Genomic DNA, 223,904 nt, shown 5'->3' on the forward strand with positions numbered 1-223,904 from the left:
GGTCGCCAGCAGCGCCGCCGCCCTCGTTGGTGAGCCGGTTTCTAAGACCACATACAAAACAAGTCAACAGGGATTTTTCAAAATTGTCGCAGAAAGTTCATTTTAGAGATCGATCAGGGAATCACTTCCGGCGCACGGTTCACTGGTCGAATTGCGGGGACAACGGCAAACGGCCCGCTTGACACGGAAAAGGCGCCGGCGGTTTCCCGCGGCGCCCTTCGATTTCCCACCGACCTCACAAGGCCGATCCGCAAGCCCGGCGGTCAGGCCTTGATCTTCAACTGCGTCATGATCTTCTCGAGATAGCCGAGCAGCACGGCGGAGGCGACGAAGGCCAGATGCATGAAGGTCAGCCACATCAGCTGGTTGTCGGTGTACCTCTGGGCGTTGAGGAAGATCTGCAGCAAATGGATGGAGGAGATCGCCACGATCGAGGAGGCGACCTTGATCTTCAGGCTGCCGGAATCGAGCTTGCCGAGGAAGGAGACGTCGGCATCGGCGTTGTCGAAGCGGCTGACGAAATTCTCGTAGCCGGAGATCATGACCATCAGCACCAGGCTTGCCACCAGCGCCGCATCGATCAGGCCCAGCATGGCGAGGATCATCTCGGCCTCGTCGAAGACGAAGACGTTGCTGGCGACCTTGTAGAGCTTGTAGGCGAAGGAGATGGCGTAGACGCCGAGTGCCGCGACGAGCCCCAGATAGAAGGCGACCAGAATCCACCGGCTGGAGAGGATGATCCGTTCGACCAGGATTTCGAGGGACTTCATGGAGTGCTCCGTCTATGTCGCCAAAAGAATGCGCCCTAGTTAATCACTGGCTGTGGAGCCGACAAGCCCGGTAAGGCTCACCCCGTAAGGGATTGCACCAGGATACCGACGAAGCTTTGCCCCGCCGCGTCGAGCGGGCCGCTGTTGTCGATGATCACATGGTCGAGCCCGGCAGCGCAGTCCCGTGGCTTGCGTTCGAGGCGGCCGGCAATGTCGGCGCCGCTTTCGCGTCCGCGCCCACGAAGGCGCTGGGCCAGAACCTCGGCACTGGCCGTCACCGTGACCACCTTGAGGCGCGGGAAGACCGCGGCGAATACGGGCAGGGCCTGGCGGCTGCCATTGACCACGACCACCCGCCCCTCTCCGACCAATGCCTTCATCTCCGCCGGAACGCCGTAGCTGAGGCCGTGCGCTTCCCAGGAGACGCAGAAGCCGCCCTCGCCCCGCATCCGGGCGAAGGTTGCGGCATCGACGCCGACATGCGCTTCGCCGCCCGCATCCGACGGGCGGGTGATCACTCGCCTTGAGAAGACGAAGCGGGCGTCGCCCGAAAAATGCCGGGCGGCATAGCCCATCACGCTGTCCTTGCCGGCGCCGCTCGGCCCGACGACGACGACGGCCGTGCCCGCCTGCCCGCCGGCTGCGGGCATCGTCACATCCCCGGCCGCCATCCCTGCCCTGCCCGTCATGCCACGCGCGTGCCCTGGCGCCAGACGGAACGGACGACCGGAACGCCTTCGGGGCGACGCACGCGGACGAGATCGGCGCGCAGGCCGACGGCGATGCGGCCGCGATCGTCGAGACCGACGGTGCGCGCCGGCGTCGAAGAGACCATGGCGATCGCCTTCGGCAGGCTGATCGCCTCGTTCTCGTCTGCGAGCATGAAGGGCGCCTGGATCAGGCTGAGCGGCACGTAGTCGGAAGAGAGCACGTCGAGCACGCCCATCGTCGCGAGGTCGCGCGCGGCGATGTTGCCGGAGTGCGACTTGCCGCGGACGATGTTGGGCGCCCCCATCAGCACGCTCATGCCGGCGCCGTGCGAGGCCCTTGCCGCCTCGACGCTGGTCGGGAACTCGGCAAGGCGGATGCCATAGCCGATCGCTTCCTCGACGTGCTCCAGCGTCGCATCGTCATGGCTTGCCACTGCGATGCCGCGGCCGGCGCAATGGGCGGCGATCGCGTCGCGGTGCGGCTTGGCGTAACGTGCGGAAAGCGCCTGCTGACGGTTGCAGAATTCCGCGAAGGCTGCATCCGACAGGCCGCGCTTGGTCTTGTAGTAGAGCGTGTACTGCTCCATCGTCTGGAACTGGCGCTGGCCCGGCGCGTGGTCCATCAGCGAGACGAGCCGAACCTGCGGGTCGTTCTCGAATTCCTCGAAATGATCGAGCACGTTGTCGGTGGACACCTCGCAGCGCAGGTGGATCAGGTGATCGGCCCGCAGCCGGTCCTGCCTGCCCGCTTCTTCGAGCGCATCGGCCATCGCCCGCATCTCGCCCTTCTCGAAGCCGCCGTCCGCGTCCGAGCCCATGCGCAGGCAGTCGAAGACGGTGGTGATGCCGGAGGAGGCGACCTGGGCGTCATGGGCCTGGATCGCGGCGGTCGTGTTCCAGCGCACGCCGGGGCGTGGCGAGTAGTGGGCTTCGAGATGGTCGGTATGCAGTTCGACGAGCCCCGGCAGGAGATAGTCGCCGCCCATGTCCTCGCCGGCCACCGTCGGCGTGTCGGATATCTCGGCGATCAGACCGTCGCGGATCACGACCGCGCCGTGGACGATATCGTCCTCCAGCACGATCCTGGCATTGGTGAGGGTCAGTTCGGTCGGCATGTCAGGCAATCTTTCTGTTGGCGGCAGCGCTGTTGAGCGGGAACAGCGAATGCACGGTGAAATCGGCGCCGCGGGACGGTTCGCGGAAAAGGGCGATGCCGGAGATGGCAAGCGGGTTTCCATGGAACTCGGCGAAATGCCGCAGCAACGCCGCTTCCATGGCCGGCGTTTGATCGGCGGGCACCCTGCCCGTCAGCGTCATGTGGAAGCGGAAGGTGTCGAAGACATAGGGATAGCCCCACTGCACCAGGTTCTGGCGCTCGTCGGCGGAAAGCTCGTCCGGCTTGCGGCGGGCGATGTCGGCAGAAGACAGGGGGCTGCGGAAATCCTCGAAGCGGCGCACGACCTCGGCGGCAAAGGCCTGCAGCGGTGCGCATTCCTCCGACGGGACAAGCGCGAAGAAGGAACCGAGCCGACCGACGACGACTTCGGGAATGTCAAAGCCTTCCATGGCGGCGGCGAAGCGGGCGACTTCGGCCACGAGCTCGCCCTCGCTGCGGCCTTCGGCGAGTTCGAACGGCGCCTTCAGGGTCGCATGGAAGCCGTAGCGGCGCGGATCCGCCGTCAGCGCGCTCAAGGCCGGCGGTTCGAAGCCTACCGCGGCCGGCTGCTCGAGCGCTGCGCCGTTGAAGGCGTTGCGACCGAGCCAGCGGGCGGCGGCGAGCGTCAGGTCGTCGCTCGCGGCCGGGGTGAAATAGAGGGCATATCGCACAATCAGACGTCCTGTTTTCCGTTCCATGCGCTCCCTGGGCGCGCCGTTAGCGCCATAGAGGAGATTCGTGTGGCAGCATCATGCCATTGCCGGCTGCGAATTCCATTCCACTCAATGGTGGGTGCGGCCGATCAGCCGCGAGCGCAGCGCATTCGAGATCCCGTCGAAGATGAAGACGACGATCAGGATCAGCACCACCATATAGGCGACCTTGTCCCAATCTGCATTGGTGCCCATGGCTTCCAGCAGCTTGAGGCCGATACCGCCCGCGCCGACGGCGCCAATGATCGTCGCCGATCGCATGTTCGATTCCCAGAAATAGAGCGACTGCGACACGAAGACGGGCAGCACCTGCGGCAGGACGCCGAAACGGTTGACGATCACCGGCGATGCGCCGACCGATTTCACGCCCTCGCGCTGCTTGTCGTCTACGTTCTCCAGCGCTTCGGCGTAGACCTTGCCGAGCGCGCCGGTGTCGGTGAAGAAGATCGCGGCGATGCCGGGGATCGGGCCGGGACCGAAGCCGCGGGTGAAGAACAGCGCCCAGATCAGCATATCGATCGAGCGCAGGAAATCGAACAGGCGCTTCATGCCCCAGTTGGCGAGGCGGCTCTGGGTGATGTTGCGCGCCGCGACGAAGGCGAGCGGCAGGGCGACCAGCGTCCCGAGCAGCGTTCCGACGAAGGCCATGACCAGCGTCTGCATCAGCTTCGACAGGATGTCGGCATGCTGCCAGGTGCCGTTTGCGAGAAAATCGTCGACCATCGCGGCAATGTTCGAGCGGGCCGGATCGACGCGTTCGCCGGCGACGGCAAGCCAGGCGAGCTCGGAGAACGACTTGCCCCAGAACGGCGAGTTGATGTCGAAGAAGAAATTGGCCCAGCCGAGGAACCGGCGCTGCACATAGACCTGCGAGGTGCGGATTTCGGCACTGCCCTCGAAGCCGAAATCGACGTTGACCTTGCTGCCGTCCTGCATAAGTGCGCCGGGCGCACCTTGCGGCAGGATGGCCGCTTCCGGCGAGATTTCGACCGCATAGGCGACGCCGTCGACATAGACGTCGACGCGTTCGGCGCGAACGTCGAGGCGGTTTTCCTCCCCGTCATAGATGACGCTGTAGCCGCCGTCCGCCAGCGGGCGAAGCCAGGCGATGTCGGCGCCTTCCGGATACTGGCGCCGGCTCGACCATTGCGGCTCAACGACGCCTTCGACGAAGCGCAGGCGCGGCTGCGCGCGCCAGGAATACCAGTCCTGAACATAAACCGACGCGCGATCCCAGCGGCCGTTGACGAACGCCGGGCCGACATTGAAGGCGACGAAGCAGACGGCAAGATAGACGAGCGTGACCCCGGCGCAGATCGCAAGTCCCCAGCGCTGCCAGAAGCTGCGGTGGAAGACCTCGGGATAGGCGGAAAGCAGGCGCTCGCGTTCGGCGGTGTTGAGCGTGGTCGGCGACATCAGGCGGCTCCCCGTCCGAACTCGAAGGACTGTCGGCCGATCAGGCGGCGGCGCAGCCAGGCGGAAAACTGGTCGACGGCGATGATGGTGACGAACAGCAGGATGACGATGGCATAGGTCTTGGCGGCGTGGTCGCGGCCGATCGCCAGCCGGAAGACCTCGCCGATGCCGCCGCCGCCGACGGCGCCGATGATGGTGGACGCCCTGATGTTGATCTCCGCACGCAGCAGCGCGTAGGACACGAAATTCGGCAGGACCTGCGGCACGATGGCGAAACGGACACGCTCAACCCAGCTGGCGCCCGCCGCACGCAGCCCTTCATCCGGCCGCATGTCGGCATTCTCCACGACCTCGAAGAACAGCTTGCCGAGCGCGCCGATGGTGTGGACCGTGATCGCGACGATGGCCGCGATCGGGCCGATCGACAGGATTGCGGTCAAAAGCCCGGCGATGACGATCTCGGGAAAGGCGCGCATCACCTCCATGATGCGACGCACGACCCAGCGGGTCGCACCGGCACCGACAAGATTGGTGGAGGCGAAGAAGCAGAGCACGAAGGCGATGGCCGAGCCCAGGATGGTCGCGATCAGCGCGATATTCACGGTGATGATGAGCTGGTAGATGAAGTGCGGAATGTAGAGATTTTCCGTCACATAGACGCGCTCGGACGTGTAGTCGTATTTCAGCGAGCCGTCGTCATAGGGCGACGGCAGGTCGAACATGGCGCGCACGATCTCCATGGGGCTGTCCGGAACGAAATTCCGGATGAAATCGAACACGTAGGGCAGCCGTTCGAAGAACTTGCCCGAATTGGCGGCATTGGCAAAGTCGAGCGAGGCCCAGAGCGCCACCAGGAAGACCGCGATGGCAATCAGCGAATAGATACGCCGCGTCCGCAGTTGCTGCTGGTAGTGTTGCATGACCGAGGCGGCTGCAGGACCGAGGCCGCCGATCGCATTTCCGGCCGTCGCATTGGCCATGCCATTCTCTCCTTACAAAAAAACGGGCGGCACCCGGAGGGTGCCGCGCGCTGTCTTTCGTGGCCGATCAGCCGCCGATGACGGACTTACGGGCGTCGATGATCGTCTGGTAGAACGACTGGTCGACCTTGATGTAGTCCTTGTTGGAGCCCTGCGTGTAGGCGTGGAAGCAGGCGAGATCCTTCTGCGGCAGTTCGAAGAAGTACTGCTCGACCTTGGCGCGCATGTCTTCCGGCAGCTTGTTGGAGACCATCAGCGGGCCGTTCGGGATCAGCGGCGACTTCCAGACCTCGACGAGGTCGTCCATGTCGAGGTTGCCCTTGTTGACCATCTGGTAGAGGTTGCCGCCGGTGTAGCCCTCATCCCAGTTGCCGACGCCCGAACCGAAGGTGGTGCCGACGTCGAACTTGCCGTCGAGAACGGCGAGGACGAGGTTCTCGTGGCCGCCGCCGAAGCCGCTTTCAGAGAAGTATTCCTTCACCGATGCGCCGATTTCCTTCGGGAGAGCGACGTTCGGAACGAGATAACCCGAGGTCGAATCCGGATCGGCGAAGCCGATCTTCTTGCCCTTGGCGTCGGCGAGCGTCTTGATGCCGGAATCCTTGCGGGCGACCATGATCGAGTAATAGCCGCTGGAGCCGTCCGACTGGGTGTAGGTCAGGATCGGGTCGACCGCGTTCTGGTCCTGCAGGTAGATCGCGGCATAGGAGGAAGCGCCCATCGAGGCGATGTCGATCGTGCCGCCGAGCAGGCCCTGGATGACGCCGTTGTAGTCCGGCGATGGGAAGATCTGGACTTCGCCGACGCCGGTCGCGGCCTTCAGGCCGTCGGCGACGCACTGAGTGTTGCGGATCTGGTCGGCTTCGTTCTCCGAACCGTCGAGGCCGATGCGCAGAACCTTGACGTCCTGGGCCAGGGCGGACCCGGTCACGACGGCTATCGCGACAGCGGCGAGCAGAGCTTTCTTCAACATGTCGTTCTCCTTGTTGCCGGCCCCCAGCCGGCGATCGCTTCAAAGCGTGTATGGTCTGCCCTTGACGCGGGCCCTCGATCCTGGCGAGCGTCAGATGCCTGCCAGTGCCAGCGGCTTGACGCCGGCGGATTCCTTGATGTTGTCCTGCACGGGCGCACCGGCGCCGCGAATGCTGGTGGACGTCACGCTCTCGTCGATCTCGGCGCCGTCCGCGCCGGTGCCGTAGATCGCACGGACCGCATCGGCATCGAGATCGCGCGGCGCGCCGTCGAAGACGACCTTGCCGGCCGACATGCCGATGATGCGCTCGCAATAGTTGCGGGCGGTGTCGAGCGTGTGCAGGTTGGTGATGACGGTGATGCCCTCGCGCTCGTTGATGTCGCGCAGGGCGTCCATCACCACTTTGGCGTTCAGCGGATCGAGCGAGGCGATCGGCTCGTCGGCCAGGATCATCTTCGGCTGCTGCATGAGCGCCCGCGCAATGGCCACGCGCTGCTGCTGGCCGCCCGACAGCGTGCCCGCCTTTTGCAGCGCCGTCTGCTCGATGCCGAGGCGCTCCAGCGCCGCGATCGCCATGATGCGCTCTTCGCGGGTGAACATGTTGAGCATGCTCAGCGCGGTGGGGCGATGGTTGAGGCGGCCGAGCAGGACGTTGGTCAGCACATCCAGGCGCGGCACGAGATTGAACTGCTGGAAGATCATGGCGCAGTCGCGCTGCCAGTTGCGAAGCGCGGCCCCCCGGAGCGCGGAAACCTCGACGTCGCCGAAGTGGATGGAGCCCTCGGTCGGATCGACGAGCCGGTTGATCATGCGCAGCATGGTCGACTTGCCGGCGCCCGAGCGGCCGATGACGCCGACCATCTGGCCCTGGGGAATGTCGACGCTGACGGCGCTGACCGCGGCTTTGCCGCCGAACCGGCGCGTGACGTTCTTCAGGCGGAACATGGCTTACCCTTCAAGGCTTGTTCATTGACACTGCAGCGGCTTTAAAGGCGGTCAATGAAGGCCGAATGTCAGTTTCGTGTCCGTTTGATAACAATCCACACAGCCCGGATTTCCAGGGCTTTTGCGGAATTCAGGCACCGTATTTGACAAGGAAGGCTTCGGCGTCGAGCGCGCGGAAGTCATCGAGGGCACCGCGCAGGCGGGCGTGGTCCCAGTCCCACCAGGCAAGCCTCTCGAAACGCTCGGCAATATCGCCGCCGAAGCGTTCGCGGATCAGCTTCGCCGGCACGCCGCCGACGATCGTGTAGGGGGCGACGTCCTTCGTCACCACCGCGCCGGAGCCGATGATGGCGCCGTTGCCGACCGTGACGCCCGGCAGGATCGTCGAGCCATGGCCGATCCAGACGTCGTGTCCGATCGTGACGCGGTGAGCCCGCCGCCAGGCGAAGAAGTCCTCCTCCCTGTCGGCGTCCGGCCAGTAGTCGGCGGCGCGATAGGTGAAGTGGTGCAGGGTCGCTCGCCACATCGGGTGGTTGGTGGCGTTGATGCGGACCGACGAGGCGATATTGGCGAACTTGCCGATCGTGGCGCACCAGACCGAGCCGTCCTCCATGATGTAGGAATAGTCGCCGAGTTCGGTCTCGCTGATGCGGCAGCGCTCGGAGATCTCGACGAAGCGGCCGAGCGTGCAATCGGTGACGGAGGCCGTTTCGTGCACGAGCGGGGTGTGTTCGGACAGCCTGGTCATGCCGCGGCCTTCCGGGGCGAAAAGGCGGAGACGTCGACGATGCTGTCGGCGACCTTGGCGCGAACGTCGTCGTCGTGGAAGATGCCGAGCAGCGCCACCCCTGCCCGCTTCTTCTCCTCGATCATGCCGACGACGACCTCGCGGTTCCTCGCGTCGAGCGAAGCGGTCGGCTCGTCGAGCAGCAGGATGCGGTGGTCGGTGATGAAGCCGCGGGCGATGTTGACGCGCTGCTGCTCACCGCCGGAGAAGGTGGCCGGCGGCAGTTGCCAGAGCTCGCGCGGCAGGTTCAGGCGGGCCAGCATCTCTTCCGCCCGCTCGCGCGCCACCGCGGGAATCGCCCCGCGGGCAAGCAGAGGCTCGGCCACCACATCGAGCGCCGCGACCCGCGGCACGACCCGCAGGAACTGGCTGACATAGCCGAGCGTGACCCGGCGGACGGCCAGCACGGTGCGCGGGTCGGCGCCGGCGAGATCGACGAACTGGCCTTCGTGCTCGACCAGGATCTGGCCGGCATCGACGCCGTAGTTGCCGTAGACCATCTTCAGGAGAGAGCTCTTGCCGATGCCGGAGGGGCCGCCGAGGACCACGCATTCGCCGGCCTTGACGGAGAAGCCGACGTTTTCGACGACCGGCAGGCGGATGCCGTCCCTGAGGTGCATGGTGAAGCTCTTTGCGACTTCGGATACGACGAGTGGGGTCGCCATGTTCGGTGTCCTTTGTGCTGGAAACGCGGGCCGGGGGCGGTTCGGGCTGTGGCTCAAACCTGCAGGATGGAGGAGACGAGAAGCTGGGTGTAGGCCTCGCGCGGATCGTCGAGGACGCGGTCGGTCAGGCCCTGCTCGATCACGTGACCGTCCTTCATCACCATCATCCGGTGCGACAGCAGGCGGGCGACGGCGAGATCGTGGGTGACGACGATCGCCGAAAGCCCGAGGTCGTGGACGAGGCCGCGGACGAGATCGAGCAGGCGCGCCTGCACCGAGACGTCGAGGCCGCCGGTCGGCTCGTCCATGAAGACGAGGCGCGGCGCGGTCACGAGGTTGCGGGCGATCTGCAGGCGCTGGCGCATGCCGCCGGAGAAGGCGCGCGGCTGGTCGTCGATGCGGTCGAGGCCGATCTCGACGCGGCGCAGCCAGTCGCCTGCAGTGTCGCGGATGTTGCCGTAGTGGCGCTCGCCGACCGCCATCAGCCGCTCGCCGACATTGGCGCCGGCAGACACCGTCATGCGCAGGCCGTCGGCGGGGTTCTGGTGGACGAAGCCCCAGTCGGTGCGCATCAGGAAGCGGCGCTCGGCCTCGCCCATGCGGGCGAGATCGCGCATCTGGCCGTCGCGCATCCGGTATTCGATCGTGCCGGAGGTCGGCATCAGGCGGGTGGCGAGACAATTCAGCAGCGTCGTCTTGCCGGAGCCGGATTCGCCGACGATCGCCAGCACCTCGCCCGGCCAGAGATCGAAGGAGACGTTGCGGCAGCCGATGCGGGCGCCGTAGAATTTCGAGATGTCGCGGACCTTGAGGAGGGGCGCGTCGGTCATTGCTGGAACTCCGTCGTTTGCGTCTTGCTCCCCCTTCTCCCCAACGGGGAGAAGTGCCGAGCGCAGCGAGGCGATGAGGGGGGCGACGCGTGCTGGACTTGCCGGTCGATGACAGAAGCCCCCCTCATCCGACCCTTCGGGCCACCTTCTCCCCGTTGGGGAGAAGAGGGAGCGGGCTGAGACCTTACCCCAGCCGATCTCCCCCCTTGAGGGGGAGATGCCCGGCAGGGCAGAGGGGGGCAAGCGCAGCTCATTCGACCGCCGCCTTGCCGTAGGCCAGCATCATGCCGCAGTGGCCGTGGTCGCGGCGGTCCTCGCAATGGTCGGTGTCGGAGCAGACGAACATCCGCCCGCCGCGATCGTCGAGCACGACCTCGTCGAGGTAGACGTTCTCGGCGCCGCAGAGCGCGCAGGGCCGGTCGAATTTCTGCACTTCGAAGGGATGGTCCTCGAAGTCGAGGCTGACGACATCGGTGAAGGGCGGCACGGCGTAGATGCGCTTCTCGCGGCCGGCGCCGAAGAGCTGCAGCGCTTCCGACATGTGCATCTTCGGATTGTCGAACTTCGGCGTCGGCGACGGGCTCATCACGTAGCGGCCCTCGACCTTCACCGGATAGGAATAGGTCGTGGCGATGTGGCCGTTCCTGGCGATGTCCTCGTAGAGCTTGACGTGCATCAGCCCGTATTCCTCGAGCGCGTGCATCTTGCGGGTCTCGGTCTCGCGCGGCTCGAGGAAGCGCAACGGCTCGGGGATCGGCACCTGGTAGACCAGCGTCTGGCCTGATGTCAGCTTCTCCTCGGGGATGCGGTGGCGGGTCTGGATGATCGTCGCCTCGCGCGTCTTCGTCGTCACGGCGACATTGGCGACCTTCTGGAAGAAGGCGCGGATGGAGACGGCGTTGGTGGTGTCGTCGGCGCCCTGGTCGATGACCTTCAGCACATCCTCAGGCCCCAGGATCGCCGCCGTCACCTGCACGCCGCCGGTCCCCCAGCCATAGGGCATCGGCATCTCGCGGCTGGCGAAGGGAACCTGGTAGCCGGGGATCGCGATCGCCTTGAGGATCGCCCGGCGGATCATGCGTTTGGTCTGCTCGTCGAGATAGGCGAAGTTGTAGGTGGCAAGTTCGGACGGAACGGCGTTCATTGGGCGGCCTCCAGGGTGTCGTCGCCGGGCTCTTCACGCCTGCGCTCGTCATAATCCCGGCGCATGCGCCGCATGAGATCGAGTTCGGCCTGGAAGTCGACGTAGTGCGGCAGCTTCAGGTGCTCGACGAAGCCGGTCGCCTGGACGTTGTCGGAATGGGAGATGACGAATTCCTCGTCCTGCGCCGGCGAGACGACGTCCTCCTCGAACTCATCGGTGCGCAGGGCGCGATCGACCAGCGACATCGACATCGCCTTGCGCTCGTTCTGGCCGAAGACGAGGCCGTAGCCGCGGGTGAACTGCGGCGGGCTCTTGGCCGAGCCCTTGAACTGGGTGATCATCTGGCATTCGGTGACCTGGATGCGGCCGAGCGAGACGGCGAAGCCGAGCTCCGGCAGGTCCAGCTCGACTTCGACCTCGCCCATGCGGACCTCACCGACGAAGGGATGGTTGTTGCCGTAGCCGCGCTGGGTGGAATAGCCGAGCGACAGCAGGAAGCCCTCGTCGCCGCGCGCCAGCGCCTGCAGGCGCAGGTCGCGCGGCATCGGGAACTCCAGCGGCTCGCGCGTCAGGTCCCCGGGCACGTGGCCTGCCGGCAGCTCGCCGTCACCCTCGACCAGCCCCTCGCCCGACAGGATGTCGGATACGCGCATGACGGGCTCCTGCTCGCCGTCGCGCTGCAAGGCTTCCTCGACCGGTTCGTCGCGAAGGAGGGAAGGATCGAGCAGGCGGTGGGTGTAGTCGAAGGTCGGGCCGAGCAACTGGCCGCCCGGCAGGTCCTTGTAGGTGGCGGAAACCCGGCGCTCGACCCGCATCCGCGCCGTCTCGACCGGCACCGAGTAGCCGAAGCGCGGCAGCGTGGTGCGATAGGCGCGCAGGATGAAGATCGCCTCGATCATGTCGCCGCGCGACTGGCGGATGGCGAGGGCTGCGATCGCGCGATCATAGAGCGAGGCCTCGGCCATCACGCGATCGATGGCCAGCCCGAGCTGGGCGACGATCTGCTCGATGGTGATCGACGGCAGCGAACGGTCGCCGCGGCGGCGGTCGGCAAGCAGGCGGTGGGCGTTGGCAATGGCGGCCTCGCCACCCTTGACGGCAACATACATGGCTCAGGCCTCCCGGCTCTTGATGACGGTGGTGCGCGGCAGGCAGAGGATGCTGCTGCCTGCGACCAGGATCAGGTCGACACCGCGCGGAAACATCGCCCGGTTGGCTTCGGAGAGCGCCACGAACGTGCCCGGCAGGCCCTGCGGGGCGATCACCACCTCGTCGCGGATGCCGGGTCCCGAAAGTGCGAGCGGTCGCCCGCCCTCGAAGCTGTCGATCTCGACCACCAGCGTTGCCGAGCGATCCGGGTACTCCTGGGTGCCCGGCGAGAACAGGCCGAAGCCGGGCACCACCGCCCCCTTCTCGACGAAGGCGAAACGGGCCTCATGCTTCTCCCCGGTGACGGCGGCGCCGGTGTGGAACGACAGCCAGCCGGACAGTTTCGATCTTGCCAGCTGCGGCGTCAGCCAGACGGGCGTGTCGTGGTCGCACAGCGTCAGGGCGAGCGCACCGGCGGCAGCGCCGAGCGGCTGCGGCGGACGCGCCGTGGCTGCGATCGTGCCGATCGTGCCCGGGCGGGCCATGCAGTCCATAACCGTGCGGAATACGGACTGGGCGGCCAGGACCGGCTCGGCGAAGGCGCCGGAAAATATCTGCGTGTCGGCCATCAGTCGTCTCCCCGGACCATGGTGAAGAAATCGACGCGGGTGGCGGCGGTTTCGCGGACCTTGCGCGCGTCGTCGGCCTCGATGCGCGCGGCGATCCCGGCGAGCAGGCGTTCGACCGCCGGGGCGTGCTCGGGCAATTGCAGCAGCGCGTCGAACACGGCCGCCAGCCGGGCCTTCTCGCCGTCGGTGCCGAGCGCCTGGCCGTGGCCGACGACGCCTTCGATCCGGACGCTGGCCCGCGCCGCGGTCACCTCGCCGAGATTGAACGGCTGGCCGCCGCCACCGATGCGACCGCGCACCATGACTAGCCCGGTCTCCGGGCCGCGGACCAGCTCGGCTTCCGGCCGGGTGGCCAGTCCCGCCCAGGCCTGCTCCAGCTCGCTCCGCGTCGCCTTCGCAAGCAGTCCCATGGCCTCTCTTCGCCTTTCCGGCGCCATGTCCGAGGGGTTCCGGTTCACGCCAGGTGCCATCGCCAATTCTCCAACTGCGTCTCGCGAATTGTCTATTGATCTAGACAACTATACATCGTATGGTTCCGTCATACCGGGCCAAGATGACAGGCTTGTGACGAAGAGAGGCCAGATGAATGCGGGGGCAGGAATGATCGAGCGCCGATCGGGCGTGGCGCTGTGGCGGCAGATCGCAGACCGGATGCGCCTTGCCATCAACAATGGCGACTATGACGAGACCGCCATGATGCCGTCGGAGGCGACGTTGGCGGAAAAGTTCGGCGTCAACCGGCACACGGTCAGGAGCGCGCTGGCGGCGCTGGCGGACGAAGGCATGGTGCGGGCGGTCCAGGGCGTCGGCACGCTGATCGAGCGGCGTGACCGGCTGACCTTTCCGATCTCGCGCCGGACGCGCTTCTCGCAGGGCCTCGGCGACCAGGCGCGGGAACTGCAGAGCAAGCTTGTCGCACAGTCCGTCGAACGCGCATCGCCGGTCATCGCGACCGCACTCGGGATTGCGCCGGGAACCGACTGCATCCGGCTGGATACGCTCGGCGTCGCCGACGGAAAGCCGATCTCGTCTGCGACGAGCTACTTTCCGGCCGAGCGCTTCGCCGGCATCGACGCGGCCTACCAGCGCACGGGCTCCATCACCAAGGCGTTGGCCGCGCTCGGCGTCGACGACTACGTGCGCCGCTCGACGGAGATCTCGGCGGTCCATGCCGAAGGAGCCGATGTCCGGCTGCTGAAGCTTTCTCCCGGGGCCATCCTGCTCGTCACGACGGCGATCAACGCCGACACCGGCGGCAGCCCCATACAATATTCCCGGTCGCGCTTTGCCGCGGACCGGGTCAAGTTCTTCGTGGAAACCTGAAAAGCGGAAAGAGAAAAGGCGGCGCCCGCAGGCACCGCCTTTTCGTCTTTAAGTCATTTCATCCGCCGGTCAGACCCGACGGGACCAGCCGAACAGCAGGGATACGACCAGCAGAACCAGGAAGACGAAGAACAGGATCTGCGCGATGCCTGCGGATGCGCCGGCAATACCACCGAAGCCGAGAACGCCGGCGATGATCGCGATGACCAGGAAGACAACAGCATAGTAAAGCATACCGGGAACTCCTCTTTTCATTGTCGGGGAGAAGAACGGGGAAGCCGGTCAAAAGTTCCAGCGACTATTCGCACGGTCCTTCGACTGCAATCCGTCGGGCGCCCCGGACTCTTTCGATCCCACAAACAGAAACCGCCGCGACGACAGTCGCGGCGGTTCTCGAAGACCTTCCGTGAAGGATCAGTGGCGGCGCTGCCATTCGTCGATCTGGCGCTCGGCCTCTTCCTTGGCGATGCCGTAGCGCTGCTGGATCTTGCCGGCGAGTTCGACGCGGCGACCCTTGATGACGTCCAGATCGTCGTCCGTCAGCTTGCCCCACTGTGCCTGGGCCTTGCCCTTGTACTCGGTCCACTTGCCTTCGATGATATCCCAGTTCATGTGCATCTCCTTTCGGATTGGTTACGGGACAGAAAACGCATGGCCCCCGCGATCGTTCCGGCGAAAGCATGAAAGCCTAACGCCCGGACATCGTTTTCGAATCTCTATTGCACTTGGGAACAAACCCGTTTGCCGCGCATTTACCGGCCATCGAAACAGAACCGCCTATCCTGTGGGGAGACGCCTGATGCTTGGTACGGTACTACTCATCATCCTTATACTGCTTCTGATCGGCGCGCTGCCGAACTGGGGCTATAGCCGCGGCTGGGGATACGGACCTTCCGGCGGGCTTGGACTCATCGTCGTCATTCTGCTTATTCTCGTCCTGATGGGACGCATCTGACGCGCACGCCATTTCTAGAAAGGAAGACAGAGCAATGAGGAAATTTATCGTCGCCGGCGCCATCGCCCTTTCCGCACTGGCGGTCACGTCCTGCACGCAGACCGAGAAGGGCGCCACGATCGGCGCCGCATCCGGCGCGATCATCGGTGGGGCTGCCACGGGCAAGGTCGGCGGCGCCGCTGTCGGAGCCGTGGCCGGCGGCGCGATCGGCGCCCTGATCGGCAATGCCAACGAGCCCGGTCGCTGCATTTACCGCGACCGCTACGGACGCCGCTATGAGGCACCCTGCCGCTAATCAACGAGTGACGGAAACAGGAAACGGGCCAGTGGCCCGTTTCTTTGCGTGTGTCGGACAGCGACACGCTATATGCTAGGTCGTCCGGGCCTTGCGCTCGGCCTCGTCCAGCTTCTCGAGAAGATCGAGCAACTGGTCCGGCAATGGCTCCGTCTCTATTGATTCGTAGAAGGACTTCAACTTGCGGCCGACGACGCTGTTTGGATCGAGGGAATCCAACGAACTGCCCGGCTTTCGTCCGCCTGTCGCGGGCTTACGCATCACCGTGTGCTCCTTGATCCTCGCTCAACCATCTTCGTTTGGCCCCAAAGCACCCGTATCGAACCGGGTTTCATTTCGCACCAAATTCGTTTCCGTGAGATGAATTTACAGGAAACGCGCCGGTTTCGAAACAAATTCAGGGAGAAGTAAATGTCGCTATCCACCCGTATCGCACCTCATCTGCCCTTATTGCGGCGATTTTCGCGTGCCGTCACGGGATCCCAGACCTCCGGAGATGCATATGTGGCAGCGATGCTCGAAGCACTCGTCGAGGACATAACGATTTACCCGGAGCGATCGAATGATCGCATCAGCGTTTTTCGCCTCTACTGCACGCTTTTCGACAAGGTCCAGGTGAGTATCCCGCAGAACGCCGTATCTCCCTTCGGCTGGGAGCGGCAGGCCGCGGCCAATCTCGCCCATGTCACGCCTGCAGCCCGCAAGGCCTTCCTGCTGGTCGCCGTCGAAGGCTTCGAGATTTCGGAGTGCGCCGACATTCTCGATGTTTCCGAGGACGCGGTACGGGAAGCGCTGAACCAGGCTTCGCGCGAGATCTCCCAGCAGGTCGCGACCGACGTGATGATCATCGAGGACGAGCCGCTGATCGCGATGGACATCGAGGACATGGTCACCGCGCTCGGCCACCGCGTCACCGGCATCGCCCGCACGCATTCCGAGGCGATCGAGCTCTACAACCGCAAGAAGCCCGGCATGGTGCTGGCCGACATCCAGCTCGCCGACGGCAGCTCGGGCATCGACGCCGTCAACGACATCCTCAAGACCAGCACCATCCCGGTGATCTTCATCACCGCGTTCCCGGAGCGACTGCTGACCGGCGAGCGACCGGAACCGGCCTTCCTCGTCACCAAGCCGTTCAATCCGGAAATGGTCAAGGCGCTGATCAGCCAGGCGCTGTTCTTCGACGAGCACGCACGGCTCGCCAAGAGCGCCTGAGACAGATCCCTACAACGAAAAGAGGGGCGGACCGGTCAAAACCGGTCCGCCCCTCGCATTTATCCGCGCCGGCTCAGCCCTGAACGGCGGTGACGATGATCTCGACGAGATATTCCGGGCCGGCGAGCTTGGATTCGCCGGTTGCGCGCGCGGGGGCGTGACCCGGGGCAACCCAGGCATCCCAGACGGCGTTCATCTTCTGGAATTCGCCCATGTCGGCCATCCAGATCTGGGCCGACAGGATCTTCGTCTTGTCCGAGCCGGCGAGCGCCAGCAGGCGGTCGATCGAGGCCAGCACCTGCTTCGTCTGGGTTGCGACGTCTGCTCCGGGTTCGCCGACCTGGCCGGCCAGATAGACGACGCCGTTGTGGACGACAGCCTGGCTCATGCGCGCGCCGGTTTCAAAGCGAGTAATGGTCATCGGTTCGTTCCTGTCTTTCTTGGTCTAGCCCTGTAGCTGCGCACCTTGAAGATCGCGGCAGCCACCCGCCGACGGGTTTCCAGGCGGCGAGTGGTCTATACGATCGCGCGGTCCGCTTTGCCAGAGCCATTGTGGTCCGCTTGCCGGAGCCATTGTCATGCACCGCTGCCAGCGGCGTTCGGCGCGCCTCAGGCAAAGAGCGCCGGGAGCCTTGACGGCATCTCAGGCGCGCCGTCGCCGCTCGAGGCGGGCACGGATCGCATCCACGTCGACCCGCGGCGTCGCGGCGAACAGCGTCTTGGTGTAGCTGTGCTGCGGATCGTCGAAGACTTGGTCGCGACTGCCGTATTCCACCGCCTCGCCGAAGTACATCACCATCACGTCGTCGGCGATGTGGCGCACGACCGAGAGGTCGTGGCTGATGAAGACGTAGGTCAGGTGGAATTCGTCCTGCAGGTCGGCCAAGAGGTTCAGAACCTGCGCCTGCACGGACAGATCGAGCGCCGAGACCGGCTCGTCCAGCACCAACAAGCGCGGGTTGAGCATGAGGGCGCGGGCGATCGCCACGCGCTGGCGCTGGCCGCCGGAGAACATGTGCGGATAGCGCGCGTAGTGCTTCTCCTCCAGCCCCACCTTCTTCAGCATCGCCATCGCCCGGTCGCGACGCTCGCCGGCCGGGATCTTCGTGTTGATGACCAGCGGCTCGGTGAGGATGTCGCCGATCTTCTTGCGCGGGTTCAGCGAACCGTAGGGGTTCTGGAAGACGATCTGCACCTTGCTGCGCATGTCTGAGGACAGCGGCTCGCTGGCGATGTCGACCTTCGTGCCGTCAATCAGCATCTCGCCTTCGGTGACGGGATCGATCATCGTGACCATGCGGGCGAGCGTGGACTTGCCGCAGCCGCTCTCGCCGACGATTGCGAGCGTCTTGCCCTCCTCGACCTTGAAGCTGACGCCCTTGACCGCATGCACGGTCTTGCCCTTCTTCAGCAGGCTGCCGGGGATGTGGTAGTCGCGCACGAGATTGCGCGCTTCGAGAACGGGGGTCATCGAACGGCTCCCTCGAAAATCTGCTGGTCGGTGAGGTTTTCCGTGATCGTCGGCAGCCGGCCGCCGACGGCGTTTTCCGGCAGGGCCGACAGCAGCGCCCTGGTGTAGACGCTCTTCGGATTCTGGAAGAGCGAGAGCACGTCGGCCTCCTCGATCTTCCGGCCCTTGTACTGCACGACGACACGGTCGGCGGTCTCGGCGACCACACCCATGTCGTGGGTGATCATGATCAGGCCCATGCCGTGCTCGGCCTGCAGCTTCATCAGGAGGTCGAGGATCTGCTTCTGGATCGTCACGTCCAGCGCCGTGGTCGGCTCGTCGGCGATCAGGAGCTTTGGATTGCAGGCGAGCGCGGTGGCGATCATCACCCGCTGGCACTGTCCGCCCGACATCTGGTGGGGGAAGTGGCCGAGGCGCTCCTCGGGGTTCGGGATGCCGACCAGTTGGAACAGCTCGATCGCCCGGTCCCGGCGCGCCTTGCGGTTCAGGTCGGTGTGGACGCGCAGCACCTCCTCGATCTGGTAGCCGACGGTGAAGCAGGGATTGAGGCTGGCGACCGGTTCCTGGAAGATCATGGAGATCTCCCGGCCGATGATCTTGCGCCGGTCGGCATCGCTCATCTTCTGCATGTCGCGGCCGTTGAACAGCAGCTTGTCGGCGGTGACCTTCGCCGTCCAGGGCAGGAGCCCCATGGCAGCGAGCATGGAGACGGACTTGCCCGAGCCGGACTCGCCGACGATGGCGAGAACCTCGCCCTCGTCGACCTTGAGCGAGACGCCGTCCACGGCCCGGAAAGGTCCGGAGGCCGTCTGGAACTCGACGACCAGGTTTTCGATTTCGAGGAGCGACATCACGACCTCTTCAACTTCGGATCAAGGGCATCGCGCAGGCCGTCGCCCATCAGGTTGATGGCGAGCACGGTGATGAGGATGGCAAGGCCAGGGAAGGTGACGACCCACCAGGCGCGCTGGATGAACTCGCGCGCCTCGGCGAGCATCGTGCCCCATTCCGGCGTCGGCGGCTGGGCGCCCATGCCGAGGAAGCCGAGCGCGGCCGCATCGAGGATCGCAGCCGAGAAGGCGAGCGTCGCCTGGACGATCAGCGGCGCCAGGCAGTTCGGCAGGATCGTCAGGAACATCAGCCGCAGCGTGCCGGCGCCGGCGACCTTCGAGCCGACGACATAGTCCTTGGTGCGCTCCGTCATGACGGCGGCGCGCGTTAGGCGGACGAAATGCGGCTGGTTGACGAGCGAGATCGCGATCATGGCGTTGAGCAGGCCCGGGCCGAGCACGGCGACCAGGACGAGCGCCAGCAGCAGCGACGGGAACGCCAGGATGATATCCATGATGCGCATGATGAAGGTGTCGATCCGGCCGCGGAAATAGCCGGCGACGAGGCCGATCAGCACGCCCGAAACCACCGACAGCGTCACGACGACGAGACCGATGAAGAGCGAGAAGCGCGCACCGTAGATCAGGCGCGAAAGGATGTCGCGGCCGACGGCGTCGGTGCCGAGGATATGGCCCCAGCTGCCACCCTGCTGCCAGACCGGCGGCATGAGCAGCATGTCGCGGTTCTGAATGCTGGGGCTGTGTGGGGCGACGAACGGCGCGAAGACCGCGACGAAGAGGATGATCAGGAAGATCACCAGCCCGATCACGGCGCCCTTGTTGCGGGAGAAGTAGAACCAGAACTCGGACAGGCCGGACGGCGGCGTTGTGCCCCCGGCGACCTTCGGATCGGCGGCCTTGGTATCGATTGCAGTCATTTGAGCCACCTCCTAGTGCCGGATCCGCGGGTTGATGAACCCGTAGAGCAGATCGACGATGAGATTGACCAGCATGATGACGCCGGCGATCAGCATCAGCCCACCCTGGACGACCGCGTAGTCGCGCTTGAACACCGAATCCACCATCCACTTGCCGATGCCCGGCCAGGAGAAGATCGTCTCGGTCAGGATCGCACCGGCGAGCAACACGCCGACCTGCAGGCCGATCGTGGTGATGACCGGGATCATGGCATTGCGCAGCGCATGCACGCCGACGACGCGCAGCGGCGCCAGCCCCTTCGACCGGGCGGTGCGGACATAGTCTTCGCCCAACACCTCGAGCATGGCCGACCGCGTCTGCCGCGCGATGACGGCGAGCGGGATCGTCGCCAGCACGACCGTCGGCAGGATCAGGTAGGTGACCGCCGACTTGAAGGCGCCGGCCTGTCCCGACAGGAGGCTGTCGATCAGCATGAAGCCGGTGACCTGCGGGAAGAAGTACATCAGCGAGATGCGCCCCGAGACCGGGGTCCAGCCGAGATAGCCCGAGAAGAAGATGATCAACAGCAGGCCCCACCAGAAGATCGGCATGGAATAGCCGACGAGGGCCGCACCCATGACCGTCTGGTCGAGCCAGGAGCCCCGCTTCACCGCCGCCAAGACGCCCGCCGGAATGCCGAGGCACACGGCGACGAGGATGGCGCAGAGCGAGAGTTCCAGCGTCGCCGGGAACAGCTGCAGGAAGTCGTCCAGCACCGGCCGCTTGGTGACGATCGAACTGCCGAAATCGCCGGTGACGAGCCCGCCGAGATAATCCAGGTACTGGACGTACATCGGGCGGTCGAGACCGAGCTGGTTCATCAGTTCGGCGTGGCGTTCGGGCGACATCACCCGCTCGCCGGACATCAGCATGACCGGGTCGCCGGGAAGAAGGCGGATGAACGAGAAGGCGATGATCGATACCCCGATGAACGTGGGTATCAGGACGGCGAGCCGTCCGAGAATGAAGCGTAGCATGGGAGCCATATCCCTGTTGGAAAAACCGGCGGCCCGAGTGCTATCGGGCCGCCGGTCATGCACACTCTTGATTGGCGTGCTTGTCTTGTTGGTATTTTACTCGGCGATGTCCACACCGTCAAAGCGGTGGATGCCGAGCGGATCCATGACGAAGCCCGAGACCTTCTTGCTCATCGGGATGGAGACGAGCGAGTGGTCGAGGGTGTTCCAGGGGGCTTCCTTCTTGAAGATCACCTGGGCTTCTTCGTAGTACTTCGTGCGCTCTGCGACGTCGGCGGTGGTCTTCGCCTTCGTCATCAGGTCGTCGAATTCCTTGTTGCACCACTGGGCGCGGTTGTTGCCACCGACGGCGTCGCAGCCGAGCAGCGTGTCGAGGAAGTTGTCCGGGTCGCCGTTGTCGCCGGTCCAGCCGAGGATGACGGCACCGTCGCGGTTCTTGTCAGAGGACAGCTTGAGGTATTCGGCCCACTCGTAGGAGACGATCTCGACCTCGACGCCGACCTTGGCCAGGTCCGCCTGGATGAGTTCGGCGGCGCGGCGGGCGTTCAGCATGTAGGGACGAGCGACCGGCATCGCCCACACCTTCATCTTGAGGCCGGAGACGCCGGCTTCGTCGAGCATCTTCTTGGCCGCTTCCGGATCGTACTTGTCGTCCTCGACGGCGTCGTTATAGGACCACATCGTCGGCGGGATCGGGTTCTTGGCGACCGTTGCCGCACCCTGGAACACGGCGTCGACGATGGCCTGCTTGTTGACGGCCATGTTCAGCGCCTTGCGCACTTCGACCTTGTCGAAGGGGGCAACCAGCGTGTTGTAGGCGAGGTAGGAGACGTTCAGGCCTTCCTGCTCGACGACCGTCAGGTTCGGATCTTCCTTCAGGCCGGCCACGTCAGCAGCGTTCGGATAGGGCATGATGTGGCATTCGCCGGCCTTCAGCTTCTGGGCGCGAACGGCGGCATCGGTGGTGATGGCGAAGACGAGGTCGTCGATCTTCTGCGCGCCACCCCAGTAGTCCGGGTTTGCCTTGTAGCGGATGGCGGCGTCGGCCTGGTAGGCGACGAAGGTGTAGGGACCGGTGCCCAGCGGCTGCTGGTTCATCAGTTCCATCTTGCCGTCGGCCTCCAGCTTGTCGGCATATTCCTTGGAGAGGACGGAGGCGAAGTCCATGCCGAGGTTGGCGATGAACGGCGCTTCCGGACGGGTCAGGGTGAACTTGACCGTCAGGTCGTCAACCTTCTCGATCGACTTGATCAGTTCCGGGAAGCCCATGCCGGCGAAGTACTCCCAGGACGCGCCTGCGACGTACTTGTTCCACTTGTTGTCTTCCTTGTACTGGCGCTCGAAGGAGAAGATCACGTCGTCGGCGTTGAACTCGCGCGTCGGCGTGAAATATTCGGTGGTCTGGAACTTGACGCCCGGACGCAGCTTGAAGGTGTACTCCGTGCCATCATCGGAAACGGTCCAGCTTTCGGCGAGGCCCGGCTCGATTTCCGTGCTGCCGTGCTTGAATTCGACGAGGCGGTTGTAGACCGTGCGCGAGGACGCATCGAAGGTCGTGCCGGCGGTGTACATGCCGGGGTCGAAGCCTTCCGGCGAGCCCTCCGAGCAATAGACCAGCGTTTTGGACCAGGCTGCCGTGCCCATCACGGAGGCGAGCGCGGTCGCAGCAAGGAGAGTTGTCAGCTTTTTCATAGCGTGCTTCCCAGATTTTGCTTCTTATTTCACGTGTTTTCGGTCGCGGAAGCCGCGGGGCCCCGGCCTTGCGCGGATGGAACGATATTTGTCGCAGGAATGCAATAAGCCCGCTAATAAATTTACCCAGATGTAAAACAGTAGAGAAAAACCCTCTCATACAGGTTTTTCGGCGCCAAATTTAGCGGAATTGGCCCGCGGGGCGCTGCGACACGCGATCCAGAGCAGCGCCGTTCGGCACCCTGCAAGCCCCTTGCCCGCCCGTTATCCCGAAAATCGGCGAAAATGCGTTGGCAGACGGTAAATACGGCGTGAAATGTCTTGCCCCGACCGTCAGCGACGCTAGACTCGCCCGCAGAAATCCGGGGAACCGCGTGGCCGCACTCTCGCAGCATCATCGACGGTATGACTTCGCAGGCGATTTGGACAAGGCTCTCAATCGCGTGGACTTCTTCCGATTGTTCCATGGCATCGCCTTACGTTACGGCTTTGAGCACTTCTGCGTACTCCAGGTTGCAGCAGAGATGGAGGCCAGCAATTTCTCCGGAAAGCTCGCCCTGCACGATCTGCCCGCCGGCCTCGCCGAGGCCTATGACAAGCGGCACCGCTTCAGCGAATCAGACATCTACAGGAGCCTGCGGCGTTCAGTCATCCCGACGGTCTGGCGCGCCCGGGACCTTCACACCACGGGCGACGATGCGGAGCACCATCTTCTCGCCCAGCTCGGCTTCGACCTCGCGATCGTCGTGCCGCTGCAGGCGACATCCGGGGCGCGCTACGCGGTCGTCTTTCTCGGCGGCGACGGCGACATCGCGCGCCAGCAGCATGTCGAGCTCTGCTACGAGACGAACTGCGTGTTCGACTATTTCCACCGCGTCGTCCTGTCGGTGAGGAGGGGCATGGGACTGACACCGCGCGAGACCGAAATCCTACGCTGGATCTCCTATGGAAAGACCGCCAGCGAGATCGCCCTGATCGTCTCCGTCTCGGAGCACACCGTCAACTCGCACACGGCAACGATCCTGAAGAAGCTCGATGTCGTCAACCGTACCCAGATGGTCGCAAAGGCGATCCGTGAGCAGATCATACTCTGATAGCCTAATATCCGTTGGGTAACGCTGCGCCGGAGCGGCAAATACAAGGCCGGGGGTTGTGACGTTTCCTTCGTTGAACCAAAGTAGCATGGAGCGGGAAGAAGAAAACGCAGACAGTTCGATCAACCGTTACTTCGTGCCGCCGCCTGTCCGGCCCTGGCGGCAGCATCCGGCACCCGATCAACCCGAGTTCAACATGACTGCGCCAGTAAACATTCTGCTCGTTGACGACGATCCCGCGGAGAACGTGATCATGCGGGCGCTGATGCGCAAGGTCGCCAACGTGGCGATCCAGCTGCACTACGTCGAAACGGTGGAGGCCGCGCTCGCCTTCATCCGCAGCGCCGATCTGCAGCTCGACTTGATCTTGATGGACAACCGCCTCCAGCCGCAGGCCGATTTCCGCGAAACTGTGCCGGAGCTTCGGCAGAACGGCTACATCGGGCCGATCGGCGTGATCTCGTCGTCCATCACCGACGCCTATTTCCAGAGCATCGACGACTACGGCGTCGATTTCCGGATCGACAAGGCGGAACTGGACCCGACCGCCATCGGCTTCATCATCCAGGAATTCGTCCGCAAGGATACGCGCGCGGCGCAGTAGCCGGCCCCTCGGCCCAACGAAAAAGGCCCGCCCCGGAGCATCCGGAGCGGGCCCTTCATTCATCCGTTCGTTGCGGAACGCGTGCTCAGGCGGCCGGCTGGCGCTGGGTTGCCGTTTCCTCGAGGCCCAATAGGAAGCCGATCTGGGGGCGGGCCTTGACGAGATCGTCGATCGTGTACTGCTGCAGGACGTCGAAGAAGGCATTCAGCGCCTTGCGCAGCGCCGCATTCAGCCCGCAACTGTCGACCAGCGGGCACTCGACCTCGCCGGCCTCGAAACATTCGGCCATGGCAAAGGAATCCTCGGTCACCCGGACGACGTCGAAAAGGGTGATCTCGCTGGCCGCCTTCGGCAGGCGGACACCACCGTTGCGGCCGCGCACCGTCTCGATCAGCCCGGCGCGGGTCAGCGGCTGCAGGATCTTGAACAGGAACAGCTCCGATACGCCATAGGCCCTGGCGATTTCGGGGATCCGGCTCAGCTTGCCTTCGTTCGCCGCACAGTACATCAACATCCGCACAGCGTAGTTCGTCTGCTTCGTCAGGCGCATTACCGGCTCCAAATCCGTTCGGTTGAATCTACATATAGGATGGATCGTAGTTTGGAACAATTCAAAAAAGCGGAAAATCAAATTCATGTTAGCGGGGAGGCATGCATGTTGACTTGACAAGGTACCGGATTAAAGGTGACTGCTCCAGTCCAGAAAAAACAGGAGGATACCCGTGACCAACTTGAGACGATACGCGCTGGCTCTTGCGCTCACCACAGGCACGGCCCTGCCTGCGTTGGCCGACGGCGAAGTCAATATCTACTCCTACCGGCAGCCGGACCTGATCAAGCCGCTGCTCGACCGCTTCACGGAAGAGACCGGCGTTGCGACGAACGTGCTCTTCCTCGACAAGGGCCTGGTCGAGCGGATTCAGGCCGAAGGCGAAAACTCGCCGGCCGACGTCATCCTGACCGTCGACATCAGCCGCCTGACCGAGGCCAAGGACGCCGGCGTGACCCAGCCGATCAAGAGCGCCGTGGTCGACAGCGACATTCCGGCCCAGTACCGCGATCCGGACGGCGCCTGGGTGGGCCTGACGACGCGCGGCCGCGTGGTCTACGCCTCGAAGGACCGGGTGACGCAGGAAGCCATCACCTATGAGGAACTGGCCGATCCGAAGTGGAAGGGCAAGATCTGCACCCGCGACGGACAGCATTCCTACAACATCGGCCTGATCGCCTCGATGATCGCCGCGCACGGCGAAGCCGAGGCCGAGACGTGGCTGACCGGGCTGAAGAACAACCTTGCCCGCAAGCCGGATGGCGGCGACCGCGACCAGGCCAAGGCGATCTTCGCCGGCGAATGCGATATCGCGCTCGGCAATTCCTACTATGTCGGTCTGATGATGACCAACGAGAAGGAGCCGGAACAGAAGGACTGGGCCAACGCGATCAAGGTCATGTTCCCCAACGTCAACGACCGCGGCACGCATGTGAACGTCTCCGGCGTGGCAATGGCCAAGAATGCGCCGAACAAGGAGAACGCACAGAAGCTGATCGACTTCCTGGCTTCCGGCGAGGCACAGGAGATCTATGCCGAGCAGGTCTACGAATATCCTGTCATGCCGGGCAAGGAGCCGTCCGACATCGTCAAGTCGTTCGGCACCATCAAGGCTGATACGCTGCCGCTCGCCGAGATCGCCGCCAATCGCAAGAAGGCCTCCGAACTGGTCGACAAGGTCGGCTACAACGAAGGGCCGGAAATGTAAGCCTGGCGACACAGTCCAGAAACAGGAACGGCGGCCCTTGGGCCGCCGTTTTCATTTCCACCCTGCAGCACGGAGCCGGGCGCAAGCGCGCCCGCCCCGCTTCACCGCCTCACTTCATCGTCGGCATGACGAATTCGGCACCGTCCTTGATGCCCGAGGGCCAGCGGCTCGTGACCGTCTTGGTACGGGTCCAGAACTTGATCGAATCCGTGCCGTGCTGGTTCAGGTCGCCGAAGGAGGAGGACTTCCAGCCGCCGAAGGAATGATAGGCGAGCGGCACAGGGATCGGTACGTTGACGCCGACCATGCCGATGTTGATCCGGCTGGCGAAGTCGCGGGCCGCGTCGCCGTCGCGGGTGTAGATGGCGACGCCGTTGCCGTACTCGTGCTTCATCGGCAGCGACAGGGCTTCCTCGTAGTTCTTCGCACGGACGACCGACAGGACCGGCCCGAAGATCTCGGTCTTGTAGATGTCCATCTCCGGGGTGACGTGGTCGAACAGGCAACCGCCGACGAAATAGCCGTCCTCGTAGCCCTGCAGCTTGAAGTCGCGGCCGTCGACGACGAGCTTGGCCCCCTCCTCGACGCCGCGGTCGATCAGGCCACGGATACGCGCCTGCGCCTCCTTGGTGACGACCGGGCCCAGGTCGGCCTTCTCGTCGGTGTAGGGGCCGATGCGCAGGCTCTCGACCATCGGCACGAGCTTGTCGATCAGGCGGTTGGCGGTTTCCTCGCCGACCGGGACTGCGACCGAGATCGCCATGCAGCGCTCGCCGGCCGAACCGTAGCCCGCGCCCATCAGGGCGTTTGCGGCCTGGTCGAGGTCGGCATCCGGCATGATGATCATGTGGTTCTTGGCGCCGCCGAAGCACTGGGCGCGCTTGCCGTTCATCGCCGCCGTTCCGTAGACGTAGCGGGCGATCGGCGTCGAGCCGACGAAGGACACGGCCGCGATGTCGGGATGGGTGAGGATCGCGTCGACGGCAGCCTTGTCGCCGTTGACGACGTTGAGAATGCCCGCCGGCAGGCCGGCCTCGATCATCAGTTCGGCAAGCCGCAGCGGCACCGACGGATCACGCTCGGACGGCTTCAGGATGAAGGCGTTGCCGCAGGCGATCGCAGGCGCGAACATCCACATCGGGATCATGGCCGGGAAGTTGAACGGGGTGATGCCGGCGCCGACGCCGACGGCCTGGCGGATCGAGTACATGTCGATGTTCGGGCCGGCGCCTTCGGTGAACTCGCTCTTGGCGAGGTGCGGAATGCCGATGACGAACTCGCAGACCTCGAGGCCGCGGACGATGTCGCCCTTGGAATCTTCGACCGTCTTGCCATGCTCCTTCGACAGCAGTTCGGCCAGTTCGTTCATGTTGTCGTTCAGGAGCTGGACGAATTTCATGAAGACGCGGGCACGGCGCTGCGGGTTGGTCGCAGCCCAGGCGGGCTGGGCGGCCTTGGCCACCTCGACGGCGGCGGCGAGCTCGGCGTCGCTCGCAAGCGCGACCTTGGCCTGGACCTCTCCGGTCGCCGGGTTGAAGACGTCGGCCGTACGGCCGCTCCTGCCGGCAACGTGCTTGCCGCCGATGAAATGTCCGATCTCGCGCATGGGATATCCTCCACTGTTTATGGGGTGATGATCGCACTACAAATTGCTCAATTCAATCGCCTGCTGTAAGCAACCGTTGTGCAAGAATTATAGCCCGCGAGACCGGAGAAGGCGAAGCGATGAACTGGGACGACGTGCGCATGTTCCTGGCGGTGGCCCGCACCGGGCAATTGCTCGCCGCTTCCCGTCGTCTCGGCGTCAACCATGCCACCCTTAGCCGCCGCGTCACCGCCCTGGAGAAGGAGATGAAGACGCGGCTCCTGGTCCGGCGAACGAACGGCTGCGACCTGACGGCGGAAGGAGAGGTGTTCCTACATGCGGCCGAGCGCATGGAGACCGAGATGCTGTCGGCGCAGGAGAAGATCGGCCGGATCGACGCCGCCGTTGCCGGCACCGTGCGCATCGGCGCCCCGGACGGCTTCGGCGTCTCGTTTTTGGCACCCCGGCTCGGCCGGCTGACGGCACGCCATCCCGAACTGAAGATCCAGCTCGTGCCCGTGCCCCGCTCCTTCTCGCTGTCGCAGCGCGAGGCGGACATCGCGATCACGCTCGAGCGCCCGGAACAGGGCCGCCTCGTCTCCTCCAAGCTGACGGACTATACGCTCGGCCTCTATGCGAGCCGCGGCTATCTCACCGAGCGTGGCGCGCCGAAGGATATCGAGGCGCTCAAGGACCATCGCCGGATCGGCTATGTGGAGGACCTGCTGTTCACCGCCTCGCTGGACTTTACCGGCGAAGTGATGCGCAACTGGAACGCCGCCTTCGAGATCTCGAGCGCGACCGGCCAGACGGAGGCGGTGCGATCGGGCGCCGGCATCGGCATCCTGCACAACTATATCGCCCGGCAGGATGACGATCTGGTCCGCATCCTGCCCGAAACGACGATCCGCCGCGCCTACTGGACGACCTTCCACGAAAGCGCCCGGGACCTCGCGCGGGTGCGCACCGTCACGGCGTTCGTGCAGGAATTGGTCGAGAGCGAGCAGTCGATCTTCGTCTAGCTGGTAACGGGGAAGCGTTTTGCGATCCTGCGGGGAGCGGCCTGCCGGGATCAGGATCGCCCGTTCATGTCGAAGACCACCCAGCGGAAGAACAGGTAGACTGCGACGGATACGATGACGAGCGGGGTCAGCACGGAGAGATCAAGCATATCATTGCCTTGTTGTCGTTGACGCTGCCTCATGCAGCCCGTCTAATATGCCGCCGGCCCCTTAACGCCCGGTGGACCGGCATGGTAAACCGACCGGAAAGGCAGTCCCCCGCTGCAGCAGCACGGGAACATGCGATCCTCGCGCGGAGTCACGCACGGGACGAAGAAACGGATTTCAGAAGAAAAATGGTACGGTTGGTGGGAATCGAACCTACGACCTCAGGTGCCACAAACCTGCGCTCTAACCAACTGAGCTACAACCGCACACGAGCGCTGACCGCGCTTGGGGGCTCACATACGAGGACGATGCCGATATTGCAAGCCCCTTGTTGACCCTTTGCATACTAAAAAGGGCCGGACGATGCGTCCAGCCCTTTCCGGTATTTCCCCTGCCCTGCCGGCGGTGTGTCCGGCCGGGCCAGGTCCGCGCCATCAGGCGGCCTTGAAGGTCTTCAGCGCCTTTTCGGCGGCAGACTTGCCGGGTTCGGCAACCTTCTCGGCGACCTTGCGGGTGGCTTCCTGCATGGTCTTGGCCTGCTCGACCACGACTTCGGCCTGCTTGCGCAGGAAGGCGGTCTGCAGTTCGAACAGTTCGGACACGGACTTCACGCCGAGCAGCGCTTCCATGTGCGACAGCGAGTTTTCGGCATTGGTGCGAAGCGCGTCGATCGCCGTCAGGCCGAGCTCGACCGTACCGGCCTGGGCACTTTCGAAGGTGGACTCGACCACCTTGGTCGCGTCCTCGGTGGCGGTCTTCAGCTTGGCATAGGCTTCCTTCGTCTGGGCTGCGCCCTTTTCGGCGAAGTCGCGGAAGCTCTCGGAGACCTTTGCCGGGTCGAATGCGGCAAGGGAAAATACGTCGTCAGTCTTCTTGGTTGCCATTTCGATCGTCCTTGGTTCGGCCCTCGTCGTGAGCGCCGTTCGATACTGATGAACTGCTTATATACGATCTTATTGTGCGTTGCAACATAATTGTGCGTCGCACAATGTTAACCCTGCCGCCGGAAAGACGGGGAGCGCTCCGGGCGCAAAGCTGGACCCTGCGCGGGTGCGCCGCTATTAATAAAGCGTTAAGCGTGCGGCGGTGGCCGCCGTCAACCCATGTCAGGCTGCCGATGTCCGCTCATCAGTACCCCTTTATCGATGTCGCCGTCCACGAGCGCGTGCGCCTGCCGTTTGCCCGCGGCGAGGCCGTGGTGCTGTTTTCGATCGACATGCGGCAGGTGCTGTGGAGCAACGGCCGCGGGGCGGCGCTGTTCGGCCACGGCTCGATCTACGATTTCCTCGATGCACCGGTGCCGGCAGGCGACGTGGTTTTCCGCCAGCTCCAGACCGCGGCGCGGCAGCTCGGGCAGAGCGGACTTGGCCGCAACCTGCTGCTGCGCATTGGCACCGGCTATCGCGGCCTGCCGGTGAGCGCCCATGTGGAGCGCATCTCTCTGGCGCCGGGGCAGGATGCCGTCCTGTTCAGCACGCCGGCTGCCGGCAAAAGCGAGCCGATGTCCTTGCGCGCGGCTTCGCTGCTCACCGGCTTCGACGATCCCGACACGCACATGGCCGTGCTCGACGGCGAGGGCGGCATCCTTGCGGCATCGCCCGGCTTTGCCGCCCTCGGCATCAGCGATGACGCGCGGCTGCGGATGGTTGCGGCAGCGCGGCGGGAGAGCGACGGGCTGGTGAAACGCCCGATCCCGACCGGCAAGGGCCTGCTGCCGGCAGCACTCGGCCGGATTTCGGCCGATCCCGCCCTCAACCTGCTCTTTGCCGTCGAGACCATCCTCGGCCACATGGATCCCGAACACGACGCACCTGCCGCAGCCGGGGTCGAGCCGCCCGTGCTTGCGGACGAGACGATCTCCCCCGATGCCGCCGCCACAGTTTCGACGAGCGCGCAGGACGAGCTGGGCGCGCCCGGCAACGCAGCCGGCGGCGAGGCGGAAGAGCATGCCGCAGCGGAACGAGCGGACGACGACGTGACAGCTTCGGCCGCGCCGGAAGACGAAGGGGCTGGCGATCTTTCCGCCGCCCTGCCGGTCGAGGCGGCCGCCCCGGCGGAGGACGACATCGCCCCGGCGGATGCGAACGTGTCGGCCAAAGCTGCGGCGCCTGTTGCGGCGGCCGATCCGGCCATTTCCTTCGAGCGGGCGTCGCGCCCGGTCCGCTTCGTCTGGAAGATCGATGCGGAGGGGCACTTCAGCGAGCTTTCCAGCGAATTCTCCGAGGTGGTCGGACCGCATGCTGCCGACGTCATCGGCCTGCCGTTCGCCGAGGTCGCGCAGCGCTTCGACTTCGACAGGGACGGCACGATCGCCGAGCTCCTGCGCCGGCGCGACACCTGGTCCGGCAAGACGATTCATTGGCCCGTCGAGGGCACGCGCCTGCGCGTTCCGGTCGATCTCGCCGCCCTGCCCACCTATTCGCGGAGCCGCGAATTCGACGGATTTCGCGGCTTCGGCATCGTCCGGACCGCCGACGCTGTCGACGACGAGAACGCGCTCGGGCTTGCGATCGCAGGCACGGTGGATGCGGAAGCGGGGATCGCCGCGGGGCACCACGACGCCGAGGTTCCGCTTTCGAAGCGCGACGACACCTCAGGTGACGTGACGACCCCTGCCCCCTCCGTCCTCGACGAACTCCTGGCGGAGGAAGCCGAGGAAGAACGGCCGGCCGACGACGATGCGACGGCAGCCGCCGAGATCGACAACGAGGCTGAGGCCGACGATCTTCCGGAGGACGATGCACCGGACAGCGCCGCGGGGGACGATCCCCTGCGCGACGAAACCGGAACCGGCGCCGACATTCATCCGGACGACGACTTCCGCGGCGAGCGGCCGGCATTGCGCCTGGTCGACACCCCCGCGCGGCGCCAATCCGAGAAGGTCGTGCAACTGGACAACCGCCGCGGCCGCACCGGCGCGCTGACGACCGGCGAGCAGGCCGCCTTCCGCGAGATCGCGCGCCAGCTCGGCGAAACGTTCGGCAAGCGTCGGTCCGGCGAGATTCCTGCCGCCCCGGTCGAAGGGGACACTGGCGACGCCGCGCCTTCGCCCGAGGCGCGGAACGACGTCGACGACCGGCAGACCGCGGCATCGGCCCCGGTCGACGCGCTGTCGGAAGACCGGGACGAGATTCCAGGCCTCGAGGTCGGCGAGCATGCGGACGACGTTCCCGCCAAGAGCGCTTCGATCACCGGACCGCGGACGGCCATGGACTACGGGCTCACCGCGTCGGTCGTCGATGCCCTGCCCGTCGCGCTCCTGATCCACGCCGGCGATATTCTGATCCATGCCAACCCGGAATTCCTGCAGCTGACCGGCTTTGCCTCGCTGGACGCGCTGGAAGGTGCCGGCGGTCTCGCCGTCCTGTTCGACCGGCCCGCGGCGGAAGACGAGGCCCCCGAGGGGACGATGCTGCTGCGGCATGCGGAGAAGACCGACCCGCTCGCCGTCAATGCGCGGCTCCAGTCGATCCGCTGGGAGAGCGGCACCGCGCTGATGCTGGCGCTTTCGCCGGTCGGCCCGCCGGTGCCCGCGCCCGCCCCCTCGCCGGTCGACGCAGCCGCCGTCCAGACCGGCCCGGAAGCAAGGGCCGGCGATACGGCGCCGGAGGACGAGGACGAGACGCTCGAGGCGCTGCGCGACGAGGCGAACGAGTTGCGCTCGATCCTGGAGACCGCCACGGATGGCGTCGTGGTCGTCGACCAGGAAGGCGAGATCCGCTCGATCAACCGCTCGGCGAGTGCACTTTTCAACTATGACGAGGACGAGATCCGCGGAAAGCCCTTTGCCGTCCTCTTCGCCCACGAGAGCCAGAAGGCTGTCATCGACTATCTCGCCGGCCTTGCGGGCCACGGGGTGGCGAGCGTCCTGAACGACGGCCGCGAGGTGATCGGCCGGGAGGCGTCGGGCGGGTTCATTCCGCTGTTCATGACGATGGGACGCCTTTCGTCCTCCAGCGGCTACTGCGCGGTCATCCGCGACATCACGCAGTGGAAGCGCACGGAGGAAGAGTTGCGCAACGCCAAGCGCGCGGCGGAGACGGCGAACGCCCACAAGAGCGAGTTCCTCGCCCGCGTCAGCCACGAGATCCGTACGCCGCTCAACGCGATCATCGGATTCTCTGACATGATGGCCGGCGAGCGCTTCGGGCCGATCGGCCATCCGCGCTATGTCGAATATGCCAATGACATCGGCCGCTCGGGGCGGCACGTGCTCGATATCGTCAACGACCTCCTCGACATTTCCAAGATCGAGGCCGGCGAGATGGAGCTCGACTTCACCGCCGTCGGGCTGAACGAGACCGTGTCGGAAGCCGTGTCGCTTGTCCAGCCGCAGGCGAACGGCCAGCGGGTCATCATCCGCACGTCGCTGTCGACCTCCGTGCCGCCGGTGGTGGCGGACCTGCGCTCGGTCAAGCAGATCGCGCTCAACATCCTCGCCAACGCGATCCGCTTCACGCCGTCCGGCGGCCAGATCGTCGTGTCGACCTCCTACGAGAACAACGGCAGTGTCGTGCTGCGCATCCGCGACACCGGCGTCGGCATGACGCGTAGTGAACTGGAGCAGGCGATGAAGCCATTCCGGCAGGTGACGACGGGCGCGCGCAAGCGCGGCGACGGCACCGGACTCGGGCTGCCGCTGACCAAGGCGATGGTCGATGCCAACCGGGCGCACTTCGCCATCAGTTCCAGCCCCAACGAGGGCACGCTGGTGGAAGTCACCTTTCCCTCCCCGCGCGTCTTGGCAGTGTGAGGCGATTGCGCTAGTGCAAAACGGCGCGGGCCGATCGCATCGCATGGATATGGTGACAGCCTCCTGCTGCCAGATCGCTGCAGCATCTTAAGACGACGGCTCTTTCGCGGGACCGGGCGGACGAGAGGACGACGGCATTGCAGGCACTTTCCAGCCAGGCCCAGACGAAGGCTGCGCGCGGGCCGGGCGTGAACGGACACCGCACGCTCATCGGCACCGCCCTCTTCACCGCGCTGATCGTGCTGATGCCGCTGATCGCCATCGTCACCATCGCGGCCAGCGGATCGGCCGGCGACTGGCCGCACCTGATCGACAACGTCCTGCCCCGCGCCACGGCGCGGACCTTCGGGCTGCTTTTCGGCGTGGCGGCTATGACCGCGGTGACGGGCGTGATCACCGCCTGGCTGACGGCGAGCTGCGACTTTCCGTTGCGCCGGCTGCTGACCGTGCTGCTGGTGCTGCCGCTGGCAATCCCGTCCTATCTCTCCGCCTATGCCTTCGGGCAGTTCCTGGACTATACCGGCCCGGTGCAGACGACCCTGCGCGCGGCCTTCGGCTTCGCCACGCGCCGGGACTACTGGTTCCCCGAGGTGCGCACCACCGGAGGCGCCATCCTGGTCATGGGCAGCGTCCTCTATCCCTACGTCTACCTGGCGGCACGGGCGATGTTCCTGATGCAGGGACGGGCGGCGGCCGACGTGGCGCGCACGCTCGGCGCCGGGCCGCTGACCGTCTTCGCCAGGGTGCAGATCCCGATGGCGCGCCCGGCGATCATGGTCGGGCTGACGCTCGTGGCCATGGAAACGCTGAACGACATCGGCGCGGTCGAGTACCTCGGCGTGCAGACGCTGACCTTTTCGATCTTCGACACCTGGCTGAACCGGGGCAGCCTTGCAGGTGCGGCACAGATCGCCTGCGTCATGCTCGTCTTCGTCGCCGTGCTGCTCACGATCGAGCGCGCCGCACGCCGCCGGCAACGCTTCACCAGCAACAAGACGACGGCGGCCGTGGCCGATTCGGTGCGGCTGCAACTGAAGGGCTGGAAGCGCTGGGCCGCGGTTGTCGCCTGCCTGCTTCCGCCGGCGCTCGGCTTTGCCATACCCGTTCTGGTGCTGGGTTCCTATGCGCTGCGCCGCCTCGACCAGTTCGCCTCGCTGCGCCTGCTCTCGGCGCTCTGGAACAGCGTCCTGATCTCGTTCTCCACCGCCTGCGTCGCGGTGCTTCTCGCCTTCCTGCTCGCCTATGCGGCGCGCACGACCCGTTCGCCGGTGGCAGCACTTGCCGGGCGGCTCGCCTCGTTCGGCTACGGCGTGCCCGGCACCGTGCTTGCGATAGGCGTGCTGATCCCGCTCGCCCGGCTCGACAACACGGTCGCATCCTTCACGCGCGAGTGGTTCGGCTTCTCCACGGGGCTGCTTCTGACCGGCAGCGGCGTTGCAATCGTCTATGCGTGTACCGTGCGCTTCCTGACCATGGCCGAAGGCACGATCGACGCCGGCTTCCACAAGCTTTCGCCGCATCTCGACATGGCCGCCCGGACCCTCGGGCGGACGAGCGCGCAGACGCTGCGCAGCGTGCTCCTGCCAATGATGCGCCCGGCCACGCTGACGGCGGCGCTGATGGTCTTCATCGAGGCGATGAAGGAGCTTTCGGCGACGATCATGCTGCGGCCCTTCAACTTCAACACGCTGGCGACGCTCGTCTACGAGGATGCCTCGCGGGCCAAGGTGGAGGATGCCTCGGTTGCCGCGATCATCATCGTGGCGGCAGGGCTCGTCCCGGTGTTCCTCGTGTCTCGCTCCCTGAACGCGACCAACGGCGGGCGATAAAAAAGGGGCGACCTTTCGGCCGCCCTCAAGAAAGTTCGATGCTGTCCAACTAAAGCGTCAGAGTAAGACGTCATGCCATGGAGGCGGCCGGGCCGCCGAACCGTCCTCGCATTGGACGCGCTCAAGTCGAACCGACCATGGCCGTTTCCACCTTAACAAATCCTTACCCGACGATGCCCGAACGGCCGCAACCGTTCACATCTCCTTGAGTTTGGTTAATTCGGCCGGCCCAAATTCGTTAACGCAGCCAGTGGCTTATTTAGGCCCTGCTTGATCAGTCCTTCAGTTGCGGCAGATCGGCGTAAAGCGTCAGTGCCTCGGGATTGGCGAGCGCCTCCTTGTTCTTCACCGGGCGCCCGTGGACGACCTCGCGCACGGCAAGCTCGACGATCTTGCCGGACTTGGTGCGCGGGATATCGGCGACGGCTATGATCTTCGCCGGCACGTGGCGCGGAGAGGCGCCGGTGCGGATGCGCGTGCGGATGGCTTTCTCCAGAGCCTCGTCGAGCACGAGGCCGGGCGCCAGGCGAACGAACAGGACCACGCGGACGTCGTCGTCCCAGTCCTGCCCGATGCAGAGCGCCTCGGCCACCTCTTCCATCTGCTCGACCTGATTGTAGATCTCCGCCGTACCGATGCGCACGCCGCCCGGATTGAGGGTGGCGTCCGAGCGGCCGTGAATGACGATGCCGCCGTGGCTCGTCCACTCGGCGAAGTCGCCATGGCACCAGACGTTGTCGAAGCGGTCGAAATAGGCGGCCCGGTACTTCGCCCCGTCCGGGTCGTTCCAGAACATCACCGGCATCGACGGAAAAGCCTTCGTGCAGACCAGTTCGCCCTTTTCCTCACGCACCGGCCCGCCCTCTTCGTTCCACACGTCGATCGCAAGGCCGAGACCCGGCCCCTGGATCTCGCCGCGCCAGACCGGCTTCAGTGGCACGCCGAGGACGAAGCAGGAGACGATGTCGGTGCCGCCAGAGATCGAGGCCAGTTGCACGTCCGGCTTGATGCCCTCGTAGACGAAGCTGAAGCCTTCCGGCGACAGCGGCGATCCGGTGGAAGTCATGAGCCGGAGCTTCGACAGGTCGTGGCTGGTGCGCGGCGTCAGCCCGCCCTTGCGCACGGCGTCGATGTATTTCGCCGACGTGCCGAACACGGCGAAGCCTTCCTCGGCGGCATAGTCGAACAGGATGTTGCCGTCGGGATGGAAGGGGGAACCGTCGTAGAGGCAGAGCGTGGCGCCCACCGCGAGCCCGGAGGCCAGCCAGTTCCACATCATCCAGCCGCAGGTGGTGAAATAGAACAGCCGCTCGCCCTCCGTCAGGCCGCAATGATAGCGGTGCTCCTTGAGGTGCTGCAGAAGTGTACCGCCGGCTGAATGGACGATGCATTTGGGCACGCCCGTCGTTCCCGACGAGAACAGGATATAGAGCGGGTGGCTGAACGGCAGCCGCAGGAAGGTCACGGGCTTCGCCTCATAGGGCGCGATCATGTCGGCCAGTGTCCTGCCGTCGCGCACGGCCGCTGCGACGGCAGGCGCATCGCCGGCATAGGGGACGACGAGCACGGGCACGCCGAGCCTGTCGGCGACCGCCTTCACCTTGGCGCCGACGTCCTGCAGCTTGCCGTTATACCAGTAGCCGTCGCAGGCAATGAACAGCTTCGGCTCGATCTGGCCAAAGCGGTCGAGGACGCCCTGCTCGCCGAAATCGGGGGAACAGGAGGACCAGATGGCACCGATCGAGGCAGCGGCCAGCATGCAGGCGACGGTCTCCGGCAGGTTCGGCATCATCGCGGCGATCCGGTCGCCCTGACCGATGCCCATCGCCTGAAAAGCCTGCTGCAGGCGCGAGACCGTCGCATGCAGGTGCGACCAGGCCCAGCGATAGGCGACCTTGTCCTCGCCGCGGAAGATCAGCGCGTCGCCGTCCCCGCGCCCGCGCAGCAGGTTCTCCGCGAAATTCAGCGCCGCAGCCGGAAAGAAGCGGGCATCCAGCATGCTGTCGCCATCGATCAGCACGCGCTCGCCCCGATCGCCGATGACCCGGCAATCCTCCCAGACGGCCGACCAGAATGCGGGGCGGTCCTCCACCGACCACGCATGGAACGCATCGTAGCCATCGAACGTCCGGCCGGCCTCTTTTCCACAGGCGTTCATGAAGAGCGCCATCGGGCTCCTGGCCAGCACTTCGCGGGACGGTTCCCAAAGCGGCTTTTCCTGGATCATGTTTTCCTCCACTCCAACGCCTTTTCTATAGCATGGTGCGCCGCAGTATAAAGGCCGCACGACCGGCGCCGGGATGTCATATGCGCCATTTTTGCGCGTGGCGGATTTGATTTCTTTGGCGCGACGGCCTATCCCCTGACGGAGGCGGAACGCACAGCCGCCGGGCAATGGGCAGACAACGCAATGGGTCCTCTTCGATACCTTCGTCCGAAGCTGCTGTTGCGGCTGCTGGCGGCAATGGTCGTTCTGGCATTGGCCCTGCGCCTTGCCGGGCCCACGCTCGTTTCCTCCGACAGGATCCGCACCGAGATCGAAGCCAATCTATCGGCCTGGACCGGTGCGGAACTGGAATTCAGCGGCACGCCACGCTTCAGCTTCTGGCCGGCGCCGCACATGGCGTTCGAGGACGTGCGGCTGCACTATCCGGGCGCGACGGCGGGCGACGGCGGCGAGCTTCTGACGGCCGAGCGGATCGCAGTCGACTTCAGCCTGCTCGGCTCGCTCCTGGGCGCGCCGGACCTCGGCGACGTCGAGCTCCTTCGGCCGCTCTTCCACATCCGCCGCGACGAAGGCGGCCGGCTCAACTGGCGCGGCAGCGAGGGGATCGAACAGGCGTTCTCCAGTGCTCCCAAAGACCCGGCGACGGCCCCGTTACCGCAGTTCGGAACGCTGCTCGTTCGCGAAGGCACGATCGTCGTCGACGACCGCAGGCGGGGCCAGCACTATCGGATCGCCGACGTGGCCGGGAAGATCGCGTGGCCGAAGCCTTCGTCGGACCTGGACGTCTCGCTCAGGGGCGTGATCGACGGCGAGGTGGCCGAGGTCCGGTTCGCCGCCGACGAGCCCGTCCGCCTGCTGAACGGCCGGGACGCCAACATTCGCCTTTCCGTGCAGTCCGATCCGGTGAAGCTCGATTTCGACGGAACCGCAAACCTGTCGAGCGAGGCCTTTGCAACCGGCCGGATCGAGTTGACCGTACCCTCCTTCTCGCACCTGCTGGACTGGACCGGAACGCGCTTCACGCCGGCCGGCAGGCTTGGCGCCGTGACGCTGGAGGGCAACGTCACCACCAGCGATCATACCGCGCGGATCGACAAACTCGCTCTCGACATCCAGGATTCGCGGGCGACCGGCATACTGGACATCAGCCTGCCGCCGAAGGGTACGCCGAAACTCGAGGGAACGCTGGCCTTCGACACGGTCGACCTCGCCGCCATGATCGGCGCCTACGTGCCCGTGCCGAACGACGGCGACACGCCCCCTCCCCCTCGCGCGCTGACGATGGACGGGCTCGACCTGGACCTGCGGTTCTCCGCCCGGGAGGCGTTTTTCGAACCGCTGGTGCTGACCGAATTCGCCGCGGGCATTCGCACGTCCGGCGGCCAGACGACGCTCGACATCGGCGACGGAACCGTGCTTGGCGGCAGCGTGAGCGGACAGGTCACGGCGAGCGACCAGAACCGCCGGCCGGGCGGAGAACTGCAGCTGTCCCTGCGGGACGTCGACCTCGGCGCGCTGATCGCTCTTGCCGATCTGTCGGGGCCGCTGCCGAACGGCCGCGGCTCGGCCGACCTCGACCTTTTCACCGATCAGCCGCTTGCGCGCCTCGACAGCACCGGCCTCGTCGGAACCTTCCGGCTGCGTTTCGACCAGGGCAGCCTCGCCGCATTCGACCGTCCGGAATTCGAGAGGCAGGCGCGCGGCGAAAGCGTGTTCAGCATGACGGAGGCCGCAGACGGCGCGTTCGACTTTGCGAGCGCGGCGGTCGATGGGCGCTTCGACCGGGGTCTTGCCGAGATCAGCCGCGCGACGTTCGAGGGAGCCGAGAAGACGCTCTCGATCGCCGGCACGATCCCCTTTCGGAACGGCAACGTCGCGCTGGCGGGGTCGCTCGCAGCGCGCAAGCCGGACGGCACCGGCGCAACTGAACCGGCCATCAACTTCCTCGTCGGCGGCGCCTGGCCTGCCCCGGTCATCTCGCCGATGGCGATCCTGATGGACGTCCCCGCCAACTGAGGCGGACCGGCGGGCGGAGAGGTGGAAGCCGTGTCCGGCCCTACCCGCCCGCGAAGGCGGCGTGCTCGTCGCGCTGGCGCTGCACTTCCCGCCGCTTGGTCACGATCGAGGCGATGACCACGCCGACCGTCACCAGCGCGATGAGAAGCGTACAGGCGGCGTTGATCTCCGGCGTGACGCCGAGGCGGACCTGGCTGTAGATCTTCATCGGCAGGGTCGTGGCCCCGGGGCCCGAGGTGAAGCTCGCAATGACGAGGTCGTCCAGCGACAGCGTGAAGGCGAGGACCCAGCCGGAGAACACGGCGGGCGCGATGATCGGCAGCGTCACCTCGAAGAAGGTGCGAAGCGGCGTGGCGCCGAGATCGAGGGCAGCCTCCTCGACCGAGCGGTCGAAGGACAACAGCCGCGACTGCACGACGACGGCGACGAAGCACATGGTCAGCGTGATATGGGCCAGCGTCACCGTCCAGAAGCCGCGGTCGAAGCCGATCGCCACGAACATGAGCAGCAGCGACAGGCCGGTGATGACCTCGGGCATGACCAGCGGCGCATAGACCATGCCGGAAAACAGCATGCGGCCGCGGAAGCGGGTGAAGCGCACCAGCGACAGCGCCGCCATGGTGCCGAGCACGGTTGCGATCGTCGCCGACAGGAGTGCGACGCGGATCGTCACCCAGGCCGCATCCATCAGGCCCTGGTTGTTGAACAACGCGACGTACCATTTGGTCGAAAAGCCGGCCCAGACGGTAACGAGGCGGGATTCGTTGAAGGAGAAGACGACCAGGAGCACGATCGGCAGGTAGAGGAAGGCGAAGCCGAGCGCGACCGAGACGACGTTGAAGCGGGACCATTTCGTCATGCTACTTCCCCCGCTCTTCGGCTTTCGCCTGCATGTTCTGGAAGAACACGATCGGCACCACCAGGATGAGGAGCAGCACCGTCGCCACCGCGGCGGAGACCGGCCAGTCGCGGTTGGAGTTGAACTCCGTCCACAGCGTCTTGCCGATCATCAGGGTCTGCGAGCCGCCAAGCAGGTCGGGGATGACGAACTCGCCGACGGCCGGGATGAACACCAGCATGCAGCCGGCGACCACGCCAGCCAGCGACAGCGGGAAGGTGACCTTCCAGAAGGCCGAGATCGGCGGGCAGCCGAGGTCCTGCGCGGCCTCGATCAGCGAATGGTCCATCTTCTCCAGCGCCGAATAGATCGGCAGGATCATGAAGGGCAGGTAGGAATAAACGATGCCGATATAAATCGCCCAGTTGGTGTTGAGGATGATCAGCGGCTCGTTGATGAGGCCTGCCGACAGAAGCAGCTGGTTGAGCAGCCCCTCCGGCTTCAGGATCGCGATCCAGGCATAGACGCGGATCAGGAAGCTCGTCCAGAACGGCAGGATCACCAGCATCAGCAGCGTCGGCCGCCAGGTGCGCGGCGCCTGCGCCATGCCGTAGGCGATCGGATAGGCGATCAGCAGCGTCAGGATCGTGGAGATCCCGGCGATCTTGATGCTCGACAGGTAGGCGTTGATGTAGAGCGCATCCTCGGTCAGCCAGACGAAGTTGTCGAAGCTCAGCTGGCGGATGTTGTCGATGATGCCGGGCAAGCCGTCGGCGAGCCGGAAGACCGGCTCATAGGGCGGCTGCGCGATCGCGGTGGTGGACAGCGAGATGCGGAAGACGATGACGAAGGGGACGAGGAAGAAGAAGACCAGCCAGGCATAGGGAACGATGATGACCAGGCGGCTGAAGATGCGGGAGCCGAGCTTGGTCATGGCCTCAATCCTTCAACACGACGCCGGCGGTCTCGGCGAAGGAAACCCAAACCTTCTCGTCGTAGCCGATCGGGTTCTCCACCTCGCGCTGCGCGTTCAGCATCGAGGTCTTGACGACCTTGCCGCTCGGCAGCCTGACGTGAAAGACGGTCATGTCGCCGAGATAGGCGATGTCCCAGATCTCGCCCTCGGAGGCGTTGATCGCGGCGTCCGCGGGGGCGGCCCGGCTGACCTTGAGCTTTTCCGGGCGGATCGCGAAGGCGGCCCCTGCCCCGATGGCCGGCGCGGCGTCGCCGACGGTGCGCACGGTGAAGTCGTCGCCGGCGATCTCGATGCGGCCGTTTCCGGCGGCCTTCACCTTGCCCTCCAGGATGTTCACGTCGCCGATGAAGTCCGCGACAAAGCGGGAGTTCGGCGCCTCGTAGATCTCGGCCGGCGTCGCCACCTGGATGACGTTGCCATGGCTCATCACCGCGATGCGGTCGGCCATGGTCATGGCCTCTTCCTGGTCGTGGGTGACGACGACGAAGGTCAGGCCCAATTCCTGCTGCAGGTCCATCAGCTCGAACTGGGTTTCCTCGCGCAGCTTCTTGTCGAGCGCGCCGAGCGGCTCGTCGAGCAAAAGCACCTTCGGCCGCTTGGCCAGCGAACGGGCAAGCGCCACGCGCTGGCGCTGGCCGCCGGAGAGCTGCTGCGGCTTGCGCCTGGCGAACTGCTCGAGCTTGACGAGCTTGAGCATCTGCTTCACGCGCTCGGCGATCTCTGCCTTGGGCATGCCGTCCTGCCTGAGGCCGAAGCCGATGTTGCTCTCCACCGTCATGTGCGGGAACAGCGCATAGGACTGGAACATCATGTTGACCGGCCGCCGGTAGGGCGGGATGCCGGCGATGTCCTGGCCGTCGAGGATGATCTCGCCCGAGGTCGGCCGCTCGAAGCCGGCCAGCATGCGAAGCAGGGTCGACTTGCCGCAACCCGAGGCACCGAGAAGGGCGAAGAACTCGCGGTGGTAGATATCGAGGGTCAGGTTATCGACGGCCGTGAAGTCGCCAAACTTCTTCGTGATGTTCTTGAAGGAAATGAATGGCTTGGAGTCCGGATCCGCCCACGGCGCAAAGGAGCGGCGGATATTGCCCAGTGACTTCATTGGCTGTCCCCGATGGTTTCTTGGCCGCAACAGCAGATTGCCCGGAAGCGGTTCCGGGCAATCTGCATTTCTTTTCTTACTGGCCGGTGACGACCTTGGTCCAGATGCGGGTCACGACCCGCTGCGTCTTCGGATCGTAGGGCAGCTTGGTATAGAGCTTGGCCATCGCGTCCGCCGGCGGGTAGATCGCCGGATCGTCGAAGACCTCCTTGGAGATCAGCTCCTGGGACGCCTTGTTGCCGTTGGCGTAGAAGACGTAGTCCGACGCCTTGGCGGCCACCTCGGGCTTCATGATGTAGTTGATGAAGGCATGCGCCTCCTCGACATGGGGCGCATCGGCGGGGATGGCCATCATGTCGAACCACATCAGCGCACCACCGGCGGGGATCGTGTAGTTGACCTCCACGCCCGCACCGGCTTCGGCCGCACGGTCGCGCGCCTGCAGCACGTCGCCGGACCAGCCGAGCGCCAGGCAGATGTCGCCGTTTGCCAGCGCGTTGATGTATTCGGAGGAGTGGAACTTGCGGATATACGGCCGGATCGAGGCCAGCAGTTCACCGGCCTTCTCCAGATCACCGGAATCCTTCGAATTCGGGTCGAGGCCGAGGAAGTTCAGCGCTGCGGGGATCACCTCGTCGGCCGTATCCAGCACATAGATGCCGCAATCGCTGAATTTCTTCGCGATCTCCGGATTGAAGAGCGCGTCCCAGCCGGGGGCCGCGTCGGAACCGAGGATCTCCTTGGCCTTGGCCACGTTGTAGCCGAGGCCCGTCGTGCCCCACATGTAGTCGACCGCGTATTCGTTACCCGGATCGTAGGCGGCGACGCGCTGCGTGACCTCGTCCCACATGTTGGAGAGGTTCGGCAGCTTCGACTTGTCGAGTTTCTGGAAGACGCCGGCCTGGATCTGCCGCTGCAGGAAGTTGCCGGTCGGGACGACCACGTCATAGCCAGTGCCGCCGGCGAGCAGCTTGGTTTCGAGCGTCTCGTTGGAATCGAAGACGTCGTAGACGACCTTGATGCCCGTTTCCTTGGTGAAGTCGGCCAGGATGGACTCGTCGATATAGTCCGACCAGTTATAGACATTCACCACCTTCTCCTGCGCCATGGCCTGCACGCCGGCGAAGGCTGTGAGGGCAGCGATGGCGACAGTCGCCACAAGGTTGCGTCTTTTCATCAATTGGCTCCCAGTTTCAAAGTTTAGCCGTTCCCGGAGGCGGTCGAATTGTGATTATCGTTCTTTTTCAAGGCGCGACAAGCGGCATCTTTTGCCCGGCAAGCGCCTATTGGTATCACATTTCTGCCATTCCTATCATATTTGAAATCGCTTTCGCACGGCAAAGCAAGCGGAAAATCACTGGAAGTCGAAAAGAGACAGTCCGGCCACCATCTCGTCCAGTCCCAGGGGGCGCGTCACCGGCGGCTCGGCGCGGGCGAGACAGCCCTGCCGCTCGCACAGCCGACAGGCGGCGCCGATGGCGACGGGGGGCTGTGCCTGCACCGCCTCGCCATAGGCGGTGTCGGCTGCGGCTGCGGCATCGCAGCCGAGAAGCAGCGCCGTCCGGCGCACCCGCTCGCCGAAGGCCGAATGCGGCCCGTCCAGCGTGCGCGACACGGTGAGAAAGGCGGCACCGTCGGGCATCTCAACCCGCTCGGCCAAGACCTGTCCGGGCTGGGCGAACGCCGCATGCACGTTGAGCTTCGGACAGCCGCCGCCGAAACGTGCCTGCGGGAAGCCCTGCGCGCCGGCGCGGCGCAAGCGATGGCCGGCCACGTCGAGTTCCAGCAGGAAGAAGGGCGGCGCCGCCTGTCCGGGGCGCTGCAGCATGGTCAGCCGCGTCGCCGCCTGCTCGAAGGAAACGGCAAAGCGCGTCCGCAGGAGATCGACATCGAAGCGCGCGCGCTGGGCGGCGGCCAGGAAGGCATCATAGGGCATCATCAGCGCATGCGCCGCGTAGCGCGCCAGTTCGAAGCGGGCGATGCGGCGCGCCTCGTTGCCCGAGAGCGCCAGCCGGTCGAGCTCGGTCGAGATCTCGTCGCGCAGCGCCAGTTGCACCACCTCCATGGCGATCTCGCGCAACTGGTCGTGCGCAGACAGGCGCTCCGACAGGAACAGCCGCATGGAGTGGCGGTCGAAGCGGCGGCGCAGCGTCGGCATGGCGTGGACGGGCAGCAGGCGCACCACAACGCCGTGTTCCTTCTTCAGCCAGGTCTTCAGGGAACCCGCAAGGTCGTCGCCCGGGGCGAGCGCCGCATGAAAGGCCTCGGCCGCCACGTCGATCGCCTCGAAATAGTTGGGCCGCTGTTCCAGCTTCTCGCGCACCTCGTCGATCGGCAGGCGCGCACCGGCCAGCGACGTCGCCCTGCCCTCGCGTGACAGCACTTCGGCAAGGTCGGAAAGACGCGAGGCCTGCTCGCGATAGGCCCGGTAGAGCTTGACGATGCCGCCCGCGACATTGGGGGCGGCATCCGCCACCTCGACCAGTTCCAGATCGCCGGGCAATTCGCCGGACAGCAGGGGGTCGGCGAACACTTCCTTCAGCTGGGCGACGCTGCCGCCAGCCTCGCCCTGCAGGTCCTCCATGTCGACCTTGTAGACGGAAGCGAGCCGCAACAGGAGCTGCACCGTCAGCGGACGCTGGTTGCGCTCGATCAGGTTGAGATAGGAGGGGGAGATCGACAGCGCCTCGGCCATGGCGGTCTGGGTCAGGCCGAGACCGTTGCGGATGCGCCGGACCCTGGGACCGGCGAAGATCTTGTTCTCAGCCAACTGTCAATCCTTTGACACCTTCCGGCCGGGATGCCGCCGACAGGTCATTTACACAATTTACAAATTAACAGACCCGACTTGTCAAGCACCTCACAGCATAACTCGTTTCCGACACTTGGATTATCAAAAACTCTCGCTCCTTACCGCGCTGCAATGTAAATATTCAGACATCACATCGGCGGAAAGCTCAGCAACGGACAGGGCTCCGCCCCTGATAGATCGGATGGAGGACAGAAAGAATGACTGATTTTTACAATCTCGTTCCCAGCGCGCCCGAGGGCCGCTTCGACGGTGTCAGCCGGCCCTATACGGCAGAGGACGTCAAGCGCCTGCGCGGCTCCGTCCAGATCCGGCATTCGCTGGCGGAGATGGGGGCGAACCGGTTGTGGCAGCTGATCCACGAGGAGGATTTCGTCAATGCGTTGGGCGCGCTCTCGGGCAACCAGGCCATGCAGATGGTCCGCGCCGGGCTGAAGGCGATCTACCTCTCCGGCTGGCAGGTCGCAGCCGACGCCAACACGGCGTCCGCCATGTATCCGGACCAGTCGCTCTATCCGGCCAATGCGGCGCCGGAACTCGCCAAGCGGATCAACCGCACGCTGCAGCGCGCCGACCAGATCGAGACCTCCGAAGGCAAGGGCCTGTCGGTCGACACCTGGTTCGCGCCGATCGTCGCCGATGCGGAAGCCGGCTTCGGCGGACCGCTCAACGCTTTCGAGATCATGAAAGCCTTCATCGAGGCGGGTGCCGCCGGCGTGCACTACGAGGACCAGCTCGCGTCTGAAAAGAAGTGCGGCCATCTCGGCGGCAAGGTGCTGATCCCGACGGCCGCGCATATCCGCAACCTCAACGCCGCGCGTCTTGCCGCCGACGTCATGGGTACGCCGACGCTGGTGATCGCCCGCACCGATGCGGAGGCTGCGAAGCTCCTGACGTCGGACATCGACGAGCGCGACCAGCCGTTCGTCAACTACGACGCCGGTCGCACGGTCGAGGGCTTCTACCAGGTACGGAACGGGATCGACCCCTGCATCGCCCGCGCCGTCGCCTATGCGCCGCATTGCGACCTGATCTGGTGCGAGACCTCGAAACCGGACCTGGAGCAGGCGCGCCGGTTCGCCGAGGGCGTGCACAAGGCTCATCCGGGCAAGCTGCTCGCCTATAACTGCTCGCCGTCCTTCAACTGGAAGAAGAACCTGGACGACGCGACGATCGCGAAGTTCCAGCGGGAACTCGGGGCGATGGGCTACAAGTTCCAGTTCATCACGCTCGCCGGCTTCCACCAGCTCAATTTCGGCATGTTCGAGCTGGCGCGCGGCTACAGGGACCGCCAGATGGCCGCCTATTCGGAGCTGCAGGAGGCCGAGTTCGCCGCCGAGGCTAACGGTTACACGGCCACCAAGCACCAGCGCGAGGTCGGCACCGGCTACTTCGACGCGGTGTCGCTGGCGATCACCGGCGGCCAGTCGTCCACCACGGCGATGAAGGAATCGACCGAACACGATCAGTTCCGCCCGGCGGCGGAGTAGCCAGAGGCATCGGGCAGATGCCCCTCACCCCAGCCTTCTCCCCGCCTGCGGGGAGAAGGTGGCAGCAGTCGGATGAGGGGCAAGCCAGGGATTTTCGTCAAGAACCCCGTGAAGAGGAGAAATGCCATGACCGTCCAGACCCGCGTCAAGGAAAGAGCAGAAGAACAGTCGTCGGCGATGACACCCGAACAGCAGGCCATGATCCGCATGGTGGCGAACGACCTCCACCGCCTGAACCATGCCGTCATGAAGGCTGTCGAGGCCGGCGTCTCGGTCGAGCTCGTCCGCTCCGCACGCCATCACGGCGGCGATGGGAACTGGGGTGACCTGCTCATCCCGGTCATCGTCACCCAGGGCAGAGCGTAGAGCGACGCGGGCGGTCGCCGGGTGTCCGCCCCGGCGCCGCTGGTGGGGGCCGGTGGCGACACCGGCCCCTCCTGCGTGCGCGGCAAGGCATGCGGGAGGGGATGCACCTTCTCCCCGCGACGACCCCGCAATCAGCGGTTCATTGACAAAGCGTTCCGATCCTGCACTTTCCGATTGCGCAATGCGTTAGATGGCACTTAAATGCAGTTGTGCCATGGAGTGGGGTGCTCGCGGTGCAAGACGGAACTGCCGGTCGACCGGAACTGACGGACCTCGTCTACGGAAGCCTGTTCGGCGAATGCAGCTGGCAGCACTTCATGGACCGGCTCGCAACGACCATGCCGAACGGCAAGTCGTCGTTCCACTACCAGGACCTGGCCTCTCCCCTGGCGCAGGTCGGTCTCGTCTCCGGCTTCGGCAGCGACGAAGTCGAGCAGTTCCACAATCACTACGCCGCCGTGAACCCCTGGATACCGCGCACGATGCTCGTTCCCGTGGGCCGCGGCATGACCGGGGAAAGCATCTTCCCGCGCGAGCAACTGGCCAAGACGGAGTTCTATAACGACTGGCTGAAGCGGCAGACAGGCTGCGAGACGGCCATCGGCGTCACCATCCTGCGGGATTCGAGCCGGACCTTCATCCTCTCCACCTGCACCTCCTCGACCGATCCCGTGCTCAACCACGAGGCGGCCGAACTCTACACGCAGCTTTCGCCGCATCTCCGGCGGGCCGTGGACTTCATTCGCAGGGGCGAGTTCGCGACGGGCGAAAGGCAGACCGGACAGGCGCTGTTCGACGCCATCGGAGCCGGCCTGATCCATGTCTCGGAGACGGGGCGCATCCGCTCGATGAACGACCGGGCGCGGCGGATGATCGAGCACGGCGAACCCGTGCGCCTGGCAACGAGCGGCCGGATCGCGATCACCGACCCGCGGGCGGCGGAAACCCTGCAGTTCCTGCTGTCGCGGCAGGGCGTGCAGGTGGAGCCCTATCTTGCGACCCTGACAGGCGCCGACGGCAGCGTCCACCGGCTGACGCTGGTTCGCCTGACGTCCGACCCCATGACCGAATTCCTGAACGGCCCGACCGTGGCGGTCATCATCGAGCCGATAGCGGGTGTCGACGAGCCGCGCAGCGAGCGCCTCCAGGCGAGCTACAGGCTGACGCCGAAGGAGGCGCAGATCGCCGCTGCGATCGCGTCCGGCCTTTCGCTGCGGGAAATCGCCGACAACGACGGCGTCAGCTACGAGACCGTCCGCTCGCACGTGAAGAACATCTACGGCAAGATGGAGGTCAGTTCGCAGGCCTCGCTGGTGGCGCGCCTGCTGCGGTGAAAAAAGCCCGACAGGACGGCCGGGCTTCTTCTCTTGCATGACGGCTCACAGTTCCGATCGAAGCCGACTGGTTCCGATAGACGCTTCAGGCGGCCTGGCGGAACCGTTCGGTCTCGGCACCGAGGCGGAACCGGTCGACCAGCGCCATCAGGGCGTCGGCCTCGGTTGCGAGCTGGCGGCTCGCCTCTGTCGTCTCTTCCACCATGGCGGCGTTCTGCTGGGTCATCTGGTCCATCTGGTTGACCGACGTATTGACCTCCTGGAGCGCGGCCGACTGGTCGCGGCTCGCCGTGGCGATCGATTCCACGTGCTGGCTCATGGCGGCGACCTGGGAGCTGATGGTGGCCAGCACCGCCCCCGTTTCCTGCACGAGCCGCGAGCCGGCGCCGACTTCCTGCGTCGATTTCTCGATCAGCGACTTGATCTCGCGGGCGGCATCGGCGGAGCGTTGCGCCAGTTCGCGAACCTCCTGCGCCACGACCGCGAAGCCCTTGCCCGCCTCGCCGGCGCGCGCCGCCTCGATGCCGGCGTTCAGGGCGAGCAGGTTGGTCTGGAAGGCGATGTCGTCGATGACCTCGATGATCTGCTCGATCTGGCGCGAGGCGTCCTCGATCCGGCCCATGGCGGAAATGGCGTTGGTGACGACGGTGCTGGAGTTGTCGGCGCTCTTGCGGGTCTCGCCGGCCTTCTGGCTGGCTTCCTGCGCCCGTTCGGCGGAGGAGCGGACAGTCACGGTGATTTCCTCGACGGCGGCCGCGGTCTCTTCCAGGGAAGAGGCCTGGCTTTCGGTTCGCCTGGACAGCGAATCGGCCGATTGCAGCATCTCGCCGCCGCTGCGCTGGATCGACTGCGCATTGGCGCGGATCTGCAGAAGCGTGTCCTGCAGGCGCACGAGCGAGGTGTTGAAGTCGCGGCGCAGGTCGTCCAGCCTGCCGCCGAACGGGGTATCGATCTGCCGCGACAGGTCTCCCTGCGCCAGACGCCCGAGGCCTTCGGCGAGCGCGTCGACGGCGAAGGCGATCTGCCGGTCCGTCTCCTGCTTCTCGCTGTCGGACTGCGCGCGCTCGCGGGCGGCTTCCTGCTGCTGTTCGGATGCCTCGCGCTCGACGGCGATCTTGCGCAGGGCATTGTCGCGGAAAACCTCGAGCGCGCGGCCGATCTGCCCGAATTCGTTGGCGCGGTCGCGACAGGGAACCTCCGCCTCGAGACGGCCGTTGGCGATGTCGTGGACAGCGGCAATCAGCGACTTCAGCGGGCGGACCGAGAAGCGGACGGCGACATAGGACAGCGTGCCGAAGATTGCGAGCGCGACGAGGCCGGCGATCACGGCCATGATCTGCAGCTCGTGGATCTTCGCATAGTAGACCTCCATCGGGATGCCGATGAACATCAGGCCGACATTGGCGCCGGCTGCGGACTTGATCGGGAAATAGCCGGTCATGAACTGGCGGCCGAAGAGCTCCGCAGCACCGTAGAACGCCTCGCCGCTTGCGAGGACCGCCTGGGCGGGATGGTCGGCGGCGAGCTTGGTGCCGACGGCGCGGCTGCCGTCCTCCTTCTTCACGTTCGTCGAAACGCGGACATAGTCCGCCCCCTCCTTGCGGAAGATGGTCGCGACGCCGGCGATCGACTGGGCGGTACGGTCGACGAGCGCATGATCGGTGAAATCGGGGACGGATTCTGCGGTCGCCGTGACGAGCCGGTTGTCCTTCACGTCGATCCGGGAGCCGTCCATCACCCCGGCGTAGAGCACCGCCATGCTGCGGCTTGCGTCGCGGGCATTGTTGCCGGCCTCCTGCAGCACGTACTGGCGAAGATTGTAGTCCATCACGCCGACGATCACTGCACCGCTCAGAAAGATCAGTGCGATCGTCATCGCCACATACTGGGCGGCAATGGAGGTCTTGAGCATGCGAAACATTGGCGTCTCCTGTAGTTCAGGAGGCCAGTTTAGAATTGACTTGATAATAAAATCTGAAACTTGGACGATTTGTCTGATAAATCGCAATTTTTGTCCGTCACTCGGACAGGTGCAGGCCCGGCAGACCGGGCCTGCAGTATGAGGCCTGCGCTCAGGCGGCCTCGTAGCGATCGCTTTCCTCGGCTGCGGATGCCTCCAGGCGGAACTGCTGGACCAGCATGGTCAGCGTGTCGGCCTCGCTGGCGAGCTGACGGCAGGCGACGGTCGTGGTCTCCACCATCGCAGCGTTCTGCTGGGTCATCTGGTCCATCTGGTTGACCGAGCCGTTGACCTCGTTCAGCGCGGTCGCCTGGTCGCGGCTGGCCGTCGCCATCATGTCGACATGGTGGCTGACGGTGACAATCTGCTGGCTGATCGAGGCCAGTACGGCCCCGGTCTCCTGCACCAGGCGGGCGCCGTCGCTGACTTCCTGCGTCGACTTGTTGATGAGCCCCTTGATCTCGCGGGCGGCTTCGGCGGAGCGCTGGGCCAGTTCGCGCACTTCCTGGGCGACGACGGCGAAGCCCTTGCCCGCCTCGCCGGCACGGGCGGCCTCGATGCCGGCGTTGAGCGCCAGCAGGTTGGTCTGGAAGGCGATATCATCGATCACCTCGATGATCTGCTCGATCTGGCGCGAGGCGGCCTCGATCCGGCCCATGGCGTCGATGGCGCTGCCGACGACGGCAGCGGAGCTGTCGGCGCTGCGTTTGGTGTCGACCACCACCGCGTTCGCCTCGGTCGCCCGCTCGGCGGAAGACCTGACCGTGACCGTGATCTCGTCGACGGCAGCCGCCGTCTCTTCGAGCGACGCGGCCTGGGCCTCGGTGCGCTTGGAGAGCTGGTCGGCGGAGGAGCGCAGTTCCGTGCCGTTCTGCTGGATCGACAGCGCATTGTGGCGGATCTGCCCGAGCGTGTCCTGAAGGCGGGCGAGAGAGGCGTTGAAATCCTGGCGCAACTGCTCAAGGCGGCCGGTAAAGGGCGTCTCGATCTGTCGCGACAGGTCCCCCTGCGCAAGCCGGCCGAGACCGGCCGCGAGCGCATCGACGGCAAAGTTGATCTGGCGATCCAGCTCGCGCTTTTCGGCATCGTTCCGGGCGCGCTCGGTCTCGGCGGCGGTGCGCTGCTCCTCGCTCTCCGTCTCGATGCGGATCTTCGACAGCGCGTTCTCCTTGAAGACGCCGAGCGCGCGGGCCATGTCACCGATCTCGTCGCGGCGGGCACCGCCGTCGATGGCGGTGTCGAGCACGCCGTCGGCCAGCCGGCGCATTGCTGCGGTGATCTGGCCGATAGGTCCCTTCAGCGTCAGGACGAGGGCGCCGCCGGCGAGAACCGCGATGACGATCCCGCCGATCGTCGTCAGCACCGAGATCTGGTTGGCCTGGTCGCGCTCGACGGAAGCATGGGCCTTCTGGTTTTCGGCGAAGGCGGTCAGCTGGTTCCAGATGCTGTCGATCTCGGCGGCGGCGGCGGTGAACTCGGATTCGCGCTGATGGCTGATGTCGACGAGTGCTGCGCTGTCGGCATCCATCCCGTCGATGATCGGCCTGAGCGTGGCATTGAGCTTGGCGAAGAAGTCCATGTCGCCGGCGGTGACGCTCAGGCCCTCGATGTGCTGCCGCAGCATCTTAAACTGCTGGGCGATCTGGGCCTGGCCCTGCTTGTTGGAATTTTCCAGGAAGCCGGCGGCGGAGATGCGGATCGAATAGATGGCATTGACCAGTTCGCGCGTGCTCGCAAGTACGGCGGTCGACTTCAGAAGCGCCTCGTCGAGCCTGGAGAAGGTCATCGTCGCATCGCGCATCTTCGCGCTGGCCGCAGCCTGAAGCTGGATGCTCGTCTGGCGGAAGCGCGAGATGAGGCGGCCGATCGCCGTGGCATTGTCCTCGCTGACGTTCCCATTCGCAGCCAGCGTGCCGATCTCCGTAATCGTCTTCTCGAAGGTGTCGATGACGGCCTTCTGGTTGTCCGGCAGGCTCATGGCGATGCTGTTCTTCAGCGTCTTCAGATCGTCGTGCTTGTCGGCCGCCAGCTTGACCTTGGCCTCGGGCGTGGGCGCCTTGGAGAAGGCCGAACCGAAGGCGTTCAGTTCGTCGCTTGCAATCTTCAGACGCTCGGCCTCGCGCAGCAGCATCTTGGCGGCGTCCTCGTCGGAGCGCACGGCGAGATCCATGGTGCTGGTCGCGTCGAGGATCCGCATCTGCTCGCCGAACAGGCTGCGCAGGCCCTTCTGCATCGACTGGCGCAGCGAGACTTCGTTCTCATAGAGCGTCCAGAGCTGGCCGACCCGCTCGCCGATCCTGGCGCTGCCGTCGATGGCCTGCTGGAGCTGGCTGCGCCCCTCCTCGTCGGTGACCTGGGAAAGCGTATCCGCAAGCACGTCCTGCTGTGTCGCGATCTTCTCGACGACGGCGCCGCGCGTTTCCTCCGAGGTGTTCTGGAGAAAGGCGTTCATCCCCGCATAGACGTCCTTGAAGCCGCTCAGCGATTGCAGGACGCTGTTGGAGATCTCCATCCTGCCCTGCAGCAGGCCCGAGGCATAGAGCCCGGTCAGGCCGACGGCACTGATGCTGACGACAAAGGGGAGGATGAACAGAACGACTTTCGTCTGGATCTTGAAGCGGGCAAGAACCCGGTCGATTAACATCGGGCAGCACTCCGTGCGGGCGACCGCCTCCCTGCCCACTTGCCGTGAGTCTCCCAAGGGCCGGTCCGCCGAAACTGTAGTGGATTGATACGGATTTTCGCCGTGTGGCCCCGGGCGCATTCATTGCATGACCGCGGCACGATCTGTCGTGCACACGGTCCGGGCCAATATCCCGTGATCATCAACAGGAAGCTTTAAGAAACTTCGAACTTTCTCACCAATTCCTAATACTCGATCACCTTTTTTTTCGCAGGCGACGGGGGTTGGCGAGGCTTCAGGATAGGCTTGCCAGAAAAGCAGCGACCCCCGCCAGCAGCAAGGAGGCGACGGCGCAATGGGTGGCTATGGCGACCGTGCGGCGGCGGCCTTCCTCGGCGGCAGCGATGGCGATGGCGGCGGGGCGACGGTGAACTGCGGGCATGGCAAGACTCCGGTTACGAGCTACGGGAATCCCGGTTGATCCGGCCAGCCGGCCCACATCATGCTGTTTCGACCGCTCCGCCCGGGCCGAAACGTCGGCTCGGCGGACGGCAAAATGCCGGCTTGCAGGCAGGATCGTCCCGTACCTCTTAATGAAGGGTAAAGCCTGTCGCGCCGTTGCGCGAGCCCTACTTTCGCATAGCTAATACGGGCTTTCCGCGGCCCTCGTCAGACCGACTGGCCCGCCGCATGGCCGGATGCCCACGCCCATTGGAAATTGTAGCCGCCGAGCCAGCCGGTGACGTCGACAGCCTCGCCGATGAAATGCAGGCCGGGGACGGACTTCGCCCCCATGTCACGGGAATCGAGCTCGTCGGTGTCGATGCCGCCGAGCGTGACTTCGGCCGTCCGGTAGCCCTCCGAGCCTGCCGGACGGACCCGCCAGCGGCGGATATGGTCGGCGAGTGCAGCGAACCTGTAGCCCGGAATGGCCGCGACCGGACCGTCGATGCCGGTCTGGCGGACCACGAGTTGCGCCAGCTTGCGCGGCATGTGCTCGGCCAGGACCGTCTGCACCGCCTGCCGGCCGTTCGTTGCGCGCGCGGCCGCAAGCACGGCTACGACGTCGAGGTCGGGCTGCAGGTGAACGGTGATGTCGTCGCCCTCCCGCCAGAAGGACGAGATCTGCAGGATCGCCGGGCCGCTCAGCCCGCGATGGGTGAAGAGCATGGCCTCGCGGAACTCCGCCTTGCCGTGGCCGACGACGGCCTCCACCGAAACGCCCGGCATGCCCTCATGCAGCCCGAGGGCCTGCGGGTCGAGCGTCAGCGGTACCAGCGCCGGGCGGGTCTCGACGAGGCGCAGGCCGAACTGCTCGGCAATGCGATAGGCAAAGCCGGTGGCGCCCATCTTCGGGATCGACTTGCCGCCCGTCGCAATCACGAGCGAGCCCGCCTCGCAGCCGCCGTAGCCGGTGGCGACACGAAAGCCGCCCGCCGTGCGCTCGATCGCGGCCACCTCGGTCGAAAGCCGCAGTTCCACCCCGGCCTCGCGCATCTCCTTCAGGAGCATGGCGATGATGTCCTTCGCCGAATGATCGCAGAAGAGCTGGCCGAGCGTCTTCTCGTGCCAGGCGATGCCATGGCGCTCGACGAGGTCGAGGAAGTCGCGGGGCGTGTAGCGCGCCAGCGCCGACTTGCAGAAATGGGGGTTCTGCGACAGGAAGTTCTTCGGGCCGGCATGGATGTTGGTGAAGTTGCAGCGGCCGCCGCCGGAAATGCGGATCTTCTCGCCGGGCGCCTTCGCATGGTCGATCACCAGCACGCGCCGTCCGCGCCTGCCCGCCTCGATCGCACACATCATGCCGGCAGCGCCGGCACCGATGATGACAACGTCCTTCCTGTCCGCCACGCCGCATCGTCCCCGTTTCGCCTTCCCTTCCCGTTCCTTCGCATCAATGTCAACCGCCCTTGCACAGCCGGACAGCTTGCCGCATTCCGCCTTTCGCCCCCTAGCCAATGCCCAAACTCCGGATATGATAGCGCAACCGAAACCACCCACGGTGTGTCATGCCCTCAAAAAAGACCGTTGCCTCGACCATCCAGAAAGCCAGCAAGTCCTCGCAGATCCCCCCTGCCCTTTCCGCCCTGCGCGGCGTCAGCAACTGGAAGGAAGCAAGCGACTGGCTGAAGATCCGGGGCATCGAAGACATTGAGTGCATCACGCCGGACCTTGCCGGCGTGCCACGCGGCAAGATGATGCCGTCGTCGAAATTCACCTCCAACACCTCGCTCGCCCTGCCCTCGGCGCTCTACCGGCACACGATTTCGGGCGAGTATCCGGAGGAGACCGGCAATTTCCGTTACGAGCCGCGCGACAGCGACCTGAAGCTCCTGCCGGACCTTTCGACGCTGTCGATCGTGCCCTGGGAGACCGATCCGACCGCGCAGGTCATCTGCGACATCGTCGGCTCCAACGGCGAGGACGTCGCCTACACGCCGCGCAATGTGCTCAAGAACGTGCTGCGGCTCTACGAGGACCGCGGCTGGCGGCCGGTCGTGGCACCGGAGATCGAGTTCTACCTGGTCGCGCTCAACGACGACCCGGACTATCCGCTGCATCCGCCGAAGGGCCGCTCCGGCCGCTCGATCCTCGGCGGACAGGGCTATTCGATCGCCGGCATCAACGAATTCGACGAGTTGATCGACGACATCTACCATTTCTCGGAAAAGCAGGGCCTGGAGATCGACACCCTCATCCACGAGGAGGGGCCGGCGCAGCTCGAGATCAACCTGCGCCACGGCGATCCGATCGAGCTTGCCGACCAGGTCTTCATGTTCAAGCGGACGATCCGCGAGGCGGCGTTGAAGCATGGCATCTACGCGACCTTCATGGCCAAGCCGATGCAGGGTCAGCCGGGTTCGGCCATGCACATCCACCAGTCGGTGGTAGACATCAAGACCGGGAAGAACGTCTTTTCCAACCCGGACGGCTCGCCGTCCAGGGAGTTCTTCCACTTCATCGGCGGCATGCAGCGCTATGTGCCGAAGACGCTGGTGATGATGGCGCCCTACGTCAACTCCTATCGCCGGCTGACGCCCGACATGTCGGCGCCGGTCAACGTCGCCTGGGGCTACGACAACCGCACGACCGCCTTCCGCATCCCAGTCTCCGACGCCGGCGCGAGACGGGTGGAGAACCGCCTGCCCGGCTCGGATGCGAACCCCTATCTCGCGCTCGCAGCCTCGCTCGCCTGTGGCCTGCTCGGCATCATGAACGCCATAGATCCGACTTCGCCGACCGACGACACGGCCAACGAGGGCTCGATCGACCTGCCGCGCGGCCTGCTCGAAGCCGTCTCGCTGCTGGAATCCGATCCGGCGCTGACCGATGCGCTGAACCCCGACTTCATCGGCCTCTATGCCGGCGTCAAGCGCGGCGAGTTCGAAACCTTCATGCAGGTGATCAGCCCCTGGGAGCGGGAGTTCCTGCTGCTCAACGTCTGACAGGCCGCCTGGCCGTCGCGCCTGCTCCCGGCAAGGCGGGGCGGGCGCACCGTTTCAATTCCGGAAGCATTCCCATGTCCTGGCAAAGCCCCATCTCACCCGGCATCTCCTGGTACGAAGCGACCGTCGGCGAACGTCCCGAATACCCGCCGATGGCAGGCTCCTGCGAAACGGACGTCGCGATCGTCGGCGGCGGCTTCACCGGCCTGCAGGCAGCCTATCAGCTGGCGTCGAAGGGCGTGCGCGTCGTGCTGATCGACGCCAACCGCTTCGGCGACGGAGCCTCGGGGCGAAACGGCGGCCAGCTCGGCACCGGCCAGCGCGCCTGGCCGGAGGAACTGGAAGACGAGGTCGGCTACGAGCGCTCGAAGGGGCTGTTCGACCTTGCCGAACATGCCAAGCATTACCTGCTGGACTTCGCCGCAAGCCGCGGCCTCGACATCGAGTACGTACCGGGGCAGATGAACGTCTCGCACAAGAAGGGGCTGGAGAAGGACTATCGCGCCAATCCGGAGGTCGCCGCCAGCCGCTACGGCTATGCGCATTCGACCTTCATGGATCGGGAGGAGACGCAGGAGCGGCTCGGCTCGCGCTTCTATCTCTTTGGCGTGCGTGACACCGGCACCGGCCATATCCATCCGATGAAGCTGCTTGTCGGCGTGGCGAAGGCCGCGTCCGAGGCCGGCGCCGTCCTGCACGAGAAGACGGCCGCGACGAAGATCGAGCGCAGCGGCGGCAAGGCCGTGATCACCACGCCTAAGGGAACCATCACCGCCGACCGGGCGCTGATCGCCTGCAACGCCTATATCGGCAACCTCGAGCCGAAGACGGCGGCACACGTGATGCCGATCCGCTCCTTCATCGGCGCGACGCCGGTGCTCGACGCCTTCCCGAAGGTGCTGCCCGGCGGCGAGGCGGTCGCCGATTCCCGCTTCGTCGTGCGCTATTTCCGCAAGAGCCGCGACGGGCGGCTGCTGTTCGGCGGCCGCGAGGCCTATACGGCCGACAACCCGCGCGACATGACCGAGCACATCCGCCGCCAGATCGCGGAGATCTATCCAGCACTTGCCGATATCGAGATCGCCCATGCCTGGGGCGGATCGGTCGGCATCACCATGCCACGGCAGCCCTATGTGCGCGAAGTCATGCCGGGAATTACCTCGATCGGCGGCTATTCCGGCCACGGGGTGATGCTGTCCAACTACTGCGGCAAGCTCTTCACCGAGGAGGTGACCGGCGGCAGTGCGGAGCTCGACATGCTGAAGTCGCTGAAGATAAACGCCTTTCCCGGCGGGCTTTCGCTGCGCGCGCCGCTGCTGTTCCTGGCGATGACGTGGTACGCCTTCCGCGACAAGTTGTGATACAGGTAGGGGCGTTTTTGTTGCGCCGCACGCTGGCCATTTTAAATCGATTAGATTATAAACGCCGACAACGCGAACCAGATCGAGAATTGCAATGAGCAGTCAAATCATCCCCGTCGAGCCGTTCGACTACGTCGTCTTCGGCGGCACCGGTGACCTCGCCGAACGCAAGCTCCTGCCGGCGCTCTATCACCGGCAGATCGCCGGCCAGTTCACCGACCCGACGCGTATCATCGGCGCCTCGCGTGCCGCCATGACGCATGAAGCCTATCGCGAATTCGCCACCAAGGCGCTGAAGGAATTCCTGAAGCCCGGCGAATTCGACGAGAAGGAAGTGAAGACCTTTACCGACCGGCTGTTCTACGTCTCGGTCGATGCCAAGTCCGAGCAGGGCTGGGACGATCTGAAGAAGATCCTCGACGAGGGCAAGGAGCGCGTCCGCGCCTTCTACCTCGCGGTTGCGCCGGCGATCTTCGGTGAGATCGCCGAGAAGATCCGCGACCACAAGCTGATCACCAAGCAGACCCGCATCGTCGTCGAGAAGCCGATCGGACGCGATCTCGCGTCCGCCACAGAGCTGAACGACACGATCGGCCGGGTGTTCCGCGAAGACCAGATCTACCGGATCGACCACTATCTCGGCAAGGAGACGGTGCAGAACCTGATGGCACTGCGCTTCGCCAATGCGCTCTACGAGCCGCTGTGGAACTCCGCCCATATCGATCACGTGCAGATCACGGTGGCCGAGTCGGTCGGGCTGGAAAGCCGCGCCGGCTACTACGACAAGGCCGGTGCACTGCGCGACATGGTGCAGAACCACATCCTGCAGCTTCTCTGCCTCGTGGCGATGGAAGTGCCCTCGTCGATGGATGCCGAAGCCGTCCGCGACGAGAAGCTCAAGGTGCTGCGGGCGCTGAAGCCGATCGACGAATACAACGTCGAGCGGCTGACGGTGCGCGGCCAGTACCGGGCCGGCGCCTCTGCGGGCGGGCCGGTCAAGGGCTATCTGGAGGAACTGGAAGGCGGCGTCTCCAACACCGAGACCTTCGTCGCCATCAAGGCCGAGATCGGCAACTGGCGCTGGGCCGGCGTGCCCTTCTACATCCGCACCGGCAAGCGCATGGCAAGCCGCGTCTCGGAAATCGTCATCACCTTCAAGCCGATCCCGCACTCGATCTTCGAGCCGGCCGCCGGCCGCATCGAGGCCAACCAGTTGATCATCCGGCTGCAGCCGGATGAAGGCGTCAAGCAGTGGCTGATGATCAAGGATCCCGGCCCCGGCGGCATGCGGCTGCGCAACGTCTCGCTCGACATGACCTTCGCGCAGGCGTTCGAGACGCGCAACGCCGACGCCTACGAACGGCTGCTGCTGGACGTGGTGCGCTCGAACCAGACGCTGTTCATGCGTCGCGACGAGGTGGAAGCCGCCTGGCACTGGGTCGATCCGATCCTCAAGGCCTGGGACGCCACCGGCCAGCAGCCTCAGGGCTATACCGCCGGCACCTGGGGGCCGAGCCAGGCGATCGCGCTGATCGAGCGCGACGGCCGCACCTGGCACGAGAGCTGAGGGTCTGGCGATGACCAACAAGCTGCATGAATTCAAGGACACCGTCGCCCTTGCGGAAAGCCTCGCGGACGCCGTCGCCTCGGTTTTGAAGGTGGCGATCGCCGAGCGCGGGACGGCATCGCTCGCCGTCTCCGGCGGCTCGACGCCCAAGCAGTTCTTCAAGGTGCTGTCTTCGCGCGAACTGGACTGGTCGAAGGTGACGGTGACGCTGGTCGACGAGCGGTTCGTTCCCGCCGACAATGCGCGCTCGAACCACCTGCTGGTGGCCGAGAACCTGTTGCAGGGGGAAGCGGCCACGGCCCGCTTCCTGCCGCTCTATCGCGAGACGGCGACGATCGGAGAGGCCGCACATCTGGCGAGCACCGACATTGCCGCCGTTGCGGTTCCGTTCGACGTGGTCATCCTTGGCATGGGCAATGACGGGCACACGGCCTCCTTCTTCCCGGGCGGTGACCGGCTTTCGGAAGCCCTGTCGCTCCAGACCCCGCGCGGCGTGATCACGATGGAAGCGGAAGGAGCGGGCGAACCGCGCCTGACGCTGACCTTCTCGAGCCTGCAGGACGCCCGCTTGCTCGCGCTGCATATCGAGGGGCAGGCCAAGAAGGATACGCTGGACAAGGCGCTGGCCGCCGGCGCGGAGAGCGAGATGCCGGTGCGGGCAGTGCTGAACCGGGCGAAAACGCCGGTCGACATCTACTGGGCGCCGTAGCGTCCCCGGCGCGGCGGCCAGAGCCGCTGCGCCCGCGAGAGAATGAGCGGCGGCAAACCGTCCGCGATGCGAAACCGGACCTTTGCCGTGACGACCCGACCGCGCGTGCTCGGCCGGGGCCGCAGAACATTGCAATCGAGAGAAATCAGGATAGCAGCCATGTCCGCCGATTCCCGAATTGAAGCCATCACCGCCAGGATCGTGGAGCGATCGAAGCCCCTGCGCGAACGCTACCTCGATCGCCTGAAATCCGCCGTCTCGAAGGGGGTGCACCGCTCCGTGCTCGGCTGCGGCAACCTCGCGCACGGCTTTGCCGTCTGTTCCCCCGCCGAGAAAGTGGCGCTGGCGGGCGACCGCGTGGCCAATCTCGGCATCATCACCTCCTACAACGACATGCTTTCCGCCCACCAGCCGTTCGAGACCTATCCGGCGCTGATCCGGCAGGCCGCCCACGAGGCCGGCGGCGTGGCGCAGGTGGCCGGCGGCGTGCCGGCCATGTGCGACGGCGTCACCCAGGGCCAGCCCGGCATGGAACTGTCGCTGTTCTCGCGCGACCTGATCGCCATGGCCGCCGGCGTCGGGCTGTCGCACAACATGTTCGACACGGTCGTCTATCTCGGCGTCTGCGACAAGATCGTCCCCGGGCTTGCGATCGCTGCCCTGACCTTCGGCCACCTGCCGGCGATCTTCGTTCCCGCCGGGCCGATGACCTCGGGCTTGCCGAACGACGAGAAGGCCCGGGTGCGCCAGCTGTTCGCGGAAGGCAAGGTCGGGCGCGACGAACTGCTGGACGCCGAATCCAAATCTTATCACGGCCCGGGCACCTGTACGTTCTACGGCACCGCGAACTCCAACCAGATGCTGATGGAGATCATGGGCCTGCACATGCCCGGAGCCTCCTTCATCAATCCCGGCACGCCGTTGCGCGACGCGCTGACGAAGGAAGCGACCCGGCGGGCGCTCGCGATCACCGCCCAGGGCAACGAGTTCACGCCTGCCGGCGAGATGATCGACGAACGCTCGATCGTCAACGGCGTGGTCGGCCTGCACGCCACCGGCGGCTCGACAAACCACACCCTGCATCTCGTCGCCATCGCGCGCGCAGCCGGCATCGTGCTCACCTGGAAGGACATTTCGGAGCTTTCCGACATCGTGCCGCTGCTCGCCCGCGTCTATCCGAACGGGCTTGCCGACGTGAACCATTTCCACGCCGCCGGCGGCATGGGCTTCCTGATCAAGGAACTGCTCAAGGCCGGCTACCTGCATGACGACGTACGCACCGTCTACGGACAGGGGCTGCATGCCTATGCGATCGATCCGAAGCTCGGCGAGGACGGCAACGTCCGGCGCGAGCCGGCGCCGATCGTCAGCCACGATCCGAAGATCCTCGCCAATGTCGAGCATCCCTTCCAGCATACGGGCGGCCTGAAGATGCTGACCGGCAATATCGGCAGCGCCGTCATCAAGACCTCTGCCGTCAAGCCCGACCGCCATGTGATCGAGGCCCCGGCGAAGGTGTTCCACGACCAGGCGGCGCTGAATGCGGCGTTCAAGGCCGGCCAGCTGGAGGGCGATTTCGTCGCGGTGGTCCGCTTCCAGGGCCCGAAGGCCAACGGCATGCCGGAACTGCACAAGCTGACGACCGTGCTCGGCATCCTGCAGGACCGCGGCCAGAGGGTGGCGCTGCTCACCGACGGGCGCATGTCCGGCGCCTCCGGCAAGGTTCCGGCGGCGATCCACGTCACGCCGGAAGCCGTCGACGGCGGCCCGATCGCCCGCATCCGGGAGGGCGATATGATCCGGCTCGACGCGGTCAGCGGCACGATCGAGGTGCTGGAGGATGCGGCGACGTTTTCCGCCCGCGCGCCTGCGACCGCCGACCTCGCCGAGAACGAATTCGGCATGGGCCGCGAACTCTTCGCCCCCTTCCGCGCCATCGCCGGCCCGGCGGATCACGGCGCGAGCGTGCTGTTCGCGTAGGCGGCGGAGGGGACTGGCGCAGACAGCCCCTCATCCGGCCGGCCGGCCACCTTCTCCCCGCAGGCGGGGCGAAGGAGACGCGTGGCGACGCCTCGCTATCCGGCGACCGGTGAGTTTCAAAGTGGCGATGATGCCGTCGTGATTTGAGCAGAACAGCCGCGGCATCCCTCCTTCTCCGCGCCTGCGGGGAGAAGGTGGCCGGCAGGCGGATGAGGGGCGGACCGGACCTGCGACGCAAGCGCCCTCTCCGCCGGCCTCGATGCCGCCTCAGCCGCCGTAGATGTCGAGCGTCCGGTTGCGATGGTTCGGGTGGGTCGAATAGACGAAGACGCGGTTCATGTCCGTTTCGGCGAGCAGGCGCAGGAACCGGGCCTCGACGAGGTCGTTGGCGTAGACGCGCAGCGCCAGGCAGCCGATCATCGGGATGCGGGCGCTGACGATGTCGAGATAGAAATTGTTCGGCAGGTTGAACTTGGTCGACATCCTGAGGACGGCGCCGCTGCGCGACAGCTTGACGATCTCGCAGCGGCGGGAGGCCAGATTGACGATACCGCCGGTCTCGGTGAACTCGATGCGCGCCTCGTTGCAGGTGTCCTCCATCGGGAAGTGCTTTTCCCGATCGTACATGAAGGATTCTTCCTTGTTCAGGTAGTTCGAACGCTGCGACAACTGCATGCCCAATCCCGGTATTCCCGCTCAATTTCCGGCAGGAAAGCTAGGTTGGAAAACCTTAAGATGGCGTTCAACGCCCTTACCAAAAGGCACCACCTGTTCCGGTTCGCTACAGGGCCCGGTAGCTGATGCCGCCCTTGTCGAAAAGATGCAGCTTGCTGCGGTCGGCCGAAAGGCGCACCTTGTCGCCGCGCCGGACGGCCTGGATGCCTGGGATCTTGGCGATGATCGGCTCGCCCTCGACGAGCCCTTCGATATAGAGAAGCGTGACTTCGCCGAGCGCCTCGACGATGGCGACGGTGCCTTCGAACAGGAAGTCCGGACCGGTCGTGACCTGCAGGTCCTCGGGCCGGACGCCGAAGCTCACATCCTTGCCGTGCTCAGCCTCCGGCGTCGCGATGTCGAGGGTCGCCGCCGTGCCGCCCTTCAGCTCGACCGTCGTCGTCTGGCCCGCCATGACCACCTTCGCCGGCAGGACGTTCATCGCGGGCGAGCCGATGAAGCGGGCGACGAACAGGTTGGCGGGCCGCTCGTAGAGTTCCAGCGGCGCGCCCACCTGCTCGATATGGCCGGCGGAGAGCACGACGATGCGGTCGGCCAGCGTCATCGCCTCGACCTGGTCGTGGGTGACGTAGATCATCGTCGTATCGGCCATGCGTTCGGAGAGCCTGGCGATCTCGATGCGGGTGGCGACGCGCAGGGCGGCGTCGAGATTGGAGAGCGGCTCGTCGAAGAGGAAGACCTTGGGATTGCGGCAGATGGCCCGGCCGATCGCCACGCGCTGGCGCTGGCCGCCGGAAAGCGCCTTCGGCAAGCGATCGAGATAGTTGGTGAGCTGCAGCATTTCGGCCGCTGACCGGACGCGCCGGTCGATCTCGTCCTTGCCTTCCTTGGCGATGCGCATGCCGAAGGCCATGTTCTCGTAGACGGTCATGTGCGGATAGAGCGCATAGGACTGGAAGACCATGGCGATGCCGCGCTTGGACGGCGGCACGTCGTTGACGCGCTCGCCGTCGATCATCATGTCGCCGGCGGTGATCTCCTCGAGCCCGGCGATCATCCGCAGGAGCGTCGACTTTCCGCAGCCGGACGGTCCGACGAAGACGATGAACTCGCCCTGCTTGATGTCGAGATCGATGCCGTGGATCACGTCGACCGCGCCATAGGACTTGCGAATATCCTTCAATACCAGGCCCGTCATGCTGCCTCCCCTTTTCCTGCTCGTCACGCGTAGCGGGCGAAGAATGCGCCCCATGCCGGTGGCGCGATCGTCTTTTCGTCCAGCCTGCCGTCAAATCCGTGCCCTGCCAGAGCCTCGATCGCCGCAGCCGGACGCTCGACCTCGCAAGCCTCGCCGCCCATGTTGAACAGGCAGAGGATGCGCTCGTTGCCGTGGCTGCGGACGAAGGACAGCACCCCGTCGCTCGCCGGGCCGAACGCGATCTCGCCCTTCACCAGTGCGGGATGCTGGCGGCGGAAGGCGATGAAACCGCGATAGTGGTTGAGGACCGACCCCGGGTCATCCTCCTGGGCCGAGACGGCGGCACCGAGATGGATGGCCGGCACGGGTAGCCAGGGCCGCGCCGGGCTGAAGCCGCCGTTGATCGCCGAGGAATCCCATGGCATCGGCGTGCGGCAGCCGTCGCGCCCCTTGAAGTCCGGCCAGAACTGGATCCCGTAGGGGTCCTGCAGGTCCTCATAGGCGAGCTCGGCCTCGGGCAGCGCCAGTTCCTCGCCCTGATAGATGCAGACGGAGCCGCGCAGCGACATCAGGAGCGATGCCAGCAACTTGGCATGGGCAGCGTGATCGGCAACGCCGGCGCCCCAGCGGCTGACATGGCGCATGACGTCGTGGTTGGAAAACGCCCAGCAGACCCAGCCGTCCGGGGCCGCCTTGTCGAGCGCATGCTGAACCTCGGCGACCGACCCCGGCGTCAGGACGTCCGGCGCCAGGAACTCGAAGGCGTAGCACATCTGCATCTTGTCGCCGCCGGAGGTGTACTGACCGGCGATCTCCAGCCCGCGCTGGCTGTCGCCCACCTCGCCGACGGCGGCGATCGCCGGGAACTCGTCCATCACCGCGCGGAAGCGCTTGAGGAACGCCAGGTTCTCCGGCCGGTTCTTGTCGTAGAGATGTTCCTGGTAGTTGTAGGGGTTCACGGCGGGTGCGGTCTGCGCGTTGCGGCGCTCCGGCGCAAGCGGCGGGTTGTCGCGCAGTTGCTTGTCGTGGAAGTAGAAATTGATCGTATCCAGCCGGAAGCCGTCGACGCCGCGGGTCAGCCAGAAGCGGGCGACCGACAGGAGCGCATCCTGAACTTCCGGATTGTGCAGGTTCAGGTCCGGCTGCGAGGTCAGGAAATTGTGCATGTAGTATTGCAGCCGGGTCGGGTCCCACTGCCAGGCCGAGCCGCCGAAGATCGACAGCCAGTTGTTGGGCGGGGTGCCGTCCGGCCTGGAATCGGCCCAGACATACCAGTCCGCCCTGGGGTTCGTCCGGCTGGAACGGCTCTCGACGAACCAGGGATGCCTGTCGGAAGTGTGCGACAATACCAGGTCGATCATCACCCGGATGCCGAGCCGATGCGCCTCGGCGACCACCGCGTCGAAATCCTCCAGCGTCCCGAAGATCGGGTCGACATCCTCGTAGTTGGAGACGTCGTAGCCGAAGTCGCGCATCGGCGACGTGAAGAAGGGGGAGATCCAGATGGCATCCACACCCAGCGAGGCGACATGCGGCAGGCGCCGGGCGATGCCCTTCATGTCGCCGATGCCGTCGCCGTTGGTGTCCTGATAGGAGCGCGGGTAGATCTGGTAGATCACCGCCCCGCGCCACCAGTCCTTGTCAACCGCCGGCAGGGGTGCATTCGTCGTCGTCATTTCCGGTCCTGTCTCTTTGCGCTGTCTTCAGCCGCCCTTGACCGATCCCGCCAGCAGGCCGCGCACGAGATAGCGCTGCAGGGCGAAGAAGACGATCAAGGGGACGATGATGGTGATGAAGGCCGAAGCCGTGAGGATCTCCCAGTTGCCGCCGCGCGATCCGAGCAGGTTCACAAGGCGTCCGGTCAGCACCAGTTCGTCGTTGCCGGTGCCGAGGAACACGATCGCGACCAAGAGGTCGTTCCAGGTCCAGAGGAACTGGAAGATCGCAAAGGAGGCGAGTGCTGGAAACGACAGCGGCAGGATGATCTTGACGAAGATGTCGAAGTCGCTGGCGCCGTCGACGCGCGCGGATTCCATGATCTCCTTGGGCAGGCCGGCCATGTAGTTGCGCAGCAGATAGATCGCCAGCGGCAGGCCGAAGCCCATATGCGCCAGCCAGATGCCGACATAGGTCTTGGCGGGAACGCCGAAGAAGGCGCCGACGCCGTTGTAGAGCTTCAGGAGCGGGATCAGCGACATCTGCAGCGGCACGACGAGCAGGCCGACGACGACGGCGATCAGGATCGCCCGACCGGGAAATTTCATCCAGGCCAGCGCATAGGCGCAGAAGGCGGCAACCAGGATCGGGATGATGGTGGCGGGAATGGCGACCGTCAGCGAATTGATGAAGGACTGGCCGATGCCCTCGGCGCTGAGGACCTCGCGATAGTTGTCCAGCGTGAAGCGGGGCGGCACGGCGGCGGTAAAGAAGATGCGCTGGCCGCGCGAGCCTTCCATGCGGGTATCGGAGACGATCTCGAAGCTGCCGTCCGCCTGCACCGTCAGCTTCTCGCCATCGTTCAGCTCCGCGGTTTGCCCCGGCTGGAAGGCGGCCGGATCGCGGCTGTTGAAGCCGAAGGCGGAAACCTCGCCCTTCTGGCCTTCGAGAAGATTGCCGGAGAGCACGAACCTGCCGGCCCGCTCGGTCTGCGTTTCCGGCGACGGGGCGCGGAAGACGACGTTCTGCGTCGAGGTCGACAGCGCCGTCCACCAGCCGGAGACGGCAAGCTGGTCCTTGTCGCGCAGGGAGGAAATCAGAAGGCCCGCCGTCGGCAGCGTCCACAGGGCGACGAGCAGGAGCACGGAGAGGTGGACGACGAAGGTCAGGGGCGAACGGGTGGCGCCGGGCATCTCAGTGACCTCCGGTTTCGCGCGTGGCGTTGCGGATGTTCCAGATCATGATCGGTATGACCAGGACCATGATGACGACGGCCATCGCCGCGCCCCGGCCGAAATCGCCGCCGCCGCGGAACATCCAGTCGAACATGAGGTTGGCCAGCACCTGCGTCTGCCATTGGCCGTTGGTCATCGCGAGCACGATGTCGAAGACCTTGAGGACAAGGATGGTGATCGTGGTCCAGACGACGGCGATCGTGCCCCAGATCTGCGGTATCATGATCTTGAAGAAGATCTGCAGCCCGTTGGCGCCGTCGATGACGGCCGCCTCCAGCGTCTCCTCCGGGATGCCCCTGAGCGCCGCCGACAGGATCACCATGGCAAAGCCGGTCTGGATCCAGATCAGGATCACCATCAGGAAGAAGTTGTTCCAGAACGGCAGGGTGATCCAGGCCTCCGGCGCGCCGCCGAACCAGATGACGATTGCGTTCAGGATGCCGATCTGCTCGCTGCCCTCGGCGCGATAGTCATAGACGAACTTCCAGATCACCGCGGCACCGACGAAGGAGATTGCCATCGGCATGAAGATCAGCGTCTTGGCGATGTTGCCCCACCAGATGCGATCGGTGAGTGCCGCGATGACCAGGCCGAAGAAGGTCGAGAGCGCCGGGACGACCAGCAACCAGAGGAAATTGTTGAAGATCGACTGGCGGAATTCGCCGTCGCCGAGCATCCAGACGAAATTGCCCGGTCCGACGAAAGTCTGCCCCGTCCGGTCGTGCAGGCTCAGCCGGACGGATTCAAACACCGGATAGACGAGGTAGACCGCAAGCGCCACAAGCGCCGGCAGCATGAACAGCCAGGGGCGGATGGCGTTGGTGGTCCTCAGGTTCCGTGACGCCTTCGCGCCCGACAGGCCCTTGGACGGGAAGACCCGATCCAGAAGCCAGTTGGTGGCGAAGAAGTAGAAGGCGCAGGCGAGCACGCCCGCGATCATCGTTCCTATGGCAAACACAAGTTGCTGCATGATCCCCTCCTTCCGGACACCGGGCGCGTCGCGGCCGATCCTTCGGCCAGGCGGCAGCACCGGCACCATGCCGATGCCGTCCCATCGGACGCCGGACCCTCTGCCCGGCGCCGGCGGGCGGCCGCTACTTGATCGCGTCCCAGGCCTTCTGGATGCCGGCTGCGACATCGGCCGAAGACTTGCCGCCGACATAGTCGACCATGCCGGTCCAGAAGGCGCCGGCACCGATCTTGCCGGGCATCAGGTCGGAGCCGTCGAAGCGGAAGGTGGTGGAATTCAGCAGGATCTCGCCCTGCTTCTTCATCGGCGCATTGGCATAGGCATCCTGGTTGGCGCTCTTGAACGGCGTCAGGAAGCTTGACTGCGCCATCCACAGCTCATGGGCGATCGGGGTCTTGAGGAAATCCAGGAAGGCACGCGCCGCCGGGGTGTCCTTGGTGATCATCGCCAGCGTGCCGGCGCCGAGAACGGGATTGCCGAGCTCCGGCTTCGAGGCATAGGGCGGCATGTAGAAGAAGTCCGCATCCTCGCCCACGACCGTGCCCTCCGGGAAGAACGAGGGGATGAAGGAGGCCTGATGGTGAAGGTAGCACTTCGGCGGCGAGGCGAAGAGGCCCTTCGGGCTGTCGCGGAAGTCGGTCGAGGCCACCGCCGCGGGCCCGCCGGCTGCGAACTTGTCGGTCTTGGCGAACCAGCCGAACTCGTCGATGGCGCCGGTGACGGCAGGATCGTCGAAGGCAATCGCGTTGGTAACCCACTTGTCATAGGTCTCCGGCGTCTGGGTGCGCAGCATCAGGTCCTCGACCCAGTCGGTCGCCGGCCAGCCGGTGGCGCCGCCCGAGCCGAGCCCGATGCACCAGGGCGTCTCGCCGTCGGCGACGATCTGCTCCGTCAGCGCCTTCAGCTCCTCCATGGTCTTCGGAACCTCGTAGCCGGCATCCTCGAAGTTCTCCGGCACGTACCAGACCAGCGATTTCACGTCGATCTTGTAGGGGAAGCCGAAAAGCTGCGCGTTGCCGTCCTTGTCCTTGTAGGTCGAGAGGTCGACCCAGGATTGGCCGGCGGCATAGTTGTCGAGCAGCCACTCTTTCGTCTCGTCGCCGAGCGGCGTCAGGTAGCCCTTGGAGGCGAGGTCGGCGATGAGGCCGGGCTGCGGCAGGATCGCGACATCCGGCGGACTGCCGGCCTGCGTGTCGATGACGATCTGCTGTTCGTAATTCTCCGACGACGAGTACTTGATCTCGACGCCCGTCGCTTCCTCGAAATAGGCGAAGACGCTCCTGAACAGCACCTCGTCCTCGCCGCGCCAGGGGCCGAAGATCGTCAGCGTCTGGCCCTTCAGGTCATGGCCGTTCCTGAACTCCTCGAAGCTCGCCCAGTTGAACTTGCCGTCCTCGCCGGGCGCGAACTTCAGTTCGGCCGCACCCGCAGTACCCACAAGCAGCGACGCCAAAGCTGCCGTCATCAAGAAACGCTTCTTCACGTGATTTCCTCCCACGATGTGCCCGCATCGGAACGCCGGCTTCTCCAAATTCGCCCCGAGAATTCGCTCTGACTTCCCTCAATTCTCTCAAAGCGCTTTGGAAGAAAGAATTCCCTATCGTCGCCACCGCGTCAAGCCTCTTCCAGTGGCGCCCACATCGAGGCCTGCGCTTCCTGCGTCGCAGCAAGGGTTTTGCAACGCAAACAAGCGATTTCGCTTTCAAAGGCGAAATCGCTGATGCTACATGAGGGTGGCGCTTGAGCGGGAGGATTTCAAAGCGCTTCGAATCGCGAAGGCAAGCAACGTGAACCTCAAACAGCTGTCGCAGCTCCTCGGTCTTTCGCAGACGACGGTTAGCAGGGCCCTCAACGGGTATCCGGAGGTCAATGCCGAGACGCGCGAGCGCGTTCTCGACGCGGTGCGCAGGACGGGTTACCGGCCGAACCGCGCGGCACAGAGGCTTGCCACCGGGCGCGCAGGCTCGATCGGCCTGGTGATGCCGACGGCACATGGATACCCCTCCGACGTGCATTTCGGCGAGTTTCTGGCGGGGCTTGGCGACGAGGCGGTCCGCCACGACTTTCACTTCGTCATCAATCCGAGCCATCCCGATGACGAGGAGGCGACCTGCAAGCGGCTGGTCGCCAGCGGCAATATCGACGCGCTCTTCATCGCCTACATGCGCGAGAAGGATCCTCGCGTCGCGCTGCTGAAATCGCTGTCGATCCCCTTCATCGTGCACGGACGCTCGATCGGGATCCCGACCGACTATCCTTATCTCGACATCGACAACACCGCCGCGTTCCACGATGCGACGAAACTGCTGGTGCAGCTCGGGCACCGGCGGATCGCGCTTTTGAACGGGCCGGCCCATTTCGCCTTCGCGATCCGCAGGAAGAAGGGCCTGGAGGCGGCGCTCGCAGAGAGCGGGCTGAGGCTCGACGAGGCCTGCGTGCAGCACTCGCCGATGACGGACGAACACGGTTTTTCCGGCATGAAGCGGTTTCTCGACCTGCCTGAACGGCCGACCGCGATCCTCTGCTCCAGCACGGTGCTGGCGCTCGGGGCCGTGCGGGCGCTGAACCAGGCCGGGCTGAAGCTCGGCTCGGACGTGTCGCTGATCGCCCACGACGACGTGCTGCCGATGCTGAAGCCGGAGAATTTCAGCGTGCCGCTGACGACGACGCGTTCGTCGCTGCGCAGTGCCGGTTCGCGGATCGCCAAGCGGCTGATCGCCCGCATTCTCAACCTGGAGACCCTGCCTGAGCAGGAACTGTGGACGGCGGAACTGATCGTGCGCGCCTCCACCGGCCCGGCGCCGCAGCCGGCCGGCCGGGCAAAGGGACGCTCGGCGGGGTAAGACAGGGGCAGCCCCGGCTCTTTAGCCGGATCTGTCTCTCAGAAGCGCGGCGGCTTGAGACCGGCCCGGCGATAGGCGGCGATCACGGTGTTGGCCATGAGCATGGCAATCGTCATCGGCCCGACGCCGCCGGGAACCGGCGTGATCGCGCCCGCCACCTCGGCGCATTCGTCGAAGGCGACGTCGCCGACGAGGCGCGACTTGCCCTCACCCTTCTCCGGGGCGGGCACGCGGTTGATGCCGACATCGATCACTGTCGCGCCGGGCTTGACCCAGTCCGCCCTGACCATCTGCGGCCGGCCGACCGCAGCAACGAGGATATCGGCGTTGCGGCAGACCGCTGCGAGATCCCTGGTGCGGGAGTGGGCCGAGGTCACGGTGGCGTTGGCATTGAGGAGCAGCGCGGCCATCGGCTTGCCAAACAGGTTGGAGCGGCCGATGACGACGGCGTTCAGCCCGGAAAGATCGTCGCCGCGGATGCCGCGCACCAGCACCATGGCGCCGGCGGGCGTGCAGGAGATCAGGCCGCCCTCGAGGTCGCCGGTGGCGACCTTTCCGGCATTGACGACGTGCAGGCCGTCCACGTCCTTCTCGGGCAGGATCGATTGGATGATCGGCTCGGACTGCAGGTGCTTCGGCAGCGGCAGTTGCACGAGGATGCCGTGGATCGTGTCGTCGGCATTCAGCTTGCGGACGAGCGCGGCGAGTGCTTCCTGCGTCGTCTCCTCGGGCAGCGTATGCTGGATCGAGGTGAAGCCGCATTCCTTTGCCATGCGGCTCTTGGACGAGACGTAGGCGTGGCTCGCAGGATCGTCGCCGACGATGACGACCGCCAGACCCGTCTTGACGCCTGCGTCCTGCTCCAGTTTCCCGGCCGCAGCCTTGACGGCCTCGATCACGGTGGCGGCAACCTGCTTCCCGTCGATAATGGTGGTCACGTTCTTCTCCTCGCGCGTCACGCGGAATCTAGTGCGGGCCATAGGACCGCAATGGCCTCCCAGCGCCCTATGCTGTCCAAAATCGTACTTTGCAAGCCCCCGGTCGGGCGACGGAGTGGCACAGGGCTTCCGCGTGGAAAGCCACCTTCCCTCGCCCGCGGCCGGAAAAGCAGGAGGACGACCCCGGGTACCGAGCCGGAAACCGGGCATGGTAAAGAAATCCTCAAGTTGATGGATCGGACTTTAGCGGACAACTTAAGCTAAGCTTGAGCGCGAAATGATACACGCTGGCGGAGTATCCAGGAGCTTCGCCGCGATGACCGTTCGCACCGCCTGCAGCCATCCCATTTCCACGGGCCGGACGTCGCCTCGTCCGGCCGGGCGCGGCGCGCGCTGCGGAGGCCGGGGATGAACGTGCAATCGGGAACGACGCTCCGGGCGTCGCAGCGCGACATACTGGGCCTGCCGGTCTGCGACCTCGACTGGGCCGGGGCGTTCGACTTCGTCTCCGGCATCGCCGACATGCCGATCGGCACGACGACGGTCGCCTTCCTCAATGCCAACAACGCCAACCTGATGATGCGCGATGCCGAATACCGCAAGGCGCTGCAGCGGCAGATCGTGCTGCCGGACGGGCACGGCGTGGACATCGCATCGCAGATCTTCCACGGCCAGCCGTTCCCGGCCAACCTCAACGGGACCGACTTCGTCCCGGGCCTGCTGACCTACATGGAAAAGCCGAAGCGGGTGGCCCTGATCGGGGCGCGGAAGGACGTGCTCCTGATCGCGGCGGAGAAATTCCGCGAGCACGCGCCCTGGCACGAGTTCCATGCCATCGCGGACGGCTATTTCAAGGAAAGCGAATCCCAGGCGGTGATGGACAAGATCCGCGACCTGGCGCCCGATATCCTGCTGGTCGCCATGGGAACGCCGATCCAGGAGAAATGGATCGACCAGCACGTCACCCCCGGCCATGCGCGGCTCGTGATCAGCGTCGGCGCGCTCTTCGATTTCGTCGCCGGGCGGGTTCCGCGCGCGCCGTCGCGCATGCGCCGCATGCGTCTGGAATGGCTGTTCCGGTTCGTCCTCGAACCGCGGCGGCTCTGGCACCGCTACATCGTCGGCAATCCGCTGTTTCTGCTGCATGTCGCGCGCTACAAGCTGGCAAGCGTCTTCGGCCGCCGCGGATGAAGACGGCCGGCAAGAGAAAGGGCACCGCGAAGCCCTGAATCGCGGCGCCCTTCGTCGGCCCGTCGACGACGATGCCACCGGCTCGCCGGGGCAAGGCCGGTGCGGGCGTTTGTCTCAGTTGGCGGTCAGGTTCGCGGGCGCATCCGGCGTTTCCCGGGTGCGAACGATGGCGGTCCCGCGCCGCGGCGGCTCCTTGCCCACTTCGAGCTTGGCGATGTAGTCGATCTGCTCGATCAGGATGTCTTCGACGACCGCCTCGCCGAAGCGCTTGTTGAGCCCGTCCTTGACCCTGCCCCGGAAGGCCTCGACGTCGAAGCTGTCGAGCTTCTCGACATCGATCAGCCGCTGCCCGACGAGCAGGGTATAGAGTTCGTCGGTGATCACCTCGCTAAGCGGAACCGGCTGCCTGGCCGCAAGTTCCCTGTTGGCCGTATAGGACAGCCGGGTGAGGAAGTAGCCCTTGACGGCGCCGTCCGAGATCACCGGGATCGTCGCCTGGCTGCCCCTGACGAGATCGAGGGCGGCCGCACGCGCAGCCGCCTCCTCGTCGACCCTCGGAGCTGCCGCCATCTGCATAGAGAAGTAGACGGAACCGAGAGTGAGGACGCAGATCCAGGCACCGACCAGGATGAGCTTGATCACGGCTGGTACCCCAGACGGAACTGCTCTTGCGAATAGGTGCCGTCAGCTTCCTGCTCGCGCATGGCGTCCTTCAGGAGCTCCACCACCGAGCGAACGGCTTCCAGGTGCGCGGAGATGCGCTGGGCATTGACGGCCAGTTTCTCGCGCAGCTTCTTCAGCTGCGGGGCGAAGGCCCTCGGCATCTCCTCGGCCGGCACGTCGCGCGACAGCATGGAAAGCTCGTAGAGGCAACGGCTCTTGTGCGCGTTCGACGTCTGCAGATCGAAGTTCGGATCGGCGCCGATGCCGGCATTCTCGGCGTCGACGATGGTTTCAAGCCGGTTCAGTACGGTACGGATGCGGAGATCGTTCGTTGTCATGTCCATTTATAGTTCCTCCGATCAGGCTGTCTTGTTGTCGTTGTCTTTGTTGCCGTTGTCGCCGGCGCCACTCACCTCGCCGAACGTGTCGCGCTGGAGCTGCTGGACCATGGCCGTCGCCACGCGCTGGTCGTTGGGATCGATCCTGGCGATGTCGCCGGCCACGTTCTTCTTCTCGTGATCCTTCATGAGGCTGGCCGCGATGCCGATACCGCCGCCCTGGGCGATCACGTCGCCGATCTGCTCGGCCATCATCCCGCGCCAGATCTCGCCGGTCGTGCCCTTGCCGTAGACCTCCTCGCTGTCCGAAGGCAGCATCGACTTGACGAAGTTCTGCAGCACCATGGCCTCGAACTTGCGGTAGGTGGCGGGAACCTTGTCGGATGCGGCGGCGCCTGCCGCAGAAGCCGTGGTGGTCAGGGCCGAATCGCGGTTGAGGATGCCGACGGCCGCGCCGAACCCGTTTCCGGCATCGGCGAGACTGGTCGCCTCGAAGCTCGCGCGCTGCGACTTGAGCCTGGTCTGCGCCTCGTGGACCGCCGACGGATCGGCGGCGCGGACGACATCGAGCACGAGATCGCTGGGGGGAGAAATTGCCACAGTCAGTTGCCTCTCGGGTATCACGCAGCCGCGGCCGCCCTCATGACGGAACGCCAGCCTGTTCATCGCGAAGACCCCGCACCGCCGGCTCTGCGGAGCGGTCTGCTCCATCGGGCGCTCGGCTTTCCGGCAGGGGTTCATCCCTCGTCTTGGTTCGGATTATGGGCGCTCAACCTTACGGGAGGCTGATCACTCGGGCGTGATCCCCAAAACAGGACAAGCGCTGTTCTTCCGGGAGAGGATGACAGCGGAAATCCATAAAAATAATCAATATCAAATATATAAAGTATCAGTCCGATTGCGGTCGCCTCTTCAGCCGCCGCGATCCTTTCCATAGGCGACATGCTGGTCGATGAGATCGTAGACCGCGTTGTCCGCGTCCTCGCGGTCTTCCAGGTCCCGTGCGTCGTGCATCTGCTCGGCCAGCCGATCGGCCTTGGTGCGTTCGCGCACGATTCGCATCTCGTGCATCTGCTGAACGCCGGCCAGCATGATGTCCTTCTGCCTGAGCTTGCCGATCTGGGCGGCATAGATGTCGGAGAAACCGCGGTGGACCGGGTTGAGGGAGACGATGGCGGCGGCGACCGCATCCATCGTCTCGGCCACCTCCTGCCGCTGCTGCGTCGCCAGCGCTAGATCCATTTCGGCCATCTGCTCCAGATGCCGCTGGACGGCCACGAGACGCTTCAGCTTGTCGGAACGCTTGACCATCGAAAATCCTCAGCGCCCCTCGAACACCGGAACGAAGCCGTTGGCAAAGATCTCCAGCAGGGACGAGACCCCGAAATAGAGCAGAAACAGGCCGCCCGTGATGATGAAGGGCAGCGAGATGAAATAGATCGGCATCTGCGGCGCCAGCTTGTTGATCAGGCCGACGGCGACGTTGAACAGGAGCCCGTAGATGATGAAGGGGCTGGCGAGCCGCAGCATGATGCTGAAGGTCTGTACCAGCGTGTCGGTGAGCGTGATCAGCGCGCTTTGCGGATTGAACCCGCCCATGGGAATGGCGGTATACGAATCCACCAGCGCGCGAACGACGACATGATGGAAATCCAGCATGAACAGCGCCATGAGGCCGGCGAAGCTGATCAGGTTCGTCAGCTGGTTTTCCGCCGTGTCTTCGAGCACGTCCTGCGAGGGGGGCGCGTTGAAGCCGATCATCATCGTCAGCGCCGTGCCGGCGAACTGCAGGCCGAGCACATAGTAGCGGGTGATCAGCCCGATCACCGCCCCGGTCAGCGTCTCGAACAGGATGAGCTGGATATAGGTGAGCGCTGTGCCTTGCGTCTTCGGATAGATCGTATCCCACAGGATCGGCAGGACGGCGATCGAGATCGCGACGGCGACGAACAGCCTGATCTGCATGGGAAGCCGCGCCGAGGCGAAGCCCGGCAGGAGCATGAAGCAGCCGCCGACACGGCAGAAGGCCGCGAACAGCGCCAGCACCATGCCCTGCGGATCGGTGATCATGAGATCGAGCCGAGGATCTTGATCTCGATGCCCTTCGCAAGCTCGACATGCGACAGGACCGGCAGGGTGGCAAAGAGGCGCTCGATGATCATGCGCACATAAGTACGGGATTCGGGCGAGGTGACCAGCACGAAAGGCGTCCCGCGGTCGAGGAATTCACGGATAACTTTGGTCGCCTGCTCGCTGAACTCTTCCAGTTGCCGCGGATCGATGTCGAATTCGACGACCTCGCCCTTGGCGTCGCGCTTCAGCGCCTGGTGGAAGACCATGTCCCAGCGGTTGCCGAGGCGCAGCACCGGCAGAACGCCGTTTTCGGCAAGGTCGCCGCAGATCTGCTGGGCCATGCGGATGCGCACGTGTTCGACGATCTGCTCGGTCTTGCGGACGTGCGGGGCGAGTTCGGCGACCGCTTCGAGGATGAGGTGCAGGTTGCGGATGGAGACGCGCTCGGCGAGCAAAAGCTTCAGCACCGCCTGCAGACCGGAATAGGACATGTGCGACGAGCAGATCTCGTCGGCGAGCTTGCGGTATTCCGGATCCAGCCGCTCGATCAGGATCTTCACGTCCTTGTAAGAGAGAAGCTGCGGCAGGTTGTTGCGGATGACTTCGGAGAGATGGGTCAGCACCACCGAGACGTTGTCGATCGGGTGGAAGCCCTCGCGGCGGACGTCCTCGGCAAAGGTCTCCAGGATCGATACGGCTGGCATGCCGAAGGCGGGCTCGCGAATCTCGTCGCCCGGCACGCTCGGCTTGCGGCCGCCGCCGGTGACGACGAGGACCTCGCCAACGCGAACGACGTTCGATGCGACGGTCGTGCCGTGGATGCGGATATGGTAGGCCTTGTCGGCAATCGAGATGTCGTCGGAGACCTTGATCTCCGGCACCACGAAGCCGTACTGCGTGGCGAATTTCTTGCGCATCTTGCCGACGCGGAAGGCCAGTTCCTGGTGGGCGCCGAGAAGGCGGGTCGACACCTGCTTGCCGAGCAAAAGTTCGATCTCGGCGGTCTTGAGCGCCGACTTGACCGAATCCTTGTCCGCCTCCTTCGTCTGCTGGGCGTTCTTCGCCTCCTGCTCACGGCGCTGCTTCAGTTCCTGTTCCTGCTGGCGCGGGATCGCCCAGCCGCCGAAGGCCATGATGCCGCCGAGCACCATGAAGGGCAGGAAGGGCAGGCCCGGCATGATGGCGAGAAGCACCATCAGGCCGGAGGCGACCATCAGCGCCCGCGGATAGCCGCTCAGCTGGTTGACGACGGCCTGGTCGGTCGAGCCCGGCGAGCTGCCGCGCGAAACGAGCAGGCCGGCTGCCAGCGACACGATCAAAGCGGGGATCTGCGAGACGACGCCGTCGCCGACGGACAGCTTGACGAAGACGTCGGCCGCCTCGCCGATTTCCATGCCGTGGCGGAAGTAGCCGATGATGATGCCGCCGAAGATGTTGATCGCGGTGATGAGGAGACCGGCGATCGCGTCGCCGCGGACGAATTTCGAGGCACCGTCCATCGAGCCGAAGAACGAGCTCTCGTCCTCCAGTTCGCGCCGGCGGCGCTGGGCCTCCTTCTCGTCGATCAGGCCGGCGGAGAGGTCGGCGTCGATCGACATCTGCTTGCCGGGGATGGCGTCGAGGGTGAAACGGGCGCCCACTTCGGCGATACGCGTCGCACCCTTGGTGATGACGATGAAGTTCACCGTGATCAGGATCAGGAAGACGATCAGGCCGATGACGAAGTCGCCGGACATGACGAGGCTCGAGAACCCGGCGATCACGCTGCCGGCCGCATCGTGCCCCTGATGGCCGTGCGAAAGGATGACGCGGGTCGTGGCGATGTTCAGCGCCAGGCGGATCATCGTGGCGATCAGCAGGATAGTCGGGAAGGACGAGAAATCGAGCGGCTTCTGAATCCAGAGCGACACCATCAGGATGAGCACGGAGAAGGCGATCGAAAACGCCAGTCCCATGTCGATCAGGAACGGTGGAATGGGCAGGAACAGGATCGAGAGGATGGCGACGATGCCCATCGCAAAGGCGATGTCCCGACCGCTCGGAGAAACCTTGGGGATGGAGAGTGAAGGTACCTGTGCCATTTTCGTCCCGTCTCGTCATGAGAGGCGCGGCCCTTTGAGGACCGCAATGCTGCCGGAACGTGTAGCGGGCGAAACTTGCGCGAGGGTGGCAGTCCGGACGAATGAGCGGGCCAGGACCTGAAACACGGCGCGTTTCAGGTCTTTGAACAGGGCATGCCGCCGCCGCGCACCTTGCGCGGCCCATCTGCCTTAGAAGCCGGATTCGATCCGGGAGAAGATGACGTCGCTGAAAATGGAAATCTGCGCCCCGATGAAGGGCGCGGAGATCGCGACCGTGACGAGCACGGCGAGGATCTTCGGAACGAAAGTCAGGGTGACTTCCTGGACCTGGGTCAGCGCCTGGATGAAGGCGATGACGACGCCGACGATCATCGCCGCCATGACCGCCGGACCGGCCGCAACGATGACGGTCCAGATGGCGGCCTGGGCAATGTCGAGGGCGTCTGCCTCATTCATCAGAGGTTTGCTTCACCTTTACGCCGGGTCCGATGACGAGTTTGTCGCCCGAATCAAGCGTTGCAACGATGCCGTCGGTATACAGGGTAACTTCCTTGACCACACCCGAAATCTTGCCGTCTTCGCTGGTCACCGTGCGGCCGATCACGGAATTGGCTTCCTGCAGCGAAGTGCGCTGCAGCAGGCTTTCCAGATTGGTGTTGGTCTTGATCGTCTGCTCGACCTGCGAGAAGGTCGCGAGCTGCGCCATCTGCGCCGACGCATCCATCGGCTCGGTCGGATCCTGGTTCTTCAATTGCTCGACGAAGAGCTTCAGGAAGCTCTCGTAGTTCAGCGTCGCGGTCTTGGAATCGTTCGACGACTGGGTTGCGGACGTATTGGGCGTGTAGCCGGCAGCGGCGACGGGCGTTACCATATGGCGATCTCCTTGCGGATATGTTCGACCGTGGCCGGCGTGATCTCGTGACTGTTGAGGATCTTGTCCTCGATCGGGTAGAGCGCACGGATCGCCTTCAACGCCTCGAAGGCGCGTCCCTGCGTCACCAGCCCGTCGATACGCTTGAGCTCGGCGAGCACTTCCTCGTTGCGGAAGCAGGAGAGCAGCATGATGACGGACTTGCGGAAGATCGCCGTCGACTGCTCGGCGCCATCCGGGTTGATCAGGATCATCTGGGCGATGAAATAAAGCTGACGCAACGGCGTCGTCGCCTGTTCGGGCTGGAGAACGTGGTTCTCGAGCAGGAACGTGACGTCGTTCAGGAATTCGAGCGCGACCTTCCGGTCGACCCGCAGTACCGCGCCGTTCACGAAGATGCGCTCACCCGATTTCAGTGAGATCCGCAAGGTGCTTTTCATTTTATTCCATCCCTGATGATGGTTGTTATGTCGATGATGCCCTGGAAATTGGTCGATTCGCGTTTTCGGATGCGGTCGACTTCCCCCAATATCCAGAGGGCGATTGAAATGAGATTGGCGCGCAGCTCCTTGTCGAGCTGGTTTTCGGGGCTGCCGAGATCCTCGACGAAACGGATCCAGACGCGCCGCGTGAAATAGACGGCTTCGATGGCGTCCCTACCGTAGGAGGTGGCCGCCTGCGCCTTGCGCAGAAGCTCGATGGAACGGTCGAGAACCTGCCGCTCGCGGCTTCTGGCGGTCTCGACGCCATCCTCCATGATCTCGACATATGAGAACTGGTACATTTAGACACCCTTCATGTTTGCCATGCGTCTCTGATCATCAGAGATAGTTGACCAGGCTCATGTTCTGGAGCTGGGCGGTCAACGTGTATGCAAGTTCGAGCTGCGTCTGGAGTGTGGTGATGCGGGTCGCGATCTCGTTTTCGTCGATCATCTCGAGACCGTTGATGCTGGTCGTCAGGATGCTGGACTGCGCGCCCAGCGAAATGTTCGCCTGCTCGACGCGCGCCTCGGAAACGCCGAGCAGCGAGCGTTCGGAATCCACGCCGGTGATTGCCGAGCCAATGTATTCGAGCGACTTGTCGCTGACCAGCTTGCGCGTCTCCGTTCCGATATTGAGATTAAGAAGTTCGTAACCGATGACCGCCCCGAGCGCGAACTTGCGCATGCCGTCGGTGTTCGCGTTGGTCGAGCTCTGTACCACTTCGGAATTGCTGATGCGGCTCGTCATGTTCTGGTCGGAGGCGTTCGACCAGTCGGTCGCCCACGTGCCCGTGGCGCTCGTGTCCATGAACATGGTCTCGAGATCGAGGATGAAGCCTTCCATTTCCGCCGGCGTGATGTCGGCGACCTGGTTGTCGTCCTGGTCGAAGCCGAAATAGGTCTGGAACGCCAGGTCGAAGGTCGCCTTGGCCGGGGAGGCCGGGTCGAGGTAGCTGTTCATCGGCATGACGTCGGTGTCGATGCCGGCAAAGAGATATTCGCCGCTGAAGGAGGTGTTCGAGGCGCTGGTGAAGAGCGCGATGGCGGCGCCGAAGCCTTCCTTCGTGCGGTCGAGCTGGTCCTTCGATTCCGTGCCGGTGAGCGCGACGAGGGTTTCCATGACGGTGTTCGCCGCCTCGGAGACCTGGCCCAGCGCTTCCTGCGAAGCCGCCAGGCGCTGGGTCGTCAGCGAATTGGTGCTCTGCAGCGACTGCAGCCGCTGCAGGTCGCGATGCAGGTTGAGCGTGCGTGCCGTCTTCGCGCCGAGTTCCGCCCCCAGATCGGCGTGGCGGAGCGTGACGATCTCCTTCTGCCGGTCCATAAGCTCAGACTGCGCTTCGGAGATCGTCCGCAGCAGCGTGGTCTGCATGGTGATGTTGGACACGAAGGACGTTTTCATTGCCTTACCCTGCTGCCTGGAGGAGAGCGGTCATCATCTCGTCGACGGTCGCCACGAGCTTGGCCGATGCCTTGTAGGACTGCTCGAGATCGAGGAGCAGCGAGAGCTCCTCGTCGAGGCTGACTGCGGTGACATTCTGAAGCGACGACTGCGTGCGGGAGAGAAGGGCCGCCTTGTCGTCGCTCGCCGTAACAGCGGCGCTGCGCAACTGCTCGACCCAGCCGATGGAATTCGTCGAGAAATTGAGGATGCTGGTATTGGTGTCGATGCCGGTTCCGACATCGAAGGTCATGTCCGTGGCGAACGCTGCGGCATAGCTGTCGAGAAGGGTCGAGTAGCTCGCATTGTTGTCGGTGTTCTGGTTCAGGTTGACACCGTCGCGAAGCAGCATCGGGTTGCCGCCCGCAGCCGTGATCAGGTCCGGATTGACGATGATGCTGGCGGCGAGGCCAGCGGTCAGCGTTGCCGGAACGACGTTCGATTCGACTGGACCGTCCATCCAGGTGAAGAGCCCGGGCAGGTTGTCGTCCTGGAACATCGTGATGACGGCGCGCGCCATCTCGTCGAGCTGGGTCTGGTAGGTGGGCGCGATGTCGTCGCGGAGCTGGAGGAGCGCGGGGATGCTTCCCTGGGCGCTGGTGTTTCCGCCGATGCCCGCTTCCACCGCGACGCCGTCGATGTAGATTTCGTTTCCGACGGTGCCTGCGGTATAGGTCGTCGTCGGCGCGAAGGTGACCTCGCGCGGCAGGGTCTCGAACAGCACGGTGCCGTCGCTCGTGTAGAGCGCCATGTCATTGTTCGCGCGCGTCACCGTGGTAAGGCCGATGATCTCCGAGATCTGGCTCAGCAACTTGTCGCGCTGGTCGAGGGCATCGTTGACGTCGGTGCCGGCCGCCGTCCCGGCCTTGACCTGGTCGTTATAGGTCTTGAAATCCTTGAGCAGGCCGTTGAGTTCGCCGACCGCAAGCGCGATGTCGGCGTCGGCCTCGGCGCGCAACTGCTGGATGTCCGCCGACGAAGAGTTCAACGCGTTTGCCACATCGACAGCATTCGCAACGACCGTCTCGGCAAGCGACTGCTCGCTCGGCCTGTCGGCAAAGGTCTGGAGGTTGTCGCGCAGCGTCGCCAGGTAGTTCGAGACGGAGAGCTCGTAGTCGTCACCGCCGAGCGTGCTCCTGATCCGCGCCAGGCCGGCAAGGGTGGTGTCCTGCGCAACGGACTTGGAGATGCTGAGCAGGTTCTGCTTCTGCAAGGCGTCGTTCTGGGCGCGGGCGGTATGGACGACGGTGGCACCGCTCGCAGCGGATGCCAGAACGGCGGAACGGCGGTTGTATGCGGTGTTGCTCGCATTGGCAATGTTGTTCGACGCGACCGCCGTCTGCAGCGCCGTGTTCGAAAAGCTTGACTGTGCAATCTTGATTGCCGTTGAAAGCGACATCGTATTCAACCTACCGTTCTATTGCAGTTGCCGTTGCCGTCAGCGTACGAGGTTGACGAGAACGTCCATCAGTTCGGAGCCGGTCTGGAAGACCTTCGAGTTGGCCGTGTAGTTGCGCTGGGATTCGATCATGCTGGTCAGTTCCTCGGCGATATCGACGTTGGAATCTTCCAGCGCGCCCGAGAGGATCGTTCCGTAGCCGCTGTTGCCGGCATAGCCCATGACGACGACGCCGGAGTCGGTGCTCTGCGAGTAGACGTTGCCGGCGAGCGGCGACAGCTTGTCCGGGCTCTGGACGTTGGCCATGGCGATGCGGAACTTGGGAATCAGGTCGCCGTTGTCGTACTTCACCGACAGGACGCCGTCGGCGCTGATCTCGTAGCCCGACACTTCGCTGGGGCCGCTGCCGTTGACGTCGCCGTCCGCACCGAACTCCTTTGCAAGCTGGGTCGTACCGGCCAGATTGATATCGAGCGCATTGAGGATCGGCGCACCGGGGCCGACCCCGAAAGTCAGGTCGGTGGTGGAGAGCATGCCGTCGGCGGGCGTGACCAGATTGCCCGAGGAGTCGAATTCCAGGGTCTCGTTCGCGAGTGCCGTAACCGCTCCGGTGTCGGGATCGGTATAGCTCACCGTCAGCGCCCATTCGCCGGCCGTCGCGGTCGTCTCGTAGGTGAAGTCCAGCTTGCGGGTGTTGCCCAGGCTGTCATAGGCGACCAGCGAGGTCGTCTTGCTGTAGGGGTGCGCCTCGTTGGAGGGCAGGTTCACAGCGAGTTCGCCCGCCGTCGAAGGCGTTGCCGTGAGCGCCCCGTCGGAGAGGTTGATCTCGGAGAGACCGTCGTAGCCGTTGATGACGATCGTCGGGTCGGCGGTCGAGGAGTACTCGTAGCCCATCAGCTTGTAGCCGGCGGTGTTGCGCAGCGAGCCGTCGGACATCGGCGTGAAAGCGCCGGCGCGGGTCAGGTATTCGACGCCATCGGTCCCCTGGACGATGAAGAAGCCGTTACCGTTGATGGCAAGGTCGGTCGCCGAGGTCGTGTAGGTGAACGTGCCCTGTGCGGAGATCGAGTAGCGGACGTCGGTGGTGACGCCGCCGGAATTGTAGGCCCCGCCTGTCGTCGGCAGGATCAGCGAGGAAAACTGGGTCGAGGCCTTCTTGTAGCCCGTGGTGTTGGCGTTCGCGATGTTGTCGGCGACCGCGCTCAGACGGTTTGACTGGGCATTCATGCCCGAAACGCCGGTTCTCATGGTTCCGTAGAGGCTCATGCTTTGATTCCTCGCTATTCAAATATGGGACGAGAGTATGAGGTGTGCCTTGCGTGAGGCTGTATGCGGGTGACCTTGCGCCACCGCGGCGCTCTGTGCGCGGGCCGCAGAGGCGGCCCGCGCGGCAATCAGCTCCAGTCGATGCAGTAGCCGAGGAAACGCTTCGAATCGATCGGATCGAAGCCGAGCTTCTTGCGGAGCTTCTTGCGAAGCTTGCTGATGTGGCTTTCGACCACGTTCTCCTCGACGTCCTCGTCGAAGATCCCGTAGATCGCGTTGAAGATCTGCGTCTTCGACAGGCGACGGCCGCGGTTTGCGACCAGGTATTCGAGGATGCGACGTTCGCGCCGCGGCAGGGGGAAGACCGATCCCTCGATTTCGGGATCGCGGCCGTCGGAGAAGACCCGGATCGGCCCGATGTCGGTGAAGTTCGCGAGCGCCTTCAGCCGCCGGCGGATCGCCGCGGCCCGTGCCAGGATCTCGCGCGGATGTACCGGCTTGCGCACGACGTCGTCGACGCCGCTATCGAAGAAGGCGAGCGTCGTTTCCAGCGACGGGGTGTCGCTGACTGCGATCACCGGCGCCTGGGAGCGATCGCGGATCGCCCGCGGCAGCTCCATCGTCTGCTGACCCTGGCCGATCAGGAACGCCTCGACGGCCTCCAGATCGCTGTCCGCGGCCGAGTTGACCCATTCTCCGAATTCCTTCGGATCAAAGCCTGTCGAGGGCACGCCCTCGCGACCAAAGAGTGAGGTATAGCCGTCCTTAACGAGCTCGCGCTCATCAACCACTACGATCATTCGTCCGCCTCCGAATCAGTGTGGTGCTTCGTTAAGAGAGTGGTACGAATCGACGGAATCTGCCGCAATTAGATAAAATCATCTGACTTTTTTAATAATTGATTAACCATCTTGCGGCGATTTGATCTACATCTAGTAGGTCGCGCGCAAACTACGACTATTTTATCGTGGAAAAGTTAACGAAGGCCGGATTCAATTCTTGCCAGCCATAAAGCGCACCCATTGCCGCCACATTTAGGCAGAGGCGCCTTTTTCTATTTACGATTGAATCAACGGCAGAAGGTCCGGGCGTTCGGCGTCCAGCTGCCATAGCCCGTCGCTACCAGGTTCGCGATCACGCGGCAGACATAGCGCTTCTGTGCCGGATCGTTGTTCGGACCGGCATGGTAGCGGGCGACCGCCATGGTCCAGGTCTCGTGCCGGGCATGCAGCTCGGACAGGAAGCGCGCGGCATACTCGACATTGCGGCGCGGGTTCAGCATCGCCGCCGGCGAGGAGAATTCGGAGCCGTGGAAGTGATGGTTGATCTGCATGCAGCCGAGGTCGATCAGCTTCGCACCGCCCGCCCGCGCCTCGTTGAACCGCTGCAACGCCTCGCGTTCGCTATTGGCGAAATAGGCCTTGCCCTCGATGTTCAGCGCATAGGGCTGCAGCGATCCCTTCCGGCCGGTCTCGGCGAGGCCGACCGAATAGAGAATGCCCGCCGGGATGCCGTACTTCGAGGCCGCCGAGAGGATCTCGCGCTCGCAACTGCCCGCAGCCGCCTTCGCCTCAGAGAAAGACCCCGCCGCCAGAGCCACGGCGCTGGTCATTGCTAGTGAGGCTATCCACCTGGCCGTATTCATGCCCCGGTCCTTCGTCGAATACCGTATTGTGACGGGGCTCGCCGCCCTGCTGCCGTCCGCCGCCTTCGCGCGCCTGCTGCTGCCCGGCGAACTGCGCCTGCGAATCCCCCTGCCCCGTGGCGCTGCCGCCACGATCGGGCGACGGCGCCATCTGGACGCTGACCTGGTCAATGCTGAAACCGTGGCCGCGCAGCGCCTTGACGATCGCATCGTGGTCGTCGCTGAGGTTGCGGAAGGCCTTGCCCGTCTCGACCTTGAGATCGACGACCAGCGTGTCGCCCTGCAGCCTCAGCGAGGCTGTGACCGTACCGAGGTCGATCGGCTGAAGCTGGATCTTGAGGGTGTTGACAACCTTGCCGGTCACGTTCGGCGCACTGTCGAGTTGTTCGGCCAATGCGGCAGCCCACGAGGGATCCTGCGCGATGGCGGCGGTCACGGCCGAAATGTTGCCCTGCTGGGCAAGGCCCAGATACCGGCGCGAATCCAGCACCGCAACAGACTCGATGCCCGGCAGCCTCGTCTGCTCGGAGGCTGCCGAAACCTCGCCCTTGCCGCCGATCGCGATATCGAGAGAGGCCGCCTTTCCGTCCGTGCGCACCAGCCGGAAGATCTGATCGGCCTCGCCGCCGTCCGGACCGGCCGCCTGCGTTCCTGCTCCCTCCTGCGGTGTGCCGGCAGCCAGCGCAACTGCGGAACCCGGCCGGACGGCCGGGAGGCCGAGCATGGCTTCGGCGGTATCGCCCTCGGCCTGCATCTGCCCCGTCTTGTCAATTTGCATGGCCTGCGCCTGACCGGCCACCGTAGCGATCACCGTGGGCGGCGTTGCCGCTGCCGGCTGGCTCGCCGGTTCCCGCGTCAGCATCGAGAGCAGGCTGTCCATCGCGTCAGCACCGTTGCCATCCTCGCCGGCATCGGCATTGTCGCCCTCGTCGGTGCCGGCGCCAGCCGGCTGTCCGGCCTCGTCGGCGGCGGTGACGGGCGGAACGGGGGTCGCCTCCGGAGATGCCGGCAGTTCCGCACCTTCGGCCGGAATGGCAACAGCGCCCGGTGCGTCCTCGCCGGGGACCACCGTCGCCGGGCGCGTCTTGTCCAGGAGTTCCGCCGGGATGCGCTGCAGCAGCGAGACGGGCGCCTGTTCTGTGTCGCCCATCGCCGTCTGCGCCTTCAGGGAGAGCGACGTCTCCCCGTCCCGCTCCAGTCCCTCATCCGCGAGGCTCTTTCGGCCCTGCGACGCCGCGCCCGAGTCTCTCGACGAGACGCGGTCGAAGGTTTCGGAAAACTGCCCACCGGTATCGCCGTCCGCCTTCGCCTTGCCCGCGCCACGGCTCGTCCTGGCCTCCACCTGGCTCAAAGTGCTCGTGTCGATGCTGTTCAACTTCCCTCTCCCTCCAGGAGTTTGTCGATCTCGTCGAGTTTCGATCGGCCCGTCGCGACGAAGCCGTCGAATGCGGGATCGGCCGTCTGCTGCGGCGCCCCATTGGCGGTCTCTTCCGGCGATTGCGGAGCAGAGGCGACCGGTGCCGGCTCCTGCATCGCCGGTTCGGCCGCAACGGCGGCGGTCGGTCTCATGCGTTCGTCTTCGCTTACATTCTCAGGCGGAGGCGGCGCATCCTGGCCGATCGTCAAGTCTGCCGGTTCCGCGGCCTGCACACCGACGGCGAGTTCCGGCGGACGCAGGACTTCCTCGGCGATCCGGCGCGCGGCTTCCTTCAGGGCGCGGTCCTTCGCCGACAGGTCCTCGTCGGGGATCGCCGACAGTTGCTCGATGGCCTGGGTGACATCGGAGGACGAGATGGAGGCAAGGCCGGAATAAAGATCGGCCAGCGTCCTCGGACCCTCGTCACCGTCGCCGGTGAGCGCTTGCGCCCTTTCGGCGGCGACGACCGCAAGCCGGCTTTTCCCGGAGATCGCCGACAGGCGCGCCATCCGCAGATAGACTTCCCGCTGACGCGGCGCGTCCATGAAGGACAGGATTTCCTGGATCGTCTCCTCGCCGATCTTCTCGAAGTTCTCCACCGCGAGCCTGACGAAGAGATCGGCGAACTGGCTCGCATAGGGCGAGTGCAGGAACCTGCGGGCGTAGCGGCTGGCATAGGCGACGCCCCTGTCGACCATGCCGTTCTGTTCGGCGACGTAGATCGACCGGCGCAGCGCCGCCTCCTCCACGATCGTGCCGGGAGCGATCAGCCGCGCCCAGTCGAAATAGGCCAGGGCCTGCCGGGGGTCCTTGCGAAGCACCGAATTGGCCGAGACGAGCGCCAGATAGGGCGCGATCTCGAGGTTCCTGTATTCCGGGAAGATCTCGGCGACCGTTCGCGTGCTGGCCGCGCCGCGACCGCTCACATAGTTGCGCACGGCCTCGGTGATGCGCTGGTCGAAATGGCCGGACACGTCGTTCTTCGCCAAAAGCTCGAGCGTCTGGGGATTGCCGCCGCTCATGGCATAGACCAGTGCGGCATCGACGTTGCGCGGGTCGGCAAAGATCGAGGGATCGGCCGTGCGCAGGCGCTCGTCGATGGTCGACAGCATGAAGCGCTGCATCTCCATGGCGGAGTGATCGCCCATCACCACGGTGTCCTGCACATATTGCAGGGAGCGGATCATCTTGTAGGGCGCGAGATCCTCCATGTCCTGGGCACATACCGATGCTGCGAACCCGAGGCCCGCAGCCAGCACCAGAGCGAATGTCGCAAGCCCCCTTGGCGGCCTCATCGCGCTAGCCCTCGTTTGCCTGGATGAGGATCTCGATGCGGCGGTTGGCGTCCGCCATCGGATCTTCCGGCACTTTCGGACGGCGGTCGGCAAAGCCGCTGACCTGGCTGACGCGGTTTTCGTCGAGCCCGCCACGGATCAGCATGTAGTAGGCGCTCTGGGCGCGCGCCGAGGAAAGCTGCCAGTTGTCGCCGTTGCCACGGAACGGACGGGCATCGGTATGGCCGCGGATCGCGATCGCACCCTTCCGCTCGGAGAGGATCTTGCCGATCTTCTCCATCGCGATGACCATGTCCCTGTTCGGCAGGGCCGATCCGACGGTGAACATCGCCGAATCCGACTGGTCCATCAGGCTGACGAGAAGGCCGCCTTCCGAAGGCGTCACCGTCAGGCCTTCGGCGAGCTTGCCGAGGGCGCCGATGTTCTGCGCGATTTCCTGCTGCAACTCCTTGGCATCGGCCTCCCTGGCGGCGTCGGCAGCGTCCGTGCCGGCCGCTTCGTCGGGGTTTCCAGCCGCATCGGCAGCGGCGACCTGCCCCGGCTTCGACACGTTTTCGCTGCCGGCGCTGGTCGCCTGGCTGATCTCCACCTGCTGCGTCCAGAAGTCCGGGTCGAAGGGATCGCGATAGGCCTCGCCGCCGGCAGCGCCGGTCGCGGGTCCGGCATCGGCGGCGCCACCGTCGCCCCTGGCACTGACATTGGCCTGCTGCCCGACTTCCTGGGCGATCTCGGAGAGGACGGAATAGGGGTTCTGGAAGAAATCGGCCTGCGAATACTGGCTTTCCTCGCCGGCGGTCGTGCTCTGATGCCTGCCCTGTTCGGCGCCCTGGGACTGCGACTGCTTCTCGCCCTCGCTGTTCGACTTGTCCTGCGTGTCCTCACCCTCGGCCTGCTTGCCGGGCTTCTTGAGAGACTTGTCCGCCGGCTTGTCGTCGGTCAGCTTGATCGGATTGAAGTAGGAGGCGACGGAGGCCTTGGTCTCCTCGTTCGCCGCATTGATCAGCCACATGACGAGGAAGAACGCCATCATCGCGGTCATGAAGTCCGCATAGGCGATCTTCCAGGCGGAGTTGTGAGCTCCCTCGTCGTGATCGCTATGCCGCTTGACGATGATGATCTCGTTCTTGCCGTTGTGGTGATTTTCGCCTTCGCTCATGCCAGCACCCTGCGTACGGTATCAGCCCAGGCCGCCATCCGCGTCACCAGGACCGTGTCCCCGAACTCCGCCGCAAGATCGAGATCGTCCGCTTCCAGGTGCCGGAGCACCATCGGGGCGCCTTCCTCGAATTGCAGCTTCAGTTGTTCAAACAGATTGGACGGCCCCTTGACCGTCACGACTATGCCGTCTCCTTCCGGAAGGCCGGCACGGATCATCGCCGCCAGGTTTTCGACTGCCTGGCGGGCGAGCACCTCGTCCAGCACCGGCGCCAGGACGTTTGCCGCCTGGCTCGCCACGCGATCGGCGAGCCCGTCGGTCATCGTCGTGAACCTCTCGGCGATCATCGCCGCCGCGTGCCGCTCGAGGTGATCGCGCAGCGCTTCGATTTCCGCCGCATGGGCCTTGCGCAGGTCTTCGACCTCCGCCTGGTGGCGGGCGCCGAGTTTGGCTTCCGCCTCGGCGCGCCCGGCGGCGAAGGCCTGCTCGCGCTCGGCCTCGACGTCGATCCGGGGTTCGGGCGCGGACAAATCGAACGCAGGCTCCTCGGAGAGACTTGCGGATCCGGCAAATGCCCCGTCATGCAGGAAAGGCGACTGCGGCCGCCGCGGCTCGCTGAAATCCTTCAGGTATCTTGCAAGCTGCAGGCTCATCGCACTTCCTTCGACGCGCCCGTCAACAGCACGGGCGAGGCGACGTGCATTTCGCAACCCGGCCCTGCCCCCTGCCCCGTTTCATTCCCACGCTTCCACACAGCCGCCATGTCTCCTTGGACTTCGCGCCGGCCGGATACGACTGCCGGCGCACAATCTTCCTGATTGCAGGTTGCGAAGCTAGACGGTCAAACTTGTGCGAGGATGAAGGGTCTGTCGGAAGGTCTTGGGCCGCGCCAGGGCAAGTCGCGCGGCCCAAGCATCCCGAAGCGCCGTTGACCTCGGCGCCCGGTCTGGATGCGCGCGATCGCCGGGACCGAAAAGACCCCGAGACACGATCCGCGCGCGAGCTGCCGGCTTACTGCTGGAACAGCTGGAGAATGTTCTGCGAGTTGGTGTTGGCGATCGAGAGCGACTGGATGGCGAGTTGCTGCTGGGTCTGCAGAGCCTGCAATCGTGTCGATTCCTCGTTCATGTCCGCATCCACGAGACGTCCGACGCCGGTATCGATGGTGTCGATCAGCGTTGCGACGAAATCCTCCTGCATGTCGATGCGGCTCTGGATCGAACCGAGGCTCGAAGCGGCGCTGGTCATGGCCTCGAGCTGGCCGTCGACGAACTGGGTCATCGCGTCGAGAGCGTCGACATCGTCATGCGGTCCCGGCGGGTCGGCAATGTCGAGCTGGGCTGCAACGGTGTCGAGGTCGGTGATGTCGAGAGTGACGACCGAGAAGCCGAGCGACGTCGCGCCGCTCGTCGCCAGCTTGTCGAGAATGCCGAGGTTGCCGCCGCTGGTGTCGAACAGCACGGTGTCCTCGTTGAGGGGATAGTCGACGGTGGTGACGCCGACGGTGCCCGAAGCATTGCGGATGAAGGAGGCCACGACCTGCTTTGTGACCGTCACCGGCGTCGGGGGAACGGCACCGTCGCTGATGTCCTCCTGCAGCCAGTTCTCGCCAGAAAACGAAGCCGATTCGGAGATGCTCTTCAGCTGGTCCTGGAGCTGGTTGATCTCTTCCTGGATCTTGGAGCGGTCGGCGCCGACGCCATAGGCCGCGACCAGCTTGGCCTTGATTTCCTGGACGACCTCGATGGCCTTGTCCATGGCCGCATAGGCAGTATCGACCTTGGCGGCGCCGAGGCCGAGTGCGTCCTGGACGGTCGAAAGCGCGCGGTTGTCGGAGCGCATCGTGGTCGCGATGGACCAGTAGGCGGCGTTGTCGGCGGCGGTTTCTACCCGGAGACCGGAGGAGACACGCGCCTGGGTGGTCTCCATGTTGCGGTCGATCGAACGGAGGGTTTGCAGCGCCGCCATGGCGGCCGCGTTGGTCAATATGCTGGCCATCGTCTATGCCCTGTCTCGGAGAGAGATTGCAGGCCGGAGTGGAAGCACCGGCAACGGTGGATCCGCGTCATGCGCGCTGTCGCCAACCGTTTGCCCTGGGCGACAGTCCATCATTCTTAACGAAGGCTTAACGGCCGAATGGTTAACAAAAGGTTAACAGCATCGGCACGCGGGTAAGCTTCGTTGAGAAAGCGTAAACATTCGACAATCGCACAAGCCTGGCGCAAGGCATGCCCGGGGTCGCCCCGGTTCCGGCATGCGGGGAGCCCGCGCCCCTTCCGGCCGCAACGGCAAAACCCGCGGCTCCTTTCGGAACCGCGGGTTTGTCCTTCAGCGCGGGACGAAGCCGCCCCCAGCCGGGGCGCCGCTTACTGACGGAAGAGCGACAGGATGTTCTCCGAATTGGAATTGGCGATCGAGAGCGACTGAATGCCGAGTTGCTGCTGCGTCTGCAGGGCGCTGAGGCGGGTCGATTCCTCGTTCATGTCGGCATCGACGAGGCGGCCGATGCCGCTGTCGATCGAATCAGACAGCTTCGAGACAAAGTCTTCCTGCAGATCGATGCGCATCGAGATGGAGCCGAGCGCGGCAGCGGCGCTGGTCATGGCCTGGAGGCCGTATTCCACCAGGGTCAGCGCCTCCTGCATCGCGACGGCGACGTCGATGAAGGCGGCGTCGTTGACATCGAGCGTTGCGATCGACTTACCGGCAATCTGGGTGGCCGCTTCGCTCAGCGTGCCGTCATTGTCCCAGTCGACCACGCCATCGAGGTCTCCCGTTACCGTGCCGAGGATGCCCGTGGTGAGGCTGAGTGCGCCGGTAGCCGCGACACCGCCGAAAAGGAGCGTCATGGATCCGACCGTGGTTGCATCGAGGGTATAGTTTGTCGTCGTCACGGAAACGGTGCCGCCCGCGCTGCGAACGAAACCGGAGACGACCATGGATGCGAGCGGCGTGTTTTCAGTGTCGTCGCCGCCGGCAACCCAGTTCTCGCCACTGAAGGACGCAGCTTCGGCGATCGAGACGAGCTGCTCCTGCAACTGCTTGATTTCTTCCTGGATCTTGGCCCTGTCGACGCCCTGTTCCGTGGCAGCGACGACCTTCGCCTTGATCTCCTTGACCACCTCGATAGCGCTGTCCATGGCCGCATAGGCCGTGTCGACCTTGGCTCCGCCGAGACCGATCGCATCCTGAACCGCCGAAATCGCCATATTGTCTGAGCGCATCGTCGTGGCGATCGACCAGTAGGCGGCGTTGTCGGATGCTTCGGCGACGCGAAGGCCCGAGGAAACGCGCGACTGGGTTTCTTCCATGCTCGCGTTGAGCGAGCGCAGGGTTTGCAGGGCCGCCATGGCGGCGTTGTTCGTCAAAATGCTCGTCATTGGAAATTGCCCCTTCAGTGGCTGATTTTGAAAAGGGACATCCCGGGATTGCCGGGAACGACGGAATGGCCTGATGCCCGTTAACCGCTTCTTCGTCTTGGTTAACCCATCGTTTCGATGGCACCAGATAATGCGAACATGGTTAACGAAAGTTAAACAGACCTTACCGATCCTGGCGTGGCACCGGCGAACTTCCGGCTTGAGAATACGAAAAGCCGCGCCCCTTTCGAGGCGCGGCCTTCCGATGTTCGATCTGTCGATCCGTATGAGGATTAACGGAAGAGCGACAGGATGTTTTCCGACGAGGAGTTGGCGATCGAGAGCGCCTGGATGCCGAGCTGCTGCTGCGTCTGTAGGGCGCTGAGGCGGGTCGATTCCTCGTTCATGTCGGCGTCCACCAGGCGGCCGATGCCGCTGTCGATGGCGTCGGACAGCTTGCTGGCGAAGTCTTCCTGCAGGTCGATGCGCATGGAGATCGAACCGAGCTGCGAGGCAGCCTTGGTCATCGCCTGGATGCCGGCTTCCACGAGGGACAGGGCATCAGCCATGTCAGCATCGGTGTAGTCGGTGATGTCCATGTTGACGATCGTCGTCGCTGCATCCCAGTCTGCGGAGGCAGGCGTTACGCCAAGGTCGGCTGCGACCGAACCGAGGATGCCGCCTTCGCTGGCCGCGTAGTCGGCCGAATCGATCGTTCCGAACAGGACGTTCAAGTCGCCGCCTGCCGCCAGTTCATTGAGCGTATAGGTCGTCGAATTGGTCAGAACCGTACCGTCGGCGTTACGGATAAAGCCGGAAACGACGGTCTTGTCGGCAACGGCATCGGCGTCAGTGCTGTCGAAGACCAGCCAGTTCTGGCCGTTGAAGGATGCGCCGGAAGCGACCGCGACCAGCTGCTGCTGCAGCTGCTTGATTTCTTCCTGAACCTTGGCCTTGTCGACGCCCTGTTCGGTGGCGGCTACGACCTTGGCCTTGATCTCCTTGACGACGTCGATGGAGCTTTCCATACCGGAATAAGCGGTGTCGATCTTGGCGGCGCCGAGGCCGAGGGCGTCCTGGACGGCGGAGATCGCCATGTTGTCCGAACGCATGGTGGTCGCGATCGACCAGTAGGCGGCGTTGTCGGAAGCTTCGCCGACGCGCAGGCCGGACGATACGCGGCCCTGGGTTTCTTCCATGCTGGAATTGATCGAACGCAGCGTCTGGAGTGCGGACATGGCTGCGACGTTGGTGAGAATGCTCGTCATAATTGTTGCCCCTTAATGGCTGACTAGGAAGGGACATTCCGGTTCTACCGGCGAACGACGGTCAACGTCATGCTTGTTAACCCTTTATTATCCTTAGGGTTAACCCGTCGTTTCGATGGCCCTAGATAATCGCAGGATGGTTAAAGAAGGACTAAGAACAACAGGAAAGATGAGGGCTGCATAAATTTTCTGCAACCTTTGCGCGCGCATGCGCGTGTCAGAACTTGCTTAAGAAAACGATAAAGCCGCACCCGTTTCCGGATGCGGCTTCCAGACGATCTGTGGCGGGGGTCAGCCTCCCCGGCATCGATCCATCGTTCCTTACATGGCCGGCACGGCGGCAAGTCACCGCCATGCCGGGGTAGAAGAAGCTGCTCCCGTTTCCGGGAGCCGCCATTGTCTTAGCGGAACAGCGACAGGATGCTCTGCGAGTTGGAGTTGGCGATCGACAGCGCCTGGATGCCGAGCTGCTGCTGCGTCTGCAGAGCGGCAAGGCGGGTGGACTCTTCGTTCATGTCGGCGTCGACGAGACGGCCAACGCCGCGCTCGAGAGCGTCGCTCAGCTTGGCAGCGAAGTCTTCCTGCATGTCGATGCGCGAGGAGATCGAGCCGAACTGGGCGGCAGCAGCCGTCATGCCCTTCAGTGCAAGTTCGGTGGTGTCGAGCGCCGTCGTGAGAGCAGCTGCATCGGTCGTCGCATCCAGATCGGCGAGGGCATAAAGATCGCCGAGGAGACCGCCGGTGCCTTCGCCTTCGAACAGCACGTTCGTGGCAGAGAGCGTGATGTCGTTCGTGGTCACGACAACGGTACCGTCCGTGTTGCGAACAAAACCGGAAACGACGGTCTTGTCGGCTTCGGTCAGGTCGTTCATCAGCCAGTTTTCGCCGTTGAACGATGCGCCCTTTGCGATCGAGACGAGCTGTTCCTTCAGCTGGGTGATTTCTTCCTGGATCTTGGTCTTGTCGACGCCCTGTTCGGATGCGGCGACGTACTTGGCCTTGATTTCGGTGACGACGTCGATCGCGGCTTCGATGCCGGCGCTGGCAACGTCAACCTTGGCGGCGCCCATGCCGAGTGCGTCCTGCACGGCGGAAATGGCCTGGTTGTCCGAACGCATGGTCGTGGCGATCGACCAGTAGGCAGCGTTGTCCTTGGCGGCGCTGACGCGGTAGCCGGTCGAGATGCGGTCCTGCGTGTCGGCCAGGTTGTTGTTGATCGAACGCAGCGTCTGGAGAGCAGACATAGCGGAAGCGTTGGTCATGATGCTAGACATGAATTTTGTCCCTTATTACGAAATACATTGATGGGGACATACCGGGCTCGGAAATTCCTACCGGTTACTACAGATCGGCATCATGCCACTTGGTTTCTTTAAAAATAATCCCAAACCAAACCTGTTGCATGGCGACAAAATTAGGCGCCGTTTCTTGCCAGGTTCTTAATTTCAGCCCCACCGGCAGCACGCCGCAGAGTTGTGGTTAACAAACGGGAACGATTATACAAATATAAACCAACAGCATTAACCAAGACTACTTGGCGCCATTGATTCCATGGCGTTTTTCCGCGGAACAGCAAAAGCCCGCCTGCAGGTTGCAAGCGGGCATTAACCAAACAATCCGGGATGATGCTACTGGAACGAGCGGACCAGGCTGCCGACGAGCAGGTTCCAGCCGTCGATCAGGACGAAGAAGAGGATCTTGAAGGGAAGCGAGATCGAGGTGGGCGGCAGCATCATCATGCCCATCGCCATGGTGATCGTTGCGACGATCAGGTCGATGACGAGGAAGGGCAGCACGACGAGGAAGCCGATTTCGAATCCGCGGCGGATTTCCGAGATCATGAAGGCCGGGATCACGGCGCGCAGGTCGACCTTGCCGTCCTCCAGCACCGTCTGGCCGCGCTCCTGGGCAAGCGTGATGAACAGTTGCATGTCCGCGTCGCGCGTGTTCGCGGTCATGAACTCGCGGAAGGGCTCGGCGACACGCCGCGCCGCCTCGGCCTCGTCGATCTGGTTGGCAAGCAGCGGCTGGATGCCCGTCTCCCAGGCGCGGTCGAAAGTCGGCGCCATGACATAGAAGGTCATGAACAGGGCAAGACTGACCAGGATCATGTTGGAGGGGGTCGTCGCGAGCCCCATGCCGGAGCGCAGGATCGCAAAGGCGATCACGAAGCGCGGGAAGCTCGTCACCATGATCAGGATGCCCGGCGCGACCGAAAGGACGGTCAGGAGCCCGAAGGTGCGGATGATCCAGGACGCGACCGATCCGTCGATCGGGGTGTTGAGCAACTGCGCCGGCGTCTGCTGGGCAAGCGCCACGCTGGTCATCGCCATCATGGCAACGAAGGTTGTCGTGAAAAATCGAATCATTCGATCACAAAAGTCCGGAACATGAGGTTGGTTACGCGTCCTTCCGAGCGCAGGTCAACCCGCTCTTTCAGGTCGTCCCGGAGATATTGGAACCCGCGCGGCCCCTGGATCTGCTGCAGCGACACGGTGCGCATATAGGCCATGATGTCCTGATGGATCTCTTCGGCGATAACGAGGTCCGGCTGGCCGTTGAAGGCGAGCGCAATCTCCATGCGCACGAGATTGTCGGCCGGATAGGCGAGATTGCTGGTGAAGGGCTCGAGCGCCACGATGCCGTTGGCTTCGGTGGCCAGGCGCGCAATTCCGCCCTCCTCCGACGAACCGGCCTGCGTGCCGGATGCCGCAGCCGCCACCGCGGGCTCCGCCGGCGGCGGGGCGAGCATGTTGCCCACCAGCCAGCCGCCACCGCCGGCCACGACACTGAGGCCGGCGACGATCGCGATGGTCATGACGAGCGGCGACTTCTTCGTGCCTTCGTCGTCCTGGTCCTGGTTCGCCATGTCAGCATTCCCTCTCTATCTTTTGAAGGGACCGATCAGATCGGCGAGAACAGGTCGACGAGCTGCTGGCCCCATGGCGGCTGCTGCACCTCGGTCAAGCGGCCGCGGCCGCCATAGGAGATGCGGGCCTCGGCGATCTTGTCGTAGGAGATGCGGTTGTTCGAATCGACATCCTGCGGCCGGACGATGCCGGCCACGTTGAGGATGCGCAGTTCGTGGTTCACGCGCACTTCCTGCGAGCCACTGATCAGCAGGTTGCCGTTCTCCAGGACGCTGGTGACGACGGCTGCGACGAGCAGGCTCAGCTTTTCGGACCGCTCGGTCTTGCCGTCACCCTTGGTGCTGGTGGACGAGCCGTAGGTCAGGTCGCCGTCGGTGCTGAGCGAGAAGTTGTCGCCGTCGCCGGCGACCGAGAAGTTCATCCCGCTCTTGTTCGTGCGGCTGCGATCGGTCTTGTTGTCGAAGGTCGCCTCGTCGTTCAGGCGAATCGTCACCGTCAGCAGGTCGCCGACGTTGATGGCGCGCGAATCCTTGAACAGGTTCGACTGGGAATCGCTCCAGATGGAGAAGCCGGACATCCGGGCGTGCGGCTGCTTCGGGTACATGGCCATCTGCGGCGTCTGCGAATACTGCAGGCCGCTACCGATCGGGCTCATGGCCGGCGCCTGGCCGATTTCCTTCAGCGCCTGGTTGGCGCAGCCGGACAGGAGCGAGGTGGCCATCATGGCGAGGGCTAGCTTCTTCATGACGGGTCCTTGGAGGTATTCGGGTCGGATGCGGCAGCGATGATGCTGGCGAGCCGCGCGGCCTTGTCGGCCGTCATCTCGCTCAGGATCAGGCCGGACATACGCGGATTGAGTTTCATGACGATCGCCGAGGCGATCTCGGGATTGATCTTTTCGAGCTGGGCCGCAGCGGCATCCGCCGGCATCTTCTTATAGATCTCGATCAGGCCGGCTTCCGCCACCTGGAGGAAATCGTTGCGGCGCTTCAGCCAGTCCTCGTATTCGGCACGCCGCTCCTCGAGGGTGGCGATGCGGCTGTCCACGTCCTGCTGCAGCTTTTCCAGCTCCTGCTTCTGCAGCAGGTAACGCTGGTCGCGCGCCTTGTCGGAGATGTTGGTGCAGAACTCGCGGACCTCGTCGGCCGTGGCCGCGCTGGTGACGATGACGGGCCGCTCCTCGGCCAGCGCGCCGGGAATGGCGAGCATGAGCGCGCCGGCTGCCGGCAGCAGCAGGCTGCGCAGGCTCCGGAGAATGGGGAACTGTTCGATCCTGTTCGTCATTGCAGCACCAATTCTGCCTGGAGCGCACCGGCCGACTTGATCCCCTGCAGGATCGAGATGATCCCGTCAGGCTTCACGCCGATGCTGTTGAGCCCGGAGACAAGGGTTCGGAGGTTCGAGCCGTTCAGGATGGCGACCGTCCCGCCGTCCTGCTGGGCGACGATGTCGGTGTTCGGTTCCACCGCGGTCACGCCGTCGGAGAAGGGTGCCGGCTGGACGACCTGCGGCATCTCGGTCACCTGTACCGTCAGCGTGCCGTAGCTCACCGCGACCTGCGAGATGCGGACGTCCTGCCCGATCACGATCGTGCCGGTGCGCTCGTTGATGACGACGCGCGCAGGCACGTCCGTTTCGATCACCAGGTTCTCGACTTCCGCCATCAGGCGGGCGAGATCGGCGCGCTTCGGCTTCTGGACGTAGACGGACTGCGAATCACGGGCATCGGCAATGCGGCCGCCGTAGCGGGTGGTGGCGTAGCGGTTGATCGCATCGGCCATTCCGACGGCGGTGGAAAAGTCGGGATTGCGCAGTTGCAGCACCAGATCGGAGGCGTCCTTGAAGCGGGCCGGCAGTTCGCGCTCGATGATCGCACCGTTCGGCACGCGGCCGGCGGTGGTCACGCCCTGCTGGAGGGTGGCTGCCTCGCCTTGCACGTTGAAGCCGGTGACCACGACCGAGCCCTGCGCCACCGCATAGATCTGGCCGTCGGCGCCGGTAAGGGATGTCATGACGAGCGAGCCGCCACGCAGCGAGGTGGCGTCGCCGAGCGAGCCGATGGTCACGTCGACGCGGCTACCGGGGCTTGCAAACGGTGGCAGCGTCGCCGTGACCAGCACGGCCGCCACGTTTCTCGCACGCGAGCGCTCGCCCTGCGTATTGATGCCGAGGTTCTGCAGCATCGATTGCAGCGACTGCTCGGTGAACGGAGACGAGCGCAGGGTGTCGCCCGTGCCCTGCAGGCCGACGACGAGGCCGTAGCCGATCAACTGGTTGTCGCGGCCCGCCTGCAGCGACGCCACGTCCTTGATGCGCGCGGCCGAATGCGCCGGCGCGATCGACAGCGCCAGCCCGACGAGGGCGCCCAGGAAACGGGTGAGGAACGCTCTTGTCATTTTGCCACCACGTGCACTGTCCGGTCCTCCATGACGGTGCCGGTCACGATCACGCCGGAATCGAGGTTGCGGACCTTGATGAGATCGCCGACCGCGGCATCGTCCAGCGGCGAGCCGGAGGCCGTGATCATCAGCGGGCCGTTCTGGAAGACCAGCCGGACCGCCTTGCCGCGCGAGACGGCGAAGGGCTCGCGCAGCGACGAGACGAGGATGATGCGCCCGGCCACGAGCGTCCGCCGCGTCACCAGGCCGTCGACGGCCTCGATCCGCTCGGCATAGCCGGGAGCGATGTTCGGGTTGGTGACCACAACTTCTTCCAGCACGGTCGCATCGAGCTGTTCGCCGGGATAGATGGTGCGCTTGGGGATGACGGCAAAGCGTCCATCGGCCAGGGCGGGCACGGCCGGCACAGCCAGCGTTGCCGCGATGGCGATCGCGGCGAGAGCCAGGAACGCCCCGGCCCGGCCGGTGACGCGCTTTCGTACAGGGTTCTTTCTCGGGCGAAACATCATGTCTCCCTCATCTCACGCCGCTAGCGGAGGTTCTGGCTGACGACCCGGGCCATCTCGTCCGCCGCCTGGATGATCTTGGAGTTCATCTCATAGGCGCGCTGGGCCGAGATCAGGTCGGTGATTTCCTTGACCGGATCGACGTTCGAGGCTTCCAGGTAGTTCTGCTGGATGTAGCCGACGCCCGCCTCGTCCGGGACGCCGATCGTCGCGTCGCCGGAGGCTTCCGTCTCGCGGAAGAGGTTCTCGCCGAGCGGTTCGAGGCCGGCCTCGTTGACGAAGGTCGCAAGCGTCAGCTGGCCGAGCTCCTGCTGCTCGCCATCCACGGTGGCGAAGACCTGGCCGGAGCGGTTGACGGTGATCTCGGTGGCATCCTGCGGCACCACGATGCCCGGCGTCACGGCGTAGCCGTCGAGCGTGACGAGCTGGCCATCGGCATTGGTGTTGAACGCGCCGGAGCGGGTATAGAGGACCGTGCCGTCCGGCGCCTCGATCTGGAACCAGCCGCGGCCGACCAGAGCCAGGTCGAAAGAGTTGCCGGTCTGGGTGAGTTGGCCCTGCAGGTGCAGGTTTCTGACGGCGGCCGTCTTCACGCCGAGGCCGATGATGGCGCCTTCCGGCACGATCGCCTCGTTGCCGCGGTTCGGCACGCCCTGGGCGCGTTCGGTCTGGTAGAGCAGGTCCGAGAACTCGGCGCGGGCGCGCTTGTAGCCGGTCGTGTTGATATTGGCGATATTGTTCGCGATGACCTCGAGATTGGTCTGCTGCGCGTTCATGCCGGTGGCGGCGATTGCAAGAGCTTTCATGGCACGTTCCTTCAGATCTGCATCCGGGCGACTTCGAGATAGGCGGTGACCACCTTGTCGCGGATCGCGATCGCGGTCTGGAGCGTCTGCTCGGCGGACATGACCGCATCAACCACTTCGCGGGTATTGGCCTTGCCCTGGATGCTCTCGAAGGACTTCGTCTCGCTCGCCCGCAGGCTGCCGACCGTTTCGGTCGCCATGTCGCCCAGGACCTGGGAGAAGCTCATGGGCTGGGCAGCGTTCAGGGCAGCCGAAGGCTGCATGATGCTGGAGGAGGAGACGCCGTTCTCCGTCAGGGTGCCGGAGAGGGGCGAGGAAGAGGAGAGCGTCTTTACGCTCGTCAGCGATTCAATCATTGCGATGCCCTCAGGAGATCGATCGTCGCACTGATGAGGTCGCGCGACTGGCGGATGCTTTGCAGATTGGCCTCGTAGGACCGGTTGGCTTCCCGCATGTCGGCCATCTCGACCAGCATGTTGACGTTCGGGATCTTGACCATGCCCTTCTCGTCGGCGGCGGGATTGCCGGGATCGAACTCGGCGGAGAATTCGCTTTCGTCCTCGGCCAACCGATCGACTTCCACCAGCGAGGCGCCGACGCTGCGGTCGAGCTCGGCGACGAAGGTGATGGTCTTGCGCCGGTAGGGATCGGCGCCGGGCACGTCGCCGGTCGAACGGGCGTTGGCCAGGTTCTCCGAGACGATGCGGATACGGGTGGACTGCGCCTCCAGGCCGGAGGCTGCAACCTTCATCGATGCAATAAGCGGATCCATTTTCAAGTCCTGACAGTCATCAGCATCATGCGATGAAACGCCTTCACCAGGCCGGCGCTGAGCTCGTACTCGCGCTTGACCTGGCCCTGCTTCATCAGTTCTTCGGCGAGCCCGACGGAGTTGCCGGAAATCTGGATGCCGACGTCGTCGTTGGCTTCGACGTCGGTGATCTCGCTGGCCAGCGACCCTTCGGTGAAGTGCATCGGGCTGGTCGCGGCCATGCGGATGCCGGTGTTCTCCAGCACCGACTGGAACGGCGTCACGTCCTTGGCCTTGTAGCCGGGCGTATTGGCGTTGGCGATGTTGCCGGCAACCACAGACTGGCGCACGGAGAGCCACTCTGCCTGCTTGGATGCCAGTTCGAAGAATTGGATTGGTTGCGTCACGGCGAACTCCACTTTGTTGTCCCGAACCTAGGGACCTAAACTTGCGTGGGACTTGCCGGATTTGCTGCGGTGCGCGACAGGCCGGATCATCAGGGAAAATGGCCCTTTCGACGCAGAAAAGCCGCCGGGCGAGCGGCGGCTTGTCGAAGGCCCGGACGGGTATCTGGCGAATCAGTTGCGCTTGAAGACGTCGCCGTTGGAGGTGATGATCACCCATTCGCCGTCGCGCTGCTCGAGCGTGGCCAGCCGGCTGTTGTCGGGCAGGATCGACCCCACGCGCGCGATGTACATACCCGAGGCGTCCTCGATCAGCGCGCGACCGTTTGCGACGTGCATCAGGCGAAAGCCGGTCGGGGCGGGCAGCGGCTGTTCAAGCGATTCTGCCGGCGCGCCGGACCCGTTCTCGCGGCCGAGATTGGGCACGGTCGCGGTCCTGACCGGATCGAGCTCGCGCGGGGGAGCCGTGTCGTCGTCGTCCGTCATCGCCGCCGGAGAAACGCTCACGACCTCGCGAGCCGACGTTTCCGGCAGGTCGCGCCGGTCACCCTGCCAGAGCGGAGGAACGGAGAATTCCTGCGGATTGAGGAACACGTACCAGGGAAAGAAGGCCGCCATGGCCGCAAGGCTGATGCCGGCGGTGATGAGCAGCCGGTCGGCGATGCTCGTGACGTCCTGGTCGGGTCGCCGCAGCGGCGGCACTGCCTTGTCGGCGTCGAAATCGGTCATGGTCTATCCCCTTGCCCTCGCATTGCCGGCATTCGCCTGGTTGGCCGGCGCATTGCGCAGCGCCATCGCCAGGTCCGCGAAGGAATCGGCGGCGGGCTTTTCGCCCGGCGTCTGGCGCAACACGTCATAGATGATGGGAACCTGCTTGATCGCCATGTCGAGGTCCGGATCGCTGCCGGAGCGATAGCCGCCGATCAGGCGCAGGTCGCGCGTCTCCTCGTAGCGGTGGACGAGCGACTTGAGCCGCGCCACCAGCTTCTCCTGGTCGGCCGTCCAGGCCTTGCGGGCAAGACGGGAGATCGACGAGAGCGGATTGATCGGCGGGTAGCGCCCCTCGTCGGCAAGGCTGCGCTCCAGCACGATGTGACCGTCGAGAATGCCGCGGGTCGAATCGGCGATCGGGTCGTTATGGTTGTCGCCGTCGACGAGGATGGAGATGATCGCGGTGATCGTTCCCGTTCCCTCCGCACCCGGCCCTGCCCGCTCGAGCAGGCGCGGCAGTTCCGTAAACACCGATGCCGGGTAGCCGCGCGCGATCGGCGGCTCGCCGGAGGCGGTGGCGACCTCGCGGATCGCATGGGCGAAGCGGGTGACGCTGTCGATGATGAGGAGGACATTGTCGCCCTGGTCGCGGAAATGCTCGGCGATGGTGACCGCCGTCAGCGGCGCCATCTTGCGCAGCATCGGGCTTTCGTCGCTGGTTGCGACCACCGCCACCGATTTCGACAGGTTGTCGCCCAGCGTGTCCTCGATGAATTCGCGCACTTCGCGGCCACGTTCGCCCACCAGCGCGATCACTACCTTGTCAAAGGCATCGGCGCGGGCGAGCATCGACAGGAGCGTCGACTTGCCAACGCCGGAGCCGGCGAAGATGCCGAGACGCTGACCGAGGCAGAGGGGCGCGAAGATGTCGATCGCGCGGACGCCGGTGGCAAAGCCTTTTTCGACGCGGCTGCGCGTCATCGACGGCGGGGCGGTGTTGGAGATCGAGCGGCGGACATCGCCCTGCGGCAGGGCGCCCCGTCCGTCGATCGGTTCGCCCAGCGCATTGATGGTGCGGCCGCACCACGCCGCCGCCGGCGCGACGCGGAAGGCGCCCTTGCGGATCACCGTGTCGTGGATGCCGATCGGTTCCCCCGGCTCGATCGGGCACACGACGACGCTGTCGGGCTCGACCCGCACGACCTCGCCGAGATGGATGCCGGTGGGGCTGCGGTGGGCGACGAATTCGCCGAGCCTGACGTGACGCGACAGGCCGGTGACGGTGTAGTTGCCGGCCGAGATCGTCTGCACGTGGCCGCCATGCGCGACCGAGAACTCCGGGTTGGAGTAGCGTTTCACAAGTCCGGCCAGCGCACTGAGCTTGCGTGCACCGTCGCTGGCCGGCTGATCGCTCGTGGTCGTATCCGTCATCATCATGCTTTGTTACTGGCTGCCGCCGAAGGTCTTGATGGCGCTGTCGATCGAGGATTCGCTCTGCTGCAGCAGCGCGTTGATGCTCTCGAAGGCGCGGGTCACGGTGATGAGCTGCGTCATCTCGGCGATCGCATTGACGTTGGATTCCTCGACATATCCTTGCGCCACACCGGCATCGATCCGGTCGACGACCGGCTCGGGCGCGAGTGCGGGGATGACGCCGCTGTTTCCGGCGCGCACGAAGCCGGCGGAGAGATCCGCTTCAAACAGCCCGAGCGCTGCAATCGGCACGCCGTTCTGGTTCAGTTGGCCGTCGGCACTGATCTTCACCGGACCGGCATTGCCGTCGATCTGGATCGGCGCGCCGCCGGCGTCGAGCACCGGATAGCCGTTGAGCGTGACGAGATCGCCGTTCTCGGTCAGGGTGAAGCGACCGTCGCGCGTCAGCGTCTGCCCGGCCGGGGTCTCCACGGCAAACCAGGCATCGCCGCGGATGGCGAAATCGAGCATCCCGTTGGTTTCCGTCATGCCGCCGTGGCGTGTCGACAGGTATTCGTTGCCCTGGTCCACGAAGGCGACCTTGGCCTTGCCGTTGTCGGCGACGACGTCGTTGAACTTGATCTCGGTCGCGCGGAAGCCGACGGTATTGGCATTGGCGACGTTGTCGGCGAGCGTGGTCATGCGGCGATCGAGTGCGATCTGGGACGAAAGCGAGACGTAAAGCCCGGTTTCCATTAGCGGCCTCCGAGTTTGAGATTGGCGATGGAGATGAGGAGATCGGTGGAAATGCCGATCAGGCCGCCCGTCTGGAATGCGGACAGCTGGCCGCCCGGCGTGGAAGGATGGTCGATCTCCCACAGGGCGGTGAAACGTTCGAGGAGGGTGCCGACCTTCGCCGGATCCTGGAAATCGGCGAGGTCGAGGACGTCTTCATAATAGGCGGACTGGCGGTCGACGTCGGTCGCCATGAATGCGTCGGGCAGTTGCAGGACCGTGCGGACGACCTGGGAGAGCGCCGGATCGGCGATGATCGAATAGCCGCTGGTGATCGCAGGCGCCATGCGTTCGAAATAGAGGGCGAGCCGCACGCCGGAGTTCTCGCTGCCCGCGTTCATCTCCAGGGTCTGGCGGTTGTACTTCTCCACCACACCCTTCTGGGCGCGGTCGAAGCTCGTGGCCGTCTCGCCATGACGGGCGAAGTTCAGCGAGGCCACCAGGTCCTTGTAGCGGCTGTCGGAAAGCTTGTTGGCGAAAGCGTCGTCGGCGTCGGTGCCCTCGGCCAGAACCTTGCGGATGAAGGCCTTGGCATAGGCCATGTCCTCAAGGCCGTGCGCCTTCATCGCATAGTTGTACAGGCGACTGTCGGCAAAGAACTCGTCGATCGTCTTGATGGAGCCGATCCTGTCCAGATAGTAGGCGCTCTCGCGCTTGACGTCCGGCTGCTCGGCGACGCGCTCCAGCGACGTCGACAGATCGGCGGTGATCAGTTTGTAGCTGGTATAGGTCGTGGTCACGATGCGGCCGCGCTTTCCGGTGTTGCGGGGCACGGTGCCCCCTCTCGCGAGACAACCTGCGCCACTTTGCTTGCGCGAACCTGTAAGAGCGACCTGCACCGGTATTTGCTGCCGCCGATCTTAACGAAGTGGAAGGTACAGCCTCACACAAGGCTGGACGCCTATTCAGGTCTCGTCAGAAATATGTCGAGGCGTGTGGGCTAGCAATGAACATCATCATCGGTCTGATCGTAACTTTCGGTTGTGTCCTTGGCGGCTACATGGCCATGGGCGGGCATCTCGAAGTCCTCGCCCAGCCGTTCGAGCTCGTCATCATCGGCGGCGCCGGCATCGGGGGCTTCATCGTGGCGAACACCATGAAGGTCGTGAAGGATACCGGCAAGGCGCTCGGCGAGGCCTTCAAGCACAAGGTTCCCAAGGAGCGGCACTATCTCGATACGCTCGGCGTGCTCTACAGCCTGATGCGGGACCTGCGCACCAAGTCGCGCAACGAGATCGAAGCCCATATCGACAATCCCGACGATTCCTCGATTTTCCAGGCCGCGCCCACGGTGTTGCAGAACAAGGAGCTCACCGCCTTCATCTGCGACTACGTGCGCCTCATCATTATCGGCAACGCCCGCGCCCACGAGATCGAGGCGCTGATGGACGAGGAAATCCAGACCATCACCCACGACAAGATGAAGCCCTACCACGCGCTCAGCACGATGGGTGACGCCTTCCCGGCCATCGGCATCGTGGCGGCCGTGCTCGGCGTCATCAAGGCGATGGGCGCGATCAACGAATCGCCCGAGATCCTTGGTGGTAAGATCGCCGCCGCCCTCGTCGGCACCCTTCTCGGCGTGTTCCTTTCCTATTCGATCGTGTCGCCGGTCATCGCCAACATCAAGTCGGTGCGCACCAAGCAGAACCGGCTCTACGTCATCGTCAAGCAGACGCTGCTCGCCTACATGAACGGCTCCGTGCCGCAGGTCGCGCTGGAATACGGCCGCAAGACGATCTCCGCCTACGAGCGTCCCTCGATCGACGCGGTCGAGCAGGAAATGATGAACCCCGGCGGCAGCAACGACGCAAGGGCGGCCTAAATGAGCGGGAACAAGATGACAGCCTCAGCAAAGTCGAAACAGGACCCGATCGTTCTCGCCCGCCTCACCGGCCAGCTCGGCGACCGCGAGACCATCTCCAGGCGCTGCGCAGCACTCGGGGAGGTCTTCTCGGAGTTCCTGCCCGACGTCTTCGAAAGCGAACTCGGCTTCGACGTGGCCGTGACCTATGCCGGATACGAGATCGGTCGCTTCGGCCAGCTGGTCTCGGGGCTCGGCGGGGCGATGGCGCTGTCGGACTGCTCCCTTCGCAACTGGAGCGACCACTACGCCGTTATCTGCGACAGCCCCTTCATCATCACCCTGATCGAGAACATGCTGGGCGCGTCCCGCGATTCGATCGAGGAGCCGGAACCCCGCACGCTGTCGCCGATCGAGCTCGACATCGCCGCCATGGTGTTCGACAGGATCAGCGGCGTGCTCAAGACCGCCATAGGTGACCACAACGGCTACGAGCCGATCATCGGCCCCGCCTACAACGTCGAAGGCCGGAAGGCGCCGGCCGACGGCTCGGAGGAGACCTTTGCCGCCACGGTGAAGATGTCCGTCGGGATCGGCCCGGTGCTTTCGAGCTTCTTCGTGGTCGTTCCGCAAAGGGCGCTGCTGAAATCGACGATCGCCCCGCCGCGGGCGGCCAATTCGGCAAGGACGCGCAAGGAGTGGAGCGAGCAGCTGAGCGAGCAGGTCCGCCGCTCGAAGGTCACCCTCCAGGCGCGCATCAAGCTCGAGAGCCAGACGCTCGACACGATCAGCCGTCTGCAGGCGGGCGACATCATTCCCTTCCACGATGCCGCCGACGTCCGCGTCGACGTCAGCGCAAACGGAAACAAGCTCTACGTCTGCGAGTTCGGGCGTTCGGGCGCGCGCTACACGGTTCGGGTGAAGGACACCTACGGCTCGGAAGACGAGCTGCTGCAGCACATCGTCGGATAGGATCAGGCCCGGCAGCACGCCTCGGGCAAGTTTCAAATGGAATAGTGATCACATGGCACCGAAAAAAGCACCTCTTGCAGACGATCTCGCCTCGCCCGTCACCGCAAACGACGCCGAGCTCGAACAGGCAATCGACGATCTCCGCGGCGTCCTGCAGCAGGATGCGTCAAGCGCTCCCGCCACGGACTTCGGCATGGACTTCCCCGCCGGCGACAGCGGCGACGCCCTTGCGGCATTCGGCGGAGACTTCGGCTCCGATACGGCCGGAGCAGGCTTCGGCGGAGACTTCGGCAGCACCGACACGACAGCCTTCGGCGATGCCGGGTTCGGCAGCGCCGACCTTGGCGGAGAGGACTTCGGCGGCACCGGCCTTGGCGAGATGCCTGCGCGTCCGGGAAGCGCCATGGAGGCCAATCTCGGCCTCATCATGGACATCCCGATCGACCTGCAGATCGTCCTTGGAACCTCGCAGATGCTGGTCTCCGGACTGATGGGCCTGACGGAGGGCGCCACGATCGCGCTCGACCGGCGCATCGGCGAGCCGGTCGACGTGATGGTCAACGGCCGAGTGATCGGCCGCGGCGAAATTACCGTGCTCGAGAACGACGACACCCGTTTCGGGGTCAAGCTCATCGAGGTCAAGAGCACATCCCACAACTGAAATGAGCTGATACCGGTGAAAGGTTTCAGGAGGCATCCATGATGGATTTCGACAATTTCGGCAGCACTGCAGTCGGTGCGCCGCTCAAGCCCGTCGACAAGGCAGCCGCCGTTCTTCTGGCGATGGGCAAGCCGGTGGCCGGCAAGCTCCTGAAGTTCTTCACCCAGGGCGAGCTGCAGGGTATCATCGCCGCGGCGCAGAACCTTCGCCCCATTCCCCCCCAGGAACTGCTCGAACTCGTCAACGAGTTCGAGGACCTCTTCACCGAGGGCGCGGGCCTGATGGACAACGCGAAGATGATGGAAGGGATCCTCGAAGAGGGGCTGACGCCGGACGAGGTGGACGGCCTGCTCGGCCGCCGCACCGCCTTCCAGGCCTACGAGACCACCATCTGGGATCGCCTGCAGGATGCGGACGCGATCTTCATCAGCCAGTTCCTGCTGAAGGAACATCCGCAGACCATCTCCTACATCCTGTCGATGATGCCTTCGGCCTTCGGCGCCAAGGTCCTGCTCGAGGTACCGGAAGAGCGCCGCGCCGACATCATCAACCGTACCGTCAACCTGAAGGACGTCAGCCCGAAGGCGGCCGCGATCATCGAGGGACGCGTACGGGAGATGATGGACGCCTTCGAGGCGGAACGGAACTCGCCCGGCTCGAACAAGGTCGCCGAGATGATGAACGAGATGGAGAAGAATCAGGTCGACGAGCTGCTGGCCTCGCTGGAGACAATCAGCACCGCCTCCGTCCGGAAGGTCCGACCGAAGATCTTCCTGTTCGAGGACCTGCTCATCATGCCGCAGAAGAGCCGTGTGTCGCTGTTCAACGACGTTGCCGGCGACATCATCACCGCTGCGCTCCGCGGAACGTCGATGGACCTGCGCGAGGCCGTGCTGTCGTCGATCGGCGCGCGCCAGCGTCGCATGATCGAATCGGATCTCGCAGCCGGCGACGTGGGCAATCCGCGCGAGGTCGCGATCGCCAGGCGCTCGATCACCCAGGAGGCGATCAGGCTGGCGGCCGCCGGACAGATTCAGTTGAAAGAGAAGGACGAGGCCGCGGCCGCCGCCTGAGCCGGCTTGACTCGCCCCTTTCAAAGACCGACCGTTCCGGGGACCCGAATCTGAAAAGGCTCGGGTCTCTTTTTATGTGTCGGTAGAGCGGGCCACGGGTTGACGGGCCTGCCGCCCCTTGCCGCAGAGCGCATTCCGGAAGGACCTTTCCATGGCCGACGACGAGGACAAGGAAAGCAAAACAGAAGCCCCGTCAGAGAAAAAGATCCGCGACGCTGCGGAGAAGGGCAACACGCCGTTCGCGCGCGAGGTCCCGGTCTTCGCTTCCACCGTGGCGATCTATCTCTTTCTCGTGTTCTTTTTGCCCGGCGGTTTCCTGCGCGTCGCCGAGACGCTGCGCGACCTGTTCGGGCAGCCGGATGCCTGGGATCTGGAGAACAGCGGCGACGTCGTCGCCCTCTTCCGCCACCTCGGCTGGGAGGCCGGCGTGCTGCTGATGCCGGCGCTTCTGATGATGATGCTGTTCGGGCTGGCCGCATCGATCCTGCAGAACATGCCGAGCCCGGTTCTGGAGCGCGTGCGCCCGCAGATGTCGCGCCTGTCGCCGATCAAGGGATTTACCCGGATCTTCGGCAAGCCCGGGCTCGTGGAATTCGGCAAGTCGCTGATCAAGGTCGGCGCCGTATCCGTGGTCGTCGTCCTGGTCCTGTGGGACGACTATTTCGCGACGCTGGACGCGATGTTCTCCGATCCGGCGGTGATCTTCCAAACCCTCGCGAAGGAAGCGAACACGATCATGGTGATCATCCTGTTCGCAACCGCCGTGATCGCCGCGATCGACTTCGCCTGGACGCGCCATCACTGGTATTCCGAACTGCGGATGACCAAGCAGGAGGTCAAGGAGGAACACAAGCAGGCGCAGGGCGATCCGATCGTCAAGAGCCGCCTCCGCTCCATCCAGCGCGACCGCGCCCGCAAGCGGATGATCGCCGCCGTTCCCCGCGCCACGCTCGTCATCGCCAACCCGACACACTTTGCCGTGGCGCTGCGCTACGTCCGCGAGGAACAGGACGCCCCGATCGTCGTCGCCAAGGGCCAGGACCTGGTCGCGCTCAGGATTCGCGAGCTTGCGGAGGAGAACGGCATCCCCGTCTTCGAGGATCCGCCGCTCGCGCGCTCCATGTTTGCGCAAGTCTCGGTGGATAGTGTCATTCCACCGGTGTTCTACAAGGCAGTGGCGGAACTGATTCACCGGGTCTACGCAGCTTCGCCCCAGATGAGACGGTAAAAGAGATCCGATGAGAAAAAGCTCCTATTCTGCCCAGCGCGAGAGGATCGTGGCCGAAGCGATCGGCCCGGTTGCATCGGAATTGCGGCTGCTTGACGCGGCCGACCTGGTATCCCTGCTGCGGTTCGAGTGCTACGGAAACCTGTCCGACCTGGTTTCATCTGCAGCCGAGCTGTATTTCCTCCCCGGCACCGTGGTTTTCGGCGCCGGTGGCGACTACAAGCTCGACTGGGGCGGCGAGCCAGAGGTGACGCTCGATCTGGAACTGCGTCCGCGCGGGTGCACCGTCTATGCGCGGCTCCAGCTCGGTAACGAACGCGCCGGCATCGAGGTGACCCACGTCGCCTTCGAGGACCCCGCGGTCGATCCGGACGACAACACCGACCTGCTCGCGGCGAGCCTGCGGGATGCGCAGTTCAGGCGCTCGGCCTCATTGCAGCTGCAGGCTCACTAAACGACCATAGCCGACGTCACGGGACATCGCGATCCTTCGGAATCGCGTGCCGTCGTCGCGCTTTTAGCGGATATAGCCCAGGCGTATCGCCTTCGCGATCGCCTGGACGCGGTTGACCGCATCCAGCTTGGTCGTCGCCGTGCCCAGATAGGCATTGACCGTATGCACCGAAAGCCCGAGCTTTTCGGCGATGGATTCGCTGATGCAGCCGTCGCCCGCCATCTGCAGGCAGGCGATCTCGCGGTCGTTGAGCGCTTCGGCCGGCTGCATACGCTTTTCGTCCGCCGCCTGCAGGTCGACCATGATCTGGCCGGCGCGCATGTGCATGTCGAGCACGAGGTCGGTGTCGATCCTGAGGAAATCGCCGGTCAGGACGACGAAGCCGTTGCCGCTCGATCCCAGCCGGACGGGAAAGGCGATGCCGGCATGGGGCAGCTGGCTTGCCGGAAAGCGCAGGGCGAAGGAGGCGAGCTCGTCGGCGATGAAGCTGTTCGCGTCAGCGCCTTCCCAGACGACGGGCAGCATCGAGGTTTCCAGGTGCGCCATGAGTGCTTCGCCATGGGTCTCCACCAGGGCGCGCGCCGTCGCCTCCGCCGTCCAGTTGCTGAGCGTGCAGGCGAGGCGGCGCGTCGACGGCAATCCCTGGCCGAGGATGCGGAACACGGCAAAGTTCTTCGCGCCGGCGACCTTCTGCATCTGCTGGAGTGTCGCCACCACATCCGTCGTGCGCTTGGGCCGGGACAGCTTCGAGATCCGGATCTCGGGCCCCTCGTCCTTCGGCTGGGAGAACGGATGTTCCATCGCTTTCACCTCAGACGAGATTGTTTCGCACGGCCCAGGCGATCGCCTCGGAACGGGTCTTGGTCGCCGTCTTGCGCATGACGCTGGTGATGTAGTTGTTGATCGTGTTGCGGGATATGCCGAGGATCACGGCGATATCCTCGCTGGTCTTGCCCTCGGCGATCCAGTAGAGGCACTCGACCTCGCGATCCGTCAATTCGGATTCGCGGTCCTGGCGGCCTGTCGGCTTGCAGCAGACGCTCGCGAGATAGCCGGTCAGCAGGCCCACGTCCCGCAGGTTGCTCTGCGACAGGATGTAGTGCTCCGGGAAGAGCAGCATCAGCGTCATGCGCACGCGCCCGACGTTGAAGGTGATGGTGCAATATTCCCGGCTGACCCCGGACGGCGCCGCGACGTCGTCGCAGAACCGCGAGAACACCGGCTGCATCAGGCAGCTGGACCGGTCGAGATCGCTCATGCGGCCGTTCGTGCTGCCGAGTACAGCGGCCAGGCTGCGGACCATGTCGAACGGCCAGTCGGACGCGACGACGAAGCCGATGTCGGCGCTGAAGGACATGTCGTGGCGGACAAGAAGATAGTGGGACGCGCTGACATACCGGGTCAGCGCTTTCAACCCTGCCGTGAGTCCGGCGCGGTCCGCACAGCGCCCCAACTGGTGGGCCAGCTGCTCACGCGCGCTCTTTCGTTCACATGCCACCGCAGAGAATCCATAGGATTCCCGGAGCGATACATCCGCTCTCATCGTTTCCATAATAGCCCCCGTTGCCAAACTCGGCAGGGTCATCCCGTTCCCCCTCGCACCAGCGCCGGAACTCGGCACCGCTTGCGATCAAGCCGCATGGACGGGATTCACCAAACGAATCAGTAACTAAAGTCTACAACGGCGCGAATCAAATGCCACGGGGCCCAACTGGGGATTTACATTCGCATGTTTTCATGAATCGATTCGCGCCGCCGCAGCGGCCGCCGACCCCGTCCCTGGGCCGACAGAATTAAACTTTTGTTAATCATCACATTTTTTCACTGACGCCAAATGCAACCGTGAGACGATGACAGATTTACGACGGTCGGCAGGATTGAATTCAGGGGTGCAAACGGGCTTTCAACACCAAACAAAATTTTCGTGATCGCCCCGGCAGAGTCAGGTTTGTTGCCTGACGTAGCGGAAGGGCGCCCCGCAGGCCGCCAATATCGTCGCTTTTGAGTCACACTCCTGCGCGAAACGTCGCCCGCCCGGAGCCCGGCGCTGCCGAGGATTGGCGTTCCATCGAGGCCGGAGGAGCCGATAGGGCCGTTCGGGGACGAGCCAGGTCATGCCATCGAACGTCGCGGGAAGATCGGCCACAGGCCGGATCGACGATCCAGGGTCTACGGCCTGCGCTGCGGGACGCCTGCAGGATGCGGTGGCACCCAAGAGGTCACTGACAGCGGCGCTGTCCATGGCGCCCTCTCCACGTTACCGCGGGACCGGATCGCCTCCGCATGCGCATTGAGTTCGCGTGCCGACACCACAGACGCAGAAATCCCGCCTCGAGGGCGGGATTTCGCATTGCTTCTTCCGGTCCGGTCAGGCCGCCTGGTCTTCGGCCCATTTGCGCAGGATCTTCGCGGCGCGCTCCTCGCTGATCTCCACCATGCGGGACAGACGACGCTCGGGGCCTTCCTTGACGCGGCGGTTGAACACACCCTCGTCGTCGCCGGCGCTGAGGAGATCGTCGGTGCTGTCGAAGCCGAAGTCGGAGCCGAAGCCGTCCATCAGCGCGCCGGGACCTGCGCCGACGCCCACGCCCGGAGAGAAGTCGGGCAGCTCGAGGCCGGCTGCTTCGCTTTCCAGGGCCGTTGCACCGGCGCCACCGGAGACGGAGCGGACGACCGGGCGGAAGCCGAACCAGACCACCAGGAAGGCGACCGCGACGAAGGCGAGTGCGTTGATGATGGTGGAGAGGTTGCGCGTCAGCGTCTCCATCACTCCGGGGCCAGGTACGCCCTCGTCCAGCAGGACGTTGTCGAGGAAGTTCATGGCGGTCAGGGTGACGACGTCGCCGCGTTCGCTGTTCAGGCCCGCAGCGGACGACACGATCTTCTGCATCTCGGCGAGGAAGGCATCGATCTTCGCCTGGTCGGCGGGTTCGCCGACGAGCGATGCGAGCCTGCCCTGGTTGACGACCACGGCGACCGACAGGCGCTCGATCTGGTAGCTGTTGCGAACCGTCGCGATCGTCTTGCTGTTGATCTCGTAGTTGGTCTGCTCTTCCTTCTTGTCGGCCTGGTCGCTCGACTGCGGGCCGGTGCCGGCCTCGGGCCCGCCCTGCGGGATGTTCTGCTCGACCGTTGCCGGGCGCTGCAGTTCGCTCTGGCTGGACTGCTGACTTTCCTTGGTGACGCGGACCGACCGCTCGACGCGGGATTCCGGATCGAAGACCGTTTCCTGCGTCTGCTGGGAATCGGTGTTCAGCGCCGCCATGACGCTCGCGCGGAAGTTGTCCATGCCGAGGAACGGCGCCAGCGCCTTCTCGATGTTGCGCTCCACGTCCTCCTGGACCGACTGGACGATGTTGAGCGAACGGCTCAGCGTGTTGCCGTCCGAATCGTCGCCGGAGGCCAGCAACTGGCCGGCGGAATCGAGGATCGTCACGTGCTCGGCTTCCAGCCCCGGGACGGAGGCGGCGACGAGCTGGCGGATGGAGGCGGCGGCCTTGCGGCCTGCGGCGCTGCCGGCGCGGATCATCACCGACGCCGTCGGCGGCTGCTCCGCCCGGCGGAAGTTCCCGCGGTCCGGCATGACGATGTGGACGCGTGCGGCGGCGATGCCGTTGATCTGCTGGATCGTGCGGGCGATCTCGCCTTCCAGGGCGCGAACGCGGGTGACCTCCTGCATGAAGGAGGTCAGGCCGAGGGAGCCGACATTGTCGAAGAGTTCGTAGCCCGAATTGGAGCTGCTCGGCAGGCCGCGCTCGGCGAGATAGAGCCGCGCCTTTCCTGTCTGGCCGACCGGAACCTGCAGGCTCGCGCCGTCGCTTCCCGTCTGGAAGTCGATGTTCGCCTCGGCAAGAGCGACGCTGATCTGGTTCATGTCGGTGCTTTCCAGACCGACATAGAGCGTCTCGTAAGAGGGCTTGTTGACAAAGAGGGCGGCGGCAAGCACCAGGCCGAGCGTCACGACCCCGGCCCCGGCCAGAAGCGCCAGCTTCGGTTGCCCGAGCGACGCCAAGTTCTTGCCCATACTCTTAAGCTGTTCCAACAGATTCATTCTGTTCCCGCACCAACTTTGCCGGATCCGCCTCAGGCCAAAGAATGGCAGATCCGCTCAGTTTAAATTGCCCACCCCCGGAAAGGCGCCGCTGCCAACGGTGCCCCCATGCCCAGGACTACGCAGGCCTAATCGACCCGGAGGCAAAACTAGACGGTGAAACTTGCGCGAGCGTTTCGCTGGAATGCGGTGCAGCACGGCGCCACGAAGAGAGGTTCCACGGGCATTGCAGCTAAAAATTAAAATTTAAATTCAATATGATAGAGGCCTCCGATTCCAGAATTGGACCGATTGCCCGCGTTCATGGACGCCTTGCGTCGGCCCAAGGCGCCACGGCGACTTCGCGAATCAGAAGGCCTCGAAATCGCCCGATGCCTTGGACAGCGGCTGGGCGCCGAAGGTCCGCACGGTACCATTGCCGAGCGCCGTCTTCATGTCGCTCAGCTTCACGAGGTTCAGCGCCGTCGTCACGTCCACGGCCCAGGCTTCCGGCATGTCGGCGGTGACCTGGCCGAGAAAATCCGCAAGGCCGCGGGCCTTCTGCACGGCGAGATCGATGCCCTGCAGGACCATCATGCGCTGCGCGGTGTTCTCGCCCGCCTCCGGGTGAAGCTCGGCGAGCTGCGGTTCGATGCGTTCGATCAGATAGGCGACATCGTGCAGTTCCGAGACGACACGCATCAGGACGGCGGGTACGGATTCCTCCATGTCGGTCACGTCGTTCATGTAGTCGGCTTTCATGGTATCTCCGTTTCCACCGTCGCGCCGCCCGTCCACAGACCTGCGCATGCGGCCATATCCCTCATGCCCCGAGGCCGCATCCGGCTCAGAAGAATTCGATCGAGCTTTCCGCAGGCTTCGGCGGCAGTATCGGCCGCTGCTCCAGTGCCACGGTGCGCTGCGCCTCCACGCCGGTCAGGGCATGCTGCCGGGCGCGCCCGGATGTCGGCCAGTATTCGAGCTTGCGCCCGTGCTCGCCGCCGGTGCTCTCTCCGACGATCCTGATGCCTTCGTCGGTCAGGAACTGCCGGGCGAAGCGTGCATTCTGCTCGCCGACATTGGAGAATGTCGCAATCGTCTTTGCCCCGCCGAAGATCTTGGCCTCGAGCCGGTCCCGGCGCGCGCCCTGCTTCAGCAGGCCGTTGATCAGAAGCTCCATCAGATGCACGCCATAGCGCGTGGCGTCGCCACCCGCCGACATGGCCTCCATCGAGCCGGGCAGCAGGAAGTGGTTCATTCCACCGACGCCCACGACCGGATCGCGCAAGCACGCGGCGACGCAGGATCCGAGAATCGTCGTCAACACGACGTCCGGATCGCTCATCACCTTGTACTCGCCCTGTATCAGGTGGACGCGGCGCGTCCCTGCCTCCGTGATCATTTCAAGGCCCCGAATACGGCCTCGATCGCCGCTTTCATCTTGTCGATGGTGAAGGGCTTGGCGAGCACGTTGTTGGCCCCGAGGGCCGCCGCCTTCTGCACCAGCGCGCGGTCGCCCTGGGCCGTCAGGATGATGAAGGCCGCCTTCTTCGTCGCCGGATTGGCGCGAACGTGCTGAAGGAAGACCAGCCCATCCATCTTGGGCATGTTGAAGTCGGAAATCACGAGGTGATGGGGCTGCTGGGTCATGATCTTCAGACCCTGCTCCCCATCGCCGGCCGCAGTGATCTGCTTGAAGCCGAGCTGTTGCAGCGCGTCTCCCAACAGCAATCGGCTGGTCACCTGATCGTCGACGATGAGTACTTTGATTTTTTCAGCGATAGACATTAGTCGCTCCCTTCTTTGCGGGCCGCAGTAAGCTTCAGGATTTCCTCCCCGATGGATGCAAGCGGAAGCTGATGTTCCACCGCCCCAAGTTCGTAGGCCACACGCGGCATCCCGTATACGATGCAAGTCTTTTCGTTCTGGCCGATCGTGCGGGCACCGGCGTGGCGCATTTTCAGTAATCCGGCCGCTCCGTCCCGCCCCATCCCGGTGAGGATGACGCCGACGGCATTGCGGCCGGCAAGCTCGGCCACCGAATCGAACAGCACGTCGACCGAGGGCCGATGGCCGTTGACCGGGTCACGGTCCAGCAGGCGGCAGCTCGGCGCCGACGTGCTGGTGACCTGCAGGTGGCGATCGCCGCCCGGGGCCAGGTAAATCTTGCCGATCTCGAGCCTCGCCCCGTCCGTCGCCTCCTCCACGCGCGGCGCGCAGATGCGGTTGAGGCGTTCGGCGAAGCTCTTGGTGAAGCTCGACGGCATGTGCTGGGTGATCACGGTCGGCGGACAATTGACCGGAAACTTCTGGAGGACGGTGATCAGCGCCTCAACGCCGCCGGTCGAGGCACCGATCGCGACGATCTTACGCCCGTTGCGGTAGGTCTCGGCAGCGTTGGCATTGGCCGGAGGCTGCACCGGCACGACCGGCTCGGAGCGGATGTCTCGGCGCTGCGAACGGGCAGCCGCCTTGACCTTCTCGGCCAGGTCGCCGAAGGGACGGGCGTCGCCCGGCTGGGGCTTGCCGACGCAATCGAAGGCGCCGATCTCGAGTGCCGCGAGCGTCGCCTCGGCACCGCGATGGGTCAGCGTGGACACCATGATCACCGGCATCGGGCGAAGCCGCATGATCTTGTCGAGAAACTCCAGCCCGTTCATGTTCGGCATCTCGATGTCGAGCGTGACGACGTCCGGATTGAGCTGCTTGATGGCGTTGCGGGCCTCCATCGCGTCGCTGGCCTGGCCGATGACATCGACATCGGGATCGGCGCGGAGCACGGCCGTGATCAGGCCGCGCATGGTCGGCGAATCGTCGACAACGAGAACGCGAGCTGGTGCTGTCATGCGCGTCTTCCCCTCCCGGTGTAGCGATAGGTGGTGATGCCGATATTGTCGAACAGCGCCTTGGATTCGCCCGACACCCGCTCGGAGTGGCCGATATAGAGATGGCCGCCTTCGGCCAGCATGCCGGTGAAGCGCGTCCAGATCTTCATCTGCGTCGGCTCGTCGAAATAGATGACGACGTTGCGGCAGAAGATGACGTCGAAGGGGCCCTTGAACGGCCACTGGGCCATCAGGTTCAGCTCGTTGTAGGTGATCAGCTTCTTGACGCGGTCGTCGATCTGCCACTTGCGACGGCCGTCGATGTCCACCTCGCGGAAATACTGCTTGCGCATCGCCGGGCTGACCGTTTCCAGGGCGGTCGCGTCATAGGCGCCCGCGCGGGCGAGCGCCAGAATCTTCGGATCGATGTCGGTGGCCAGAATGCGGATATCGTAATCCGACGCATTCGGCAGCATCGACAGGAGCGTGAGCGCGATCGAATAGGGCTCCTGGCCATCGGAGGAGGCAGCGGACCAGATGCGGACGCGGCCGCCTGCCTTGGCGCGGGCGATCAGCTCCGGCAGGACCTCGTGCTTCATGTGCTCGAAGTGATGGTTCTCTCGGAAGAAGCGCGTGAAGTTCGTCGTCAGATGCGACAGCATCTCCCGGCGGGCCGGCGCGCCTTCGGGCGAGGAGACGAGGGCGCAGTACTCGCGAAATCCCTTCAGGCCGAGATTGCGGATGTGCTTGGACAGCCGCGAATAAACCAGCGAGGCCTTGGACTCGTTCAGATGAATGCCGGCGTCGGCATAGATCATCGCTGCGATCTCGGAGAGGTCGCGGCGGGTCAGCGGATATTCTCCCGTTGCCAGGCATTCGTCCGGTGACAGTCTGGGCTCGAAGGCGGTCGACATCATGCGGCTTCGCTTTCGATATGGGGGAACAGCGCCTCGAGCTCGATCATGCAGATCATCCGGCCCTCGATGGCCAGGATGCCGCGGGCGTAGTTCTTCGTCATCTCGTTGGCGATGTCAGGCGTCGGCTGCACGTTGTCGTCGGTCACGGTCAGGATGTCGGAGACCGCATCGACGAGGAGGCCGACGGCCTTCTGGCCGACCTGCGCCACGATGATGACGTGCCTGACCGTCGGCTCCGCCGGCTTCATGCCGAGGCGCAGGGACATGTCGATGATCGGCAGGACCGCGCCACGCAAGTTGATGACGCCGAGCACGTAGTGCGGCGCATGCGGCATCGGCGTTGCGGGGGTCCATCCACGGATTTCCCGCACCGACATGATGTTCACACAGAATTCCTGATCCCCGATCCGGAAGGCGATGAGCTCCCGGCCCTGCGTCAGTGATTTGGCTGCGTACGTCATTTTATCAACCGGTTGCTGCGAGCGAGATTTCTTGCTTCAGGGACTGGCCGCGCGAGGCGGCGACGACGGCGTCGACGTCGAGGATGAGCGCCACGCGCCCGTCGCCGAGGATCGTCGCCGCGGCGATGCCCGGCACGTGGGTGTAGTTGGCCTCGAGGCTCTTGATGACGACCTGGCGCTGGCCCTGGATCGCATCGACCATCAGCGCCCGCTGCCCGCCGCCTTCGGATTCGACCAGAAGGGCGACGCCGTCGACCGGGTTGGCCTGGGTGGAGCGGAAGTTCAGGATCCGGCCCACATCCACGAGGGGGCAGAAGGAGTTGCGGATCGAGATCAGTCGCTGGCTGGCGCCGAAGGAATGGATCGCCGAAGCTTCCGGCTGCAGCGTCTCGACGATGGCGGTGAGCGGCACGACGAGCGTCTGGCCGGCAACGGTGACCACCATGCCGTCGAGGACGGCGAGCGTCAGCGGCAAGCTCATGGTGAAGACCGAGCCCTGACCGGGCTTCGACGAGATGGTGATGCGGCCGCCGAGCGCCTGGATCGAGCGCTTGACCACGTCCATGCCGACACCGCGGCCGGAAATGTCGGAGATCTTGTCGGCGGTGGAGAAGCCGGCGTGGAAGATCAGGTTGTCGATCTCCTCGTCGGACAGGTTGGCATCGGCGGCAATCAGGTCGTTGTCGATCGCCTTCTGGCGCACCTTCTCGCGATTGATGCCGCCGCCGTCGTCGGCAAGCTCGATGACGATGCGGCCGGAGCGATGCTTCGCCGTCAGCCGGACCGTGCCTTCCGGATTCTTGCCGGCGGCCTCGCGCTTCTCCGGCGATTCCAGGCCGTGGTCGACGGCGTTGCGGATCATGTGGGTCAGCGGCTCGGCCAGCTTGTCGATGACCGTCTTGTCGACTTCGGTGTTCTCGCCCTCGGTGACGAGGCGGACCGACTTGCCGGTGACGTCGGCGATTTCGCGGACGATGCGCGACATGCGCTGGAACACGGGCTTTACCGGCTGCGCGCGGATCGCCATGACCGAGTCCTGGATCTCGCGGGTTAGCTGCTGCAGCTCCTCGAGGCCCATGTTGATCGAGGAGACGCCGTTGTTGTCGTTCTCGATGACGCTCTGGGAGAGCATCGCCTGGTTGATGACAAGCTCGCCCACGAGGTTGATCAGGCGGTCGACGCGATCGAGATCGACGCGGATGGTCGGCGCGGCGGCAGCAGCCTGTGCAGCCGAAGCCGCGGCTGCGGCAGGTGCTGTGGCGGCCTGCTGTGCGGCCGGGGCGGACCGGGTCTCAGTCTTGGGCGCTTCAGCGCGGGCGGCTGCGGCCATCGGCACGACGTTGTTTTCAGTGGCGGCAACCGGCTCCTTTTCCGCGGGCTCGTCGGCCTCGGCGGTTGCGCCGGCGTCGCCGTCGTCAAGGATCGAGAGGTCGAACGGGACCGGCTGCATCGGCAGTTCGTCGTCGCCCGCATCCGCTTCCATGTCTTCCTCGACGGTGCGGACCTCGAGGTCGCAATCCCATTCGGCGAATTCGAAGACGGAGCGGACGGCATCCTCGCCCTTATCCGTGACGAGGGAGATCTTCCACGAGAAATAGGCTTCCTCGGGGTTCATGTCCTCAAGCAGCGGCAGGCTGTCCATATCACAGCGGATGCTCATCTCGCCGATGCGGGAGAGATCGCGCAGCAACAGCGCGGCCTCGTTGCCCTTGGAATAGAGTTCGCGCTTGGGATGGAACAGGATTTCGCAGGTGGGCGCAAAGGGCGCGACCGGCTTCTCCTCGTCGCCGAAATCGTCGAAGGAGAACGGGATCGGCTGAAAGCCTTCGTCGTTGACGGCCGGAGCAGCGGCAGGTGCGGGTGCTGCCGCCTGTGGCGCCGGAGCCGGCTTTGACGCAGGCGCTTCGCTCGCCGCCGGCACCTCGCCGTTGGCGAGCGCCTCGAGTTCGCGGATCAGCTGCTTGCTGCGCGCCTCGTCGACGCTGCCGCCGTCGCGGGCGGCATTCGTCAGGTCGGCCAGGACGTCGGCCGACTTGAGCATCACCTTCAGGACGTCCTGGTTCGGCTCGAGCTTGTTGGATCGAACGCAATCAAGCGTGGTCTCGAAGACGTGGGCGAAGGACACCAGATCGTCGAGGCCGAAGGCGCCGGCCCCGCCCTTGATCGAGTGCACCGCACGGAAGACCGCGTTGACGGTTTCCGGATCGCGATCGCCATCGTTCAGCTTCAAGAGACCGGATTCCAGTTCGGCGAGCTGCTCCTCGCATTCCTGGAAGAAGATCTCCTTGATTTCGTTCATATCCATCGGGAGGAACCTCGATTTAGGCGGTCACGCGCTCGATTGCATCGATGAGTTTGGTGGGGTCGAACGGCTTGACGATCCAGCCGGTCGCGCCGGCCTGACGGGCCCGGTTCTTTTTCTCGGCATCGCTCTCCGTCGTCAGCACGAGAATGGGGATCGCGCGATACTTCTCGTTGCGGCGCACGCCCTCGATGAAGCCGAAGCCGTCGAGGCGGGGCATGTTGATGTCGGTGACGATGACGTCGGGATTGGCTTCTTCCAGAACTTCCAGCCCCTCGACGCCGTCCTCGGCCTGGATCGTCTCGAACCCGGCATTGTTCAGTGTCACCAGAAGCATGTTCCGGATCGTCCGTGAATCATCCACGGTAAGCACCTTCTTTTTCATCGCTGAATCTCCTTGGCCAGCAGGTGTTCAATGTTGACGCCGATGAGTTGCATCGTCTTGAGGAACGGCTCCGATGCCTTGGCGAACGTGTAGCTGCGCTTGTCGGCTTCCCAGGTCTTGGCGGCCGCCATGAGGACCTGCGCGCACAGGGCGCCGACGCGCTCGACGGCAGACGCGTCGATCGCCAGGTCGCTGCCCTTGAGCGCCATCAGCTTGTCGCGAAGTGCTGTCGCCTCGTTGAGATCCAGCACGGGTGCCAGGCTCAGGCTTTTCTGAGCGGCCTTCTTGCTCGCCATCACTGCGTTCCTTGTCTGCTTGTGTCAGCGTTGATTGTCCGAAAGGTCGGTTCGGGCGCAAACGAGCCGGCACCTTCGCGCCGGCTGCGTCGCGATGAGAATTCGTGGCAGGGCCGCTCCTGTCGCACCGTCAGCCCCCGTGTCCGACCGCGCGAACCGGCGCCGGGGCCGGCATGGGCGCATAAGAGACCTGCCGGGCCACGTCGGCCTGGCGCGCGGCCGAAGACTGCGGCTGGCGCACATGAAACTGGCGGATCGTCTGTCCGAGCTCGAGGATGACTGCGTGCAGATCGCCACCTGCGCGGTCGACACCTTCGGCCAGTTCTACATCGGCGCGGGCCTGGGCGCCGATGCGGCCGAGATCGCCGCCCAAGGCGTCGAGCCTGCCGACGCTCTCGTCGCTGGCACGCGCGATGCCGGCGATCGCATCGTTGATGCCCGTGACCTGCACGACGATGCTGCCGATCGCATCCTGGGTGCGGTTGACGTGGTCGACGCCGGCCTCGACCTGAGCCTTGGTGCCGCTGACGAGCTGCTTGATCTCGCGGGCCGCATCGGCCGAACGCTGCGCCAGCGCGCGCACTTCCTGCGCGACCACCGCAAAGCCGCGGCCGCTGTCGCCGGCGCGGGCGGCCTCGATGCCGGCGTTCAGCGCCAGCAGGTTGGTCTGGAACGCGATCTCGTCGATGACGCCGATGATCTGGCCGATCTTTTCGGCGGATGCCTCGATGTCGGCCATTGCCGACTTTGCCTCGCCGACGATCCGGCCGCTGTTTTCGGCCGACTGGCGGGTCGACTGCGCGGCCGCCTCGGCCTTGCGCGTCTCGGCAAGGTTCAGCTTCAGGCTGTCGGCGATCCCGGCCAGGGTCGAGGCCGTGTCCGCGAGTTCGCAGGACTGCGCCTTCGAACGCTCGGCAAGACGGCCGGCCTCTGCGGACAGGGTTTGCACCATCGCGCCCGAGGCCTCGCCGCGCTCGAGGGCGGAGCCGAGATGGCGCTCGACCTCTTCCAGCGCGGTATCGAGCGTGCCGGCCAGTGCACGCCAGCCCTCCGGCATCTGCGCCCCGGTCCTGTGGGTGAAGTCGAGATTGGCAAGGCTTCCGATCACCTCGCCGAAGGCGATCTCGAATGCGTCGTGATCGGCCTTGCGCTGATCTCCCAGCGCCCGGTGATGGCTGTGACGAAGCTCATTGAACCGCAGCGAGACGCCGATCTCCGCGTCGACCATGGCGACGCGGACGAAGGCGGTGAGAAGGTCGGACAGTTCCTTGCGGCGAGCGTTCCTCGAACCCGGCAGGATGGACTTCGGCCAGTATTCCTCCAGCAGTCCATCGACGACGTGTTCGAGGACGATGGTGTGGCCGGACAGGCGCCAGCGCGGATCGAGGCCCATCTGGCTTTCGGCGTCGGCCAGAACCTTCACCCGCTCCGCATAGAGACTGTCGAAGCGCGCGTCGGTCAGGACGCTCCAGTGGGAGGCGTGGAGATCATGCAGGCGATCGATGGCGCGTTCGCTGTGGAACTGCCGGGCGGCGTCGGGAAAGGTCTGGAAGCGCTGGAAAAGATCGCGAAGGGCGCCTTCGACATGGCGCTCGAGGGTCTGGCGATGGTCGCGGAGGATGTCGCCGTGGGCAGGCTCCAGGCCAGCAAATCTCAGCCGGTCGCGAAGGCTTGCCGCCTGCCCCGTCTGAGTCTGTTCTGCTGGCGTCTCCTGCACTTCTCAACCCCATGCACAATGCAGTTTCCCGGCCATTGCTGGCCAAGCCGGTGAATTCGTCCATGGGGGAGGCAACGTCCTGCGGTCTCAACGATTCCGCACGGCGTCGAGCGCGTCGGGCCAGTTTCGCCGTTCGCCTGTCCATGGTCAATTTCGGTGAAAGCTTGATACCGGGTCGAAACCGGTACGGGCGGTACGGCATCATGCCTGAGTGGGAAATGGTGAAATTCCCCATTCCGACGCGTGAGACCATGTTTATGGTTAATTCCTTGCCTGAAGGTTAATGCGCTGCGGCATGGCTGTACTTTCACGGCGCCGGGGGCCTGGCCGCCCGCGCGTTTGCGTGCCTTTCGGCTGCTTGGCGGTCGCCATATCCCTAGAATTCGCTAGGCCGGATGGCGTCTTGGCCAATATTTGGCAAGGCAAAAGCAAGTTTCGGATGCTAGTAGTGCTTTCCAGACGATGATGTCCTTGGGAATGAGCAATGATTGTTCTTTGGTTGAGTGCATTGATCTTGACTGTCGCAACGCTTGCAGCGGTCGCAACGCTGATCGGTATCGATGGCCGCCAGCCCGTCCGGGCGCCGGCGATTTTCTGATCCGAAACTTCCGGCCGGCCACGGATCGGGGTGCCCTCGGCGCCTCAACCGGAAGCGAGGCTGCGCCATCTTTCGACATAGGCCGTCGCAGCCCCGGGCAGCGACGGCTCCACCGGCCGCAGGCGCGGCCTTAGCACCCCGTCCACAGCCAGGCAGGCCGCACCGACACTGGTGCCCGTGGCGCTTTCGCCCACGAGCACGCGCCTGCCGGTGGCCGCCTCCAGCATCGCCAGATATCGACCGTTGCCCGAGAACGGCCCCTCGACGATGACAGGCCCGTCCGCGCCGATCAGCGACAGGCAGGTCGCGCTCATCAGGGCGAGATAGAACGCGACCGCGACCTGGGCCTTCTCTTCCGTCAGTTGCCCGCGATCGATCGTCCAGCGGGCCTGACGGCCCGGAAAGGGTCCGGAATCGTCGGGGATGGACGGCAGGATCATCGCATGCCGCGCCAGCACGGAAGCGACGGCATCATCGCCGACGGGCGCGTTCCGGCCGCCGAGGAGCGAGAAGGCGCGGCCGCCCATGAAGCGGGCGGAGGGGACCGGGTCACCCAGCGCGTTGACGTTGACCAGCGTATCGCGCCGCTCGTCCAGTTCGCAGCGCCGGGCGCCCATCGCCATGCAGACGACCCAGGTGCCGGTCGAGACGACCGCGTAGGGCGAAGGCGTCGTCAGCACATGGGGCAGGAGCGAGGCGTTGGAATCGTGGATGCCGCAGTGGACGGGCGTCTGCGCATCCAGCCCGGTGGCAGCCGCAAGCTCCGGCAGGATCGGCCCGAGCACGTCGGAAGCCTTGCGCAAGGGCGGCATCAGCCGGCTCCAGCCCTGCCCGGTCACCAGCGTCGAGTAGCGGCGGTTCACCGGCTCCCAGAGGTCGGCGTGGCAACCAAGCGAGGTGACCTCGCCGGAGAGCACTCCGGTCAGCCGATACGACCAGTATTGCGCATACATCAGGATGGCGGCGGCCCGCCCGAACGCCTCGGGGAAGCGGCGCGACTGCCAGTAGAGCTGCATACCGGCGTTCAGACCGACGGGCAGCTTCGGCGTACCCGTCTCGGAAAAGGACGGTCGAACGGCCTCGTACTCCGCGTGCAGTTCCTGCGGGCCCGCATGTTCATAGTCCAGCACCGGCAGGACCAGAGCGCCGTCGCCGTCGACGAGTGCGGCCGTGGCGCCGTGCGTCGTCACCGAGACGCGATCGATCCGGCGCTCTTCGTTCAGCACCTTGAGACTGTCGAGAATGAAGGCCCACAAACGTTCGGTGTCGAAATGCGGATAGGGCGGCGCGTCCACCACGCCGTTGGGGGTGGTGCGCACGGCGATCTCGCCGAAGGTCTCGCCATCGACGAGTGCCACCTTGGCATTCGTCTTGCCGATATCGATGACGGCGATCGTGCGGGCCATGGGCTGCTGCTCATTCCATGTGAAAGACGGTGCGGAGCGGAACGGCGACCGGCTCGTTGTCGGGCTTCGTCTCCATGATGTCGGCCATATGCGCCCACCAGCGCTTCATCACCGGATGATCCGGAAGGCTATCCATCGTGTGGTCATCGCGCCGCCAGAGGACGCCGAAGAGAAGACCGGTCTCCTCGTCCAGATGGATGGAATAGTCGGAGACGCCGGCCGCCTTCAGCAGTGCCGCAAGTTCCGGCCAGATCGCGTCGTGCCGCGCCTTGTATTCCCCTGCCATACCGGGGTTGAGGCGCATGCGGAAGGCAATTTTCTCCATCGTTCCCCTCAGTGTCCCATGCGGCGCCTGAGCCGCGTGTAGAGGATCGGCAGCGCGATCACCGAAATCAGTAGCAGGCCGATGAAGATCGACATGACGATGCCGGGCACGTTGAGCAGGCCGAAGCCGAAGGTGACCATGCCCATGATTAAGGCCGCCAGCACCACGCCGCCGACCGTGCCGGAGCCGCCGAGGATGCTGACGCCGCCGAGCACCACCATCGTCACCACTTCCAGCTCCCAGCCGAGCGCGATCGAGGGACGGGTCGAGCCGAGGCGCGAGGTCAGGCAGATCGAGGCGATCGCCGACATCAGCCCGGTGAGCAGGAACAGGGTGAACTTCACGCGCGCGACCCGCACGCCGGAGAAGAGGGCGGCCGTCTGGTTGTTGCCGATCGCATAGACCGCGCGGCCGAAGTTCGTCATGTGCAGGATCACCGCATAGACAAGCGCAAAGCCCAGAAACAGGCAGAACTCGAACGAGAACACCCACCAGACATAGCCCTGCCCGAACCAGGAGAAACCGGCCGGATATTCGGTGAAGGCCTGGTCGCCGAGAATGATGAAGGCGATGCCGCGGAACAGGCTCATGGTGCCGATCGTGACCACGATCGAGGGCAGCCCCAGCCGGGTCACCAGCAGGCCGTTGACGGCGCCGCAGGCTAGGCCCACGGCCAAGCCGACCACCACCAGCGCCGGCGTGTCGAAACCCTGCGTCGCGGCGTAGCCCATGGCCGTCGACGTCAGCGCCACGATCGAGGCGACCGACAGGTCGATCTCGCCCGAGATCACCACGAGCGCCATGGCGAAGGCGATCATCGCCTTCTCGGTGAAGTTGAAGGTCGCGTCGGACAGGTTCCACGGATCGAGGAAGTAGGGGGAGGCCAGAGAATTGGCGACGAAGATCAGGAGCGCCACCACCACCAGCAGGCTCTCCCAGCTCTTCAGCAGGCGGGATCCCCGGCTCTGCAGGCGGTCGGGAATATGACGGGTCTGGACCTGTGCCTCGGCCATCAGTGCGCCTCCGCCCTCTTGAGAATGACCCTGCCCTTGCGCCGCTCGGCGCGCGCGTTGACGGCGACGGCGATGATGATGACCATGCCGGAGATGGCCATCTGGGCGAAGGGAGAAATGTTGATGACCGGCAGCGCGTTCTTGATGATGCCGAGGAACAGCGCACCGAGGACCGCCCCCGGCACCGAGCCGATGCCGCCGGCGATCGAGATGCCACCGATCACGCAGGCAGCGATGATGTCGAGTTCGAAGCCGAGCGCGATGTCGACATAGGCGACGGCGTAGCGCGACACCCAGAGATAGCCGGCAAGGCCGGAAAGAGCGCCCGAAAGGCAATAGGCCAGGAATCGGGTACGGCCGACGTCGATGCCGGTATAGACCGCCGCGTGCGGGTTGCCGCCGACGGCGAAGAAGGCCCGGCCCGTCGCCGTGCGGGTCATCACGACGAACATGAGCGCGACGATGAGGACGGAGAACCAGGAGAGCGCGGGGATGCCCAAGAGATCGGCCCGTGGCAGGCCCTTGAAGGCCTCGCTCATCTGGTGGGCATTGATCCACTGGCCGCCGGTGAGCAGGAAGATCGTGCCGCGGAAGATCGTCAACGTGCCGAGCGTCACCACGATCGGCGGGATGTTCAGCTTCCAGACGAGCAGGCCGTTGATCGAGCCGAGGGCCGCACCCAGCGCCACGACGGCTGCGATCACCAGCGGGATCGGCAGGCCGGGCCAGGCGACGTTGATCAGGCCCGCGACCATGCCGCAAAGCGCAAGGTTCGCCGCCATCGAGAGATCGATGCAGCGGGTGAGGATCACCGCCATCTGGCCGAGCGCCAGGATGATCAGGATCGAGGTGTCGTTATAGACGCGACCGAGATTGGCCGGCTGGACAAAGCCGGGGAAGCGCAGCGTGACCAGCGCCACCAGCGCCAGGATCGCCACGACCAGCAGCGCCTCGCGGTTCTTCAGAAGCATGTTCATGGCGCGGTCTCCGAAATGCCTGCAGCGGCGCGAACCAGCTTCTCCGCCGAGAGTTCGGCGCGCTCGAACCGGCCGACCATCCTACCCTCGCGCATAACGATGACGCGGTCCGACATGCCCATGATCTCCGGGATTTCCGAGGAGACCATGATGACGCTGAGGCCTTGCGCGGCCAGTTCGCTCATGAAGGCGTGGACGGCGGCCTTGGAGCCGATGTCGATGCCCTTGGTCGGCTCGTCCAGGATGATCACCTTCGGCTTCGTCGCCAGCCACTTGGCGATGACGACCTTCTGCTGGTTACCGCCCGACAGCGTGCCGACGTCCTGGTCGAGGGAGGCGGCGCGCAGGTCGAGCCTTGAGGTGTATTCGCGCGCCAGCCGGAATTCCTCGGCCATGTGCAGGAAGCCGGAACGCGAGGTGCGGGTCAGCGAGGGCAGCGTGACGTTCTGGAAGATCGGCATGCCGATGATCGCGCCCTGCCGGCCACGCTCTTCCGGAACGTAGACGATGCCCGCCTCGATCGCCTCGGCCGGCGAACGGATGACGAGAACCCTGTCGTCCAGCCGGACGGCGCCGGCCGACGGTCTGGTGATGCCGATCAGCGACTGCATGAACTCGGAGCGGCCTGCCCCGACAAGGCCGTAGAAGCCCAGGATCTCGCCGCGGCGCAGCTCGAAATTGATGTCCTCGAATTCGGTCGGGTGACGGTAGCCGGAAACGGTCAGCACCGGTTCGCCGATCGCCACCTCCTGCTTGGGGAAGACCTGACCGACGTCGCGGCCGACCATCATGCGCACGAGATCGTCCTGCGTCGTCCCCGCGATCAGCCCCTCGCCGACCATGCGGCCGTCGCGGAAGACGGTGTAGCGGTCGGCAATGCGGAAGATCTCGTCGAACTTGTGGCTGATGAAGAGGATCGCCTTGCCGTCCGCCTTGAGCCTGTCGATCAGTTCATAGAGCTCGTGGATCTCCTTGTGGGAGAGTGCTGCGGTCGGCTCGTCCATGATGACCACGCGGGCGTCGATCGACAGCGCGCGCGCAATCGCCACCAGATGCTTGCTGGCGATGCCGAGGTCGCGCAGGCGGATCGAGGGATCGAGGCTCGCGCCGACCCGCTCCAGCAGCATGCAGGCGTCGGCGTTCATCCTCTGCCAGTCGATCAGGCCGAACCGGGTGCGCGGGGCATGGCCGAGGAAGATGTTCTCGGCGACGGAAAGCTCGTCGAAGAGCACGGTTTCCTGATGGATGGCGGTGACGCCGGCCCTCGCGGCAGCGCTTGCGGAAGGGAAGTGCATCTCCCCGCCGTCGACGCGGATCGTGCCGCCGTCGGGCTGGTAGATACCGGTGAGGATCTTCACCAGCGTCGACTTGCCGGCGCCGTTCTCGCCGACCAGAGCGGTCACGGAGCCCGGATAGAGCGACAGCGAGACGTCGGAAAGCGCGTGCACGCCCGGAAAGGACTTGGAGATCCCTTGAAGCGCGATCGCCGGCTTCATCCGCGATGTGGTCGTGTCCTGCAACAAGGGTTCGCCCATCAGTTTTGGATACGGTGTCGTCAGGCCGTGTTCAGCCTGGCCATGCTTGAAAATTGCCCCTCACCCTAACCCTCTCCCCGCAAGCGGGGAGAGGGGACGATGCCGGGCGTTTCCTTCTCCCCGTTCACGGGGAGAAGGTGGCCGGCAGGCCGGATGAGGGGCAATGCACTTGCTTCACGGTGGCCTGCCATGCTGCCGCCGCGCCACCCGCCAAGGATCAGAAGATCTTGGCGAATTCCTCGACGTTCGAGGCGTCGTAGACGAACGGGTCGGCCATGGCGCCTTCGTTCTTGTCGTCCAGCTTGACCTTGCCCATGCGGCCCATGTTGAGCTCCGCGCCGGGCTTGGCTTCCGCGCCCTCGATCAGGTCATTGGCGATCATCGTGGCGGAATAGCCGAGGTCGATCGGGTTCCAGATTGCGAACGACTTGGACGCGCCGGACTTCACGTGGCCCGCCATTTCGGAGGGAAGGCCGAGGCCGGTGACGTTGATCTGGCCGGTCTTGCCCGCATCCGAGACGGCCTGGGCGGCGGCGACGATGCCGACGGAGGTCGGCGCGATGATTGCCTTCAGGTCCGGATAGGACTGGATGAGCCCCTGCGTCTCGCGGTAGGACTTGTCGGCCAGGTCGTCGCCATAGACGGTGGTGACGATGTTGACGCCCGGATAGTTCGGCAACACCTTCTTCATCTCCTCGATCCAGACGTTCTGGTTGGTCGAGGTTGCCGTTGCCGACAGGATCGCCACGTCGCCCTTGCCGTCCGGCAGGTTGTCGGCCGCCATCTTCACGCACATATTGCCGATCAGCGCGCTGGACGACGGGTTCAGGTGCATCGAGCGGCCTTCCGGCGCCACGCCGGAATCCCAGGAGATCACCTTGATGCCGCGATCCATCGCCTTCTTCAGCGCCGGCACCAGCGCATCGGTGTCGTTGGCCGAGACGGCGATCGCATCGACCTTCTGGGCGATCAGCGAGTTGATCACCTCGATCTGCCCTTCGGCGGTGGTCGTCGTCGGGCCGGTATAGATCACCTCGACGTTGCCGAGTTCCTTCGCCGCTTCCTGCGCGCCCTTGTTGGCGGCCTCGAAGAAGCCGATGCCGAGCGCCTTCACCACCAGCGCAATCTTCTTGTCCGCCGCATTGGCGACGTTTCCGACGAGCGCCGTCGAGACAGCGGCTGCGACGAGCAATGCCTTCCAGATCTTCATGTCCTAGTCCTCCCTGACTGGTACGTTCCCCTCCCCGACCGGCCCTATGCCTGCGAGGGAGCATTCTCCACCGGAGCCGCCGCCCGAACGTCCGCGACGATCAGGCTGACGCCGGCATTCTCCAGCATCGAGGCTTCCCTGTCCTCGATGCCCGTATCGGTGATGACCGTTGCGATGCGCTTCAACCCGCACAGGATAAGGCTGGAGCGCTTCCTGAATTTCGAGGAGTCGACCAGCACGACCAGATCGTCGGCCTGGTCGATCAGCTTTTGCTCGGCCTGGATCAGAAGCGGATCGGCCTCCATCAGGCCGAGCGGCCCGAGCCCCTGGGCGCCCATGAACATGCGCCGCGCATAGAAGTTGCGCGTGACGTCGTTCTCGAACGGGCTGAGGATGATGTTCTGCTCGCGGTAGATCGTGCCGCCGGAGAGCATCACCGTGTTCTTCGAATGCTTCAGCAGGTGCTCGGCGATCGGAAAGGAATTGGTCAACACCTGCATGCGGCGGTTCGCCAGGAAGTGCACCATCTGGAAGGTCGTCGTGCCGCCGTTGATGATGATCGGCTCGCCATCCTGACAGAGCGCCACCGCTTCCTTGGCGATCGCCTGCTTTTGCCTGGCATTGAGCGCCTCGTTGACGCTGAAGGGACGGCCGGCAAGGCCGACGAACTGCGGCGGATTGATCGCCTCGGCGCCGCCGCGCACGCGGCGCAGGCGCTTCTGCACGTGCAGGGCGGCGATATCCCGACGGATCGTCGCTTCGGAACTGTCGGTCAGATCCACCAGTTCCTGCACCGTGGCGACGGGCTTTTCCTGGACGGCCGACAGAATGATCCGATGTCTTTCCTTCTCGTGCATGGCTCCCCCCAATGGCTTGCATGCTTCCATCACGATCGCGCAATGTCAATCATAATCGGTCATATTTTTTCATTGTGCAGCGCAATATGACTGATTTTGATCGTTTGTGATTGACACGCTTGCCGCATCCGTGAGATTTGAATGCCCGAACTGGAGGTGCGGCCCCGATATCGTCCGAGGGTCGCGACATGGAAGACCGGGAGGAAATGCCGATGCTGGACAAACAGGTGAATGGGCAACAAGGCGCGCGCCTTGCCAATCTCTGGGACGAGGCGAAGGCGGCCGCGATGAGCGAGCCGGAACGCCTGCTCTATCGCTCGAACCTTCTCGGCTCGGACAAGCGCATCACCAATTACGGCGGCGGCAACACCTCTGCCAAGGTGAAGGAGAACGATCCGCTCGGCGGCGGCACGGTCGAGGTGCTCTGGGTGAAGGGATCGGGCGGCGACGTCGGCACGATCAGGATGGACGGCTTCGCCACCCTCTATATGGAAAAGCTGCAGGCGCTGAAGGGCCTCTACCGGGGGCTCGAGCATGAGGACGAGATGGTGGGCTACCTCCCCCACTGCACCTTCAACCTCAATCCGCGCGCCGCCTCCATCGACACGCCGCTGCATGCCTACGTGCCGCGCGTCCATGTCGACCACATGCATCCCGACGCGATCATCGCCATCGCCGCCTCGAAGAACAGCCGCGAGTTGACGCAGCAGATCTTCGGTGACGATATCGGCTGGCTGCCGTGGAAGCGCCCCGGTTACGAACTCGGCCTGTGGCTGGAAAAATTCTGCAAGGAAAACCCTGACGCGCGCGGCGTCGTTCTGGAGAGCCACGGCCTGTTCACCTGGGCGGACACGGCGAAGGAATGCTACGAGACGACGATCGAGATCATCAACAAGGCGATCGCCTGGTTCGAGGCGAACAATACGGCCCCAGCCTTCGGCGGCGCCGTCAAGCCTGTGCTCGCCGCCGATGAGCGCCGTGCGGTCGCGCAGACGCTGATGCCAGTCATCCGCGGCCTGATCGGTGCGGACGAGAGCAAGGTCGGCCATTTCGACGACAGCGAAGCCGTTCTCGACTTCGTGACCTCGAAGAACCTGGCGCCGCTCGCAGCGCTCGGCACCAGTTGCCCGGACCATTTCCTGCGCACCAAGATCCGCCCGCTGGTGGTCGATTTCGATCCGGCAAATCCCGATGTGGACGCCACGCTTGCGGGCCTTGCCGATGCCGTCGCAGCCTACCGGGCCGACTATGCCGCCTACTACGAGCGCTGCAAGCACGACAACAGCCCGGCGATGCGCGATCCGAACGCCGTCGTCTACCTCGTTCCCGGCGTCGGCATGATCACCTTTGCCAAGGACAAGGCGACCGCCCGCATCTCGGCCGAGTTCTACGTCAACGCCATCAACGTCATGCGCGGTGCCGCGGGCGTTTCCACCTATGTCGGGCTGCCGGAGCAGGAAGCCTTCGACATCGAGTACTGGCTGCTGGAGGAAGCGAAGCTGCAGCGCATGCCGAAGCCCAAGAGCCTCGCCGGGCGCATCGCGCTCGTCACCGGCGGCGCCGGCGGGATCGGCAAGGCGACCGCCAACCGGCTGATGGCCGAGGGCGCCTGCGTCGTGCTCGCCGATATCGATGCGGAGGCGCTGGCCAGCGCCCAGTCGGAGCTCGCCGCCCGCTACGGCAAGGACTTCGTCCGCTCGGTCGCCATGAACGTCACCGACGAGGCGCTCGTGGAAAAGAGCTTCGCCGACACGCTCGTCGATTTCGGCGGCCTCGACATCCTCGTTTCCAATGCCGGGCTCGCCTCCTCCGCGCCGATCGAGGAGACCACGCTTTCGCTCTGGAACAAGAACATCGACATTCTCGCGACCGGCTATTTCCTCGTCTCGCGCGAGGCGTTCCGGATCTTCCGCCGGCAGAAGGCCGGCGGCAACGTCGTCTTTGTCGCCTCCAAGAACGGCCTTGCCGCGTCTCCGGGTGCTGCCGCCTACTGCACCGCCAAGGCGGCCGAGATCCATCTCGCCCGCTGCCTGGCGCTTGAGGGCGCATCCGAGCAGATCCGCGTCAACGTCGTCAATCCGGATGCGGTGCTGCGCGGCTCGAAGATCTGGACCGGCGAATGGAAGGAACAGCGGGCGGCGACCTACAAGACCGACGACCTGGAGGCGCACTACCGCGAGCGCTCCATGCTGAAGCGCAGCGTCTTCCCGGAGGACATTGCCGAGGCGATCTACTTCCTCGCCTCCGACATGTCGGCCAAGTCGACCGGCAACATCATCAACGTGGACGCCGGCAACGCCCAGTCGTTCACGCGATAAGCAAACGGCCCGGTCTGGGAGGACGAAGCATGAGCATCATTTCAAAGGACCTGATCGCGGTCGAGAACGCGAAACAGGCGTCAGCACTTGCCAGCGACTACGCCCATCTCGGCGAGCAGCTGGCGCGGCGCGGCATCGACGTCGACGCCGTCAAGCGCAAGGTCGCGAACTACGCCGTCGCCGTTCCCTCCTGGGGTGTGGGCACCGGCGGCACGCGCTTTGCCCGCTTTCCCGGCCAGGGCGAGCCGCGCAACATCTTCGACAAGCTCGAGGACTGCGCCGTCATCCACGAGTTGACACGCGCCACCCCGACCGTTTCGCTGCACATCCCCTGGGACAAGGTCTCCGATCTTTCGGCGCTGAAGGAAATGGGCGCCGCTCTGGGTCTCGGATTCGACGCGATGAACTCCAACACCTTCTCCGACGCGCCGCAGCAGGAGCATTCCTACAAGTACGGCTCGCTCTCGCACGCGGACGCGGCGACGCGACGGCAGGCTATCGAGCATAACATCGAGTGCATCGAGATCGGCCGCAAGCTCGGCTCAAAAGCGCTGACGGTATGGATCGGCGACGGCACGAACTTCCCCGGCCAGGCCGATTTCACGCGGAGCTTCGAGCGCTATCTCGAGGCGATGAAGGCGATCTACAAGCATCTGCCGGACGACTGGCGCATCTTCTCCGAGCACAAGATGTACGAGCCGGCCTTCTATTCCACGGTCGTGCAGGACTGGGGCACCAACTACCTGATCGCCAAGGAACTGGGCGACAAGGCCTATTGCCTCGTCGACCTCGGCCATCATGCACCGAACGTCAACATCGAGATGATCGTCGCCCGGTTGATCCAGTTCGGCAAGCTCGGCGGTTTCCACTTCAACGATTCCAAATATGGCGACGACGACCTCGATACCGGCTCGATCGACCCCTACCGGCTGTTCCTCGTCTTCAACGAACTGGTGAATGCCGAGGAGCGCAAGGCGGAAGGCTTCGCGCCGGCGCATATGCTCGACCAGAGCCACAACGTCACCGATCCGATCGAGAGCCTGATGCGCAGCGCGACGGAAGTCTGCCGCGCCTATGCGCAGGGGCTGATCGTCGACCGGGCGGCGCTGTCGGGCTACCAGGAGGAGAATGACGCGCTGATGGCGTCCGAGACGCTCAAGGCCGCCTTCCGCACCGACGTCGAGCCGATCCTGGCGATGGCGCGGCAGGAGAGTGGCGGCGCGATCGACCCGGTCAGCTGCTACCGTGCCGCGGGGTACCGGGCAAAGGTCGCGGCCGAGCGTCCGGCGGTGGCCGGAGGCGGCGGCGGGATCGTGTGATCCGCTGCAGTCGCGGGTACGCATTATAGGATGATCGGCGGGAGGACACCCCCACCCGCCGCTGCGCGGCAACCTCCCCCTCAAGGGGAGGTAGGAGCCCTATACCTTCACCGCCTGTTCGACAAAGTCCTCCGTCCCGAAGAACTTCAGGTAGCGTTCGACCTCCGCCGGATCGCCGGTCGCCTTGCGGGGGTTGTCGGAGAGTTTCACGGCCGGGCGGCCGCCGGCGTCAGTGACCTTGCAGACCACCGAGATCGGGTCCAGCCCGCGGAACGGCTGCGGTGCGCAGCCGACGAAGTCGTTGGTGAGGTTGGTACCCCAGCCGAAGCTCATGCGCACCCGGCCCTTGAAATGCTCGTAGGTCCTGATGATGGTGTCGACGTCGAGACCGTCGGAGAAGATCAGGAGCTTCTCGCGCGGGTCGCGTCCCATCTTCTTCCACCAGGCGAGGATCTTCTCGCCGCCCTCGATCGGCGGCGCGCTGTCGGGGCGGAAGCCGGTCCAGTCGGCAACCCAGTCCGGCGCGTTTTTCAGGAACGCCGCGGTGCCGAAGGCATCGGGAAGCACGATCAGCAGGTTGCCACCATAGAGCTGGTTCCAGTCCTGCAGCACCTTGTAGGGCGCGTCGGCCAGTTCGGCGTCATTTCGCGCCAGCGCCGCCGCCACCATCGGCAGTTCATGGGCATTGGTGCCGAGCGCCTCGAGATCCGTGTCCATGGCGAGCAGCACGTTGCTGGTGCCTGAAAACGAATGGCCGATCCCCTCCTTCAGCGCCTCCACGCACCAGCGCTGCCACAGGAAGGAATGCCTGCGGCGGGTGCCGAAATCGGAGATGCGCAGTTCCGGGTGCTGGCGCAGTTGCTCCACCTTCGACCACATCTTCGCCTTGGCGCGGGCATAGAGCACATCGAGCGCAAACGGCCCCATGTCCTTCATCGCGGTGCGCGAGCGCAGTTCGTTGACGATGGCAAGTGCCGGAATTTCCCACATCGTGGTTTGCGACCAGCGCCCCTCGAAGGTCAGCTCATACTGACCTTCCTTGCGCGCCAGGTGATATTCCGGCAGCTGGAACTCGGCCAGCCAGGCGAGGAACTCGGGCGAGAAGATCTGCTTGCGGCCGTAGAAACTGTTGCCGGCCAGCCAGATCATCTCCTTCTTGGTGAAGCGCAGCGTGCGGGCGAAATCCAGCTGGTCGCGCAGTTCCTGCTCGTCGATCTCGTCGGCGAGGCGCACGGTCTTCGTGCGGTTGATCAGCGAGAAGGTGGCATCGACGTCCGGATAGAGCTTCCAGATCATCTGCAGCATCAGGAGCTTGTAGAAGTCCGTATCCAGCAGGCTGCGCACGATCGGGTCGAGCTTCCAGGCATTGTCGTATACGCGACGGGCAATATCCGTCTTGGTCATCTCTCCCACCTCGCTGCACTGCTCTGCCCGCCGGCCAAAAATTCGAGGATCGGGATGGTGCCGGCGGTTGCGCTCCCGGGTCCGTCGCACTCATCGCACGCCCCCCGCCCGGCCGCAAGACACGCCGGCTGGGGAACAGTGCGCGCAATCCGCGCAGGGGCGAAGATAAGGTCTTGTAATCTCTTCGCCTTCAATCGATGCTCGCAGGTGTTTCCAACCCGCGCTCGGGAGGCGTGCACATGGGTATTGAGAGCATCATTATCTTTCTTATCGTCGGCGCAATTGCGGGATGGCTCGCGGGCCTGATCGTATCCGGTTACGGATTCGGCCTGCTCGGCAACATCGTCATCGGCATCGTCGGCGCCTTCATCGCCGGCTTCCTTCTGCCCCGGCTCGGGATAGGCGTCGGCGGTGGCATCCTCTGGGCGATCATCCACGCCACGATCGGGGCGATCATTCTGCTGTTGCTGATCAAGGTGATCAAACGGGCCTGAAACGCGGCAGCGCCGCCTTGCAGATACCAGCGGACGGCGGCCGGAAATCGACCGCCGTCCTTGCACGATCGGGAAATGCCCTGCGCTCAGGCGCCCCAGCGCAGCGCCACCGTGGAGACCTGGGCATCCCAGAGGAGCAGGCGCTGCTCGTCGAGCAGCGAGACGGTGATCGAGAGCCCGGCCATGTCGAGCGAGGTCACATAAGTGCCGACGAGCGAGCGGGCGACACGGAGCCCGCCCTGTTCCATCCGCGCCCGCGCAAGGCCGTACATCAGATAGAGTTCTGAGGCCGGCGTACCGCCGAAGCCGTTGACGAAGAGCAGCACCGGCGCGTCGGCTGGCGCTGCCAGATCGGCGAGGACCTCCGCGCACAGCAGGTCCGCGATCCTGTCGGCCGGCTCGAAGGCCGCACGCGTGCGCCCGGGCTCGCCGTGAATGCCGACGCCGACCTCCATTTCCTCCGGCGACAGCGTGAAGGCGGCGCGGCCGGAGGCAGGCACGGTGGCGCCGTGGATGGCGACGCCCATGCTGCGGGTGGCCGCGACCGTCCGTTCGCCCAGGGCCTTGAGCCCGGCGAGCACCATGCCGGCCTCGGCCGCGGCACCAACGATTTTCTCCACCACCAGCGTGCCGGCGACGCCGCGCCGGCCGGAACTGCGCGGAGCCGCATGGGTGGCGATATCGTCATTGACGATCACCGTCTCGACCCTGTGGCCCGACGCGACCGCCATCTCCGCGGCCATCTCGAAATTCATGACGTCGCCGTCGTAGTTCTTGACGACCAGCAGAACGCCGGCGCCGGTGTCGCACTCGACAATCGCTGCATGAATCTGGTCCGGCGTGGCCGAGGTGAAGATGTGGCCGACGCAGGCGGCGTCGAGCATGCCGGGACCGACGAAGCCGATATGCATCGGCTCGTGCCCGGCTCCCCCGCCGGAGATGATCGCGACCTTTCCCGGCCGCAGTTCCCGGCGGCGGATATTGCGGCCACCGGTTCCGAACACGACGGACCCCTCGTGCGCCCGAACGAAGCCTTCGAGGCTGTCGGCGACGATCCGATCCGCCCTGTTCATGAATTTCTTCATGCTCCTCCTCCGCCCGGCACGATCCTAGTTCATGCCGGGAACATCCCTCAAGTGCGTTCCGCTTCGTTCGTCTTGCCCGGCCTTGCGACGCCGTGCGTCAGAGCAGTGCAGAGAGCTTTGCCACGAACTCCGAGACGGCCTCGTCGAACTGGCGGTTCTTCTGCTCGTCGCCGAAATCGGGAACGTTCAAGGTCAGCCCCCGCTGGCCGTCGGTCGGGGCCAGGTCCGGCAGCTTGCCGGGATGGGCCTTCTCGTAGGCGTTCAGGAAGCGTTCCTGCTCCATCGCGCTCATGTGACACACGCGGAAGATCGTCGCGAGGTGGCGCGACGGCAGCGGGGTCGCATAGGTCGGACTGGTGATCTGGGTGACGAAGCTGCGGTGCTTGCCGAGTGCCGTGGCGAGGCGCTGTCGCGTCCCCGACGGCCGGTTGTCGATGATATCCGCAAGGATCGTCTTGTAGGCGACCGTCGCCTCTTCGCCTGCCTCGCGTGCCATTTCAGCCTCTTGCCTCGCTGCCGTCGGCGTTCAAGCGCGAAAGGGCCGCGCGCGCAAGCGTCATTCGCCTCGGCGCCATGGAAAAGTCCCGAAAACCGCAGGACAGCAGTGCGGGAAGGGCTGCGGGATCGCCTGCGAGGTCGCCGCAGATGCCGACGGGCCTGCCGGTTGCCGCGACCAGCGGCACCGTCATCTCCAGAAACCGCAGCACGGCTGCGCGCGCGGCCGGATAGAGCGGCGACACGGCCGCGTTGTCGCGGGCGCTGGCGGACAGGTACTGGGCGAGATCGTTGGTGCCGAAGGAGAAGAACTCGGCCTTGAAGGTCTCCGGCATCACGGCTGCGGCGGGGACCTCGACCATGAGGCCGAGCGGCGGCATGGCGTGCGCCACGTCACGGGCGGAAAGCCGCGCCGCCTCCTCGGCAAAGACGGCATGCGTCTGCTCGACCTCCGACGGCGCCGTCACCATCGGCAGCAGCACCCGCAGCCGCCCGGCGGGGGCCGCACGCAGGAGGGCGCGCACCTGGGTGCGCAGCATGCCGGGGCGTGCCAGCAGCAACCGGATGCCGCGCAGGCCGAGGAAGGAGGAGGGATCGATCGCCTCGCCGGGCGGCGGCTTGTCGGCGCCGAAGTCGAGGAGGCGGATCGTCACCGGCCGGTCGCCCGCCCAGGCGAGCGTTTCGGCGTAGATTTCGGCCTGCCGCTCTTCGTCGGCCAGATCGGCCGGCGTGCCCATCAGATATTCGGTCCTGAACAACCCGATTCCGTCGATGCCGGAAGGCGAAAGATGGCGGAGTTCCGAAGGATGATCGATGTTGGCCTGCAGGGTCAGCCTGATGCCGTCGGCCGTATGCAGGGGGATTTCGTCGGCCGGTCGGCCGTCGGGCATCGGCAGGCTTGAAGCCCGGTCGACGACATGCGCCGACGCACAAGCCGCGCGACCGCCCGCGACCACGCCGTCGTCGCCGTCGACCACGAGTTCCATCCCCGTTTCGATTTCGGCACCGGACATGGCGACCACCATCGGCACGCCGCGGCTGCGGGCGAGTGTGGCCACATGGCTCGCGACGCTGCCCCCGAAAAGCGCAATGCCGCCGCCCCGCGACCAGTCGTGCGACAGAAACAGGCTGGGGGCGATGTCGCGGCCGACGAGAATCGAGCCTTGCGGGAAATCCGGCGGACGCTCGCCATGCAACGCCCGGAGCACCTGCTGGCGGATATCGCGCATGTCTGCGCCGCGGGCGCGGATATGCTCGTCTTCGGCGTCCTCGAAGGAGGCGACATAGGCGTCCATGGTGGCCGCCCAGGCGGCGCCCGCCTCGGCTCCGCGCTGTATCCGCTCCAGGCTTGGCTCGAGCAGGGCCGGATCGCGCAGCATCTCGATCTGGAATTCCAGGATCGCAGCGCTTTCCAGATCCGAACGCCCGGCAAGCTCCCGCAGATCCTCGACAGCGCGATCGACCGCTTCGGCGAGCCGGGCGGCATCGCTGCCGTTCGCGCGGACACCCCGGGCGCGGCCATCCTCCGGCGCCATCACATAGGCCGGTCCGCGGGCCATTCCCGGAGAGGCTCCCTGCCCTTTCAGCCTAAGCGCTTCGGGCATGGCTCTTCTCTTCGTCGAAGTTCCGCTCGACCAGGGTGCGAAGCGCGGCGACGGCTTCCGGCGCTGCCGCACCTTCGGCGCGGATCGAGAGAACGAAGCCCTTTCTGATGCGTGCGCCCATGATCTTGACGATGCTCTTGCCGTTCAGCCAGACGCCGTCGCCGTTCACCTCGACGCCGATCGCGCAGGGGAAGGACTTGGCGAGCCGGGTGAAGACTACCGACGGCCGGGCGTGCAGGCCAATGTCGTGCGTGACCTCGACCGTCGCAAAGGCGATGGCTGAGGCCGCATCGTGCGGCCGGTCGGCCATGGGACGCTGATCGTTCACGGGGAAAGCTCCTCCGCCGTTGCCACCACCTTCGACAAGGTCGCGCCGCCGGATGCCTCGGCAGCAGCGATCACGGCGCCTTCGACGACCGGGGCATTGCAGATGGCGACGCGGCGCGCACGCGCAGGTTCGAGCATTTCGATCGCCATCTCGCTGTTGGTCTCCGCCCCGCCGAGGTCCACGAAGACCGCCACGCCCGCCTCCGACCAGGCGGCGGCGATCGCGGCCAGGATGTCGCTGGCGCTGGTGCCGAGGCCACCCTCGGCGTTGCCGCCGCACCAGGAGAGCGGCACGCTGTCGCCGACCATCTGGCGGACCATGTCGGCAGTGCCGCGGGCAATCAGGGGCGAATGCGACACGATGACGATCCCGACATTTGCGCCATTGGCCTTCATGCTCCTTCCGTCTCCCCAAGATAGCGACAGATCGCGTCCGTCAGCAGGGCGCAACTGCAGGCGCCCGGATCCATATGCCCGATCGAACGGTCGCCGAGAAAGGACGCCCGCCCGCGCCCGGCCTTCATCGCAACGGTGCGTTCGGCCGCGGCCTGCGCCTCGATTGCGATGTTGCCGAGCGTGGACTGCATTCGCACTTCCGACTGCACCGGGTAAAGCACGTCCAGCAAGGTTTTTTCGCCTGCGCCCGACCGGCCACGCCGGGCGACGGCATCGACAGCCCGCGACAGCGCGGACGAAAAGCCCTGCTCCACGCCGGGCTCCTCACCCGCCAGCCCCCTTCCGAGTTCCATCAGCAGGGTTCCATAGAGCGGGCCGGATGCGCCGCCGACCGACATCACCAGCGTCATGCCGATCCGTTCCAGCGCCTGCGGCAGCGGCAGGCCCGCCAGCATGTGCCGCTCTTCGAACACCGCCTCGCAGCCCCGCCGCATGTTGGTGCCGTGGTCGCCGTCGCCGATCTCCTGGTCCAGCAGGCAGAGATGATCGGCATTGTGCGCGATGGCCGCGCTACATGCCTCGATCAGGCCCGGAAGGAAGGATTGGCCGGCTTCCACGTTCCCGCTCCCCGCTCTCCCGTTCAACCCATCGCCGCGACAGCGGTCTCGAAGACTGCCGCAACGGCCTCGGCGCCTGGATCGGGAACGCCTTCGAGATCGCGCGCGCCGAGATAGGACGAACGGCCGGCCTTGGCCCGCGTCATGGCGCCGGTCGCGACCGCACCGGCGCGCGCCGCCTTCGCGGCGGCGGCGATCCCCTCCTTCTCCAGCGCCGAAAGTGCCGGTGCGAGCGCGTCAACCATGGTCCGGTCGCCGGGGGCCGCGCCTCCATAGAAGGTCATCCGCTCGAGGCCGGCTGCGAGCGCTGCGGGAAGATCGCCGCCGGCGCCGTGGTTCTGTGCCGCGGCGGTGAAGAAGATCGACAACAGAACGCCGCTGGAGCCGCCCATGCTGGTCCCGAGCGCCTCGCCGATTGCCGCCATCGTCGCTGCGGCGTCTGTCAGCGGGAGCTTCGGCTTCAGCGCCAGCACGCTTCTGGCTCCGGTGGCGACCGTCGAGCCGGTGTCGCCGTCGCCGGTGCGCGCGTCGAGCCGGTTCAACTCGTCCTCCATCGCCACGAGACGATTGCAGATGGCGTCGAGCAGGGCGCCGACGGCAGCCGGATCGGCCGTCGTCCGCGCCGCGCCTGCCGTTCCCTCGCCCCGGGCGGCGGCCGCCTGCGGCGCGGGAACGACGGAGAGCGGATGGCGTTCGACGGGAGCGATCCAGGCGCGCGGGGCGACACCGGAAGCCAGGGCTGCCGCCCTCTCCCCGTCGAGCCGCAACAGCGACAGCGAGAAGCCGTTCATGTTCAGCGCCGTCATCAAGGGCGCCGGGCCGATGACGAGCCTGATCCGTTCAGCGAGCGGCAACGTCAGGACGGCCCGAGCGATCAGCCCCATCTCCAGCGGCGGCACGGAGCCGAGATTGTTGATCAGGAGCGCATGGTCGCCGCCGGGTTTCAGCGTCACCGAAAGCCGCTCGGCCATGGTCGCCACGATCTCGGCCGCCTCCTGCAGGGCGATGCGCTCCGCGCCGGGCTCGCCATGGATGCCGAGGCCGAGTTCGCCCTCGCCGGGGCCCAACCGGTCCTCGTGCGCCTGCCCGGGAATGGAGCAGGTCGACAGCGACATGCCGAGCGAGACGATGTCGGCCGCCGCCGCGCGCGCCGCCGCCGCGACCGCCTCGAGGTCTTGCCCGGCTTCGGCGAGATGGCCGGCGATCTTGTGGACGAAGAGGGTGCCGGCGACGCCACGCGGCTGGGGAAGGTCGGGAAGGGCGATGTCGTCAGCGACGATCGCCATCTCCACCTTGTAGCCCTCGGCGCGGGCCTTCTCGGCCGCCAGGCCGAAATTCAGCCGGTCGCCGGTATAGTTCTTCACCACCAGCAGGCAGCCCGGCGCGCCCGTCACCGAGCGGATCGCGGTCAGCACCGCGTCGACGCTTGGCGAGGCGAAGATCTCGCCGGAGACGGCTGCCGTCAGCATGCCCTTGCCGACGAAGCCGGCATGGGAGGGTTCGTGGCCGGCGCCGCCGCCGGAGATGACGGCGACCTTCGACTTGTCCCAATCGGCGCGCACGATCACCTTGATCGCCGGATAGGTATCGAGCCGCGCCAGTTGACCCTGCGGGGTCGAGAGAAGCAGGCCGTCGAGCGCCTCGGTGACGATGTCTTCCCTGCGGTTGAAGAAATGCTTCATCCTGACCATCCTGTCCTGTCGTTTCCTGCCCGGCCCGAACGAGGGGCGCGGTGAAAGTTCGAATTCGTTCGCGGGCCGCGCCGTGCCCACGCCGTCACGTCAATCTCTGCCCTCCGGCATCGAAATAGAGCGGGTTGCGCAGCTTCAAGTCGATCCGGTCGCCCCGGCCGATGGCGAGATAGGGATCGGCAAGCGTCACCAGCTTGTGCTGGCCGACCTTGATGTGCAGGTGGTTCTGGTCGCCCAGGTGTTCGATCCAGTCGATCTCGGCATTGCCCTGGCCGGAGCGGACGATCTCCAGATGCTCGGTGCGGGCGCCGATCGTCTTCGTGCCCCTGGGCGCGCTGCCGCCGGGAAGCAGCCCCTCCGGGATCAGGTTGATGTGCGGCTGGCCGAGCCGGGCGGCGACGTGGAGATTGGCGGGATTGCTGTAGATCTCGCGGGGCGTGCCGATCTGCGCCAGCCTTCCCTCCGCCAGGATGCCGATCCGGTCGGCCATCGTCATTGCCTCGACCTGGTCGTGGGTGACGTAGAGCAGCGTCGAGCCGATCTCGTTCTGGATGCGCTTCAGCTCCAGCCGCAGTTCGGCGCGCAGCTTGGCATCGAGGGAGGAGAGCGGCTCGTCCATCAGGTAGATCGCGGGCTTGCGCACCAGCGCCCGGCCGATCGCCACGCGCTGCATCTCGCCACCGGAAAGGCGGGTAGACCGGTTTTCCAGCTTGTGGTCGATACGCACCATCTTCGCCACCTCGCGCACGCGGGCGTCGATCTCGCCCGCCGGCAGGCGACGCGCCGGCGAGCGGAGCGGAAAGGCGAGGTTCTCGTAGACGGTCAGGTGCGGGTAGAGCGAATACTGCTGGAAGACGAAAGCGACGTCGCGGCTTGCCGGCGCCTCGCCGGCGACGTCACGGCCGGCAATGGCCACGCGGCCGGAATCGGGTTTCTCCAGGCCCGCGATCAGACGCAGCGTAGTGGTCTTGCCGGAGCCTGTGGGACCGAGCAGGACGACGAACTCCCCGTCGCGGACGGTCAGGCTGACATTGCTGACGGCCTGCGTTTCGCCGAAAGCCTTGCTGATGCCGGCAAGCGTGACTTCAGCCATGACGGGCCTCCGCAGTGAGGGACGAGGGAACGGCCTTGCCGGATGCGCAATCGAACAGCGACAGCCGGTCATGGTCGAGTTCGAGCCCGACGTTCTCGCCGATCGCAAAGCTCTGCTCCGCCGGCACGCGCGCCTTGATCATGCCCTGGGCCGTCTCGACCGAGACGATCTGGTTGGTGCCGAGATATTCACTGCCATAGACGGAACCGCGCATGGGCGCGGCGTCGCTGAAGCGGACATGCTCGGGGCGGACGCCGAGCGCCAGTTCGCCGGGCTCGCGCACTGCATGCACCTGCGGCACGCGGACTGCGACCTCGCCGACGGTGACGCTGGTCGCGCCGGTTTCGAGGCCCGAGTGGAAGCGCAGGAAATTCATCGGCGGCGAACCGATGAAATCGGCCACATACATCGAGGCCGGGCGGGCATAGATCTCCTGCGGCGTGCCGTACTGCTCGATCACGCCGTGGTTCATCACTGCGATCTTGTCGGCCATGGCCATCGCCTCGTGCTGGTCGTGGGTGACGTAGACGGTGGTGGCGTGGATGCGGTTGTGCAGCTCGCGCAGTTCGTGAACCATCACCTCGCGGAATTCCGCGTCCAGCGTTCCCAGCGGTTCGTCCATCAGGAAGCATTTCGGCCGGCGCACGATGGCGCGGCCGAGCGCCACGCGCTGGCGGTCGCCGCCGGCGAGACCCGAAACGGAACGATCGAGGATATGGCCGATCTGCAGGAGCCTTGCCGTCTCCTCCACGCGCGTCTTGATCTCCGCCTTCGGCACGCCCTGCGACAGGAGCGGAAAGCCGATGTTCCTGCGGACGTTCATGTGCGGATAGAGCGCAAAGAGCTGGAAGACGAAGGCGATGTCGCGGGCGCTCGCCCGGTTGAAGGTGACGTCTTCGCCACCGAGCAGGATCCGGCCGCTGGTCGGCAGCTCGAGTCCTGCGATCATGCGCAGCGTCGTCGTCTTGCCGCAACCGGACGGCCCGAGCAGCGCCAGGAACTCGCCGTCGTTCACGGTGAAGGTGGAATCCTCCACCGCGGCGAAATCGCCGAACTGCTTGCGCAGGTTTTCAACCCTGATCTCCGCCATGGCTACTCCGGAAACTTCGAGACGACGATGAACATGACGGTGCCGGCGAGCAGCGTCACCAGCGACCAGGTGTAGAGCACCAGCGCGAACGGCTGGAACAGCATCAGGAATCCCAGCGCGATCAGGGCGGTGGCGATGTTCTCCATCGGCCCGCGACGGAGAAAGAACGGGCGCTTCTTCTTGGGCAGGGGCGAGGTCTCGACTGTCATTTGCGCACCGCTCCGAAGGTGATGCCGCGCAGCAGCTGTTTGCGCAGCAGGATGGTGAAGACGAGGATCGGCACGAGGAAGATCGTCGTTCCCGCCGCGACCGCCGGCCAGTCCATGCCGCCCTCGCCGATGATCGTCGGGATGAAGGGTGGCGCGGTCTGGGCCGAGCCCGAGGTCAAGAGCACCGCGAAGGCATACTCGTTCCAGGCGAAGATCAGGCAGAAGATGGCGGTCGCCGCGATCCCCGTCGTCGCCTGCGGCAGAACGACCTTGCGGAAGGCCTGCAGGCGGGTGTAGCCGTCGATCATAGCCGCCTCCTCGTATTCGCGCGGGATCTCGTCGATGAAGCCCTTCAAGAGCCAGACGGCGAGCGAGACGTTGACCGCCGTATAGAGCAGGATCATGCCGAGTGCCGTGTCGGACAGGCCGAGCTCGCGGTACATCAGATAGATCGGGATCGCGACGGCGATCGGCGGCATCATCCGCGTCGACAGGATGAAGAACAGCAGGTCATCGGCGAGCGGCACGCGGAAGCGCGAGAAGCCGTAGGCCGCGAGCGTGCCGAGGAAGACGGCCAGGAAGGTCGAGCCGAAGGCGATCACCATGGAGTTGGTGAAGCGCGGCCAGTAGTTGGAGGGGCCGGCGATCACCATGTTGCGGCTGCGGGTGATCTCGTCGCAGGTCGACTGCGGCGGCCCGAGCGACTGGATATATTCCGGCGTCTGCCGGGTGCGGGTGGTGAAGAGGTTGCAATAGCCTTCCAGCGTCGGCGTAAAGACGAGCTTCGGCGGATAGCTGATCGAATCCGGCGGCGACTTGAAGCTGGTCATGAAGATCCAGGCGAGCGGCACCATGGTGACGATCGCATAGAGCACGACGATGATGCCGGCGATGCGCTTTGTCGTGGCACTCGGCTCGACGACGGAATGGGCGGAGGTGGCGTTGCTCATCTCTGCTTCACCCTGTTCAAGGCCTTGACGTAGATGTTGGCGAGCCCGAAGACGGCGACGAAGAGGATGATGGCGAAGGCCGACGCCCGCCCCGTCCGCCAGCTCTCGAACGCCTCGCGCTTGAGCGTGATCGAGGCGACCTCGGTGGTCGATCCCGGTCCGCCGCCTGTCAGCAGCATCACCATGTCGAACATCTTGAAGTTCTCGATGCCGCGGAAGAGTACGGCCAGCATGATGAAGGGCAGCGCCATCGGGATGGTGATCGACCAGAACTGTCGCCAGGCCGAGGCACGATCCACCTCGGCCGCCTCGTAGATATAGTCGGGAATGGAGCGAAGTCCTGCGAGGCAGATCAGCATCACATAGGGCGTCCACATCCAGGTATCGACGACGATGATCGACCAGGGCGCCAGAGAAACCGAACCCAGCATCTCGAAAGAGGACGGCGGCACGCCGGTGATGTAGGAGACGATATAGTTGAAGAGGCCGATCTGCGGCTGGTAGAGGAACCGCCAGAAATTGCCGACCACTGCCGGCGACAGCATCATCGGGATCAGGATGACGGTCGTCCAGAAGGCATGGCCGCGGAACTTGCGGTCGATCAGGTAGGCGAGCGAAAAGCCGATCAGCGTCTGCAGCACGATCGTCCAGAAGACGAAATGCGCCGTCGTCTGCATGGCGATCCAGATGTCGCTGTCCGTCAGCACGCGCTGGTAGTTCTGCAACCCGACGCTTTCCACCACCGCATTCGGCCGGTTCGCGCGGTAGTTGGTGAAGGAGAGCCGCACCGCCCAGATCAGCGGGAAGATGTTGATGGCGAGAAGCAGCGCGATCGTCGGCGTGATGAAGAGCCAGGCGATGGCGCGGTCGGAAAGGCCACCGATGCGCCGGGCGAGCGAAGCAGGCCTCGAGGTCGCGGCCCGTTCCGGCTCCTTTTCCAGTATGGTCGTATCGGAATTGATCACGGACATTACCTTGAGGCTTGGAGGAACGTGCTTGCGGCGGGCCGCCCGGACAGGCGCCGGACGACCCGCCGGGAGGAAATCAGAGTTTCCCTTCGTCCTCGAAGATCTCGGTCCAGTCCTTGACCAACCCGTCGAGCGCCTCCTTGGCGGTGCCCTGGTCGGCCACCACATAGTCGTGGAACCGCTTCTGCGCGGCCTGCAGCAGGATGGCGTAGGACGGCTCCTGCCAGAAGTCCTGCACCTGGTTCATGGCCACGAGGAAGTCGGCCGCGAAAGGCTGGCTATCCTTGAAGGAGGGGTCGTTCAGCACGTCGTTGTGCACGGCATAGCCGCCGAGCTGCCACCACTTCTTCTGCACCTCGGGCTGGGCGAACCATTTGATGTAGGCGAGCGCGCCGTCCATGTTGTCGGTATTCGCCACGACCGAGATGCCCTGGCCGCCGAGCGTCGAGGCGGCCGTCGCCTCCTTCGGGTTGACGAAGAAGCCGATCCGGTCGCCGCCGACGTTCTCATCCTTGGCGAGACCGGGGAAGAAGGCGAACCAGTTCATCGCCATCGCCGCCTGGCCGGATTTGAACGCGTCCAGCGTCTCGCCCATGTAGGCGTCGGTATAGCCCGGCGGCGTGCAGCACTTGTAGAGCTCCTTGTAGGCCTCCAGCCCCTTGACGGCGCCCTCGGAGTTCACGGCACCGTCCATGTCATACTTGCCGGTGGTGTTCTCGTATTTGAAGCCATAGGGGTAGAGCGCCTGCGTCGCACCCATGGTGATGCCTTCCGAGGCACGCTCGGTGAAGATCGCCGCGCCATAGACCTTCTTGCCGTCGATCTCCTTGCCGTTGAAGAACTTGGCCGTCTCCAGCAGTTCGTCCCAGGTGGTCGGCGGTGCGAGGTCGCGCCCCGTGGCGGCCTTGAATTCGGCCTGGATCTCCGGCTTGCTGAACCAGTCCTTGCGGTAGAACCAGGCGTTGGCATCGCCCATGGCCGGCAGCGCCCAGTAGTTCGGCGTGCCCTTCGGCCAGGTCGAATAGGCATTGACGGCGGCTTCGGCGAAGTCGCTCATCTTGATGCCTTCCTTGTCGAAGAAGTCATTCAGCTTGACGTAGTAGCCGTTCTCCGCCGAGCCGCCGATCCACTGGCTGTCGCCGATCAGGAGATCGCAGAGCTTGCCGCCGGAATTCAGCTCGTTGAGGATGCGATCGGCGAAATTCGGCCAAGGCACGAACTCGAACTTCATCTGCGTGCCGCTCTGCGCGGTGAAGTCCTTGGAAAGCTCGACCAACGCGTTGGCCGGGTCCCAGGCGGCCCAGCAGAGCGTCAGTTCGTCGGCCTGCGCGAGCGTCGGCAAGGCCGTCGAAAGGCCAAGCGCCATCGTTACCCCGAGAAGGGGTCTGCACATCGTTTTCATGAAATCCTCCCAGATTCGAAAGGAAGCCCCACGCCACCCTTCGGAAAACTCCCTGCATGAACATGCCCGGCACGGCCCTCACTCTGCCATGTTGAGCAATCTGTTTAGTGATACGCGAATCACTCAACATATCAAGGGACAATCGTCGCTGCGCCGCAGCAGAAAGGGCCGGAACTGCGGGATACTCGGCCCACCTTGTCACAATCGCCAATGTTCAGCTGTCGTCGTGGCGTCTCAGGCCGGCCCGGGCAGGCCGGCGCCACGGTTGCCCGCGAGCCGACGCCGAGCGGGCGGAAAGGCGGGCCAAGGCGGCGTCACCGCGATGGGCCAGCTTCCAAAGCCGCGGGCCAGGCGACCGGCAAGGGTCGCCTCGGCAACGTCCGCAGAGATTGCGCGACGGCTGGAGCCGCACGCTTCGGCGCAAGCCGGTTCGCGTGGCTTTTCTATTCCAAGGGGGGGGGGGAATGATGGTGCTGCTAGAGAGATTTGAACTCTCGGCCTCTCCCTTACCAAGGGAGTGCTCTACCCCTGAGCTATAGCAGCATCCGGCGAAGCAGATTGCCTGCGTTCGCGTCGAGCGAGGCGCCTATTGCCATAGTCTTACCCCCTATGCAAGCCGCAAACGCATCATGGGGACAACAAATTCGGCAAAAGCCCGCGGCACTTTTGCGAAGGCGCGTTTCGCGCTATCGGTGGGGTATGGAGAAGGACGGAAAGACGGGCGGCGGCGCGAATGAACGCGGCAGGCCTCCGGCGAAGTCGCAGATGCCGGAGAGCGACGCGGTGCGCGCCCGTGCCGAAGAGCGCAAGGCGCGCCTGGCGAAGACGTTGCGCGACAACCTGTCCCGCCGCAAGCAGCAGGCGCGGGCGCGGCGTGCGGGCGCAGCCGACGAGACCGAGGGGCTGCCTGCCGCAAAATCGGACGAATCACAGTCATAGAGTGCGGAAACGCCGTTTCCGGCGCGAGGGGACAACCAGATGCGCGGCCGAAACGATCGGCTATCGGCACGCTGGCCTGCGCCGACCGCAAGCGTCGGCGACGGCGGGATCCGGCGTCCCGGTGACTTATCTCCCTCTTCCGGACGGTCAATACACAGTTTCCGGCATTCCCGCCGGGGCGGTCTCCTGCGGGAGGCTTCATTTTTATGCCGCGATGCTCTATGGAGGCGCCTTCCTCCGGGAGCCGGTAGATTGAGAAAGGCGGGCGCAGGCCCGTAGGCACACATGGATCGTATCAGGATTGTAGGCGGCAACGCGCTCAAGGGCGTCATTCCCATCTCCGGCGCCAAGAACGCGGCGCTGCCGCTGATGATCGCCTCGCTTCTGACCGACGATACGCTGACGCTGGAAAACGTGCCGCATCTGGCCGACGTCGAGCAGCTCGTCCGCATCCTCGGCAACCATGGCGCCGACATCTCCGTCAACGGCCGCCGCGAACGCCAGAGCGAGGGATATTCCCGCACGATCCACTTCACCTCGCGCAACATCGTCGACACGACAGCACCCTACGAGCTGGTCTCGAAGATGCGGGCGAGCTTCTGGGTCATCGGCCCGCTGCTCGCACGCGAGGGCAAGGCGCGCGTGTCGCTGCCGGGCGGCTGCGCGATCGGCACGCGCCCGGTCGACCTCTTCATCGAGGGGCTGACGGCACTCGGCGCGCAGATCGAGATCGACGGCGGTTACATCGACGCGAAGGCGCCCGAGGGCGGCCTGATCGGCGCCCGCTACACCTTCCCCAAGGTTTCCGTCGGCGCCACGCACGTCATGATGATGGCCGCGACGCTCGCCCGCGGCACGACCGTCATCGGCAATGCGGCGCGCGAGCCGGAAGTGCAGGATCTCGCCAAGTGCCTGAACGCCATGGGCGCGAAGATCACCGGCGCCGGAACGGCAACGATCACCATCGAGGGCGTCGCCTCGCTTTCCGGCGCGCGCCACCGCGTGCTGCCCGACCGGATCGAGACCGGTACCTATGCCATGGCGGTCGCCATGACCGGTGGCGACGTAGTGCTCGAGGGCACCGAAACGCACCTGCTCGACACCGCGCTGGAAGCCATCCGCCGCGCCGGCGCCGAGATCACGACGACCGATAGCGGGATCCGCGTCGTCCGCAACGGCGCCGGCATCAAGCCGGTCGATATCGTCACCGATCCCTATCCCGGCTTCCCGACCGACCTGCAGGCGCAGTTCATGGGGCTGATGACGCGCTCCTCCGGCGTTTCCCACATCACCGAGACGATCTTCGAAAACCGCTTCATGCACGTGCAGGAACTCGCCCGGCTCGGCGCGAAGATCTCGCTCTCCGGTCAGACGGCCAAGATCGAGGGCGTCGAGCGGTTGCGCGGCGCACCGGTCATGGCGACCGACCTGCGCGCCTCCGTCTCGCTCGTCATCGCCGGCCTTGCCGCCGAAGGCGAAACGATGGTCTCGCGCGTCTACCATCTCGACCGCGGCTTCGAGCGGCTGGAAGAGAAGCTGAACCGCTGCGGCGCCTCGGTGGAACGCGTCAGCGACTGACGGACCGGCTGGACCATGCCCGGCGATGAATGTGCCGGGCATTGGATGATTGCGCCATCGCATGGGCCCAGATCTGCGACAGACCCCTCGCCTTCCCGGGCTGCCCGGCAGGATCGCTGCCGGCTGCACCTCGCGCGCAGTTGCGCTCGCCCGTTTCCCGTCCTATTTCCTGAACTGAACGCAAATGGGCGGCCAGCCAACCGGCGCGGCGCGCGATGTCGGCAATCAGGCGCGGCCGCAAGGCTGCCGAAAAGGAGCATCATGGACAATCTGAGGCTGCTGGCCCTCGACGGAGACGATCTCTCGGTCGTTTCCGCGCATCTGCAGGACGCCGTCTTCAAGACCGGCGACGTCAGCTGGGATGCCCGCCACGGCGTGTTCTCGCTCGCCGTCAACCGCTTCGTCTGGGAGACGGCAGGCGCGCGCGGCAAGGCCTTCGAGCGCCGGCGCGCCATGATCGCCTTCAAGCGCGTGCGCGCGGTGCGCGCGATCGGCATCGACCGGAGCGACCGCGAGGCGGTCCTCTCCTTGCTGGCGATCCGCTTCTCGCCTGCGGGCGAAGGGCCGGACGGCACTGTGGAGCTGGTCATGTCGGGCGACGCCCAGTTCGCGCTCGACGTCGAATGCATCGAAAGCCAGCTCGCCGATGTCGGCGGTGCATGGGAAACGAGCTTGAAACCGCAGCATCCGGCAAGCTAGAGCAGTGAGGCCATCGTCCGCCGGCCCGCAATGCCGCGCGACGGGACGCATCGACGGGTCGCCGGGTTTCCTGCACCCGCACCATCCAGGCAGGGCGGGACCTTACCGCCGCACGACAGGACGATTGAACAGTGGCGATCAGGCTTGATTTTCGCGACGGCGACTTCGAAACGCGGTTCGCCGCCTTCCTCACTACCAAGCGCGAGGTGTCGGAAGACGTGAACGCCACGGTCCGCGCCATCATCGACGAGGTGCGCGAGAACGGCGACCGGGCGCTTGCCGCCTATACGCTGCGCTTCGACGGGCTGGATTTCGGCACTGTGCCGATGCGCGTCGGCGCGGACGAGATCGAGGCAGCCTATCGGGATACGCCGGCGGAGGTCGTCGCCGCGCTCGAGCTGGCCGCCCGGCGCATCGAGAAGCACCACGCCCGCCAGTTGCCGAAGGACGACCTCTACGAGGACGACATCGGCGTGGGGCTCGGATCGCGCTGGACGGCGATCGACGCGGTCGGGCTCTATGTGCCGGGCGGCACCGCCAGCTATCCGAGCTCGGTACTGATGAACGCCGTTCCGGCCAAGGTCGCCGGCGTGCCGCGCATCGTCATGGTGGTGCCGGCCAAGGACGGCGCGATCAACCCGGCGGTGCTGGCGGCGGCCAGGATCGCCGGCGTCGACGAGATCTACCGCATCGGCGGCGCGCAGGCCGTCGCCGCGCTCGCCTACGGCACCGGGACGATCGCGCCCGTCGCCAAGATCACCGGCCCCGGCAACGCCTTCGTCGCGGCCGCCAAGCGCCAGGTGTTCGGGACGGTGGGCATCGATATGATCGCGGGACCTTCCGAAGTGCTGGTGATCGCCGACGAAGGGAACGACCCGGACTGGCTGGCCGCCGATCTTCTGGCCCAGGCCGAGCACGACCGCGGCGCGCAGGCGATCCTGATCACCGATAGCACCGAACTCGCCGACGCCGTCGAGGCGGCGGTAGCCCGCCAGTTGAAGACGCTGGAGCGCGCGGAGACGGCGGCGGCCAGCTGGCGCGACTTCGGCGCGATCATCCTGGTGCCGGACCTCGAAGATTCCGTGCCGCTCGCCAACCGCATCGCTGCCGAACACCTGGAAATCGCTACCTCCGATCCCGACGCCTTGCTGCCGAAGATCCGCAATGCCGGGGCGATCTTCGTCGGCCGCCATACCCCGGAGGTGATCGGCGACTATGTCGGCGGTTCCAACCACGTGCTGCCGACCGCCCGCTCGGCCCGCTTCTCCTCCGGCCTTTCGGTGCTCGACTACATGAAGCGCACCTCGATCCTGCGGCTCGGCCCCGAACAGCTGCACAAGCTCGGTCCTGCGGCGGTCACGCTTGCCGAGGCCGAGGGGCTCGGCGCGCATGCGCGCTCCGTTTCCATCCGCCTCAACGCCGGAGGATGATGGAGGGATGACGAGGATGCCCGCCTTCCGCCTGTGCGACGTGGTGCTGGACGAGACGATCGGCCGCGCCACGCCGGACGTCGAGCATGAGCGGGCGGTGGCGATCTTCGACCTGATCGAGGAGAACTCCTTCGAGCCGGTCGGCCACACTGGCGGCCCCTACCGGCTCAACCTGTCGCTGATGGATTCGAAGCTGATCTTCGCCATCAGCACCGAGGACGGCGGCGCGGTCGCCACCCACATCCTGTCGCTGACGCCCTTCCGGCGGATCGTGAAAGACTATTTCCTGATCTGCGAAAGCTACTACCAGGCGATCCGCTCGGCGACGCCCAGCCAGATCGAGGCGATCGACATGGGCCGGCGCGGCATCCACAATGACGGTTCGCAGACGCTGATGGACCGGCTCTCCGGCAAGATCAGGCTCGATTTCGACACCGCGCGGCGGCTCTTCACGCTGGTCTGCGTGCTCTACTGGCGCGGGTGAACAGCATGAGCGCGCTGGCGACCGACATGGGGCAGACCACGACGCGAAGCCCCGGCTCGGTGCTATTCATGTGCCGGATGAATGCGGTGCGCTCGCCCATGGCCGAGGCGATCGCGCGAAGCGTGCTGCCGGCCGGCACCTACGTGGCCTCCGCCGGCATCCGCCCCGGAGAGCGCGATCCCTTCGTCCAGGCGGTGCTGGAGGAGGTGGGGCTGTCAATCGAGCGCCACCTGCCGCGGTCGCTGGAGGAGCTGGAGGACGACTATTTCGACCTGATCGTGACGCTCGCCCCGGAAGCGCACCACGCAGCCCTCGAACTGACCCGGTCGAGCGCGGTCGAAGTGGTCTACTGGCCGACCCCCGATCCGACCGTCGCCGCGGGCACGCGCGAGCAGATCCTTTCGGCCTATCGCGAGGTCCGCAACCACCTGGCGACGCTGATCGAGCGGCGGCTCGGCCCCGGCATATCCGTTTCTTCTTGAATAAACCCGGGCGCTCGTACGGGCATGTGAAGAAAGCCGGATCATTGGTGTTCACAAAACACCCTCTATTGTGTAGTTTCCGGCAAAATTTCGGCCGGCGGCATCCTGCCTCCCGCCAACGAAGGATCACCACCGCAATATGGCAAAAGAAGAAGTCCTTGAATTCCCGGGTGTCGTTACGGAACTGCTGCCGAACGCCACCTTCCGCGTCAAGCTCGAGAACGAGCACGAGATCATCGCGCACACGGCCGGCCGCATGCGCAAGAACCGCATCCGCGTGCTCGCCGGCGACAAGGTGCTCGTCGAGATGACGCCCTACGACCTGACCAAGGGTCGCATCACCTACCGCTTCAAATAAGCCTGTCCTTCCGGCGCTCCACCGGGCGCGCACGGCTCCCTCGAGGTTCCATGGAATTCGCCCACAAGCTCATCCTGGCATCCGGCTCGCCGCGCCGCGTCGAGCTTCTGGCGCAGGTGGGCATCGAGCCCGACCGGCTGATGCCGATGGACATCGACGAGACGCCGAAGAAATCGGAGCATCCGCGTTCGCTGGCACGGCGGCTTTGCACCGGCAAGGCGGAGGCCGCCCTTGCCGCGATCAAGGGCGATCCGGCCGCCGCGGGCAGCTACATCCTCGCCGCCGACACCGTGGTCGCGGTCGGGCGACGCATCGTGCCGAAATGCGACATGGTCGACGAGGCCGCAAGCGCCCTGCATCTGCTTTCCGGCCGCAGCCACCGGGTCTTCACCGGCATCTGCCTGATCACCCCGGACAGGAAGGTGCGCCAGCGCATCGTCGATACCAAGGTCCGTTTCAAGCGGCTGTCCGGCCTCGACATCGAGAGCTATCTCGCCTCCGGCCAGTGGCGCGGCAAGGCCGGCGGCTATGCGATCCAGGGGATCGCCGGCGGCTTCGTCGTCAAGCTGGTGGGCTCCTATACGAACGTGGTCGGCCTGCCGCTGCAGGAGACGACCTCCCTGCTCTCCGGCGAAGGATACGACGTCCACCGCCGCTGGTCCGAGGGCTGAGGCTGTGAGCAACGGTACGGACAAGCCGACGGCAAAGGTCGCCCCCCTGCGCAAGGCGCGCCCCTGCCCCGAATGCGGCCGCCAGTCGGTGCGCGAGCACTATCCGTTCTGCTCGGAGCGCTGCCGCAGCCTCGACCTGAACCGGTGGCTCTCGGGCTCCTACGCCATCCCCGTCAGCGACGACGAGGCGAAGGCAGGCGAGAACGATTGACGCTGCACGGCCTGTCTGCGCGCATCCGCGAGCCGGCCTGTCCCTCCTGCCGCCACCGCCATCCAGCGGCGTCCGGTCCCGGCGCAGGCGGCCGGAAGCGGGCTGCATCCTGTCGCCAACAACTGCACAGCCGCCTGTGACGATCAGAAAAGCCGAACCTTTTCCTATACTTGAGATCCCGCGCTTTTTCACGTCGAAAATCTTTCATAGGGGCTGGACACGATCGAGCAAGATGCTATAACCCCGCTCGCTTCCGGGGCGAAACCAAACGCCCCACGGGTTTTGCAATGAAACCCAGCCGGATGCCCGGATAGCTCAGTTGGTAGAGCAGCGGATTGAAAATCCGCGTGTCGGTGGTTCAAATCCGCCTCCGGGCACCATTTTCAGGCTCTTTCTCCCATCATCTGCATCGACCATCCGGCCGAAATTCCTGCGCGTATCGGTCAACACGGGCACATCACTTGTCGGCCTGCAATCACGCACCCTTAAGGGTTGCAGATGGTCGGTTGCGTGCCTACAGTCCCGCACCGTGCGGGCCCTGCTTCGGCCTGCGACGATGGCCAGGAGAAGGGAATGACCATGGCAGCCGAAGTCTACGTCGTAACGTCAGCCAGCAAGCTGATCGCAATCAACACCCAGACACTCAAGGCGCGCGAGGTGGGAAACACCGGCGCGACGATGACCGACGTGGCTTTCGCACCGGACGGAAAACTCTACGCAATTTCGTTCGACACCCTCTATCGCCTTGACCCCAAGACCGGAGCGACGCTCGAAGTTCACCGCCTTGGCATCTACAGCGCGAACGCATTCGAAATCGGTGCGGACGGCAAAGCCTACATCGCCTCGAGCACCGATGGCGGGCTCTACAGTGTGGACCTCAAGAGCGGCAGCACGGCGCTGATCGGCAACTATTCCTCGAGCATGGCATCGTCAGGGGACCTCGCCTTCTATGACGGCAAGTTGTACCTGACCACGTCGAACAAGAAGATCCTGAGCCTCGATCCGGAAACCGGAAAGGCGTTGAGCACGGTCTCGATCTCCGTCGACAGGATGTACGGCCTGGAGCAGAGCGGCTCCACGCTCTACGGCTTCGCCAACAACACCTTCTACTCGGTCGATCCCAAGACCGGGAAGCTCGTCACGATGAGCAAGGTCGACAGCCTCGGCGAGTTCATGGGGGCTGCCAGCCGCCACTTCTCCGACCCCGACGACGGCGGATATAAACTGACCGGCACCAAGGGCCAGGACTGGCTATTCGGCAACAAGGGCGCCGACATTCTGTACGGCCGCGGCGGCGACGACTTCCTCTATGGCGATAGCGGCAAGGACCGCCTCTACGGGGAAAGCGGAGCGGACGTGCTCGACGGCGGCAAGGGCGCGGACCGCATGTATGGCGGCAAGGGCAACGATACCTACATCGTCGACAACAAGGGCGATAAGGTGATCGAGAAGGCCGGCGAGGGTACCGATTTCGTCAAGGCCTCCATCAGCTACAAGCTGACCGACAATGTCGAAAAGCTGATCCTGACCGGATCGGCAAACCTCAACGGCACCGGCAACGGCCTCGCCAACGCCATCACCGGCAATTCCGGCAAGAACACCCTGAGCGGCGGCAGCGGAAACGACACGCTCAAGGGCAAATCGGGCGCCGATACCCTGATCGGCGGCAAGGGCGCCGACAAGCTCTACGGCGGATCGGGCGCCGACACCTTCGTCTTCAAGTCGATCAAGGACAGCACCGTCTCGGGTTCAGGCCGCGACACGATCTACGATTTTTCCCGCAAGCAGGACGACACGATCGACCTCAAAGCGATCGACGCGAACACGAAGTCCAGCGGGGACCAGGCGTTCAAGTTCATCGGCAAGGAGAAATTCCACAAGAAGGCAGGCGAACTGCGCTTTGAAAAGGACGGCGGCGACACGTTCGTCTATGGCGACGTCAACGGCGATGCCAAGGCGGACTTCGCGATCAAGCTGGACCTGTCGCTGACGCTGTTCAAGTCCGACTTCATTCTCTGAAGCCGTATCGGGTCCCCCGCTGCGGGCCGCCGGCAATGCGGCCCGCGAAATGGCTGTTGGACCGTCACGCACATGTGAGCTTTCCCGGCAGTCCCCTGCGGAACAAAAAGCGGTCCTTGAACGTCTTATCGAAAGGTGCTTGTCACTGCACCTGCTCGGATTGGAGACCGAGCCAATTCCGGCGGGTCCGCCCGCCGGCTTTTTTATGCCAGCTGCCCGAAAATCACACCGGGACACGGGCCGAAAGCCCGGTCGTTCGACGCTGTTGGCGGCCGGATGAGGTGGAGAACGCGCATCGCCGGGCGGGGTTCCAAGCCCACGGGCGAGGCTCGACCTCTTCGTAGCGCCGTTGCCCGGCCCCGTCCCCTCTTCGCCCTACGAGCCGTTCTTCGCCGGCGGCTGGGGCGGCGGCTGGCGGCCCTCGAGAAGCTCGATCTGGATCTGCTGCAATTCGGCCAGGCGCTCCCACTGGTGTGCCATCTGGTGCTCGATCATGTCGTGCAACTGGCGGATCTCGAGTTCGGCACGCAGGTTGACCATGTAGTCGTTCTCCGCGCGGATCCGGTCCTTCTCCTCCTGCCGCCGCTGGCTCATCATGATCACCGGCGCCTGGAGCGCTGCGATGCAGGAGAGGACGAGATTGAGCAGGATGAAGGGATAGGGATCGAAGCCGCCGCCGAGGATGCCGATGATGTTGATCGTCATCCAGCAGAGGAGAACGAGGATAAAGGTGATGATGAACCCCCAGGAGCCGCCGAAGGCCGCCACCCGGTCCGCGGCGCGCTGGCCGAAGGTTTCGCCCTCCAGTTCCTTCTGCAGGCCGAGGGCGCCGGCATGGACCGAGGAGACGCCCCTCTCGAAGCTTTCCAGCACCTGCCGGTCGAGATCGGAGAGTTCCCCCCGCTCCTGTTCCAGGAGATCCGCCACGTAACGGCGGCGATAGCGTGAGAGGTCGGCGCCGCAGATGCGGCTGTCCAGGCTCCAGTCGCCCACGTCCCGGCGGATCAGTTCGAAAATACCCGGTCGGATGGAGGAGGCGTGATAGAGCCGGGCCGCCGGAAAAGGCTTTCCGCAGACGGCGCAGGTTTCCGTCCTGGTGCGTGCAGCCGATCCGTTCCGTCCCATCGGCGGCGATCTCCATCAAATGCCGTGCCGGGCACGGCCCGCAGCACGCTCAGCACCGTGCGGCAGATTACAGCGTGGACCTGCCGGGCGGCAATGCCGCCGCCGGCAGAGATCGATGTCAGGCCGTCGCGCCCCGGGTTCGGGTCTGGTGGATCTCGATCAGGCTCGGGCCGTTGCGCCTGGCGGCGACCTGAAGGGCTTCGTCAAGCTCGCCGACATCGGCGAGGCGGACAGCCGGCAGGCCGTAGGCCCTGGCGATGTCGAGGAAATCCGGCGCGGACGGCTTGACGCCTTCCGGCTCGATCCCGCACTCGACCATGTAGTTCTCGATCTCCTGATAGCCGTCGTTGTTCCAGACAAGGAAGACGACCCGGGCGCCGGCATCGGCCGCCGAGCCGATCTCGGCCAGCGAGAACTGGAAGCCGCCGTCGCCGGTCAGGCAGACGACCGGACGATCGGGGGCGCCGATCGCAGCGCCGATGGCCGCCGGCGGGCCGTAGCCCAGCGCGCCGAAGCCGGTTGCGGCGTTGAACCAGGTCTGCGGGCGGGCGACATCGAGATAGAGGTTGCCGGCATAGACCGCCTGGGTGGAATCGCCGACGACGATCGCATCCGGCAGCGCCTCGTAGACCCTGCCGATCACGCCGATCTCGGTGCGGATCTTCGGCGTCAGCTCGCCGAGGGCGGCCTCGCGCGCCCGTCCCGCCCGCTCCGCACCGTCCCCGCTCCTGGCCTTGACCAGCGGCAGAAGGGCGACGGCTGCCGCCTCGACCGTCGAGAGCACGGGAAGATCGGCGCGCGGCTCGCGGGCGAGTTGCTGCGCGTCGATGTCGACGCGCACAAAGCGGCGCATCGCGGGAAGCGTGCCCGTCGCATACATGTCGTAGTCGGTCTGCCCCATCTCGGTGCCGAAACCGATGACGAGATCCGCATCGGCGATCAGCGCGCGGGTCGCGTTCAGGCTCGGGCTCGCCGGCACCCGGAGCGGATGGCCGGCGAGCATGCCGCGAGCATTGGTGGTTAGGACCACCGGCGCGTCCAGCCTTTCGGCAAGAGCCGTCACCGACCTGTCGGCGGTGGCAGCGCCGCCGCCGCACATCAAGACGATGCGGCCGGAGCGCTCGCAGAGTTCGGCAAGCTCGGCCAGCGTCGCCGGATCCGGGCTCGGGCGCGATGCGCGCGTCGCTTTCAGCGCGATCTCGCCTGCCGGCAGCGGCATCACGTCGGTCGGGATCTCGATATGCACTGGACCCGGTCGGGCCGAGCCCATGACGGAGAAGGCCTGGGCGATCACCGAGGGCAGGTCGGCCGGATCGACCAGTGTATGCGAATAGAGGGCGAAGCTCTTCATCATCGCCGCCTGATCCGGCAGCTCATGCAGCAGGCCGCGGCCGTGGCCGAGCGAATTGCGGCGGTTGACACCGGAGATCACCAGCATCGGGACGGAATCCTGCCGCGCCTGTGCCATCGCCGTGATGGTGTTGGTCAGGCCCGGGCCGGTGATCACCAGCGCCACGCCGGGCTTGCCGGTGACGCGCGCGTAGCCGTCGGCCATGAAGCCTGCGCCCTGTTCGTGGCGCGGGGTGATGTGGCGGATCTTCGAGGCCGCGAGGCCGCGATAGAGTTCGACGGTGTGGACGCCCGGAATGCCGAACACCACCTCCACGCCGTTTGCCTCGAGGAGATCGACCATCGCCTCGCCGACCGTCTTCGTCTTGCTCATGCGCGCAATTCCTTCCTGAAGCCCGAGCGCTTGGCCAGGGCGGAAATTCGTCTGCAGGCCTCGTCGATCATTTCGTCCGGTACAGTCAGGCTGATGCGGATGAAATCGTCGCCGCCGCTGCCGAAGGCCGATCCCGGCATGACGGCGACCCGCTCCTCGTCCAGAAGCGCCCAGGCGAAGGCCTCGCTGTCCATGCCGGTTGCGGAGACGTCGACGACGATGAACATGCCGGCCTCGGGCGCGACCGGCATCAGGCCGGGGGCGTCCGCGAGACCGGCGACGACCCGGGCGGCGCGGTGGCTGTAGGACTGGCGCATCCTCGCCGAAGTGTCGATCGGATTGTCCAGGGCATAGGCCGTCATGTCGGCGATGAAGGGCTGCACGCCGAACAGCATCGTCTCGGACACCGCAAGCAGCCGGCCGGCAAATTCCGCAGGCCCGATCGCCCAGCCGCTGCGGAAGCCCGGGGCGGCATGCGACTTGGAGATCGAGGAGCAGACGATCGTGCGCTCGGCGAGTGCGGGATCATCGAAAGGGGACGCGAAGGAGCCGGAGAACACCAGTTCCTCATAGACCTCGTCGCAGACGATCCACAGGTCGTGCCGGCGGCAGACGGCGCCGATCGCTGAGATTTCTTCCGCGGTCAGCACGGCCCCGGTGGGATTGTGCGGCGTATTCAGCAGCAGCACGCGGCACTGCGGCGTGATCGCGCGTTCGAGATCGTCCGCCTGCATGTGAAAACCATGCTCCGGGCGGAGCGGAACGGTCACCTGCTCGGCGCCGGTGGCGCGGATCACGCCTTCGTAGGTGGCATAGAGCGGATCTCCGACCAATACGGCATCGCCCTTTTCCACGAGGCCGAGCATGACGGCGAAGAGGGCCGTCTGCGTGCCGGGAAAGCAGAGCACATTGGCGCTCGTCACGCCCGGACGGCGCCTGGCGTATTTGCGCACCAGCGCATCCACCACCGGCGGCTCGCCCCGGCCGTTCGAGTAACGATAACGGCCGGCATTCATTGCACGCGTCGCTTCCTCGAGCAGGCTCCGGTGCGGCGGCAGGTCGGGCTCGCCGATGGTGAGCTCGATGATCGGCTCGCCCCGATCCTTGCGCCGGCGCGCCTCGACGTGAACCGCCCATTTCTCGGAGCCCAGGCTCGCCAGCCTCTCGGTGATGGATGCGTAGCGCATTGCGTTCTCCCTATCTTATTCTGTTGGTGCCGGCGGTGCGATCGGCTGGCCGATCAGGGCCTCGATGGAGGACAGCGCGGTCGAGACCAGCTCGCTTTCCTCGAAGAGCTCGCCTGCAAGGCATCCCTCCAGCCACAGCCCGTCGAGCAGGCCGTTGATCGCGATCGCCAGCGTCCGGCAGCGCGCAGGACCGGCATCGAGCCCCCTGGACGCCAGGAAATCGGCCAGCAGCCCTTCCAGCGCGTTACGGAAACCGAGATAGCCCTCGCGATGAATGGCCGCGAGCGCGGGATCGACGCTGACGCGGCTGATGAACGACGCCCAGAGCGACAGGCTGCGGCTGTTTGCGACGGGCTCGGTCAGGTTGATGACGATGAACGCGCGCAGGCGCTCGTCCGGGGTGCCCGCCACGCGTTCGGCCTTTTCCGTCAACCGCGCGATCACCACGCGATAGGCCTCCTGGAGGATCTGCTCCTTGGAGACGAAATAGTGCCGGATCAGACCCGCCGTCACGCCCGCCTTGATCGCGATCTGGCGGACCGTCGCACCCTGCAGCCCGCCCTCGGCGATGCAGTCCAGCGTCGCCTCGATGAGATCATGGCGGCGCTCCGCTTCCGAGGCACGATGGAAGGACCGGCGGCTCATGCCGCCCGCCGCAGGACGGGCCGGGTGAGGCAGGTCGGGCCGCCTTCGCAGGCAATGCAGAGCGCGTCGGCCTCGAAGGTCTCGACCACGCAGCCGGCAGCCTCCATCGCCGCCCTGGTCTTCGGGAAGCCCGCCACCATGATCACCTCGTTCGGGTGGACCGGCAGCACGTTCAGGCTGAGGCCGTTGCTGGCGTGGAACTCGTCCGCCGGCGCCTCGATCAGACGGATGCCGCGCGCCTTCAGCAACTGGTAGAAGGCAGCCGGCAGGAGCGGCGCGAAGACGAGCGCCAGGTCGCCGGCAAGCGGGCTCATGACGCTCATCAGATGCAGGCAGGCCTCCTCGCCCTGCCACAGCGGCAGGTCGTAGGCGAGCACGGAGACGCCGTGCGGGGAGAGCATCGTCGAAAGCTGGTCGATGCCCTCCTGGTTGGTCCGGACGCCGCGGCCGACGACGAGCGTCTTCGCATCGAGCCAGATGCAGTCGCCGCCTTCCACCGTGCCGGGTGCCTCGATGCGGCCGAGGATCGGAATCTGGCGATCCGCATAGGCCTTCTCGTGCAGTTCCGTCTCGTTCACGCGCAGCGGCTTTCCCATGCGCAGCAGGATCGCGCCGTGATCGGACATCAGCGAGGGATCGTGGGTGAACATGGCGTCGGCAAGACCGTCACCCTCGTCCTCGAGCCAGATGATCTCGGTGCCGGACTTTTCCACAAGCCGGGCGAATTCCGTATACTGGCGCACCGCCCTTTGCCCGTCGAACGTCGGTCCGTAGTGCCACTTCGCCGGATCGGCCGAGACGAGGCTGGGGCCGGGGCGACGCATCAGAACGCGCAGCAGGGAAGCCGACATTTCCTGGGAACCGAAAGCGGGCATCCGCTACTCCTTTGATTGCAAACAGTGTTTTGGCGAGACCGGACAAAAAGCCGGCGGCGCGATTATTATACGCTTGAACAACTACGCCACAAGTGCAACGATGGTGTCAATGGAAGGAAGCGACGGGCACGAAGATGGCCGCGCCGAGCAGGACAGCCCGCCGCAAGAGCGGGTTGCAAAAGACGAACAGGGGAAGATCTGGCATGAGCCAAGCTCATTCGTGCCGCGCATCGGAGCAGTTCATCCGATGACGGATCGCGCCGAGGCAATCGCAGTCGAAAACCTGCACAAGCGCTTCGGACCGCTCGAGGTCCTCAAGGGCGTTTCCCTCACGGCACGGGAAGGCGATGTCATCGCCATCATTGGCGGCTCCGGATCCGGCAAGTCCACCTTCCTCCGCTGCATCAACATGCTGGAACTGCCCAGCGCCGGATCGGTCACGATCCATGGCGAAGAAATCGCCATGAGGAAGGATGGCCATGGCGGCCTCGTGCCCGCCGATCGCAAGCAGGTGCAGCGCATACGCTCCCGTCTCGGAATGGTGTTCCAGAACTTCAATCTGTGGCAGCACATGACGATCCTGCAGAACGTCATCGAAGCGCCTGTCCATGTGCTCGGGATCGCAAAGGCAGAGGCCATCGAGCGGGCCGAGACGATCCTCCGGCGCGTCGGCCTGTTCGAGAAGCGCGACGCCTATCCCGCCTTCCTGTCCGGCGGCCAGCAGCAGCGCGCGGCGATCGCGAGAGCGCTCGCCGTCCAGCCGCATGTCATGCTCTTCGACGAACCGACGTCGGCGCTCGACCCGGAGCTGGTGGGCGAGGTCCTCACCGTGATCGGCGACCTGGCGAAGGAGAAGCGGACGATGATCCTCGTCACCCACGAGATGAAGTTCGCCCGCAACGTCGCCAACCACATCGTGTTCCTCGCCAATGGCGTCATCGAGGAACAGGGCCCGCCGGAAGAGATCTTCGGTGCCCCGAAATCGGAGCGGCTGAAGAAATTCATCAGTTCCATCCACTGAGAATACCAATAACCAACAGAGGGAAAACAAGCATGAAGACCGCATTGAAGACGATCGCACTTGCCGCCGTCATCGGCTTTGCCGGCATCAGCGGCGCCGTGGCCCAGCAGATCAAGGTCGGCTTCGCCGCCGAGCCCTATCCGCCGTTCGCCTCTCCCGACGCCTCGGGCAACTGGGAGGGCTGGGAAGTCGAATTCATGAAGGCGATCTGCGACGAGGCCAAGCTCGACTGTGTCATCACCCCGGTCGCCTGGGACGGCATCATTCCGGCGCTGACCACGAACAAGATCGACATGATCGTCGGCTCCATGTCGATCACCGGGGAGCGCCTCAAGACGATCGACTTCTCCGACAAGTACTACAACACCCCGACGGGCGTCATCGGCCCCAAGGGCGCTGCCTTCGACGCGACGCCGGAGAGCCTTGCTGGCAAGACCATCGGCGTCCAGGTCGCCACCATCCACCAGTCCTATGCCGACAAGTACTTCGGCGGGGCCGGCGCGACGATCAAGGAATACCAGACCCAGGACGAGGCCAACAACGACCTGGCGGCCGGGCGCATCGACGCCGTGCAGGCGGATGCGATCGCGCTCGACGCCTTTCTGAAGTCCGACCAGGGCAAGGACTGCTGCGAGCACAAGGGCAACGTCAAGGACGATCCTGAAATCCTCGGGGCCGGCGTGGGCGTCGGCCTGCGCAAGGGCGAGACGGAGCTGAAGGACAAGGTCAACGCCGCGATCAAGGCGATCCGCGCCAACGGCACCTATGACACCTTCTCCAAGAAGTACTTCGACTTCGACATCTACGGCGGCTGATCGACATCCGGAGCAACTCCGGAGGAATCCGGCTCACCGCATTGTCCGACGCCGAAGCGATTCCGCTTCGGCCGGTAATGCTCCAGCGGCCGGCGGCGTCGCCGCCGGCCAGGCTCCCTTGAAGACGAGAGTGACATGGCTGCTGATCCCGCGACCCTGATCAACTGGGGCCTTCTGGCGCTCGAACCGCCGGGCTGGGGCGGCGTGCTCCTGGGCGGCCTCCTGAACTCGATCAAGATTGCGGTCGGCGGCTATGCGCTCGGCCTGCTGCTCGGAACCGGCGGCGCCTTCGGCAAGCTTTATGGCGGACCTGTACTGAAGGATCTGCTCGAGGTCTATACCACCCTCGTCCGCGCCATTCCCGAGCTCGTGCTGATCCTGCTGCTCTACTATGCGGGAACGGATCTTCTCAACCAGCTGACGGCGGCGATGGGCTACGGCCCCGTCGACATCAGCGGGCTCGCCGCCGGCATCTTCGTCATCGGCGTCGTGCAGGGCGCCTATTCGACCGAGGTGCTGCGCGGGGCGATCAAGGCCGTGCCGGCCGGGCAGATCGAGGCTGCCCGCGCCTACGGCATGGCGCCGACCCAGATCATGCGCCGCATCACGCTTCCCGCCATGCTGCCGCACGCCATTCCCGGCCTTTCCAACCTCTGGCTGATCGCCACGAAGGACACGGCCCTTCTTGCCGTCGTCGGCTTCAGCGAGCTGACGCTGGTGACGCGGCAGGCGGCGGGTAGCACCAAGGCCTATCTGCTGTTCTTCTGTGCCGCCGGCGCGCTGTACCTGGCGCTGACGCTTGTCTCGAACATCGTCATCCGCATCATCGAAACCCGCGCCCGGCGCGGCATGGCGGCCCCGGCATGACCGTCGAGACAAGCACCGTCGAGGCCACCGCCCTGACCGAGCTTCCGGGCGGCAGGGCCTTCCTGAAGCCGCACCGGATCATCCTGCTCGCCATAGCCGTGATCGCGATCTTCTGCATGGCCTGGTTCATGCGCTGGGACTGGATACCGGACTATGCCGGACGGCTTGCCCAGGGCGTCGGCGTCACCCTGCTGATGCTCTTCAGCACCTGCATTCTCGGCTTCCTCTTCGCTGTCCCGCTCGGGCTCGTGCAGGTCACCGGCCCCTGGCCGCTGAAGGTGCTGGCCAGGACCTTCTGCACCATCATCCGCGGTACGCCGCTGCTCCTGCAGCTGTGGCTGCTCTATTACGGACTGGGATCGCTCTTTCCGCAGTTTCCCGCCATTCGGGATTCCTTCCTCTGGCCCTATCTGCGCGAGGCCTGGCCCTATGGCGTCGCAGCGCTGACGATCTCCTTTGCCGCCTACGAAGGCGAGGTGATGCGCGGCGCCTTCGCCGGCGTTCCGGCCGGCGAGCTCGAGGCCGCCCGGGCCTACGGCATGAGCCGGTGGAAGGTGTTCCGGCGCATCTGGCTGCCGCGCGCCGTCCATCGCGCATTGCCGACGCTGAACGGCGAGACCGTGCTGCAGTTGAAGTCGACGCCGCTGGTGGCGACGATCACCGTTGTCGACGCCTACGCCGTCATCTCCAAGATCCGGCAGACGACCTACCTCACCTACGAACCGCTGCTGTTCCTGGCGCTCATCTACCTCTGCCTGACCGCCATCCTCATCGTGGCGTTCCGCACGCTCGAAAACAAGATTCCAACCCGTGGTGTCTGACATGAACGTACGCGCTGCCCTCACCAATGCGATGCCGGAACTGGCCGCGATCCGCCAGGACCTGCACGCCCATCCGGAACTCGGGCTCGCGGAGGTGCGCACGTCGGAGCTGATCGCCCGCCATCTCGAGAGCTATGGCTACAAGGTGACGCGCGGCCTTGCGAAGACGGGTCTGGTCGCGACGCTGACGAACGGCACCGGCCGGCGTTCCGTCGGCATCCGCGCCGATATCGACGCCCTGCCGATCCTGGAGGAAACCGGCCTGCCCTATGCCAGCAGGACACCGGGCCTGATGCACGCCTGCGGCCATGACGGGCACACGACGATGCTGCTCGGGGCGGCGCGCGCCATCGCCGAGCGGCGGAACTTCGACGGCATCGTCCACCTCATCTTCCAGCCGGCCGAGGAGAACTTCGGGGGCGCCCGGATCATGGTGGAGGAGGGTCTGTTCGAACGCTTCCCCTGCGACGCGGTCTTCGCGCTCCACAACGAACCGGCGTTGCCGTTCGGCCAGTTTCATTTCCGCGAGGGCGCCATCATGGCCGCGGTCGACGAGGCGACCATCACGGTCAACGGCCGCGGCGGCCACGGCGCCGAGCCGCAGGAGACGGCGGACCCGATCGTTGCCGGCGCCTCGATCGTAATGGCCCTGCAGACGATCGTCTCCCGCAACATCCATCCGCTCGATCCGACCGTCGTCACCGTCGGCTCGTTCCATGGCGGCACGGCCAGCAACATCATTCCGGGGCGCGCCGAAATCGTCGTCGGCATCCGCTCCTTCGATCCCGGCGTGCGCGACGAGCTGGAACGGCGCATACGCCTGATTGCCGAACGCCAGGCGGAGAGCTATGCGACGACCGCCACCGTGGACTACCTGCGCAGCTACGACGCCACCATCAACCACAAGCGCGAGACTGACCTTCTGCGGGACATCGCCATTCGATTTGCGGGTGCTGAGAAGGTCATGGACCTCCCCCGCCCCTTCATGGGCAGCGAGGATTTCGCCTATATGCTGAAGGAGCGCCCCGGCAGCTACTTCTTCCTCGGCGCGAAGACCTCCGAAAGTGACCCGCCGCTCCACCATCCGGGTTACAATTTCAACGACGATCTGCTGCCGGTGGGCGCCGCCTTCTGGACGGAAGTGGCCGAAAGCTACCTGAAGCCGGCCTGAAGCGAATCACCGTCGCGCCGTAGCAGCGAGCCATTAACATAATGTGACGTTTTTTCGGCAGGGGCCACTTAACACACAGGCCCCGCGCCCCATATGATATTTTCGCATGCACGAGGATGTCCGATGTTACCCGCAATCAGAGGACCTCAAGATGAAGACATTCGTTGTATCGATCGCTGTCATGGCCTTTGCGGCCTCTAGTGCATTCGCAGCCCTCGGAAATTTTGATCGCGCAAGGTTCGGCGACCCGATCGTTGCGTCCAATGAAAGCATGATCGACCAGACCGTCACCGGTTCCGTCGAACCACAAGTCTGCAAGTTCGGCGTCAAGACGGTTCGGCGTTGCGTCGACCCTTCCGGCAAGCCGACCGAAGAGGGCATCCGCAAGGACTAGCCCGAAGCATCGATCCCCCCAATTGACCGCCCATGCGGCGGGCGGTCAGGCGGGGAGCATCCTATCTCCCGAAAGCACATCCGGAGCAACAGCGCGCCAAGGTCGCGGATGGCGACCGATATCGCCAGCGCTCCCAGTGCGTCTTGGTGCGTCTTGCACCACACGTTCGGGGGCAGGCGATGGCCGTCGCCGTATTTTTATATTAGTAACTATTAAAATAAAGAGATCGCCCCCCATATATGGCGCTGGGCTTGAGGATCGCGTGGGACTTCCTTTGATCCGAGGATCTCGACATGAGAGCGCTTGTCATTTCCGCTGCCATCCTGGCCGTGTCGGCCACGACGGCGATCGCATTCCCGGCCAGTTTTGGCCTGCCCCATTTCGTCCGGGTCGACCAATGGCCGGATGCCGGCGTGTTCGAACCCGCGGCACGGATGCAAGCCAGGCCGAGCGCGTGCCGAACTGTCGCGCCAACCGACAGGCGATGCCGCCTTCCGGAGGCGCAGAAATAGCCGCACGCCGGCGGCTGCCTGTTCCGAATCTCCGCGGCCTTGCGGCGGCCGGCGGGCGGGTTGTTGCGCCATGTGCCTCACCCTGGGTAAGCCTCTTCAACCGACCGCAACCTATTAGAGAATATTAATTTAAGTCTCGCTCAAGCTTCATCGTCTAGAACTCTCCTTGCCAGCATACGGGACCGCCGGAAGACAGGAACAGGACCGCACCTTCCCTGAATTTCGCGCGGCCCGTATGTGGCACAGCGCCGCCCGGCGCGCTTTCGCCTTTCCTCCCCGCCTCTGCTTTGTTACAGCCAACCGCGATGTCCGCGGCGGCGGACCGACGTTTGCATAGAAGCGGAGACGGGAATGTCCGAAAAAGCAGCCGATTGCCGGACCATGGCGGAAATTCGCGACAACATCGACCGGATCGACCGGGCGCTGATGGATCTCTTTGCGGAACGCTGGACCTTCATCGGCCGCGCCGCCGAGATCAAGGCCGAACTCGGCCTGAAGGCAGACATTCCCGCACGCGTCGACGAGGTTCGCAACAATGCCCGCGAAAACGCGCTGGCACGCGGCCTCGACGGCGATTTCTACGACGGCCTCTGGGCGCAACTCATCCGCCACTCGATCGAGCATGAGGAAGTGACGCTCGGCAAGTAGCCTTGCCGATGGGCGGCGGGACGCGACCGCCGCCATCTACTCGTCAGATCTGGTTGCGGCGACCGAGATGGTTCTCCCAGTCGAGCGCGGTGCGCACGATGAAGGCGAGATCGTCGTATTGCGGCTTCCAATTCAATTCCTTCATCGCGACCGACGGGTTGGCGACGATCGAGACGGCATCGCCCGGCCGACGCCCGGCGATGCGCACCGGGAAATCGACGCCGGAGACCTCCTTGACGCGGTTCAGCACCTCCAGCACGGAGAAGCCTCGGCCGTAGCCGCAATTGGCGACGATCGAACCGCCGCCGGCGCGCATGCGCTCGAGCGCCTTCAGATGCGCATTGGCGAGGTCGGAGACGTGGATGTAGTCGCGCACGCACGTGCCGTCGGGCGTCGCATAGTCGGTGCCGTAGACGTCCATGCCCTGCCGCTTTCCAAGGGCCGCTTCCGAAGCAACCTTGATCAGGTGCGTCGCCCCCTTGGTCGACTGGCCCGTGCGGCCGCGCGGATCGGCGCCGGCGACGTTGAAGTAGCGAAGGGCGGTATAGGCAAGATCATGGGCGAGCGCGGTGTCCCGCAGCATGATCTCCGTCATCAGCTTCGACGAACCATAGGGCGATTCCGGGCTCAGCGGGGCGGTTTCCTCGACCGGATCGTCCGTCTGCGGCGTACCGTAGACGGCGGCGGTGGAGGAAAAGACGAAATGCGGCACCCCGGCCTCAACGGCGGCTGCGATCAGCGCACGCGACTTGACCGTGTTGTTCTCGTAGTAACCCAGGGGATCGGAGACCGATTCGGGCACGACGATCGATCCGGCGAAATGGATGATCGCATCGATGGCGTTCTCGGCGAAGATCCGTCTCAGCAGTTCGCGGTCGGCGATGTCGCCCTCGTAGAAGCGGGCCTCCGGCGCAATCGCCCAGCGAAAACCGGTGGACAGGCGATCGACGACGACGACCTCCTCCCCGGCATCATGAAGCGCCCAGACCATGTGCGAGCCGATATAGCCCGCTCCGCCCGTCACCAATACCGCCATCCCGTCTTCTCCGATCCTGTTTCACGCGCCGAATAGAGCGCGATCGTAACGAAGATGTAAATGTGGCGATCAGAGGGCGGCGATGTAGCGCGACAGCCGTCCGGCCGCTTCCTCCACCTGCGCAGTATCGCGCAGGAAGCAGGCCCTGAGGAAGAGCGACCCGCCCTCGCCGAAGGCCGTGCCGGGGGCGAGGCCCACGCCCGTCTTGTCGACGATGTCGAGCGCTGCCTGCCGCGCATCGGTGACGCCGTCGATCTTGAGAAAGGCGTAGAGGGCGCCATCCGGCTTCAGGGTTTCCACCCGGTTCGTGGCGATCAGAGCGTCGCAGAGCAGGTCGCGGTTGCGCGACGCCTTGTCGATATTGGCCTGGACGAAGGCGTCGCCCTCGTCCAGGGCGGCCACCGCGCCCTTCTGCATGAACTGGGCGACGCCCGAGGTCGAGTACTGCACCAGATTCTCGAGCACCTGGCCCATCTGCGGCGGCGCCACGATCCAGCCGACGCGCCAGCCCGTCATCGACCAGTTCTTCGAGAAGGAATTGACGAAGACGACGCGGTCGCCGTCCTCCATCACGTCGAGGAAGGAGGGCGCCCGGCCGCCGGCATAGAAGTAGCGCGCATAGATCTCGTCAGCCATGATCCAAAGGCCGCGCCGGCGGGCAATCTCCAGCAGGGCGCGCAGGTCCTCCCGGGTCGCCGTCCAGCCGGTCGGATTGGACGGCGTGTTGACGAAGAGCACCCGGGTCAGCGGCGTGATCGCAGCTTCGAGGCGATCGAGTTCCAGCCGCCAGCGACCGTCGGCAAACTGCAGCGGTACGGCGAGCGGGCGCACGCCGGCGATCTCGGCTGCAGCTGCCAGGTTCGGCCAGGCCGGCGTCAGGTAGACGATGTCATCGCCCGGCCCGGTCAGCGCCTGCAGCGCAAGCTGGATCGCCTGCATGCCGGAACCGACGACGTAGAAATGCTCGGGCGACAGCACGTGGCCGAAATGGCGGGCGTAGTAGCGCGACAGCGCCTGCCGCAGTTCCGGTATGCCGCGCTGCCAGGTGTAGAAGGTCTCGCCGGCCTTCAGGGCCGCCATGGCCGCATCGGAGATGAGCTGCGGCGTCGGTAGGTCGCCTTCGCCGACCCAGAGCGGGATCAGCCCGTCCCTGTGGCGCGCATAGTTGACCAGTTCGACGATGCCGCTCTCCGGCGCATTCAGCGCGCGCGGGCTCAGTTGGCCGAGAATATCCATCGTGTCTCCATCAGAGCCTGGCCATGCCACAACGCGCGACATCCAGGCGGGCAATCCTTAGCGGGATTCGATTGCCCGATCACGCCAGTTTCTCTGACGGTCCGATCGATTTCGGTGATGGAAGGAGAGCGGCCCCGACGGCGATCGCCGGGGCCCGGAGCAGCTCAGACCGCCGGCCGCGATTTCAGGAGGTCGCGGATTTCCGTCAGCAGCGCCACATCGGCCGGCGGCGGCGCAGCCTCGGCGGCCTTCTTCTTTTCGACGCTGGTGCGCACGCGATTGACCGCCTTGATCATCATGAAAATGATCCAGGCCAGAATGAGGAAGTTGATCAGCACCGTGATGAAGCTGCCATAGGCGAAGACCGCGCCCTGCTCGCGCGCGGCAGCAAGCGAGCTTGCCGTCACGTTGGAGGAAAGTGGCAGGAAGTAGTTCGAGAAATCAAAGCCGCCACCCGTCAGGGCGCCGACAATCGGCATCACGAGGTCGTTGACGACCGAATCGACAATCTTGCTGAAGGCCGCGCCGATGATCACGCCGACGGCGAGGTCCATCACATTGCCGCGGGCGATAAACTCCTTGAACTCGTTGAGCATTCCCTTCTCCTCTTGCTGCATGACAGTGGCAGCGTAATTTAGATTCTCCGCAGAGGGAACCGTCCGGACGCATTCCTCCACCACACTGCAACCACCTTTCCGCTATGGGACTTAAGTCAAGGCCCGCCCCGATTTTCTTTGCCGTTTTAATGTCCTATGGTGCCCTCGGCGGACGGGAGGGGTCCGTCGATGACCGGAGGACGCATGCTGCCTGGCTGGACCATCTTCGCCGCGGCCTTCGCCTATCTCCTGCTGCTGTTTGCGGTGGCGACCTACGGCGACCGCAAGTCGCGCGATCCGGATGCCCCGCATCGCGGCCGGCCGCTCGTCTATGCATTGAGCCTCGCCATCTACTGCACGTCGTGGACCTATTTCGGCGGGGTCGGGCTTGCGAGCGTGCAGGGCCTGGAATTCCTCGGCATCTATATCGGTCCGATCCTGATGTTCACGCTCGGCCTGCCATTGATCCGGCGGATCGTGGACCTTGCAAAGTCCGAACGCCTGACCTCGATCGCCGATTTCGTCGGTGCCCGCTACGGCAAGAGCCCGGGCGTTGCCGCGATCGTGGCGCTGATCGCCCTCGTCGGCGCGATCCCCTACATCGCCCTGCAGCTCAAGGCGGTCTCGAGCTCGGTGAAGGTCGTGGTCGATTTCTACGACTACGGCTTCGACGAGAGCCAGACCTTCCTCGACCTGCCACTGATCGTGTCCCTGTTCCTGGCCTGCTTCGCCGTCGTCTTCGGCACGCGGCACACGGACGCGACGGAGCACCAGGACGGTCTGATCCTTGCGATCTCGATGGAATCGGTGGTCAAGCTCTTCGCCTTCGCCACCGTCGGCATCTATGTCGTCTACTTCATGTTCGACGGGCTCGGCGACCTGTGGCTGCGCGCTGCCGAGAGCGAGCGCGTGACCGCAGCGTTGGCACACGATACGCCGATCGCCCGATGGCTGCTCCTGATCGTGCTCTCGGCCTTTGCCATCGTCATCCTTCCGCGGCAGTTCCACGTCACCGTGGTCGAGAACCGGACCGCGGGCGAGTTGCGCACCGCGGGCGTGCTGTTTCCGCTCTATCTGATCGCCATCAACCTCTTCGTGCTGCCGGTCGCAATCGGCGGCGTCATCGCCTTCCAGGGGCTCGGCGATGCCGACCTCTACGTGCTGGCGCTGCCGCTGGCACAGGGCCAGCCGACGCTGACGCTCGTCTCCTTCATCGGCGGCTTTTCGGCGGCCACCGCCATGGTGATCGTCGAATGCGTGGCGCTGTCGATCATGATCTCCAACGACATCGTCATCCCCGTCGTGCTCCGCCGCAACCTGATCGGACGCGGCGAGCCGCAGGAGGACCTGACGCAGACGCTGCTGCGCATCCGGCGGCTGGCGATCTTCTTCGTGCTATTGCTGGGATACGCCTACTACCGGTTCTCGACCTCGAACGCCGGGCTCGCCTCGATCGGCCTTCTGGCATTCGCGGCCGTCGCGCAGGTCGCCCCTGCCCTCATCGGCGGCCTCCTCTGGCGCCATGCCAATGCGCGCGGCGCCATCGCCGGCATGGTCTCCGGTCTCGTCGTCTGGGCTTATCTACTGTTTCTCCCCAGCCTCGGCGTCAGCGACAATTCCGGGATCGCGTCTGCCGTCCTCGGCTTCCTGCTGCCGGGCGCCAGCGTGCTCTCCGGGCCGCAGGCCGATCCGCTGGTCGCCGCATCCGTGCTGTCGCTGCTGGTCAACGTCGCAGCCTTCGTCATCGGCTCGCTGTCGCGCAGCACCACCAATATCGAGCGCCTGCAGGCCAACATCTTCATCCGTTCGCGGCCGCAACTGGAGCGCGCCTTCCGCGGCAGCAGGACCAAGGTGACGGTGCGCGACCTGAAGAACACGGTGGCGACCTATCTCGGCGAGGAGCGGACCGAGCGCTCCTTCCACAGCTACGAACGACAGGCCGGTCGATGGCTGGAGGACCATGCGCCGGCGGATATCGCGCTCGTGCATTTCTCCGAACAGGTTCTCGGCAGCGCCATCGGATCTTCCTCCGCCCGCCTCGTCCTGTCGCTGACGCTGCAGCGGATCGACGAGACCACTGCCGACACGAGCTGGTTGCTCGACCAGGCGAGCGAGGCGCTGCAATACAATCAGGGCATGCTCCAGACCGCGCTCGGGCAGATGGACCAGGGGATCGCCGTCTTCGACAGTTCGGGCAACCTCACCGTCTGGAACCGCCGCTTCCGCGAGTTGTTGGACCTGCCCGAGCAGGTCGGCCAGGTGGGTTTCGCGCTGAAGGACATGATCGACATCCTCGTTGCCGAGGGCCGCATCGCCACGAGCGAAAAGCAGGCGATCCTCGACGGCGCCCTGAATTTCGACCAGCCGTTCCAGCTCGTGCTCTCCGGCGGCAGGCGCATCGTCGAGGTCCATTCCAACGCCATGCCCGAGCGCGGCTTCGTCGCGACCTTCACCGACATCACCGAGCGCGTCGAGGCCGACCGCGCGCTGAAACTCGCCAACGAGACGCTGGAAATGCGCGTGGCGGAACGTACCGCGGAACTGACCCGGGTCAACCAGGAACTGGGCGAGGCGCGGGCGGCTGCGGAAGAGGCCAATCTCGGCAAGACGCGCTTCTTCGCCGCTGTCGGTCACGACATCCTGCAGCCGCTGAACGCAGCGCGGCTCTATTCCTCCTCGCTCGTCGAGCGGCTGGGCGCCTCCGACAACGGCGCGATGGTGCACAATATCGACTCCTCGCTGGAGTCCGTCGAGGCGATCCTGGGGGCGGTGCTCGACATCTCGCGGCTGGATACCGGCGCGATGAAGCCCCGGCTGCAGGTGGTGCAACTCGATGATCTCCTGCGGCGGATCGAAACGGATTTCGCGCCGATGGCGCTGGCCAAGAACCTGACGCTCAAGGTCATGCCGACATCGATTGCGGTGCGCAGCGATCCCAACCTGCTTCGCCGGCTCGTGCAGAACCTCGTCTCCAACGCCATCAAGTACACCAACAGCGGCAAGGTTCTGGTCGGCGTGCGCCGGCAGGCAGGCGACGCGTCGATACAGGTCTTCGACACCGGCATCGGCATCCCGTCATCGAAGTTCCGCACCGTCTTCAAGGAGTTCGCCCGGCTCGACGAAGGTGCGCGGACGGCGCCGGGGTTGGGGCTCGGGCTTTCCATCGTCGACCGCATTGCAAAGGTGCTCAGCTACCCGGTCGAGCTGCAATCGACGCCCGGCAGAGGCACGGGCTTCAAGGTTCGGGTGCCGATCGACACCACCGCCACCGGCCGGAAGGGAGCGACGTCGGCGCCTGCCGCCCCGGCCGCCGAACCGATGCGCGGACTGAGGGTGCTTTGCATCGACAACGAGCCGAAGATCCTCGAGGGCATGCGGCTGCTTTTGACGGGCTGGGGCTGCGAGGTCGCCACGGCGGATTCGATCGCCGCCGTGGACGCGCTCCTGACAGCCACGCCGCCGGCCTTCCACGCAATCATCGCCGACTACCATCTTGGCGATGGTACCGGCATCGAGGCGATCGACCGGGTGCGGGCCGCGCTCGGCGCGGAACTGCCGGGACTGCTTGTCACCGCCGACCGGTCCGCCGAGGTCAGGGCGCTGGCCGACGGCAAGGACATCGTCGTGCAGAACAAGCCTGTCCGCCCCGCCTCGATGCGGGCCTGGCTGACGCGTCTGGTGAACCTGGAAAAGGCGGCGGCGGAATAGGGCGCATATGGCGCGCCATGCGAATGTCGGGTGAAGCGCCGATGACGCCGGTCGAATGCGTTCAGGCGGCAGCCGCGGAGGTGGATCCGATCTTGCCGAGCTGGATGACGGCCTGGGTGCGGCTGTCCACGTTCAGCTTCAGCAGGATCGCCGACACATGCGCCTTGATCGTCGCCTCGGATACGCCGAGCTCGTAGGCGATCTGCTTGTTGAGCAGCCCTTCGGCCAGCATCGACAGCACGCGCGACTGCTGCGGCGTCAGCGTGCGCAGCCGGTTGATCAGGTCGCCGACCTCCGCATCCTGTTCGGGGCCGCGCTGATAGTCGCTCGGCGTGTAGATGTTGCCGTCGAGGACGGCCGCGATACCCTCGCGGATCTCCTCGATCGAGGCGGACTTGGAAATGAATCCGGAGGCGCCGAGATCCAATGCGCGGCGGATGGTGGCGGCATCGTCGCGGGCCGAGACCACGATCACCGGCAGGCCCGGATGTTCCGCCCGCAACGTGATCAGGCCGGACAGGCCGCTGGCGCCGGGCATCGAGAGATCGAGAAGCATGAGGTCGGCATCGGGACACCGGCTGGCCGAGGCGCGGGCGGCGTCGAAGTCCCCGGCCTCGACGATCGTGGCCTCGTCGCCGCTTCCGAGCAGCGCCTGCCTCAGCGCGCCGCGGAAGAGCGGGTGGTCATCTGCAATGATGATCGTCAATCCTGTGGTCATGCGGGCTCCCTCCCAAGAGCACGGTCATGATGGCACGCGGTTCGACGTGGGCACATCGGCGCTCAGGTCTTTTCCGGCACCGGCTGCTGGGGGGCGATCTTCTCCTCCTCACCCTCCAGATTCTTCACGATAGCCATCAGGCGCTGCATCATTCTTTCCATGATGCCCATGGTCCGGTCAATCTCCTCATCGGTCGGCAGGCGCGGTTTATCACTGGAAAGCGCCGATTTCTCCGCCTTTTCCAATGCTTCCACACGTCTGGTCAGCGAATCGAGCTCCTCTTCGAAGGCGGCCCGCTCGTTGGCGGCCATGCGGCAGGCCATCTGGCCGGAGGTCTCCCGGCACAGCGAAACCTCGCCGGTGACGGTATCGAGCCGCACGAAACCTTCGTCCGTGCGCTCCATCTGATAGCGTCCCTCGCCTTCGGCAAGGCCCGGCCCGGACAGCAGCAGCGGCGACACGAAGGCCAGGCCGACGATCACTTTGCGCATGCGACTTCCTCCTTGAAACGGCAATGGCAATCGATTTTGCCCGTGGACTTTCCCGCGGTGATGCGGCAAGCGCTAGGATCGAAGGCATCCGCGGCCGCGCAGAGGAAAGCACACCATGTCCGAGATAATATACAAGATCGTTCCGGCAAGTCTGTGGCAATCCGCCCGCAGCAAGGGCAGCTTCGAGGGCGCGCCGGTGGACCTTGCCGACGGCTTCATCCACTTCTCCACAGCCGCCCAGGCAAAGGAGACGGCGGCAAAGCACTTTGCCGGACAGACGGATCTGCTTCTGGTCGCGATCGACGGTGCGGCGCTCGGAGAGGCGCTGGTCTACGAGCCGTCCCGCGGCGGCCAGCTCTTTCCCCATCTCTACGGCGCCCTTCCGCTCGATGCCGTGCTCTGGGAGAAGCCGCTGCCGCTCGGCGCCGACGGGACGCACCTCTTTCCGGAGATGAACTGACATGGCGTTCGCCGACCTCGCCCGCAAGGGCCTGTTCCTGTTCGATCCGGAAACCGCGCACGGCCTGTCGATTGCCGCACTAAGGAGCGGGCTCGTGCCTGCCTGCGGCCTGCGCGCCGACCCGCGCCTGCGCCAGACGATCGCCGGGCTCGACTTCGCAAATCCGCTCGGCATGGCGGCCGGCTACGACAAGAACGCGGAGGTGCCCGAGGCGCTGATCCGGCTCGGTTTCGGCTTCGCCGAGATCGGCACTGTGACGCCCCGGCCGCAGGACGGCAACCCGAAGCCCCGCATCTTCCGGCTGACGGCCGACGAAGCGGTCATCAACCGGCTGGGCTTCAACAACGAGGGCCATGCCGCCGCACTTCGGCGTCTCAAGACCTGCTCGCGCCAGTCGCTGATCGGCGTCAACATCGGCGCCAACAAGGACATCGAGGACCGGATCGCCGACTATGTCGAAGGGATCGGCACCTTCTACGACGTGGCGCGCTACTTCACCGCCAACATCTCCTCCCCCAATACGCCGGGCCTGCGCGACCTGCAGGCACGCGAGAGCCTGTCCGCCCTACTCTCTGCCGTGCTCGCGGCACGGGACGAGCAAGCGATACGCGCGGGCCGGCGCGTGCCCGTCTTCCTCAAGATCGCCCCCGACCTCACCGAGGAAGGGCTGGACGACATCGCCGAGGTGGCGCTCGCCCATGATCTCGACGGCCTGATCGTCTCCAACACAACGTTGTCGCGCGACGGCCTCACCGAGCGGACACATGCGAACGAAGCCGGCGGGCTTTCGGGCAAGCCGCTGTTTGCCAAGTCGACGGCGGTGCTGGCGAAGATGCGCAGGCGGGTCGGTGCGGCGTTGCCGATCATCGGCGTCGGCGGGGTGAACTCGGCGGAGACGGCAGCGGAAAAGATCCGCGCGGGCGCCGACCTGGTGCAGCTCTATTCCTGCATGATTTATGCGGGGCCGGGCCTTCCGGCCACGATCGTCAGGGGGCTTTCGCAGGTCTGCGACCGCGAACGGCTCGCCTCGATCCGCGACATCCGCGGAACGCGCACCGACCACTGGGCCGACCGGAGCATCTGACGGTCCGGCACCCGGATTCGGCCACGGGACCGGTCGATCCCGCTCAGCTCGAAAGCACCATGGCCCAGTAGGGCCGGTTTCCGGATTTCGGGCTCCTGGCTTCGGCGACGCCGAGGCCGCGATAGCCGGAACCCAACATGTTGGCGAGGTGCTTGGGCGAATCGACCCAGGCCTGGAACGCGCGCGCCGCATCGTCCTGTCCCACGGCGATGTTCTCGGCCGCCGGCAGGGGCACGTCCATGCCTTTCATCCGCTTGGCGAAATCCGCACCGATGCCGATATTGTGCTGCATCTTGCCCGCAGCCGCCATCCGGCGCGCCTGGTCGCGCGCCGCATTGGCGGTGGCCGGCTGGCGCGACAAGGGTTCCAGCCCGCGATCGGCCCTCAGCTTGTTGATCATGACAAGCGTGGCGTCTGTCTGGTCGCTGGAATCGGACGCGGTATCGATCACGCCCATGGTGGTGCAGCTCGAGATCGCCGTCGCAGTCGCGCCGAGTGCGGTCGCCAGAAGAGCCCTGCGGCGGATCGGGTTCGTCGTCTTCGTCGTCATGTCAGCGTCTGTAGCTCAGGATGCGGATGAGAACGAAGACCGGGACCACGATCACCGCGCCGAGCACGAGATAGTCTCCGACGCGGCCGAGTGCCTGGAAGCCGGTTTCCCAGAGATTGACGATGAAATCGCGGACGGCACGCAGGATGTCGTCCGGGTAGAGGCCCAGCACCGACATCACGAAGCCGAGCGCCACCGACAGGATCAGAAGCTTCACGGCGATCCGAAGCGGCGTATCGCCGAGGAACCTGTTGACGCCGTCCGACATGCTGCCTGCTCCTTCTTCCCGCCCCCGCATGGGGCGTCTTCTCATAAGGCGCGCCGGCGAAAACCGCAACGCGGGCGCCGAATCTGCTTGCGTTTTGGCCGCGCTTGCCGAATAGCGATGCCACCTCACGCAAAAAGACGCAACCATGCCTCTCGCCTCGCAGCATGCCTCCGGCGACGCCCTCGCCCATCGCCGCGCCGACTATGCCCGCATGCTCGCCGAAGGTGGCGATTTTTCGGGCGCTATCGAACTCATGGGACAGGCGCTGGAGATTTCCCCGGATTGGGCGGCCGGCTGGTACCGCCTGGCCGAATATGCGGAGAAGGCGACGGACAGGAGGGCGGCTGCGGCGGCCCTTGGCCGGGTGCTCGCACTCGCGCCGAATGATCCCTTCGGCGCGACGCTGCGGCTTGCCGTTCTCGGCGCCGCCGATGTTCCCGCCGCACCGCCGAGCCGCTACGTCCAACAACTGTTCGACGACTATGCCCAACGCTTCGACAAGTCGCTGGTCGACAGGCTCGGCTACAGCGTGCCCCAGAAGCTCGCAGCCCTTGTCGACGAGGGCATCGCGACCCGCCAATTCGCCCACGTGACCGATCTCGGCTGCGGCACCGGGCTCTTCGGCGAGCGGGTCCGCGATCGCGCGACATTCCTTGAAGGCTTCGACCTTTCGGCCAGGATGCTGGCCAAGGCCCGGGAGAAAGCGGTCTACGACCGGCTCGCCCGGGCGGACCTTTCGCTGCCCCCTGACGAAAGCGGCGTCTTCGATACCGATCTTCCCGCCCATCGCGCCGATCTCGCCAGCGCGGCCGACGTCCTGATTTATCTCGGCGATCTTTCACCGGTCTTCGCCATTGCAGAGAAGCTCGTCGCGGCCGGCGGCCACTTTGCCTTCTCGGTCGAGGATGCCGGGGCGGAGGAGACCTATGTCCTGCGCCCGTCGCTGCGCTATGCCCATGGCGAAGGCTATGTGCGCGCCTGCGCGGAGAAAGCCGGATTCACCGTGCTCCAGAGCCGGCAAACCGTCATCCGCATGGATGCCGGCACCCCGGTTACCGGAAGGCTTTACCTCGCCAGATGCGGCGAACCGGGGCCGAGCGCGTCTGCCGCCTGACGTTGCCGTCCCTCCGTCTTGCATTTGTTGCAGTGCAATATATGAACAAAGAACTTTCTGCAGCGGAGACGTCGATGAGCGGCGACAAGCGTCGATTTGGATTCTGGAATCCTGCGCCTACGCGCCATTCGCTGCTGGAGGATGCTCAGGGCATCTTCACCGGCAGCATGATCGCAGCCCTCGGGCTGTCGCTGATCGGCAGTGCGGGGCTGGTGACCAGCGGTATCGCCGGCGTGGCCTTCATCCTGCAATACCTGACCGGTTACGGCTTCGGCCTCTATTACACGGTGCTGAACCTGCCATTCTACCTGCTGTCGCTCAGCCGGCTCGGCAAGGCCTTCACGATCAAGACCTTCACCGCCGTCGGCCTGACGTCGCTGATCACGGAGATCCAGCCGCACTACCTGAAGATAGAGACGCTCGATCCCGTCTGGACGTCGCTTCTCGCGGGCGTCCTGCTCGGCTTCGGGCTGCTGGCGCTCTATCGCCACCGCGCCAGCCTCGGCGGGCTCGGCATTCTCGCGGTCTACCTGCAGGACCGGTTCGGCTGGCGGGCGGGCCTGGTGCAACTCGCTTTCGACGCGGTGGTGCTGGCCGCGGCTTTCGCAGTCGCGGCCCCGTACATCGTACTCTGCTCGGTGATCGGCGCGCTGGTTCTGAACCTGTTTCTGACGATCAACCATCGCTCCGACCGCTACGTCGCCGTATGAGAGGTCGCCGCACGGAAAGAGGCGGCACGCGGCCGCCCCTTGCTGGCTATTTCCCTTGCCAGATGGCGCGTCAGGCCACCTGGGCGGGCTTGTCGAGCGGGTGCTGGGAGCGGAAGCCGACGGCAAGCCGGTTCCAGACGTTGATGGCGCCGATCGCCACCGTGATCTTGGTCATTTCCGCCTCGGAGAAATGCGCCTTCAACTCCTCGTAGGCCGCGTCCGGAATGCCGGTCTGGGCGATGTTGGTGACCGCATCCACCCAGCCGAGCAGGGCCCGTTCGCGGGCGTCGTAGACCGGCGATTCCCGCCAGACCGACATCAGGTTGATCCACTGTTCGGAAAGCCCGTCATGGCGGGATTCCTTCACATGCATGTCGACGCAGTAGGCACAGCCATTGATGATCGAGGCGCGCAGCTTGATCAGATGGATGAAGCGACGCTCGAGACCGGAACTCTGCACGAATTCCTCCAGCGCCACGACGGCCTTGTAGGATTCGGGGGAGGCTTTGAAGAAATTGAAACGCGGTTGCATCATGTCTTCCTTTCGGGTTGGGGCTCGGTTGGCGGCGGTCAGTGCGAGCGGCGCTCATGCTGTTCGAGGAAGGCGCATCCGCGCGCGGCGATGGCGCCGTCCTCGTCTGTCATTGCGAGATCTCCGAGGATGTCGGCGATGGTGGTCTTGGCCAGTTCGGCGCGATAGGCCCGCTCGGCCCGCAGCATCGCCGCATTGATCCCGCACGGGCGCGTGAAGGACGTTTGCGGCAGCGGGTTCGGGCCGCGCTGGCGGATCTCCTTGCAGCGGAACGCCGGCGCGGGGCCTTCGACCGCAAGAACGATATCGAGAAGCGTGATCTCGTCGGGCCTGCGCGCCAGCCGGTAACCGCCGCGCGGTCCGGGAACGGTCTGCAGGATTCCCGCTCCCGACAGCGCCTGCAAATGCTTCAGCAGGTAGCTGGTCGAGGCTCCATGGAACTCCGCAAGCGCCGCCGCCGACAGCACGCCGTCGCCGGAAAGTCCTGCCAGCATCCCAACACTGTGGATCGCCTGTTCAACGCCGTCGCCGAGCTTCAAGATTGCCTCCTAAATCATGGATATTTTTTATCCATGATTAAGCGCCGAGTCAAGCAGCTTCCGCAAAGAGGCGACGGCGCTGCGGCTCACGTCGGCGTAACGTGTTGAATTCACCTGCGTTGCAAACCGAAATTCGATATCGTCGCTTCGTGATATGCGTTAGCTTCGCCCCGTGAGCGCGACCCATTCCACCGATCCTGGGCATGACGCCCTCCTGCCCCGCCCCTTTGCCGCGTGGTTTTCGGCGCGGGGATGGGCGCCGCGCGCGCATCAGCTGGAGCTACTTGCACGTTCACGGTCGGGCGAGAGCCTGCTTCTGATCGCCCCGACCGGCGCCGGCAAGACATTGGCCGGCTTCCTACCGTCGCTGATCGATCTTTTCGCCCGCGGGCGGATCCCGCCGGGATCGGGCTTCGCCGGCATCCACACCCTCTACATCTCGCCTCTCAAGGCGCTGGCCGTCGACATCGAGCGCAACCTCACGACGCCGGTGGAAGAGATGGGCCTGCCGGTGACGATCGAGACGCGGACGGGCGATACGCCGCAATCGAAGCGCCAGCGGCAGCGGCTGAACCCGCCGGACATTCTCCTGACCACGCCGGAACAACTGGCACTGCTGATCGCCAACGGCGAGGCGGAGCGCTTCTTCAAGGACCTTAAGTTCGTCGTCTTCGACGAGTTGCACTCACTCGTGACGTCCAAGCGCGGCCACCTGCTGTCGCTCGGGCTGGCGCGGCTGCGCCGGCTCGCGCCCGGCCTGCGCACCATCGGGCTTTCGGCGACGGTCGCAGAGCCGATGGACCTGCGCCGCTGGCTGGTCGAACAGGCGCCCGATGCCGACCACCATGCCGGCCTGGTGCTCGGGCCGGAAGGGGCGAGGCCGATCATCACCATCCTGAAGAGCGAGGAACGCATCCCTTGGTCCGGCCATTCGGCGCGCTACGCCATGCCGGAAGTCTACCAGGCGATCCGCGAGCACCGCACCGCGCTGCTCTTCGTCAACACCCGCAGCCAGGCGGAGATGCTGTTCCAGGAACTCTGGAACATCAACGAGGAGACGCTGCCGATCGCGATGCATCATGGCTCGCTCGACGTCGGCCAGCGCCGCAAGGTCGAGGCGGCGATGGCGGAGAATCGGCTGCGGGCGGTGGTCGCCACCTCGACACTCGATCTCGGCATCGACTGGGGCGACGTCGACCTCGTCATCCATGTCGGCGCGCCGAAGGGGGCCTCGCGGCTCGCCCAGCGCATCGGCCGGGCCAACCACCGCATGGACGAGCCGAGCCGGGCGATCCTGGTGCCGGCCAACCGCTTCGAGGTGATGGAGTGCCAGGCAGCACTCGATGCCAACTACATCGGCGTGCAGGATACGCCGCCGATGACCGAGGGCGCGCTCGACGTGCTCGCCCAGCACGTGCTCGGCATGGCCTGCGCGGCCCCCTTCGACGAGGATGCGCTGTTTGCCGAGGTTATCTCGGCAGCACCGTATGCGGCACTGCCGCGCGAGACGTTCGCCCGCGTCGTCGATTTCGTCGCCACCGGCGGCTATGCGCTGCGCACCTACGAGCGCTATGCGCGGATCCGCAGGACGAAGGACGGGCTGTGGCGCGTCTCCAACCCGCAGGTCGCGCAGCAGTACCGGATGAACCTCGGCACGATCGTGGAGATGCCGATGCTGAACCTGCGGCTCGTGCGGCGCAATGCGCGCGGCTCGCTCGGCCGGGGCGGCGCGAGCCTCGGCAAGGTCGAGGAATATTTCCTGGAGACGATGACGCCCGGCGATACCTTTCTCTTTGCCGGCAAGGTGCTGCGCTTCGAGGCGATCCGCGAGAACGAATGCCTGGTCAGCCAGGCGTTCTCGATGGATCCGAAGGTGCCGGTCTATGCCGGCGGCAAGTTTCCGCTGTCGACCTATCTGGCCGAGCAGGTGCGGGCGATGCTGGCCGATCAGGAGCGCTGGCGGGCCCTGCCGGCGCAGGTTCGCGACTGGCTGGCGATTCAGGACGACGTCTCGATGCTGCCGCGGCGCGACGAACTTCTGATCGAGACCTTCCCGCGCGGCAGCCGCCACTACATGGTCGCCTATGCCTTCGAGGGGCGGCTGGCGCACCAGACGCTCGGCATGTTGCTGACGCGCCGGCTGGAGCGGGCGGGCCTGAAACCACTCGGTTTCGTCGCCACGGACTACTCACTGGCCGTCTGGGCGCTGGACGACCTGGGGGCTGCGTTCAGGGCCGGCCGGCCATCGCTTTCGGACCTCTTCGACGAGGACATGCTCGGCGACGACCTGGAGGCCTGGCTCGACGAAAGCTGGATGCTAAAACGCACCTTCCGCAATTGCGCCGTGATCGCAGGGTTGATCGACCAGCGTCACCCGGGCCGGGAAAAGACCGGGCGGCAGGTGACGGTCTCGGCCGACCTGATCTATGACGTGCTGCGCAGCCACGAGCCGGATCACATCCTCCTGCACGCAACCCGGCAGGATGCGGCGGCCGGGCTTTTGGACATCGCCCGGCTCGGCGCTATGCTGAACCGAATCAGGGGGCACATCACCCACCGGGCGCTCGATCGGATCTCGCCGCTCGCAGTCCCGGTCATGCTGGAGATCGGCAAGGAGCCGGTCACCGGCGAGGCGCACGACCAGGTCCTGGCCGAGGCGGCGGAAGACCTGATCGCCGAGGCCATGGGCGAGGCGGCGATGCGCGAGGCCGAAACAAGCCGGCGCGAGATCGGCCGCCGAGAAGAATGACAATGGAGTGCCGATGAACAGGCTCGCGCTTGCCGCGATGGAGATCGAGGATTTCGGCGCGCTGTCGGCCCGCACGGTCGTCGCCGGCGTCGAGGCCGTGTGCGATCCGTTCGGCGCGCTCTACCTGCCGGCGACGCGGCTCCTCGTCGTTTCCGACCTGCATCTGGAAAAGGGCGCGGCCTTTGCGCGCCGCGGCATGCTGCTGCCGCCCTATGACACGCTGGCGACGCTGAAGATCCTCGAAGCCGTCATCGCGCGGCACGACCCGGCCGTCGTCGTCAGTCTCGGCGACAACTTCCACGACCGCGTCGGCTCGGCGCACCTGCCGGAGGCTTTCCGCGCCCGGATCGGGCAGATGGCGCGCGGGCGCGACTGGATCTGGATCAACGGCAACCACGACCCGGACGGCACCACCGGCCTGCCGGGCCAGTCGGCCGACGAGCTCCACTATGCCGGGCTCGCCTTCCGCCACGAACCCTCGGACAAGGACGGCGCCGGCGAAATCGCGGGGCACCTGCACCCTTCGGCAACCGTGCGCCGGCGGGACAAGTCGGTGCGCCGGCCCTGCTTCGCCACGGACGGAAGACGGCTGCTGATGCCGGCCTTCGGCGTCACCACGGGCGGGCTCGACCTGCGCCACCGCGCGATGGCGGGACTGTTCGAACGCGAGACGCTGGTGGCGCATCTGCTCGGCCGCGACCGCGTCTATTCGGTGCGCTTCGCCAATCTGCTGGCCTGAACGCGTAATACCAACCTGCACTGATATTGACCGATTGCGTGGGACCGCCTGCGGTCATCCGGCAAGGAGCATACCGCAGAGCGATGCCTGGGCATCGGTCGAGGATTGCGACGCTGTCGGTGGCCGACAGGCGGCCCACCCGGAGGGCCGGGCGCTTTTGGCCTGCGGACGGCGTCGAAAATCCTCGCCGGACCGACAGGTCCGGCTGCGGTTTCCTCCTGGCCGCAGGCCAAAATCGCTCCGGCGCAATCGGTCAATATCACTGCAGGTTGGTATAAGGCGCTGCCGGGCCGCTCTCCTGCCACTACTTGATGCCCGGCGTGCCGTCGAAGCGGCGCTCGAGCCCGTCCCAGCATTCGATGTAGTTGTCCTGCAACGTCTCCAGTTCGGCGGCGAACTTCGTCAGTTGCTGCGGGAAACGGGTCTCGAACATGAAGGCCATGGTGTGGTCCAGCTTGACCGGCTTCAGTTCCACGCTCGATGCCTTGTCGAAGCCGGTGGCGTCCGGGCCGTGCGGCAGCATCATGTTGTGCAGGCTCATGCCGCCGGGAACGAAGCCCTGCTCCTTGGCATCGTACTGCCCGTGGATCAGTCCCATGAACTCGCTCATGATGTTGCGGTGGTACCAGGGCGGACGGAAGGTGTGCTCGGCGACCAGCCAGCGCGGCGGAAAGATGACGAAGTCGATGTTCGCCGTCCCCTCCTCGCCCGACGGCGCCGTCAGCACCGTGAAGATCGACGGATCCGGATGGTCGAAGAGAATGGCGCCCACCGGCGAATAGGTCCTGAGGTCGTATTTGAACGGCGCGTAGTTGCCGTGCCAGGCGACGACATCGAGCGGCGAGTGGCCGATCTCGGTGACGTAGAACCGGCCGCACCATTTCACATGCACCCTGCAGGGCGTCTCCTTGTCCTCGAAGGCGGCGACCGGGGTCTTGAAGTCGCGCGGGTTGGCCAGGCAGTTCGCGCCGATCGGCCCGCGGTCTGGAAGCGTGAATTTCGCGCCGTAATTCTCGCAGACATAGCCGCGCCAGCTGTCGCTCTCGCCGAGGCGGGTGACCTTGAACATCATCCCGCGCGGGATCAGGCAGATCTCCAGCGGCTCGACGTCGATGATGCCCATCTCCGTGAACACCCGGACCGCGCCCAGTTGCGGCACGACGAGCAATTCGCCGTCGGCGTCGAAGAAATAGTCGTCGACCATGTCGGCATTGAAGACATAGGCGTGCGCGGCCATGCCCGTCTGGGTCAGCGCGTCGCCGGCCGAGGTCATCGTGCGGATGCCCTCGATGAAATTCAGCGTCTCCACTGGTGCGGGCAACGGGTCCCAGCGCAACTGGCCGAGCGGCAGCGAATGATCGTCCAGGCACGGCGCCGTCTTCCAGAACGGATAGCTCGCATTGGAGAAGCGGCGGGCGTGGCGGACGGAGGGGCGGATGCGGTAGAGCCAGGACCGCTCGTTCGTCCCGCGCGGGGCGGTGAACGGCGAGCCGGACAGCTGCTCGGCATAGAGGCCGTAGTTGCAGCGCTGCGGGCTGTTCTGCCCCTGTGGCAGGGCGCCGGGAAGGGATTCCGTCTCGAAGTCGTTGCCGAAACCCGGCATGTATCCCGGTGTGTTCGACGTCACCGCGCCCTCAGTGACCGCTTCATGGGCCTTGTCCAGCATGGCGTCCACCTCCTCCGCAAACGGCCGATCCAGAATTGGTTACAGACGTAACTGTCAAATATGTAACTATCAAGCAACGTGCACGCGCACGGCGCCGGCCGCTTGCGCTATCGCCAGGAAAGCTGGTCCTTCGGCAGGCGGCCGCTGGGGTCGAACACCGTGACGCGGTGCGGCAGGCCCGGTCCCCAGTCCCAGAGGACGAGGTTGTGGTCGCTTTCGTCGGCGCCGGGCGCAAAGCTCGGCACGACGATGCCGGCGACGTTCCGCGCCGCGAGACGGTCGTGGACGGCCCAGGACGCCGGCCGCCGGCCCTCTGCGACCGCCATGGCCCAGGCACAGGCAAGCTCGTCCAGGGCGACGCCGGCCGACAGGCGGCCCTCGGCCGTGGAGAGGTCGGCAATGTCCTCGCAGTCTATGTCGTAGGAGCAGAGGACGCACGGGTCGATGCGATGCGCAAAGCCCTGGTTGGCCTCCTTTATCGCCGTCATGACGCTGAGACCGAGGTAGAGCGCCGGCACCCCGCGCGGATTGAACCGGGCGCCCCGGATCGCCGCACCCTCCCCCGATATCGGCCTGAACGACCAACGCGGGTCATGCGCCCGGTAGGCCGTGCCGACAAACCTCACGCAAACCCGCCGAGCGCGACATGGTCGAGATAGTCGCGCACGGCCGAAGCCTTGCCGTCCTTCACCAGTGCCTCGGCGGTCCGCCCGCCGAAGGCGGCGATCGGCTGGGCCCGGTACCAGGCCATGGCCTGCTCCTTGCCGCCGGCCCACTCGCTGATCCGGCTGATGATCTCCAGCATCTCGCGCAGCCGGCCTTGCGTCTTCGCGCCACGGCTGCGCTCGGCGCGGTAGAGCGTCTCGCGGGCAAGGCCGGCCGTCTCCGCCAGCTGGCTCTTCGACATGCCGAAGCCGTCCGCGACCTCGTCGGCGGCGATCTTGCCGCCCGGACCCATATAGGCGAGCACCAGCGGCGCGCCGTCCTGCCGGATCTTCACTGCCTGTACCATGTCAATACCGCCATATCCGTTGCCATCTTTTCAATGCGAAATATATGGCATCGAGGCCCGATCCACAAGGGCGTGGCCACCGCAGGCATCACAAGGATGAATCGGTCGGCGTCAACCGATTCAAACCTTTCATTGGACGATCGATTCGCCGTCCGCGAGACTCTCCCCATGAGTGAAGCGCCCTCGCCCCCGACCGACACCATCGTCCTGCGCCGCATCGATCCGGCCCGCAACATGGCACGCTACTACGCGCTGACGCTCGAACCCACCTTGTTCGGGGAGGTCGCCGTCATGCGCCACTGGGGGCGGATCGGGACCCGCGGCCGCAGCAAGTCCTGCTTTCTCGGGTCGATGGAGGCCGCCCGCACGGCCCTTCGCCGCCAGGCCGAGCAGAAGAAGCGACGCGGATACGGGGCGAATGCCCTCCCAGCCGAGCCCGACCTGCCGGACCGGCTTTCACCGTCGTGTGACACGGGTAACGCATAACGGGCTTCCAAAATGCGGCGCCAGCCTATAGTTGACGGCGAAACTCAGTTTTTCGTCAGGACCGCCGGCCTCATGCTTGCACGCTTCTTTTCCTACTATGCTCCCTACAAGAAGCTGTTCGTGCTGGACTTCGGCTGCGCGGTCTTCGCCGGACTGCTCGAACTCGGCTTTCCGCTGGCGATCAAGTTCTTCATCGACGACCTGCTGCCCGGCCAGAACTGGGGGCTGATCCTCGGCGCGGCCGCGATCCTGCTCGGGATCTACATCACCAATGCCGGCCTGATGGCGATCGTCACCTACTGGGGCCATGCGCTCGGCATCAGCATCGAGACCGACATGCGCCGCAGCGCCTTCGACCACCTGCAGAAACTGTCCTTCTCCTACTACGACGAGCACCAGACCGGGCACATCATCACCCATGTCACCAAGGATCTGGAGGAGGTCGGCGAGGTCGCCCACCACGGGCCGGAGGACCTGTTCATCGCCATCATGACCTTCGTCGGCGCGTTTGCGCTGATGTTCATGGTGCATCCGCCGCTGGCGCTGATGACGCTCGTGATCGTTCCCTTCATGGCCTGGCTCGTCAGCCGCTACGGCGCGCGCATGACCCGCAACTGGCAGCGCCTGTTCGGCCAGATCGGCGACTTCAACTCGCGCGTCGCCGAAAGCGTCGGCGGCATCCGGGTGGTGAAGGCCTTCGCCAACGAGGACCACGAGCGCATGCTGTTCTCGAAGAACAACGAGAACTACCGCAGGACCAAGCTCAACGCCTATGCCTACATGACCGCCAGCATCGCGATGAGCTATCTCAGCACGCGCCTCGTGCAACTGCTCGTCATGGTGGCGGGGACCTGGTACGTGATGCAGGGAAGCCTCAGCTATGGCGGGCTCGTCAGCTTCATCCTGCTGATCGACGTCTTCTTCCGTCCGATCGACAAGATCACCTCCGTGCTGGAAAGCTACCCGAAGGGCATCGCCGGTTTCCGTCGCTTCACCAGCCTGATCGACACGGCTCCCGACATTGCCGACAGCCCTGATGCAATCGCAGTCGACAGTCTTTCCGGCGATATCGTCTACCGGAACGTCAGCTTCGCCTATGGCGACGGCCGGCGCGTGCTCGATCGCCTGGACCTGACGATCCGGCAGGGCGAGTCGGTTGCCTTCGTCGGCGCATCGGGTGCGGGCAAGACCACCATCTGCTCGCTGCTGCCGCGCTTCTACGAGGTCGAGGACGGCAGCATCACCATCGGCGGCATCGACATCCGCAAGATGACGCAGGCATCGCTGCGCGCGCAGATCGGCATCGTCCAGCAGGACGTCTTCCTCTTCGGCGGCACGATCCGCGAGAACATCGCCTATGGCAGGCTCGACGCCTCCGACGAGGAAATCGCGGACGCCGTGCGGCAGGCGCGGCTCGAAGATCTGGTCGCCACGCTTCCCGAAGGGCTCGACACGGTGGTCGGCGAGCGCGGCGTGAAGCTGTCCGGCGGGCAGAAGCAGCGGCTCGCGATCGCCCGGATCTTCCTCAAGAACCCGCCGATCCTGATCCTCGACGAGGCCACCTCGGCGCTCGACACGGTGACGGAACAGGCGATCCAGCGGTCGCTGGCGGAGCTGTCGCAGGGGCGCACGACGCTCATCATCGCCCATCGCCTTGCGACCATCCGCAATGCCGATCGCATCGTCGTCATCGACGAAGGCGGCATCGTCGAGCAGGGCGGCCCCCAGGAACTGCAGCGCAGCGGCGGCATCTACTCACGCCTGCTGCACGCGCAATCCTAGCCGTGCGGTGGCTGCCGGTTGCAATATCCGGCGCACTGCGCTATCAAAACATGATTAAAATAGACAAGTTTTACGGCAGGGCACCCGGGGAGGCATGCTTGGCCGATCGGACGGGGCCATGACCTTTCAGCCGCGCATGCACAACAAGATCAGCGGGTTCAACGTCGTCGGCGGCCTGCAGCGGCGCCATTGGAACGGCATCGTCGCCGACCTCTGGGAGGTGGAATGCGCCCCGGATGCGGGCGGCTTCTATGTCGGCGAGGATCCGCGCGTCTTCATCATGCTCGAGGCCCGCGGCGGCGGCAATTGCAACCTCAAGGTATCGCCGCAGGAACGAGGCATCGTCCAGAACTACCACAGCCAGGCCATCTCCTACGTGCCGGCCGGGATGGAGTTGTGGGCCGAGGTGATCGACCTCAGCTTCGTCCGTCATCTCGACCTGCATTTCGACATCGAGGTGCTCCAGCGCCGGCTGATGGAGGATTTCGACGCCCGGCCGATCGAGACGCCGCGGCTGATGTTCGACGATCCGCGGATCATGGCCCTGGCGGAACTGATCGCCGCCGAATGCGCCAATCCCCAGCCCCTGCACGACCTTTACGGCGACGGGCTGTCGCTGGGCCTCATCATCGACCTGATGAAGGTCAACCGGGCCGAGCCGCGCAAGCGCAGCCAGCTCGCCACCTGGCAGTTGCGCCGCGCGGTCGACTATGTCGAGGAGAATTGCCTGCGCAGCATCCGGCTGGAGGAGCTTGCGTCCCTCACCGGCCTGTCGCAGTCCCATTTCAGCCATGCCTTCAAGGCCTCCACCGGGATCGCCCCGCACCAGTGGCAGATGAAGGCACGGCTCGAGCGGGCAAAGGACCTGCTGCTCAAGCCGCAGGCGACGCTGACCACCATCGCCGCGGAGACCGGCTTTGCCGATCAGGCGCATTTCACCCGCGTGTTCCGCAAGACGGTCGGGATCACGCCGGCACGCTGGCGAAAGATGAAGCTCGGCTGAAGCCTGGCAACCGACACAATTGCGGCAAAGCTGTGTGCACCGCGAAAAAGAGCCAAGAACGTTCAATTTTCACCGATGAGAACAAGCACCCCGGATTAAGTTGATATAACTGCTCATGTTAATAGCCGCCCATTTCGGCGGCGTTTTCAGGCAGTGGGGACAAACGGACTATGGCGAAGCAAGGCGTCTATTCGGCGGGCATCCGTCTCAAGAGGATCCTGAGCGGCAGCGTCGCATTGGCGACGATCCTGGCGGCCGGCGCCGCCGTGGCGCAGGAACAGGATCCGACGCGCCTTGCGCCCGTCATCGTCGAGGGCGCCGGCGGGGCGGCCAGTGCGGCGACCGGCCCGGTCGACGGCTACGTCGCCAAGGAGACGACCACCGGCTCCAAGACCGACACGCCGCTGTCAGAGATCCCCCAGTCGGTCTCCGTGATCGGTCGCGAGGAGATCGACGACCGCGGCGCCGTCAACAAGGTCGACGAGATCCTCCGCTACACGCCAGGCGTGACGACCCAGCCCTTCGGCGTCGATGCCGATACCGATTGGTTCTACATCCGCGGCTTCGACGCGACCCAGACCGGCGTCTTCCTCGACGGCCTGAACCTGTTCAGCTACGGCTTCGGCGGCTTCCAGATCGATCCCTTCATGCTCGAGCGCCTCGAGGTGCTGAAGGGGCCGGCCTCGGTGCTCTACGGCGGATCGAGCCCGGGCGGTATCGTCAACATGATCAGCAAGCGTCCGACCGGCGAGACCTCGACCTACGTCGAGACCGGCATCAACAGCAATGCCAACGGCTTTGCCGGCTTCGACGTCAACGGCATCCTCAACGAGGGCGTCAACTACCGCATCACCGGCAAAGTTTCCGGCGGGGAGAACTACACGGACTTCTCCAACGACCTGCGCGGCTTCATCCTGCCGCAGGTCACCATCGAGCGGGACGACGCGACGAGCCTGACGGTCTACGGCCTGCTGCAGGGCCTGGACCAGCGGCACACCGGCGGCAGCTTCCTGCCCTATATCGGCACGGTCGAGCCCGCCTCCTTCGGTAAGATCGACCGCAAGGCCTTCTTCGGCGAGCCCGACATCGACACCGGCACCTACGTCCAGCAGATGCTCGGCTATGAGTTCAAGCACGAATTCGACACCGGCTGGACGTTCAGCCAGAACCTGCGCTACGGCCACCTCTACAAGCACGAGGACGCGCCCTACACCTACGGCTACTACGATCCCGACGCGGTCTTCCCCGACCCGTCCTACGTGAACGCCCCAGTCACGCCGGACAATCTGCTCTATCGCCTCGGCTTCGAGCACACCTCCAAGGTCGACACCTTCGCGGTCGACAACCGCGTCGAGGGCGAGTTCGACACCGGCGCGCTCAATCACACAATGCTGATCGGGCTCGACTACAAGTACTACAGGCTCGACCAGGAGCAGGCCTCCTCGGCGGCCACGCCGATCAGCGCCACCGACCCGATCTACGGCGCGCCGCAGCCGGCGAATGCCATCTACATCAACCAGCTGATCACGCAGCAGCAACTCGGCGTCTACGCCCAGGACCAGATCCGCTTCGGGGATGGCTGGATCGTTACCCTGAACGGGCGTTACGACTACGTCGACACCAAGACGGAAAACGGGCCCACATTCTGGGATCCGGCCCAGAACTCCACATTCGACTACAACGAAAGCGCCCTCAGCGGCCGGGCCGGGCTCGCCTATGAATTTGCCAATGGTGTGACCCCCTATGTCAGCGCCTCGACCTTCTTCAACCCGATCGTGGCCGTCACCCTGACCGGCAACACCAAGCCCGAGGAAGGCGACCAGTTCGAGGCCGGCGTCAAATACGAGCCGACCTTCCTCGACGGGGTTTTGACCGCATCGGTCTACCAGCTCACCAAGCAGAATGTCGTCGTGACCGATCCGCTGACCCTGCTCTCCAGCCAGATGGGCGAAGTGCGCTCCCGCGGGTTCGAGCTGGAAGGAAAGTTCAATCTCAGCGAAAGCTGGAAGCTGATCGCCGGCCTCGAATTCATCGATCTCGAGATCACCGAGGACGCAAACACCGCGCTGATCGGCAACACGCCGTACCTCATCCCGGACAAGCAGGCGACGCTGTGGCTGGACTATACCGTCCAGGACGGAGCGTTCGAAGGGGTCAGCCTCGGCGCCGGCGTGCGCTATCGCGGCGAAAGCTGGGCCGACAACGAGAACACGGAGAAGGTGCCCGGCGCCACCGTCTTCGACGCCGGCATCCGCTACAACAAGAACGACTGGGGTGCGGCCCTCAACGTCACCAACCTGTTCGACAAGGAATATGTCAGCGGCTGCCAGGGATTGCTCACCTGCGGCTACGGCGATGCCCGCACCATCACCTTCAAGCTCAGCAAGAAGTGGTGAGCCGGCGCTCAGGCCGCCGACGATCGCATCAAGGGGGGAGAAGCCGCGGCTTCTCCCCCTTTTGTCTGACAGACTCCCGGAATACGAGACGATGGGTGAGACCGGATCGTCGTCCCGCCTCGCCCATTCTCCATTCGCACTGCAAGAAATTTGTGCACCGCATCGCGACTGCCGTCGCCCTGTGCGAGAGTAGACAAATTTGCATGCCTCTTCTGCAGGCTTATGCCTTCTTAATGGGCGCGGAATTGCCCATATGAGTGGCATCAAAGAATGGAGAAGAAAGATGAACATCCGTCAGAAAATCAAGGACTTTGCCGCCCGCCGCAAGGCTATCCGCGAGCTTCACATGCTCGACGACCACACGCTGGCCGATATCGGTATCTCGCGTTCGCAGATCCGCGCCGCCGTTGCCGGCCGCTAAGCGCCATTGACGCCTTCCATCGGCGACCGGCCACGGCCGGTCAGCCGATCAGGGGACGGCACACTCCCCATCGCAGCCAGCGGCTGCAGCAGGACGACAGCTCAGTCGTCGCCGTCGACGAACAGCTGCTCGCCGGTCTCGGGATGAAGACGGACTTCGATGTGGCGGCCGTCCCGATTGTGCCCCTTGATCTCGTAGCATCCGTCATCGATTTCGATTTCCCGAACCGCGACGCCAAGCTCCGCCACGCGAGCCTGCAACCGCCCTTCACTCATCCACTTGTTCAGTTGCACGTTGGGGCAACGGCGGTCGTCGTCGTCCGCATGCGCCATTGACGCGCTGGTGACGGCCAGGACAGTTGCGACGATAATTCTGTTCATGATGCTCTCCGTTCGCGTGGGCGTGCACGATTGCCGCCGACGGACGAACCATAGGCGGGCGCCCCTGAGCGCCGGCTGACGTTCGCTGTCAGCGAAACGTCAGGAAGGCATCCGGGCGAGAGCGAGAGCATGGACACGCACCCGCGGCGCCGCACGTGGTCGCGTGGCGAAGATCATCGATGTCGTGCAAGGCATACGACCTGCAGAATGCAGGCCTGGAAAAAAAGAAGCCCCAAAAACGAAAAGCCTGCCGCGGGAGGAGGTGCGGCAGGCTTTCCAAAAGAACCGAACAACAGCTGGGAGGAGGAGTGCTGTTGTTCTTCGCGAAAACCCCTGGGAGGAGGAGTGGGGCCCCCGCGACCTCGAAGCTCTGTGGGAGGAGGTACATCGCTTCGATAAGTCTGACTATACGCGAGTCGCGCCTAATTCATAGGCAGGATTTCACAGGTCAGCCATGCGTAAATCGAATAGCTCGATTGCGATGAAATGGCCAACTTCGTGTGCGCCGCAATACGCTGGCGAAAGTCCGACGACGGGGCCTGCGACGCTCAGCCGTCGGCCGGGTGCCCGGCCGTGACGAAGACGCCTCCCTGGTAGTGCGTGGCGGGATTGTCCGGATCCTCAGGCCCTGTCTGCGCCAGGACCTCGGCCCGCCACTTCGCCGCATTGTCCTTCGGCCGCCAGCCTAGGAAGGCGGCATTGCCGTTGTCCCACCACTGCTCGTCATTGTCGGAGGCGCCATAGACCACGACGTGCCCGATCCGGGGCGCGGCGAAGGCGCACTGGCAGAGCGACAGCAGATCACGCTTGCTGAGCCAGCTTGCCAGCATCCGCGGAGTCTTCGGTTGTTCCAGGCAGGATCCGATGCGCACCGACAGCGTCTCGACGCCGAACTTGTCGTGGTAGAGGCTCGCCACCGCCTCGCCGAACACCTTGGAGACCCCGTAGAGTGAATCGGGCCGCGGCACCACGGTGTTGTCGATGCGCTGATCGCGGCGATAGTAGCCGACCACGTGATTGGAGCTCGCAAAGACGATGCGCGGCCGGCCGTTGCGACGGGCGGCCTCGTAGAGATTGTAGAGGCCGACGATATTGCCCTGCAGGATCAGGTCGAACGGCCTTTCGACCGACACGCCGCCAAGATGGATGACGCCGTCGACGCCCTTCATGAGCGCGTCCACGGCTGCGGCATCCGCCAGGTCGCAACGGCGGAAACGCTCATGGGCTTGCAGGTCAGCGATATCGGTCAGGTCGGACAGAACCACTGTCTCCGCCAGCTCGGGCAGCAGGGGACGCAGCGCCGTTCCGACGCCACCCGCAGCACCCGTCATCAAGAGTGTCTTCAGCATCGGACCTCCTCGAATACCGTCCTGTCCAGCATATGCGGACCTTTCGAACCTGTCGCCATTCCGTCACCTAGCGAAACAGGCTCGGGAGCCATAGCGACAGGGCCGGAACGTAGGTGACCAGCAGCAGCACCGCGATGCTGGCACCGAAGAACGGCCAGATCGTGCGCATCGCCTCGCGAATCGTGATCTTGCCCACCGCGCAGCCGACGAACAGCACCGTGCCGACCGGCGGCGTATTGAGGCCGATGCCGGCGTTCAGGATCATCACCACGCCGAAATGCACGGGATCGATGCCGAAGGCCTTGACGACCGGCAACAGGATCGGCGTGCTGATGATGACCATCGGCGCCATGTCCATGAAGGTGCCGAGCACGAGCAGGATGACGTTGATCATCAGGAGCACGATGATCGGATTGTCCGAGATCGCGCTCATCAAGGCCACCAGCACCTGCTGGACCTGGAGGAACGACATCAGCCAGCTGAAGGAAGCGGCAGTGCCGATCACCAGCAGCACCATGGCCGTCGTGCGGACCGCCTGCAGCACGGCCTCGACGAAACCCGACCAGTCGAGTTCGCGATAGACCAGCAGCGCCACCAGCAGCGCATAGAACACGGCGATGCAGGAGCTCTCCGTCGCCGTGAAGATGCCGGAACGCACGCCGCCGAAGATGATGCCGATCAAGAGCAGCCCGGGGACGGAGGCCAGCAGATAGTAGACCAGCTTGCGAAAGCCCGGGAACGGCTCGGCGGGATAGCCGCGACGGCGGGCGACGAGATAGGCCGTGACCATCAGCGCGCCCGCCAGAAGCAGCCCCGGGATGATACCGGCGGTGAAGAGATCGGCGACCGAGACGTTGCCGCCGGCTGCGATCGAATAGAGGATCATGTTGTGCGACGGCGGGATCATCAGAGCGATGATCGCCGCGTTGACGGTGACGTTGACCGCGTAGCTCCGGTCATAGCCGCGCGCGGCCATCTGCGGGATCATCAGGCCGCCGACGGCGGAGGCGTCGGCGACCGCCGAGCCGGAAATGCCGCCGAACAGCGTGGAGGCGACGATATTGACCTGGCCGAGCCCGCCGCGCAGGTGGCCGACGATGCCGGCTGCGAACCGGATCAGCCGGTCGGCGATGCCGCCGCGCACCATCAGGTCGCCGGCAAAGATGAAGAACGGAATGGCCATCATGGCAAACACGTTCATTCCGGAATTCAACTGCTGGAAGACCACGATCGGCGGCAGGCCGATATAGAGCACGGTCGCAAGCGAAGCGATACCGAGGCAGAAGGCGATCGGCATGCCGATCATCATCAGCACGGTGAAAACGCCGAAGAGTACGGAATAGGCCATCACGCCACCTCCTGCGCGATGATGTCGGCTGCGGTATGCTCGCCGGCTGCGACGTCGACAAAGCGCTCGGCGGAAAAGATCGCGATCAGCACCCCGCCGACGATCATCGGGAAGAAGTCCACGCCGCCCGGCCAGCCGAGCACGGGGATGCTGGCCGCCCAGGTTCCGATGGCGAGAAGAGCGGAGTACCAGGTCATGGCAAGGCCGAAGAGCACCATCAGCCCGAGGCTGAGCAGATCCATCGTCCGCCGGGCCGCCGGCGAAGCGCCGTGCCGGACGAAATCGAGGCCGAGATGCACGCTCTCGCGCACGCCCACGGCGGCGCCGAGCATGATGAACCAGGACATCAGGTGCAGCGACAGCGGCTCCGACCAGCTCGGCGTGTCGTTCATCACATATCGTGCGAAGACCTGCCAGCCGACGATCGCCGTCATCGCGACCAGCCCGAAGCCGGATAGATAGAGTGAAGCCCGGCTGACCCAGCCGAGCACAGGCCGACTGGCCTGCAAGAAACGCGACATGACCTTTTCCTCCAAAGGCTCGGCCAGCGACGGGCGCGGCCGAAAGCAACGGGCCGCGCCGCAAGGCAACGGCGCGGCCCGTCATTGATCAGTTGATCGCGCGGATCCGCTCGAGCAGATCCTTCATCTGCGGGTCGGTGACGAACTTGTCGTAGACCGGCTTCATCGCATCGGCGAACTCGGCCTTGTCGACCGTGATCACATTGACGCCGGCCGCACGGACCTTTTCCTCGGAGTCCTTTTCGCGGGCCTGCCAGAGTTCACGCATCTTGACGACGGATTCCTTCGCGGCGGTGCGGAGCAGCGCCTGGTCCTCCGGCGAGAGCTTGTCCCAGCTGATCTTCGAGATCACGAGAATCTCCGGGTTCAGCGAGTGCTCGGTCAGCGTGTAGTTCTTGGAAACCTCGAAATGCCGCGAGGATTCGTAGGAAGGCCAGTTGTTCTCCGCCCCGTCCACCACGCCGGTCTCGAGCGACGAATAGACCTCGCCGAACGGCATCGGGGTGGCGTTGGCGCCGAAGGCCTCCATCATCGCGATCCAGAGATCCGACTGTTGGACGCGGATCTTCATGCCCTGCAGGTCCGCCAGCTTTTCGATCGGCTTCTTCGTCGTATAGAACGAACGCGCGCCGGAATCGTAGAAGGCAAGGCCAACCAACCCATGCGGCTCGAAAGCGGCGAGGATCTCGTCGCCGATCGGACCGTCCACGGTCTTGTGCATGTGCTCGGTCGAGCGGAACAGGAACGGCAGGCCGAGCACGACGGTCTGCGGCACCAGATTGTTGAACGGCGCGGCGTTGACGCGGTTCATGTCGATCACGCCGAAACGGGTCTGCTCGATCGTATCCTTCTCGCTTCCGAGGGCCGCGTTGTTGGTCACCTCGATCTTGATGCGCCCGTTGGTGCGCTCGCTGACCAACTGCCCCATGTATTTCACCGCCTCGACGGTCGGATAGCCGTCCGGATGGATGTCGGCCGACCGCAGGGTGATTTCCTGCGCATGCACGGTTCCTGCGGCAAGGGCGAGCCCCAGCGCCAGGCAAAGCGATTTTGCAATGTTCATGTTTTCCTCCTCCTCTTTTAAACGAATGCGTTCGCCGAACCTCCCCGTCCCGCGATTGCCGGTGTCAGCCGCTCCCCGTTGCGAACGGCGGCAAGCCAAAGAGCCGCTCGGGATTGTCCACCAGAGCCCGCCGACGGGCCTCCTCGTCCGGCAGCCATCCGAGCACCGTGTCGGTCAGCGCGGCATCGTCGGGATAGCTCCCGGTGGTCCTCGCAAGGTTATGCGGCCAGTTGGTTCCCCAGACGATCCGCTCGGGCGCATGGGCGGCGATCGCGCGGGCGACCGCGGCGACGTCCGCATAATCGGGCCCGCCGCTCCTGGACGATTCATAGGCGCCGGCGAACTTGAACCAGCAATTGCCGCCATCAATCAGGCGCCTGACCGCCGCGACCTCAGGGCTTTCCGGCGTGACGCCGCCGAAGAACTTGCCGTGGTGATCGAGCACCCAGCGCGACCTCAACCTCTTCAGGCGCGTCTCGTGTTCGAGGATATGGCTGCCGTCGAACTGGACGGCCATCATCCATCCCCGCGCCGATGCGCGGGCATCGACCGCCTCCAGTGCTGTGAGACCGACAGCCCCGCCGGGCAGGTCCATGATGCGGGCGCCGACGACGCCGGCCTCAGCCAGCGCATCGAGCGCGCCGTCCGGCTCCTCCCCCGCGATCGCCGCGACACCGCGGGCGCTCGGCCCCATGTCGGCAAGGCAGGCGAGGAGATTGGAATTGTCGCGCTGATGGGCGTTGCCCTGGGTGATGATGACCCGGTCGATCCCGAGCCAGGCCATGAGCCTGCGATACTGCCCGGCATCCGGAAGAGCTCCGCCCGGCAGCGGCGGGCCGCCCGCCTGGGCCGCAAATCCGGGCAGATACATATGCATCTGCGTATCCACCGCCCCCTTCGGGAGCCGTGTCAACGGCGCTCTTCCGGAAAGCGGCCTCTCGATCATTTCAGTCGTCCCTCATCCGGAACTCGGCCAGGGCATCGCGATCGATATCGATGCCGAGCCCGGGACCATCCGGGATTTTGACCACCCCGCGCACGTGCTCGATCGGCGTCCTGATGACGGCCTGGCGGAACGGATTCTCGGTGCGGTCGAATTCCAGGATCGGCTCGATCGGGTTGACGCGCACCGGGTTGGGGATCATCGCCGCCATGAACTGCAGGGCGGCGGCAATGTGGACGGCGGTGCCCCAGACATGCGGCACGACGCGCACGCCATGGAGGGCCGCGAGATCGGCGACCCGGCGGGCCTCGGTAAAACCGCCCACGCCGCAAAGGTCGGGCTGAAGAATGTCGACGGCGCGGGTCTCGACCGGCTCGCGCATGCCCCAGCGCGTGTGCCACGTCTCGCCGCCGGCAACCGGGATCGACTGGCCGGCGCGGACCGCGCGATAGGCGTCGAGCTGTTCGGGAACCACCGGCTCCTCGAACCAGTCTATGCCGTATTCGGCCGCACGACGGCCGAGCTCGACCGCCTCAAGCACGTCATAGCCGTGGTTGGCGTCCACCATCAGCCGCATGTCGGGGCCGATGGCCTCCCGCACCGCGCGGATGACGGCGAGATCCTGTTCGACGCCGAAACCGATCTTGATCTTGGTGGCGTGGAAGCCCTCTTCGCGGTAGCGCGCCGCATCTTCGGCATTGTCGGCCACCCTGTCGACGCCCTCGCGCTTGAAGCTGCCGGTAGCATAGGCGCGGACCTCCTCGCGGAACCGTCCGCCGAGCAGGGTCGAGACCGGAGCCTCGAAATGCTTTCCCTTGATGTCCCAGAGCGCGATGTCGATGCCGGACAGCGCGGTGATCGACAGGCCGCGCTGCCCCTGGTCGCGCAAGGCATTGTACAGCCGCGCCCAGATCTTCTCCGTCTCCAGCGGATCCGCGCCGATGAGCCACGGCCGGTAGGCGTCGACGACCGCCGCATTGGCCCGCGCCGGCCCCAGGCACTCGCCCCAGCCGACCAGGCCGTTGTCGCACTCGATCTCCACCAGCACATGCGCACGGCGATCGAAGCGCATCGACGCGCTCTCGAACGGCACGGCGAGCCGGTGCTCGAGCAGATGGGTGCGGACGGCGGCAATCTTCATCTCAGCGTTTCCAGGTCAGCGTTTCCATGGCGCGATCAGGGCCTCGAGCATGCCTTCTTCTTCGGCCGTCAGATCATCCAGCGGGGGCCGGACCTTGCCGGCCTGGAAACCCTGCAGCCGTACGCCCGCCTTGATGGCGGCCACCGCATAGCCCTTGCGCCGGCTGCGGATCGCCATGAACGGATAGAAGAATTCCTTCAGGATCGTCTCGCAGCGCGTCCGGTCGCCGCCACGCAGCGCCTTGTAGAACTCGACGGCGAGTTGGGGCACGAAGTTGAAGACCGCCGAGGAATAGGTGGTGAAGCCGGCGCCGAGATAGGCCTCGGCGAAGAGTTCCGCCGTCGGCATGCCGCCGAGATAGGTCAGCCGGTCGCCCATGGTCGCCGTCACCTGGCGCACCAGGCCGATGTCGCCCGTGCCGTCCTTGAAGCCGACGAGGTTTGGGCACTCGTCGCAAAGCCGCTTCAGCGTATCGACGGAGAGCACCGAATTGTCGCGATTGTAGACCATGACGCCGATGCCGACCGACTGGCAGATGCGCTTCACGTGCTGGTAGAGACCTTCCTGCGGCGCATCGATCAGATAGTGCGGCAGCAGCAGGATGCCGTCCGCGCCCGCCTTCTCGACCTCGCGCGCCAGTTCCACCCCGACGTGGCTGCCGAAGCCGCAGCCCGAGACGATCGCCGTCCTGCCGGCCGCCTCCTTGGCGGCGCGCACGATACCCGGGATCTCGGAAGGCGAAAGCGAGAAGAATTCACCGGTGCCGCCAGCGGCGAACAGGACCGGCGCCTCGAAACTGGCGAGCCAGTCGATATGCCTGCGGTAGCTCTCGGGCTGGAATTCACCCTCGCGGTCAAAATGCGTCACGGGAAACGAAAGCAGGCCAGCGCCCAGCGCTGCCTTGATCTCTTGCGGCGTCATGTGAAATTCCTCTGTCTGCCTCCTCCGGCATACTTGTAATACGTCTTACAGCAATTCCTGTCAATAAGTTATCATACAGGTTGGCGCTGCTCGCGCAACAGCGCGCGATAGCGGCCCTGGCTGCCGCGCAGGTGGCGGCGCATCGCCGCCCGCGCGCCCTCCTCGTCGCCGTTGGAAATGGCGGTCACGATGTCCTGGTGCTCCTGGAGGATCAGCTGGATATAGGCCGCCTGGTCCGTCTCCGCATCGTCGTTGCGAAGGGCCGCGCGCGGAATGACGTTCTTGCCGATCAGGGCGAGGAATTCGCGAAAGCGCGGATTGTTGGTGGCCTCGGCGATGGCGAGATGCAGGGCGAAATCCGCCTCGCTCGTCGGCACCGAGGCCTCGAGACAGGCGCGCACGGCAAAATGGCGCTCGAAGATCACCTCCTCCTGCGCCGGCGAACGCCGCAGCGCCGCAAGCCCGGCAGCCTCGACCTCCACGGCCGTGCGCAGTTCCAGAAGCTCGATCATCGAGGAGACGCGTTCATGATCGATGTTCCGCAGGAACAGGGGCGTCGGCGCCGGCACCTCCGCCTCGAGCACGAAGACGCCGGCGCCCTGCCGGGCCTCCACCAGCCGGTCCGCCCGCAGTGCTGCGATCGCCTCGCGCACCACCGTGCGGCTGACGCCGTGCGCTTCGGTCAACTGGGCCTCGCTCGGCAGCCGGCTTCCAGGCGGAAACTGCCCGCCCATGATCGCCTTCCTCAGTTCCTCGGCAAGGCGCGTGGTCAGTGTCCCGGGGGCTGCAGCGACCTTCGCTCCTGACCTGGCCTGGAAACTCATGCTCACCTCCCGCTTCGCACCCGAACCACCGGCACCCGGCAACGCGCCAGCTCATCCGACAAGTTAGGCTTTCAAAGCGATCTTATAACAAATTTTCGCCCGGCGTCATCAACTCATATGATGACTGATGCATCACGCGGATCTTGATGGGTGGAATTGAGCCAATGATGCCGTGGCCGGCACAACCCTCAGGTGCTGCCGCCCGCCTCGGCGACGGCATTGCCGGCGGCAACGGGCTTCCGTGCCTGACTGCGCCGCACGGAAAGCAGAGGCCGCTCGATCAGCCAGTAGGCCACCAGCCCGCCGGCGATGCCGCAGAAGGCGGCCAGAAACAGCGTCAGCCCCGGCGCGACGTGCAGCCGTTCGCCCACCTTGGCCACGACCGAGATCGCGAAGGTGTGCCAGAGATAGATGGAATAGGAGGCATTGCCGAGCAGCGTCGGCAGCGCGAACGGCCGGATCAGCCCCCGCGCTTCGAGCGCCAATACGCCGAGCACCAGCGCTGCCGCCAGCGGCCCGCAGGTCCATTCGTCGAAGGGCAGGCGGAAGATGCCGATGGTGGCGAAACCGCCGATCGCGACCAGCACCAGCCCCAGCCCTGCCGCCGCCCCGGGCAAGCGTCCGGCGAGCCACAGCTGGCCCAGCACCATGCCGATCGCAAATTCGAGGATGATCGGCCGGGTATAGGTCAGAAGCAGCGCATTGTCGGTCGAAAGGAAGGCACCGGCGATCGTCAGTGCCGCCAGCGCGACCCCGACCGTGGCCAGTTGCCGCGCGCGCGGAAGGAGCAGCGCGAGCGCGAAGACGAGGTAGAAGAACATCTCGAAGTTGAGCGTCCACCCCTGCACCAGCACCGGCCAGATCTCGCCGCTGCTCGGCGATCGCATCGGAACGAACAGGAGGGAGGCCACGACATGCCCGGCCGTCAGCTCCAGGTTGGGAAACAGGCCGACAAGCGCGCCGGCGACCATGACCATGGTGGCGAGCCAATAGATCGGCACGATCCGCACGATCCGGTCGGACAGGAACTTCAGCGGCGTGACCGGACGGCGCGCCGTGATGACCCACATGATGAAGCCGCTGATGACGAAGAAGACGTCGACGCCGGCAGCCCCGATGGCAAAATGCCCGCCCGTCTTTTCGGCGGCATGGAACAGGACGACGGCGATCGCCGCGACCGCCCGAAGATACTGGATGCCGTAGAGCGTCTTCATCGCCCGCCCGCCCGCGCAAGCGACATGACCGGCAACCGGCGCATCACCCTCGCCTGCACCGGCACGGCATGCCGCCGCGGCACGCGCATCGTCAGCTTTCCGGCCGCGAGATAGAGAAGGAACGAGCCGACGTGATAGGGGTTCATGATGTCGATCTCGAAGAAGGCGCGCATCGCAAGAAGCACGCAGATGCCGAGCAGCAATGCCGCTTCCGCACTGCCCTCGCCGGCGAGGAAGCGGCGCAGGTGACCGACGATCGCGACTATCAGCACGCCGAACAGGAGCACGAGCCCGATGAAGCCGGTCTCCACCATCGCCTCGATCGGCGTGTTGTGGAAGTGGAAGCCGGCGCGGCTGCCGATGTAGAACTCCTCCCACAGCCGTTCGGCCTCCGAGAAGCCCTGCACCCAGTAGGCCTGGTATCCGAGGCCGACCCACGGGTTGGCGGTCGCCGCCTCGATCCCCTGTTGCCAGAGATAGGTCCGCCCGGTGAGCGTGGTGTCCTTGCCGAAGGCGCCGAGCACCATCCCGTATCCTCCGGCCGAGATGAACCCGGCGCCGCCGATGACGAGAAGGATGAGGCCGGCGATGAACAGCGTCCGGCGGTTCTTCGGCGACAGCCACAGAAGCAGGCGCAGGCCCAGACAGCATGCCACGGCCGCGGCAGTGGTCAGGACGGAGGTAGCGGACTGCGAGGCGACAAGCGCATAGGCCGAGAGCAGGAAGACACCGCCGGCGGTCGCAAACGACAGGCCGCGCTCGCGCAACACGACGATCGCGGTGACGGCGAAGTAGACGCCGAGCGAGGCGTAGAAGCCGAGCTGGTTCTTCGATGCGAAGGCGCCGACGAAACTGACGGTGCCGTCCAGCGGATCGGCATGATAGACGCCGAAGGCGAAGGAATAGGCGAGCACCAGCCCGACCCCCACTATCGCACCGCGCGAGAGCGTGCGGATATCCAACACCCGCATGGCGATGAGCGCGCAGACGACGTGGGTGAAATACTGGATCCCGGTTCGCGCCGACTGCGCCGGCGCCGCCGACCAGAACATCGTCAGGCAGGCGAAGACGGCGAAACCGAAGATCCAGAGATAGCGTGTGTAGTTGCCGAGGACGTTGCGATAGTCCACCAGCACGAGCGGCAGCCACAGGCCATAATAGGCCAGGATCGACACCTGCCCGAAGCGGGAGGAATAGGCGAACACGAACAGCGACAGCGCCACGGCAGCCATGCCGTAGAGTTGGTTCTCGCCGGGTGTCACCAGGCTGGCCTTGGCGATCCGCATTGGCCGTTCACCGCATGGCGACGTTGTAGCCGACCTTGATCACGTCTCCGGGCAGGATCTGCGTCGTCTCCGTCGCCGGGATCTCGGTCGGGCGGCCGTCCTTCTCGCGCAGGATCACGTAGGTGGCGTCGGCCCCGGAGGGGTCTCGGTTCGTCGCCCCGGCATCGGCCGACTGCAAGAGCGCCTCCGACATCAGCTTCCGGCTCGTCTCGAGCTTCAGCGTGACGGCTTCCAGTTCGCTCTCGGTGTTCTGCATCTCCTGCGCCAGCGTCGCATCCCAGTCGTTGATCAGGTTGGTCTCGTCCTGGGCCGCCTTGGTGGCATCCTGCTTCGCCTTGAGGGTGGCGGTGTCGATATCGAGCAGGGCCGCCTGCAGATCGGCGGTACGCTGTTCCAGCGTCAGCTTGCGCGAGCTGATCGTCAGCCCGCGCTCGGCGAGGCTGTCGACCTTCTTGAGATCGTCCTCGACCAGGCTGAGCTGCCGCGTCTGCGTCTCCGATTTCTTGTCGAGCGAGGCGATCTCGGTCTGCAGCAGCGTCTTGAGGTCCGCCAACGCCTTGAGCTGCACCTTCTGCCGCCGGTCACGCGACTTCATCAGTTCCGTTTCGCTGTCCAGCAGGATCGCCGCTTCCGGCGCCTGGTCGAGCTCCTTCGGCATGGTGATGCTGTCCTGTTCGGCGATTTCCGCCTGCAGGCGCGCGCGCCGTGCCAGGAGACGGTTGCGCTCGGCAACCAGCACCGATGCGTCGCCGTCCGCGCGGATGAAGTCGCGGGCGAAGCGCTGGCCGGGGTCGGCGCGGCGAAGCCCGCCGCCGAGGCTAACCGCCTTCAGCACCGTCATGTTCGGGGCGAAGGGATATTCCCCCGGCGTCTGCACCTCGCCGGCCACGAAGATCGGCCGGTACTGCGCGAGCTCCACGGAAGCCGTAGGCAGGTCGCGCAGGGCGAAGAGCTTCTGCATGCGGAGTCCGATTTCCTGGGCGACCTCCGCCGTGGTCTTGCCGGAAACGGGAAGCTCGCCAACGAGCGGCAGCGAGATCTGCCCGGCAGCGCCGACCGCATAGTCGCCGCTGATCGCCGACCAGTCGCGCACCGCGCCCTCGGTCGTCTGCCATTCGACCACGCGAATGCGCAGCTTGTCGAGGACGTCGAGCCGGTAGTCCTCGGCAAGGGCAGAGGTGCCCTGCGCCAGCAACAGCCCGGCAGCAAGCACGAGGCCCCTGCAGAGGTTTCGAACGTGGAGACGCGGCCCGGAAGCCGTGATCACTGTTTTCATCGATAGATCCGTTTCTCCGTCGTGGCCCGCCATTGCGCGAAACAAGGGGGCACGAACAAGGGGGCGAGCCGTCCGTCGGGCCTCAATAGCTGCCGCGCGAGGCGCAGACGGCGGGGATCGTCTTGAACACGATGAGCAGGTCCTTGATCAGCGACCAGGTGCGGACATACTCGGTGTCGAAGGCGACGCGAGCGGAATAGGAGACGTCGTTGCGCCCGCTGACCTGCCAAAGACCGGTCAGGCCGGGACGGGTCTGCAGGTAGTAGCTGGCGGCGCTCTCGTAGAGCTCGAGCTCGTCCTCGACCACCGGCCGCGGGCCGACGATGCTCATTTCGCCGCGCAGGATGTTCATCAGCTGCGGCAGCTCGTCGAGGCTCAGCTTGCGCAGCACGGCGCCGACGGTGGTGACGCGCGGGTCGTGCTTCAGCTTGCGGGTCGTGCGCCATTCCTCATAGGCCTCGGGATTGGCCTTCAGGTAGGCCTGCAGCACGCGATCGCCGTCCATCCGCATCGTGCGGAACTTCAGGCAATGGAAGCTGCGGCCATTGTGGCCGATGCGGCGGTGGCCATAGAAGACGTTGCCACCGTCCGAGGCTTTCACCAGCGCAGCGATGAGCAGGAAGATCGGGCTCAGGAACAGTAGGGCAAGCGAAGTGGCGGCAATGTCGAAGCCACGCTTGGTGATTCCTCCGAGAGGGGGCGCGCCAGTGGCTGCGGCGCTCAGAAACGTCGAACTGGCCGATCGTGTCGCGGACTTCATAGAGTGGGCTCCGTTCCGGTTTGGCGATAGGTCTCATCCGTTTGGGACGTGAAACATCCAAGACGCAGGGTATGGTCAGATTTTGATCTTGGAAGCAGAATCTTTTTTTGTGAATCGATCAGATCCCTATTTAAGGATCTCATAATATATGAAATAGCCAATCCCTCGTGATGAGACAATGTATATAATAGTATCTTTTTCGTTATTTCCTCCCATATTGCTCCGAAATCACGATGACTTTTAACTTTATGAGTTCAAAGTCATAATTCTATACTCCGGATAGATTTGACGTGAGTGCCGGTGGCCGCCCAACGCCGTCAGAATCAGCGACAATGATTTGTGCCAGAATGAAATTCTGCATCGCAACATGCTGCTGCACTGCACACGAAAATGCGTGATGAAAGCCAATGCCGTGTAACAAAAGTTGATCGCCGCGTGATCGAGCAGCTTACCTCTAGCTGCGTCGGACGCATCGATGTTCCCGTTTGCGCTGCATCATGACCGGATTGCGGCCGGAACATGGCGGCATCGAATCGAGATCCGGCCCACGCCACGTTGCAGCACGACCGATCACAACCAATTGAGTTGCCGGGCGCTTAACCCTATCTGTAAGAGCCGTCGCGCCGGGCGATTGAACCCGCGGCTTTGCCCGCATATAATCGCAAGGCACCGGGAAACCGGGCACGCGGGAGGAATTCGCCCATGTCATTTAACCTTCACATGAATCCGGGCTAGCCCGATGTATGGTCCACGCGTCTTCATAAGCATGATCGGTGCCTTGCTGGTCTTCGGTCTCGCAACCTACGGCCTGACGGGATCGCTGTCCGACACGCTGATCCAGACGCTGATCTGTGCCGTCCTTCTCCAGGTCGGCTATTTCGTCGGCGTTCTCTTCCTGGTGTGGAAGGAGGCGCGGGAGCGAAGGCGCGAGACGGAGGAAGCGATCCGGGCGGCATCGCTCGCCGAGAATGCGGCGGCGGGCCTGCGCGTCACCTCCCTGAACAAGCCCGGCCACTCCAACTACTGAGCCAGAGACCGGGCCCTTCCCTTCTCGTAGGTCCTTCCGCGAACGCGCACGCCCGCAGGCTGCGTTGACGGGCACCCTTGCCGAGCACACCCTTGTCCGAGCAGAAGTTTCGCGATGCCCCGATTGGGACAAGATCGTCTTCCATGTTGCCGCCATGCTGCGCCGCACCATGACCCGGTGCCCGCGAAGGTGCCAACGATTGCGTGTCGAACGCAATCTCAAGATGGAGGCCGATCGGACGATGATCAGGGAAGTGTGCGTCATCATCGCTGCCAAGAATGCCGCCCAGACGATCGGGCGGGCCGTTTCCTCGGCGCTGCAGCAACCGGAGACGAACGAGGTCATCGTCGTCGACGACGGCTCGTCAGACGACACGGCCGGTGCTGCGCGCGCCACCGCCGGTGACAGCGACCGCCTGAAGATCCTGCGGTTCGACGAAAACCGCGGTCCGGCGGCGGCCCGCAACGAGGCCATTCGCGCCTCGCACTCGCCGATCCTGGGCATCCTCGACGCCGACGACTTCCTTCTGCCCGGCCGTTTCCAGCGCATGCTCGCCGAGACCGACTGGGACTTCATTGCCGACAACATCGTCTTCGTCGACGAGGCGCGGGCGGCAAAGGGGCAACTGGACATCGCCGAGATCGCGCCGCAACCCCGCCTGCTCGACCTGAACGGCTTCATCGAGGGCAACATCTCCAGGCGCGGCGTCCAGCGCGGCGAGGTCGGTTTCCTCAAGCCCCTGATCCGGCGGGAGTTTCTCGACCGCAACGAACTGCGCTATCACGAACAGCTGCGGCTCGGGGAAGACTACGATCTCTATGCGCGAGCCCTCGCCCACGGTGCGCGCTACAAGATCATCCACAGCTGCGGTTACGGCGCGGTCGTGCGCGGCAACTCTCTGAGCAGCAGCCATCGCACCGAGGACCTGCGGCGCCTCTACGAGGCCGACCGGGCCATCCTGGCGCAGCCCGGGCTTTCGCGCCAGGAGCGCGCCCTGATCGAAAGGCACGAGCGCCACATTCGCGCGCGCTACGAGTTGCGCCACTTCCTCGACCTGAAGAACCAGCACGGCAAGGGGCGCGCCTTTGCCTATGCGGCCACGCATCCGGCCGCCCTGCCTGCCATCGTCGGCGGCATCCTGCTCGACAAGACGGACCGCTTCCGCCGCAAGGCCGCGGCGCCGGCAGCGCTTGGTGGCACCGGTGCGGTCCGCTACCTCCTGGCCTCGCCGGCCGGCTCGTCGCGGTAGACGAGCCGATCACCAGCGCGGTGTCGGACCCGCCTCGGGATCCGGCGCCGCGTCACCTGCCTCAGAAATAGTCGCGCCGGACGCCGTCGAGGACCGACAGGAACCGTTCCTTGCGTTCGGCAAGGGCCCTGTCGGTGCTGAGTTGCGGCTCGGCGCGGCTCGCCTGCCACAGCGCGAGTGCCGAGCGGACGGCGAGAACCTGCTTTGCCGCCAGGCGCAGCCCGCCCTTGCGGGTGTCCGGCTGCCGTACCAGCACCTCGCCATCGGACGCCGGCGGACGCGCGGCCGGTTCGGCGACGGGGGCCTGCGGCGCTTCGAACTCGACGCCCCAGAAGCGGCTGCCCTTCATGATCGCCTCCGCCCGGCTCGAGATCGGCACATGGCGCGGCCTGTAGGTGACCCCCAGCGTTCCGGCCCAGTCGTTCCACTTGAAGCTGTTGATGTTCCGCGAGGTCGAGACGGCGACCCACGGCACGCGGAAGGCGTCGGCGAGGATGGCCCCGTGCATGGATTCGGCGATGATGAGCTCCGAGCGGGCGATCGCGGAGATCACATCCTTCGCTTCCCCACGCGGGTCGATATAGTTGATGCCGACCGTGGCGCAAACTTCCGACCAGACCCCGGCGATCGCCGATTCCCAGTGGGGCACGTAGCTCTTCTTGTGGGTTTTCGACAGGTGCCGGAACTCCGGCATGTCGGCCACCATCACCGCGGGATCGATGATGCCGAGGCGCTCGTCGACGCCGACCTTCTGCGCCGTCAGCGGACCGCGCACGCAGCGGATGTCCCACAGGTCCCGGTCGCTCATGTCGGGCAGGGCGCCGTATCCGAAGCCGCTGCCGAGGACCAGCTTGCGCCCGGTGTCGGGCAGCAGTTCCCTGTTCAGCACGGTGCCGACGCCGACAAGCAGCACGTCGGAGTGAACGTCGCGAAACCCGGGCAGCAGGAAATCCCAGAGCCAGAGGTTGAGGTCGTCGCCGAAATTGCCGTGGTCGGATTCCCAGTAATAGGGCTTCATATACGTCTCCTGAGACGAGGGATGGGGGGCGAGCGCCGGTATCTGGCCCTAGCGGGCGATCTTGCCGGCCGCGAGTTCGAAGACACTGCGCAGAAGGCTGGGGTCCCGCATGACCCACTTCGCCAGAAGGTCGAACTGCGGCAGCTTGCGGCGGCGAACGCGGCGGGCCTGGCTCCACAGCGCCTGCCGCCGCGCGGTGCTCTTGTAGGACCGGATCGAATCGGCCTCACTCGAGCGCTGCGCGAACCGGCCTTCCAGAAGGTCGAGCGCCACCCAGGTGTTGAACTGCTGCTTCAGGAACTGGGGCGAATCGTTGTCGATGGCGTGGAAGATGTTGATCCCCTCGCCACGCACGGCGCCGGCGGCATCGCACAGCACGACGCGCCCCGCGGCGCGGACGCAATCGCAGAAGAACAGCACGTCTTCTGCCGCCAGTCGCAGCCTCGCATCGAAGCGGACGGTCTCGAACAGGCTGCGGCCGATCACCATGCAGGAGAGGTGGAGGAAGCTCCAGTTCTTCAGCATGACGCTGGAAAGCTCGGGAATTTCGACGAGAAGCGGGTTCTCCTGCAGCCGGTCGACCTTTTCGGTCTTCTCGAGGTCCGCGACCCCGAAATGATAGTAGAACGCATCTCCGCCGGTGATCGACGCCCAGTAGCAGTCGGCGCCGAACCGCGTCATCGCTTCATAGGCGTTCTTCAGGTGATCGGGGGTCCAGATGTCGTCGGAATCCAGGAAGGCCACGAATTCGCTGTCGGCCGGCACGTTGTCCAGCGCCGTGTTGCGGGCGCCGCCCGGCCCGGCGTTCGGCTGGCGGATCACGGTGATCCGTTCGCGCCGGTTCTCGCTCAGGGGAGCCAGTTCCTCGTCGATGGAAAACGGCGACTGGTCATCCACGACAATGATGTGGAAATCGGTGTAAGTCTGCTCGAAAACGGAGGCGAGGGCACGCCTCAGGATGCCTGGTTCCTTCTGGTAGTACGGGATCGCGACAGTCAGCTTCGCCATCTTTTCGCCTTTTCGGTTTTCCTACAAAGAGATGTGCCCGGCTTCCTCCCAAAGATCTAGGCATGCACTAAAGTCTTGATAACTAAGCGACTTCCCTCTCCTCCAGCATTCGGGACGCGGCCATGCCCACTGCCATCAACGCGAAATCGGTCACGCGAAACGTCGGCTGGAGCGTCTTATCCAAGACAAGCACATTCGGGCTGAAATTTGTCACGGTCCCGATTTTGGCAAGAATCCTCACCCCCGAAGAGTTCGGCGCGGTGGCCGTCGCGCTTACCGTCGTACAGTTCCTGGCGATGATCGGCGGCGCCGGTCTGGCGTCCGCCCTAATCCTCCAGCGTGACGAGGATATGAAGACGATTCACTCGGTTTTCTGGGCCAATCTGGCGATCGCCTGCCTCATGGCGGTCGGGCTCTACGTCTGGGCCGAGCCGGTCGCAGGCCTGCTCGGCGCCACCGAGGCCGCCTATCTCGTGCGGCTGATGGCCCTGCTGATCCCGCTGCAACTGGCCGGCGATGTGGCCTATGCGCTGCTGGCGCGGCGCATGCAGTTCGGCAAGGATGCTTTCTGGAGCATGGTATCGGAATCGGCAGGCGCCATCGCCGCCGTGGTGCTGGCGCTCGCGGGCTTCGGCGTCTGGGCGCTGATCGTGCAGCTCTTCCTCTCCGCGGCGATCCGGCTCGTGGGTCTCTTCGCCGTCTCGCGCTACGTTCCCGCGCTGCAGATGTCGGTCGGCCGCGTCCTCGGCCTGGCCCGTTTCAGCCTGAGCATGATGGGCTCCGAGATCGCCAACTTCGTCAGCTTCCAGTCGCCGATGGTGATCATCTCCCGGTTTCTCGGGCTCGCCGATGCCGGCGCCTATTCGGCGGCGAACCGCTTCTCCAGCATCCCCAACCAGGTCGTGCTCTCGGCCGTCATGGGCGTCCTCTTTCCCGCCTTCAGCAGCATGATGCAGGACAGCGCCCGCCGCTCGAACGCGCTGATGCTCAGCACCCAGGTCACGACCGTCCTGCTGGCGCCGATGATGTTCGGCCTGTGGGCGCTTGCCGAACCCGCCATGCTCACGCTGTTCGGCCATCAATGGGCCTATGCCTGGCCGGTGCTGGGACTGCTTGCGCTGTCGAAAGGGATCCTGACCCCGTGCAGCACGTTCATCCCCTACCTGAAGGGCGTCGGTCACGGCGGCACGCTGTTCTGGTGGGCGATCCTTCGCGCGGTGATCACCACGGCGGCTGTCGCCTTCGGCGCCTATAACGGCACGCTCGTCGGCGCGATGATCTGGCTCTGCGCCGTCAACGCCTTCGTCCTCGTCGGCTATTCGATGGTGGTATTCCGGGCGGACGGCACGCCCTTCGTCCGTGGCTTCCTGACCTGCTGCCGCCCGATGTTCACCGCCGCCCTGATGGCGATCGTCGTCCGCCTGCTCCTGACCACTTTCGGCCATCTCGTCCCGAACGCGGCGCTGCAGGTCGCGGTCGGCGCCGTCATCGGCGGCGTGATCTATGCCGCGCTCGTCCTTCTCACCGAGCGCCCGCTCCTGCGGAAGCTCGTCGATCTCGCCCGGAAACGCGCGCCCGCCGCCGCACCCAGCCCGGCCCAATGAGCAGGTCGCGAGCCTCCGCAACGATGGCTTGAATCGTTTTGCCGCCTTTTCGCCACAATTGACCATCCCCGGCAACAGGAACAGAACCTGAAACGGTGGCAAAACGCAAAAAATGCGAAATTTCCTCGGCCGGAATACAGCCAAGACGTGCATGTATCTGAGTCTATTAGCAATTTCTGCAATTTACGGTGCCAGCGTGCCTTTTCGCCGGTTGCGGTAGCGCCCTGGACACATTTTGGTGACCGCCGGCGTTTCCCTTATTGTGCAGTGCAACCAAACCCTGCCGAGATTCTTGCTGCACTGCCATATTTTTCCGCCCTAACCGCCCTACCATTTTCGACGCGGGCACAAGTCTGCTTTGTCCGAAACGGCAGCCGGAAATGGGGCCCATTAGGAGTAGCTGATATCGTGGATATGAACGCGGGCGTTTCTTCGCGGATCAATCTGATGCGCATCGTGCTCATCTCGGGCATCGTATTCGTGCATGTTCCCTACGATCCGGCCAACAGCCCGTTTCTGGGACTGAACGGCCTGGTCGACTGGTTGCGCGTGTTCCTGGGCGACAGCCTGTTCCGGATCGGCGTTCCCTGCCTCAGCGCGATCTCCGGCTATCTTCTGTTCCGCCGCGGCTTCGAAGGCTTCAGCTACGGCAAGACGCTGCGCACCAAGGCGACCACAGTGCTGTTGCCCTTCCTGCTCTGGAACCTGTCGTTCCTGGCGTTCGTCTTCCTCGCGCAGAAGGTCGGCATCGGCTTCGGCTATCTGCCGGACGTGGTCCATGCCACTCCGCGCGAAATGGCGACGCTGGCGCTTGCCCTGGAAGGCTGGCCGATCAACCTGCCGCTCTATTTCCTGCGCGACCTGCTTCTCTGCCTTGTCCTGTCGCCGGTGCTGGCGCTGCTGGTCCTGCGCTATCCGCGTGCAACGCTGCTGGTGTTCTTCGCCTATGCGGTGCTGCCGGTGCCGAACGGAATCTTCCTGAAGAAATCGATCCTGTTCGGTTTCAGCACCGGCATCGCCGTGGCACTCCACCGCGTCGACGTCGGCGCCATCGACCGCTATGCGAGCCAGATCTCCGCCGCCGTCGTCGCCGCCGCACTTCTCTTGTCCGTGGCGCTCTTCCTCGTCGGACCCGACTTCCCGGTCTGGCTCGAGATCTTGCGCGCCATGACCGCACTGTCCGGCATCGTCGGCGCCTGGGCGCTGTCCGACCTTCTGCTGCGCACCCGGCTCGGGACGCGGCTGTCGAAGGGAGGCGGCCTGAGCTTCTGGATCTTCTGCGCCCATTATCCCCTGCTCGTCGGGTTGTGGATGGTGTGGAACCGCGTCGGCATCGACCACTATGTCGCCTTCTATTTCGCCGCGCCGCTGCTGACGATCACGATCCTCGTCGTCACCCACGCCATCGTCCAGAAGAGCCTGCCGGGCCTGCATGCCCTTTTGACCGGCAGCCGCTCGGCTGCACGCAAGCCGATTTCCAATACCGCCGCCCATGATGTCCGCTACTCGACCCCGCAACGGTGAAAGGATGCGATCGCCCATGACGACCACGAAACGAACCACGACCCAAACCTGCCTCGCAGCGCTGACAGCGCTCGTCTGCGCCACCTCCGCCGCTCCGGCCATCGCGCAGGAAGGCGCGAACGGCGCCTCCTTCGTCGAGAACTTCGACACGCTGGACCGCAAGGTCTGGTACGTCTCCGACGGCTGGAACAACGGCAAGCACCAGAACTGCACCTGGTCGAAGGACCAGGTGAAGATCGTCGAGGGCGTGCTCAATCTTACCTTCGAGCAGCGCAAGCTCGGCGAACGCGAATTCGCCTGCGGCGAGATCCAGACCCGCAAGCGCTTCGGCTACGGCACCTACGAGGTGCGGATGAAGACGGCCGAAGGCTCCGGACTGAACTCGGCGTTCTTCACCTATATCGGCCCGGCCGACAAGAAGCCGCACGACGAGATCGATTTCGAGGTTCTCGGCAAGAACTCCGCCAGGGTGCAGCTCAACCAGTACGTCGCCGCCAAGGGCGGCAACGAGAAGCTGGTCGACGTGCCCGGCGGCGCCAACAACGGCTTCAACGACTACGCCTTCGTCTGGGAGCAGGCCCGGCTGCGCTACTACGTCAACGGCCAGATGGTGCACGAGGTGACCGACCCGGCGAAGCTTCCGACGAACGCGCAGAAGATCTTCGTCAGCCTCTGGGGAACCGACACTTTGAGCGGCTGGATGGGCAGCTTCAACTACACGGCCCCGACCTCCATGCAGATCGACCGCATCGCGTATACGGCGCCGGGCGACGACTGCCAGTTCGCCGAATCCGTCGCCTGCGTCCTGAACTGAGGCGCGGCGAAAGCCCCGCCCGAGACTGCCACTTTCGTCAAGGCCCGGAATGATGCCGGGTGAAGAAACGGGATCATCCCATGCTGCATATCCTCTATCTGGCGCACGACCTCTCCGACCCTGCGATCCGTCGCAGGGTCCTTGCGCTACAGACCGGAAATGCCGAGGTGACGCTTGCGGGCTTCCGCCGGGGCGAGAACGCCGGGGCTGCGATCGGCAGCCTGTCGACGATCGAACTCGGCGCCACGGAGGATGCGCGTTTCGTCCAGCGGGCGGGCGCGGTGGCAAGGGCCTGCCTCAATCTCGGCACCTCGCTTCGGGGCGTTGCAAGACCCGACATCGTGATCGCACGCAACCTGGAAATGCTGGCGCTCGCACGTCGGGCGGTGTCGCTGTTCGGCGGCGACATCCCGGTCGTCTACGAATGCCTCGACATCCACCGCCTGCTGCTGCGCCAGGACCTCGGCGGGCGGATGCTGCGCGCGGCGGAGGCGCGGCTCGGGCGCGACATCAGCCTGCTGGTGACGAGCTCGCCCGCCTATGTCGACAACTATTTCGAGCCGCTTTCGGGCATCGACGCGCCGGTCATGCTGCTCGAAAACAAGGTGCTGGACCTCGACGACGACATCCCGCTCGTCCCCGGCCCGCGGCCGCCGGCCGACGACGAGCCGTGGAAGATCGGCTGGTTCGGCGCGCTCCGCTGCCGCAAGTCGCTGGATCTGCTCTCGCGGTTCTCGCGGGCGATGGAAGGCAAGGTCGAGATCGTCGTGCGGGGTCGTCCGTCCTACGCCGAACTGAAGGATTTCGACAGCTTCATGCGCGGCGAGCCGTTCATGAGCTTCCGCGGCGCCTACCGCAATCCGGAGGACCTGTCTGAGATCTACGGCGAGGTCCAGTTTGCCTGGGCGATCGACTTCTTCGAGGAAGGGCAGAACTCCGCCTGGCTTTTGCCGAACCGCATCTACGAGGGCTGCCGCTACGGCACCGTGCCGATCGCGATCAAGGGCACGGAAACCGCCCGCTTCATCGCCCGGCGGGATATCGGTTTTGTGCTCGAGGACGCCTCGGTGGAAGGGTTGGTCGACCTTTTCTCGCAGATCGACCGCCGGAGCTACACGGATGCGGCCGACCGGATCGTCGAGCAGGGCGCCCGCCAGTGGACCTTCCGCCGCGATGACTGCCTGGACCTCGTCCAGCGCCTCTCGGCAATCGCCAATTCCGAGGAAACCGCTTTTCGCAGCCCCGCACGGACCCGCCCCCACGGGTCGGCTGCCATTTAGGAGATCGAACCAAATGACCGGTGAACCGCTCAAATCCGTTCGCTGCCTGATCGTCATTCCCTGCCTGAACGAGGCCCGACACATCGGCCCGCTCGTCCAGCGGCTCGCCGGCGCGCTCGAGGAACTCGACGCGATGCTGGTCGTGGCCGACGGCGGCAGCACCGACGGCACGCGCGAGATCGTGCGCGACATCGCCGCCCTGCGCGACGACATCGCGCTTCTGGACAATCCGGGGCGCATCCAGAGCGCGGCGGTGAACCTTGCCGTCGCCACCTTCGGCGACGAATATGACTACCTGATCCGCATCGACGCCCACGGCGACTATCCTGAAGACTATTGCCAGGTGCTGGTCGACGAGGCCACGGCGACGGGCGCGGATTCGGTCGTCGTCGCCATGGAGACGATCGGCGTCGGCGCGTTCCAGAAAGCGACGGCCTATGCGCAGAACTCCAAGCTCGGCAATGGCGGCGCCCGCCACCGCGTCGGCGCCAAGAGCCACTGGGCCGACCATGGTCATCACGCGCTGATGCGCATCGCCGCCTTCCGCGCCGTCGGCGGCTATGACGAGGCCTTCAGCCACAACGAAGATGCCGAACTGGACTTCCGCCTGAACAAGGCCGGTTACCGCATCTGGATGACCGACCGGACGAACATGATCTATTATCCGCGCTCGAGCGCCGGACCCCTGTTCCGCCAGTATTTCGCCTATGGCCGTGGCCGCGCCCGCAACCTCCTGAAGCATCGCGCCATGCCGAGCCTGCGCCAGATGATCCCGCTGAGCGTGGCGCCGGTGGCGGCCGGTGCGCTGCTCGCCGTCGTCAACTGGGCCGCGGTCCTGCCGTTCGGCTTCTGGGCGGCCGCCTGCCTCGGCTACGGCGTCTGGATGGCCGTCGGTCAGCGCAACCCCTACGGACCGCTTGCCGCCGTCTCGGCGATGATCATGCACTTTGCCTGGTCCGCCGGCTTCTGGCGCGAACTGCTCTCGCCGCGCCGCCGGTCGGCCTCGTCCTTCACGCAGGCACAGGTGACGCCATGAGCGCTCCCGCCTCCCCGCCATTGCCGTTCACGCTGATCGACATCGCAGTCTGCACCTACCGGCGCCCGGAACTGGAGCGGACGCTACGCTCTCTCGCCTCGCTTGCGGTGCCCGAGGGCAGCGCGGTGCGCATCGTCGTCGCCGACAACGACACCGTGCCGAGCGCTGCCGGCCTGGTCGACGGACTGCGCACGCAGATCCCCTTCCCAATCGACTATGTCCATTGCCCGGCATCGAACATCTCGATCGCACGCAATGCCTGCCTCGACCATAGTCGTGGCGAGCTCCTGGCCTTCATCGACGACGACGAGACGGCAACGCCCGACTGGCTGGAGAAGCTGGTGACGACGATGGGCGAGAGCGGCGCCGATGTCGTGCTCGGCCCGGTCAAGGCGATCTACGGCACGCCGACGCCGAACTGGATGCAGCGCGCCGACCTCCATTCGACCCGTCCCGTCTGGGTTCGGGGCGAGATCCGCACCGGCTATACCTGCAACGTGCTGATGCGCCTGACTTCGCCGGCCCTCTCCGGCCGTCGCTTCAGCCTGGCGCTGGGCAAGACCGGCGGCGAGGACACGGAATTCTTCACGCTCGCCACCGAAGCCGGTGCCCGCATCGAGTTTTCGCCCGAGGCCTGGGTGCACGAGCCGGTGACGCCCGGCCGCGCCTCGCTCGCATGGCTGGCCAGGCGCCGCTACCGCATGGGCCAGACCCACGGCCGCCTGCTGGCCGAAAAGGCCGACGGCCCCGTGCGCCGCCTCGCCGCAGCCGGGCTTGCCGGCGCAAAGATGCTGGTCTGCGCCGCAGCCAGCATCGCCACGGCCTTCTCCCCTGCCCGCCGCTATGGCTACGGCCTACGCGCCGTGCTCCATGCCGGCGTCGTCAGTGGCCTTTCGGGCGTCCGCGAGATCCAGCAATACGGCCTAGCGGAGACCCGCACCCCATGAGCCAGACGCCCGACGTCTCCTTCGTCATCGCCGCCTACAACACGTCCGAAACGATCGGGCGGGCGATCGCCAGTGCGCTGGCGCAGCGCGACGTGTCCGTCGAAGTGCTGGTCGTGGACGACGCATCCTCTGACGATACCCGCGACGTCGTCGGCCGCCTTGCCGATCCGCGCGTGCAACTGATCGCGCTTCAGCAGAACCGCGGCCCCGGCGGCGCGCGCAATGCCGGACTCGATGCGGCGCGCGGCCGCTGGATCGCGATCCTCGATTCCGACGATGCAGTGGAGCCGGACCGCCTCGCCCGCATGATCGCACGCGCCGAGAAGGTGAACGCGCAGATCGTCGTCGACAATCTCGACGTCGTCTCGCAGGACGGTTCGCGCGAACGCATGTTCCCCGAGGCTGAACTGGCGCGGCAGACACAGCTGACGCTGCCGGCCTTCATCACCTCCAACGCGCTCTTCCGCTCCACCCACAACTACGGCTACATGAAGCCGGTGTTCCAGCGCCGCTTCCTCGACGACAAGGCGCTGCGTTTCGACGAAAGCCTGCGGATCGGCGAGGACTACCTTCTGCTCGCCTCGGCGCTTGCCAGGGGCGGGCGCTGCGTCGTCGAACCGGCCGCCGGCTACATCTACAATATTCGCGAAGGGTCGATTTCGCGGATGCTGAAGAAGCACCACGTGGAGGCGATGCTCACGGCCGACGACCGCTTCGTCGGCAGTCACAGCCTCGATCCGGCGGCCAGGAAGGCCCAGCGGCTGCGCACCCGCAGCCTGACCGAAGCCCGATCCTTTCTCGACCTCGTCGAGCAACTAAAGAGCCGCTCGTTCGTTCAGGCGCTGCGCACCGCCCTGGGCGACCCGGCTGCCGTCCGGCATCTTCGCATGCCGATCGCCGCGCGGCTTCGCCGCCTCGCGGGCAACGACAAACGACCCGGCCGGAACGCAACCGGCCAGAGATCCCCGGGCCAAGGCCCCCATACCAGCAAAGGATAGTGCGATGGACTCTATCAGACGTGTACGCAAGGCAGTCATCCCTGTCGCCGGCAACGGAACCCGCTTCCTCCCCGCCACCAAGGCCATGCCGAAGGAAATGCTGACGGTGGTCGACCGTCCCGTCGTGCAATATGCGCTCGACGAGGCACGCGAGGCCGGCATTGAGCACATTGTCTTCGTCACCGGTCGCAACAAGCAGGCGATCCAGGACCACTTCGACGATGCGCCCGAACTGATCTCTTCGCTGTCGCGTTCCGGCAAGAAGGCGCAGGTTTCCGAACTCGAGGCCATGCTTCCGGCCGCCGGCACGGTCAGCTTCACGCGCCAGCAGGCGCCGCTCGGCCTCGGCCACGCCGTCTGGTGCGCGCGCGACCTGATCGGCGACGAGCCCTTCGCGCTGCTCCTGCCCGACATGATCTGCCACGGCGAGCGCGGCTGCATGGCCGGGCTGATGGATCTCTACAACTTCGCCGGCGGCAACGTCGTCGGCGTCGAGCAGTGCCCGCCGGAAGAGGCCTACAAGTACGGCATCGTCGGCAAGGGCGAGAGCGTGCCGCACGGCTTTGCCGTCACCGCGATGGTCGAAAAGCCGAAGGCCGGCGAAGCTCCGTCGAACTATTTCCTCAATGGCCGCTATATCCTGCAGCCGGAGATCTTCGGTCTCCTCGCGAAGCAGGAACGCGGCGCCGGCAACGAGATCCAGCTGACCGACAGCATGCTGCAGCTGTCGAATTCCCAGCGCTTCCACGCCCACCCCTATGACGGGCGGACATTCGATTGCGGCTCCAAGCAGGGTTTCATCGAGGCCAATGTCGCCCTGGCGCTGTCGCGCTCCGACATCGGCGGCCCAGTGTTCGAATCGGTCAGGCACATGGTCCTGACCCATGAGAGCCGCATTCAGGCGGCATAACATGCGTCCGGCCCGTCCGGGGCGCATCCAATATTCGGCCTGTCCCGGCAAGAAGCCAGGACAGGTTTCCCTGTCCGGGAACAGTGAGGTTTTAATGAACCAGAGAAGTCTACCGCTGAACAGGCCGCTGCCGCACACCGCGGACAGTTCCGATGCCTTCATCGATCTCGATCGGCTGGTCTCGGCGGCCTTGCGCCGCTGGAAGACGCTGGCGGTCTGCGCGGTCGTCTTCGTCATCAGCGGCGCCGCCTATCTGGCCACCGCAACGCCTCTCTACACATCGATGACGCAGGTGCTCATCGACGACAGCCTCTCGCGCTACGCCGAGGAGGAGCAGAACGCGGCGCAGAACAGCCAGCAGCTCGACACGAGGATCGCAAGCACCGTCGAGATCCTGAAATCGGGCAAGCTGGCGCTGCGCGTCGTCGACCAGGCCGATCTTTCGACCAATCCGCTCCTGGTGGACCCGCCGAAGTCGCCGACAGCCATGCTCAAGGGCTGGTTCAAGTCGCTAGGCGGCATGTTCGCCAAGCAGGGGCGCGTCTCGGAAGAAGCCGCAGCGAATGCCCGGCGCCAGAAGGCGGCCGCGATGCTGCAGCAGTCGCTGCGCGTCGAGCGCGTCTCGCGCAGTTCCGTCGTCTCCATCGCCTTCACGTCCGCAGACCCGCAGCTTTCCGCCCTCGTCGCCAAGACCTATGCCGACGCCTTCCTCTCCGACCAGCTGAGCGCCAACTTCGAGGCCTCCGAACGCGCATCCGGCTGGCTGCAGGAACGTCTGGGCGATCTTGGCCAGCGTGCCCAGGCCGCGGCCATGGAGGTCGAGACCTACAAGCGCGAGAACAACCTGATTTCCACCCGCGGCGCGCTGATGTCGGACCAGCAGCTCGCCGACCTCAACAGCCAGCTCATCATCGCACAGGCCGACGCCGCAAGCGCCTCTGCCCGCTACAACCAGCTCGCCGCCATCGTCCAGACGGGCCCGGAAAGCGCCGTGGAGAATTCCGCGGTGGCCTCGAAGGAGATCGACAGCACCGTCATCCAGGACCTGCGGACGCGCTATTCGGCGGTCAGCAAGCGCGAGCAGGACATCACGAAGAACTTCGGCGCCGACCATCCCCAAGCGGTGGCGCTGCGCACGGAAAAGAGCGACCTCGCACAGCAGATGTTCGGCGAACTGCAGCGGATGACGGCGACGTACCGGAACGAATACGAGGTCGCGCAGTCGCGCGAGCAATCGCTGCGCGACAACATCGACCGCGTCGCCGGCCGCAACTCCGACGCCAACGAGGCGCAGGTCAAGCTGCGCGAACTGGAGCAGAAGGCCACCGCGCTCAAGGCCGTCTACGAATCCTACCTCAACCGTTACGAGGAGGCATCGCAGCAGCGTTCCTTCCCGATCGCCAAGGCGCGCGTGATCTCGGAAGCCGGCGTGCCGGTCTCCCCTTCCAGCCCCAAGAAGACGATGGCGCTGGCACTTTCAGCCGTTCTCGGCCTGATGGCGGGCGGCGCCTTCGCCTTCCTGCAGGAAATGCAGGAGCGCGGCCTGCGGCTGGAAAGCGACGTCCGCACGCAGTTGCGCCTGCGCTCCCTCGGCTATCTCCCCCTCATCGGCGGCGGCAGCCGAAAGAATCGCTCCCGATTCGGATGGCTGAAGAAGACGCCCGACTTGCCGGAAGACGAACGCGTCACGGTATCCCCGATGCCGCTGGAACAGATGACCCGGATCGTGCGCGACGCCCCGAAATCGACCTTCGCGGAGACGCTGCGCCATGCCAAGCTCTCCTGCGAGATGCTGCTGCAGCGCCGCCCGAACAAGGTCATCGGCATCATTTCCGCGGTGCCGGGCGAAGGAAAGACGACCTTTGCCACGAACTTCGCCCTCCTGCTCGCCTCGGCTGGCAAGCGCACGCTGCTGGTCGATGCCGATATCCGCAATCCGAGCCTCAGCCGGATGCTGAAGACCGCCCCGAAGGCAGGCCTCGTCGAAGCCGTGCTCGGGGACGTCCCGTGGGCTTCGGCGATCAAGGTGGACCAGCAGACCAAGCTCGCCATCCTGCCGAACGTGCCCCATAGCGGTATCGATCAGTTTCACTACACCAACGAGATCTTTGCATCCGCCGGGATGGGATCGCTGATGGAGAATGCGCGCAAGACCTTCGACTACACCATCGTCGACCTCGCGCCGCTCGGCCCGGTCGTCGACGCGAAGGCCTTCGCCCAGCATGCCGACGGCTTCATTCTCGTGCTGGAATGGGGAAAGACCCCGGCCCGCCTCGTTCGCGACCTTCTCGAGGCCGAGATCGACATCAACGCCAAGATCCTCGGCGTGGTGCTGAACAAGACCGACATGGAGCAACTACCGGCCTATGGCGACAGCGGCGGCTCGGAGAAATTCCGCAAGCACTACGCCAAATATTACACCGAGTAGCCTTTGCGCGCGGCGCCGAGGCTTGGCCCGCGCCGCGCCGCCAGGATATGTTCGAGATCCTTCAGCGCTGCCGCCGCCGTCGCCAGCGGTTCCTTGCCGGATCCGATTGCGATCGTCTCGCCCATTGCATCGGTCACGATGCGGATCGCCTTGTCCTTTCCGCGGATATTCGCGAACGGATCGGAAGGAGGATATGTCCTGACGCCGACCTCGGCGCTGATTGCGCCGTTTACACGCGAAAGGCGGCCGACGAGTTTCGGAACGAGCCCCTCTCCGCGCCAGGCCTCGATGCGTTCGGCGGTGA

218 protein-coding genes and 3 tRNA genes (1 of these 221 running past the window's edge) are annotated in these 223,904 nt (G+C 65.1%); 71 read left to right on the top strand and 150 right to left on the bottom strand.

Annotation, left to right across the window (positions count from 1 at the left end; genetic code table 11):
- Window positions 1–263: 263 nt before the first annotated feature.
- From OCK02_RS12590 to phnG, 15 genes are all read right to left on the bottom strand, one after another.
- Entirely contained in the window at window positions 264–770 is a 507-nt protein-coding gene (locus tag OCK02_RS12590) for a TIGR00645 family protein (RefSeq protein WP_230807152.1), read from the bottom strand.
- A 77-nt stretch (window positions 771–847) separates the two neighbouring features.
- Window positions 848–1,420, bottom strand: coding sequence for a phosphonate metabolism protein/1,5-bisphosphokinase (PRPP-forming) PhnN (gene phnN / locus OCK02_RS12595; RefSeq protein ID WP_263813377.1), 573 nt, complete (start codon window positions 1,418–1,420; stop codon window positions 848–850).
- Between the two features lie 35 nt (window positions 1,421–1,455).
- A complete protein-coding gene (locus OCK02_RS12600; protein WP_263813378.1) occupies window positions 1,456–2,595 on the bottom strand; it encodes an alpha-D-ribose 1-methylphosphonate 5-triphosphate diphosphatase in 1,140 nt (379 codons plus the stop codon).
- A gap of 1 nt (window position 2,596) precedes the next feature.
- A complete protein-coding gene (locus tag OCK02_RS12605) occupies window positions 2,597–3,307 on the bottom strand; it encodes a DUF1045 domain-containing protein (protein WP_263813379.1) in 711 nt (236 codons plus the stop codon).
- A gap of 111 nt (window positions 3,308–3,418) precedes the next feature.
- Entirely contained in the window at window positions 3,419–4,765 is a 1,347-nt protein-coding gene (phnE, locus tag OCK02_RS12610; protein WP_263813380.1) for a phosphonate ABC transporter, permease protein PhnE, read from the bottom strand.
- Entirely contained in the window at window positions 4,765–5,685 is a 921-nt protein-coding gene (phnE, locus tag OCK02_RS12615; RefSeq protein ID WP_412178829.1) for a phosphonate ABC transporter, permease protein PhnE, read from the bottom strand. The genes phnE (OCK02_RS12610) and phnE (OCK02_RS12615) overlap by 1 nt, the downstream gene beginning before the upstream one ends.
- Before the next feature lie 127 nt (window positions 5,686–5,812).
- Window positions 5,813–6,718, bottom strand: coding sequence for a phosphonate ABC transporter substrate-binding protein (gene phnD / locus OCK02_RS12620; protein WP_263813382.1), 906 nt, complete (start codon window positions 6,716–6,718; stop codon window positions 5,813–5,815).
- A gap of 90 nt (window positions 6,719–6,808) precedes the next feature.
- Window positions 6,809–7,663, bottom strand: coding sequence for a phosphonate ABC transporter ATP-binding protein (gene phnC / locus OCK02_RS12625; protein ID WP_263813383.1), 855 nt, complete (start codon window positions 7,661–7,663; stop codon window positions 6,809–6,811).
- Between the two features lie 130 nt (window positions 7,664–7,793).
- Window positions 7,794–8,411 carry a DapH/DapD/GlmU-related protein gene (locus tag OCK02_RS12630; protein WP_263813384.1) on the bottom strand — a complete coding sequence of 206 codons (618 nt, stop codon included), beginning with the start codon at window positions 8,409–8,411 and terminating at the stop codon, window positions 7,794–7,796.
- On the bottom strand, window positions 8,408–9,115 hold the full coding sequence (gene phnL, locus OCK02_RS12635) for a phosphonate C-P lyase system protein PhnL (RefSeq protein WP_263813385.1): 708 nt from the start codon (window positions 9,113–9,115) through the stop codon (window positions 8,408–8,410). The genes OCK02_RS12630 and phnL overlap by 4 nt, the downstream gene beginning before the upstream one ends.
- Window positions 9,116–9,168: 53 nt before the next feature.
- Window positions 9,169–9,945 carry a phosphonate C-P lyase system protein PhnK gene (gene phnK, locus OCK02_RS12640; protein WP_263813386.1) on the bottom strand — a complete coding sequence of 259 codons (777 nt, stop codon included), beginning with the start codon at window positions 9,943–9,945 and terminating at the stop codon, window positions 9,169–9,171.
- A 250-nt stretch (window positions 9,946–10,195) separates the two neighbouring features.
- Window positions 10,196–11,089: an alpha-D-ribose 1-methylphosphonate 5-phosphate C-P-lyase PhnJ gene (locus OCK02_RS12645; protein ID WP_263813387.1), complete on the bottom strand. Its 894-nt coding sequence runs from the start codon at window positions 11,087–11,089 to the stop codon at window positions 10,196–10,198.
- Window positions 11,086–12,198, bottom strand: a complete 1,113-nt coding sequence (locus tag OCK02_RS12650; protein WP_263813388.1) for a carbon-phosphorus lyase complex subunit PhnI — start codon at window positions 12,196–12,198, stop codon at window positions 11,086–11,088. Before OCK02_RS12650 ends, OCK02_RS12645 begins: the two co-directional genes overlap by 4 nt.
- Before the next feature lie 3 nt (window positions 12,199–12,201).
- On the bottom strand, window positions 12,202–12,810 hold the full coding sequence (phnH, locus tag OCK02_RS12655) for a phosphonate C-P lyase system protein PhnH (protein WP_263813613.1): 609 nt from the start codon (window positions 12,808–12,810) through the stop codon (window positions 12,202–12,204).
- Entirely contained in the window at window positions 12,807–13,244 is a 438-nt protein-coding gene (gene phnG, locus OCK02_RS12660; protein ID WP_263813614.1) for a phosphonate C-P lyase system protein PhnG, read from the bottom strand. The genes phnH and phnG overlap by 4 nt, the downstream gene beginning before the upstream one ends.
- Window positions 13,245–13,389: 145 nt before the next feature.
- On the opposite strand from phnG, the gene phnF reads away from it, so the two are divergent.
- Window positions 13,390–14,130 carry a phosphonate metabolism transcriptional regulator PhnF gene (phnF, locus tag OCK02_RS12665; protein WP_412178822.1) on the top strand — a complete coding sequence of 247 codons (741 nt, stop codon included), beginning with the start codon at window positions 13,390–13,392 and terminating at the stop codon, window positions 14,128–14,130.
- Between the two features lie 69 nt (window positions 14,131–14,199).
- Here the strand turns inward: phnF and OCK02_RS12670 are convergent, their stop codons facing one another.
- Both OCK02_RS12670 and OCK02_RS12675 read right to left on the bottom strand, forming a co-directional pair.
- Window positions 14,200–14,364 (bottom strand): DUF1328 domain-containing protein, encoded by a 165-nt coding sequence (locus OCK02_RS12670; protein WP_230807166.1) that lies wholly within the window; start codon window positions 14,362–14,364, stop codon window positions 14,200–14,202.
- Between the two features lie 180 nt (window positions 14,365–14,544).
- Window positions 14,545–14,742 carry a CsbD family protein gene (locus OCK02_RS12675; protein ID WP_230807167.1) on the bottom strand — a complete coding sequence of 66 codons (198 nt, stop codon included), beginning with the start codon at window positions 14,740–14,742 and terminating at the stop codon, window positions 14,545–14,547.
- A gap of 187 nt (window positions 14,743–14,929) precedes the next feature.
- Here OCK02_RS12675 and OCK02_RS12680 point away from each other — a divergent pair, with 187 nt between their 5' ends.
- Both OCK02_RS12680 and OCK02_RS12685 read left to right on the top strand, forming a co-directional pair.
- Window positions 14,930–15,085 (top strand): DUF3309 family protein, encoded by a 156-nt coding sequence (locus OCK02_RS12680; RefSeq protein ID WP_112599171.1) that lies wholly within the window; start codon window positions 14,930–14,932, stop codon window positions 15,083–15,085.
- 34 nt (window positions 15,086–15,119) lie between these two features.
- Entirely contained in the window at window positions 15,120–15,380 is a 261-nt protein-coding gene (locus tag OCK02_RS12685; protein WP_230807168.1) for a YMGG-like glycine zipper-containing protein, read from the top strand.
- 75 nt (window positions 15,381–15,455) lie between these two features.
- Here the strand turns inward: OCK02_RS12685 and OCK02_RS12690 are convergent, their stop codons facing one another.
- Window positions 15,456–15,641, bottom strand: coding sequence for a NepR family anti-sigma factor (locus OCK02_RS12690; protein WP_230807169.1), 186 nt, complete (start codon window positions 15,639–15,641; stop codon window positions 15,456–15,458).
- A 150-nt stretch (window positions 15,642–15,791) separates the two neighbouring features.
- On the opposite strand from OCK02_RS12690, the gene OCK02_RS12695 reads away from it, so the two are divergent.
- Window positions 15,792–16,595, top strand: coding sequence for a response regulator (locus tag OCK02_RS12695; RefSeq protein WP_263813390.1), 804 nt, complete (start codon window positions 15,792–15,794; stop codon window positions 16,593–16,595).
- Window positions 16,596–16,668: 73 nt separating this feature from the next.
- Here the strand turns inward: OCK02_RS12695 and OCK02_RS12700 are convergent, their stop codons facing one another.
- From OCK02_RS12700 to OCK02_RS12725, 6 genes are all read right to left on the bottom strand, one after another.
- The gene (locus tag OCK02_RS12700; RefSeq protein WP_230807171.1) at window positions 16,669–17,016 is read right to left on the bottom strand and encodes a RidA family protein; all 348 of its coding nucleotides are present in this window, start codon (window positions 17,014–17,016) and stop codon (window positions 16,669–16,671) included.
- Between the two features lie 222 nt (window positions 17,017–17,238).
- Window positions 17,239–18,066, bottom strand: a complete 828-nt coding sequence (locus tag OCK02_RS12705; RefSeq protein WP_230807172.1) for a dipeptide ABC transporter ATP-binding protein — start codon at window positions 18,064–18,066, stop codon at window positions 17,239–17,241.
- Window positions 18,063–18,917, bottom strand: coding sequence for an ABC transporter ATP-binding protein (locus OCK02_RS12710; protein ID WP_263813391.1), 855 nt, complete (start codon window positions 18,915–18,917; stop codon window positions 18,063–18,065). Before OCK02_RS12710 ends, OCK02_RS12705 begins: the two co-directional genes overlap by 4 nt.
- On the bottom strand, window positions 18,917–19,834 hold the full coding sequence (locus tag OCK02_RS12715) for an ABC transporter permease subunit (RefSeq protein WP_263813392.1): 918 nt from the start codon (window positions 19,832–19,834) through the stop codon (window positions 18,917–18,919). Before OCK02_RS12715 ends, OCK02_RS12710 begins: the two co-directional genes overlap by 1 nt.
- Before the next feature lie 12 nt (window positions 19,835–19,846).
- The gene (locus OCK02_RS12720) at window positions 19,847–20,851 is read right to left on the bottom strand and encodes an ABC transporter permease subunit (RefSeq protein ID WP_263813393.1); all 1,005 of its coding nucleotides are present in this window, start codon (window positions 20,849–20,851) and stop codon (window positions 19,847–19,849) included.
- A gap of 96 nt (window positions 20,852–20,947) precedes the next feature.
- A complete protein-coding gene (locus OCK02_RS12725) occupies window positions 20,948–22,543 on the bottom strand; it encodes an ABC transporter substrate-binding protein (protein ID WP_263813394.1) in 1,596 nt (531 codons plus the stop codon).
- A gap of 443 nt (window positions 22,544–22,986) precedes the next feature.
- Between OCK02_RS12725 and OCK02_RS12730 the strand changes: the two genes are divergently transcribed.
- Window positions 22,987–23,637, top strand: a complete 651-nt coding sequence (locus tag OCK02_RS12730; protein ID WP_263813615.1) for a helix-turn-helix transcriptional regulator — start codon at window positions 22,987–22,989, stop codon at window positions 23,635–23,637.
- Between the two features lie 196 nt (window positions 23,638–23,833).
- Complete coding sequence (locus OCK02_RS12735) at window positions 23,834–24,241, top strand: response regulator (protein WP_263813395.1); 408 nt, start codon at window positions 23,834–23,836, stop codon at window positions 24,239–24,241.
- 85 nt (window positions 24,242–24,326) lie between these two features.
- Here the strand turns inward: OCK02_RS12735 and rirA are convergent, their stop codons facing one another.
- A complete protein-coding gene (rirA, locus tag OCK02_RS12740) occupies window positions 24,327–24,791 on the bottom strand; it encodes an iron-responsive transcriptional regulator RirA (protein ID WP_263813396.1) in 465 nt (154 codons plus the stop codon).
- Between the two features lie 172 nt (window positions 24,792–24,963).
- Here rirA and OCK02_RS12745 point away from each other — a divergent pair, with 172 nt between their 5' ends.
- Window positions 24,964–25,998, top strand: a complete 1,035-nt coding sequence (locus OCK02_RS12745; protein ID WP_412178823.1) for a Fe(3+) ABC transporter substrate-binding protein — start codon at window positions 24,964–24,966, stop codon at window positions 25,996–25,998.
- 109 nt (window positions 25,999–26,107) lie between these two features.
- Here the strand turns inward: OCK02_RS12745 and OCK02_RS12750 are convergent, their stop codons facing one another.
- Window positions 26,108–27,604, bottom strand: a complete 1,497-nt coding sequence (locus OCK02_RS12750; protein WP_230807180.1) for a CoA-acylating methylmalonate-semialdehyde dehydrogenase — start codon at window positions 27,602–27,604, stop codon at window positions 26,108–26,110.
- A gap of 119 nt (window positions 27,605–27,723) precedes the next feature.
- On the opposite strand from OCK02_RS12750, the gene OCK02_RS12755 reads away from it, so the two are divergent.
- Window positions 27,724–28,605: a LysR family transcriptional regulator gene (locus OCK02_RS12755; RefSeq protein WP_263813397.1), complete on the top strand. Its 882-nt coding sequence runs from the start codon at window positions 27,724–27,726 to the stop codon at window positions 28,603–28,605.
- 336 nt (window positions 28,606–28,941) lie between these two features.
- Here the strand turns inward: OCK02_RS12755 and OCK02_RS12760 are convergent.
- Window positions 28,942–29,018 (bottom strand) — tRNA-His (locus OCK02_RS12760).
- Window positions 29,019–29,186: 168 nt separating this feature from the next.
- On the bottom strand, window positions 29,187–29,636 hold the full coding sequence (locus OCK02_RS12765; RefSeq protein WP_230807182.1) for a phasin: 450 nt from the start codon (window positions 29,634–29,636) through the stop codon (window positions 29,187–29,189).
- Window positions 29,637–29,869: 233 nt separating this feature from the next.
- Here OCK02_RS12765 and OCK02_RS12770 point away from each other — a divergent pair, with 233 nt between their 5' ends.
- Window positions 29,870–33,505, top strand: a complete 3,636-nt coding sequence (locus OCK02_RS12770; protein WP_263813398.1) for a PAS domain S-box protein — start codon at window positions 29,870–29,872, stop codon at window positions 33,503–33,505.
- A gap of 245 nt (window positions 33,506–33,750) precedes the next feature.
- Window positions 33,751–35,334 carry an ABC transporter permease gene (locus OCK02_RS12775; RefSeq protein WP_263813617.1) on the top strand — a complete coding sequence of 528 codons (1,584 nt, stop codon included), beginning with the start codon at window positions 33,751–33,753 and terminating at the stop codon, window positions 35,332–35,334.
- Between the two features lie 274 nt (window positions 35,335–35,608).
- Here the strand turns inward: OCK02_RS12775 and OCK02_RS12780 are convergent, their stop codons facing one another.
- Window positions 35,609–37,561, bottom strand: coding sequence for an acetoacetate--CoA ligase (locus tag OCK02_RS12780; RefSeq protein ID WP_263813399.1), 1,953 nt, complete (start codon window positions 37,559–37,561; stop codon window positions 35,609–35,611).
- Window positions 37,562–37,744: 183 nt separating this feature from the next.
- Between OCK02_RS12780 and OCK02_RS12785 the strand changes: the two genes are divergently transcribed.
- Window positions 37,745–39,577, top strand: coding sequence for an AsmA-like C-terminal region-containing protein (locus OCK02_RS12785; protein ID WP_263813400.1), 1,833 nt, complete (start codon window positions 37,745–37,747; stop codon window positions 39,575–39,577).
- 40 nt (window positions 39,578–39,617) lie between these two features.
- Here the strand turns inward: OCK02_RS12785 and OCK02_RS12790 are convergent, their stop codons facing one another.
- From OCK02_RS12790 to OCK02_RS12810, 5 genes are all read right to left on the bottom strand, one after another.
- Entirely contained in the window at window positions 39,618–40,436 is an 819-nt protein-coding gene (locus OCK02_RS12790) for an ABC transporter permease (protein ID WP_263813401.1), read from the bottom strand.
- 1 nt (window position 40,437) lies between these two features.
- On the bottom strand, window positions 40,438–41,349 hold the full coding sequence (locus tag OCK02_RS12795; RefSeq protein WP_263813402.1) for an ABC transporter permease subunit: 912 nt from the start codon (window positions 41,347–41,349) through the stop codon (window positions 40,438–40,440).
- A gap of 4 nt (window positions 41,350–41,353) precedes the next feature.
- Window positions 41,354–42,493: an ABC transporter ATP-binding protein gene (locus OCK02_RS12800; RefSeq protein ID WP_263813403.1), complete on the bottom strand. Its 1,140-nt coding sequence runs from the start codon at window positions 42,491–42,493 to the stop codon at window positions 41,354–41,356.
- A gap of 76 nt (window positions 42,494–42,569) precedes the next feature.
- Window positions 42,570–43,670, bottom strand: a complete 1,101-nt coding sequence (locus OCK02_RS12805) for a polyamine ABC transporter substrate-binding protein (protein ID WP_412178824.1) — start codon at window positions 43,668–43,670, stop codon at window positions 42,570–42,572.
- 177 nt (window positions 43,671–43,847) lie between these two features.
- Window positions 43,848–45,263: a helix-turn-helix domain-containing protein gene (locus tag OCK02_RS12810; RefSeq protein ID WP_263813404.1), complete on the bottom strand. Its 1,416-nt coding sequence runs from the start codon at window positions 45,261–45,263 to the stop codon at window positions 43,848–43,850.
- Window positions 45,264–45,502: 239 nt separating this feature from the next.
- Here OCK02_RS12810 and aceA point away from each other — a divergent pair, with 239 nt between their 5' ends.
- The 3 genes from aceA (at window position 45,503) to OCK02_RS12825 (ending at window position 48,492) form a co-directional block, all read left to right on the top strand.
- Window positions 45,503–46,792, top strand: coding sequence for an isocitrate lyase (gene aceA, locus OCK02_RS12815; RefSeq protein WP_263813405.1), 1,290 nt, complete (start codon window positions 45,503–45,505; stop codon window positions 46,790–46,792).
- Between the two features lie 126 nt (window positions 46,793–46,918).
- Window positions 46,919–47,158: a hypothetical protein gene (locus OCK02_RS12820; RefSeq protein WP_230807191.1), complete on the top strand. Its 240-nt coding sequence runs from the start codon at window positions 46,919–46,921 to the stop codon at window positions 47,156–47,158.
- A gap of 317 nt (window positions 47,159–47,475) precedes the next feature.
- Window positions 47,476–48,492: a helix-turn-helix transcriptional regulator gene (locus OCK02_RS12825; protein WP_412178830.1), complete on the top strand. Its 1,017-nt coding sequence runs from the start codon at window positions 47,476–47,478 to the stop codon at window positions 48,490–48,492.
- Between the two features lie 85 nt (window positions 48,493–48,577).
- On the opposite strand, the gene OCK02_RS12830 is transcribed toward OCK02_RS12825, so the two are convergent.
- The 4 genes from OCK02_RS12830 to OCK02_RS12845 form a co-directional block, all read right to left on the bottom strand.
- Complete coding sequence (locus OCK02_RS12830; protein ID WP_263813407.1) at window positions 48,578–50,413, bottom strand: methyl-accepting chemotaxis protein; 1,836 nt, start codon at window positions 50,411–50,413, stop codon at window positions 48,578–48,580.
- Window positions 50,414–50,564: 151 nt separating this feature from the next.
- Window positions 50,565–53,096 (bottom strand): methyl-accepting chemotaxis protein, encoded by a 2,532-nt coding sequence (locus OCK02_RS12835; protein ID WP_263813408.1) that lies wholly within the window; start codon window positions 53,094–53,096, stop codon window positions 50,565–50,567.
- A 274-nt stretch (window positions 53,097–53,370) separates the two neighbouring features.
- Window positions 53,371–53,517 (bottom strand): hypothetical protein, encoded by a 147-nt coding sequence (locus tag OCK02_RS12840; RefSeq protein ID WP_263813409.1) that lies wholly within the window; start codon window positions 53,515–53,517, stop codon window positions 53,371–53,373.
- 227 nt (window positions 53,518–53,744) lie between these two features.
- Window positions 53,745–54,926, bottom strand: a complete 1,182-nt coding sequence (locus OCK02_RS12845; RefSeq protein WP_263813410.1) for an NAD(P)/FAD-dependent oxidoreductase — start codon at window positions 54,924–54,926, stop codon at window positions 53,745–53,747.
- A 158-nt stretch (window positions 54,927–55,084) separates the two neighbouring features.
- Here OCK02_RS12845 and OCK02_RS12850 point away from each other — a divergent pair, with 158 nt between their 5' ends.
- From OCK02_RS12850 to edd, 5 genes are all read left to right on the top strand, one after another.
- Window positions 55,085–56,521: a glutamine synthetase family protein gene (locus OCK02_RS12850; protein ID WP_230807197.1), complete on the top strand. Its 1,437-nt coding sequence runs from the start codon at window positions 55,085–55,087 to the stop codon at window positions 56,519–56,521.
- 74 nt (window positions 56,522–56,595) lie between these two features.
- Window positions 56,596–57,882, top strand: coding sequence for an NAD(P)/FAD-dependent oxidoreductase (locus tag OCK02_RS12855; RefSeq protein WP_263813411.1), 1,287 nt, complete (start codon window positions 56,596–56,598; stop codon window positions 57,880–57,882).
- A gap of 94 nt (window positions 57,883–57,976) precedes the next feature.
- A complete protein-coding gene (gene zwf / locus OCK02_RS12860; RefSeq protein ID WP_263813412.1) occupies window positions 57,977–59,449 on the top strand; it encodes a glucose-6-phosphate dehydrogenase in 1,473 nt (490 codons plus the stop codon).
- Between the two features lie 10 nt (window positions 59,450–59,459).
- Window positions 59,460–60,158 carry a 6-phosphogluconolactonase gene (gene pgl / locus OCK02_RS12865; protein WP_263813413.1) on the top strand — a complete coding sequence of 233 codons (699 nt, stop codon included), beginning with the start codon at window positions 59,460–59,462 and terminating at the stop codon, window positions 60,156–60,158.
- Window positions 60,159–60,317: 159 nt separating this feature from the next.
- Window positions 60,318–62,138, top strand: coding sequence for a phosphogluconate dehydratase (gene edd, locus OCK02_RS12870; protein WP_263813414.1), 1,821 nt, complete (start codon window positions 60,318–60,320; stop codon window positions 62,136–62,138).
- Between the two features lie 267 nt (window positions 62,139–62,405).
- On the opposite strand, the gene OCK02_RS12875 is transcribed toward edd, so the two are convergent.
- From OCK02_RS12875 to OCK02_RS12900, 6 genes are all read right to left on the bottom strand, one after another.
- The gene (locus OCK02_RS12875; RefSeq protein WP_263813415.1) at window positions 62,406–62,813 is read right to left on the bottom strand and encodes a hypothetical protein; all 408 of its coding nucleotides are present in this window, start codon (window positions 62,811–62,813) and stop codon (window positions 62,406–62,408) included.
- 106 nt (window positions 62,814–62,919) lie between these two features.
- Window positions 62,920–64,011, bottom strand: coding sequence for an ABC transporter ATP-binding protein (locus tag OCK02_RS12880; protein ID WP_263813416.1), 1,092 nt, complete (start codon window positions 64,009–64,011; stop codon window positions 62,920–62,922).
- Between the two features lie 23 nt (window positions 64,012–64,034).
- Complete coding sequence (locus OCK02_RS12885) at window positions 64,035–65,687, bottom strand: alpha-glucosidase (RefSeq protein WP_263813417.1); 1,653 nt, start codon at window positions 65,685–65,687, stop codon at window positions 64,035–64,037.
- 27 nt (window positions 65,688–65,714) lie between these two features.
- Window positions 65,715–66,860 carry a carbohydrate ABC transporter permease gene (locus OCK02_RS12890; protein ID WP_263813418.1) on the bottom strand — a complete coding sequence of 382 codons (1,146 nt, stop codon included), beginning with the start codon at window positions 66,858–66,860 and terminating at the stop codon, window positions 65,715–65,717.
- 1 nt (window position 66,861) lies between these two features.
- Window positions 66,862–67,872, bottom strand: a complete 1,011-nt coding sequence (locus OCK02_RS12895) for a carbohydrate ABC transporter permease (protein ID WP_263813419.1) — start codon at window positions 67,870–67,872, stop codon at window positions 66,862–66,864.
- Window positions 67,873–67,996: 124 nt separating this feature from the next.
- The gene (locus tag OCK02_RS12900; RefSeq protein ID WP_412178831.1) at window positions 67,997–69,337 is read right to left on the bottom strand and encodes an ABC transporter substrate-binding protein; all 1,341 of its coding nucleotides are present in this window, start codon (window positions 69,335–69,337) and stop codon (window positions 67,997–67,999) included.
- A 262-nt stretch (window positions 69,338–69,599) separates the two neighbouring features.
- Between OCK02_RS12900 and OCK02_RS12905 the strand changes: the two genes are divergently transcribed.
- Window positions 69,600–70,715, top strand: a complete 1,116-nt coding sequence (locus tag OCK02_RS12905) for a LacI family DNA-binding transcriptional regulator (RefSeq protein WP_263813422.1) — start codon at window positions 69,600–69,602, stop codon at window positions 70,713–70,715.
- 38 nt (window positions 70,716–70,753) lie between these two features.
- On the opposite strand, the gene folD is transcribed toward OCK02_RS12905, so the two are convergent.
- Window positions 70,754–71,653 (bottom strand): bifunctional methylenetetrahydrofolate dehydrogenase/methenyltetrahydrofolate cyclohydrolase FolD, encoded by a 900-nt coding sequence (gene folD, locus OCK02_RS12910; protein WP_263813423.1) that lies wholly within the window; start codon window positions 71,651–71,653, stop codon window positions 70,754–70,756.
- Window positions 71,654–72,061: 408 nt separating this feature from the next.
- Here folD and OCK02_RS12915 point away from each other — a divergent pair, with 408 nt between their 5' ends.
- Window positions 72,062–72,844 (top strand): WecB/TagA/CpsF family glycosyltransferase, encoded by a 783-nt coding sequence (locus tag OCK02_RS12915; protein WP_263813424.1) that lies wholly within the window; start codon window positions 72,062–72,064, stop codon window positions 72,842–72,844.
- A 114-nt stretch (window positions 72,845–72,958) separates the two neighbouring features.
- On the opposite strand, the gene OCK02_RS12920 is transcribed toward OCK02_RS12915, so the two are convergent.
- From OCK02_RS12920 to OCK02_RS13100, 37 genes are all read right to left on the bottom strand, one after another.
- A complete protein-coding gene (locus tag OCK02_RS12920; RefSeq protein WP_263813426.1) occupies window positions 72,959–73,486 on the bottom strand; it encodes a hypothetical protein in 528 nt (175 codons plus the stop codon).
- Window positions 73,483–73,851, bottom strand: a complete 369-nt coding sequence (locus OCK02_RS12925; protein ID WP_230807212.1) for a hypothetical protein — start codon at window positions 73,849–73,851, stop codon at window positions 73,483–73,485. The genes OCK02_RS12920 and OCK02_RS12925 overlap by 4 nt, the downstream gene beginning before the upstream one ends.
- Before the next feature lie 15 nt (window positions 73,852–73,866).
- A complete protein-coding gene (locus OCK02_RS12930) occupies window positions 73,867–74,445 on the bottom strand; it encodes a rod-binding protein (protein WP_230807213.1) in 579 nt (192 codons plus the stop codon).
- Between the two features lie 312 nt (window positions 74,446–74,757).
- The gene (locus OCK02_RS12935; protein ID WP_230807214.1) at window positions 74,758–75,156 is read right to left on the bottom strand and encodes a hypothetical protein; all 399 of its coding nucleotides are present in this window, start codon (window positions 75,154–75,156) and stop codon (window positions 74,758–74,760) included.
- A gap of 9 nt (window positions 75,157–75,165) precedes the next feature.
- Window positions 75,166–75,915 carry a flagellar biosynthetic protein FliR gene (gene fliR / locus OCK02_RS12940; RefSeq protein WP_230807215.1) on the bottom strand — a complete coding sequence of 250 codons (750 nt, stop codon included), beginning with the start codon at window positions 75,913–75,915 and terminating at the stop codon, window positions 75,166–75,168.
- Window positions 75,912–77,999 (bottom strand): flagellar biosynthesis protein FlhA, encoded by a 2,088-nt coding sequence (flhA, locus tag OCK02_RS12945; protein WP_263813427.1) that lies wholly within the window; start codon window positions 77,997–77,999, stop codon window positions 75,912–75,914. The genes fliR and flhA overlap by 4 nt, the downstream gene beginning before the upstream one ends.
- A 189-nt stretch (window positions 78,000–78,188) precedes the next feature.
- The gene (fliQ, locus tag OCK02_RS12950; protein WP_263813428.1) at window positions 78,189–78,455 is read right to left on the bottom strand and encodes a flagellar biosynthesis protein FliQ; all 267 of its coding nucleotides are present in this window, start codon (window positions 78,453–78,455) and stop codon (window positions 78,189–78,191) included.
- Window positions 78,448–78,870: a flagellar hook assembly protein FlgD gene (gene flgD, locus OCK02_RS12955; RefSeq protein WP_230807217.1), complete on the bottom strand. Its 423-nt coding sequence runs from the start codon at window positions 78,868–78,870 to the stop codon at window positions 78,448–78,450. The genes fliQ and flgD overlap by 8 nt, the downstream gene beginning before the upstream one ends.
- The gene (gene flbT, locus OCK02_RS12960) at window positions 78,864–79,310 is read right to left on the bottom strand and encodes a flagellar biosynthesis repressor FlbT (RefSeq protein WP_230807218.1); all 447 of its coding nucleotides are present in this window, start codon (window positions 79,308–79,310) and stop codon (window positions 78,864–78,866) included. The genes flgD and flbT overlap by 7 nt, the downstream gene beginning before the upstream one ends.
- A complete protein-coding gene (flaF, locus tag OCK02_RS12965) occupies window positions 79,307–79,654 on the bottom strand; it encodes a flagellar biosynthesis regulator FlaF (RefSeq protein ID WP_263813429.1) in 348 nt (115 codons plus the stop codon). The genes flbT and flaF overlap by 4 nt, the downstream gene beginning before the upstream one ends.
- Before the next feature lie 37 nt (window positions 79,655–79,691).
- Complete coding sequence (locus tag OCK02_RS12970; protein WP_263813430.1) at window positions 79,692–80,753, bottom strand: flagellar hook-associated family protein; 1,062 nt, start codon at window positions 80,751–80,753, stop codon at window positions 79,692–79,694.
- 4 nt (window positions 80,754–80,757) lie between these two features.
- Window positions 80,758–82,191: a flagellar hook-associated protein FlgK gene (gene flgK / locus OCK02_RS12975; protein ID WP_263813431.1), complete on the bottom strand. Its 1,434-nt coding sequence runs from the start codon at window positions 82,189–82,191 to the stop codon at window positions 80,758–80,760.
- A 39-nt stretch (window positions 82,192–82,230) separates the two neighbouring features.
- Window positions 82,231–83,457: a flagellar hook protein FlgE gene (locus tag OCK02_RS12980; protein ID WP_230807222.1), complete on the bottom strand. Its 1,227-nt coding sequence runs from the start codon at window positions 83,455–83,457 to the stop codon at window positions 82,231–82,233.
- Between the two features lie 128 nt (window positions 83,458–83,585).
- Window positions 83,586–84,257 (bottom strand): transcriptional activator Rem, encoded by a 672-nt coding sequence (gene rem / locus OCK02_RS12985; protein WP_230807223.1) that lies wholly within the window; start codon window positions 84,255–84,257, stop codon window positions 83,586–83,588.
- 269 nt (window positions 84,258–84,526) lie between these two features.
- Complete coding sequence (locus OCK02_RS12990; RefSeq protein WP_263813432.1) at window positions 84,527–85,069, bottom strand: lytic transglycosylase domain-containing protein; 543 nt, start codon at window positions 85,067–85,069, stop codon at window positions 84,527–84,529.
- A complete protein-coding gene (locus tag OCK02_RS12995; RefSeq protein WP_263813433.1) occupies window positions 85,029–86,477 on the bottom strand; it encodes a flagellar hook-length control protein FliK in 1,449 nt (482 codons plus the stop codon). The genes OCK02_RS12990 and OCK02_RS12995 overlap by 41 nt, the downstream gene beginning before the upstream one ends.
- Entirely contained in the window at window positions 86,474–87,814 is a 1,341-nt protein-coding gene (gene motC, locus OCK02_RS13000; protein WP_263813434.1) for a chemotaxis protein MotC, read from the bottom strand. The genes OCK02_RS12995 and motC overlap by 4 nt, the downstream gene beginning before the upstream one ends.
- 4 nt (window positions 87,815–87,818) lie before the next feature.
- On the bottom strand, window positions 87,819–88,970 hold the full coding sequence (locus OCK02_RS13005; RefSeq protein ID WP_263813435.1) for a flagellar motor protein MotB: 1,152 nt from the start codon (window positions 88,968–88,970) through the stop codon (window positions 87,819–87,821).
- On the bottom strand, window positions 88,967–89,623 hold the full coding sequence (locus tag OCK02_RS13010) for a hypothetical protein (RefSeq protein ID WP_263813436.1): 657 nt from the start codon (window positions 89,621–89,623) through the stop codon (window positions 88,967–88,969). Before OCK02_RS13010 ends, OCK02_RS13005 begins: the two co-directional genes overlap by 4 nt.
- A gap of 358 nt (window positions 89,624–89,981) precedes the next feature.
- Window positions 89,982–90,968 (bottom strand): flagellin, encoded by a 987-nt coding sequence (locus OCK02_RS13015; protein ID WP_230807229.1) that lies wholly within the window; start codon window positions 90,966–90,968, stop codon window positions 89,982–89,984.
- A 368-nt stretch (window positions 90,969–91,336) separates the two neighbouring features.
- Window positions 91,337–92,350, bottom strand: coding sequence for a flagellin (locus OCK02_RS13020; RefSeq protein ID WP_263813437.1), 1,014 nt, complete (start codon window positions 92,348–92,350; stop codon window positions 91,337–91,339).
- A gap of 272 nt (window positions 92,351–92,622) precedes the next feature.
- Window positions 92,623–93,597: a flagellin gene (locus OCK02_RS13025; protein ID WP_263813438.1), complete on the bottom strand. Its 975-nt coding sequence runs from the start codon at window positions 93,595–93,597 to the stop codon at window positions 92,623–92,625.
- 401 nt (window positions 93,598–93,998) lie between these two features.
- Entirely contained in the window at window positions 93,999–94,871 is an 873-nt protein-coding gene (locus tag OCK02_RS13030; protein WP_230807232.1) for a flagellin, read from the bottom strand.
- 354 nt (window positions 94,872–95,225) lie between these two features.
- A complete protein-coding gene (fliP, locus tag OCK02_RS13035) occupies window positions 95,226–95,966 on the bottom strand; it encodes a flagellar type III secretion system pore protein FliP (protein ID WP_263813439.1) in 741 nt (246 codons plus the stop codon).
- Window positions 95,963–96,466: a flagellar basal body-associated protein FliL gene (fliL, locus tag OCK02_RS13040; RefSeq protein ID WP_263813440.1), complete on the bottom strand. Its 504-nt coding sequence runs from the start codon at window positions 96,464–96,466 to the stop codon at window positions 95,963–95,965. The genes fliP and fliL overlap by 4 nt, the downstream gene beginning before the upstream one ends.
- A 35-nt stretch (window positions 96,467–96,501) precedes the next feature.
- A complete protein-coding gene (gene flgH, locus OCK02_RS13045; RefSeq protein ID WP_230807235.1) occupies window positions 96,502–97,212 on the bottom strand; it encodes a flagellar basal body L-ring protein FlgH in 711 nt (236 codons plus the stop codon).
- Window positions 97,209–97,751 (bottom strand): MotE family protein, encoded by a 543-nt coding sequence (locus OCK02_RS13050; RefSeq protein WP_263813441.1) that lies wholly within the window; start codon window positions 97,749–97,751, stop codon window positions 97,209–97,211. The genes flgH and OCK02_RS13050 overlap by 4 nt, the downstream gene beginning before the upstream one ends.
- On the bottom strand, window positions 97,748–98,863 hold the full coding sequence (locus OCK02_RS13055) for a flagellar basal body P-ring protein FlgI (RefSeq protein WP_263813442.1): 1,116 nt from the start codon (window positions 98,861–98,863) through the stop codon (window positions 97,748–97,750). Before OCK02_RS13055 ends, OCK02_RS13050 begins: the two co-directional genes overlap by 4 nt.
- On the bottom strand, window positions 98,860–99,375 hold the full coding sequence (flgA, locus tag OCK02_RS13060; protein WP_263813443.1) for a flagellar basal body P-ring formation chaperone FlgA: 516 nt from the start codon (window positions 99,373–99,375) through the stop codon (window positions 98,860–98,862). Before flgA ends, OCK02_RS13055 begins: the two co-directional genes overlap by 4 nt.
- A gap of 20 nt (window positions 99,376–99,395) precedes the next feature.
- Window positions 99,396–100,178: a flagellar basal-body rod protein FlgG gene (flgG, locus tag OCK02_RS13065; RefSeq protein WP_230807239.1), complete on the bottom strand. Its 783-nt coding sequence runs from the start codon at window positions 100,176–100,178 to the stop codon at window positions 99,396–99,398.
- An 11-nt stretch (window positions 100,179–100,189) separates the two neighbouring features.
- Window positions 100,190–100,534 (bottom strand): flagellar hook-basal body complex protein FliE, encoded by a 345-nt coding sequence (locus OCK02_RS13070; RefSeq protein WP_263813444.1) that lies wholly within the window; start codon window positions 100,532–100,534, stop codon window positions 100,190–100,192.
- Window positions 100,531–100,950, bottom strand: coding sequence for a flagellar basal body rod protein FlgC (flgC, locus tag OCK02_RS13075; RefSeq protein ID WP_230807241.1), 420 nt, complete (start codon window positions 100,948–100,950; stop codon window positions 100,531–100,533). The genes OCK02_RS13070 and flgC overlap by 4 nt, the downstream gene beginning before the upstream one ends.
- 2 nt (window positions 100,951–100,952) lie before the next feature.
- Complete coding sequence (gene flgB, locus OCK02_RS13080) at window positions 100,953–101,336, bottom strand: flagellar basal body rod protein FlgB (protein ID WP_263813445.1); 384 nt, start codon at window positions 101,334–101,336, stop codon at window positions 100,953–100,955.
- 171 nt (window positions 101,337–101,507) lie between these two features.
- Window positions 101,508–102,062, bottom strand: coding sequence for a flagellar protein (locus OCK02_RS13085; protein WP_263813446.1), 555 nt, complete (start codon window positions 102,060–102,062; stop codon window positions 101,508–101,510).
- Window positions 102,063–102,065: 3 nt separating this feature from the next.
- A complete protein-coding gene (gene fliI, locus OCK02_RS13090) occupies window positions 102,066–103,475 on the bottom strand; it encodes a flagellar protein export ATPase FliI (protein ID WP_263813619.1) in 1,410 nt (469 codons plus the stop codon).
- A 12-nt stretch (window positions 103,476–103,487) separates the two neighbouring features.
- Window positions 103,488–104,213 carry a flagellar basal-body rod protein FlgF gene (gene flgF, locus OCK02_RS13095; protein WP_230807244.1) on the bottom strand — a complete coding sequence of 242 codons (726 nt, stop codon included), beginning with the start codon at window positions 104,211–104,213 and terminating at the stop codon, window positions 103,488–103,490.
- The gene (locus OCK02_RS13100) at window positions 104,213–104,992 is read right to left on the bottom strand and encodes a DUF1217 domain-containing protein (protein ID WP_263813620.1); all 780 of its coding nucleotides are present in this window, start codon (window positions 104,990–104,992) and stop codon (window positions 104,213–104,215) included. Before OCK02_RS13100 ends, flgF begins: the two co-directional genes overlap by 1 nt.
- 206 nt (window positions 104,993–105,198) lie before the next feature.
- Here OCK02_RS13100 and motA point away from each other — a divergent pair, with 206 nt between their 5' ends.
- The 6 genes from motA to OCK02_RS13130 all read left to right on the top strand — a co-directional run bounded on the left by motA (window position 105,199) and on the right by OCK02_RS13130 (window position 110,444).
- A complete protein-coding gene (motA, locus tag OCK02_RS13105; RefSeq protein ID WP_230807245.1) occupies window positions 105,199–106,077 on the top strand; it encodes a flagellar motor stator protein MotA in 879 nt (292 codons plus the stop codon).
- Window positions 106,078–106,092: 15 nt separating this feature from the next.
- Window positions 106,093–107,028 carry a FliM/FliN family flagellar motor switch protein gene (locus OCK02_RS13110; protein ID WP_263813447.1) on the top strand — a complete coding sequence of 312 codons (936 nt, stop codon included), beginning with the start codon at window positions 106,093–106,095 and terminating at the stop codon, window positions 107,026–107,028.
- A gap of 52 nt (window positions 107,029–107,080) precedes the next feature.
- Window positions 107,081–107,689 carry a flagellar motor switch protein FliN gene (fliN, locus tag OCK02_RS13115; RefSeq protein WP_263813448.1) on the top strand — a complete coding sequence of 203 codons (609 nt, stop codon included), beginning with the start codon at window positions 107,081–107,083 and terminating at the stop codon, window positions 107,687–107,689.
- A gap of 38 nt (window positions 107,690–107,727) precedes the next feature.
- Window positions 107,728–108,762, top strand: a complete 1,035-nt coding sequence (fliG, locus tag OCK02_RS13120; RefSeq protein ID WP_230807248.1) for a flagellar motor switch protein FliG — start codon at window positions 107,728–107,730, stop codon at window positions 108,760–108,762.
- A 151-nt stretch (window positions 108,763–108,913) separates the two neighbouring features.
- Window positions 108,914–109,990: a flagellar biosynthesis protein FlhB gene (gene flhB, locus OCK02_RS13125; RefSeq protein WP_263813449.1), complete on the top strand. Its 1,077-nt coding sequence runs from the start codon at window positions 108,914–108,916 to the stop codon at window positions 109,988–109,990.
- 10 nt (window positions 109,991–110,000) lie between these two features.
- Entirely contained in the window at window positions 110,001–110,444 is a 444-nt protein-coding gene (locus OCK02_RS13130; RefSeq protein ID WP_230807250.1) for a hypothetical protein, read from the top strand.
- Window positions 110,445–110,507: 63 nt separating this feature from the next.
- On the opposite strand, the gene visR is transcribed toward OCK02_RS13130, so the two are convergent.
- The 20 genes from visR to OCK02_RS13230 all read right to left on the bottom strand — a co-directional run bounded on the left by visR (window position 110,508) and on the right by OCK02_RS13230 (window position 131,298).
- Window positions 110,508–111,245, bottom strand: coding sequence for a transcriptional regulator VisR (visR, locus tag OCK02_RS13135; RefSeq protein ID WP_263813450.1), 738 nt, complete (start codon window positions 111,243–111,245; stop codon window positions 110,508–110,510).
- Between the two features lie 10 nt (window positions 111,246–111,255).
- The gene (gene visN / locus OCK02_RS13140) at window positions 111,256–111,996 is read right to left on the bottom strand and encodes a transcriptional regulator VisN (RefSeq protein ID WP_412178825.1); all 741 of its coding nucleotides are present in this window, start codon (window positions 111,994–111,996) and stop codon (window positions 111,256–111,258) included.
- 816 nt (window positions 111,997–112,812) lie between these two features.
- A complete protein-coding gene (gene fliF, locus OCK02_RS13145) occupies window positions 112,813–114,495 on the bottom strand; it encodes a flagellar basal-body MS-ring/collar protein FliF (RefSeq protein ID WP_230807253.1) in 1,683 nt (560 codons plus the stop codon).
- Window positions 114,496–114,843: 348 nt separating this feature from the next.
- Window positions 114,844–115,236 (bottom strand): hypothetical protein, encoded by a 393-nt coding sequence (locus OCK02_RS13150; RefSeq protein ID WP_230807254.1) that lies wholly within the window; start codon window positions 115,234–115,236, stop codon window positions 114,844–114,846.
- An 85-nt stretch (window positions 115,237–115,321) separates the two neighbouring features.
- On the bottom strand, window positions 115,322–115,876 hold the full coding sequence (cheD, locus tag OCK02_RS13155) for a chemoreceptor glutamine deamidase CheD (protein ID WP_230807255.1): 555 nt from the start codon (window positions 115,874–115,876) through the stop codon (window positions 115,322–115,324).
- Entirely contained in the window at window positions 115,873–116,262 is a 390-nt protein-coding gene (locus tag OCK02_RS13160) for a response regulator (RefSeq protein ID WP_112596299.1), read from the bottom strand. Before OCK02_RS13160 ends, cheD begins: the two co-directional genes overlap by 4 nt.
- A complete protein-coding gene (gene cheB, locus OCK02_RS13165; protein ID WP_230807256.1) occupies window positions 116,262–117,320 on the bottom strand; it encodes a protein-glutamate O-methylesterase CheB in 1,059 nt (352 codons plus the stop codon). The genes OCK02_RS13160 and cheB overlap by 1 nt, the downstream gene beginning before the upstream one ends.
- Window positions 117,317–118,216 carry a protein-glutamate O-methyltransferase gene (gene cheR / locus OCK02_RS13170; protein WP_230807257.1) on the bottom strand — a complete coding sequence of 300 codons (900 nt, stop codon included), beginning with the start codon at window positions 118,214–118,216 and terminating at the stop codon, window positions 117,317–117,319. The genes cheB and cheR overlap by 4 nt, the downstream gene beginning before the upstream one ends.
- Complete coding sequence (locus OCK02_RS13175; protein WP_230807258.1) at window positions 118,213–118,677, bottom strand: chemotaxis protein CheW; 465 nt, start codon at window positions 118,675–118,677, stop codon at window positions 118,213–118,215. Before OCK02_RS13175 ends, cheR begins: the two co-directional genes overlap by 4 nt.
- 4 nt (window positions 118,678–118,681) lie before the next feature.
- Window positions 118,682–120,982 (bottom strand): chemotaxis protein CheA, encoded by a 2,301-nt coding sequence (locus tag OCK02_RS13180; RefSeq protein ID WP_263813451.1) that lies wholly within the window; start codon window positions 120,980–120,982, stop codon window positions 118,682–118,684.
- Window positions 120,983–120,998: 16 nt separating this feature from the next.
- On the bottom strand, window positions 120,999–121,364 hold the full coding sequence (gene cheY1 / locus OCK02_RS13185) for a chemotaxis response regulator CheY1 (RefSeq protein ID WP_056316210.1): 366 nt from the start codon (window positions 121,362–121,364) through the stop codon (window positions 120,999–121,001).
- Window positions 121,361–121,660 (bottom strand): STAS domain-containing protein, encoded by a 300-nt coding sequence (locus tag OCK02_RS13190; RefSeq protein ID WP_183807543.1) that lies wholly within the window; start codon window positions 121,658–121,660, stop codon window positions 121,361–121,363. Before OCK02_RS13190 ends, cheY1 begins: the two co-directional genes overlap by 4 nt.
- A gap of 130 nt (window positions 121,661–121,790) precedes the next feature.
- Window positions 121,791–123,377 carry a globin-coupled sensor protein gene (locus tag OCK02_RS13195; protein WP_263813452.1) on the bottom strand — a complete coding sequence of 529 codons (1,587 nt, stop codon included), beginning with the start codon at window positions 123,375–123,377 and terminating at the stop codon, window positions 121,791–121,793.
- 642 nt (window positions 123,378–124,019) lie between these two features.
- Entirely contained in the window at window positions 124,020–125,381 is a 1,362-nt protein-coding gene (locus OCK02_RS13200) for an FGGY-family carbohydrate kinase (protein WP_263813453.1), read from the bottom strand.
- A gap of 10 nt (window positions 125,382–125,391) precedes the next feature.
- Window positions 125,392–125,706, bottom strand: a complete 315-nt coding sequence (gene rhaM, locus OCK02_RS13205) for an L-rhamnose mutarotase (protein WP_263813454.1) — start codon at window positions 125,704–125,706, stop codon at window positions 125,392–125,394.
- Window positions 125,707–125,714: 8 nt separating this feature from the next.
- On the bottom strand, window positions 125,715–126,719 hold the full coding sequence (locus tag OCK02_RS13210) for an ABC transporter permease (RefSeq protein ID WP_263813455.1): 1,005 nt from the start codon (window positions 126,717–126,719) through the stop codon (window positions 125,715–125,717).
- On the bottom strand, window positions 126,719–127,696 hold the full coding sequence (locus tag OCK02_RS13215) for an ABC transporter permease (RefSeq protein ID WP_263813456.1): 978 nt from the start codon (window positions 127,694–127,696) through the stop codon (window positions 126,719–126,721). The genes OCK02_RS13210 and OCK02_RS13215 overlap by 1 nt, the downstream gene beginning before the upstream one ends.
- Window positions 127,693–129,192 carry a sugar ABC transporter ATP-binding protein gene (locus tag OCK02_RS13220; RefSeq protein ID WP_263813622.1) on the bottom strand — a complete coding sequence of 500 codons (1,500 nt, stop codon included), beginning with the start codon at window positions 129,190–129,192 and terminating at the stop codon, window positions 127,693–127,695. Before OCK02_RS13220 ends, OCK02_RS13215 begins: the two co-directional genes overlap by 4 nt.
- Before the next feature lie 256 nt (window positions 129,193–129,448).
- On the bottom strand, window positions 129,449–130,441 hold the full coding sequence (gene rhaS, locus OCK02_RS13225) for a rhamnose ABC transporter substrate-binding protein (RefSeq protein WP_263813457.1): 993 nt from the start codon (window positions 130,439–130,441) through the stop codon (window positions 129,449–129,451).
- Between the two features lie 44 nt (window positions 130,442–130,485).
- Window positions 130,486–131,298, bottom strand: coding sequence for a DeoR/GlpR family DNA-binding transcription regulator (locus tag OCK02_RS13230; RefSeq protein ID WP_263813458.1), 813 nt, complete (start codon window positions 131,296–131,298; stop codon window positions 130,486–130,488).
- A 212-nt stretch (window positions 131,299–131,510) separates the two neighbouring features.
- Here OCK02_RS13230 and OCK02_RS13235 point away from each other — a divergent pair, with 212 nt between their 5' ends.
- Together OCK02_RS13235 and rhaI are read left to right on the top strand one after the other, a co-directional pair.
- Window positions 131,511–133,616, top strand: coding sequence for a bifunctional rhamnulose-1-phosphate aldolase/short-chain dehydrogenase (locus tag OCK02_RS13235; RefSeq protein WP_263813459.1), 2,106 nt, complete (start codon window positions 131,511–131,513; stop codon window positions 133,614–133,616).
- A 29-nt stretch (window positions 133,617–133,645) separates the two neighbouring features.
- Entirely contained in the window at window positions 133,646–134,935 is a 1,290-nt protein-coding gene (gene rhaI, locus OCK02_RS13240; protein WP_263813460.1) for an L-rhamnose catabolism isomerase, read from the top strand.
- 99 nt (window positions 134,936–135,034) lie between these two features.
- On the opposite strand, the gene pncB is transcribed toward rhaI, so the two are convergent.
- Window positions 135,035–136,339, bottom strand: a complete 1,305-nt coding sequence (pncB, locus tag OCK02_RS13245; RefSeq protein ID WP_230807270.1) for a nicotinate phosphoribosyltransferase — start codon at window positions 136,337–136,339, stop codon at window positions 135,035–135,037.
- Window positions 136,340–136,578: 239 nt separating this feature from the next.
- On the opposite strand from pncB, the gene OCK02_RS13250 reads away from it, so the two are divergent.
- A complete protein-coding gene (locus OCK02_RS13250; RefSeq protein ID WP_230807271.1) occupies window positions 136,579–136,833 on the top strand; it encodes a GlsB/YeaQ/YmgE family stress response membrane protein in 255 nt (84 codons plus the stop codon).
- An 86-nt stretch (window positions 136,834–136,919) separates the two neighbouring features.
- Here OCK02_RS13250 and dhaK read toward each other — a convergent pair whose 3' ends face one another.
- From dhaK to OCK02_RS13320, 14 genes are all read right to left on the bottom strand, one after another.
- Entirely contained in the window at window positions 136,920–137,918 is a 999-nt protein-coding gene (gene dhaK / locus OCK02_RS13255) for a dihydroxyacetone kinase subunit DhaK (protein ID WP_263813461.1), read from the bottom strand.
- Between the two features lie 97 nt (window positions 137,919–138,015).
- Window positions 138,016–138,414 carry a hypothetical protein gene (locus OCK02_RS13260; protein ID WP_263813463.1) on the bottom strand — a complete coding sequence of 133 codons (399 nt, stop codon included), beginning with the start codon at window positions 138,412–138,414 and terminating at the stop codon, window positions 138,016–138,018.
- A gap of 1 nt (window position 138,415) precedes the next feature.
- Window positions 138,416–140,017: a putative PEP-binding protein gene (locus tag OCK02_RS13265; protein WP_263813464.1), complete on the bottom strand. Its 1,602-nt coding sequence runs from the start codon at window positions 140,015–140,017 to the stop codon at window positions 138,416–138,418.
- Window positions 140,001–140,327 (bottom strand): HPr family phosphocarrier protein, encoded by a 327-nt coding sequence (locus OCK02_RS13270; RefSeq protein WP_230807469.1) that lies wholly within the window; start codon window positions 140,325–140,327, stop codon window positions 140,001–140,003. The genes OCK02_RS13265 and OCK02_RS13270 overlap by 17 nt, the downstream gene beginning before the upstream one ends.
- Before the next feature lie 14 nt (window positions 140,328–140,341).
- Window positions 140,342–140,740, bottom strand: a complete 399-nt coding sequence (gene dhaM, locus OCK02_RS13275) for a dihydroxyacetone kinase phosphoryl donor subunit DhaM (RefSeq protein WP_230807275.1) — start codon at window positions 140,738–140,740, stop codon at window positions 140,342–140,344.
- Complete coding sequence (dhaL, locus tag OCK02_RS13280; RefSeq protein ID WP_263813465.1) at window positions 140,737–141,357, bottom strand: dihydroxyacetone kinase subunit DhaL; 621 nt, start codon at window positions 141,355–141,357, stop codon at window positions 140,737–140,739. Before dhaL ends, dhaM begins: the two co-directional genes overlap by 4 nt.
- A 23-nt stretch (window positions 141,358–141,380) precedes the next feature.
- Window positions 141,381–143,039 carry a dihydroxyacetone kinase subunit DhaK gene (locus OCK02_RS13285; RefSeq protein WP_263813466.1) on the bottom strand — a complete coding sequence of 553 codons (1,659 nt, stop codon included), beginning with the start codon at window positions 143,037–143,039 and terminating at the stop codon, window positions 141,381–141,383.
- 94 nt (window positions 143,040–143,133) lie between these two features.
- Window positions 143,134–144,141, bottom strand: a complete 1,008-nt coding sequence (locus OCK02_RS13290; protein WP_263813467.1) for an ABC transporter ATP-binding protein — start codon at window positions 144,139–144,141, stop codon at window positions 143,134–143,136.
- Window positions 144,134–145,231 (bottom strand): ABC transporter ATP-binding protein, encoded by a 1,098-nt coding sequence (locus OCK02_RS13295; protein WP_263813468.1) that lies wholly within the window; start codon window positions 145,229–145,231, stop codon window positions 144,134–144,136. Before OCK02_RS13295 ends, OCK02_RS13290 begins: the two co-directional genes overlap by 8 nt.
- Before the next feature lie 2 nt (window positions 145,232–145,233).
- Window positions 145,234–145,440, bottom strand: a complete 207-nt coding sequence (locus OCK02_RS13300) for a hypothetical protein (protein ID WP_263813469.1) — start codon at window positions 145,438–145,440, stop codon at window positions 145,234–145,236.
- On the bottom strand, window positions 145,437–146,390 hold the full coding sequence (locus OCK02_RS13305; RefSeq protein ID WP_176949121.1) for a carbohydrate ABC transporter permease: 954 nt from the start codon (window positions 146,388–146,390) through the stop codon (window positions 145,437–145,439). The genes OCK02_RS13300 and OCK02_RS13305 overlap by 4 nt, the downstream gene beginning before the upstream one ends.
- Window positions 146,387–147,361, bottom strand: coding sequence for a carbohydrate ABC transporter permease (locus OCK02_RS13310; protein WP_412178826.1), 975 nt, complete (start codon window positions 147,359–147,361; stop codon window positions 146,387–146,389). The genes OCK02_RS13305 and OCK02_RS13310 overlap by 4 nt, the downstream gene beginning before the upstream one ends.
- 73 nt (window positions 147,362–147,434) lie before the next feature.
- Complete coding sequence (locus tag OCK02_RS13315) at window positions 147,435–148,760, bottom strand: ABC transporter substrate-binding protein (protein ID WP_263813471.1); 1,326 nt, start codon at window positions 148,758–148,760, stop codon at window positions 147,435–147,437.
- 468 nt (window positions 148,761–149,228) lie between these two features.
- A tRNA-Thr gene (locus OCK02_RS13320) sits at window positions 149,229–149,303 on the bottom strand.
- A 156-nt stretch (window positions 149,304–149,459) separates the two neighbouring features.
- Here OCK02_RS13320 and OCK02_RS13325 point away from each other — a divergent pair.
- The 11 genes from OCK02_RS13325 to OCK02_RS13375 all read left to right on the top strand — a co-directional run bounded on the left by OCK02_RS13325 (window position 149,460) and on the right by OCK02_RS13375 (window position 157,631).
- Window positions 149,460–149,699: a hypothetical protein gene (locus OCK02_RS13325; protein ID WP_263813628.1), complete on the top strand. Its 240-nt coding sequence runs from the start codon at window positions 149,460–149,462 to the stop codon at window positions 149,697–149,699.
- Window positions 149,700–149,984: 285 nt separating this feature from the next.
- Entirely contained in the window at window positions 149,985–151,277 is a 1,293-nt protein-coding gene (gene murA / locus OCK02_RS13330) for a UDP-N-acetylglucosamine 1-carboxyvinyltransferase (protein WP_263813472.1), read from the top strand.
- 261 nt (window positions 151,278–151,538) lie between these two features.
- Window positions 151,539–151,976 carry a DUF2948 family protein gene (locus OCK02_RS13335; protein WP_230807285.1) on the top strand — a complete coding sequence of 146 codons (438 nt, stop codon included), beginning with the start codon at window positions 151,539–151,541 and terminating at the stop codon, window positions 151,974–151,976.
- A gap of 131 nt (window positions 151,977–152,107) precedes the next feature.
- Window positions 152,108–153,406 carry a histidinol dehydrogenase gene (hisD, locus tag OCK02_RS13340; protein WP_263813473.1) on the top strand — a complete coding sequence of 433 codons (1,299 nt, stop codon included), beginning with the start codon at window positions 152,108–152,110 and terminating at the stop codon, window positions 153,404–153,406.
- Window positions 153,407–153,422: 16 nt separating this feature from the next.
- Entirely contained in the window at window positions 153,423–153,890 is a 468-nt protein-coding gene (locus OCK02_RS13345; protein WP_230807470.1) for a UPF0262 family protein, read from the top strand.
- A gap of 5 nt (window positions 153,891–153,895) precedes the next feature.
- The gene (locus OCK02_RS13350) at window positions 153,896–154,372 is read left to right on the top strand and encodes a low molecular weight phosphatase family protein (protein WP_230807287.1); all 477 of its coding nucleotides are present in this window, start codon (window positions 153,896–153,898) and stop codon (window positions 154,370–154,372) included.
- Window positions 154,373–154,511: 139 nt separating this feature from the next.
- Window positions 154,512–154,730: a translation initiation factor IF-1 gene (gene infA, locus OCK02_RS13355; protein WP_004435948.1), complete on the top strand. Its 219-nt coding sequence runs from the start codon at window positions 154,512–154,514 to the stop codon at window positions 154,728–154,730.
- 50 nt (window positions 154,731–154,780) lie between these two features.
- Window positions 154,781–155,401, top strand: a complete 621-nt coding sequence (locus tag OCK02_RS13360) for a Maf-like protein (protein WP_230807288.1) — start codon at window positions 154,781–154,783, stop codon at window positions 155,399–155,401.
- Window positions 155,402–155,405: 4 nt separating this feature from the next.
- Window positions 155,406–155,612, top strand: a complete 207-nt coding sequence (gene yacG, locus OCK02_RS13365; RefSeq protein ID WP_263813475.1) for a DNA gyrase inhibitor YacG — start codon at window positions 155,406–155,408, stop codon at window positions 155,610–155,612.
- Between the two features lie 304 nt (window positions 155,613–155,916).
- Window positions 155,917–155,992: transfer RNA gene (locus OCK02_RS13370), tRNA-Phe, on the top strand.
- Between the two features lie 193 nt (window positions 155,993–156,185).
- Window positions 156,186–157,631: a DUF6923 family protein gene (locus OCK02_RS13375; protein WP_263813476.1), complete on the top strand. Its 1,446-nt coding sequence runs from the start codon at window positions 156,186–156,188 to the stop codon at window positions 157,629–157,631.
- Window positions 157,632–158,006: 375 nt separating this feature from the next.
- On the opposite strand, the gene OCK02_RS13380 is transcribed toward OCK02_RS13375, so the two are convergent.
- The 5 genes from OCK02_RS13380 to OCK02_RS13400 form a co-directional block, all read right to left on the bottom strand.
- Window positions 158,007–158,756, bottom strand: a complete 750-nt coding sequence (locus OCK02_RS13380) for a DUF1003 domain-containing protein (RefSeq protein WP_263813477.1) — start codon at window positions 158,754–158,756, stop codon at window positions 158,007–158,009.
- 118 nt (window positions 158,757–158,874) lie between these two features.
- Entirely contained in the window at window positions 158,875–160,479 is a 1,605-nt protein-coding gene (locus tag OCK02_RS13385; RefSeq protein ID WP_263813478.1) for a 5-guanidino-2-oxopentanoate decarboxylase, read from the bottom strand.
- The gene (locus OCK02_RS13390; RefSeq protein WP_263813479.1) at window positions 160,476–161,666 is read right to left on the bottom strand and encodes a pyridoxal phosphate-dependent aminotransferase; all 1,191 of its coding nucleotides are present in this window, start codon (window positions 161,664–161,666) and stop codon (window positions 160,476–160,478) included. The genes OCK02_RS13385 and OCK02_RS13390 overlap by 4 nt, the downstream gene beginning before the upstream one ends.
- 15 nt (window positions 161,667–161,681) lie before the next feature.
- The gene (locus OCK02_RS13395) at window positions 161,682–162,311 is read right to left on the bottom strand and encodes a TetR family transcriptional regulator C-terminal domain-containing protein (RefSeq protein WP_263813480.1); all 630 of its coding nucleotides are present in this window, start codon (window positions 162,309–162,311) and stop codon (window positions 161,682–161,684) included.
- The gene (locus OCK02_RS13400; RefSeq protein WP_263813481.1) at window positions 162,308–163,186 is read right to left on the bottom strand and encodes a dimethylarginine dimethylaminohydrolase family protein; all 879 of its coding nucleotides are present in this window, start codon (window positions 163,184–163,186) and stop codon (window positions 162,308–162,310) included. Before OCK02_RS13400 ends, OCK02_RS13395 begins: the two co-directional genes overlap by 4 nt.
- A 247-nt stretch (window positions 163,187–163,433) precedes the next feature.
- Between OCK02_RS13400 and OCK02_RS13405 the strand changes: the two genes are divergently transcribed.
- From OCK02_RS13405 to OCK02_RS13435, 7 genes are all read left to right on the top strand, one after another.
- A complete protein-coding gene (locus OCK02_RS13405) occupies window positions 163,434–164,207 on the top strand; it encodes an ABC transporter ATP-binding protein (RefSeq protein ID WP_263813482.1) in 774 nt (257 codons plus the stop codon).
- Between the two features lie 32 nt (window positions 164,208–164,239).
- Entirely contained in the window at window positions 164,240–165,022 is a 783-nt protein-coding gene (locus tag OCK02_RS13410) for a transporter substrate-binding domain-containing protein (protein ID WP_263813483.1), read from the top strand.
- A gap of 135 nt (window positions 165,023–165,157) precedes the next feature.
- The gene (locus OCK02_RS13415) at window positions 165,158–165,889 is read left to right on the top strand and encodes an ABC transporter permease (RefSeq protein WP_263813484.1); all 732 of its coding nucleotides are present in this window, start codon (window positions 165,158–165,160) and stop codon (window positions 165,887–165,889) included.
- Entirely contained in the window at window positions 165,886–166,710 is an 825-nt protein-coding gene (locus OCK02_RS13420; RefSeq protein WP_263813485.1) for an ABC transporter permease, read from the top strand. Before OCK02_RS13415 ends, OCK02_RS13420 begins: the two co-directional genes overlap by 4 nt.
- A 1-nt stretch (window position 166,711) precedes the next feature.
- Window positions 166,712–167,881, top strand: a complete 1,170-nt coding sequence (locus OCK02_RS13425; RefSeq protein ID WP_263813486.1) for a M20 aminoacylase family protein — start codon at window positions 166,712–166,714, stop codon at window positions 167,879–167,881.
- 106 nt (window positions 167,882–167,987) lie between these two features.
- Window positions 167,988–168,275, top strand: a complete 288-nt coding sequence (locus OCK02_RS13430; RefSeq protein WP_263813487.1) for a hypothetical protein — start codon at window positions 167,988–167,990, stop codon at window positions 168,273–168,275.
- An 863-nt stretch (window positions 168,276–169,138) separates the two neighbouring features.
- A complete protein-coding gene (locus OCK02_RS13435) occupies window positions 169,139–169,435 on the top strand; it encodes a chorismate mutase family protein (protein ID WP_263813488.1) in 297 nt (98 codons plus the stop codon).
- Window positions 169,436–169,478: 43 nt separating this feature from the next.
- Here OCK02_RS13435 and galE read toward each other — a convergent pair whose 3' ends face one another.
- The 3 genes from galE to mscL form a co-directional block, all read right to left on the bottom strand.
- Window positions 169,479–170,471, bottom strand: coding sequence for a UDP-glucose 4-epimerase GalE (gene galE / locus OCK02_RS13440; RefSeq protein WP_263813489.1), 993 nt, complete (start codon window positions 170,469–170,471; stop codon window positions 169,479–169,481).
- A 69-nt stretch (window positions 170,472–170,540) separates the two neighbouring features.
- Window positions 170,541–171,707, bottom strand: a complete 1,167-nt coding sequence (locus OCK02_RS13445) for a pyridoxal phosphate-dependent aminotransferase (protein WP_263813490.1) — start codon at window positions 171,705–171,707, stop codon at window positions 170,541–170,543.
- 164 nt (window positions 171,708–171,871) lie between these two features.
- Entirely contained in the window at window positions 171,872–172,303 is a 432-nt protein-coding gene (gene mscL, locus OCK02_RS13450) for a large conductance mechanosensitive channel protein MscL (RefSeq protein WP_263813491.1), read from the bottom strand.
- A gap of 204 nt (window positions 172,304–172,507) precedes the next feature.
- Here mscL and OCK02_RS13455 point away from each other — a divergent pair, with 204 nt between their 5' ends.
- Window positions 172,508–176,011, top strand: a complete 3,504-nt coding sequence (locus OCK02_RS13455; protein ID WP_263813492.1) for a PAS domain-containing hybrid sensor histidine kinase/response regulator — start codon at window positions 172,508–172,510, stop codon at window positions 176,009–176,011.
- Window positions 176,012–176,072: 61 nt separating this feature from the next.
- Here OCK02_RS13455 and OCK02_RS13460 read toward each other — a convergent pair whose 3' ends face one another.
- A complete protein-coding gene (locus tag OCK02_RS13460; RefSeq protein ID WP_230807319.1) occupies window positions 176,073–176,729 on the bottom strand; it encodes a response regulator transcription factor in 657 nt (218 codons plus the stop codon).
- Window positions 176,730–176,791: 62 nt separating this feature from the next.
- A complete protein-coding gene (locus tag OCK02_RS13465) occupies window positions 176,792–177,220 on the bottom strand; it encodes a hypothetical protein (RefSeq protein ID WP_263813493.1) in 429 nt (142 codons plus the stop codon).
- Window positions 177,221–177,335: 115 nt separating this feature from the next.
- On the opposite strand from OCK02_RS13465, the gene OCK02_RS13470 reads away from it, so the two are divergent.
- On the top strand, window positions 177,336–177,680 hold the full coding sequence (locus tag OCK02_RS13470) for a DUF952 domain-containing protein (RefSeq protein ID WP_263813494.1): 345 nt from the start codon (window positions 177,336–177,338) through the stop codon (window positions 177,678–177,680).
- Between the two features lies 1 nt (window position 177,681).
- On the top strand, window positions 177,682–178,764 hold the full coding sequence (locus OCK02_RS13475) for a quinone-dependent dihydroorotate dehydrogenase (protein ID WP_263813495.1): 1,083 nt from the start codon (window positions 177,682–177,684) through the stop codon (window positions 178,762–178,764).
- A 43-nt stretch (window positions 178,765–178,807) separates the two neighbouring features.
- On the opposite strand, the gene OCK02_RS13480 is transcribed toward OCK02_RS13475, so the two are convergent.
- Together OCK02_RS13480 and OCK02_RS13485 are read right to left on the bottom strand one after the other, a co-directional pair.
- Window positions 178,808–179,314, bottom strand: coding sequence for a CAP domain-containing protein (locus tag OCK02_RS13480; protein ID WP_263813496.1), 507 nt, complete (start codon window positions 179,312–179,314; stop codon window positions 178,808–178,810).
- Between the two features lies 1 nt (window position 179,315).
- Window positions 179,316–179,582 (bottom strand): DUF6460 domain-containing protein, encoded by a 267-nt coding sequence (locus tag OCK02_RS13485; RefSeq protein ID WP_263813497.1) that lies wholly within the window; start codon window positions 179,580–179,582, stop codon window positions 179,316–179,318.
- A gap of 145 nt (window positions 179,583–179,727) precedes the next feature.
- On the opposite strand from OCK02_RS13485, the gene OCK02_RS13490 reads away from it, so the two are divergent.
- Both OCK02_RS13490 and OCK02_RS13495 read left to right on the top strand, forming a co-directional pair.
- The gene (locus tag OCK02_RS13490) at window positions 179,728–180,696 is read left to right on the top strand and encodes a class I SAM-dependent DNA methyltransferase (protein ID WP_263813498.1); all 969 of its coding nucleotides are present in this window, start codon (window positions 179,728–179,730) and stop codon (window positions 180,694–180,696) included.
- Window positions 180,697–180,770: 74 nt separating this feature from the next.
- Window positions 180,771–181,406, top strand: coding sequence for a YitT family protein (locus OCK02_RS13495; RefSeq protein ID WP_263813499.1), 636 nt, complete (start codon window positions 180,771–180,773; stop codon window positions 181,404–181,406).
- A gap of 70 nt (window positions 181,407–181,476) precedes the next feature.
- Here OCK02_RS13495 and OCK02_RS13500 read toward each other — a convergent pair whose 3' ends face one another.
- Window positions 181,477–181,938, bottom strand: a complete 462-nt coding sequence (locus OCK02_RS13500; RefSeq protein ID WP_263813500.1) for a carboxymuconolactone decarboxylase family protein — start codon at window positions 181,936–181,938, stop codon at window positions 181,477–181,479.
- 38 nt (window positions 181,939–181,976) lie between these two features.
- Entirely contained in the window at window positions 181,977–182,477 is a 501-nt protein-coding gene (locus tag OCK02_RS13505) for an RrF2 family transcriptional regulator (RefSeq protein ID WP_263813501.1), read from the bottom strand.
- Between the two features lie 172 nt (window positions 182,478–182,649).
- Between OCK02_RS13505 and OCK02_RS13510 the strand changes: the two genes are divergently transcribed.
- Together OCK02_RS13510 and pdeM are read left to right on the top strand one after the other, a co-directional pair.
- Window positions 182,650–185,226 carry a ligase-associated DNA damage response DEXH box helicase gene (locus tag OCK02_RS13510; protein WP_263813502.1) on the top strand — a complete coding sequence of 859 codons (2,577 nt, stop codon included), beginning with the start codon at window positions 182,650–182,652 and terminating at the stop codon, window positions 185,224–185,226.
- A gap of 13 nt (window positions 185,227–185,239) precedes the next feature.
- On the top strand, window positions 185,240–185,965 hold the full coding sequence (pdeM, locus tag OCK02_RS13515) for a ligase-associated DNA damage response endonuclease PdeM (protein WP_263813503.1): 726 nt from the start codon (window positions 185,240–185,242) through the stop codon (window positions 185,963–185,965).
- A gap of 304 nt (window positions 185,966–186,269) precedes the next feature.
- Here the strand turns inward: pdeM and hmgA are convergent, their stop codons facing one another.
- The 3 genes from hmgA to OCK02_RS13530 all read right to left on the bottom strand — a co-directional run bounded on the left by hmgA (window position 186,270) and on the right by OCK02_RS13530 (window position 188,643).
- Window positions 186,270–187,631, bottom strand: a complete 1,362-nt coding sequence (gene hmgA, locus OCK02_RS13520; protein WP_230807648.1) for a homogentisate 1,2-dioxygenase — start codon at window positions 187,629–187,631, stop codon at window positions 186,270–186,272.
- A gap of 107 nt (window positions 187,632–187,738) precedes the next feature.
- Window positions 187,739–188,257, bottom strand: coding sequence for an RES family NAD+ phosphorylase (locus OCK02_RS13525; protein WP_263813504.1), 519 nt, complete (start codon window positions 188,255–188,257; stop codon window positions 187,739–187,741).
- Window positions 188,254–188,643: an MbcA/ParS/Xre antitoxin family protein gene (locus OCK02_RS13530; RefSeq protein ID WP_263813505.1), complete on the bottom strand. Its 390-nt coding sequence runs from the start codon at window positions 188,641–188,643 to the stop codon at window positions 188,254–188,256. Before OCK02_RS13530 ends, OCK02_RS13525 begins: the two co-directional genes overlap by 4 nt.
- A gap of 168 nt (window positions 188,644–188,811) precedes the next feature.
- Here OCK02_RS13530 and OCK02_RS13535 point away from each other — a divergent pair, with 168 nt between their 5' ends.
- From OCK02_RS13535 to OCK02_RS13555, 5 genes are all read left to right on the top strand, one after another.
- Entirely contained in the window at window positions 188,812–189,129 is a 318-nt protein-coding gene (locus tag OCK02_RS13535; protein ID WP_263813506.1) for a WGR domain-containing protein, read from the top strand.
- A gap of 72 nt (window positions 189,130–189,201) precedes the next feature.
- Window positions 189,202–190,911 carry an ABC transporter ATP-binding protein gene (locus tag OCK02_RS13540; RefSeq protein WP_263813507.1) on the top strand — a complete coding sequence of 570 codons (1,710 nt, stop codon included), beginning with the start codon at window positions 189,202–189,204 and terminating at the stop codon, window positions 190,909–190,911.
- A 118-nt stretch (window positions 190,912–191,029) separates the two neighbouring features.
- Complete coding sequence (locus OCK02_RS13545) at window positions 191,030–191,914, top strand: helix-turn-helix domain-containing protein (RefSeq protein WP_230807643.1); 885 nt, start codon at window positions 191,030–191,032, stop codon at window positions 191,912–191,914.
- A gap of 170 nt (window positions 191,915–192,084) precedes the next feature.
- A complete protein-coding gene (locus OCK02_RS13550; protein WP_263813508.1) occupies window positions 192,085–194,310 on the top strand; it encodes a TonB-dependent siderophore receptor in 2,226 nt (741 codons plus the stop codon).
- 283 nt (window positions 194,311–194,593) lie between these two features.
- Window positions 194,594–194,731 (top strand): DUF1127 domain-containing protein, encoded by a 138-nt coding sequence (locus OCK02_RS13555; protein WP_230807641.1) that lies wholly within the window; start codon window positions 194,594–194,596, stop codon window positions 194,729–194,731.
- 101 nt (window positions 194,732–194,832) lie between these two features.
- Here the strand turns inward: OCK02_RS13555 and OCK02_RS13560 are convergent, their stop codons facing one another.
- From OCK02_RS13560 to OCK02_RS13620, 13 genes are all read right to left on the bottom strand, one after another.
- A complete protein-coding gene (locus OCK02_RS13560) occupies window positions 194,833–195,111 on the bottom strand; it encodes a PepSY domain-containing protein (RefSeq protein ID WP_263813509.1) in 279 nt (92 codons plus the stop codon).
- 548 nt (window positions 195,112–195,659) lie between these two features.
- Window positions 195,660–196,460, bottom strand: coding sequence for an NAD-dependent epimerase/dehydratase family protein (locus OCK02_RS13565; RefSeq protein WP_263813510.1), 801 nt, complete (start codon window positions 196,458–196,460; stop codon window positions 195,660–195,662).
- 67 nt (window positions 196,461–196,527) lie between these two features.
- The gene (locus tag OCK02_RS13570; protein WP_263813511.1) at window positions 196,528–197,808 is read right to left on the bottom strand and encodes a TRAP transporter large permease; all 1,281 of its coding nucleotides are present in this window, start codon (window positions 197,806–197,808) and stop codon (window positions 196,528–196,530) included.
- A complete protein-coding gene (locus OCK02_RS13575) occupies window positions 197,808–198,329 on the bottom strand; it encodes a TRAP transporter small permease (protein ID WP_263813512.1) in 522 nt (173 codons plus the stop codon). Before OCK02_RS13575 ends, OCK02_RS13570 begins: the two co-directional genes overlap by 1 nt.
- A gap of 88 nt (window positions 198,330–198,417) precedes the next feature.
- A complete protein-coding gene (locus OCK02_RS13580; protein ID WP_230807636.1) occupies window positions 198,418–199,392 on the bottom strand; it encodes a TRAP transporter substrate-binding protein in 975 nt (324 codons plus the stop codon).
- 64 nt (window positions 199,393–199,456) lie between these two features.
- On the bottom strand, window positions 199,457–200,338 hold the full coding sequence (locus OCK02_RS13585) for an amidohydrolase family protein (protein WP_263813513.1): 882 nt from the start codon (window positions 200,336–200,338) through the stop codon (window positions 199,457–199,459).
- A gap of 1 nt (window position 200,339) precedes the next feature.
- Window positions 200,340–201,476: a mandelate racemase/muconate lactonizing enzyme family protein gene (locus OCK02_RS13590; RefSeq protein WP_263813514.1), complete on the bottom strand. Its 1,137-nt coding sequence runs from the start codon at window positions 201,474–201,476 to the stop codon at window positions 200,340–200,342.
- Window positions 201,477–201,491: 15 nt separating this feature from the next.
- Complete coding sequence (gene kdgD / locus OCK02_RS13595) at window positions 201,492–202,397, bottom strand: 5-dehydro-4-deoxyglucarate dehydratase (protein WP_263813515.1); 906 nt, start codon at window positions 202,395–202,397, stop codon at window positions 201,492–201,494.
- 71 nt (window positions 202,398–202,468) lie between these two features.
- A complete protein-coding gene (locus OCK02_RS13600) occupies window positions 202,469–203,221 on the bottom strand; it encodes a FadR/GntR family transcriptional regulator (protein WP_263813516.1) in 753 nt (250 codons plus the stop codon).
- Between the two features lie 188 nt (window positions 203,222–203,409).
- Window positions 203,410–204,435, bottom strand: a complete 1,026-nt coding sequence (locus OCK02_RS13605) for an acyltransferase family protein (RefSeq protein WP_263813517.1) — start codon at window positions 204,433–204,435, stop codon at window positions 203,410–203,412.
- Complete coding sequence (locus OCK02_RS13610) at window positions 204,432–205,721, bottom strand: O-antigen ligase family protein (protein ID WP_263813518.1); 1,290 nt, start codon at window positions 205,719–205,721, stop codon at window positions 204,432–204,434. The genes OCK02_RS13605 and OCK02_RS13610 overlap by 4 nt, the downstream gene beginning before the upstream one ends.
- 7 nt (window positions 205,722–205,728) lie before the next feature.
- The gene (locus OCK02_RS13615) at window positions 205,729–206,997 is read right to left on the bottom strand and encodes a polysaccharide biosynthesis/export family protein (RefSeq protein ID WP_263813519.1); all 1,269 of its coding nucleotides are present in this window, start codon (window positions 206,995–206,997) and stop codon (window positions 205,729–205,731) included.
- Window positions 206,998–207,079: 82 nt separating this feature from the next.
- A complete protein-coding gene (locus OCK02_RS13620; RefSeq protein ID WP_263813520.1) occupies window positions 207,080–207,757 on the bottom strand; it encodes a sugar transferase in 678 nt (225 codons plus the stop codon).
- 739 nt (window positions 207,758–208,496) lie between these two features.
- Between OCK02_RS13620 and OCK02_RS13625 the strand changes: the two genes are divergently transcribed.
- Window positions 208,497–208,784: an exopolysaccharide production repressor protein gene (locus OCK02_RS13625; protein WP_318530132.1), complete on the top strand. Its 288-nt coding sequence runs from the start codon at window positions 208,497–208,499 to the stop codon at window positions 208,782–208,784.
- Window positions 208,785–209,025: 241 nt separating this feature from the next.
- Window positions 209,026–210,033, top strand: a complete 1,008-nt coding sequence (locus OCK02_RS13630; protein WP_263813623.1) for a glycosyltransferase family 2 protein — start codon at window positions 209,026–209,028, stop codon at window positions 210,031–210,033.
- A 61-nt stretch (window positions 210,034–210,094) separates the two neighbouring features.
- On the opposite strand, the gene OCK02_RS13635 is transcribed toward OCK02_RS13630, so the two are convergent.
- Both OCK02_RS13635 and OCK02_RS13640 read right to left on the bottom strand, forming a co-directional pair.
- Entirely contained in the window at window positions 210,095–211,051 is a 957-nt protein-coding gene (locus OCK02_RS13635; protein WP_263813521.1) for a polysaccharide pyruvyl transferase family protein, read from the bottom strand.
- 48 nt (window positions 211,052–211,099) lie between these two features.
- Window positions 211,100–212,059 carry a glycosyltransferase family 2 protein gene (locus OCK02_RS13640; RefSeq protein ID WP_263813522.1) on the bottom strand — a complete coding sequence of 320 codons (960 nt, stop codon included), beginning with the start codon at window positions 212,057–212,059 and terminating at the stop codon, window positions 211,100–211,102.
- A gap of 122 nt (window positions 212,060–212,181) precedes the next feature.
- Here OCK02_RS13640 and OCK02_RS13645 point away from each other — a divergent pair, with 122 nt between their 5' ends.
- From OCK02_RS13645 to OCK02_RS13685, 9 genes are all read left to right on the top strand, one after another.
- Window positions 212,182–213,663 carry a lipopolysaccharide biosynthesis protein gene (locus OCK02_RS13645; RefSeq protein WP_263813523.1) on the top strand — a complete coding sequence of 494 codons (1,482 nt, stop codon included), beginning with the start codon at window positions 212,182–212,184 and terminating at the stop codon, window positions 213,661–213,663.
- Between the two features lie 414 nt (window positions 213,664–214,077).
- Window positions 214,078–215,187: an acyltransferase family protein gene (locus tag OCK02_RS13650; protein ID WP_263813624.1), complete on the top strand. Its 1,110-nt coding sequence runs from the start codon at window positions 214,078–214,080 to the stop codon at window positions 215,185–215,187.
- A 16-nt stretch (window positions 215,188–215,203) separates the two neighbouring features.
- Window positions 215,204–216,001, top strand: a complete 798-nt coding sequence (locus OCK02_RS13655; RefSeq protein ID WP_318530133.1) for a glycoside hydrolase family 16 protein — start codon at window positions 215,204–215,206, stop codon at window positions 215,999–216,001.
- Window positions 216,002–216,081: 80 nt separating this feature from the next.
- Window positions 216,082–217,281 carry a glycosyl transferase family 1 gene (locus OCK02_RS13660; RefSeq protein ID WP_263813525.1) on the top strand — a complete coding sequence of 400 codons (1,200 nt, stop codon included), beginning with the start codon at window positions 216,082–216,084 and terminating at the stop codon, window positions 217,279–217,281.
- A gap of 13 nt (window positions 217,282–217,294) precedes the next feature.
- On the top strand, window positions 217,295–218,317 hold the full coding sequence (locus OCK02_RS13665; RefSeq protein ID WP_263813526.1) for a glycosyltransferase family 2 protein: 1,023 nt from the start codon (window positions 217,295–217,297) through the stop codon (window positions 218,315–218,317).
- Window positions 218,314–219,264, top strand: coding sequence for a glycosyltransferase family 2 protein (locus OCK02_RS13670; protein WP_263813527.1), 951 nt, complete (start codon window positions 218,314–218,316; stop codon window positions 219,262–219,264). The genes OCK02_RS13665 and OCK02_RS13670 overlap by 4 nt, the downstream gene beginning before the upstream one ends.
- Window positions 219,261–220,262 (top strand): glycosyltransferase family 2 protein, encoded by a 1,002-nt coding sequence (locus OCK02_RS13675; RefSeq protein WP_263813528.1) that lies wholly within the window; start codon window positions 219,261–219,263, stop codon window positions 220,260–220,262. The genes OCK02_RS13670 and OCK02_RS13675 overlap by 4 nt, the downstream gene beginning before the upstream one ends.
- A gap of 4 nt (window positions 220,263–220,266) precedes the next feature.
- On the top strand, window positions 220,267–221,172 hold the full coding sequence (locus tag OCK02_RS13680; protein WP_263813529.1) for a UTP--glucose-1-phosphate uridylyltransferase: 906 nt from the start codon (window positions 220,267–220,269) through the stop codon (window positions 221,170–221,172).
- A gap of 94 nt (window positions 221,173–221,266) precedes the next feature.
- The gene (locus OCK02_RS13685; protein ID WP_263813530.1) at window positions 221,267–223,600 is read left to right on the top strand and encodes a polysaccharide biosynthesis tyrosine autokinase; all 2,334 of its coding nucleotides are present in this window, start codon (window positions 221,267–221,269) and stop codon (window positions 223,598–223,600) included.
- Here the strand turns inward: OCK02_RS13685 and OCK02_RS13690 are convergent.
- On the bottom strand, window positions 223,588–223,904 hold the final stretch of the coding sequence (locus OCK02_RS13690) for a homoserine dehydrogenase (protein ID WP_263813531.1). Its footprint extends 718 nt past the window's final position; 317 of the gene's 1,035 nt are visible here — the last part of the coding sequence; its start codon lies off the right edge, out of view — the gene reads right to left on this strand; it ends in the stop codon at window positions 223,588–223,590. The genes OCK02_RS13685 and OCK02_RS13690 overlap by 13 nt on opposite strands.

Source organism: Rhizobium sp. TRM96647, assembly GCF_025780115.1.
Classification (GTDB): domain Bacteria; phylum Pseudomonadota; class Alphaproteobacteria; order Rhizobiales; family Rhizobiaceae; genus Mycoplana.

Excerpts from the sequence above, each read along its gene's own strand:
- OCK02_RS12590 (WP_230807152.1), bottom strand. The coding sequence starts at position 770 with ATGAAGTCCCTCGAAATCCTGGTCGAACGGATCATCCTCTCCAGCCGG.
- phnN (WP_263813377.1), bottom strand. The coding sequence starts at position 1,420 with ATGCCCGCAGCCGGCGGGCAGGCGGGCACGGCCGTCGTCGTCGTCGGG.
- OCK02_RS12600 (WP_263813378.1), bottom strand. The coding sequence starts at position 2,595 with ATGCCGACCGAACTGACCCTCACCAATGCCAGGATCGTGCTGGAGGAC.
- phnE (WP_263813380.1), bottom strand. The coding sequence starts at position 4,765 with ATGTCGCCGACCACGCTCAACACCGCCGAACGCGAGCGCCTGCTTTCC.
- phnE (WP_412178829.1), bottom strand. The coding sequence starts at position 5,685 with ATGCAACACTACCAGCAGCAACTGCGGACGCGGCGTATCTATTCGCTG.
- phnD (WP_263813382.1), bottom strand. The coding sequence starts at position 6,718 with ATGTTGAAGAAAGCTCTGCTCGCCGCTGTCGCGATAGCCGTCGTGACC.
- phnC (WP_263813383.1), bottom strand. The coding sequence starts at position 7,663 with ATGTTCCGCCTGAAGAACGTCACGCGCCGGTTCGGCGGCAAAGCCGCG.
- OCK02_RS12630 (WP_263813384.1), bottom strand. The coding sequence starts at position 8,411 with ATGACCAGGCTGTCCGAACACACCCCGCTCGTGCACGAAACGGCCTCC.
- phnL (WP_263813385.1), bottom strand. The coding sequence starts at position 9,115 with ATGGCGACCCCACTCGTCGTATCCGAAGTCGCAAAGAGCTTCACCATG.
- phnK (WP_263813386.1), bottom strand. The coding sequence starts at position 9,945 with ATGACCGACGCGCCCCTCCTCAAGGTCCGCGACATCTCGAAATTCTAC.
- OCK02_RS12645 (WP_263813387.1), bottom strand. The coding sequence starts at position 11,089 with ATGAACGCCGTTCCGTCCGAACTTGCCACCTACAACTTCGCCTATCTC.
- OCK02_RS12650 (WP_263813388.1), bottom strand. The coding sequence starts at position 12,198 with ATGTATGTTGCCGTCAAGGGTGGCGAGGCCGCCATTGCCAACGCCCAC.
- phnG (WP_263813614.1), bottom strand. The coding sequence starts at position 13,244 with ATGGCGCCGGAAAGGCGAAGAGAGGCCATGGGACTGCTTGCGAAGGCG.
- phnF (WP_412178822.1), top strand. The coding sequence starts at position 13,390 with ATGAATGCGGGGGCAGGAATGATCGAGCGCCGATCGGGCGTGGCGCTG.
- OCK02_RS12670 (WP_230807166.1), bottom strand. The coding sequence starts at position 14,364 with ATGCTTTACTATGCTGTTGTCTTCCTGGTCATCGCGATCATCGCCGGC.
- OCK02_RS12675 (WP_230807167.1), bottom strand. The coding sequence starts at position 14,742 with ATGAACTGGGATATCATCGAAGGCAAGTGGACCGAGTACAAGGGCAAG.
- OCK02_RS12680 (WP_112599171.1), top strand. The coding sequence starts at position 14,930 with ATGCTTGGTACGGTACTACTCATCATCCTTATACTGCTTCTGATCGGC.
- OCK02_RS12685 (WP_230807168.1), top strand. The coding sequence starts at position 15,120 with ATGAGGAAATTTATCGTCGCCGGCGCCATCGCCCTTTCCGCACTGGCG.
- OCK02_RS12690 (WP_230807169.1), bottom strand. The coding sequence starts at position 15,641 with ATGCGTAAGCCCGCGACAGGCGGACGAAAGCCGGGCAGTTCGTTGGAT.
- OCK02_RS12695 (WP_263813390.1), top strand. The coding sequence starts at position 15,792 with ATGTCGCTATCCACCCGTATCGCACCTCATCTGCCCTTATTGCGGCGA.
- OCK02_RS12700 (WP_230807171.1), bottom strand. The coding sequence starts at position 17,016 with ATGACCATTACTCGCTTTGAAACCGGCGCGCGCATGAGCCAGGCTGTC.
- OCK02_RS12705 (WP_230807172.1), bottom strand. The coding sequence starts at position 18,066 with ATGACCCCCGTTCTCGAAGCGCGCAATCTCGTGCGCGACTACCACATC.
- OCK02_RS12710 (WP_263813391.1), bottom strand. The coding sequence starts at position 18,917 with ATGTCGCTCCTCGAAATCGAAAACCTGGTCGTCGAGTTCCAGACGGCC.
- OCK02_RS12715 (WP_263813392.1), bottom strand. The coding sequence starts at position 19,834 with ATGACTGCAATCGATACCAAGGCCGCCGATCCGAAGGTCGCCGGGGGC.
- OCK02_RS12720 (WP_263813393.1), bottom strand. The coding sequence starts at position 20,851 with ATGCTACGCTTCATTCTCGGACGGCTCGCCGTCCTGATACCCACGTTC.
- OCK02_RS12725 (WP_263813394.1), bottom strand. The coding sequence starts at position 22,543 with ATGAAAAAGCTGACAACTCTCCTTGCTGCGACCGCGCTCGCCTCCGTG.
- OCK02_RS12735 (WP_263813395.1), top strand. The coding sequence starts at position 23,834 with ATGACTGCGCCAGTAAACATTCTGCTCGTTGACGACGATCCCGCGGAG.
- rirA (WP_263813396.1), bottom strand. The coding sequence starts at position 24,791 with ATGCGCCTGACGAAGCAGACGAACTACGCTGTGCGGATGTTGATGTAC.
- OCK02_RS12750 (WP_230807180.1), bottom strand. The coding sequence starts at position 27,604 with ATGCGCGAGATCGGACATTTCATCGGCGGCAAGCACGTTGCCGGCAGG.
- OCK02_RS12755 (WP_263813397.1), top strand. The coding sequence starts at position 27,724 with ATGAACTGGGACGACGTGCGCATGTTCCTGGCGGTGGCCCGCACCGGG.
- OCK02_RS12765 (WP_230807182.1), bottom strand. The coding sequence starts at position 29,636 with ATGGCAACCAAGAAGACTGACGACGTATTTTCCCTTGCCGCATTCGAC.
- OCK02_RS12770 (WP_263813398.1), top strand. The coding sequence starts at position 29,870 with ATGTCCGCTCATCAGTACCCCTTTATCGATGTCGCCGTCCACGAGCGC.
- OCK02_RS12775 (WP_263813617.1), top strand. The coding sequence starts at position 33,751 with ATGCCGCTGATCGCCATCGTCACCATCGCGGCCAGCGGATCGGCCGGC.
- OCK02_RS12780 (WP_263813399.1), bottom strand. The coding sequence starts at position 37,561 with ATGATCCAGGAAAAGCCGCTTTGGGAACCGTCCCGCGAAGTGCTGGCC.
- OCK02_RS12785 (WP_263813400.1), top strand. The coding sequence starts at position 37,745 with ATGGGTCCTCTTCGATACCTTCGTCCGAAGCTGCTGTTGCGGCTGCTG.
- OCK02_RS12790 (WP_263813401.1), bottom strand. The coding sequence starts at position 40,436 with ATGACGAAATGGTCCCGCTTCAACGTCGTCTCGGTCGCGCTCGGCTTC.
- OCK02_RS12795 (WP_263813402.1), bottom strand. The coding sequence starts at position 41,349 with ATGACCAAGCTCGGCTCCCGCATCTTCAGCCGCCTGGTCATCATCGTT.
- OCK02_RS12800 (WP_263813403.1), bottom strand. The coding sequence starts at position 42,493 with ATGAAGTCACTGGGCAATATCCGCCGCTCCTTTGCGCCGTGGGCGGAT.
- OCK02_RS12805 (WP_412178824.1), bottom strand. The coding sequence starts at position 43,670 with ATGAAAAGACGCAACCTTGTGGCGACTGTCGCCATCGCTGCCCTCACA.
- aceA (WP_263813405.1), top strand. The coding sequence starts at position 45,503 with ATGACTGATTTTTACAATCTCGTTCCCAGCGCGCCCGAGGGCCGCTTC.
- OCK02_RS12820 (WP_230807191.1), top strand. The coding sequence starts at position 46,919 with ATGACCGTCCAGACCCGCGTCAAGGAAAGAGCAGAAGAACAGTCGTCG.
- OCK02_RS12825 (WP_412178830.1), top strand. The coding sequence starts at position 47,476 with ATGGACCGGCTCGCAACGACCATGCCGAACGGCAAGTCGTCGTTCCAC.
- OCK02_RS12830 (WP_263813407.1), bottom strand. The coding sequence starts at position 50,413 with ATGTTTCGCATGCTCAAGACCTCCATTGCCGCCCAGTATGTGGCGATG.
- OCK02_RS12835 (WP_263813408.1), bottom strand. The coding sequence starts at position 53,096 with ATGTTAATCGACCGGGTTCTTGCCCGCTTCAAGATCCAGACGAAAGTC.
- OCK02_RS12840 (WP_263813409.1), bottom strand. The coding sequence starts at position 53,517 with ATGCCCGCAGTTCACCGTCGCCCCGCCGCCATCGCCATCGCTGCCGCC.
- OCK02_RS12850 (WP_230807197.1), top strand. The coding sequence starts at position 55,085 with ATGCCCTCAAAAAAGACCGTTGCCTCGACCATCCAGAAAGCCAGCAAG.
- OCK02_RS12855 (WP_263813411.1), top strand. The coding sequence starts at position 56,596 with ATGTCCTGGCAAAGCCCCATCTCACCCGGCATCTCCTGGTACGAAGCG.
- zwf (WP_263813412.1), top strand. The coding sequence starts at position 57,977 with ATGAGCAGTCAAATCATCCCCGTCGAGCCGTTCGACTACGTCGTCTTC.
- pgl (WP_263813413.1), top strand. The coding sequence starts at position 59,460 with ATGACCAACAAGCTGCATGAATTCAAGGACACCGTCGCCCTTGCGGAA.
- edd (WP_263813414.1), top strand. The coding sequence starts at position 60,318 with ATGTCCGCCGATTCCCGAATTGAAGCCATCACCGCCAGGATCGTGGAG.
- OCK02_RS12875 (WP_263813415.1), bottom strand. The coding sequence starts at position 62,813 with ATGCAGTTGTCGCAGCGTTCGAACTACCTGAACAAGGAAGAATCCTTC.
- OCK02_RS12880 (WP_263813416.1), bottom strand. The coding sequence starts at position 64,011 with ATGACGGGCCTGGTATTGAAGGATATTCGCAAGTCCTATGGCGCGGTC.
- OCK02_RS12885 (WP_263813417.1), bottom strand. The coding sequence starts at position 65,687 with ATGACGACGACGAATGCACCCCTGCCGGCGGTTGACAAGGACTGGTGG.
- OCK02_RS12890 (WP_263813418.1), bottom strand. The coding sequence starts at position 66,860 with ATGCCCGGCGCCACCCGTTCGCCCCTGACCTTCGTCGTCCACCTCTCC.
- OCK02_RS12895 (WP_263813419.1), bottom strand. The coding sequence starts at position 67,872 with ATGCAGCAACTTGTGTTTGCCATAGGAACGATGATCGCGGGCGTGCTC.
- OCK02_RS12900 (WP_412178831.1), bottom strand. The coding sequence starts at position 69,337 with ATGACGGCAGCTTTGGCGTCGCTGCTTGTGGGTACTGCGGGTGCGGCC.
- OCK02_RS12905 (WP_263813422.1), top strand. The coding sequence starts at position 69,600 with ATGAGGGTGGCGCTTGAGCGGGAGGATTTCAAAGCGCTTCGAATCGCG.
- OCK02_RS12915 (WP_263813424.1), top strand. The coding sequence starts at position 72,062 with ATGAACGTGCAATCGGGAACGACGCTCCGGGCGTCGCAGCGCGACATA.
- OCK02_RS12925 (WP_230807212.1), bottom strand. The coding sequence starts at position 73,851 with ATGGACATGACAACGAACGATCTCCGCATCCGTACCGTACTGAACCGG.
- OCK02_RS12935 (WP_230807214.1), bottom strand. The coding sequence starts at position 75,156 with ATGGTCAAGCGTTCCGACAAGCTGAAGCGTCTCGTGGCCGTCCAGCGG.
- fliR (WP_230807215.1), bottom strand. The coding sequence starts at position 75,915 with ATGATCACCGATCCGCAGGGCATGGTGCTGGCGCTGTTCGCGGCCTTC.
- flhA (WP_263813427.1), bottom strand. The coding sequence starts at position 77,999 with ATGGCACAGGTACCTTCACTCTCCATCCCCAAGGTTTCTCCGAGCGGT.
- fliQ (WP_263813428.1), bottom strand. The coding sequence starts at position 78,455 with ATGAATGAGGCAGACGCCCTCGACATTGCCCAGGCCGCCATCTGGACC.
- flgD (WP_230807217.1), bottom strand. The coding sequence starts at position 78,870 with ATGGTAACGCCCGTCGCCGCTGCCGGCTACACGCCCAATACGTCCGCA.
- flbT (WP_230807218.1), bottom strand. The coding sequence starts at position 79,310 with ATGAAAAGCACCTTGCGGATCTCACTGAAATCGGGTGAGCGCATCTTC.
- flaF (WP_263813429.1), bottom strand. The coding sequence starts at position 79,654 with ATGTACCAGTTCTCATATGTCGAGATCATGGAGGATGGCGTCGAGACC.
- OCK02_RS12970 (WP_263813430.1), bottom strand. The coding sequence starts at position 80,753 with ATGAAAACGTCCTTCGTGTCCAACATCACCATGCAGACCACGCTGCTG.
- flgK (WP_263813431.1), bottom strand. The coding sequence starts at position 82,191 with ATGTCGCTTTCAACGGCAATCAAGATTGCACAGTCAAGCTTTTCGAAC.
- OCK02_RS12980 (WP_230807222.1), bottom strand. The coding sequence starts at position 83,457 with ATGAGCCTCTACGGAACCATGAGAACCGGCGTTTCGGGCATGAATGCC.
- rem (WP_230807223.1), bottom strand. The coding sequence starts at position 84,257 with ATGATCGTAGTGGTTGATGAGCGCGAGCTCGTTAAGGACGGCTATACC.
- OCK02_RS12990 (WP_263813432.1), bottom strand. The coding sequence starts at position 85,069 with ATGACCAGCGCCGTGGCTCTGGCGGCGGGGTCTTTCTCTGAGGCGAAG.
- motC (WP_263813434.1), bottom strand. The coding sequence starts at position 87,814 with ATGAGGCCGCCAAGGGGGCTTGCGACATTCGCTCTGGTGCTGGCTGCG.
- OCK02_RS13005 (WP_263813435.1), bottom strand. The coding sequence starts at position 88,970 with ATGAGCGAAGGCGAAAATCACCACAACGGCAAGAACGAGATCATCATC.
- OCK02_RS13010 (WP_263813436.1), bottom strand. The coding sequence starts at position 89,623 with ATGAGCCTGCAGCTTGCAAGATACCTGAAGGATTTCAGCGAGCCGCGG.
- OCK02_RS13015 (WP_230807229.1), bottom strand. The coding sequence starts at position 90,968 with ATGGCCAGCATATTGACCAACGCGGCCGCCATGGCGGCGCTGCAAACC.
- OCK02_RS13020 (WP_263813437.1), bottom strand. The coding sequence starts at position 92,350 with ATGACGAGCATTTTGACGAACAACGCCGCCATGGCGGCCCTGCAAACC.
- OCK02_RS13025 (WP_263813438.1), bottom strand. The coding sequence starts at position 93,597 with ATGACGAGCATTCTCACCAACGTCGCAGCCATGTCCGCACTCCAGACG.
- OCK02_RS13030 (WP_230807232.1), bottom strand. The coding sequence starts at position 94,871 with ATGTCTAGCATCATGACCAACGCTTCCGCTATGTCTGCTCTCCAGACG.
- fliP (WP_263813439.1), bottom strand. The coding sequence starts at position 95,966 with ATGATTCGATTTTTCACGACAACCTTCGTTGCCATGATGGCGATGACC.
- fliL (WP_263813440.1), bottom strand. The coding sequence starts at position 96,466 with ATGGCGAACCAGGACCAGGACGACGAAGGCACGAAGAAGTCGCCGCTC.
- flgH (WP_230807235.1), bottom strand. The coding sequence starts at position 97,212 with ATGAAGAAGCTAGCCCTCGCCATGATGGCCACCTCGCTCCTGTCCGGC.
- OCK02_RS13050 (WP_263813441.1), bottom strand. The coding sequence starts at position 97,751 with ATGACGAACAGGATCGAACAGTTCCCCATTCTCCGGAGCCTGCGCAGC.
- OCK02_RS13055 (WP_263813442.1), bottom strand. The coding sequence starts at position 98,863 with ATGACAAGAGCGTTCCTCACCCGTTTCCTGGGCGCCCTCGTCGGGCTG.
- flgA (WP_263813443.1), bottom strand. The coding sequence starts at position 99,375 with ATGATGTTTCGCCCGAGAAAGAACCCTGTACGAAAGCGCGTCACCGGC.
- flgG (WP_230807239.1), bottom strand. The coding sequence starts at position 100,178 with ATGAAAGCTCTTGCAATCGCCGCCACCGGCATGAACGCGCAGCAGACC.
- OCK02_RS13070 (WP_263813444.1), bottom strand. The coding sequence starts at position 100,534 with ATGATTGAATCGCTGACGAGCGTAAAGACGCTCTCCTCTTCCTCGCCC.
- flgC (WP_230807241.1), bottom strand. The coding sequence starts at position 100,950 with ATGGATCCGCTTATTGCATCGATGAAGGTTGCAGCCTCCGGCCTGGAG.
- OCK02_RS13085 (WP_263813446.1), bottom strand. The coding sequence starts at position 102,062 with ATGACCGATTTCGACGCCGACAAGGCAGTGCCGCCGCTGCGGCGACCC.
- fliI (WP_263813619.1), bottom strand. The coding sequence starts at position 103,475 with ATGACGGATACGACCACGAGCGATCAGCCGGCCAGCGACGGTGCACGC.
- flgF (WP_230807244.1), bottom strand. The coding sequence starts at position 104,213 with ATGGAAACCGGGCTTTACGTCTCGCTTTCGTCCCAGATCGCACTCGAT.
- motA (WP_230807245.1), top strand. The coding sequence starts at position 105,199 with ATGAACATCATCATCGGTCTGATCGTAACTTTCGGTTGTGTCCTTGGC.
- OCK02_RS13110 (WP_263813447.1), top strand. The coding sequence starts at position 106,093 with ATGACAGCCTCAGCAAAGTCGAAACAGGACCCGATCGTTCTCGCCCGC.
- fliN (WP_263813448.1), top strand. The coding sequence starts at position 107,081 with ATGGCACCGAAAAAAGCACCTCTTGCAGACGATCTCGCCTCGCCCGTC.
- fliG (WP_230807248.1), top strand. The coding sequence starts at position 107,728 with ATGATGGATTTCGACAATTTCGGCAGCACTGCAGTCGGTGCGCCGCTC.
- flhB (WP_263813449.1), top strand. The coding sequence starts at position 108,914 with ATGGCCGACGACGAGGACAAGGAAAGCAAAACAGAAGCCCCGTCAGAG.
- OCK02_RS13130 (WP_230807250.1), top strand. The coding sequence starts at position 110,001 with ATGAGAAAAAGCTCCTATTCTGCCCAGCGCGAGAGGATCGTGGCCGAA.
- visR (WP_263813450.1), bottom strand. The coding sequence starts at position 111,245 with ATGGAACATCCGTTCTCCCAGCCGAAGGACGAGGGGCCCGAGATCCGG.
- visN (WP_412178825.1), bottom strand. The coding sequence starts at position 111,996 with ATGGAAACGATGAGAGCGGATGTATCGCTCCGGGAATCCTATGGATTC.
- fliF (WP_230807253.1), bottom strand. The coding sequence starts at position 114,495 with ATGAATCTGTTGGAACAGCTTAAGAGTATGGGCAAGAACTTGGCGTCG.
- OCK02_RS13150 (WP_230807254.1), bottom strand. The coding sequence starts at position 115,236 with ATGAAAGCCGACTACATGAACGACGTGACCGACATGGAGGAATCCGTA.
- cheD (WP_230807255.1), bottom strand. The coding sequence starts at position 115,876 with ATGATCACGGAGGCAGGGACGCGCCGCGTCCACCTGATACAGGGCGAG.
- OCK02_RS13160 (WP_112596299.1), bottom strand. The coding sequence starts at position 116,262 with ATGTCTATCGCTGAAAAAATCAAAGTACTCATCGTCGACGATCAGGTG.
- cheB (WP_230807256.1), bottom strand. The coding sequence starts at position 117,320 with ATGACAGCACCAGCTCGCGTTCTCGTTGTCGACGATTCGCCGACCATG.
- cheR (WP_230807257.1), bottom strand. The coding sequence starts at position 118,216 with ATGATGTCGACCGCCTTCGAGCCCAGACTGTCACCGGACGAATGCCTG.
- OCK02_RS13175 (WP_230807258.1), bottom strand. The coding sequence starts at position 118,677 with ATGACGTACGCAGCCAAATCACTGACGCAGGGCCGGGAGCTCATCGCC.
- OCK02_RS13180 (WP_263813451.1), bottom strand. The coding sequence starts at position 120,982 with ATGGATATGAACGAAATCAAGGAGATCTTCTTCCAGGAATGCGAGGAG.
- cheY1 (WP_056316210.1), bottom strand. The coding sequence starts at position 121,364 with ATGAAAAAGAAGGTGCTTACCGTGGATGATTCACGGACGATCCGGAAC.
- OCK02_RS13190 (WP_183807543.1), bottom strand. The coding sequence starts at position 121,660 with ATGGCGAGCAAGAAGGCCGCTCAGAAAAGCCTGAGCCTGGCACCCGTG.
- OCK02_RS13200 (WP_263813453.1), bottom strand. The coding sequence starts at position 125,381 with ATGGCCCGCACGATCGCCGTCATCGATATCGGCAAGACGAATGCCAAG.
- rhaM (WP_263813454.1), bottom strand. The coding sequence starts at position 125,706 with ATGGAGAAAATTGCCTTCCGCATGCGCCTCAACCCCGGTATGGCAGGG.
- OCK02_RS13210 (WP_263813455.1), bottom strand. The coding sequence starts at position 126,719 with ATGGCCGAGGCACAGGTCCAGACCCGTCATATTCCCGACCGCCTGCAG.
- OCK02_RS13215 (WP_263813456.1), bottom strand. The coding sequence starts at position 127,696 with ATGAACATGCTTCTGAAGAACCGCGAGGCGCTGCTGGTCGTGGCGATC.
- OCK02_RS13220 (WP_263813622.1), bottom strand. The coding sequence starts at position 129,192 with ATGAAGCCGGCGATCGCGCTTCAAGGGATCTCCAAGTCCTTTCCGGGC.
- rhaS (WP_263813457.1), bottom strand. The coding sequence starts at position 130,441 with ATGAAGATCTGGAAGGCATTGCTCGTCGCAGCCGCTGTCTCGACGGCG.
- OCK02_RS13230 (WP_263813458.1), bottom strand. The coding sequence starts at position 131,298 with ATGCACGAGAAGGAAAGACATCGGATCATTCTGTCGGCCGTCCAGGAA.
- OCK02_RS13235 (WP_263813459.1), top strand. The coding sequence starts at position 131,511 with ATGCTGGACAAACAGGTGAATGGGCAACAAGGCGCGCGCCTTGCCAAT.
- rhaI (WP_263813460.1), top strand. The coding sequence starts at position 133,646 with ATGAGCATCATTTCAAAGGACCTGATCGCGGTCGAGAACGCGAAACAG.
- pncB (WP_230807270.1), bottom strand. The coding sequence starts at position 136,339 with ATGACCAAGACGGATATTGCCCGTCGCGTATACGACAATGCCTGGAAG.
- OCK02_RS13250 (WP_230807271.1), top strand. The coding sequence starts at position 136,579 with ATGGGTATTGAGAGCATCATTATCTTTCTTATCGTCGGCGCAATTGCG.
- dhaK (WP_263813461.1), bottom strand. The coding sequence starts at position 137,918 with ATGAAGAAATTCATGAACAGGGCGGATCGGATCGTCGCCGACAGCCTC.
- OCK02_RS13260 (WP_263813463.1), bottom strand. The coding sequence starts at position 138,414 with ATGGCACGCGAGGCAGGCGAAGAGGCGACGGTCGCCTACAAGACGATC.
- OCK02_RS13265 (WP_263813464.1), bottom strand. The coding sequence starts at position 140,017 with ATGCCCGAAGCGCTTAGGCTGAAAGGGCAGGGAGCCTCTCCGGGAATG.
- OCK02_RS13270 (WP_230807469.1), bottom strand. The coding sequence starts at position 140,327 with ATGGCCGACCGGCCGCACGATGCGGCCTCAGCCATCGCCTTTGCGACG.
- dhaM (WP_230807275.1), bottom strand. The coding sequence starts at position 140,740 with ATGAAGGCCAATGGCGCAAATGTCGGGATCGTCATCGTGTCGCATTCG.
- OCK02_RS13285 (WP_263813466.1), bottom strand. The coding sequence starts at position 143,039 with ATGAAGCATTTCTTCAACCGCAGGGAAGACATCGTCACCGAGGCGCTC.
- OCK02_RS13290 (WP_263813467.1), bottom strand. The coding sequence starts at position 144,141 with ATGGCTGAAGTCACGCTTGCCGGCATCAGCAAGGCTTTCGGCGAAACG.
- OCK02_RS13295 (WP_263813468.1), bottom strand. The coding sequence starts at position 145,231 with ATGGCGGAGATCAGGGTTGAAAACCTGCGCAAGCAGTTCGGCGATTTC.
- OCK02_RS13300 (WP_263813469.1), bottom strand. The coding sequence starts at position 145,440 with ATGACAGTCGAGACCTCGCCCCTGCCCAAGAAGAAGCGCCCGTTCTTT.
- OCK02_RS13305 (WP_176949121.1), bottom strand. The coding sequence starts at position 146,390 with ATGAGCAACGCCACCTCCGCCCATTCCGTCGTCGAGCCGAGTGCCACG.
- OCK02_RS13310 (WP_412178826.1), bottom strand. The coding sequence starts at position 147,361 with ATGTCCGTGATCAATTCCGATACGACCATACTGGAAAAGGAGCCGGAA.
- OCK02_RS13315 (WP_263813471.1), bottom strand. The coding sequence starts at position 148,760 with ATGAAAACGATGTGCAGACCCCTTCTCGGGGTAACGATGGCGCTTGGC.
- OCK02_RS13325 (WP_263813628.1), top strand. The coding sequence starts at position 149,460 with ATGGAGAAGGACGGAAAGACGGGCGGCGGCGCGAATGAACGCGGCAGG.
- murA (WP_263813472.1), top strand. The coding sequence starts at position 149,985 with ATGGATCGTATCAGGATTGTAGGCGGCAACGCGCTCAAGGGCGTCATT.
- OCK02_RS13335 (WP_230807285.1), top strand. The coding sequence starts at position 151,539 with ATGGACAATCTGAGGCTGCTGGCCCTCGACGGAGACGATCTCTCGGTC.
- OCK02_RS13345 (WP_230807470.1), top strand. The coding sequence starts at position 153,423 with ATGCCCGCCTTCCGCCTGTGCGACGTGGTGCTGGACGAGACGATCGGC.
- OCK02_RS13350 (WP_230807287.1), top strand. The coding sequence starts at position 153,896 with ATGAGCGCGCTGGCGACCGACATGGGGCAGACCACGACGCGAAGCCCC.
- infA (WP_004435948.1), top strand. The coding sequence starts at position 154,512 with ATGGCAAAAGAAGAAGTCCTTGAATTCCCGGGTGTCGTTACGGAACTG.
- OCK02_RS13360 (WP_230807288.1), top strand. The coding sequence starts at position 154,781 with ATGGAATTCGCCCACAAGCTCATCCTGGCATCCGGCTCGCCGCGCCGC.
- OCK02_RS13375 (WP_263813476.1), top strand. The coding sequence starts at position 156,186 with ATGACCATGGCAGCCGAAGTCTACGTCGTAACGTCAGCCAGCAAGCTG.
- OCK02_RS13380 (WP_263813477.1), bottom strand. The coding sequence starts at position 158,756 with ATGGGACGGAACGGATCGGCTGCACGCACCAGGACGGAAACCTGCGCC.
- OCK02_RS13385 (WP_263813478.1), bottom strand. The coding sequence starts at position 160,479 with ATGAGCAAGACGAAGACGGTCGGCGAGGCGATGGTCGATCTCCTCGAG.
- OCK02_RS13390 (WP_263813479.1), bottom strand. The coding sequence starts at position 161,666 with ATGCGCTACGCATCCATCACCGAGAGGCTGGCGAGCCTGGGCTCCGAG.
- OCK02_RS13395 (WP_263813480.1), bottom strand. The coding sequence starts at position 162,311 with ATGAGCCGCCGGTCCTTCCATCGTGCCTCGGAAGCGGAGCGCCGCCAT.
- OCK02_RS13400 (WP_263813481.1), bottom strand. The coding sequence starts at position 163,186 with ATGCCCGCTTTCGGTTCCCAGGAAATGTCGGCTTCCCTGCTGCGCGTT.
- OCK02_RS13405 (WP_263813482.1), top strand. The coding sequence starts at position 163,434 with ATGACGGATCGCGCCGAGGCAATCGCAGTCGAAAACCTGCACAAGCGC.
- OCK02_RS13410 (WP_263813483.1), top strand. The coding sequence starts at position 164,240 with ATGAAGACCGCATTGAAGACGATCGCACTTGCCGCCGTCATCGGCTTT.
- OCK02_RS13415 (WP_263813484.1), top strand. The coding sequence starts at position 165,158 with ATGGCTGCTGATCCCGCGACCCTGATCAACTGGGGCCTTCTGGCGCTC.
- OCK02_RS13420 (WP_263813485.1), top strand. The coding sequence starts at position 165,886 with ATGACCGTCGAGACAAGCACCGTCGAGGCCACCGCCCTGACCGAGCTT.
- OCK02_RS13425 (WP_263813486.1), top strand. The coding sequence starts at position 166,712 with ATGAACGTACGCGCTGCCCTCACCAATGCGATGCCGGAACTGGCCGCG.
- OCK02_RS13430 (WP_263813487.1), top strand. The coding sequence starts at position 167,988 with ATGCACGAGGATGTCCGATGTTACCCGCAATCAGAGGACCTCAAGATG.
- OCK02_RS13435 (WP_263813488.1), top strand. The coding sequence starts at position 169,139 with ATGTCCGAAAAAGCAGCCGATTGCCGGACCATGGCGGAAATTCGCGAC.
- galE (WP_263813489.1), bottom strand. The coding sequence starts at position 170,471 with ATGGCGGTATTGGTGACGGGCGGAGCGGGCTATATCGGCTCGCACATG.
- OCK02_RS13445 (WP_263813490.1), bottom strand. The coding sequence starts at position 171,707 with ATGGATATTCTCGGCCAACTGAGCCCGCGCGCGCTGAATGCGCCGGAG.
- mscL (WP_263813491.1), bottom strand. The coding sequence starts at position 172,303 with ATGCTCAACGAGTTCAAGGAGTTTATCGCCCGCGGCAATGTGATGGAC.
- OCK02_RS13455 (WP_263813492.1), top strand. The coding sequence starts at position 172,508 with ATGCTGCCTGGCTGGACCATCTTCGCCGCGGCCTTCGCCTATCTCCTG.
- OCK02_RS13460 (WP_230807319.1), bottom strand. The coding sequence starts at position 176,729 with ATGACCACAGGATTGACGATCATCATTGCAGATGACCACCCGCTCTTC.
- OCK02_RS13465 (WP_263813493.1), bottom strand. The coding sequence starts at position 177,220 with ATGCGCAAAGTGATCGTCGGCCTGGCCTTCGTGTCGCCGCTGCTGCTG.
- OCK02_RS13470 (WP_263813494.1), top strand. The coding sequence starts at position 177,336 with ATGTCCGAGATAATATACAAGATCGTTCCGGCAAGTCTGTGGCAATCC.
- OCK02_RS13475 (WP_263813495.1), top strand. The coding sequence starts at position 177,682 with ATGGCGTTCGCCGACCTCGCCCGCAAGGGCCTGTTCCTGTTCGATCCG.
- OCK02_RS13480 (WP_263813496.1), bottom strand. The coding sequence starts at position 179,314 with ATGACGACGAAGACGACGAACCCGATCCGCCGCAGGGCTCTTCTGGCG.
- OCK02_RS13485 (WP_263813497.1), bottom strand. The coding sequence starts at position 179,582 with ATGTCGGACGGCGTCAACAGGTTCCTCGGCGATACGCCGCTTCGGATC.
- OCK02_RS13490 (WP_263813498.1), top strand. The coding sequence starts at position 179,728 with ATGCCTCTCGCCTCGCAGCATGCCTCCGGCGACGCCCTCGCCCATCGC.
- OCK02_RS13495 (WP_263813499.1), top strand. The coding sequence starts at position 180,771 with ATGAGCGGCGACAAGCGTCGATTTGGATTCTGGAATCCTGCGCCTACG.
- OCK02_RS13500 (WP_263813500.1), bottom strand. The coding sequence starts at position 181,938 with ATGCAACCGCGTTTCAATTTCTTCAAAGCCTCCCCCGAATCCTACAAG.
- pdeM (WP_263813503.1), top strand. The coding sequence starts at position 185,240 with ATGAACAGGCTCGCGCTTGCCGCGATGGAGATCGAGGATTTCGGCGCG.
- hmgA (WP_230807648.1), bottom strand. The coding sequence starts at position 187,631 with ATGCTGGACAAGGCCCATGAAGCGGTCACTGAGGGCGCGGTGACGTCG.
- OCK02_RS13530 (WP_263813505.1), bottom strand. The coding sequence starts at position 188,643 with ATGGTACAGGCAGTGAAGATCCGGCAGGACGGCGCGCCGCTGGTGCTC.
- OCK02_RS13535 (WP_263813506.1), top strand. The coding sequence starts at position 188,812 with ATGAGTGAAGCGCCCTCGCCCCCGACCGACACCATCGTCCTGCGCCGC.
- OCK02_RS13540 (WP_263813507.1), top strand. The coding sequence starts at position 189,202 with ATGCTTGCACGCTTCTTTTCCTACTATGCTCCCTACAAGAAGCTGTTC.
- OCK02_RS13545 (WP_230807643.1), top strand. The coding sequence starts at position 191,030 with ATGACCTTTCAGCCGCGCATGCACAACAAGATCAGCGGGTTCAACGTC.
- OCK02_RS13550 (WP_263813508.1), top strand. The coding sequence starts at position 192,085 with ATGGCGAAGCAAGGCGTCTATTCGGCGGGCATCCGTCTCAAGAGGATC.
- OCK02_RS13555 (WP_230807641.1), top strand. The coding sequence starts at position 194,594 with ATGAACATCCGTCAGAAAATCAAGGACTTTGCCGCCCGCCGCAAGGCT.
- OCK02_RS13560 (WP_263813509.1), bottom strand. The coding sequence starts at position 195,111 with ATGAACAGAATTATCGTCGCAACTGTCCTGGCCGTCACCAGCGCGTCA.
- OCK02_RS13565 (WP_263813510.1), bottom strand. The coding sequence starts at position 196,460 with ATGCTGAAGACACTCTTGATGACGGGTGCTGCGGGTGGCGTCGGAACG.
- OCK02_RS13570 (WP_263813511.1), bottom strand. The coding sequence starts at position 197,808 with ATGGCCTATTCCGTACTCTTCGGCGTTTTCACCGTGCTGATGATGATC.
- OCK02_RS13575 (WP_263813512.1), bottom strand. The coding sequence starts at position 198,329 with ATGTCGCGTTTCTTGCAGGCCAGTCGGCCTGTGCTCGGCTGGGTCAGC.
- OCK02_RS13580 (WP_230807636.1), bottom strand. The coding sequence starts at position 199,392 with ATGAACATTGCAAAATCGCTTTGCCTGGCGCTGGGGCTCGCCCTTGCC.
- OCK02_RS13585 (WP_263813513.1), bottom strand. The coding sequence starts at position 200,338 with ATGATCGAGAGGCCGCTTTCCGGAAGAGCGCCGTTGACACGGCTCCCG.
- OCK02_RS13590 (WP_263813514.1), bottom strand. The coding sequence starts at position 201,476 with ATGAAGATTGCCGCCGTCCGCACCCATCTGCTCGAGCACCGGCTCGCC.
- kdgD (WP_263813515.1), bottom strand. The coding sequence starts at position 202,397 with ATGACGCCGCAAGAGATCAAGGCAGCGCTGGGCGCTGGCCTGCTTTCG.
- OCK02_RS13600 (WP_263813516.1), bottom strand. The coding sequence starts at position 203,221 with ATGAGTTTCCAGGCCAGGTCAGGAGCGAAGGTCGCTGCAGCCCCCGGG.
- OCK02_RS13605 (WP_263813517.1), bottom strand. The coding sequence starts at position 204,435 with ATGAAGACGCTCTACGGCATCCAGTATCTTCGGGCGGTCGCGGCGATC.
- OCK02_RS13610 (WP_263813518.1), bottom strand. The coding sequence starts at position 205,721 with ATGCGGATCGCCAAGGCCAGCCTGGTGACACCCGGCGAGAACCAACTC.
- OCK02_RS13615 (WP_263813519.1), bottom strand. The coding sequence starts at position 206,997 with ATGAAAACAGTGATCACGGCTTCCGGGCCGCGTCTCCACGTTCGAAAC.
- OCK02_RS13620 (WP_263813520.1), bottom strand. The coding sequence starts at position 207,757 with ATGAAGTCCGCGACACGATCGGCCAGTTCGACGTTTCTGAGCGCCGCA.
- OCK02_RS13625 (WP_318530132.1), top strand. The coding sequence starts at position 208,497 with ATGTATGGTCCACGCGTCTTCATAAGCATGATCGGTGCCTTGCTGGTC.
- OCK02_RS13630 (WP_263813623.1), top strand. The coding sequence starts at position 209,026 with ATGATCAGGGAAGTGTGCGTCATCATCGCTGCCAAGAATGCCGCCCAG.
- OCK02_RS13635 (WP_263813521.1), bottom strand. The coding sequence starts at position 211,051 with ATGAAGCCCTATTACTGGGAATCCGACCACGGCAATTTCGGCGACGAC.
- OCK02_RS13640 (WP_263813522.1), bottom strand. The coding sequence starts at position 212,059 with ATGGCGAAGCTGACTGTCGCGATCCCGTACTACCAGAAGGAACCAGGC.
- OCK02_RS13645 (WP_263813523.1), top strand. The coding sequence starts at position 212,182 with ATGCCCACTGCCATCAACGCGAAATCGGTCACGCGAAACGTCGGCTGG.
- OCK02_RS13650 (WP_263813624.1), top strand. The coding sequence starts at position 214,078 with ATGAACGCGGGCGTTTCTTCGCGGATCAATCTGATGCGCATCGTGCTC.
- OCK02_RS13655 (WP_318530133.1), top strand. The coding sequence starts at position 215,204 with ATGACGACCACGAAACGAACCACGACCCAAACCTGCCTCGCAGCGCTG.
- OCK02_RS13660 (WP_263813525.1), top strand. The coding sequence starts at position 216,082 with ATGCTGCATATCCTCTATCTGGCGCACGACCTCTCCGACCCTGCGATC.
- OCK02_RS13665 (WP_263813526.1), top strand. The coding sequence starts at position 217,295 with ATGACCGGTGAACCGCTCAAATCCGTTCGCTGCCTGATCGTCATTCCC.
- OCK02_RS13670 (WP_263813527.1), top strand. The coding sequence starts at position 218,314 with ATGAGCGCTCCCGCCTCCCCGCCATTGCCGTTCACGCTGATCGACATC.
- OCK02_RS13675 (WP_263813528.1), top strand. The coding sequence starts at position 219,261 with ATGAGCCAGACGCCCGACGTCTCCTTCGTCATCGCCGCCTACAACACG.
- OCK02_RS13680 (WP_263813529.1), top strand. The coding sequence starts at position 220,267 with ATGGACTCTATCAGACGTGTACGCAAGGCAGTCATCCCTGTCGCCGGC.
- OCK02_RS13685 (WP_263813530.1), top strand. The coding sequence starts at position 221,267 with ATGAACCAGAGAAGTCTACCGCTGAACAGGCCGCTGCCGCACACCGCG.